The sequence below is a fragment of the Vibrio sp. LQ2 genome (assembly GCF_023920125.1).
In the GTDB taxonomy this organism is placed as follows: Bacteria; Pseudomonadota; Gammaproteobacteria; order Enterobacterales; family Vibrionaceae; genus Vibrio; species Vibrio fluvialis.
In genome coordinates this window covers 2,646,036-2,876,721 of sequence record NZ_CP085308.1, presented here as the reverse complement: position 1 = coordinate 2,876,721, position 230,686 = coordinate 2,646,036, and the positions used below count along the sequence as shown (strand labels likewise).

211 protein-coding genes, 1 tRNA gene and 1 pseudogene (2 of these 213 only partly in view) are annotated in these 230,686 nt (G+C 49.3%); 125 read left to right on the top strand and 88 right to left on the bottom strand.

Annotation, left to right across the window (positions count from 1 at the left end; all coding sequences use genetic code 11):
- The 6 genes from dpdH to LGV68_RS13515 all read left to right on the top strand — a co-directional run.
- A protein-coding gene (dpdH, locus tag LGV68_RS13540; protein WP_252535443.1) for a protein DpdH crosses the window boundary here: on the top strand, window positions 1-860 show its 3' portion. The gene continues 2,389 nt to the left of window position 1, outside the view; only the last 860 of its 3,249 coding nucleotides appear in the window; the start codon falls outside the window, past its left edge; its stop codon occupies window positions 858-860.
- A complete protein-coding gene (locus tag LGV68_RS13535) occupies window positions 850-1,602 on the top strand; it encodes a hypothetical protein (protein ID WP_252535441.1) in 753 nt (250 codons plus the stop codon). Before dpdH ends, LGV68_RS13535 begins: the two co-directional genes overlap by 11 nt.
- Window positions 1,595-6,061, top strand: coding sequence for a protein DpdJ (gene dpdJ, locus LGV68_RS13530; RefSeq protein WP_252535439.1), 4,467 nt, complete (start codon window positions 1,595-1,597; stop codon window positions 6,059-6,061). The genes LGV68_RS13535 and dpdJ overlap by 8 nt, the downstream gene beginning before the upstream one ends.
- The gene (gene dpdK / locus LGV68_RS13525; RefSeq protein ID WP_252535437.1) at window positions 6,058-6,639 is read left to right on the top strand and encodes a phospholipase D-like domain-containing protein DpdK; all 582 of its coding nucleotides are present in this window, start codon (window positions 6,058-6,060) and stop codon (window positions 6,637-6,639) included. Before dpdJ ends, dpdK begins: the two co-directional genes overlap by 4 nt.
- Window positions 6,623-8,866 (top strand): protein DpdD, encoded by a 2,244-nt coding sequence (gene dpdD, locus LGV68_RS13520; RefSeq protein WP_252535435.1) that lies wholly within the window; start codon window positions 6,623-6,625, stop codon window positions 8,864-8,866. Before dpdK ends, dpdD begins: the two co-directional genes overlap by 17 nt.
- 81 nt (window positions 8,867-8,947) lie before the next feature.
- Window positions 8,948-10,125, top strand: a protein-coding gene (locus LGV68_RS13515; RefSeq protein ID WP_252535433.1) for an IS3 family transposase whose coding sequence is annotated in 2 segments (ribosomal slippage) — window positions 8,948-9,215 and window positions 9,215-10,125 — 1,179 coding nt in all. Because the reading frame shifts where the segments join, the coding sequence is not laid out codon by codon here.
- A gap of 72 nt (window positions 10,126-10,197) precedes the next feature.
- On the opposite strand, the gene LGV68_RS13510 is transcribed toward LGV68_RS13515, so the two are convergent.
- Entirely contained in the window at window positions 10,198-12,126 is a 1,929-nt protein-coding gene (locus LGV68_RS13510; protein ID WP_252535431.1) for an acyltransferase family protein, read from the bottom strand.
- A gap of 1,096 nt (window positions 12,127-13,222) precedes the next feature.
- Here LGV68_RS13510 and LGV68_RS13505 point away from each other — a divergent pair.
- A complete protein-coding gene (locus LGV68_RS13505) occupies window positions 13,223-13,561 on the top strand; it encodes a cytosolic protein (RefSeq protein ID WP_158129625.1) in 339 nt (112 codons plus the stop codon).
- A gap of 256 nt (window positions 13,562-13,817) precedes the next feature.
- Here the strand turns inward: LGV68_RS13505 and LGV68_RS13500 are convergent, their stop codons facing one another.
- On the bottom strand, window positions 13,818-14,057 hold the full coding sequence (locus LGV68_RS13500) for a hypothetical protein (protein ID WP_032082258.1): 240 nt from the start codon (window positions 14,055-14,057) through the stop codon (window positions 13,818-13,820).
- 250 nt (window positions 14,058-14,307) lie between these two features.
- Here LGV68_RS13500 and LGV68_RS13495 point away from each other — a divergent pair, with 250 nt between their 5' ends.
- A complete protein-coding gene (locus tag LGV68_RS13495; protein ID WP_100268981.1) occupies window positions 14,308-14,592 on the top strand; it encodes a hypothetical protein in 285 nt (94 codons plus the stop codon).
- Between the two features lie 143 nt (window positions 14,593-14,735).
- Complete coding sequence (locus LGV68_RS13490; RefSeq protein ID WP_061055854.1) at window positions 14,736-15,218, top strand: tetratricopeptide repeat protein; 483 nt, start codon at window positions 14,736-14,738, stop codon at window positions 15,216-15,218.
- A 46-nt stretch (window positions 15,219-15,264) separates the two neighbouring features.
- Here LGV68_RS13490 and LGV68_RS13485 read toward each other — a convergent pair whose 3' ends face one another.
- A complete protein-coding gene (locus LGV68_RS13485) occupies window positions 15,265-16,167 on the bottom strand; it encodes a LysR family transcriptional regulator (protein WP_172566851.1) in 903 nt (300 codons plus the stop codon).
- 109 nt (window positions 16,168-16,276) lie between these two features.
- Between LGV68_RS13485 and accD the strand changes: the two genes are divergently transcribed.
- The gene (accD, locus tag LGV68_RS13480; RefSeq protein ID WP_024374954.1) at window positions 16,277-17,170 is read left to right on the top strand and encodes an acetyl-CoA carboxylase, carboxyltransferase subunit beta; all 894 of its coding nucleotides are present in this window, start codon (window positions 16,277-16,279) and stop codon (window positions 17,168-17,170) included.
- A gap of 29 nt (window positions 17,171-17,199) precedes the next feature.
- Here accD and LGV68_RS13475 read toward each other — a convergent pair whose 3' ends face one another.
- Window positions 17,200-17,982 carry a TSUP family transporter gene (locus LGV68_RS13475; protein ID WP_252535429.1) on the bottom strand — a complete coding sequence of 261 codons (783 nt, stop codon included), beginning with the start codon at window positions 17,980-17,982 and terminating at the stop codon, window positions 17,200-17,202.
- A 21-nt stretch (window positions 17,983-18,003) separates the two neighbouring features.
- On the bottom strand, window positions 18,004-18,885 hold the full coding sequence (locus tag LGV68_RS13470) for an NAD(P)-dependent oxidoreductase (RefSeq protein WP_252536767.1): 882 nt from the start codon (window positions 18,883-18,885) through the stop codon (window positions 18,004-18,006).
- 192 nt (window positions 18,886-19,077) lie between these two features.
- On the opposite strand from LGV68_RS13470, the gene LGV68_RS13465 reads away from it, so the two are divergent.
- The 5 genes from LGV68_RS13465 (at window position 19,078) to mtgA (ending at window position 23,150) form a co-directional block, all read left to right on the top strand.
- Window positions 19,078-20,418: a PLP-dependent aminotransferase family protein gene (locus LGV68_RS13465; RefSeq protein ID WP_252535427.1), complete on the top strand. Its 1,341-nt coding sequence runs from the start codon at window positions 19,078-19,080 to the stop codon at window positions 20,416-20,418.
- Between the two features lie 93 nt (window positions 20,419-20,511).
- Window positions 20,512-21,021, top strand: coding sequence for a DinB family protein (locus tag LGV68_RS13460; RefSeq protein ID WP_020432588.1), 510 nt, complete (start codon window positions 20,512-20,514; stop codon window positions 21,019-21,021).
- Between the two features lie 126 nt (window positions 21,022-21,147).
- The gene (gene def / locus LGV68_RS13455) at window positions 21,148-21,654 is read left to right on the top strand and encodes a peptide deformylase (RefSeq protein ID WP_020332505.1); all 507 of its coding nucleotides are present in this window, start codon (window positions 21,148-21,150) and stop codon (window positions 21,652-21,654) included.
- Window positions 21,655-21,871: 217 nt separating this feature from the next.
- A complete protein-coding gene (locus tag LGV68_RS13450) occupies window positions 21,872-22,258 on the top strand; it encodes a DUF1090 domain-containing protein (protein ID WP_222744372.1) in 387 nt (128 codons plus the stop codon).
- Window positions 22,259-22,463: 205 nt separating this feature from the next.
- The gene (gene mtgA, locus LGV68_RS13445) at window positions 22,464-23,150 is read left to right on the top strand and encodes a monofunctional biosynthetic peptidoglycan transglycosylase (protein WP_154182601.1); all 687 of its coding nucleotides are present in this window, start codon (window positions 22,464-22,466) and stop codon (window positions 23,148-23,150) included.
- Between the two features lie 196 nt (window positions 23,151-23,346).
- Here mtgA and LGV68_RS13440 read toward each other — a convergent pair whose 3' ends face one another.
- Window positions 23,347-23,742, bottom strand: a complete 396-nt coding sequence (locus LGV68_RS13440) for a hypothetical protein (protein ID WP_020332508.1) — start codon at window positions 23,740-23,742, stop codon at window positions 23,347-23,349.
- 281 nt (window positions 23,743-24,023) lie between these two features.
- Here LGV68_RS13440 and LGV68_RS13435 point away from each other — a divergent pair, with 281 nt between their 5' ends.
- Window positions 24,024-24,395: a GtrA family protein gene (locus LGV68_RS13435; RefSeq protein ID WP_222741737.1), complete on the top strand. Its 372-nt coding sequence runs from the start codon at window positions 24,024-24,026 to the stop codon at window positions 24,393-24,395.
- A gap of 12 nt (window positions 24,396-24,407) precedes the next feature.
- Here LGV68_RS13435 and LGV68_RS13430 read toward each other — a convergent pair whose 3' ends face one another.
- Window positions 24,408-25,910, bottom strand: a complete 1,503-nt coding sequence (locus tag LGV68_RS13430; protein WP_252535425.1) for a cyclic diguanylate phosphodiesterase — start codon at window positions 25,908-25,910, stop codon at window positions 24,408-24,410.
- 201 nt (window positions 25,911-26,111) lie between these two features.
- Between LGV68_RS13430 and LGV68_RS13425 the strand changes: the two genes are divergently transcribed.
- Entirely contained in the window at window positions 26,112-26,360 is a 249-nt protein-coding gene (locus LGV68_RS13425) for a DUF3297 family protein (RefSeq protein ID WP_020332511.1), read from the top strand.
- A 128-nt stretch (window positions 26,361-26,488) separates the two neighbouring features.
- On the opposite strand, the gene LGV68_RS13420 is transcribed toward LGV68_RS13425, so the two are convergent.
- Window positions 26,489-28,285 carry an ABC transporter transmembrane domain-containing protein gene (locus LGV68_RS13420; RefSeq protein ID WP_252535423.1) on the bottom strand — a complete coding sequence of 599 codons (1,797 nt, stop codon included), beginning with the start codon at window positions 28,283-28,285 and terminating at the stop codon, window positions 26,489-26,491.
- Window positions 28,282-30,021 carry an ABC transporter transmembrane domain-containing protein gene (locus LGV68_RS13415; protein WP_252535421.1) on the bottom strand — a complete coding sequence of 580 codons (1,740 nt, stop codon included), beginning with the start codon at window positions 30,019-30,021 and terminating at the stop codon, window positions 28,282-28,284. The genes LGV68_RS13420 and LGV68_RS13415 overlap by 4 nt, the downstream gene beginning before the upstream one ends.
- A 275-nt stretch (window positions 30,022-30,296) precedes the next feature.
- Between LGV68_RS13415 and LGV68_RS13410 the strand changes: the two genes are divergently transcribed.
- Window positions 30,297-31,175: a nucleotidyltransferase domain-containing protein gene (locus LGV68_RS13410; RefSeq protein ID WP_252535419.1), complete on the top strand. Its 879-nt coding sequence runs from the start codon at window positions 30,297-30,299 to the stop codon at window positions 31,173-31,175.
- Between the two features lie 189 nt (window positions 31,176-31,364).
- Here the strand turns inward: LGV68_RS13410 and LGV68_RS13405 are convergent, their stop codons facing one another.
- Window positions 31,365-32,261, bottom strand: a complete 897-nt coding sequence (locus LGV68_RS13405) for an integron integrase (RefSeq protein ID WP_252536765.1) — start codon at window positions 32,259-32,261, stop codon at window positions 31,365-31,367.
- Between the two features lie 509 nt (window positions 32,262-32,770).
- Between LGV68_RS13405 and LGV68_RS13400 the strand changes: the two genes are divergently transcribed.
- From LGV68_RS13400 to LGV68_RS13385, 4 genes are all read left to right on the top strand, one after another.
- Window positions 32,771-33,241, top strand: a complete 471-nt coding sequence (locus tag LGV68_RS13400; RefSeq protein ID WP_151419809.1) for a hypothetical protein — start codon at window positions 32,771-32,773, stop codon at window positions 33,239-33,241.
- Between the two features lie 116 nt (window positions 33,242-33,357).
- Window positions 33,358-34,164, top strand: a complete 807-nt coding sequence (locus LGV68_RS13395; protein WP_222734358.1) for a Shedu anti-phage system protein SduA domain-containing protein — start codon at window positions 33,358-33,360, stop codon at window positions 34,162-34,164.
- A 148-nt stretch (window positions 34,165-34,312) separates the two neighbouring features.
- Window positions 34,313-34,897 carry a hypothetical protein gene (locus tag LGV68_RS13390; RefSeq protein ID WP_222783101.1) on the top strand — a complete coding sequence of 195 codons (585 nt, stop codon included), beginning with the start codon at window positions 34,313-34,315 and terminating at the stop codon, window positions 34,895-34,897.
- Between the two features lie 1,461 nt (window positions 34,898-36,358).
- Window positions 36,359-37,624: a RidA family protein gene (locus LGV68_RS13385; protein WP_252535417.1), complete on the top strand. Its 1,266-nt coding sequence runs from the start codon at window positions 36,359-36,361 to the stop codon at window positions 37,622-37,624.
- A gap of 88 nt (window positions 37,625-37,712) precedes the next feature.
- Here LGV68_RS13385 and LGV68_RS13380 read toward each other — a convergent pair whose 3' ends face one another.
- From LGV68_RS13380 to LGV68_RS13370, 3 genes are all read right to left on the bottom strand, one after another.
- The gene (locus LGV68_RS13380; RefSeq protein WP_252535415.1) at window positions 37,713-39,386 is read right to left on the bottom strand and encodes an alpha/beta hydrolase-fold protein; all 1,674 of its coding nucleotides are present in this window, start codon (window positions 39,384-39,386) and stop codon (window positions 37,713-37,715) included.
- A gap of 147 nt (window positions 39,387-39,533) precedes the next feature.
- Window positions 39,534-39,878 carry a DUF3316 domain-containing protein gene (locus LGV68_RS13375; RefSeq protein WP_222750219.1) on the bottom strand — a complete coding sequence of 115 codons (345 nt, stop codon included), beginning with the start codon at window positions 39,876-39,878 and terminating at the stop codon, window positions 39,534-39,536.
- Window positions 39,879-40,021: 143 nt separating this feature from the next.
- Window positions 40,022-40,444, bottom strand: a complete 423-nt coding sequence (locus tag LGV68_RS13370) for an Hsp20/alpha crystallin family protein (RefSeq protein WP_020431605.1) — start codon at window positions 40,442-40,444, stop codon at window positions 40,022-40,024.
- A gap of 311 nt (window positions 40,445-40,755) precedes the next feature.
- On the opposite strand from LGV68_RS13370, the gene ompW reads away from it, so the two are divergent.
- Complete coding sequence (gene ompW, locus LGV68_RS13365; RefSeq protein ID WP_020328174.1) at window positions 40,756-41,403, top strand: outer membrane protein OmpW; 648 nt, start codon at window positions 40,756-40,758, stop codon at window positions 41,401-41,403.
- A gap of 346 nt (window positions 41,404-41,749) precedes the next feature.
- Window positions 41,750-43,576, top strand: a complete 1,827-nt coding sequence (locus LGV68_RS13360) for a M4 family metallopeptidase (protein ID WP_020328175.1) — start codon at window positions 41,750-41,752, stop codon at window positions 43,574-43,576.
- 77 nt (window positions 43,577-43,653) lie between these two features.
- On the opposite strand, the gene LGV68_RS13355 is transcribed toward LGV68_RS13360, so the two are convergent.
- On the bottom strand, window positions 43,654-45,699 hold the full coding sequence (locus LGV68_RS13355) for an alpha-amylase (RefSeq protein WP_252535413.1): 2,046 nt from the start codon (window positions 45,697-45,699) through the stop codon (window positions 43,654-43,656).
- A 256-nt stretch (window positions 45,700-45,955) separates the two neighbouring features.
- Here LGV68_RS13355 and LGV68_RS13350 point away from each other — a divergent pair, with 256 nt between their 5' ends.
- Entirely contained in the window at window positions 45,956-46,504 is a 549-nt protein-coding gene (locus tag LGV68_RS13350; RefSeq protein WP_252535411.1) for a hypothetical protein, read from the top strand.
- On the opposite strand, the gene LGV68_RS13345 is transcribed toward LGV68_RS13350, so the two are convergent.
- The gene (locus LGV68_RS13345) at window positions 46,479-46,892 is read right to left on the bottom strand and encodes a hypothetical protein (protein ID WP_020328178.1); all 414 of its coding nucleotides are present in this window, start codon (window positions 46,890-46,892) and stop codon (window positions 46,479-46,481) included. The two genes, LGV68_RS13350 and LGV68_RS13345, sit on opposite strands and share 26 nt — an antisense overlap.
- A gap of 97 nt (window positions 46,893-46,989) precedes the next feature.
- Here LGV68_RS13345 and LGV68_RS13340 point away from each other — a divergent pair, with 97 nt between their 5' ends.
- From LGV68_RS13340 to LGV68_RS13330, 3 genes are all read left to right on the top strand, one after another.
- Window positions 46,990-47,898, top strand: a complete 909-nt coding sequence (locus LGV68_RS13340; protein WP_172558269.1) for an aldo/keto reductase family oxidoreductase — start codon at window positions 46,990-46,992, stop codon at window positions 47,896-47,898.
- A gap of 284 nt (window positions 47,899-48,182) precedes the next feature.
- Complete coding sequence (locus tag LGV68_RS13335; RefSeq protein WP_100268969.1) at window positions 48,183-49,235, top strand: histidine kinase; 1,053 nt, start codon at window positions 48,183-48,185, stop codon at window positions 49,233-49,235.
- Window positions 49,225-49,995: a LytTR family DNA-binding domain-containing protein gene (locus LGV68_RS13330; protein ID WP_252535409.1), complete on the top strand. Its 771-nt coding sequence runs from the start codon at window positions 49,225-49,227 to the stop codon at window positions 49,993-49,995. The genes LGV68_RS13335 and LGV68_RS13330 overlap by 11 nt, the downstream gene beginning before the upstream one ends.
- A gap of 95 nt (window positions 49,996-50,090) precedes the next feature.
- Here LGV68_RS13330 and LGV68_RS13325 read toward each other — a convergent pair whose 3' ends face one another.
- Window positions 50,091-51,416, bottom strand: a complete 1,326-nt coding sequence (locus LGV68_RS13325) for an anaerobic C4-dicarboxylate transporter (protein WP_020328184.1) — start codon at window positions 51,414-51,416, stop codon at window positions 50,091-50,093.
- 282 nt (window positions 51,417-51,698) lie between these two features.
- Window positions 51,699-52,529, bottom strand: coding sequence for an ammonia-dependent NAD(+) synthetase (gene nadE / locus LGV68_RS13320; protein WP_020328185.1), 831 nt, complete (start codon window positions 52,527-52,529; stop codon window positions 51,699-51,701).
- Window positions 52,530-52,632: 103 nt separating this feature from the next.
- Between nadE and LGV68_RS13315 the strand changes: the two genes are divergently transcribed.
- Together LGV68_RS13315 and LGV68_RS13310 are read left to right on the top strand one after the other, a co-directional pair.
- Window positions 52,633-53,145, top strand: a complete 513-nt coding sequence (locus LGV68_RS13315) for a nicotinate-nicotinamide nucleotide adenylyltransferase (protein WP_020328186.1) — start codon at window positions 52,633-52,635, stop codon at window positions 53,143-53,145.
- 32 nt (window positions 53,146-53,177) lie between these two features.
- Window positions 53,178-53,678 carry a hypothetical protein gene (locus tag LGV68_RS13310; RefSeq protein WP_075989691.1) on the top strand — a complete coding sequence of 167 codons (501 nt, stop codon included), beginning with the start codon at window positions 53,178-53,180 and terminating at the stop codon, window positions 53,676-53,678.
- 66 nt (window positions 53,679-53,744) lie between these two features.
- On the opposite strand, the gene LGV68_RS13305 is transcribed toward LGV68_RS13310, so the two are convergent.
- Entirely contained in the window at window positions 53,745-55,742 is a 1,998-nt protein-coding gene (locus tag LGV68_RS13305; RefSeq protein ID WP_252535407.1) for a methyl-accepting chemotaxis protein, read from the bottom strand.
- A gap of 301 nt (window positions 55,743-56,043) precedes the next feature.
- On the opposite strand from LGV68_RS13305, the gene LGV68_RS13300 reads away from it, so the two are divergent.
- Window positions 56,044-56,388, top strand: coding sequence for a HopJ type III effector protein (locus tag LGV68_RS13300; protein ID WP_202639912.1), 345 nt, complete (start codon window positions 56,044-56,046; stop codon window positions 56,386-56,388).
- 51 nt (window positions 56,389-56,439) lie between these two features.
- On the opposite strand, the gene emrD is transcribed toward LGV68_RS13300, so the two are convergent.
- Entirely contained in the window at window positions 56,440-57,645 is a 1,206-nt protein-coding gene (gene emrD / locus LGV68_RS13295) for a multidrug efflux MFS transporter EmrD (protein ID WP_020431615.1), read from the bottom strand.
- A gap of 193 nt (window positions 57,646-57,838) precedes the next feature.
- Window positions 57,839-58,147, bottom strand: coding sequence for a cysteine-rich CWC family protein (locus tag LGV68_RS13290; RefSeq protein ID WP_020431616.1), 309 nt, complete (start codon window positions 58,145-58,147; stop codon window positions 57,839-57,841).
- Between the two features lie 158 nt (window positions 58,148-58,305).
- Here LGV68_RS13290 and LGV68_RS13285 point away from each other — a divergent pair, with 158 nt between their 5' ends.
- Window positions 58,306-58,560 (top strand): hypothetical protein, encoded by a 255-nt coding sequence (locus tag LGV68_RS13285; RefSeq protein WP_020431617.1) that lies wholly within the window; start codon window positions 58,306-58,308, stop codon window positions 58,558-58,560.
- A gap of 1 nt (window position 58,561) precedes the next feature.
- Here LGV68_RS13285 and LGV68_RS13280 read toward each other — a convergent pair whose 3' ends face one another.
- Window positions 58,562-59,491 carry a DMT family transporter gene (locus tag LGV68_RS13280; protein ID WP_020431618.1) on the bottom strand — a complete coding sequence of 310 codons (930 nt, stop codon included), beginning with the start codon at window positions 59,489-59,491 and terminating at the stop codon, window positions 58,562-58,564.
- Window positions 59,492-59,664: 173 nt separating this feature from the next.
- Here LGV68_RS13280 and LGV68_RS13275 point away from each other — a divergent pair, with 173 nt between their 5' ends.
- The 4 genes from LGV68_RS13275 to LGV68_RS13260 all read left to right on the top strand — a co-directional run bounded on the left by LGV68_RS13275 (window position 59,665) and on the right by LGV68_RS13260 (window position 64,303).
- Window positions 59,665-60,120 (top strand): Lrp/AsnC family transcriptional regulator, encoded by a 456-nt coding sequence (locus LGV68_RS13275; protein ID WP_024375260.1) that lies wholly within the window; start codon window positions 59,665-59,667, stop codon window positions 60,118-60,120.
- A gap of 125 nt (window positions 60,121-60,245) precedes the next feature.
- The gene (locus tag LGV68_RS13270) at window positions 60,246-62,246 is read left to right on the top strand and encodes a methyl-accepting chemotaxis protein (protein WP_020431620.1); all 2,001 of its coding nucleotides are present in this window, start codon (window positions 60,246-60,248) and stop codon (window positions 62,244-62,246) included.
- Between the two features lie 254 nt (window positions 62,247-62,500).
- Window positions 62,501-63,439: a triacylglycerol lipase gene (locus tag LGV68_RS13265; protein ID WP_024375262.1), complete on the top strand. Its 939-nt coding sequence runs from the start codon at window positions 62,501-62,503 to the stop codon at window positions 63,437-63,439.
- Between the two features lie 9 nt (window positions 63,440-63,448).
- A complete protein-coding gene (locus LGV68_RS13260) occupies window positions 63,449-64,303 on the top strand; it encodes a lipase secretion chaperone (protein WP_024375263.1) in 855 nt (284 codons plus the stop codon).
- Between the two features lie 60 nt (window positions 64,304-64,363).
- Here the strand turns inward: LGV68_RS13260 and LGV68_RS13255 are convergent, their stop codons facing one another.
- Both LGV68_RS13255 and LGV68_RS13250 read right to left on the bottom strand, forming a co-directional pair.
- Entirely contained in the window at window positions 64,364-67,120 is a 2,757-nt protein-coding gene (locus LGV68_RS13255; protein ID WP_252535405.1) for an immune inhibitor A domain-containing protein, read from the bottom strand.
- Between the two features lie 82 nt (window positions 67,121-67,202).
- Window positions 67,203-67,463 (bottom strand): hypothetical protein, encoded by a 261-nt coding sequence (locus tag LGV68_RS13250; protein WP_020328200.1) that lies wholly within the window; start codon window positions 67,461-67,463, stop codon window positions 67,203-67,205.
- 576 nt (window positions 67,464-68,039) lie between these two features.
- Here LGV68_RS13250 and LGV68_RS13245 point away from each other — a divergent pair.
- From LGV68_RS13245 to vctC, 5 genes are all read left to right on the top strand, one after another.
- A complete protein-coding gene (locus LGV68_RS13245) occupies window positions 68,040-68,816 on the top strand; it encodes a class II glutamine amidotransferase (protein ID WP_020328201.1) in 777 nt (258 codons plus the stop codon).
- A gap of 179 nt (window positions 68,817-68,995) precedes the next feature.
- Window positions 68,996-69,907 carry a siderophore ABC transporter substrate-binding protein gene (locus LGV68_RS13240; RefSeq protein ID WP_252535403.1) on the top strand — a complete coding sequence of 304 codons (912 nt, stop codon included), beginning with the start codon at window positions 68,996-68,998 and terminating at the stop codon, window positions 69,905-69,907.
- 59 nt (window positions 69,908-69,966) lie between these two features.
- Window positions 69,967-70,905 carry an iron chelate uptake ABC transporter permease subunit VctD gene (gene vctD, locus LGV68_RS13235; RefSeq protein WP_024375265.1) on the top strand — a complete coding sequence of 313 codons (939 nt, stop codon included), beginning with the start codon at window positions 69,967-69,969 and terminating at the stop codon, window positions 70,903-70,905.
- Window positions 70,895-71,845, top strand: coding sequence for an iron chelate uptake ABC transporter permease subunit VctG (vctG, locus tag LGV68_RS13230; protein WP_024375266.1), 951 nt, complete (start codon window positions 70,895-70,897; stop codon window positions 71,843-71,845). Before vctD ends, vctG begins: the two co-directional genes overlap by 11 nt.
- A gap of 2 nt (window positions 71,846-71,847) precedes the next feature.
- Window positions 71,848-72,609: an iron chelate ABC transporter ATP-binding protein VctC gene (vctC, locus tag LGV68_RS13225; protein WP_020328205.1), complete on the top strand. Its 762-nt coding sequence runs from the start codon at window positions 71,848-71,850 to the stop codon at window positions 72,607-72,609.
- 7 nt (window positions 72,610-72,616) lie between these two features.
- On the opposite strand, the gene LGV68_RS13220 is transcribed toward vctC, so the two are convergent.
- Complete coding sequence (locus LGV68_RS13220) at window positions 72,617-73,594, bottom strand: AraC family transcriptional regulator (protein WP_020328207.1); 978 nt, start codon at window positions 73,592-73,594, stop codon at window positions 72,617-72,619.
- Window positions 73,595-73,728: 134 nt separating this feature from the next.
- Between LGV68_RS13220 and LGV68_RS13215 the strand changes: the two genes are divergently transcribed.
- The 3 genes from LGV68_RS13215 to LGV68_RS13205 all read left to right on the top strand — a co-directional run bounded on the left by LGV68_RS13215 (window position 73,729) and on the right by LGV68_RS13205 (window position 77,534).
- Window positions 73,729-75,720 (top strand): TonB-dependent siderophore receptor, encoded by a 1,992-nt coding sequence (locus LGV68_RS13215; protein WP_252535401.1) that lies wholly within the window; start codon window positions 73,729-73,731, stop codon window positions 75,718-75,720.
- 42 nt (window positions 75,721-75,762) lie between these two features.
- The gene (locus LGV68_RS13210) at window positions 75,763-76,065 is read left to right on the top strand and encodes a DUF2218 domain-containing protein (protein ID WP_020328210.1); all 303 of its coding nucleotides are present in this window, start codon (window positions 75,763-75,765) and stop codon (window positions 76,063-76,065) included.
- Window positions 76,066-76,340: 275 nt separating this feature from the next.
- A complete protein-coding gene (locus LGV68_RS13205; RefSeq protein WP_024375275.1) occupies window positions 76,341-77,534 on the top strand; it encodes an acetate/propionate family kinase in 1,194 nt (397 codons plus the stop codon).
- A 651-nt stretch (window positions 77,535-78,185) separates the two neighbouring features.
- Here LGV68_RS13205 and LGV68_RS13200 read toward each other — a convergent pair.
- Window positions 78,186-78,443: pseudogene (locus tag LGV68_RS13200) on the bottom strand (IS110 family transposase); the annotation flags it as partial.
- A 96-nt stretch (window positions 78,444-78,539) separates the two neighbouring features.
- On the opposite strand from LGV68_RS13200, the gene LGV68_RS13195 reads away from it, so the two are divergent.
- The 15 genes from LGV68_RS13195 (at window position 78,540) to LGV68_RS13125 (ending at window position 90,578) form a co-directional block, all read left to right on the top strand.
- The gene (locus LGV68_RS13195; protein WP_252535400.1) at window positions 78,540-79,184 is read left to right on the top strand and encodes a DUF805 domain-containing protein; all 645 of its coding nucleotides are present in this window, start codon (window positions 78,540-78,542) and stop codon (window positions 79,182-79,184) included.
- Between the two features lie 147 nt (window positions 79,185-79,331).
- Window positions 79,332-79,724 (top strand): hypothetical protein, encoded by a 393-nt coding sequence (locus tag LGV68_RS13190; protein WP_252535398.1) that lies wholly within the window; start codon window positions 79,332-79,334, stop codon window positions 79,722-79,724.
- 492 nt (window positions 79,725-80,216) lie between these two features.
- Window positions 80,217-80,624 carry a GFA family protein gene (locus LGV68_RS13185; protein WP_020328215.1) on the top strand — a complete coding sequence of 136 codons (408 nt, stop codon included), beginning with the start codon at window positions 80,217-80,219 and terminating at the stop codon, window positions 80,622-80,624.
- A gap of 8 nt (window positions 80,625-80,632) precedes the next feature.
- Window positions 80,633-81,124, top strand: a complete 492-nt coding sequence (locus LGV68_RS13180; protein WP_252535395.1) for a GNAT family N-acetyltransferase — start codon at window positions 80,633-80,635, stop codon at window positions 81,122-81,124.
- Window positions 81,125-81,194: 70 nt separating this feature from the next.
- Entirely contained in the window at window positions 81,195-81,797 is a 603-nt protein-coding gene (locus tag LGV68_RS13175; RefSeq protein WP_047460628.1) for a histidine phosphatase family protein, read from the top strand.
- A gap of 103 nt (window positions 81,798-81,900) precedes the next feature.
- A complete protein-coding gene (locus tag LGV68_RS13170; RefSeq protein WP_020328218.1) occupies window positions 81,901-82,152 on the top strand; it encodes a cysteine-rich CWC family protein in 252 nt (83 codons plus the stop codon).
- Between the two features lie 20 nt (window positions 82,153-82,172).
- A complete protein-coding gene (locus tag LGV68_RS13165; protein ID WP_158126124.1) occupies window positions 82,173-82,667 on the top strand; it encodes a DUF1993 family protein in 495 nt (164 codons plus the stop codon).
- Window positions 82,668-82,899: 232 nt separating this feature from the next.
- Complete coding sequence (locus tag LGV68_RS13160; protein ID WP_252535393.1) at window positions 82,900-84,174, top strand: HD domain-containing phosphohydrolase; 1,275 nt, start codon at window positions 82,900-82,902, stop codon at window positions 84,172-84,174.
- Between the two features lie 232 nt (window positions 84,175-84,406).
- Window positions 84,407-85,555, top strand: coding sequence for an L-threonine dehydrogenase (gene yiaY / locus LGV68_RS13155; protein ID WP_061055816.1), 1,149 nt, complete (start codon window positions 84,407-84,409; stop codon window positions 85,553-85,555).
- A gap of 174 nt (window positions 85,556-85,729) precedes the next feature.
- A complete protein-coding gene (locus LGV68_RS13150) occupies window positions 85,730-86,587 on the top strand; it encodes an AraC family transcriptional regulator (protein WP_020328222.1) in 858 nt (285 codons plus the stop codon).
- A 33-nt stretch (window positions 86,588-86,620) separates the two neighbouring features.
- A complete protein-coding gene (locus LGV68_RS13145; protein ID WP_171934323.1) occupies window positions 86,621-87,352 on the top strand; it encodes an alpha/beta fold hydrolase in 732 nt (243 codons plus the stop codon).
- Between the two features lie 18 nt (window positions 87,353-87,370).
- Complete coding sequence (locus LGV68_RS13140; protein ID WP_252535391.1) at window positions 87,371-88,150, top strand: alpha/beta hydrolase; 780 nt, start codon at window positions 87,371-87,373, stop codon at window positions 88,148-88,150.
- 13 nt (window positions 88,151-88,163) lie between these two features.
- Window positions 88,164-88,601: an N-acetyltransferase gene (locus tag LGV68_RS13135; protein WP_020328225.1), complete on the top strand. Its 438-nt coding sequence runs from the start codon at window positions 88,164-88,166 to the stop codon at window positions 88,599-88,601.
- Window positions 88,598-89,080: a GNAT family N-acetyltransferase gene (locus tag LGV68_RS13130; RefSeq protein WP_165879388.1), complete on the top strand. Its 483-nt coding sequence runs from the start codon at window positions 88,598-88,600 to the stop codon at window positions 89,078-89,080. Before LGV68_RS13135 ends, LGV68_RS13130 begins: the two co-directional genes overlap by 4 nt.
- Window positions 89,081-89,219: 139 nt before the next feature.
- Window positions 89,220-90,578 (top strand): 8-oxoguanine deaminase, encoded by a 1,359-nt coding sequence (locus LGV68_RS13125; RefSeq protein ID WP_252535389.1) that lies wholly within the window; start codon window positions 89,220-89,222, stop codon window positions 90,576-90,578.
- A gap of 108 nt (window positions 90,579-90,686) precedes the next feature.
- On the opposite strand, the gene ahpF is transcribed toward LGV68_RS13125, so the two are convergent.
- Together ahpF and ahpC are read right to left on the bottom strand one after the other, a co-directional pair.
- Window positions 90,687-92,255: an alkyl hydroperoxide reductase subunit F gene (gene ahpF / locus LGV68_RS13120; RefSeq protein ID WP_208593559.1), complete on the bottom strand. Its 1,569-nt coding sequence runs from the start codon at window positions 92,253-92,255 to the stop codon at window positions 90,687-90,689.
- A gap of 149 nt (window positions 92,256-92,404) precedes the next feature.
- Window positions 92,405-92,962: an alkyl hydroperoxide reductase subunit C gene (gene ahpC, locus LGV68_RS13115; RefSeq protein WP_020328230.1), complete on the bottom strand. Its 558-nt coding sequence runs from the start codon at window positions 92,960-92,962 to the stop codon at window positions 92,405-92,407.
- Window positions 92,963-93,265: 303 nt separating this feature from the next.
- On the opposite strand from ahpC, the gene LGV68_RS13110 reads away from it, so the two are divergent.
- Window positions 93,266-93,817: a GNAT family N-acetyltransferase gene (locus LGV68_RS13110; RefSeq protein ID WP_222738435.1), complete on the top strand. Its 552-nt coding sequence runs from the start codon at window positions 93,266-93,268 to the stop codon at window positions 93,815-93,817.
- Between the two features lie 206 nt (window positions 93,818-94,023).
- Here LGV68_RS13110 and LGV68_RS13105 read toward each other — a convergent pair whose 3' ends face one another.
- From LGV68_RS13105 to LGV68_RS13085, 5 genes are all read right to left on the bottom strand, one after another.
- Window positions 94,024-94,950, bottom strand: coding sequence for a hydroxymethylglutaryl-CoA lyase (locus tag LGV68_RS13105; RefSeq protein WP_196368209.1), 927 nt, complete (start codon window positions 94,948-94,950; stop codon window positions 94,024-94,026).
- Window positions 94,950-95,789 carry an enoyl-CoA hydratase-related protein gene (locus LGV68_RS13100; protein ID WP_222727106.1) on the bottom strand — a complete coding sequence of 280 codons (840 nt, stop codon included), beginning with the start codon at window positions 95,787-95,789 and terminating at the stop codon, window positions 94,950-94,952. The genes LGV68_RS13105 and LGV68_RS13100 overlap by 1 nt, the downstream gene beginning before the upstream one ends.
- Before the next feature lie 14 nt (window positions 95,790-95,803).
- Window positions 95,804-97,405 (bottom strand): carboxyl transferase domain-containing protein, encoded by a 1,602-nt coding sequence (locus LGV68_RS13095; RefSeq protein WP_233952155.1) that lies wholly within the window; start codon window positions 97,403-97,405, stop codon window positions 95,804-95,806.
- A 19-nt stretch (window positions 97,406-97,424) separates the two neighbouring features.
- Window positions 97,425-98,594: an isovaleryl-CoA dehydrogenase gene (locus LGV68_RS13090; protein WP_208593555.1), complete on the bottom strand. Its 1,170-nt coding sequence runs from the start codon at window positions 98,592-98,594 to the stop codon at window positions 97,425-97,427.
- Window positions 98,595-98,661: 67 nt separating this feature from the next.
- Window positions 98,662-99,030 (bottom strand): MerR family DNA-binding transcriptional regulator, encoded by a 369-nt coding sequence (locus LGV68_RS13085; RefSeq protein ID WP_020328236.1) that lies wholly within the window; start codon window positions 99,028-99,030, stop codon window positions 98,662-98,664.
- A gap of 279 nt (window positions 99,031-99,309) precedes the next feature.
- On the opposite strand from LGV68_RS13085, the gene LGV68_RS13080 reads away from it, so the two are divergent.
- From LGV68_RS13080 to LGV68_RS13030, 11 genes are all read left to right on the top strand, one after another.
- Window positions 99,310-100,530 (top strand): thiolase family protein, encoded by a 1,221-nt coding sequence (locus tag LGV68_RS13080; protein WP_252535387.1) that lies wholly within the window; start codon window positions 99,310-99,312, stop codon window positions 100,528-100,530.
- A gap of 139 nt (window positions 100,531-100,669) precedes the next feature.
- A complete protein-coding gene (locus tag LGV68_RS13075) occupies window positions 100,670-102,163 on the top strand; it encodes a CoA-acylating methylmalonate-semialdehyde dehydrogenase (RefSeq protein ID WP_222808713.1) in 1,494 nt (497 codons plus the stop codon).
- Window positions 102,164-102,206: 43 nt separating this feature from the next.
- Window positions 102,207-103,361 carry an acyl-CoA dehydrogenase family protein gene (locus LGV68_RS13070; protein ID WP_140228928.1) on the top strand — a complete coding sequence of 385 codons (1,155 nt, stop codon included), beginning with the start codon at window positions 102,207-102,209 and terminating at the stop codon, window positions 103,359-103,361.
- 48 nt (window positions 103,362-103,409) lie between these two features.
- Window positions 103,410-104,234 carry an enoyl-CoA hydratase gene (locus LGV68_RS13065; RefSeq protein ID WP_100268457.1) on the top strand — a complete coding sequence of 275 codons (825 nt, stop codon included), beginning with the start codon at window positions 103,410-103,412 and terminating at the stop codon, window positions 104,232-104,234.
- A 65-nt stretch (window positions 104,235-104,299) separates the two neighbouring features.
- Window positions 104,300-105,427: an enoyl-CoA hydratase/isomerase family protein gene (locus LGV68_RS13060; RefSeq protein WP_055453207.1), complete on the top strand. Its 1,128-nt coding sequence runs from the start codon at window positions 104,300-104,302 to the stop codon at window positions 105,425-105,427.
- Between the two features lie 25 nt (window positions 105,428-105,452).
- Window positions 105,453-106,355: a 3-hydroxyisobutyrate dehydrogenase gene (gene mmsB, locus LGV68_RS13055; RefSeq protein ID WP_252535385.1), complete on the top strand. Its 903-nt coding sequence runs from the start codon at window positions 105,453-105,455 to the stop codon at window positions 106,353-106,355.
- Window positions 106,356-106,377: 22 nt separating this feature from the next.
- Window positions 106,378-107,136, top strand: a complete 759-nt coding sequence (locus tag LGV68_RS13050) for an SDR family oxidoreductase (RefSeq protein ID WP_158126139.1) — start codon at window positions 106,378-106,380, stop codon at window positions 107,134-107,136.
- A 181-nt stretch (window positions 107,137-107,317) separates the two neighbouring features.
- Window positions 107,318-108,880: a malonate decarboxylase subunit alpha gene (locus tag LGV68_RS13045; protein WP_252535383.1), complete on the top strand. Its 1,563-nt coding sequence runs from the start codon at window positions 107,318-107,320 to the stop codon at window positions 108,878-108,880.
- Window positions 108,873-109,610, top strand: a complete 738-nt coding sequence (gene fabG / locus LGV68_RS13040; RefSeq protein WP_252535381.1) for a 3-oxoacyl-ACP reductase FabG — start codon at window positions 108,873-108,875, stop codon at window positions 109,608-109,610. The genes LGV68_RS13045 and fabG overlap by 8 nt, the downstream gene beginning before the upstream one ends.
- A 244-nt stretch (window positions 109,611-109,854) precedes the next feature.
- Window positions 109,855-110,343, top strand: a complete 489-nt coding sequence (locus tag LGV68_RS13035) for a hypothetical protein (RefSeq protein ID WP_222781981.1) — start codon at window positions 109,855-109,857, stop codon at window positions 110,341-110,343.
- A 183-nt stretch (window positions 110,344-110,526) separates the two neighbouring features.
- Window positions 110,527-111,375: a nucleotide-binding protein gene (locus LGV68_RS13030; protein ID WP_222781986.1), complete on the top strand. Its 849-nt coding sequence runs from the start codon at window positions 110,527-110,529 to the stop codon at window positions 111,373-111,375.
- 119 nt (window positions 111,376-111,494) lie between these two features.
- Here the strand turns inward: LGV68_RS13030 and LGV68_RS13025 are convergent, their stop codons facing one another.
- The 4 genes from LGV68_RS13025 to LGV68_RS13010 form a co-directional block, all read right to left on the bottom strand.
- Window positions 111,495-111,827 carry a PBPRA1643 family SWIM/SEC-C metal-binding motif protein gene (locus LGV68_RS13025; protein WP_032082038.1) on the bottom strand — a complete coding sequence of 111 codons (333 nt, stop codon included), beginning with the start codon at window positions 111,825-111,827 and terminating at the stop codon, window positions 111,495-111,497.
- Between the two features lie 209 nt (window positions 111,828-112,036).
- Entirely contained in the window at window positions 112,037-113,422 is a 1,386-nt protein-coding gene (locus LGV68_RS13020) for a TRAP transporter large permease subunit (protein ID WP_004727856.1), read from the bottom strand.
- Window positions 113,409-113,951 carry a TRAP transporter small permease subunit gene (locus LGV68_RS13015; protein WP_222727113.1) on the bottom strand — a complete coding sequence of 181 codons (543 nt, stop codon included), beginning with the start codon at window positions 113,949-113,951 and terminating at the stop codon, window positions 113,409-113,411. Before LGV68_RS13015 ends, LGV68_RS13020 begins: the two co-directional genes overlap by 14 nt.
- A gap of 47 nt (window positions 113,952-113,998) precedes the next feature.
- Window positions 113,999-115,069, bottom strand: a complete 1,071-nt coding sequence (locus LGV68_RS13010; RefSeq protein ID WP_158148810.1) for a TRAP transporter substrate-binding protein — start codon at window positions 115,067-115,069, stop codon at window positions 113,999-114,001.
- Between the two features lie 222 nt (window positions 115,070-115,291).
- Between LGV68_RS13010 and LGV68_RS13005 the strand changes: the two genes are divergently transcribed.
- The 3 genes from LGV68_RS13005 to LGV68_RS12995 are packed head-to-tail and all read left to right on the top strand — an operon-like array spanning window position 115,292 to window position 118,277.
- Window positions 115,292-116,668, top strand: a complete 1,377-nt coding sequence (locus LGV68_RS13005) for a cache domain-containing protein (RefSeq protein ID WP_222738463.1) — start codon at window positions 115,292-115,294, stop codon at window positions 116,666-116,668.
- Window positions 116,665-117,294: a response regulator transcription factor gene (locus LGV68_RS13000; RefSeq protein ID WP_020431656.1), complete on the top strand. Its 630-nt coding sequence runs from the start codon at window positions 116,665-116,667 to the stop codon at window positions 117,292-117,294. The genes LGV68_RS13005 and LGV68_RS13000 overlap by 4 nt, the downstream gene beginning before the upstream one ends.
- The gene (locus LGV68_RS12995) at window positions 117,294-118,277 is read left to right on the top strand and encodes a LysR family transcriptional regulator (RefSeq protein WP_047460705.1); all 984 of its coding nucleotides are present in this window, start codon (window positions 117,294-117,296) and stop codon (window positions 118,275-118,277) included. The genes LGV68_RS13000 and LGV68_RS12995 overlap by 1 nt, the downstream gene beginning before the upstream one ends.
- A 45-nt stretch (window positions 118,278-118,322) precedes the next feature.
- Here LGV68_RS12995 and LGV68_RS12990 read toward each other — a convergent pair whose 3' ends face one another.
- A complete protein-coding gene (locus LGV68_RS12990; RefSeq protein WP_024373124.1) occupies window positions 118,323-119,045 on the bottom strand; it encodes a glutamine amidotransferase in 723 nt (240 codons plus the stop codon).
- Window positions 119,046-119,331: 286 nt separating this feature from the next.
- Here LGV68_RS12990 and LGV68_RS12985 point away from each other — a divergent pair, with 286 nt between their 5' ends.
- Both LGV68_RS12985 and LGV68_RS12980 read left to right on the top strand, forming a co-directional pair.
- A complete protein-coding gene (locus LGV68_RS12985; protein ID WP_024373123.1) occupies window positions 119,332-120,135 on the top strand; it encodes a MetQ/NlpA family ABC transporter substrate-binding protein in 804 nt (267 codons plus the stop codon).
- A gap of 228 nt (window positions 120,136-120,363) precedes the next feature.
- Window positions 120,364-120,603, top strand: coding sequence for a YdcH family protein (locus tag LGV68_RS12980; RefSeq protein WP_020328258.1), 240 nt, complete (start codon window positions 120,364-120,366; stop codon window positions 120,601-120,603).
- 154 nt (window positions 120,604-120,757) lie between these two features.
- Here LGV68_RS12980 and LGV68_RS12975 read toward each other — a convergent pair whose 3' ends face one another.
- Window positions 120,758-121,513, bottom strand: coding sequence for a helix-turn-helix transcriptional regulator (locus LGV68_RS12975; protein ID WP_202639886.1), 756 nt, complete (start codon window positions 121,511-121,513; stop codon window positions 120,758-120,760).
- Window positions 121,514-121,652: 139 nt separating this feature from the next.
- Between LGV68_RS12975 and LGV68_RS12970 the strand changes: the two genes are divergently transcribed.
- The 5 genes from LGV68_RS12970 (at window position 121,653) to pstB (ending at window position 126,017) form a co-directional block, all read left to right on the top strand.
- The gene (locus tag LGV68_RS12970; protein ID WP_222747961.1) at window positions 121,653-122,042 is read left to right on the top strand and encodes a nuclear transport factor 2 family protein; all 390 of its coding nucleotides are present in this window, start codon (window positions 121,653-121,655) and stop codon (window positions 122,040-122,042) included.
- 278 nt (window positions 122,043-122,320) lie between these two features.
- The gene (gene pstS, locus LGV68_RS12965) at window positions 122,321-123,364 is read left to right on the top strand and encodes a phosphate ABC transporter substrate-binding protein PstS (RefSeq protein WP_020328262.1); all 1,044 of its coding nucleotides are present in this window, start codon (window positions 122,321-122,323) and stop codon (window positions 123,362-123,364) included.
- 19 nt (window positions 123,365-123,383) lie between these two features.
- On the top strand, window positions 123,384-124,331 hold the full coding sequence (gene pstC, locus LGV68_RS12960; protein ID WP_158126146.1) for a phosphate ABC transporter permease subunit PstC: 948 nt from the start codon (window positions 123,384-123,386) through the stop codon (window positions 124,329-124,331).
- On the top strand, window positions 124,328-125,155 hold the full coding sequence (gene pstA, locus LGV68_RS12955) for a phosphate ABC transporter permease PstA (protein WP_252535379.1): 828 nt from the start codon (window positions 124,328-124,330) through the stop codon (window positions 125,153-125,155). The genes pstC and pstA overlap by 4 nt, the downstream gene beginning before the upstream one ends.
- 22 nt (window positions 125,156-125,177) lie before the next feature.
- Window positions 125,178-126,017 carry a phosphate ABC transporter ATP-binding protein PstB gene (gene pstB / locus LGV68_RS12950; protein ID WP_020328265.1) on the top strand — a complete coding sequence of 280 codons (840 nt, stop codon included), beginning with the start codon at window positions 125,178-125,180 and terminating at the stop codon, window positions 126,015-126,017.
- 92 nt (window positions 126,018-126,109) lie between these two features.
- Here pstB and LGV68_RS12945 read toward each other — a convergent pair whose 3' ends face one another.
- Together LGV68_RS12945 and LGV68_RS12940 are read right to left on the bottom strand one after the other, a co-directional pair.
- Complete coding sequence (locus LGV68_RS12945) at window positions 126,110-127,114, bottom strand: helix-turn-helix transcriptional regulator (protein ID WP_252535377.1); 1,005 nt, start codon at window positions 127,112-127,114, stop codon at window positions 126,110-126,112.
- Between the two features lie 254 nt (window positions 127,115-127,368).
- Window positions 127,369-129,828, bottom strand: coding sequence for a glycoside hydrolase family 3 C-terminal domain-containing protein (locus LGV68_RS12940; RefSeq protein ID WP_252535375.1), 2,460 nt, complete (start codon window positions 129,826-129,828; stop codon window positions 127,369-127,371).
- A 217-nt stretch (window positions 129,829-130,045) separates the two neighbouring features.
- Here LGV68_RS12940 and LGV68_RS12935 point away from each other — a divergent pair, with 217 nt between their 5' ends.
- Together LGV68_RS12935 and yghU are read left to right on the top strand one after the other, a co-directional pair.
- Entirely contained in the window at window positions 130,046-130,534 is a 489-nt protein-coding gene (locus tag LGV68_RS12935; RefSeq protein ID WP_202639882.1) for a GNAT family N-acetyltransferase, read from the top strand.
- 148 nt (window positions 130,535-130,682) lie between these two features.
- The gene (gene yghU, locus LGV68_RS12930) at window positions 130,683-131,543 is read left to right on the top strand and encodes a glutathione-dependent disulfide-bond oxidoreductase (protein ID WP_024373113.1); all 861 of its coding nucleotides are present in this window, start codon (window positions 130,683-130,685) and stop codon (window positions 131,541-131,543) included.
- 120 nt (window positions 131,544-131,663) lie between these two features.
- On the opposite strand, the gene LGV68_RS12925 is transcribed toward yghU, so the two are convergent.
- Entirely contained in the window at window positions 131,664-133,337 is a 1,674-nt protein-coding gene (locus LGV68_RS12925; protein ID WP_202639881.1) for an electron transfer flavoprotein-ubiquinone oxidoreductase, read from the bottom strand.
- 302 nt (window positions 133,338-133,639) lie between these two features.
- On the opposite strand from LGV68_RS12925, the gene LGV68_RS12920 reads away from it, so the two are divergent.
- Together LGV68_RS12920 and LGV68_RS12915 are read left to right on the top strand one after the other, a co-directional pair.
- A complete protein-coding gene (locus LGV68_RS12920; RefSeq protein ID WP_252535373.1) occupies window positions 133,640-134,392 on the top strand; it encodes an electron transfer flavoprotein subunit beta/FixA family protein in 753 nt (250 codons plus the stop codon).
- 17 nt (window positions 134,393-134,409) lie between these two features.
- Window positions 134,410-135,348 carry an FAD-binding protein gene (locus tag LGV68_RS12915; RefSeq protein ID WP_202642783.1) on the top strand — a complete coding sequence of 313 codons (939 nt, stop codon included), beginning with the start codon at window positions 134,410-134,412 and terminating at the stop codon, window positions 135,346-135,348.
- Window positions 135,349-136,012: 664 nt separating this feature from the next.
- Here LGV68_RS12915 and LGV68_RS12910 read toward each other — a convergent pair.
- From LGV68_RS12910 to LGV68_RS12885, 6 genes are all read right to left on the bottom strand, one after another.
- Complete coding sequence (locus tag LGV68_RS12910) at window positions 136,013-137,164, bottom strand: dihydrolipoamide acetyltransferase family protein (RefSeq protein ID WP_020328274.1); 1,152 nt, start codon at window positions 137,162-137,164, stop codon at window positions 136,013-136,015.
- Window positions 137,161-138,144, bottom strand: coding sequence for an alpha-ketoacid dehydrogenase subunit beta (locus LGV68_RS12905; protein WP_061055789.1), 984 nt, complete (start codon window positions 138,142-138,144; stop codon window positions 137,161-137,163). Before LGV68_RS12905 ends, LGV68_RS12910 begins: the two co-directional genes overlap by 4 nt.
- Complete coding sequence (gene pdhA, locus LGV68_RS12900; RefSeq protein ID WP_047460743.1) at window positions 138,137-139,228, bottom strand: pyruvate dehydrogenase (acetyl-transferring) E1 component subunit alpha; 1,092 nt, start codon at window positions 139,226-139,228, stop codon at window positions 138,137-138,139. Before pdhA ends, LGV68_RS12905 begins: the two co-directional genes overlap by 8 nt.
- 450 nt (window positions 139,229-139,678) lie before the next feature.
- Window positions 139,679-140,197: a cytochrome b/b6 domain-containing protein gene (locus tag LGV68_RS12895; RefSeq protein ID WP_044362077.1), complete on the bottom strand. Its 519-nt coding sequence runs from the start codon at window positions 140,195-140,197 to the stop codon at window positions 139,679-139,681.
- Entirely contained in the window at window positions 140,190-140,474 is a 285-nt protein-coding gene (locus LGV68_RS12890; protein ID WP_252535371.1) for a PepSY domain-containing protein, read from the bottom strand. The genes LGV68_RS12895 and LGV68_RS12890 overlap by 8 nt, the downstream gene beginning before the upstream one ends.
- Before the next feature lie 186 nt (window positions 140,475-140,660).
- Complete coding sequence (locus LGV68_RS12885) at window positions 140,661-141,350, bottom strand: DNA-3-methyladenine glycosylase I (RefSeq protein ID WP_044362076.1); 690 nt, start codon at window positions 141,348-141,350, stop codon at window positions 140,661-140,663.
- A 196-nt stretch (window positions 141,351-141,546) separates the two neighbouring features.
- Here LGV68_RS12885 and LGV68_RS12880 point away from each other — a divergent pair, with 196 nt between their 5' ends.
- Entirely contained in the window at window positions 141,547-142,296 is a 750-nt protein-coding gene (locus LGV68_RS12880; RefSeq protein ID WP_252535368.1) for a GntR family transcriptional regulator, read from the top strand.
- 141 nt (window positions 142,297-142,437) lie between these two features.
- Here LGV68_RS12880 and LGV68_RS12875 read toward each other — a convergent pair whose 3' ends face one another.
- From LGV68_RS12875 to uxaC, 3 genes are all read right to left on the bottom strand, one after another.
- The gene (locus tag LGV68_RS12875; RefSeq protein ID WP_252535367.1) at window positions 142,438-143,925 is read right to left on the bottom strand and encodes an altronate dehydratase family protein; all 1,488 of its coding nucleotides are present in this window, start codon (window positions 143,923-143,925) and stop codon (window positions 142,438-142,440) included.
- A 10-nt stretch (window positions 143,926-143,935) separates the two neighbouring features.
- Entirely contained in the window at window positions 143,936-145,399 is a 1,464-nt protein-coding gene (locus LGV68_RS12870; RefSeq protein ID WP_289781531.1) for a tagaturonate reductase, read from the bottom strand.
- A gap of 73 nt (window positions 145,400-145,472) precedes the next feature.
- On the bottom strand, window positions 145,473-146,885 hold the full coding sequence (uxaC, locus tag LGV68_RS12865; protein WP_222747166.1) for a glucuronate isomerase: 1,413 nt from the start codon (window positions 146,883-146,885) through the stop codon (window positions 145,473-145,475).
- Window positions 146,886-147,238: 353 nt separating this feature from the next.
- Between uxaC and LGV68_RS12860 the strand changes: the two genes are divergently transcribed.
- The 7 genes from LGV68_RS12860 (at window position 147,239) to LGV68_RS12830 (ending at window position 154,891) form a co-directional block, all read left to right on the top strand.
- Window positions 147,239-147,760 carry a TRAP transporter small permease gene (locus LGV68_RS12860; RefSeq protein WP_020328290.1) on the top strand — a complete coding sequence of 174 codons (522 nt, stop codon included), beginning with the start codon at window positions 147,239-147,241 and terminating at the stop codon, window positions 147,758-147,760.
- Between the two features lie 78 nt (window positions 147,761-147,838).
- The gene (locus LGV68_RS12855) at window positions 147,839-149,143 is read left to right on the top strand and encodes a TRAP transporter large permease (RefSeq protein WP_032082101.1); all 1,305 of its coding nucleotides are present in this window, start codon (window positions 147,839-147,841) and stop codon (window positions 149,141-149,143) included.
- Window positions 149,144-149,163: 20 nt separating this feature from the next.
- Window positions 149,164-150,129: a TRAP transporter substrate-binding protein gene (locus tag LGV68_RS12850; RefSeq protein ID WP_020328292.1), complete on the top strand. Its 966-nt coding sequence runs from the start codon at window positions 149,164-149,166 to the stop codon at window positions 150,127-150,129.
- Window positions 150,130-150,685: 556 nt separating this feature from the next.
- The gene (locus tag LGV68_RS12845) at window positions 150,686-151,777 is read left to right on the top strand and encodes an ABC transporter substrate-binding protein (RefSeq protein WP_252535365.1); all 1,092 of its coding nucleotides are present in this window, start codon (window positions 150,686-150,688) and stop codon (window positions 151,775-151,777) included.
- Window positions 151,778-151,832: 55 nt separating this feature from the next.
- On the top strand, window positions 151,833-152,885 hold the full coding sequence (locus LGV68_RS12840; RefSeq protein ID WP_032082069.1) for an iron ABC transporter permease: 1,053 nt from the start codon (window positions 151,833-151,835) through the stop codon (window positions 152,883-152,885).
- Window positions 152,886-152,887: 2 nt separating this feature from the next.
- Window positions 152,888-153,664: an ABC transporter ATP-binding protein gene (locus LGV68_RS12835; RefSeq protein ID WP_020328297.1), complete on the top strand. Its 777-nt coding sequence runs from the start codon at window positions 152,888-152,890 to the stop codon at window positions 153,662-153,664.
- Window positions 153,665-154,891, top strand: coding sequence for an MFS transporter (locus LGV68_RS12830; RefSeq protein ID WP_252535363.1), 1,227 nt, complete (start codon window positions 153,665-153,667; stop codon window positions 154,889-154,891).
- Between the two features lie 19 nt (window positions 154,892-154,910).
- Here LGV68_RS12830 and LGV68_RS12825 read toward each other — a convergent pair whose 3' ends face one another.
- The 4 genes from LGV68_RS12825 to LGV68_RS12810 form a co-directional block, all read right to left on the bottom strand.
- A complete protein-coding gene (locus LGV68_RS12825; RefSeq protein WP_055453740.1) occupies window positions 154,911-155,819 on the bottom strand; it encodes a LysR family transcriptional regulator in 909 nt (302 codons plus the stop codon).
- Between the two features lie 21 nt (window positions 155,820-155,840).
- Entirely contained in the window at window positions 155,841-157,016 is a 1,176-nt protein-coding gene (locus tag LGV68_RS12820) for a M20 aminoacylase family protein (RefSeq protein ID WP_081035218.1), read from the bottom strand.
- A gap of 143 nt (window positions 157,017-157,159) precedes the next feature.
- Window positions 157,160-157,630 (bottom strand): hypothetical protein, encoded by a 471-nt coding sequence (locus LGV68_RS12815; RefSeq protein WP_222756670.1) that lies wholly within the window; start codon window positions 157,628-157,630, stop codon window positions 157,160-157,162.
- On the bottom strand, window positions 157,623-158,465 hold the full coding sequence (locus LGV68_RS12810) for a DUF3100 domain-containing protein (RefSeq protein ID WP_047460777.1): 843 nt from the start codon (window positions 158,463-158,465) through the stop codon (window positions 157,623-157,625). Before LGV68_RS12810 ends, LGV68_RS12815 begins: the two co-directional genes overlap by 8 nt.
- A 375-nt stretch (window positions 158,466-158,840) precedes the next feature.
- Between LGV68_RS12810 and leuE the strand changes: the two genes are divergently transcribed.
- Window positions 158,841-159,482: a leucine efflux protein LeuE gene (gene leuE / locus LGV68_RS12805; RefSeq protein WP_044362065.1), complete on the top strand. Its 642-nt coding sequence runs from the start codon at window positions 158,841-158,843 to the stop codon at window positions 159,480-159,482.
- Window positions 159,483-159,556: 74 nt separating this feature from the next.
- Here the strand turns inward: leuE and LGV68_RS12800 are convergent, their stop codons facing one another.
- From LGV68_RS12800 to proC, 10 genes are all read right to left on the bottom strand, one after another.
- Window positions 159,557-160,165 (bottom strand): dienelactone hydrolase family protein, encoded by a 609-nt coding sequence (locus LGV68_RS12800; protein WP_100268480.1) that lies wholly within the window; start codon window positions 160,163-160,165, stop codon window positions 159,557-159,559.
- Between the two features lie 36 nt (window positions 160,166-160,201).
- Entirely contained in the window at window positions 160,202-161,161 is a 960-nt protein-coding gene (locus LGV68_RS12795; RefSeq protein WP_252535361.1) for a glutathione S-transferase family protein, read from the bottom strand.
- A 127-nt stretch (window positions 161,162-161,288) separates the two neighbouring features.
- Window positions 161,289-162,191, bottom strand: a complete 903-nt coding sequence (locus LGV68_RS12790; protein ID WP_038127320.1) for a LysR family transcriptional regulator — start codon at window positions 162,189-162,191, stop codon at window positions 161,289-161,291.
- A gap of 145 nt (window positions 162,192-162,336) precedes the next feature.
- Window positions 162,337-163,791: a sodium/pantothenate symporter gene (gene panF, locus LGV68_RS12785; protein ID WP_100268482.1), complete on the bottom strand. Its 1,455-nt coding sequence runs from the start codon at window positions 163,789-163,791 to the stop codon at window positions 162,337-162,339.
- Window positions 163,784-164,065, bottom strand: coding sequence for a YhdT family protein (locus LGV68_RS12780; protein ID WP_020328309.1), 282 nt, complete (start codon window positions 164,063-164,065; stop codon window positions 163,784-163,786). Before LGV68_RS12780 ends, panF begins: the two co-directional genes overlap by 8 nt.
- Before the next feature lie 181 nt (window positions 164,066-164,246).
- Window positions 164,247-165,206 carry an ornithine cyclodeaminase family protein gene (locus tag LGV68_RS12775; protein ID WP_252535359.1) on the bottom strand — a complete coding sequence of 320 codons (960 nt, stop codon included), beginning with the start codon at window positions 165,204-165,206 and terminating at the stop codon, window positions 164,247-164,249.
- Between the two features lie 54 nt (window positions 165,207-165,260).
- Window positions 165,261-166,589, bottom strand: coding sequence for a TRAP transporter large permease subunit (locus tag LGV68_RS12770; protein ID WP_047460800.1), 1,329 nt, complete (start codon window positions 166,587-166,589; stop codon window positions 165,261-165,263).
- Entirely contained in the window at window positions 166,586-167,089 is a 504-nt protein-coding gene (locus LGV68_RS12765) for a TRAP transporter small permease subunit (RefSeq protein ID WP_020328313.1), read from the bottom strand. Before LGV68_RS12765 ends, LGV68_RS12770 begins: the two co-directional genes overlap by 4 nt.
- 68 nt (window positions 167,090-167,157) lie before the next feature.
- Window positions 167,158-168,216: a TRAP transporter substrate-binding protein DctP gene (dctP, locus tag LGV68_RS12760; RefSeq protein WP_252535357.1), complete on the bottom strand. Its 1,059-nt coding sequence runs from the start codon at window positions 168,214-168,216 to the stop codon at window positions 167,158-167,160.
- Between the two features lie 175 nt (window positions 168,217-168,391).
- Window positions 168,392-169,222, bottom strand: a complete 831-nt coding sequence (gene proC / locus LGV68_RS12755) for a pyrroline-5-carboxylate reductase (protein WP_100268485.1) — start codon at window positions 169,220-169,222, stop codon at window positions 168,392-168,394.
- 236 nt (window positions 169,223-169,458) lie between these two features.
- Between proC and LGV68_RS12750 the strand changes: the two genes are divergently transcribed.
- The 7 genes from LGV68_RS12750 to LGV68_RS12720 all read left to right on the top strand — a co-directional run bounded on the left by LGV68_RS12750 (window position 169,459) and on the right by LGV68_RS12720 (window position 178,712).
- A complete protein-coding gene (locus LGV68_RS12750) occupies window positions 169,459-170,220 on the top strand; it encodes an AraC family transcriptional regulator (protein WP_225869373.1) in 762 nt (253 codons plus the stop codon).
- Between the two features lie 112 nt (window positions 170,221-170,332).
- Window positions 170,333-171,160: a hypothetical protein gene (locus LGV68_RS12745; RefSeq protein WP_233952209.1), complete on the top strand. Its 828-nt coding sequence runs from the start codon at window positions 170,333-170,335 to the stop codon at window positions 171,158-171,160.
- Window positions 171,157-172,260, top strand: coding sequence for a hypothetical protein (locus LGV68_RS12740; protein WP_252535356.1), 1,104 nt, complete (start codon window positions 171,157-171,159; stop codon window positions 172,258-172,260). The genes LGV68_RS12745 and LGV68_RS12740 overlap by 4 nt, the downstream gene beginning before the upstream one ends.
- 157 nt (window positions 172,261-172,417) lie before the next feature.
- Complete coding sequence (locus LGV68_RS12735; protein ID WP_222748912.1) at window positions 172,418-173,422, top strand: 5'/3'-nucleotidase SurE; 1,005 nt, start codon at window positions 172,418-172,420, stop codon at window positions 173,420-173,422.
- Window positions 173,423-173,432: 10 nt separating this feature from the next.
- A complete protein-coding gene (locus LGV68_RS12730; RefSeq protein ID WP_024375164.1) occupies window positions 173,433-174,062 on the top strand; it encodes a hypothetical protein in 630 nt (209 codons plus the stop codon).
- A 268-nt stretch (window positions 174,063-174,330) separates the two neighbouring features.
- The gene (locus LGV68_RS12725) at window positions 174,331-177,690 is read left to right on the top strand and encodes a PAS domain S-box protein (protein WP_252535355.1); all 3,360 of its coding nucleotides are present in this window, start codon (window positions 174,331-174,333) and stop codon (window positions 177,688-177,690) included.
- Window positions 177,691-177,701: 11 nt separating this feature from the next.
- Window positions 177,702-178,712: an HD domain-containing phosphohydrolase gene (locus LGV68_RS12720; protein WP_158126168.1), complete on the top strand. Its 1,011-nt coding sequence runs from the start codon at window positions 177,702-177,704 to the stop codon at window positions 178,710-178,712.
- A gap of 21 nt (window positions 178,713-178,733) precedes the next feature.
- Here LGV68_RS12720 and LGV68_RS12715 read toward each other — a convergent pair whose 3' ends face one another.
- Window positions 178,734-179,660 (bottom strand): LysR substrate-binding domain-containing protein, encoded by a 927-nt coding sequence (locus LGV68_RS12715; RefSeq protein ID WP_252535353.1) that lies wholly within the window; start codon window positions 179,658-179,660, stop codon window positions 178,734-178,736.
- Between the two features lie 188 nt (window positions 179,661-179,848).
- Here LGV68_RS12715 and LGV68_RS12710 point away from each other — a divergent pair, with 188 nt between their 5' ends.
- From LGV68_RS12710 to LGV68_RS12690, 5 genes are read left to right on the top strand one after another with little or no spacing between them, the layout of a single operon-like run.
- Window positions 179,849-181,756, top strand: a complete 1,908-nt coding sequence (locus LGV68_RS12710; protein ID WP_252535351.1) for an ABC transporter ATP-binding protein — start codon at window positions 179,849-179,851, stop codon at window positions 181,754-181,756.
- The gene (locus LGV68_RS12705) at window positions 181,725-183,254 is read left to right on the top strand and encodes an ABC transporter substrate-binding protein (RefSeq protein WP_075989609.1); all 1,530 of its coding nucleotides are present in this window, start codon (window positions 181,725-181,727) and stop codon (window positions 183,252-183,254) included. Before LGV68_RS12710 ends, LGV68_RS12705 begins: the two co-directional genes overlap by 32 nt.
- Before the next feature lie 54 nt (window positions 183,255-183,308).
- Entirely contained in the window at window positions 183,309-184,232 is a 924-nt protein-coding gene (locus tag LGV68_RS12700; protein WP_203344930.1) for an ABC transporter permease, read from the top strand.
- A gap of 4 nt (window positions 184,233-184,236) precedes the next feature.
- On the top strand, window positions 184,237-185,091 hold the full coding sequence (locus LGV68_RS12695) for an ABC transporter permease (RefSeq protein WP_222781224.1): 855 nt from the start codon (window positions 184,237-184,239) through the stop codon (window positions 185,089-185,091).
- On the top strand, window positions 185,088-186,836 hold the full coding sequence (locus LGV68_RS12690) for a peptidase M14 (protein WP_252535349.1): 1,749 nt from the start codon (window positions 185,088-185,090) through the stop codon (window positions 186,834-186,836). Before LGV68_RS12695 ends, LGV68_RS12690 begins: the two co-directional genes overlap by 4 nt.
- A 69-nt stretch (window positions 186,837-186,905) precedes the next feature.
- Here the strand turns inward: LGV68_RS12690 and alr are convergent, their stop codons facing one another.
- Window positions 186,906-187,991 (bottom strand): alanine racemase, encoded by a 1,086-nt coding sequence (alr, locus tag LGV68_RS12685; protein WP_020433085.1) that lies wholly within the window; start codon window positions 187,989-187,991, stop codon window positions 186,906-186,908.
- A 691-nt stretch (window positions 187,992-188,682) separates the two neighbouring features.
- Here alr and LGV68_RS12680 point away from each other — a divergent pair.
- Both LGV68_RS12680 and LGV68_RS12675 read left to right on the top strand, forming a co-directional pair.
- Window positions 188,683-189,480 carry an arylamine N-acetyltransferase gene (locus tag LGV68_RS12680; protein ID WP_222818624.1) on the top strand — a complete coding sequence of 266 codons (798 nt, stop codon included), beginning with the start codon at window positions 188,683-188,685 and terminating at the stop codon, window positions 189,478-189,480.
- A 175-nt stretch (window positions 189,481-189,655) separates the two neighbouring features.
- Window positions 189,656-191,281, top strand: coding sequence for a methyl-accepting chemotaxis protein (locus tag LGV68_RS12675; protein ID WP_047460833.1), 1,626 nt, complete (start codon window positions 189,656-189,658; stop codon window positions 191,279-191,281).
- Between the two features lies 1 nt (window position 191,282).
- On the opposite strand, the gene LGV68_RS12670 is transcribed toward LGV68_RS12675, so the two are convergent.
- Both LGV68_RS12670 and LGV68_RS12665 read right to left on the bottom strand, forming a co-directional pair.
- A complete protein-coding gene (locus LGV68_RS12670; protein WP_252535347.1) occupies window positions 191,283-192,359 on the bottom strand; it encodes a sensor domain-containing diguanylate cyclase in 1,077 nt (358 codons plus the stop codon).
- Between the two features lie 257 nt (window positions 192,360-192,616).
- Window positions 192,617-193,171, bottom strand: a complete 555-nt coding sequence (locus LGV68_RS12665) for a sugar O-acetyltransferase (protein ID WP_158126175.1) — start codon at window positions 193,169-193,171, stop codon at window positions 192,617-192,619.
- Window positions 193,172-193,299: 128 nt separating this feature from the next.
- Between LGV68_RS12665 and LGV68_RS12660 the strand changes: the two genes are divergently transcribed.
- The 6 genes from LGV68_RS12660 (at window position 193,300) to LGV68_RS12635 (ending at window position 198,326) form a co-directional block, all read left to right on the top strand.
- The gene (locus tag LGV68_RS12660; protein ID WP_172566702.1) at window positions 193,300-194,088 is read left to right on the top strand and encodes a DeoR/GlpR family DNA-binding transcription regulator; all 789 of its coding nucleotides are present in this window, start codon (window positions 193,300-193,302) and stop codon (window positions 194,086-194,088) included.
- Window positions 194,089-194,101: 13 nt separating this feature from the next.
- Window positions 194,102-194,620: a phosphoribosyltransferase family protein gene (locus LGV68_RS12655; protein ID WP_252535345.1), complete on the top strand. Its 519-nt coding sequence runs from the start codon at window positions 194,102-194,104 to the stop codon at window positions 194,618-194,620.
- 235 nt (window positions 194,621-194,855) lie between these two features.
- Window positions 194,856-196,811, top strand: a complete 1,956-nt coding sequence (locus LGV68_RS12650; RefSeq protein WP_252535343.1) for an alkyl sulfatase dimerization domain-containing protein — start codon at window positions 194,856-194,858, stop codon at window positions 196,809-196,811.
- 13 nt (window positions 196,812-196,824) lie between these two features.
- Entirely contained in the window at window positions 196,825-197,280 is a 456-nt protein-coding gene (locus LGV68_RS12645; RefSeq protein ID WP_020328342.1) for a hypothetical protein, read from the top strand.
- 36 nt (window positions 197,281-197,316) lie between these two features.
- The gene (locus LGV68_RS12640) at window positions 197,317-197,646 is read left to right on the top strand and encodes a DUF2955 domain-containing protein (RefSeq protein WP_252535341.1); all 330 of its coding nucleotides are present in this window, start codon (window positions 197,317-197,319) and stop codon (window positions 197,644-197,646) included.
- A gap of 2 nt (window positions 197,647-197,648) precedes the next feature.
- Window positions 197,649-198,326: a multidrug DMT transporter permease gene (locus LGV68_RS12635; protein WP_252535339.1), complete on the top strand. Its 678-nt coding sequence runs from the start codon at window positions 197,649-197,651 to the stop codon at window positions 198,324-198,326.
- Window positions 198,327-198,605: 279 nt separating this feature from the next.
- Here LGV68_RS12635 and LGV68_RS12630 read toward each other — a convergent pair whose 3' ends face one another.
- Entirely contained in the window at window positions 198,606-199,124 is a 519-nt protein-coding gene (locus tag LGV68_RS12630) for an Rrf2 family transcriptional regulator (protein WP_024374384.1), read from the bottom strand.
- A 163-nt stretch (window positions 199,125-199,287) separates the two neighbouring features.
- Here LGV68_RS12630 and LGV68_RS12625 point away from each other — a divergent pair, with 163 nt between their 5' ends.
- Both LGV68_RS12625 and LGV68_RS12620 read left to right on the top strand, forming a co-directional pair.
- The gene (locus LGV68_RS12625) at window positions 199,288-199,602 is read left to right on the top strand and encodes a hypothetical protein (protein ID WP_252535337.1); all 315 of its coding nucleotides are present in this window, start codon (window positions 199,288-199,290) and stop codon (window positions 199,600-199,602) included.
- A 26-nt stretch (window positions 199,603-199,628) separates the two neighbouring features.
- Window positions 199,629-200,483, top strand: coding sequence for an FAD-dependent oxidoreductase (locus tag LGV68_RS12620; protein ID WP_252535335.1), 855 nt, complete (start codon window positions 199,629-199,631; stop codon window positions 200,481-200,483).
- Window positions 200,484-200,575: 92 nt separating this feature from the next.
- On the opposite strand, the gene LGV68_RS12615 is transcribed toward LGV68_RS12620, so the two are convergent.
- From LGV68_RS12615 to LGV68_RS12595, 5 genes are all read right to left on the bottom strand, one after another.
- On the bottom strand, window positions 200,576-201,427 hold the full coding sequence (locus LGV68_RS12615; protein ID WP_252535333.1) for a PLP-dependent aminotransferase family protein: 852 nt from the start codon (window positions 201,425-201,427) through the stop codon (window positions 200,576-200,578).
- A gap of 60 nt (window positions 201,428-201,487) precedes the next feature.
- Complete coding sequence (locus LGV68_RS12610) at window positions 201,488-202,408, bottom strand: IS5-like element ISVpa3 family transposase (RefSeq protein WP_252535332.1); 921 nt, start codon at window positions 202,406-202,408, stop codon at window positions 201,488-201,490.
- 128 nt (window positions 202,409-202,536) lie between these two features.
- Window positions 202,537-203,787: a radical SAM protein gene (locus LGV68_RS12605; protein ID WP_252535331.1), complete on the bottom strand. Its 1,251-nt coding sequence runs from the start codon at window positions 203,785-203,787 to the stop codon at window positions 202,537-202,539.
- A 37-nt stretch (window positions 203,788-203,824) separates the two neighbouring features.
- Window positions 203,825-204,598, bottom strand: coding sequence for a hypothetical protein (locus LGV68_RS12600; protein ID WP_252535330.1), 774 nt, complete (start codon window positions 204,596-204,598; stop codon window positions 203,825-203,827).
- Window positions 204,599-204,705: 107 nt separating this feature from the next.
- The gene (locus tag LGV68_RS12595) at window positions 204,706-205,989 is read right to left on the bottom strand and encodes a tyrosine-type recombinase/integrase (protein WP_252535329.1); all 1,284 of its coding nucleotides are present in this window, start codon (window positions 205,987-205,989) and stop codon (window positions 204,706-204,708) included.
- Between the two features lie 401 nt (window positions 205,990-206,390).
- Between LGV68_RS12595 and LGV68_RS12590 the strand changes: the two genes are divergently transcribed.
- Entirely contained in the window at window positions 206,391-206,645 is a 255-nt protein-coding gene (locus LGV68_RS12590; protein WP_140357595.1) for a helix-turn-helix domain-containing protein, read from the top strand.
- 653 nt (window positions 206,646-207,298) lie between these two features.
- Here the strand turns inward: LGV68_RS12590 and drt3b are convergent.
- From drt3b to LGV68_RS12535, 11 genes are all read right to left on the bottom strand, one after another.
- Complete coding sequence (gene drt3b, locus LGV68_RS12585) at window positions 207,299-209,329, bottom strand: antiviral reverse transcriptase Drt3b (protein WP_140357596.1); 2,031 nt, start codon at window positions 209,327-209,329, stop codon at window positions 207,299-207,301.
- Window positions 209,330-210,562, bottom strand: a complete 1,233-nt coding sequence (drt3a, locus tag LGV68_RS12580; protein ID WP_140357597.1) for an antiviral reverse transcriptase Drt3a — start codon at window positions 210,560-210,562, stop codon at window positions 209,330-209,332. It lies immediately after the preceding gene.
- 120 nt (window positions 210,563-210,682) lie between these two features.
- Window positions 210,683-211,210, bottom strand: a complete 528-nt coding sequence (locus LGV68_RS12575) for a hypothetical protein (RefSeq protein WP_140357598.1) — start codon at window positions 211,208-211,210, stop codon at window positions 210,683-210,685.
- 46 nt (window positions 211,211-211,256) lie between these two features.
- Window positions 211,257-212,258 (bottom strand): hypothetical protein, encoded by a 1,002-nt coding sequence (locus LGV68_RS12570; protein WP_252535326.1) that lies wholly within the window; start codon window positions 212,256-212,258, stop codon window positions 211,257-211,259.
- 81 nt (window positions 212,259-212,339) lie between these two features.
- Window positions 212,340-213,866 carry a hypothetical protein gene (locus LGV68_RS12565; RefSeq protein ID WP_140357600.1) on the bottom strand — a complete coding sequence of 509 codons (1,527 nt, stop codon included), beginning with the start codon at window positions 213,864-213,866 and terminating at the stop codon, window positions 212,340-212,342.
- Window positions 213,867-213,963: 97 nt separating this feature from the next.
- The gene (locus LGV68_RS12560; RefSeq protein ID WP_140357601.1) at window positions 213,964-215,064 is read right to left on the bottom strand and encodes a site-specific integrase; all 1,101 of its coding nucleotides are present in this window, start codon (window positions 215,062-215,064) and stop codon (window positions 213,964-213,966) included.
- Window positions 215,065-215,431: 367 nt separating this feature from the next.
- Window positions 215,432-215,620, bottom strand: a complete 189-nt coding sequence (locus LGV68_RS12555) for a hypothetical protein (RefSeq protein WP_000342585.1) — start codon at window positions 215,618-215,620, stop codon at window positions 215,432-215,434.
- Window positions 215,621-215,629: 9 nt separating this feature from the next.
- A complete protein-coding gene (locus LGV68_RS12550) occupies window positions 215,630-216,013 on the bottom strand; it encodes a hypothetical protein (protein WP_140357602.1) in 384 nt (127 codons plus the stop codon).
- Entirely contained in the window at window positions 216,006-217,391 is a 1,386-nt protein-coding gene (locus tag LGV68_RS12545; RefSeq protein ID WP_252535323.1) for a tyrosine-type recombinase/integrase, read from the bottom strand. The genes LGV68_RS12550 and LGV68_RS12545 overlap by 8 nt, the downstream gene beginning before the upstream one ends.
- 79 nt (window positions 217,392-217,470) lie before the next feature.
- A tRNA-Ser gene (locus tag LGV68_RS12540) sits at window positions 217,471-217,561 on the bottom strand.
- A gap of 178 nt (window positions 217,562-217,739) precedes the next feature.
- Window positions 217,740-218,996, bottom strand: coding sequence for an adenylosuccinate synthetase (locus LGV68_RS12535; RefSeq protein WP_024375570.1), 1,257 nt, complete (start codon window positions 218,994-218,996; stop codon window positions 217,740-217,742).
- Between the two features lie 180 nt (window positions 218,997-219,176).
- On the opposite strand from LGV68_RS12535, the gene LGV68_RS12530 reads away from it, so the two are divergent.
- Window positions 219,177-220,064: a LysR family transcriptional regulator gene (locus LGV68_RS12530; protein WP_252535321.1), complete on the top strand. Its 888-nt coding sequence runs from the start codon at window positions 219,177-219,179 to the stop codon at window positions 220,062-220,064.
- A 315-nt stretch (window positions 220,065-220,379) separates the two neighbouring features.
- Window positions 220,380-221,051, top strand: coding sequence for a MaoC family dehydratase (locus LGV68_RS12525; protein WP_020328365.1), 672 nt, complete (start codon window positions 220,380-220,382; stop codon window positions 221,049-221,051).
- 50 nt (window positions 221,052-221,101) lie between these two features.
- On the opposite strand, the gene LGV68_RS12520 is transcribed toward LGV68_RS12525, so the two are convergent.
- Window positions 221,102-221,926: a phosphate ABC transporter substrate-binding protein gene (locus tag LGV68_RS12520; RefSeq protein ID WP_024375569.1), complete on the bottom strand. Its 825-nt coding sequence runs from the start codon at window positions 221,924-221,926 to the stop codon at window positions 221,102-221,104.
- Between the two features lie 217 nt (window positions 221,927-222,143).
- On the opposite strand from LGV68_RS12520, the gene LGV68_RS12515 reads away from it, so the two are divergent.
- A complete protein-coding gene (locus LGV68_RS12515; protein WP_020328367.1) occupies window positions 222,144-222,497 on the top strand; it encodes a DUF3024 domain-containing protein in 354 nt (117 codons plus the stop codon).
- A gap of 61 nt (window positions 222,498-222,558) precedes the next feature.
- On the opposite strand, the gene rnb is transcribed toward LGV68_RS12515, so the two are convergent.
- Window positions 222,559-224,565 (bottom strand): exoribonuclease II, encoded by a 2,007-nt coding sequence (gene rnb, locus LGV68_RS12510; protein ID WP_252535319.1) that lies wholly within the window; start codon window positions 224,563-224,565, stop codon window positions 222,559-222,561.
- Between the two features lie 376 nt (window positions 224,566-224,941).
- Here rnb and LGV68_RS12505 point away from each other — a divergent pair, with 376 nt between their 5' ends.
- The 5 genes from LGV68_RS12505 to rplT all read left to right on the top strand — a co-directional run bounded on the left by LGV68_RS12505 (window position 224,942) and on the right by rplT (window position 230,261).
- The gene (locus tag LGV68_RS12505; protein WP_252535317.1) at window positions 224,942-226,858 is read left to right on the top strand and encodes a DEAD/DEAH box helicase; all 1,917 of its coding nucleotides are present in this window, start codon (window positions 224,942-224,944) and stop codon (window positions 226,856-226,858) included.
- A 216-nt stretch (window positions 226,859-227,074) separates the two neighbouring features.
- Window positions 227,075-229,003 (top strand): threonine--tRNA ligase, encoded by a 1,929-nt coding sequence (gene thrS / locus LGV68_RS12500; RefSeq protein ID WP_020328371.1) that lies wholly within the window; start codon window positions 227,075-227,077, stop codon window positions 229,001-229,003.
- Window positions 229,004-229,006: 3 nt separating this feature from the next.
- Entirely contained in the window at window positions 229,007-229,558 is a 552-nt protein-coding gene (gene infC / locus LGV68_RS12495; protein ID WP_075989580.1) for a translation initiation factor IF-3, read from the top strand.
- Window positions 229,559-229,670: 112 nt separating this feature from the next.
- Window positions 229,671-229,865 (top strand): 50S ribosomal protein L35, encoded by a 195-nt coding sequence (gene rpmI / locus LGV68_RS12490; protein WP_004727973.1) that lies wholly within the window; start codon window positions 229,671-229,673, stop codon window positions 229,863-229,865.
- A gap of 42 nt (window positions 229,866-229,907) precedes the next feature.
- The gene (gene rplT / locus LGV68_RS12485; protein WP_004727974.1) at window positions 229,908-230,261 is read left to right on the top strand and encodes a 50S ribosomal protein L20; all 354 of its coding nucleotides are present in this window, start codon (window positions 229,908-229,910) and stop codon (window positions 230,259-230,261) included.
- Between the two features lie 262 nt (window positions 230,262-230,523).
- Here rplT and LGV68_RS12480 read toward each other — a convergent pair whose 3' ends face one another.
- Window positions 230,524-230,686, bottom strand: the final stretch of a protein-coding gene (locus LGV68_RS12480; RefSeq protein ID WP_222738517.1) for an FTR1 family protein. Its footprint extends 665 nt past the window's final position; 163 of the gene's 828 nt are visible here — the last part of the coding sequence; its start codon lies beyond the right edge, outside the window — the gene reads right to left on this strand; the stop codon is at window positions 230,524-230,526.

The window sequence follows — 230,686 nt, the reverse complement described above, 5'->3', positions numbered from 1 at the left end:
CAAGTGCGATACAAGATTGCCTTACTCACGTTCGTTCCGAGACCCCGAAACTGCTAGCAAAGCAGAAAGCCCTAGCCTTAGCCCTAGGAATTAACAAACCGAAGAAAGAATTGTTGGATCTCTTTGTTCAGCGCAGCGAACATATTGCCGACAGATTACCTGCACCAATCAATGACGACTTTGCGGCACTTCAGAACGAACTGCTTAAAGAGTGGGATAACACCAGGGGAGAGTGGATGATGCGAATTTCTTATTCACCCTTAGCAGGCGGTGCCGAAGTGGGTATAGACGCTCCTTTGTACAGCGAGTACCTCAAGGCGTCGGAAGATATCCCCGCAGAGTCTTTTACACCAGCACAAAGAACTCTATATCGCCGGGCACAAAGTGAGGTGTCTGAGCGCTTAAATCGCTTTGTCAACGATGTTTTTGAGCTAGTGAACTCTGATGATGCTAAGACGCAATTCGATACGCTTGAACAGGTCTACAGCAATATAAAGACAGATATGATGCCGGATTCAACCACCACAAGAAAAGCAAAAAATAAGCTCAATAAATTGCGAGAGATGTACGAGTGGTCGTTGATTGAGAATGCTCGAAAATTCGTCGCATCGACGGACGAATTACAGCAACTTCAAGCGCTGTATAAGATTGACGGTGAGCAACTAAGCCAATGGTTACTTGTGCTCGATGAATTTGCAACAGTTGAGCAGTATGCATTGCCACGACTGCAGCGTAGTAATGAAGAACTTGGTGGGCAAAGAATGAATGAGTTCAGAGAAAACATTGAAAACTATCTGAGCGAGATTGAATCAGCAGTTCGTGAATTGGATGCTCGCAAGGAGACTATTGATGAGCTTTAAATCAAAACTCAGTCGGTTGAATATGGAGATTGACACCCACGCTCAACTAAGTAAAAACCGGAGTGTCGTTGACGGTTATTCTAAGATTGCTAATCGCCTGAATAAAGTAGCAGACACTTTGACTGTAGAGGCCAATAAAAAACATCTGGTTGAGCAGTTGGCACAGCATGGCGGTGTGCCAATAGACCCAGAAGCTGAAGTCTTTGCGGACATAGACAAAATATTTGAGCTCTTGGCAAACTATCAAGCGTCATGGGAGGAATTAAAAGAGAAATCTCTGCAGGAGGAGAATAACTTTTTATACCAACTGGAAGATGGCGTTAAGCATAAAGCCAAAGGATTTTCTGAATTCCATGATCAGTCGTGGCAAGATTGGGTGATTTTGAAGCGAAAAGACTTTACTGTTCCAGAGTTGATCTTAGAAAACCAACGCGATGTCTACAATGATGAAGTCTTGTATAAGAGCTACAAACTGACACTAGAGAGCTTTAGTCGGGAACTCGACGGTTTTAGTTTCAAGCCTGACCAACTTACCCAAATCTGCCGATTGGTTGAAAAGCTTATTGAACTACGTAGTCAGATGAATACCGACAATCTACCAGAGTCGGTGCAGAAATTCTTTAATTCGGTAAATAACTATAAGTTTTCCCGCCCAACCTTGGATTTGTTAACGGAAGAAGTTTTCATCTGGCTAAAAGAAAACAATATGTTGAGTAAGTTTATGGTGACACCAAATGTCTGATCTAAAAAAGGTAATGCTGTCTTGCCTAGATGACATTGAAGAACGTGAAACAGAGTTATTGGCTTGGGGGGATACCTCGGTGTCTCACACTGAAGCAGAGATCCTAGCTATCATTCGCAAACATGTTGTGTTTCCATTGTCAGCCGAGGAAGTTCTACAGGAGATGGATAGGCTTTGTTACCTATTCTCTGAGCAGGACGATGAGATCAAACTTTACCGAACTAGAATGGCTCAGACGGTCAGGTTGCAGGTTGCCTCTCGCCAATGGTTTCACGGGCAATCGATCTCGAAAAGCAAGACGCTAGTCTCTGATTTTCGATTTCTTCGCCGTCGCCGCCGTTACCCGATGCGAACTGAGGCTTCTGACAGTTTGATTCAGCGTTGGCAAACCCAAGGCCTTGCCAACCAACAGCAGTCAAAGATACTGGATTTATTGCTGACTAATGGGTCGATAAAATACAATCTGTCTGGCTTCCAAGTACGTTCTACGGAACGCATTTTGAGAAAGTATGGCCAGCACCTTAGGAAGCAATTTAAACCAAGTGCAACAATCGTCTGCTCTGGAACTGGTAGTGGTAAGACGTTGTCATTTTACTTACCAGCTATCACGAGTTTGGCGACACAACTGCTTACCGACAGTCGCTCGAGAGTGCGTATTCTGGCAATCTATCCACGCAAGGAATTGTTGAAGGACCAGTTCTCAGAAACCTATGCAGAAGTCAGAAAGTTGGATGCTTATCTCCAGCAGAAAGGCTGTCGCAAGATCCAAATCGGTACTTATTTTAGTGATACCTTCTATGCTAGCAAAGTAGAAGATAATGCCACGTTTAACACCATGGCCTGTCCGGAGGATAACTGTAAGGGTAAGTTGCGCTATCGTAAGGCACATAATCGCCTAGAGTGTGAACGCTGCTCTAAAAAAATAGATGAATCTGAAATTGGTTTAACGCGCGAGTCTATAGAAGCTTCCCCACCTGATATTTTGTTCACCACGACCGAGATGCTGAATCAGCGACTCAGTGACAACGGCTCCAATCATTTATTTGGAGTCGACACAGGCTATTCAATCCCAGTCGTTTTAATGGATGAGGTACATACCTATGAGGGAACCAGTGGTGCTCAGGTTTCTTACCTCCTGAAACGTTGGATGAAGCGCTCCAATATTGCTCCACATTTCGTAGGCCTTTCCGCAACCCTTGATGATGCAGAGCAGTTTTTTGCCGACCTAACCAGCACCTACAAACAGGATGTTGAACTCATCGAACCAAAAGAGAGTGAGATGGAAGAGGAGGGGGCCGAGTATATGTTGGCTCTTAAGGGTGATCCTGTCTCTCAAACCGCACTCTTATCAACGACCATTCAGTCAACTATGTTGACAAGTCGAATGCTGGATCCCTTGCGTGGACCTAGAAAGAATCTGTCTGACGGTGTGTTTGGTCAAAAGGCCTTTGTATTTACCGATGATCTAGACGTGATTAATCGTCTCTACAATCAGTTGCGAGATGCTGAAGGTTGGCGAACCTCGGGGACGCCTAAAGATGTCCCTTCGCTTGCCTTTTTAAGAAGTAAACTTCACCCTGACTTTATGCATAACGCTAGGGGAGAGTTACGCAGTCGTCTAGGCTTAGATTGGGAGGCCAGTTCTAAGATTGGCCATGATATGACGGAAAACTCCCGGGGAAATGTCGGTCGAACCTCTAGCCAAGATACCGGTGTAAATAATGATTCTGAGATGGTTGTGGCTACAGCCTCATTGGAAGTCGGATTTAACGACCCGCAAGTTGGTGCTGTTGTTCAACATAAGGCGCCTAGAGGGGTAGCCTCTTATCTGCAACGAAAGGGTCGAGCAGGTCGAAAGCGGGGGACTAGACCGTGGATGTACACCATTTTGTCAGACTATGGTCGCGACCGCGTTACGTTTCAGCAGTATGAGCATTTGGTCAGCCCGAAGGTTAAATCATTTAGCTTGCCAGTACATAATGCGCATGTGCAGAAAATGCAGGCCAGTGTGGCCATTATTGATTTATTGAGTAAACCTTTCTCCCAGGTGAATATTTGGCGCAGTTTGGCAGAACCGAAAAACGTCCCTGAAGCTATTCGCATGAGAATAAAAAGGGTCGTAGAGCGTTGGGTTGAAACAGATAGTACGGATCTGGAGGTGTATCTGAAGGGAGCGCTTAAGGTAGATAATTATGCGCTTCAGCATATCCTATGGGCCTCGCCTCGTTCGATAATGATGGATTTTTTGCCGAGTTTGTTACACAAGCTAGAAACAAACTGGGCGCTTGATGGACAAGCATGGGCAGGACTCATTGACGACATAAGGCACCCGATGCCAGAGTTCATTCCGGCTAACCTGTTTAGTGAATTGCACGCAGCATCAATTCATATCAATTTAGAGCGCGGCTCATTGGAAAAGCCATTCAACAAACCTGAGGAAATGGGTATTTTCGCAGCTTTAAAGGAATTTGCGCCCGGGCGAGTTTCGAAGCGTTTTGATTATGATGACCACAACGATAGTGACTGGTTGGTTCCTGATAACTTTTTACCTCAGCCCGGGGTGAATGCATCGGTAGATTTCGATATTGAGCAGGCGTTTTATAGCAAAGAACAACAGGTGTTTATAACTGATATTCACGGCGAAGATGGTGATTCGATTTCTGTGTATCAACCCGTCAAGATGAGAACCCAGCGAATACCAACCGGGTACGATAATGACCCCCGCGAGTATTTTAACTTGGCCGGGACGAGTAATTCACAGCTTCGATGGAGGTCTCAATTTAGGACACCTAATGACCGAGGGGAGAGTATCAGTGTTCCGCAGAACAGTGATTGGGCAGGCATCCTATCTCAGGTGGCATTTTATACCCATGATGAGGCAAACCCAATAGAGGTCATTCGCTACAGCACGGGCGCTGATGCGGAACTGAAATTTAAGCGAACTCAAGAGGTTGCACTGACTCAATTTAACTGGGTTTTGGATGGCAATCCGGTTGCAGTCGGTACAAGACTGTTGGTTGATGGCGTAAAACTGGTCTTTAAATTTACTGATGAGCAGCGTAGGCATATGGCATCCTTTGCAGATAACAAATTTGCGCTGAGGTTTTCCTATATTGAGGACAGTTTCGTTCATCACATTGTATACAAGAATCGCTTCTTCTTCGCAAAGTGGGTGTTTGAGTGTGTTACCTGTGCCCTGACTATCTTGATCGAAGAGCAAGGCTTGAACCTTGATGATGCGGTTGCACACCTGTCAACTGCGTCTGGGTTGATGCTGTTGAAATCCATCCCATCAGAAGTCTTTAATTTAGTTGCAGACGATGATGAAGATGACAATATTGTTTTAAAAGAACAGGCTCTTCAAGAAAGGTTGGTCGAGTACTTTGATAGCCAATCAGGATTGCAAGAAATCCTTCAGGCGTTAGATGCAATTAATCACAATGATGGTTCTCCTGAGTATCAAGAATGGATAAAAGATGTATTGGCTTCAACAGTTTCTGGTGGTGTATCGAACTTGATTTTGCAAGTATTGCCAGATGTTAGCGAAGGTAGCGTTGTCGTCGACCACTATTGGGTTGGTGATGAAATACATGCGTGGATTACAGAATCTGAAGTCGGTGGCGTTGGCATTATTCATCGCTTCAAAGAGGTGTACGCCAAAGACCCGCTAAATGTAATCTCTCAGTTCAGTCAAATGTTTAGCGCAGGTGAACGCGAGCAGGTTGATTTTGATCTTTACCATTTGCTCAATGAGAAAAAATCTAAGCCGGAAATTTCTGACGCATTTGATGCATTGCGGCAATCCGTGGGTTATGCAGAAAGAGTCGAGGCAAACAAAGCACTGAATAGGGTTGTATCAAACACTGGTATTTTCACTTCCCATTCATGGAGCACAATGCTTCACACGAGAGTATTTAAACCGGGCAGTGATAGCAATAATGATAGCTTCTTATTTCAGTTACTGACTGAATGGCGAGAGATAGAAAATAAGGTAGGAATGGAAGTTCCGCTGGCTATTGTTTCTCACCTATTGGCGAAAAAACACCACAACAATTCTGAGCAACTGAGTACCTACCGAAACTTCATCTTGGGGCTATTGTGGCCACGAGGAAACCAGATTCGTCAAGCACGTCTTGAAAGCTACAATCGTTTCGTTAACCGAAGAGTTCGTACCGAAAGGCTCCTACTAACAAGTATCCTCGACAATGAAGCAATGAAGATGACTTACGACAGTAGTGAAGATTGGGCCGACAACTTGGAACTGCTTCTTAGCCAAGAGGGGCGAGGCGTGCTTGTGATCCCAACCAGATCTAGACATAAAATCGGCGCAGTGTCCGCACTGATCAACACAATGGTAATCGATATGAATGGACTGTTGGTATATCCAAGAATCTCAATGGTTAAATCATCTATTGGTCAAATTGAAATGAATATTGAACTGGCGGAGAGCCTGCAATGACCCAATTAAAGGTAAGGCGCATAATGACGAAAACCTTTTCCGGGAAGAGGCAGATTAGGGAAGTCATTGCTTCAATGCTGATTAGTGAAATTCTCAACCCTAAAGAGGTGTGGTTGGTTAGTGCGTGGGTTAGTAACTTTGATCTGCTAGACAACCGCTCCGGTGCCTTTGATGCGTTAAACCCTGGTTGGGGACATCGAATGCTTACTTTCTTTGAAGTGCTAGAAACTGTTGTTGATGCAGGTTGTACTGTTAACTTTGTAATCAAAGACCATGAAACGAATGCGCATGCGTTGAATGAAATCAGAGTAAAGCTTGGCAACTCTCATAACGTTAACCTAAAACTGAGTGAAGAACTGCATGCGAAAGGCTTGCTTACCAAGGATGCGTTACTTAGTGGTTCAATGAATTTTACCTACTCGGGCACGAACCGAAATGATGAATTAATGATTCTAGATCGATCAGAAGAGGCTATCGGAGATGCGTTCAGAGAATTTACCACAGCGTACCCGATGGATAGGCCAACCGATGAACATGTAGAAGAATTTGAGGAGGATGACGATGAAGTGTACCTCTAACGAAGATTTACTACAGGCGTTCTTCTCGGCTGAAAACCAGATTAAATTTGACAGCCAATTGGTGTCAGATGTGAATAGCGTTGAGACGGCAAGGAAGTTACTCAACGCCTCAACGGAGATAAAGCACTTAACTGGGAGCGATGGTTCATATGTCCGTGACTACCTATTTTGTGACGATTTTGTTTTAACCGACCAACTTATTCAGTGGGCACAGCACTCACTCGGGACCTCGCACACCGAGTTACCGGAGTTATATGTTGCCCCTAAGCTTACCTACGAAACCGAGTTGTTAAAGCGTTACCAGCATGGCGTGGTCGTGGTAAAGCGCCGTAATCCGTTACCTAATTTGGCGTTAAATAGTCAGGAACCAGTAGAAACCTACGTTGAGTCGGTAATTACTCGCTTAATCAATAGCTTTAATCGTCGACCAGTACTTGAGAGTAAAGTGATTCGGCCTCTTGGCCGAATTTTGCGTGATTTCTTTTGGTCCTGTAACCAGCATGATGGCAAACAAGCTAATACCTTTTTTCAAGAGGTCAAAAATCAAGAACTCTTAGACCATAGAAATCTTCTATCTCTTGAGTTGCAAGTATACGAAGCGGGTTACGAGTGGGATAAAATTATATCGCACCCTCAATTAGAACACTTACTTGCCGGTGTCGTCGCACAGAAAGTGGTTGAGTTAGTACTGAAAGCTCATATAGAAAACCATGGCATCAACACAGAAAATCTGAACTTAGTGAACTGGAAAGCACTAGAAGAAGCACTTCTTGATCATCAGTCTTTCTTTAGGCGTAAACCAATGCTTGAAGAAGATACGCCATACTCGGTCTACCTCTGGAAAGCGTGGGCGATATTGGCCTTTGCGCTAAATATCCAAGGGTTTGCCGAGCAACTGCCTGAGTGCGTCCCGCAAGCATGGGTCCAGCAGTTGCTTTCGATCGATCGCAGTGCGGAACCTACTAGTGAACTGGTTGAGTCACAGGTAGTTAAATTAGTTGCCTTAGAGTGTAACTTGAAAAATGCGGTAAAAGTTCTTGAGTATGGTGAGACGTGCTTTGAGGGGGAAATAAAGCCCCTAGTTGAATGGTTGTTTGAGTTGCCACACCCTGTCGTGCGACAGATCAAATCCAACAAAGTACTTCGCGGCATCTTTAACCAGATGGAGGATATCTATTATGACCAGTTCCCTGTCACGCAGTCTGATGAAGATAGATTAATACCACAGCAACACACTGCAGATGACTTAGACCAGGACATTTCGAAGGTAGAAGCCCCAGTGGGTAGAGGAACTGCAAAGGTCGCACACACGTATAATCACATCGAAACTTGGTCCGACTGGTTCTCCGCTCAAGACAAGGTGCTGACGATCAGTTATGACTATTTCCGAGATTGGACAATCGATAGGTTTGACGGTGATGCTGTTTTGCAAGCTATCGAAGATACGATTGATGCGGAGGTTATCCGCAATGTTTTACCACACTTTATTAAGTGGGTTGATGAGCGAGAAGTTACTCCAAACGCACCATTATGGATAGCATTGCTCGAGTTGATAGCTATTGACGAGAGAAAGTCCGTAGTTACTCTTGAGCTTCTCATAGAACTTGCTGAGCGAAGCCTAGCGTTGGACCATATCAAATCCGAATATGACCGAGTGGTTGACGCTATTGCTATCTGCCAGGATGATGCTCTCACGCTGTACACGTTCTCTAAATTCATTGACCTTTATGAATTGGTTTATCAATATACTCCCCTAAATTGTAAAGGGTTGGCTAATACATTTGGGAGCTCATTGATTGATTTTGCCAACCACAATTGGTCCCGCTTATCCATAAGCCAACAGGTAACGTTTGGTGACATACACTATTTGCTATTGGGGTATGAGTTCCCAGAGTTGAGCCAGAAGAGTATAGAGGATCAGTATGCAGACCTTTCTTCAATCCATATGACCGTTGGGTTGTATTCGCTTTCTGAAAGTGCATTGAGCCGTGCCAAAGATATTATCGATAAGTACTGCCCAAATGTCACTATCATTTTAAACTCGGATAAAACGAACACAGCGGCACTGTCCAACATGGTAAAAAAGTCGGATAAGGTAATTTTCTGTGATAAAAGTGCCGCGCATCAGGCTTATTATGCGATTAAGGCCATCACCAAGGATATAGTTTACGTTAAAGGCAAAGGGAGCAGTTCAATACTGCGAGCCTTTTTTGAACAATTAGCCTAGAAGTGGTTTGTAGTGGTACGGTGAATTTGGCCACCTTATTAGAGGTGTTAAGATACACCTCATAGCATGACAGGTGAAACTATGACCAAGCGTACCAGACGCACTTTCAGTGCGGAATTCAAACTCGAAGCAGCGCAACTTGTTCTCGACCAAAACTACACCGTTGTTGAAGCCGCAAAAGCCATGGGTGTGGGTAAATCGACAATGGATAAGTGGGTAAGGCGACTCAAGCAAGAAAGAATGGGAGTAGCACCTCAAGCCTCACCAATGACACCAGAGCAAATTGAGATACGAGAGCTGAAGAAGAAACTTGCACGCCTTGAAGAGCACAATGAAATATTAAAAAAGGCTACAGCTCTCTTAATGTCGGACTCACTGAACAACTCTCGATAATCGAGAAACTCAGGCAGAGCTTTAACGTAACAACCCTGTGTCATGTGTTCAGTGTCCACCGCAGCAGTTATAAATACTGGCGTTGTCGCCCTAAGCGTGTTTCTCCAGAGTTGGTGAAGCTAAAAAGTCTTATTAAAGAAGTTCATACGGCAAGCAACGGCTCTGCTGGGGCAAGAAGCATTGCCGACATGGTAACGGCCCAAGGTGTAAAACTGACACGGTATCGAGCTTCTAAGATGATGAAGTCATTAGGGTTGGCAAACTGCCAAACACCGAAGCACCGTTATCAAAAGGCATCACAAGAGCACGTAGAGATCCCAAACCATCTGTCTCGACAATTTGCCGTTACCGCTCCCAACCAAGTCTGGGTCGGTGATGTGACGTATGTCTGGGCGGGACAGCGCTGGATGTATCTTGCTGTTGTCATCGACCTGTTCGCGAGAAAGCCAATTGGTTGGGCGATGTCAGTATCGCCTGATAGTAAGTTGACAGGGAAAGCACTCTCTATGGCGTTTGAATCACGAGGTAAGCCGAAAGGCGTGATGTTCCACAGCGACCAAGGAAGTCATTACACCAGTCGTTCTTATCGGCAACTGTTGTGGCGTTATCAAATCAAGCAAAGCTTATCTAGGCGAGGTAATTGCTGGGACAACAGTCCGATGGAACGGTTCTTCAGAAGCTTAAAGACAGAATGGATACCCGTGTCGGGTTATCGGAGTTTTAGCGAAGCGAGAGAACATATAACTCGATACATCACGGGCTACTACAGCCAACTCAGGCCACATCAATATAATGGTGGTCTAACACCCAATGAGTCTGAACGACTGTATTGGGAAAACTCTAAAACCGTGGCCAATTTTAGTTGACCACTACACCATGTTATGCGTTAAAGTTGGGTGGGTTATCATGACGGAGCTTTAATCCAATTTTCATCTCTTTTACCTAGTTAATATTTTCGGCATAATATCGCTTAGAGCTTTTTCTGCACCATAGATTGATAAATGACGCTCATCAACGTAGTAAATATTCTTACTATCGTGAGTGTAGCAATTACTCTTATCACAAAAATACGGTTCCATATAAAATCGTCTAATATTCTCGCCAAAGACATTATTGTATGTTTCATATGCCCCATTTTTATATCTTGTAGCATCTGTATAATTGGAAGAGAAAGTCATCTTGTCATTAAGTGATTTTAAAATGCTATCGCTATTTCTTAATTTAAACAAATTGATTTTTATATTATTCTCCCCTAGTGGAATAGGATAGATTATATTCAGACTTTTTACTTTTTTTGCGATTTCACCTAACCTGTTAGCAATTTTTTCACTATACGTTCCAATTCTTGTAATGTGATATATAACATCAGCTTCAGGGTGTTTTTTGATTAAATCAAATACATGATTAGAATTATAAACACATAGTTCTATAGTCTTCCATTGGTGTTCTGAATACTTTGATTTTTCATACTCATTGATGGTGTTTAGTGGTAGGGTTTCACAGCCACTACTTGATATTTGTATATAATTGTAACCATTATCTATAGAGTGATTTTTTACGGAAAGTGAAATTGCTCCCGCGTTTGAATCTCCTATTAATATAACGGTTCCATTTTTATTGCTTATAGTTTGGCATATATTCGGAAATCTTGCATTTTGACAAGTTAGATTGTTGATTTTATTTGCAATTAATGCATTATCTTCAGAGAATAATTCTGATAGTTCACTGAATCGAGTTGGTAGTCCGTTGCTATAAATATCAGATGTTTTATACAATGTTATAGTTACTAACACTAGTGCAGATATTAACTTAAGTGTACTTTTTATTTTTCTTAATGGAAATTCAACGAGTTTATAAGTCAATAGCGCTAGAATAAAAGAAATGAATGTTAACAGGATAAATTGTTCAAATCTTATATTGTCATGTTTAAGCATTCGAAAAAAAACAAAAACAGGTTGGTGCCATAAATATAAAGAGTATGAGATTAGGCCTATAAAAACGATCGGTTTTTTGGATAACATTGTATAAGAAATATCTCCTTCATGGGTAAACATAATGAAAAGACAAGTTCCTAATACAGGAACCAAGGTAATGAATGAAGGATGTTGTATGTTGTGATCTAAAAAAAATAAACTGTGGGTGATTAAGAATAATCCTAATATAGGTAATATCTTAAATATGAAATTCTCGATGCTGTCAGTACGTGGATTTTTTAAATGTTCTCGGTTGAAAAATGTTACTAACCCACCTAAGATAAATTCCCACGCTCTAGTTGGAAGTAAGTAAAAAGCCGATTCTGGTTGATTGGGAACGATGAAATCGGAGTATTGTAAAGAAAGTAAGGAAAAGATAATCAGTATTCCAAATAGATACTTTCTAAAGAATTTTGCAATTAACCAAAAAGCAACTGGATATATTATGTAGAATTGCCATTCTACAGAAAGACTCCAAGTGTGAAGTAGCGGTTTGTAAATACTAGCTTGAGCCATATAACTATCTTCATTGTAAAAATGATAGTTAGAACCGAAAAATATTGCAGACTTTAATGACTGAGAATATTTATTTAAGTCAGATGGTAATAAAACGAAGTAGGCTACTATGGATGTCACAATCAGCATAGTGAATAAGGCAGGAACAATACGTTTAGTCCGACGCCAGTAGAAATTAAATATAGAAAATTGTTCCGTTTCGATCTTGTTTTTTAGGATTCCTGTGATTAAGTAACCAGATAATACAAAGAATATATCAACACCTAAGAAACCACCTTGAAACAAGGTAATGCCTGAAAATTTAATGTTTGCGTGATAAATAATAACAGCTAGCACGGCTAGAGCTCTTAAGCCGTCAAGTTCCTTTCTGTATTGCACAACTAACTCATATGAAAATTTGGGGAATTATACAGTAATGTAACTGTAAATTAACCCCTAAAAAACGTGTATTTTTATACATGCTGGGCTTATGATCAGTTGTGATGTGTCCATGCTTTACACTTGCTGTGAGGAATATATGGGATTAATCACATAGTTTGAGCGTTAGAAAATGCCTGCGGCTATTCGCATTGCAACAGAGCGAATTTGTCCCAAGTACAATGAAGGTGCTGTTTGGAGGGGGGGGGCGAAAACTATTAAATCGCTGCGAAGCTGACTGGAGCATGGTTGCTTATGCTTTGCCTCTGTGGAACTCGAATGAGAACAAAACCAGATTGATTGAACGTGTTATGAATGATTGGGTGGTGTGTTCATCTGAACAAGACAACATGACTCGCAAGGAACTCCCGACAATGTAAAAGCCCTAATTCCTGTTATTGCTGGTGGTCTAGTTCTCGAACAAACTGGTAGAGCACAAACGTCATTGTCTGAAGGTTCCGCGGAATACACTCCAACGACTACCCGTTTATCTTCTAGTTGAAATAAGATAGCCAGGATAAAGACGAACTAAGCGATGATGTAAATATCCCCCTAAACTAGCGATATACTATTTTAGAGTTCTTCGGCTTAGACGGAGCAGGAAAGGAGAACTCGCGATGAAAAAACACGTAACTCAGACATACAAATCTTCAAAATATTAAAGGAAGTGGAAGTTGGCTGTAAGATCATCGAATTTTGCCGAGAATACGGTATTTCAGAAACAAATTACTACGACGGTTGAGATGAAAGCTTCGAATATCAAATGTTTTAAAGACCTAGAAGACGAGACCAACTAAACGCCATGTTTGCGAACTCAGTTTGGAGTATCGAATTCTTAAACATATCGTCTAAAAAAGCTGTAAAGCCAGCGATGAGATGTGAACGGGTCGATTATGCGAGACAAGTGCATCACGTCGGTGTACGCTCTGCGTGTCGCGTAGTTGGTAGTTAGCGACTCCGGGAATGGCACAGTATTGCTGCCTTTGGTCACTAAATCTCTACGACGTATTCGCCGGATAGTGATAACATCGCCGCATTAGAATTACCGAGAAACTCCATGTTTATCCATCATGTTAACGACATCGACTGGCTGGTGATTACAGCCTTTGAAGAATTGAAAGCGCTATTCATCGAAGACGCTGGTGCTATTCCTTCTTACTTCTCTACCACCAGCGAATTGAGCCTGATTGATCAAGCCAAGCGCACTTACGGATATTTGCCTAAACTCGACGGCGTAATCACCGATACCGGCACGTTTCAAAGGCCAAATAACGAAGAAGATTTGAACCCACAGCTTGCCTGCCTCGTTGAGGGGCGTGGTCGGGTGTTTATCTATCACGGCGGCTTTGTGGCTTTTGTGGACGACGAGAAAACCTTTATTACCCGAATGGACTGAACATGATTCAGTCAGTTGGAATTGAGCTGCGCTGGCTCCTAGTATCAATAAGAAATGCATAACCATCGACTTGATGGACGCAGTCTGAATTGGATACGGGCTGGAATACCGGTTTCCGCTTCTTTTGAAATGCTAATGATTTGCTGTTGATTGAATTGCTTATTAATGTTCATCATGCCCTTGGTCGGATGAACATTAATAAGCGTAGACTGAACTAGATTAAGGAACGTTGGCCAGACCGCACCAATAAAGCCTGTTAGTCGAGATACCAGTTAGTCGCATAAATCACAAGAACCACTACAGTGACCAGAAAAGCGAGTATCATTACCATCTTTTTCATGTAGCTTGATCTATCAAATGCCACGCCTTTTTCTTCCCTCACTCTCGCTTCTTCATCGAAATGCCACTTAATCGCTAAGTAGCCTCCAATACCTAATACAACAATCTTTAAAGCTCCTGCGAAGTACGGAAAGAAGTTGGACCAACTGCCGTTCATTATCTATCTCCATCAAATTAAATATCGATTATGCGTTAGCATCATCAAAGGTTCATGTTTAGTGCGCCTCAATCAGGCGTTTTAGCTAGCGCAAGTCTACTGCTCGCGTTAGTTGCCTACAACTCTCTTTGTAATACCGTCTGTCTAACAAAGTTATGTGAATACACTCGGTAGCTTGGAAGACGGGGCTTTTCAATTTGTGCTGAAAGGGCTATTCAATGCCGTTGTGTTTTGAGTTAGGAGTCAATTTATGCCTGTCCATCAGTATCAAATCTTCTATCGGGGCAGTAGACTAGAGCGCAATTTCACCTATTTGGACACGGCGTCAAACAGTTATCAAAAAGAGAAGGAGATATTGCTTTCCCAAGGGTTTGAACTTGATGTTGATCCGATCACTGCAGCCTCTCCAGAAGAAGCCATTCAAAAGTATACGGACAAACTTGAGCATGAGTTACATGGAGCCAATTCAGCACGTCACCCAGTTTACTCATTTGCATTGATGCTAGAATCGGCTTTAAAAAGTCGTAAGAAGTAAAAACTTGCTTACCTGTCCGTTAAATTTGGACGTTCAGTGCATCGCATTTTGATTGCAAATTTGCTCAGGTGATTAGGGCGGTAAAGTCTGCTTTGGTGGCAGTACTCTCTTCCTTTAACGTGACAGTAAGCTCAGAGGAGTATATGGAAAATATCATCACACAAGCGATTGAGTTGAGAAAAGAGGCTAAGTATCAAGAATCCAGAGCGTTGTTAGCTACGTTATTAAACGATGAGCGATACGCGGCTAAAGCACATCTGCAAATTGCGTGGTCGTATGACAATGAAGGTAAAGAGCAGGAAGCGATAGGTCATTATTTATCATCTCTGGTTGGCCATCTTTCATCGGTAGAGCGGTTTGACGCATTATTTGGTCTCGCGAGTACATATCGAAGCCTCGGTAATTATTCAGAGGCGTTAAGCTATTTCGAACAAACGATCAGCGAGTATCCTGACTCTGTCGAAGTTCAGCCTTTCTATGCGATGTGTCTTTACAATTTAGGCCGTCATAAAGAAGCAACGTCTTTGTTGCTTGAACTATTGGTTTCAACCACGAATAGCGACGCCATTAAACAATACCAGCGTGCTATTTCTTTGTATGCGAAAGACTTAGACAGAGTATGGTAATCAAACACGCTTGTAGATATGTTTTGAGGGATCGATAGACGACGTTTTAACCCTCGTCTTCCTTGGCGCATTGCTGTAAATGCTCAATAAACATAGGAATTTTCTTGGCTAGGTGTTTGCGTGAGGCGTAGAAAGCATAGAGCACCAAGTCTTCTGGTTGGTATTCGAGTTTAACGATGTTGAGCAATCCGGTTTGAATTTCACCGTGGCAGAATGCGATAGGTAGGATTGCAAACCCTAAGCCAGCAATGGCTCCGGATTTCGCGAGATTGCCGCTGTTTACTTTGAACGCCGATTGCACTTTTTGCGTGATGACTTCGGCATTTGAGCGCTTGAACACCCAAGGTTCTCCCTTGAGCGCCGACAAGCTGCTGATGCAGGGCAGTTGACTCAAATCGGTAATATGAAAAGGTGTGGGGTAGGCGTTAAGAAGCTCTGGTGACGCCACCACAGCACTTGGCCAGCGTTTGATTTCTTTTGCAATCCAATTGTGGTCGTTGAGTTTGCCGCGCTGAAAACTCAGAACAACATCGAAACCGTCCAACAAATCCTCCTTTGGGTTCACGCTGGTATCGCAGCACAGTGAAATGGAAGGGTGCTGGCGACAAAAGGCCACGACAGCATGAGCCAGTTCCGGTGAATCAGGCATTAGGACTCGCAATTGCCCCATCACTTCGTTGGAATGCTGGGTTACCTCTTCTAACGCATCGTTCAGCTTACTTAACAAGGGTTGTGTTTGAGCGTAAAGCTGTTCTCCGGCCTGTGTCGGTGCAATGCGGCGTGTCGTTCTGTCGAACAGACGGATATTTAACCGACTTTCTAGCAGCGAAATATGACGGCTGACGTTCGAGGTAGGAAGCATCAGCAGTTCCGCCGCTCTTTTAAAGCTATTGTTCTCGTAAACGCAGTGAAAGCTGGTCAGCCATTGTTGTTCGATCTTATCTAGCACTTCAATAATCCCATTTTGTTGGATTATAAAACCAATAATCGCCACTTTATTACCAAATATAGGTGCATACAATCCTAAGCAACGGTTGAAAGGTGAAGTAAGGTCGTCCATGAGTTGGTTGGAAAAGCTATTTGATAAAAAGAACATTTTAAACACCCGTAAAGCGACGATTCCGGAAGGTGTTTGGCTCAAGTGCGCTGCCTGTGAGCAGGTGTTATATCGTACGGCACTTGAGCAGAATTTGTGGGTCTGCCCCAAGTGCGAGCATCACATGAGAATGCCTGCACGTATTCGTTTGGAGCGCTTTTTGGATCAAGAAGACAGAGTTGAGATCGGCAGTGAACTTCACTCCCAGGACCTCTTGCACTTCAAAGATGTGAAAACATACAAGGAGCGGCTATCTCTGGCGCAAAAACAGACAGGGGAAAGCGATGCGTTAGTTGTCATGCAAGGAAAACTAATGGGATTGCCCGTCGTGGCTTGCGCGTTTGAGTTTTCGTTTATGGCTGGTTCAATGGGGGCGGTGGTCGGAGCTCGATTTGTTAAAGCGGTCGAGGCCTCGATCGAACATCGATGTGGTTTAGTGTGTTTTTCCGCGTGTGGTGGCGCGCGTATGCAAGAGTCGCTGATGTCTTTGATGCAAATGGCCAAAACCAGCGCCGCACTCGAGCAGTTGGCTCGCGCCGGTTTGCCTTATATCTCGGTGCTCACTGACCAAACCTTTGGCGGTGTTTCCGCCAGTCTAGCCATGCTCGGCGACATCAACATCGGTGAACCGAAAGCGATTATCGGCTTTGCCGGGCGGCGCGTGATAGAGCAAACGGTGCGTGAAAAGCTCCCAGACGATTTTCAACGCAGTGAATTTCTTCTGGAACATGGTGCATTGGATATGATTGTGGAAAGGCGTGATATGCGTGAACGGGTTGCCCGTTTGCTGGCGAAATTGATGAACGTGGAACTAAGGCAACAATCACTGCAAAGCAATAAGGCCTCAAATGATTGAGGCCTTTTTAAGCACTGAATTCGCCCACTTCAGACAAGAAACTTATAGCCTAATGACAGCATCAATAAACTGAGTGAGAGTGAAATGCTGCGTTGAATCAGTTTTGCGCCATATTTCATGGCGGATGCACTGCCGACATGGTTCCCCAACAAGTTCATGACCACTAACGGGATAGCGAGCATATACAACACGTTTCCAGCCAGCATAAAGGCGATCAGCGCCCCAATGTTGGATACAAAGTTAAACATCTTCGATGTTGCGGATGAGGCCACTAAATCGAATTTCAACAGGTAATGCAGGGCCAAAATCAAAAAGCTGCCGGTTCCTGGGCCGAAGAATCCATCATAAAAACCAATCACAAATACCGCACTTGGTACGCCAAAGAGAATGACACCTTTGTTGATGGGGGCGCTATTTGGCTCATGGCGACTCTTTTTCGGAATGAACGACAAAGCGATGCCGAAAGGCAGCATAAAGAGGATGATTCTACCAATCGTATCCGGGTCAAAATAGAGAATCGCCTGCGCGCCCACGTATGCGCCGATGAGACCAGCCGGAATACCTGTGGCTACGGCGGTCCAAATGACTTTCTTATTACGAACAAAATTTCTGATGGCGGCAATCGTGCCGAGTGTACTGACAATTTTTTCTTGGCCGAGTGCCAACTGAGGGGGCAAACCGGCAAGAATGAAGGAGGGCACTAAGATCAGTCCGCCTCCTCCGGCAACAGAGTCAATAAAGCCAGCCGCAAAGGCCGAGGCCATTAACGCGATCAAGATGACAAGGGTAATGTCGTTGCCGAAGATTTCCATACTTCGCACTCCTTTGTATGGTTATCGCTGGTAAATCTTAAACAGCGCAGAAGTATCCATGCGGCCAAGCCCTTGCTGTTGAAGAGATTGATACTCACTGTCAACCTGGTGGGTGAGTGGCAGGTCGATACCCATCTGCTTGGCTTCACTTAAACAAATATTGAGGTCCTTGTGCATCCAGTCGATAGCGAAACCAAAATCAAACTGACCTTGTGACATGGTGATGGCGCGGTTTTCCATTTGCCAAGAGCCTGCGGCGCCATGTTTGAGAACTTCAACCAACTGGCCGACGTCCAAACCAGCCTTCTGAGCCAGCAATAAACCCTCGCTTAGCCCTTTCAATACGCCCGCGATGCAGATTTGATTGACCATCTTACTGCGTTGACCCTGACCGTGTTTACCCATCAGAGCGGCCTGCTTGCCGTAACTTTTCATCACGGGAGCGATGCGTTCAAACACGGCGGGCTCGCCGCCACACATAATCGTCAGTGCACCGTTTTCCGCGCCGGCCTGCCCACCTGATACTGGAGCATCGATAAACGCGATGCCTTTTTCTTGGCAAGCGTTGGCTAGCTCTTCGGCGAGTTCAGCTGAGGTGGTGGTATGGTCAACCAATACTGAACCTGGCTCCATGCCAGCCAGCACGCCGTTGTCGCCGTAGACGACACTTCTTACATCGTCATCATTTCCCACACACAAAAAGACAATGTCGCATTCGGTAGCAGCAGCTTTGGGCGTTGAGAAAAACTCGCCGGAAAACTGCTGAGCCCACTGTCTTGCTTTACTCTCTGTGCGATTAAATACGTTGGTGCGATAGCCCGCTTGTGAAAGGTGACCCGCCATAGGAAAGCCCATCACACCCAAACCGATAAATGCGACGTTAACGCATTCCCTTACTTGCATCTTTTCCATCTTTTTCTCCTCACTGAACGTTGTAAATGACCAAATTGAACTATGTCATTTGGTTGTTCTAATTAGGCTATTGATCATATTGGTATATGTCAATAATGAATTTGATGTATTCAAAAAGTAATAAAACCCAAAAGACATATGTTATCATCCGGCAACGATGGGTTACTCCGAGGGAAAACGGGCGTGAGCACGAGCAAATTCATTCGCATTGCAGAAGTCATAGAACAGAAAATTGAAAGCGGTGAATTTCCACCCAGTTCCAAGCTGCCCACTCATCGCTTGCTCGCGGAAGAGCTGGGTACAACGCCGGTAACCGTCGCGAAGGCTTATAAGTTATTGAATGAAAAAGGGTGCCTTGAGTCGTTTGTTGGCCGTGGAACCTTTGTTCGGGCACACTCTGATCTTGATAAAGCCATCCAAGCCCCGGATGAAGAGCAAAGTTACAACTTTTCTATCCTTCAACCTTGCCTGTACCGGAATTTACCTGCACTCAAAAATGCCTATCGCCAATCTGCGGAGCTACTGACGACGGCGGTGATTGGCTACACGGAACATTCCGGGCACGACGCGCACCGCGATGCTGGCGTGAAGTGGGCACAAAAATATGGCTTGGAAGGGGCGAATCGCGACAACATGTTGCTGACCAATGGGGCTCAGCATGCGTTGTCTTTACTCGTCGATACCTTAACCAAGCCGGGTGACACCATATTGGTGGAACGTCTGACTTATCCTGGAATCTTAGCCATCATCAACACCTCTGGCCGCCAGATAGTGGGGGTCGAGATGGATCAGCATGGTCTCTGTCCCAATGCTCTTGCTTCAGCCATTGACGAGCACAAAGCGGCGATGGTGATTGCTATTCCCAGCCACCAGAATCCGACTGGCATTTCGATGCCTGAATCGCGTAAGAGGGAAATTGCCGAGGTCATCAACGATAAGAAAGTTTGGCTGGTGGAAGATGATATCTACTGTTTTCTCGATGATGAACCGATTGCTCCTATCGCCAACTTTGCGCCGGATTACACGTTTCATATTTCGGCGTTGTCAAAGGCGATCAGCCCGGCTATGCGCTGTGGCTATTTAAAAGCGCCCGAGAGCCAGGTCGCGGCTCTCAATGCCAACATTCGAACCCATATCTGGCTGGCGTCGCCCATCAACTTTATCGTGGCGACGCTCTTGATCGAGTCGGGAGAAGCGTACCGTTTGGCTGACCAACAACGTGAAATCGCCAACGAGAGACAAAAGCGGGCGAGAGAAATTTTGACTTCGATTGACTGCAGCGCATCGGGCTATCACATCTGGCTGCCACTGCCTGAATATTGGCAACCGGACCGATTTGCGATGGAAGCAAAGAATCGTGGCGTGATCGTGACCAGCGGCAGCTACTTTTGCACCAACAACAAAACGTCGCCACACGTCAGATTGTCTCTCATGTCGATCAGTAACGAGGCTCGATTGGAAGAGGGATTGCAAGAGCTACAATCACTGTTGGTATCGGATGTGAGTACCTTTTTTCCGTATTAGAATTTCAGAATATTGACTGACAATATGACCAGATGCGATGGCTTTAAGATTCGCTCTGGCACGATTTAACAATGACATCGTTAAGGAAAGACAATGCAGTTGGGTAAAGCGTTTCAATATAAAAAATGGGCAAACAGTGAGTTATTAATGCTGGGGGAAAAGCAGTTTTCCCAGCTTCCCGAAAGCGATGCTACGTTCTTCATTCGCATCTTAAATCACACGACGGTGGTGGATAGCTTGTTCATCAGCCGCATTCTTGGTGAGCCAGAACAGTACAGCGCCGACAACACAGTCGAAACGCCGACGTTAAATGAGTTGCGCCAGACAATGGACAGTAACGACTCGTGGTTGATCCAATACGTTGAATCGGCCACTGCACAAGAGCTGCAACGAGTGGTTCACTTTACGTTTGTCGACGGTGATTCAGGGCAACTCAGCGTGGAAGAGATCCTGCTGCATCTGTTGACGCACGGCAGCAATCACCGAGGCATGGCCTCAAGAGTATTAGCTGAGAACAATCTTGAGCGCCCGCGAGATACCTTTACGCGCTATTTACATCAAGCTGAGCCACAACGTCGCCAAAATTTAACGGGTTCAAAATGAATGTGAGCACTTTTGTCAGTCGTCGCTTAGCCTTATGATGCTTTAGTTTTGCCACCTCCACGAGACTTTGCGATAATCGCGCTCCAACACGCTAGTTAAATTATTAAGACATTTGAACAGGTATATATGGCAGTTTTAGACATCCTCACCGCTCCGGATCCTCGCTTGAATATTCAGGCAGAAAAGGTTCAGGACGTTAACGCTATTCAGTCTCTGATTGATGATATGTTGGATACGTTATACGCGACCGACAATGGTATTGGTCTTGCTTCAACACAAGTGGGACGTAAGGAAGCCGTGGTGGTGATCGATCTTTCCGAAAATCGTGACGAGCCATTGGTGTTAGTGAACCCGGAAGTTGTCAGTGGCAGCAACAAAGCGATGGGCGAAGAAGGCTGTCTGTCGGTACCTGATTACTATGCGGAAGTGGAGCGTTTTACTTCGGTTGTCGTGACAGCATTAGACCGGAACGGCAATCCTATCAAGATTGAAACCGATGACTTTCTTGCGATCGTTATGCAGCATGAAATCGACCATTTGTCCGGCAACCTATTTATCGATTATCTGTCACCATTGAAACGTCAAATGGCGATGAAGAAAGTGAAGAAGTATGTGAAAGCGCACGCCAAGTAAGCGCGTTTGGTAACGAAACTTCTCCGGGTGCCTTTTCTGTTTGTTGACGAAGGCACCTCACTTCCCCCCAGTCCTCCTGCGCCTCCGCTTCGACAACTTTTTAACCACGTCGAGAACATTCTAACGGCCTCACTAAGCAGAAAAATTTACATAGCCTAGACCTTAGGTAATGCACTGCGTGGCATACTTCATCGCTCAATAATCAGGAGGTGTTTGTATGACCCAAAAATCTATCGGTGTTGCTTTGCTCGCTTTGCTGCCAGTGTCGGTTGCTTTAGCTAATACACCGCCACTAAAAGGCTGCGCGGCGAAAGAGCAGGCCATTCAACAAGAAATCGATGCAGCAAAAGCGCATGGTAATCAGCGCAAGCTTGATGGCTTAATCGAAGCATTAAGCCAGGTCCGTGAGCATTGTACCGAAGACGGTCTGTTAAAAGAGCGACAGGCGAAAGTCCAAGAGAAACAACGAGAAGTGCAGCAACGACGTCAAGAACTTGAAGAAGCGCGTGCTTCTGGAAAATCGGACAAGATTGAAAAGAAAATGCAGAAACTCGATGAAGCCAACGCTGAATTGGCAGAAGCGATGGCTGAATTGTCTAAATAGACGTTCGCGCTGGCAGTAACGCGAGGGCGCGGCGGTTCTCAACTATCCATGTATTCGGCTGCCTCTTGTTTGGTGATGCTCTCTCATTGAACTAATAAATTTGTCATCACTTTTACATACAACGGACAACTTTCAGTTCCAAATCTCGTTTACTTGTCTCTTTTGAGTCATCAACGAAACCAAAAGCAGAGGTATGAAAGTGTTTATGCGAAGAGTCCGACATCGGATTAAACGTCTGTTGATGACGGCTATCGTTTTAGCGCTGGGATTGCCGGTTGTTTTGGTTTTGGTGCTGAAATATGTCAATCCGCCATTCTGGGGATGGCAAGTGTCGCGTACGCTGTTTCCGCCGCAAGGATACCCCCAACAGTCTCAGCATCAATGGATTCCTTTGGCATCCGCCTCTCCCTCGTTACCACTGGCTGTTATGGCCTCCGAAGACCAACGCTTTCCCGAGCATTGGGGTGTTGACGTGAACGCTTTGGCATCGGTAATAAGAAATCGTGGCGAAAATGGGCCAGATCGCGGTGCGAGCACCATTACTCAGCAAACCGCGAAGAATGTGTTTCTGTTTCCAAGTCACACCTATATCCGCAAAGCCTATGAGCTCTATATCTCGCTGTTGCTTGAGTTGATTTGGGGTAAAGAACGCATCATGGAAATGTATCTCAATGTGGTGGAATTTGGTCCGGGCATTTATGGCATTCAGGCCGCGAGCGAGCACTACTTTGGCGTATCGGCAAACCACTTAACGCGTTACCAAGCTGCGCAACTGGCCGTTGTTCTTCCGAATCCGTACCGCATTCAGCCTTATCCGATGACACACTACGTCCAGCAACGTGTGAACTGGGTACTGAGACAAATGCAGAATTTAGGTGCCGTGGCTTTGTAGGAAGGCTAATCACTCAACCGAATCAGCGCATCAAACAGTGGTGTGAGTCGTTAATCAAGGGAAATAAACAAGATGGCCATCGAATGTAAAGGTTATATTCGATGGCCATTATCTATTCCTGCGGCAGCGTCGGGAATGTTATTTCCCTACGTTGTTTCACTGCATTAGCGCTGATCTATCCGAAGCAGACTAGTGATTAGAAATAAAGTTGGTCGACAAGTTTATCGTTAACGAAGAGCTCGCATTTGTCTGCACTGCTGTTTTTAGTCGACTGAATGATGCCTGCAACCACGCCGAATGCACCGCCTTGATCGCCTAAGACAGACCCGAAATAACAGTGGCTGCGCAGGGCTAATCCTTGGTAGGTAGAGCTGAAGTTTTGGGTTGGCGTGTAAGGCGGAAACTGTCCTTGCATGATAGGGTCACCATTAACAGTGAGGATCAGCTTGTTTTTATCTTCTAGGTAACTGCCTGCAAACTTGAGGACTTTCCCGTCAACTTCGACGGTTTTCTCTTGCGCTGTACGAGGCGCTGTTGCACAGCCCATGAGTGTTGAGACGAGAACAAATGTAGCGAGCGTGGAAATTTTCATCAATCTATTGCCTTATGTTATTTATAAACACTTCCTATGAGACAGGGAGCATATCATGAGGTTTGATGAATATTGACGCATTCACCACGAAGAAGTGAGGGATTATTCTGGATAGATGTCACAAACAAAAAAATATACAACGAAAGTTGTAACCCTTTTTAGGCGTGCCAGGTTGGCTGCCAGTATTAATTCAGCGGAAATCTCGCAGTGTGATTGTTTGACTTACTGCGCGACGACTTTTATAAACGAAAGTAGCCTTTATTCAGGGAAGCAGAACAACCTTGTCAGAACTTATTAAGAAACGATTTACCAAGTATGTCAGTGTTGGATTAGTCAACACGGTGGTGCATTGGCTCTCATTTGCGCTGATCTACTCGTTGGGCGTTTCACAGAGTGTGGCGAACTTTTCGGCCTTCTTGATTGCGGTGACATTTTCATTCTTTGTCAATGCGAGATTCACGTTTAAATCGTCTGTGACATCGAAAAAATATCTGCTCTATACCGCTTTTCTCGGCGCTTTAGCGTTACTAATGGGGAAAATTAGCGATGTGGCAAACTTCTACCCGCTGATGACGCTGGTCGCTTTCTCCGCAACCAGCCTTGTGCTCGGTTTTCTATTTTCCCACTACGTTGTGTTTAAGCGCGCCGAGTAACACTGCGTGTGGTTACGCGTTATCGCGAGCGAGAACCGCATCCAGTTCGCTTTTGGGCATCGACTTGTAAAAATACCAGCCTTGGATGTAACCCCACGGGCAGTTTTCTTCAATGATCTTAAACTCATGTTCCGTCTCAACCCCTTCAAAAACCACTTGTTTGTTGAGTCCGGTGATGAGATCCATCACTGGCCTGACAATATTGCGTTTCATGTCGTAATTAAGCGCATTGACGAACACACGATCGACTTTGATGAAATCAAAATCCATTTCGGTCAGCCAGACTAAGTTAGCGACGCCCGTACCGAAATCATCTAACACGACCATAAAGCCCATCGATTTCGCTCTTCTGGAAAAATCGGCTAATTCGTTGAGAGGAAGGTCAATTCGTTCGGTGATCTCTATTTTGATTTGTGAGGGTTGAATACTCAGCTCAAGCGTGAGCTTACTTAGGAACGGCAAAAACTGAGGATCCTGCAGTTCGAACGCGGCGATGTTGATCCCAAGAGAAAAGCCCGGATTCTCTTGAAGAATCGGCGCCATTTCGCTGATAGAGCGCTCGGCAACGAAATAGGCCAGTTGCGGATAAAGGGAGAGCTTTTCGGCAATTCCGATAAAGAGTTCCGGTGACACTCGGCCATACTGGTTGTCTTCCCAGCGCACCAGACTTTCGACTCCGGCGATACGTTTGTCTTTCACCGTGACAACGGGTTGATATTCCATATAGAGTTTCTTCTGCGATAACGCCTCGCGAAAACGATGTTCGATGGAATTGTGTCGACTGATAAACGTCCAGAAAGAGTAGGCGAGCAGAAAGCTGAACAGCAGTGCGATTGCGAGCAAAGCCAACAGGACATGCGCCGAGTAGTTCGCCAGTCCGGCTTTGGTGTTGTGCGTATGAACGCAGTAGTTGAACCGGTCGCTGCAGGTTTTCGTTTTTATGGTCAACGGCGGAAACGGGTTGCCGTAATCGTTGCCAGGTGTGTACTGGGTAAAAATATGCTCATCCGTGGCTGATTCCACACTGAAACGGAATCTCGGCATACGTTGCATCAAGTGCTGGTATTGATCGGGTACGGTCAGTGTCACGAATTGGTTCAGACGGGTCAAATCGTACTTGTCATCCACAGGGAAAAGATGACCCACTTGGGTGTAAAAACGATAGCCTTTAAATGCGGTCTGGAATTTATCGGCGACATTCACGGGGTCAAAAACGCCCCAGTTCGCGGAGCACAGGACGGATTCTCCCTCCATCAAACCGATGTCGTAGATTTCGGAGTTTTCGTGAACGAGCTGGCGAATCACCGTCATGGTGGCGTGATCGCAACTGGGTTGGAAGATGGTATTGGCAACGTGAAGAGCATCAGATATCTGCTCAGTCGCTTGCTCAGCTTCGTCCAGCACTTCTTTGGCGAACCGAATCTGTTCATCTTGCTGAAGGTAATAGGTAGTCACTTCGAGAATACCCAAAGTAAGAGCAAACGCCGCGAGGAACATGGCCACTCTTTTCAACACGCTATGAGCCATTCTTACCCACTGAATCCGATTGGAATAAAGTACTGAGTATGCGCAGTTAATGCCTTTCACACAATAATCATCAGGGATAATTTATATCGGGGAAACAAAGCCGAGATGAACAACCCCAGATTGTTTTCTTGAGCCCGCGCGGCGCATTGTCTAAAATGGCGCACTTTTTAATGACACTGGGTCAATAATATGAACGACACGACTGCAAAACCAGCACTGCCGGATCACCTGGCAGGTAACCCTCGTAGCCCGCATTTTGTGGCTGAATGCTTTGAACACCAAATCGGCATTCGCTTGAACGGCAAAGAGCGTACCGACGTTGAAGAATACTGCATCAGCGAAGGCTGGGTAAAAGTCGCCGCGCCTAAAGCACTGGACCGCCGTGGTCAACCGCTGCTGATGACGCTAAAAGGCACAGTAGAAGCTTACTACAAATAATGATGAGGTTGCCGGTTGGCGACCCAACATCTTCGGGCTTAGGGTGGCTGAGTCTGAAATAGAAAAAGGCCGCTGAGCGTAGACTCGGCGGCCTTTTTTATCACCTGCTTTTATTGCTGCACAGGACGTTACGACGATAAGCACACGGTCTGTTCTGCCTGCGCCACCATTTGCTCCTGCTGCTGCAACAGGTACATGGCGCGGTAACGACCATGTTCGATCGTCATCAATTGCTGGTGGTTGCCTTGTTCAATCAAGTGGCCTTTATCCAGCACCAGAATATTGTCGGCGTGATGAATGGTGGAAAGGCGGTGTGCCACCACAATCAAGGTGACTTTGCCTTGCAATTCATTCAGTGCGCGCTGCACAACCTGCTCTGTTTCACTGTCGATGTTGGCCGTTGCTTCATCCAGCAACAGAATTTTTGGTGAGCCAGCTAACGCGCGGGCAATGATCAACTGCTGGCGCTGACCCGTCGAGAGGCGCAAACCGCCTTCACCAAGTTCAGTCTGATACCCGTCGTTCATCGCGATGATCACTTCGTGCAGATGCGCCTGCTTGGCTGCGCGTTCCACCGCCTCCTGGCTCAGATTACGCCCCATATCGATGTTATCGAACACGGTGGTCGCCAACACAAACGGCTCCTGAGGAATAAAACCAATCCCCTGGCGCAAGGTGTGCTGATCGTAATCACTCAGTTTGTGGCCATCAATCCGAATACTGCCGGACTGCGGCTGATAAAAATTGAGCAACAGATTCAGCAGCGTCGATTTGCCGCTGCCGGTATGACCAACAATGGCGTAGAAACGCCCCGCGTCTACCTGGACATTAATATCGTGCAGAACCGCTTTATCTTTCTGATAGCTGAACGTCAGTTGTTCAATGGCAAGATCGCCGCGCGAGATTTCACTCCAACGAGCGGAACCTTCATGGGCGGAAGGCTCTTGCAGCAGTTCATGCACGCGATCACCTGCCACAATGGCTTGCTGGTAAAGGCTGAATCGCTGAGTAATCTCAACCAACGGCTCGGTGAAACGGCCCAGATAGTTCAGATAAGCGTACAGTACGCCGACTTCTGCCACGCCCTCGACCACTTTGAGGCCAAAGAACCACACCACGCCGCCCAGCACCAGAATACTCAGCAGGTTGATGGCCGGACGCAGCAGCAAAGATCCGACCGTGACCGATTTCAGCCTCGTGGCGTAGTAATCGCGGTTGATGGCCTGAAACTGCTCATATTTCGCGTGCTGCTGATTGGTGGCCTGAATCACCGTCATGCCGGAAATCGATTCATTCATCGTCGAGTTGATGTCCGAACGCAACTGACGGCTTTCGGTGACGGCTTTGACACTGAACTTCTGATAGAGATAAATCAGTGTGACGACCGCCGGGATGAGCAGCAGGGCCACCAACATCAGTTGAATGTCCAGAATCGCCATCGCGGTCAGAATGCCGATCAGCAGAATCAAGTTGGCGAGGATATTCGACAAGAACTGCACATAAATATCTTTAATCGATTCGGTATCGTTGGTGATTCGGCTGACCAACTGACCAGTACGTGCGTAGTCGAAGAAAGCGACGGGCAGCGTCAGCACATGTTTGAACAGGCGCTTACGAATATCCAGCACGGCATTGAGTGCGATGTCGAGAAAACGCAGCGTCTGTTTGTATTTGAGGTAAGTTCCCGCCAATACCGAGAACACAAACAGACCGATCACGCCCGCCACTGGCCACAGTGGGTAGTGATCCTGCATCACAAATTCGTCGATAAACACTTTGCTCAGCATCGGGCCGAGTACATCAAATCCAGTGGCCAGAATCACCAGCAGCAGCGTTTTGACAAACAGGGTCTTTTCGGCAAACACATAGCTCATCAGCAGTTGCAATGACCCGGAGCTTTTGGCTTTCTGTGGTTGAGTTTTCATTGCAAATCGTTCTCCAGTGCCTGCTCCATTTGTTGGTACGCCGCCATGCGCGCATACCAGCCGTCTTGGCGAATCAGTTCGCGGTGCGTGCCTTTTTCAATCATTTCGCCATGCGCTAGCACGACAATTTCATCCGCGCGTTCAATGGCGGACAGACGGTGGCTGACTACGATCAGCGTCTGCTCACGTCGCTGCTGCAGGTGCTCAATGATCACTTTTTCCGTTTTGATATCGACCGCCGACAGCGCATCATCCAATACCAGAATGGGTGCCTGGCTAATAAGCGCACGAGCGATAGAAATACGTTGACGCTGACCACCAGAAAGCGTCACACCGCGCTCACCCACCAGAGTTTGGTAGCCTTCCGGAAACTGCAAAATATCGTCGTGAATCGCTGCCAGTTTTGCTGCCTGATGCACTTCTTCATCGCTGGCTTGACTGCGGCCGATACGAATGTTTTCCATGATGCTCATGCTGAACAAAAACGCATCCTGCGGCACATACGCGTACAGGTTGCGCAGAGCAGGCAGGGGAATGGATTGAATCGGAATACCATTGACCTCAATCGAGCCTTGCTCTGCTTCCCAGTAGCGCATCAAAAGGTGCAGCAGGGTCGACTTACCAGCTCCTGTGGCTCCCGCAATGCCAAGCACGCGGTTTTCGCCCACTTGCAGCGAAATATTGCTCAGCGAAGGTTGCCCGGTCTCCGGGTAATGGAAGCTGACGTGCTCAATCGCCAGCGCATAGCCTGCTGGCTCAGTGGTGCCTTGATCGTTAATCGAATCTGGCAGGTTGAGCAGCTCTTCCAAGCGGCCGATCGCGGCGTTGCCGCGCTGCAAAATGTTCATCAGCCAACCAAAGGCATACATGGGCCAGATAAGCTCGGACAGATAGAGGGTAAAACTGGTGAGCTGACCCACGGTGAGGTTACCGCTGCTGATCTGCCAGCCACCCATAAGCAGGGCGATGAGCAGTGCCGCACCCAAGCTGAGCTGAATAATCGGATCGAATAACGCTTCAGAACGCTGAACTTTGTAAGTACTTTGCGCCGATTGTTCAGCAATACGCTCAAATTTGTCCGCTTCAATCGCTTCACGACCCATGGACTTGATCATGCGAATGCCAGCGACCGACTGCTGCGCCTGCTCATTCAGGGTCGAGAAGGAATCTAACGTGTCTTTAAACTGGTGATGAATGCGATTCGACAGCTTATAGAAGCCATAGCCCATAAACGGGAAGGGCAGAATGGCCAGCACAGCCAGTTGCCAGTCGATAAACACAAACATCATCACCAGCACGAGGATGAAGGTCATCAGGCCATCAAAGCCCGACAAAATGCCTTCACCGGCCGCCATTTCCACTGCGTCGATATCGTTGGTGGCACGCGCCATCAAATCACCGGTGGAGTGCTGGTTGTAGAACGCTTGGCCTTGTCTCAGCAGACGATGATAGAACTGCTCGCGCAGAATGTTGCCAAGCTGATAAGAGGTGCCGAACAGCACTCGGCGCCAGCCGTAACGCAGCAGGTAGACCAGAATACTGACTCCAAGCAGAGCAAACAGGTAAAATTCTGCTTGAGAAAAATCGCGGGTTTCCAGTAACTTATCGATAGCGTGACCAATAAACCACGGCACTGCCATATTGAGCATCGCGACGGCAAAAAGCATCGAGAGCGCCAACGCATAGGTAAAGCGGTGCTGGCGGAAAAACCACTTAAGGTGTTGAAATAATTGCATGAGTGACTGTCCAGACGAGACAACGAAACGGCAGTGTTCAATAGCGCGGTGTCAGAAATCGCCCGAGCAAAGGCACAATAAGAAAAATGTGAAGGGCTCGCGGCGGTGGCCGTATTCGTTAATTTGCTTTTGTTCTGAGCAATAGTAGCGCAACGTCTGCGTTGGATAAACACGCACATTGAAGTGATTCGCCCGGTTTATACGAATAGGCAAAAAATAAAGAGATATGGATACGACTTTGCCATGCAGGTAGTGTCAGTGATGAAGGAATAAGCATGCAAGAAAAAACGCAGAGTGGCTTTCACCAAAGCGACGGCGCCGCTGCCGATACAGGCCTCGACGAGCAAGGCTTGATTCATAATAACTGCTCACCAGACAAGATTCAGCGCGAATTTTTGCCCGTTGTTGATGCCTTGCTTGATAACTTAAACCACGCTTTTCCGGGCGAGATACACAGCGTTTATCTGTATGGCAGCGTTGCTCGCGGAGTGGCGGAGATCGGGCGTTCAGACCTGGATATTTCACTGATTTTCAACCATCCAATCCAAGCTTCTCAACGTGAAAGACTGCGCGAAATTTCATGCGAGTTTCCGCGTCGCTTTTCTCAGATCTCCAAACTCGATCTCGACCCGGGCTGTCTGGAAGAAGTGCTTCATCCCAGAGAGAAATATCGTTGGCAGTTCTGGTTAAAGCATTGCTGTTGCTGTATTAGCGGCGATGATGTTGCAAAAACCTTTGAGGCACTTAAGCCCAGCCGCAACATCGCGCTGGAGCTGAACCATGATCTTGCGGCATTTCTCTCATTTAATTCCGAGCATGTGGCGGGCAGGGAAGTTAAGGTTCAAAACCGAGTCTTGGCCAAAAAGATCCTGCGTACAGCCTATTACTTCAACGCCGAGCATCACGGCAGTTGGTACACCGATTTAGCGGCGTGTGCCCGGGTTGCCAAGTTGTACTATCCGCAGCAAACCGAGCAGATCGATACGGCATACACATTGGCGCGCGGCGACGACTGTTTACCAGCAGCACTCAAGGTCCTGACCTCACAATTAGGCACAATGCTTGTTAAGCAAATGGCAACCATGACGCGTTATTCAGCCCAAATGGATGAGGGTGTGAATGACGAAGAGAAAGGTGATGTTACGAACCCCTAAAGATGTAACACCTGTCTCATTGATTAATAGCTTAACTTGTTTCTTTGTCGCTCTGAATCAAATAGGGGCGACGTCGCCAAACTCATTTCTGCCCCATTGCGAGTTATTGGGGCAGCTGATAATTAAGTCTACAAACTATAAGTTGACCAAATTTTAGTAATGCTACAGAGTTTCTAGAGTACTCCGACTTTACAGTGTGTCTAACGGACTCGTTGTCCCCGCGAAATGTTGGCCAAGTACATGTGTATAGATTTGTGTTGTACTCACGTCATTGTGGCCAAGTAACTCTTGAACACTTCTTATATCACGACCGGCTTGAAGTAGATGAGTTGCGAAGCTATGCCTAAACGTGTGGCAGGTGACGCGTTTATTTATTTGAATACTACGCACGGCATTCCCGAGCGCTTTACGAATAACACTCTGATGCAGATGATGCCTGCAAACTATTCCAGTATACGGGGGGATGCAGGTCGTTTTAGAAGGGAAAATAAACATCCATCCGCGCTGCCTAAAAGCGTTAGGGTATTTACGTTCTAATGCATTTGGCAGTGAAGGGCCTATCCCTCGTTGGTTGTCATACCGTTGGATCTTAGTAGCTTTCTCAATATATGCTGGAAACTTTTCGGCGCATTTATGGCTGAGGATGGTTTGCCTATCTTTTCGCCCTTTTCCGTCTCTAATGGTCAGTGTAGCCCGCTCCATATCAATGTCTTGGACACGTAACCGGAGACATTCTGAAACTCTCAGTCCACTACCATAGAGCAGCTCAATGATTAGCCTGTCGCGGCCATAGAGTTGATTTAATATCGATGATATTTCCAATGGGGATAACACTGTCGGTAAATGTCGCTGTTTAGTGGCATAGCAAAAACCTAAATCCCCAAGCTCATGGTGCAAATGCTTCTGATACAAATAGGCCAATGCATTAAGTGCAATTTTTTGAGTGTTGATTGCCACATTCCGTTGGTTGGCAAGGAAGGTTAAAAATTGTGTAACTTCTTCCGTTCCCATTGTTTCGGGGTGACGCTTGTGGTGAAAGTTAATGAATGCCTTGATCCAATACAGATAAGTTTTTTCTGTTCTAATACTCTAACCACGCATGCGCATTGTTTCTTGAACACCGATTAGAAATGGGCTTTTTAGACTCATGATAACCTCACTCCAAAGAGCTGTTTATTTATACAGTATTATTTGATATTTCCTAATATCAAGGAAAATAGTGAAATAATTTTGCGCGTTAATACACGTACTAATTCATATAATTCCTTTTTATCAATCAGTTATGTGTTGACGACTTGAGATAATAGGTTTGGAAAACGCGCATGCGCGTTTTTCTAGATGGTATATTTAGCAAAATGAAGATAAGTTCATTGTATACAGATAGTTAACTGTGCGCGTTTTTACTGGTCCAATGAGGTAAACGCGCATGCGCACTAATAAGCTGTTATGTCTCCCGAGTACCTCACGTTTAATAGACACTTTACTGGGCTAAGTTGAGTATCTAATTGTAATTTTGTAGTTCTTTGACTTTAATTTACGTTGTCCCTCTTTTGAGTGGATTGATTACAAAGTTAAAATACGTTCAGGGGGCTAACATGGATGTTGAAAGTAAGTCGATACTGCTACATTACCCGAAGCTAGCAGACCTAGATGAAAACCTTGAAAACTTAGATGCAGTTGGTATCGCGCTGATAAGGAAATATGTTCACGGAAAAAAATCTAATGCTGCCTTTTACTCATCGGGAATGTATGTATATTACAATGAGAAAAATCACTCTTTAAGCTCATGCTTCTACAGCAAAAAATCTCAATTGTGGCAGTGTATAAAGAATGAGTTCTATGACCTGTTCTGTACAAATAGCAAAACATACGCAGCGGTAAGAAAAAGAATGACTAAGGCTAATGGCACTGCTCTAGCAGCGATTTCTACAGCTGCTGCAATTGCGATTTCAAAAGCTATTTGCGTTTCCTTTGGAGCTATCGTAGGAGCAGTCATAGCATTAGTTTGGGCAATGTTTTCTGTAGGGAAAAATGCGTTCTGTAAGCTCGTTGATAAAGAGACATAACAAAGCATTTAAGAGTGATTCGCAACGCTTGGCAATTTCGCTTCGCTCAAGTATAGCCAAACGCCGCTCACACCTTAATGCGGCGTTAGCCCTTATTCGAAAATTAGGAAATTTATGTGACTAGTAACAATCGAGATTACCGATTCTTAACTTCTGAAGAAATGGATGAGTGGGAAAAAGTAAAGCAAGAAGAGATCGTTAACCCTGGTAGCAGGGTAAAGATTAGGAAAAATCTGTTTTCAAAATACCCGCGAGCGGCTAGGCATTTTCAGAGTCTATTTCCGAATCAGTATCTTGATACGATGGACCTGAAAGACACCGACAACATTCAATTGCTGTTAAAAGGATTTATAGATTTACTAAATAAGTCTGACGTTCGAGAGCGAGATATTTTAAATTATATTAACAGTGAACCAGCATTCTTCATTATAGGTTCTTTACTTAAAAAATATTATAACTTTGGTCATCATGCTGCTCATTTATTTCGTGAATTTCCGTTAGGAACATCATACAAAGCAGACTATTTACTTGTGGGCAAAAATTCAGATGGATGGCACTTCGTATTTGTTGAGTTAGAGTCTCCAAATGGTAGCGTTACCACCTTAAATGGCGACTTGGGAACAGTTTTTCGAAAGGGTAAAGCACAAATCGAAGACTGGGAGTTTTGGCTTGAACGAAACTACAGCGTTCTTCAAGAGTTTTTCAAAAAGCATAAAAAGTTGGACGATCCTCTTCCTGAAGAATTTTGCCATTTCGACAGGTCTAGGATTAACTATGTGGTAATCGCCGGCAGGCGTGGTGACTTTAATGATAAAACGTATAGAATTCAGCGGCAAAGTATTAGGAATAATCAGATACATCTTATTCACTATGACAATCTTATCGATGCTGTTGAGTTACTTAGTGACAGTTGCACGTATTGACCTCAGGGCTAACAAACAATTTAAGAGGGATTCCCAACGCTTGGCATTTTTGCTTCTACTTCAAGTTTAGTGTTTATGGCACAATGCCTTAGGTTGGGTGGTAGCGTTGCTCACCCCTTAATTGGGCGTTAAATTTCCGAGGTTAGTTATGATCAGCAAGTACATAAAGTTCTTAGATGACGTTACCGCTGCAGGAGCACTCAAAGGCATAAAGTGCAGTGGAAAGGAAGCATTTGTAGCGTCATATTTTGATCTCGCCAATGAGCACGCTAATTCAATAGGCTATTTGTTTTCTATAGACAATCAAGCTTCTGCTTTGGCTTTGCTTCGGTCTTGTGTCGAAGCGAGTATTAGAGGTATGTGGATTGATAGTTGTGTTGATAATGAAGACAAGCTTCAGACTCTGATGAATAAAGATAATAATTGGCCAAAGTTGGCAATTATGGTCAAGCAAATTGATGAAAAAGTTGGGTGTGGAAACATTTTGGAAGAGCGATACATGGGGAGAAACTATGGTGTTCTAAATAGCTTTACTCATGGGTTGGTTCAACAAACACAACGTCGATTTGATGGCAAAACTATGCGACTAAAACTTACCGATCAGCAGTTGTCTGATGTTATCAGAGAGGTCTGTTTTATTGCTTATACAGCTAATATTGGAATTGCGGCAATCGCCAAGGATGACAAAGCGCTAGATAATATTCATGTATTGTGGCGCGCTTTGGAAATTTAACAAAGCATTTAAGAGTGATTCGCAACGCTTGGCAGTTTCGCTTCGCTCAAGTATTGGCAAGCATCGCTCACACCTTAATGCGGCGTTAGCCCATAGAAATTTTCATCCGAAAATGACGAGTTAGCGTTAATGCTTAAACTCGGAAATGTCCAAAACCTTGTTACGTGGATCCTGTTGTGACGCATCTTCAAAGTCACGAGAAAGACCCAAGCCTCGTGTTCTCCGCCAGTGGGAAAGGAGTCGAGTTACAGTGGTTATATTCGTTTCGTAGGCCGTGCCTCGCTGGCAAGTAGCGTAGCTAGGAATATAAAGGCTAAATTTTTCATCTGTTTATTTCCTTCTTATAGATTGAATGAGTAGACGCGTGGGCATATTTCGTAAGCGCTGACAGTGACTGCAGCCTCATCTTTAGACCCTGCAATTTTGTATTTGCAGATCTTTACAAACTTGCCCTTTGTTTCACTCTTGTAGGCACCCTGCCACGTCATAGCGTTAGCCGGACTAATTGCGGCCCAACCAAAGACAGCGACGGAAATAACTAACAGTAAGGTCGATTTCATGGGTTTATTTCCTTGTATGATTAAGGTCAATTAGAAACAGAAGAATACTTGTGACTTATTGTGAGGCTAGGCGCATTAATTCGATAATTATTAAATTTAATAATTGGATGAATAATTAAAAGTCAATTCAAACAATGAGTTACGATCTGGTGGTGATTGATTCGTTGGAGGGGGTTAGTAAGTAGTGATAAAAGATTATTTTGCAATAGATGAGTAAATTTGCTCACTAAGCTAGAGTTTTTACAATGTCTCAAATAATCATTTTAAATGCTAATTTAGTAAAGACGCTAACACACTTTTCCCATTTGCGAGTTAAAGTAATCAACCGGAATGTGTGATCAATCGGAACCTCTTCGATAAAAAGGTTTTCTGTAAGGGAAGCTAAGTCAAATGCCAAAACGCTACCTTGTACGAACATGAAGGCTGGGATGACGGCGTTAAATCCTTAAGGCAAATGTAGATAGATTGTTTAAAAGTCCAGCTCGGAGTTGGATTTTTGTATCTGCGATATTTCAAACAAAAATCTATTCATTAAATGCGGGTATCAAAGCACTCGATTTGGTCTGGCGCGGGTCGTTTCCTTAGTATGTTGTGAAGCCGCCATCACATTTGAATATCTAACCTAAAATAAACGGCATATTTTAAATGCTATATATTCATTTTCAGGGAATGAATACGCTTATTGAATAAATATAGTGAGGTTTATTCTGGATTGTTTGGATAATTAGTCTTGCCATGACTAATTATCCAAGGCGTGTAAGCTTGCCAGTGAAATTGAATTTTGAATTTCATCACACTCATGCAAATAGCCTTGAATTACCATCAGCGCTCTTAGAAAGATAAGCCCTAAATAATCACTATCAAAATCCCCTACAAACCTATTATAAGGATACCTATCATCATGAGCGGTAAGATCATCAAGCTATCTCGAAATACAGACCGAGCGCCAATCAATGCAGTCTCTACACAAAGTGTTGCTTTCTCTCATTACAACAATATCTCGGCGCAACTGCCGATTGATCCTCAACGTGGTGAGTTGGTGGTAGGGGACATCAAAGCGCAAGCGAAGCAATGTTTTGAAAACATTAAATCTATCGTAGAGAGCATTGAGCACGTGATGGATGATGTGGTTAAAGTGAATGTATTCCTTAAGAATATTGACGATGCAGGCGCAGTCAACGAAGTGATGGCGACGTTCTTTACTCAATACTTCCCAACGAAAACAGTGTCTGCAGTGGCTGAACTACCTAACAGTGATGCACTGATTCAGGTTGACGCTTTAATCTCTAACGGTGAAGGTACCCAGCCTCAAGAACCCTGCGCGTTGATTAAGCTGGCGAGAAACAGTAATCGCGTGACTCAGAGCGCGACATCCACTCATTCAGTGGCTTTCTCGCACTACAACAACCTTTCTGCGCAACTGCCCATTGATCCGAATACAGGCGCGTTGGTTGAAGGTGGAATCAAGGCGCAAACGGCTCAGTGTTTGCGTAACCTAAAGACAGTGTTAGAAAGTATTGATGTACCGTTTGATGATATTGTCAAAGTGGGCATTCAGGTGAGAGATCTTGCCGACATTGAGCAAGTGAATGAAGTGTACATGACGTTCTTCCCTGACTCGTCCATCGCTCGCAGCGTCGCTTATGTCCCAGCGCGTACCGTGACCCAAGCGGCAGGCCTGCCAATGAATGCATTGATTCAAATTGATGCGGTTATTTCTCATGGCGACGGCACTCCACCACAAGAAGTGGAAGACAGACACGGGCTTGTGATTCGCGCGAACAATACCGAATTGGCACCGGTGAGTGGGCTTTCAACGCAAACAGTGGCTTTCTCTCACTACAACCATATCTCAGCGCAGCTTCCTGTGGATGTACAGACAGGAAAACTGGTAGACGGGAATACTGGCGAGCAAGCGAAGCAGTGTCTCACACATATTAAGTCCATCGTTGAAAGCATTGGTCATGAAATGGATGATTTGGTGAAGGTCAATATTCAACTGACCAATATCGCTGACCTGCATCTGGTTGATGAGGTATACACGACGTTTTTCAATGGCAAACTTCCAGCAAGAACCGTGATTGGTGTTGAAAAAATCCTATCAGGCGCATTGATTCAAATGGATGCGGTTGTTTCAAATGCTGAAGGCACACCGCCAACAAAATAATAATATTGCTGCCTTATATGCTGAATATCGGCATATAAGGCAAACTTTCTTGAAGCGGCTTTTCAGAGCTGCTTTTTTATTTCCTTGCTCAGTGGGAAAGGCGCGTGACTGCTGCCATTGCTTCGGCATTCTGGTCGTTAGCTGCCACCTGATACCAGCGCAGCGCCTGAGTTTTATCCTGAGTCACTGCGATGCCATGTTCATAGAAATACCCCAAGCGAAGCAGCGCTTGAATGCGGGGGTGAACATTGGCCGCTGCTTGCTCGGGGGATGGTGCGGCTTTGAGATACCAGTTAAGGGCATCGGTGTTGCTTTGGGGGACGCCCAGACCTTGCTCATACAAATGACCAATCAAAGCGGCTGCGGTAATATCGCCAGCATCAGATGCGGCCCGGTACATTTTCATTGCTTTGGCGTAGTCGACGTTTTCTCCCAAGCCATGTTCTGCCATTAAACCGAGATAACGGGGCGCTTTCATGTGACCATATTGCCATGCCTGCTCAAAGTATTGATGAGCGAGCGTATAATCCTGTGGCACTTCCTTTCCCTCCAGATAGAAAATGCCGAGATCCAGAATCGCGCGGTCATAACCAAGCGTGGCTGAGTGCTTGTACCACTCCAACGCGTTGACCATATTTTTATCCGTCCCGTTGCCTTGCTGATATGCCTTGCCGACTTCGTATTGAGCCAGACTATTGTTGTGTTCAGCCAGCGTCAGAAAATCAGTAAATGCCTGCGTAGCGTTGTCGTGCAGGTAGATGTTTTCCACATCGGCATAGGCACTGTTACGCTGTGCATAAAGCCAGTCACGGACGCCTTCCAGCTGATACGCATAATCAAAAGAATACATGTGCTCTGCCCCAGGGTGGGTATTGCCTTTCGGTGGTGCAGTGCCTTTCGTGAACTGAACAAAATTGATGGCTTCGCCTTTGGCAAGTAACTGTTGAATCTTCTGCTCTTGTTCTTGGTGTGGGAGCTGAGCGGAAAACTCGGTGCTGGCGACGGAGACGCCCTTGTCGCTCAGCATGTCGCCGAGGGCCTTCATTCCCGCCGACGCTTTTTGATCGCCAGCAGACACAATGTAGAAAAAGTGCATATTAGCCAGGGGATCCAACGCCTTTACATCCCATTGACTGCCGACAAACAGTGAAGCGGCGAACAGGTTCGGATAGTGCGCATTGAGATAAAAAGAGACCATGCCACCCATCGATTGTCCGGTGGTGTAAATACGGCTTTTATCAACGTTGTATTGGAAGGTGATGTGATTGAGCAGACGCAGGGCCATTGGCACTTCTTGCGAAATTTCCCAGTCGTCATTAGTGGCGTTGTCTGGTCCAGCAAAGGCAGGCACTAACACAAAACTAGGATGCTTAGCCTGATTTTCCGGCGTTGCCCAGATAATACCGCCGTAACCCTGTTTAAGCGGCGCTTCTGCACCTTTGCCTGTTGTGCTGGCGTCGGCCATAAACAGCACCAATGGGTAACTTTTATTGCTGTCGTAATCTTCAGGGATGTAAAGATTGTAGTCCATCGTGAGCCCCGTCACGCTGTCGTGAAAAGTCAGCGTCTGGAAGGTCGGAGCAATCTCATCGCGCAGCGTGAGCAAATGCGTATCATAACTTTTGTCGACGCCGCCGTAGGCCGTGTTCCACGTACTGACCGACTCGGTGGGTTGCGTCGCAGTTTCACTGAATGCGGTGCTGGGGAAAACCAGACTAAGCAGGGTCGCCAGAGCGAAGGCGAAAACAGAGGTGTTGTTCATGTCCAATGCATCTCAAACGAAGGAATTAAACCAAGGTTAGCGGATTAAGGGTTAAGACTGGGTTATGAAGCGCACAGAAAGTGGAATAAAGCCGCTGGCGAGGATAAAAAATCCTGATGAGCGGGGGAACTCATCAGGCAGGAGCGACTACTCGTCGTGAGGGTAATACTGATAACGGTAGTTAACGGTCAGAATACTTTGAAACTCAATCTGGCCACTGGGCTCGGCGACCGGTTTGACGCTGCGCCGAATCTGGCTGATTCGCACGCTTTTGCTGTCTACATTGTCGTCGTAAATCGGCAGCACTTTTAACAGCTCTTGCGAGGGCATTGCTTGCAGATTGGCCATCATGGCTTCGCCCGCTTCGGCGGCTTGCTTTTGTGTCTGGTAACTGGCGGTGCTCAGGTTCGTTTGCGGCGCACCAAGGCGCATGCCAGACAGAGCAACGCTGCTAAACAACATGGCGGCAAGCAGCAGAATGATCTTCTTCATACTTACTCCAGTCTGATTTGTATTGACGGGATCATTGTGGTCGGGATCTGGCGGGGTGGTGTTAGCAAAAGGTCAAATGATCAGCAAATTATCCACAATAAAAACGCGGCGTTGTTGCCAGCGCCGCGCCGATTAAGAGCCAGTTAATTGATGTTGATACGTTGGCTCTCTTCAGGTTTGCCTTCCAGTTTGGGAACGACCACCACCAGAACGCCTTCTTCAAATTCGGCGTAGATCTCTTTCAGATCCACGTTGTCGCCTAAAGAGAAGCTGCGCACCATTTTGCCGTGATAGCGTTCTTTATGAATGACTTTGTCCTGTTCTTTGGTTTCTTCGTTTTTCGTGGTTGAAGCTTCAATCGTCAGCGTACCATTGCGGCAGGTGACGGCTATGTCATCTTTTGCCACTCCCGGTAGATCGGCGATGATTTCAAATGCCGTCTCTTTCTCAATCACATCTACACGGGGAGAGAAAGTGTCGGTATCGAAACGAGGCCGAAGTGCCGGAAAGGCATTGTCGAACAAACGATAGAAATCTGACCAAGAGTCACGCGGAATTAAGCTCATAACGCCCTCCTGTTTTCACCGTTTAACCCATCATCATAAGTGTAGATCTCGTCCAAAGTTTCGATTCGCAAACTTCACCTGAATTGATCTAAGTCAAGTGAGAATCGAATGGCATCTTGTGACGCACGCAAAAGTTGCATTAGATAAATGTTTGATAATTGCAATAAAAAGTGATGGGGTTTGCATTTTTCTACTATTTGCCGCAATAAATTTTACAAATTGATTTCCATCAAAAATGTGTGGTCTTTATGTGCTACTGTGCGCAGCAACAAGAACTACAAACTCTAGCCCTAGAAAAAGGAAATCACATAATGAAAAAAACACTTTGCGGACTTGCTGTACTTTCAGCGCTGGCTTCAGCGAACGTTCTGGCTCACCAAGAAGGTGACTTTATTGTTCGTGCAGGTCTGGCTGCAGTAGTCCCAAATGACAGCAGTGACAAAATTCTTGGTAGCGATGAAGAGCTGAAAGTAAACAGCAATACTCAGTTAGGCTTGACTCTTGGCTACATGATCACCAACAACATCAGCTTTGAAGTGCTGGCGGCATCACCTTTCTCTCACGATATTTCGACTGACCTAGGAGGTCTTGGCAAAATCGGTGAGACTAAACATCTACCGCCAACGTTCATGCTGCAATACTACTTTGCGGAGCCACAATCTGATTTTCGTCCATATGTCGGTGCGGGCATTAACTACACCATGTTCTTCGATGAAAAATTCAACAGCACAGGTGAAAGTGCGAATCTGAGAGATCTGAAACTGGACGACTCTTGGGGTCTGGCGGCTAACCTGGGCGTGGATTACAAAATCAACGACAACTGGTTCCTGAACGCATCAGCCTGGTATGCAAACATCGAAACCACCGCGAAATACAAAGATACTTCAGGTAACTCATATTCGACTGATGTGAAAATCAATCCTTGGGTCTTCATGATTGCAGGCGGCTATAAGTTCTGATTTTTTATCGATATTTTTATCGGGAAGGGCAGCGAAAGCTGCCTTTTTTTGTGCCTGTCGCGACCAAATCTATTGACAAATATGTGTATGCTTTTGTGTGCATATATTTATCAGTTAAATATAAACTTTTGATTGATAACTAGGATTTTCCTGTCTTTTTTATCAATGAGCCCTCATTCCGCTAAGTCACTGTAAGCTTTAATGAACATGGGGTGAAAATTATTTTTTTGACCGAGTGGCGAGCTGGATTTTCTTGTTCCACTTTCAATGGGCGACGTTCGTCGCAGGTCAACAGATGCCAGTTAAAAGGCAATCTAACTATTTTCACACTCTCTAGGACTGAGAAATGAAAAAACTACAACGTCAAGTTAAAGGCTTACTCGCAGTGGGTTCAGTGATGGCTTTCCCGGTTTCTGCCGCGCAATGGGTTGCGGTTGAAGACAGCGGTCAGTTTCAGCAAGCGCTGACTGAGCAGAAAAGCAGCGTCGTCACTCAGGCAAACCGTTATAAGGCAGTCAAAACCATTAAACTGCCAAACGGCAAAGTAAAAGTACGTTATCAGCAAATGTATAACGGTGTTCCAGTGTTCAATACTGCCGTGGTTGCGACAGAGTCGAGCAAAGGGGTAACCAAAGTACAGGGCATGATGGCACAAGGCATTGAAGCGGATGTGGCGACAGTGCAGCCAGCGCTCGATGAGAAACAGGCCATTGCCAAAGCGGCGGACAACTTTAGTGCGGCCAACGCCTCTTTTGCTGGTCAGGAACTGCCGATGGAAAACCAATCTGCGGTACTGATGGTGCGTTTGGACGACAATCAACAAGCGCAACTGGTTTATCTGGTGAACTTCTTTGTGGCGTCGGACACGCCTGCACGTCCTTTCTACTTCATCGACGCCAACAGCGGCGAAGTGTTGAAACAGTGGGATGGCCTCGCACACGCCGATGCAACGGGTACTGGCCCTGGTGGTAACCAGAAAACGGGCATGTATCAATACGGTACTAATTACCCGGGCTTTGCCATCAGCAAAACCGGTTCAACCTGTACCATGTTGAGTTCTGCGGTCAAAACCGTTGACCTGAAAAACAAAACCTCAGGCACGACGGCGTACAGCTACGACTGTAACAACAGCAGTAACTACAACGATTATAAAGCGGTGAACGGTGCGTATTCTCCGCTGAACGATGCCCATTACTTCGGTAAAGTGGTATTCGATATGTATAACGACTGGCTGAACACATCTCCGCTGACGTTTCAGTTAACCATGCGTGTGCACTATGGTAATAACTACGAGAACGCCTTCTGGGATGGTTCTGCCATGACGTTTGGTGACGGCTATTCAACCTTTTACCCGCTGGTGGATATCAACGTGAGTGCGCACGAAGTCAGCCACGGCTTTACCGAGCAAAACTCTGGTCTGGTGTATGAAGGTATGTCTGGCGGTATCAACGAAGCGTACTCTGACATCGCGGGTGAAGCGGCGGAATACTACATGCGTGGCTCGGTAGACTGGGTGGTCGGCAGCGACATCTTTAAGTCGTCCGGCGGTCTGCGCTACTTCGATACTCCGTCTAAAGATGGCAGTTCTATCGATCACGCTTCTCAGTACTACAGCGGTATTGACGTGCACCACTCCAGCGGTGTGTTCAACCGTGCGTTCTACCTGCTGTCTAACAAACAGGGCTGGAACGTTCGCAAAGGCTTTGAAGTGTTTGCGGTGGCAAACCAGTTGTACTGGACACCAAACAGCACGTTTGATGAAGGCGCTTGTGGTGTCGTGAAAGCGGCGCAAGATCTGGGCTACAACGTGAACGACGTGAGTGCAGCCTTTACCACTGTGGGTGTGAACTCATCTTGTTCTGTTGATTCTGGCAATGAACTGGTGAAAGGCCAACCTGTGACCGGGCTTTCTGGTTCTGCGGGCTCTGAAACTTTCTACACCTTTACCGTAAGCAGCGCGTCTACAGCGACCGTTTCTATCGGTTCAGGAACGGGCGATGCAGACCTGTACGTGAAAGCAGGCAGCAAACCAACCACCAGTTCTTGGGATTGTCGTCCATATCGTTCAGGTAACAGTGAGCAATGTTCGATCTCTGCGGTTCCTGGCACGACTTACCATGTCATGTTGAAAGGCTACAGCGCTTACTCAGGTTTGACGCTGCGTCTGGACTGATTGCTGATCCCTTGTTATTTCCCTTAAGAAAAAGCGCACTCCAGAGTGCGCTTTATTTTTTTCTTTGGATGGCTGAGTTAGCGGCCTACAAAGGCCACTACGACTTTATCGTCGTCCAGCGTACGCGAGAACACGTAAGCATTCTTTTGTTCGATGACATGATGTTCGCCGGCACCGATGGCCGGATGACGCTGACGGAATTGCCCCACGGTCTGCCAATGCTTAAGCAAAGCCTCGCGATCGGCATTGAGATCCCACACCATATCTGAGCGGGTACCCTGATGGAAATCATCGGCGTATGGGCCGGCTTCCCGGCCGACTTCATCACCGTAGTAGACTTGCACCGCACCCGGAGTCAGCAACAGGGCATTGGCCGCATTGCGCTGCATATCGAACGACTTAAAGCGGCCAAAGAACAGCTCCGTATCGTGTGAAGACATATAGCTGACGGGATTGAAATCCGGGTATTTCGCCAGCGTTTGCGCGTAATCGCGATACACCATTGCCATCTGGCTCAGGCATGCTGCTCCGGTGTCCATGCGTTTTTGAATATCGAAGTTGATCAGAGCGTCAAAACCGTCGTCGAAATAGGGGCTGCGATAGGCGCGATGGCCCCAGACTTCGCCCATCATCCAGAACGGTTCGCCTTGCTGACCATTGGCCGCACGCCACTCATTGAGGCTCTCGCTCGCTCTCTGTTTGAGGCGCTTCCATACATCGCCCTCAACATGCTTAACGGTATCAACCCGGTAACCGTCTACGCCGAATCGTTTGACCCAATCGCTTTGCCACTCGATCAGATAATCGGAAACCGTGTAGTTGTCTTTGGCGACCACACGAGTACCGGGATTATTCAACAGCCATTTGGGTGGCGTGACATAGTCGGTCGATTCAGTGCGAAAATCGGGGAGGCCAGCCAGCGTCATGGTGATGTCGCTGGAACCGGGTTGTGGATAGCCCGGTAAGCCAGCACGCACCCAAGCGCCACCCCACCATTCTTGCCAGTTCGGGCTTTTGTAATCGATGTTTTGATGGAAGCTGTGCCAGTTCTCGCCAGCTTCAGGTGCCCAATCAGCCCAGGTTTTCGGTAAGTTGGCCGGATTGACCACATCAATACCGTCGAATTGCAAATCGGCCAGCGTGGCATAGCCAGCGTGGTTAATGACCGCATCCAACAGCACTTTCATGCCGCGTTTGTGTGCTTCGGAAACCAGAGTTTTCAGATCGTCATCGACACCAAAATTCTCATCGATTTTGGTGAAATCGCGAGTCCAGTAGCCGTGATAGGCGTAGAACGGAAACGATCCGCTGTCGCCACCGCCGACAAAACCGCGTACCTGTTCGACAATCGGTGACAGCCAAATAGCGTCAGTGCCAAGGCTCTTGATGTAGTCGAGTTTGGCGATCACACCTTTTAAATCGCCGCCATGAAAGGTGCCGACTTCATCTTTGCCATCGCTTTTACGGCCATAGCTGTGATCGTTGCTCGGATCGCCGTTCTTAAAGCGATCAACCATCACAAAGTAGATGTTGGCATTACGATAGGTAAAAGGTTGCGACTTGGCTTTTACTGGCTCTAGCAGAACCAGTCCACCACTGGATTTGGCCGGAGTGAGCGTGACTTTGCCTTGCTGCACGGTAACGACTTGTTGGGTAAAGGCATCTTTGAGCTGGGTGCCATCGGCAAACGTATTGCCAAGTGTCAGCGTGACATCGCCACCCTGATACACTTCGCATGACACATTCGGGATCGGGCGCTTGAACTCTTTCTTGGCCGACGCTGTGGCCTGGCGCACAAACGTGAGTGTGTGGGCGTTGGCGTCGTAACTGAACGCGTATTCACCGGTAAAACGAATCTTAAGCGGCAGTTCGGTCGCGCTGCCACAATTGAGGCCAATCGGCGTGTTGAACTTTACGCTCTGTTCTGCCGGAGCCTGACATTGTCCGTCGACACCGGTGATGCGCAGTGTGTAGTCATCTTTGGTTAACGGCACCACTAATGGCTCTTCGCTGCTGAGTGGAAAATCACGGCTGTTGGTGGTGGTTGAAATCGTCAGGTTGGGCGAGGCCATGGCGGCAGGAGCCACGGCGAGCAGTGCCAGTGTCAGGGTGCTGAGTTTCATACTCTTTCAGGTCCTTGCTTCGTTTCCCTCTCTACCCATACCCGATTCAACGAAAAGAGATACGATGCCAGTAGTCGGGATATTGTTGGAATTATTCACGCTCCACATTACTCCTTGCGGTGTCAGGATACATCCTTCCTGAGCCTACGCCCCAAGAGCTTGAAGTGACTCACGTTTTGCCATTCAAAGGCGTAGAGGCGAGGCGGTTGTACTGGTGAATCAATGAAGGCACACTGGCCGCAAAGAGGAGAGATTCATGAACAAATGGCGCTGGATGAGTGTGGCGGTGATGGCGTGTTGGAGCCTGACGTCAACGGCGGCGCATCCGGATTTTCTGCCGCCTTATCTGCTGGGGCAGAATGTGGATGAGGCAGCGTTTGCTGAGCGCAGTGATTGGATCGAGTGCAGTGAAATGCCGTCGGTAAAAAAGTGGTGCAGCGAACCTTTTGCCTATTACGCCACAACGGTATGGGCTGAGGTGGCGTTTCACCATGATCGTTCCAATGAGATGGTGCTGCATGCCGATTACAGTATGCACAACTGGAGTCAGTTGCAGCTTGGATTACGCAAAGATGGCTTTCAACTTCAACATGCGCAAGTGGATCAGGCCACCTTTGATGTGGTGCAGCAGATGCAGATACAAAGCTGGCAAGCAACGGATAAAGCATTGGTTGTGTTTCTCAACCAACATGCGCGGGCATTTCCCAAAACTCTGATTTGGCGGCATCAGGACGTGCAGGCCAAGCTTTTCACTGACGGTTCAGATATTACCCTGACTTTTACGCGGACGGTGTCAGCTCCTTAGGATGACGCTGCAAAAATGCCGCCATGGCGGTTTCATCCAGATAGCCATCGGCTTTTTTATGTGCCCGCAGATACTGGTATCCGGAGATGATCAGACGCTGCTGCTCCTGATCACTGCTCGATAAAACGTTGCCTGTCACATACCTGTGCGCCAGCGCGTAAGCGTCCATGTCCACCACTTCGGCCTGACGGTAGAGATAACCACAACCGGTCGCCAGCCACTCCAGTGAGCAGTTGGCACGCATCGCTATCTGGTTAGCTTTAGACAGGCTGGGTTCGCTGCCTTTGAGATATTTGCGGATCAGACCTTCAGACATTTCTACCCGGCGAGCAAAGCCACTGATGCTCTCTTCGCCGATCAATTCTTGTAAACGTGTAGCAAAACTCACAACTTCGTACTCCAGTTCGAACTTCTCAAGTCTATCCGTTGAGGTGGCAGGGAAACAAGCTTAGGATGTTCGCCAAAGAGAGAAAAGGAGTAAAACCATGGTTGCGAAAGTAACGATTGCCTCTCAAGGCCCGGAATTTTCTGAGCTAGTACAAGGTTACTGGCGTCTGGGCGAATGGGGTATGACGGCGCAAGAGCGTTTGACCTTCCTGAAACAGCACCTCGAGCTTGGGATCACAACGGTTGATCACGCTGATATTTATGGCAACTACGAGTGTGAACAACTGTTCGGTGAAGCGTTGGCGTTGGAACCGTCGCTGCGCGAGCAATTGCAGATCGTCACCAAGTGTGACATCAAGCTGTGCAGCGCGAAATTCCCAGAGCGCAAAATCAACCATTACGACACCAGTGCGGCGCATATTTACCAGTCGGTGAACAACTCGCTGGAACGTCTGCGTGTGAACGAAATTGATGTGCTGCTGATTCACCGTCCGGATGTGTTGATGGATGCAGACGAAGTGGCTGAAGCGTTTACCGAGCTGCACAAAGTGGGCAAAGTGAAACACTTCGGCGTATCGAACTTCTCACCTGCGCAGTTCGAATTGCTGCAGTCGCGTCTGGGTAAACCGCTGGTAACCAACCAGGTGGAAATTAACCCCCTCAATTTCGACGTCGCGCACGATGGAACGTTGGATCAAATGCAGATGCTGCGTACCCGTCCGATGGCGTGGTCATGTTTGGGTGGCGGCGCTATCTTTAACGGGGATTCTGAGCAGGCGCAACGTGTGCGCGCTGTTTTAGAAGAACTGCGTGAAGAGTTAGGCGCAGAGAGCATTGATCAAGTGATCTACGCTTGGGTTCGTGCACTGCCGTCCAAACCTCTGCCGATCATCGGTTCGGGTAAAATCGAGCGGGTACAAGCGGCCGTTGAAGCACTGGATCTGACTCTCAGCCGCGAACAGTGGTATCGAGTTTGGGTCGCGTCGAAAGGCCATGGTGTGCCATAGACCACTCTGCTGAAAAGATGAAAACCAGCCTTCGGGCTGGTTTTTTAGTATGTGAACGTTGCTGATTCGATTTCTCTGCGTCAATGACGCTGACAGATAACCGTTCACGCCAGAGTATGACCGTTCGTCGCAAAGCGCCAAATGAGTATTCAAATCGCTTTAATCTGATTCCCGACAACACAGAAAAGGGATGTGCCGCACGTTTCGTTGCGGCATTAAAGGGAGCGCGTAGGCAAACCCGCCTGAACTGTTTAGGATCCACTCATTGATAAAGGAATCGTCTCATGACAGACACAACTCTTTGGCTAAAACGTCATGGCAAGAGCCTGACATTTACCGCGCTGTTTTGCTTTGTGATTGCGCTCGGCACTCAGGCTATCTGGTCAAGCCCGCTCAGCGGCCATCTCATCATCAGCTTTGGTTACGGTTTGAGTGCGTATATGTGTGCACTGGTGCTCGGGGCGGCGTTCCCATCGCTTTCTACCCGCTATATCAATCTGCTTGCGTTGGCTGGCGGAATGGTGCTGGGCACCGCCAACGCGTACATGTGGTTGAATCAATACCCGGGATTCGACAGTATTGCCGCGCTCAAACCGGTGGTGATGCTGGGCTTTATGTTTACCGCGCTGTGTTTTTTCTATTTCTATGCCCATGAGCAAAAACTGGTGGCAGAAAATGCGCTCGAAGTGGCGAAACGTCGTCAGAGCGAACAGGAGAAAGCACTGTTGCTGAGTCAACTCAAACAGCTGCAAAGCCAGATTGAACCGCATTTTCTGTTTAACACGCTCGCGAATGTGAATGCGCTGATTGCCAGCGAACCGCACAAAGCGCAGCGTATGCTGGAAAAACTGACCGATTTATTGCGCAGTTCAATGCGCCGTCGCGAGGGTGTTTCGACTCTCAAAGATGAACTGGAATTGATTGACGCTTATCTCGGAATTCAGGCGATTCGCTTGGGAGACCGCCTGCGCTACAGCTTACCTGCTGGTCAGCAGTGGAACTCGCTCTGCCTGCCGCCAATGCTGTTGCAGCCGCTGGTGGAAAATGCGATAGAGCATGGCATTGAACCCAAAGCGGAGGGCGGAGAAGTGAACGTGGCGATTGAACGCCTGCAGGACTCGATTGTATTCACGGTCTCTGATAATGGCGCCGGGCTCAGCGATATTCCCAAAGGGAATGGTATCGCGCTGGAGAATGTGCGTCAGCGTCTTCACGGTTTGTTTGGTCATGATGCCAATTTCACGATTACTCAGAACGCAAAGGGCGGCGTGACGGCCGCTATTCGAATCGCTGAACACGCGATGGAACACTCACAAGGAGAGCACTATGCGGCCTGACGTGACCGCGCTGATTGCAGACGATGAACCGTTGCTGCGCCGCCATCTCAACCAGTCTTTGGCGGATCTGTGGCCACAACTCACGGTGGTGGCCACAGCGGATAATGGGGAAACGGCACTCGAAGCCATTCATCAGCATCAGCCGGACATCGTGTTTCTGGACATCAGAATGCCCAAGCTTGATGGCATGGCACTGGCGAATAAACTCAAAGGACTCATCAAGCCGCCGCTGGTGGTGTTTGTCACGGCCTTTGATGAGTACGCGCTGCGCGCCTTTGACACCAATGCGGCGGATTATCTGCTTAAACCGGTGACCGAATCTCGTCTGCAACAATGTTGTGAACGTTTGCAGCAGCGATTACAAAGCGCCGAGCAAGCCGCGCCGGACATGACGCAGCTGATTTCCCAGCTATCGCAGCTCAACGTTAAACCCAGTTATTTGACTTGGTTGAAAGCGAGCAAGGGCGAGGAGATTCATTTGATCGCTGCGGCAGATGTGCTCTATCTCAAAGCGGAAGATAAATACCTGTCGGTTTACAAGCAGGGCGAGCGTGGAATCGAAGAGTATCTGCTGCGCTCATCGCTTAAGGATCTGCTGGCCCAGCTCAACCCCGAACAGTTCTGGCAAATCCATCGCTCCGTCGCCGTCAATGTCGCTAAGGTGGATAAAGTGAAAAAGGAGTTCACGGGCAAAATGTACGTCTACATCGGTGAGCGAAAATTGGCGGTGAGCCGGGCATTGCAAAGCCAATTTAAATAGCGAAAGAACCCGTTCAAATCGGATTGGTTCTACATAAACAGTGGTTCAAAACAAAAAGCGGGCATGAAGCCCGCTTTTTTCATTCGCTTGGGTGATCAACCAATCACGATTTGACCGAGGACGTAGCCCATACAACAGCCACCAATCACACCAACCAGGCCGGGGGCCATAAAGGAGTGGTTGAAATACCACTTACCGATCTTGGTGGTGCCAGTGATATCGAAGTTTACGGTTGCGATATCAGACGGGTAGTTAGGAATGAAGAAGTAACCGTACAACGCAGGCATCAGACCAATCAGCAGGGCAGGTTCTAAGCCCAGCGCCAAGCCCACAGGCAGCATCATTTTCGCCACCACCGCTTGCGAGTTCACCACTACCGATACGATGAACAGCGCCAGCGCAAACGTCCAAGGGTAGGCGTTTACCATGTCGATGATGCCAGAGCGGAACTGCGGCATCGCGTATTGGAAGTAAGTGTCTGACATCCATGCGATACCGAAGATCGCAATCGCCGCCACCATACCCGATTTGAACACCACGCCTTCCGGTACCGTTTTCGGATTCACTTTGGTGACCAGCAGAATAATACCGCCGAAACACAGCATCATCATCTGAATGACGGTTGCCATGTTAATCGGTTTGGCATCGCCGATTTGACGCACTTCAGGGAACATCGCCACCAGTACAATCACGATGATCGACAGAATGAACAGCAGAACTGAGTTTTTCGCAGAAGCTGGCAGATGCTCATTTAAAGACGTTGCGGTGGTGCTGAAGATTTTTTCACGTAGCACAGGATCTTGCAGGCGCGCTTGGTACTCTTTGTCGTCTTCCAGCTCTTTACCGCGACGCAGGCTGTAAAGTGACATCAGCACGGTACCGAACAGCGTGGCTGGCACAGACACCATCAGAATCGACAGCAGTGTGATGTTGTGGTTGATGTTGGACAGTTCCGCCAAGTAGTACACCACCGCGGCAGAAATCGGAGACGCGGTAATGGCGATTTGCGATGCCACAGAAGCCGCCGCCATCGGACGTTCCGGACGAATGCCGTTTTTCAACGCAACGTCACCGATGATTGGCATGATGGAGTAAACCGCGTGACCGGTACCCAGCAGGAAAGTCATACAGTAAGTCACCAGTGGCGCAATGATGGTGACACGTTTAGGGTTTTTACGCAGCAGGCGTTCAGCCACTTGCAGCATGTATTTCAAACCGCCGGCCGCTTCAAGAATCGAAGCACAGGTCACCACCGCAAGAATGATGAGCATAACGGTGATTGGTGGTGAAGTCGGTGGCATCTTGAAAATAAAGACTTCGATCGTAAGGCCGATGCCCGATACAACGCCAAGGCCAATACCGCCGTAACGTGAGCCGATGTATAACATCAGCAAGAGGAACAGGAATTCCACGTACAACATATTTGTGAACCTTATAAAGTGAAAGATGAATATATTTTCCGACGCTATTCACAAAAAATATGAAGCTTGGTTCACACAAATCTGGCTATCAAAAATGAAATGAAAGTAATGGGAGTACAGTCACGCTATTCCCTTGATACGTAATGGTTTTGAGAGTGTTTTTGTAGCGAGAATGTTGTGCTACATCGTAAGGCGTGTGAATAAAAGCCAAGCGCAGAAGGCTTGGCTTTACAATAACTTAGGTGCATTGATGCATAAAGCACCAAAAAGTATGCAATCCGATCAGTCGTAGATGGTTGGAATCGGTTGACGCTTGTGCTGGGTTGCTTTGTAAATGCCCACCAAACGGTCGATAACGAACTGCTCAACGGGCTTGCCTTCGAGGAAATCGTCGATCTGTTCGTACGTCAGATTCAATGCATCTTCGTCCGCCTTTTGTGGTGCCAGTTCTTCCAGATCGGCGGTTGGTGTTTTGTGTACCAGCAGATCCGGAGCGCCCAATGCTGCTGCAACTTGGCGAACCTGACGTTTACTCAGGCCAAACAGAGGCGCCATATCACACGCGCCGTCACCAAATTTGGTGTAGAAGCCAGTAATGTTTTCTGCCGAGTGGTCAGTACCCAGAACCAAACCACCCACGTAGCCTGCGATTTCGTATTGCGCCACCATGCGCGCACGCGCTTTCACGTTGCCTTTCACGAAGTCGACTTTGGCTTCTTCACTTGGGATAAGGCCAGTGCCAGCCAATGCATCGTGTGATGCCGCATGCAGACCATCAACCCCCGCTTTGATGTTCACCGATACCGAGTATGTTGGCTGAATGAAAGAAAGCGCCAGTTGCGCTTCGTCTTCGTCTTTCTGCTCGCCGTATGGCAGGCGAACGGCGACGAATTTGTATTGGTCGGTGGCGTGTTCTTGGTTCAGTGCGTCGACTGCCAGCTGCGCCAAACGACCACACGTAGTGGAATCAATACCGCCACTGATACCCAGTACCAGCGCTTTACAGCCAGATTCAGTCAGTTTGCGTTTGATAAAGCCAACACGGCGTTCAATTTCGAATTCTGGATCGATGCTTGGTAGCACTCGCATCTCTTCGCGGATAATTTGTTCCATTAGAGTTCCTTTTCCTGCAAGCAATAAACATTTAGTAGTATCATACCGCAAACATTCAATTAGAAAACCGTGAATGCCGTTTTCACTCTTAATCGGGAAAAAGATGGAAAAAATTGCTGTTTTTGGCAGCGCTTTTAACCCACCAACGTTGGGGCACAAGAGCGTAATCGACTCACTGGAACATTTTGATCGCATTTTACTCGTACCCAGCATTTCGCATGCCTGGGGTAAGGAAATGCTAAATTATGAGATCCGATGCCAGCTTATTGATGCTTTTATTAGCGATTTGGCTTCAAATAAGCTAGAACGTTGTACTGTAGAACAAGATTTAATCAATCCGGGTGAAAGTGTTACCACTTACGCCGTTTTAGAGCGTTTACAGGAAATTTTTCCAAACGCTGACATTACTTTCGTGGTCGGACCTGATAATCTTTTCAACTTCGGTAAGTTTTTTAAATCCAAAGAGATTTTGCAGCGCTGGTCAGTGATGGCCTGTCCGGAAAAAGTCAAAGTGCGCAGTACGGATATCCGTCAGCGACTGGCTGAGAAAGGGGATGTGTCTTCAATGACCACACCTTCGGTAGAACATTTGCTGCGAAAACTGGATGTTTATTAATTGTTTGCCCGTTTTGGGCTGGAGTCGTATTCATGAAAAAGTGCGTTTTGCTGATGACACTTTTCTCTTTGCCGACCTTAGCGTCTGCATGCGATCTCTATACGCCCGCAACACTCCCTACCGATGAATCCTACGAAACCGCTCAACTAGACAATGCTGGTGTGTGTATTTCTCTGCGCGATGGCTGGGAATACACCTCAGAGCACTTGTTGAACTTCGATGTCGAAACCGAATCCGGCGCCCATGATGTCAACTATTGGAATGGCTGGATTGCCGCAGATAGTAATGACACGAACCCGTTTCTCACTCAACAACTGGAAAACAGTTATTTGGGGCTGGGGGTGTGGATGCCGACCGATTTGGCCGCACGCGAAAACCAGATGAGCACCGAAGAGTGGCTAATGAGTCATGGTTTGAAACTGAGCCTGGGTTTTGGCCAGAAGAAAGCGGGCGAGCCGCGCGTTCGTTTGGATTATCGCTGGCACGAAGTGTATCAAGCAGACTGGTTTATGCAGATTGAAGTGCCGTTCTGAACCTCTATGAACAGTAATAAAAAAGGTCATCACAGTGATGACCTTTTTTATTGGTTGCCGCATTGATTAATTCAGTTTGAACGCGCCGAGTTGCTGCTTCACGCGGTCGACTTCGCCGTGATAGCTGCTGACGATGTTATTCATCTGCTGCGCCAGTTCACCGGTTTGTTGGGCAATTTCAGCCAGAATATCGACGTCTTTATCGACGGCTTCGCTGGCTTTTGATTGCTCGATCGTGGCGTTAGCGATGCTGGTGATGTGAGCGTTAACTTCTTCGATCACGCTTTCCAGAGCGGCAACACTGTTTGTCACCGTTGAGACGGACTCAAAAGTTTCATGGGTCGCATCACGACTTTTTTCCATGTTGTTCACTGCTGTCGCAGTGTTGTTGGTGATGTTGCTTAGCAATTGACTGATGTGCTCAGTGGCTTCTTTACTGCGCTGCGCCAAATCACGCACTTCTGATGACACCACCGCAAAACCGCGCCCGTGTTCACCGGCACGCGCCGCTTCAATCGCGGCGTTCAGGGCCAGCAGGTTGGTTTGTTCTGAAATGCCGTTGATGGTATCGACGATCTTACTCACGCTCATGGCGTCTTTTTCCAGCTCGCTCATGCAGGTTTGCGTTTGTTCGATTTGCTCCACCAGCGCCTCAACCGCTTTAAAGGAGGACTGGCTCTGACCCTGGCACTCGACGACGCGCTGAGTCATTTGGTGTGTCTCTTCCAGCGCACGCTCTGAAGACTGAGCGATTTCGACACTAGATTGCGACAACTCGGTCATCGCCGCGGCAATGTTTTCACATTTTGCGGTCGTTGCACCGCTGCTTTTACCGAGGTCTTGTGCGCCCATGACAATCTTCTTCAGGCGTTCGGCGCTATGATCGTTGGTTTGCGTCACATCAGACAGCAGGCTGCGAATGTTGCTGGTCAGGCCGTTGACGCTTTGTGAAATCTGCGAAATCTCATCACGTCCTTCGGATGCAATCGACACACTCAGATCGCGCTTCGATGCCATTGAATGCAGCGTTTTATTCAGTTTGCCCGCGCGTTCGCGTAGCGTGATGACGCTGGTCAGCAGGCTCCAAACCAACAAGACCGCCACAATCAGGCTGGCAATTAAAATCACGTTCTGATTCCAGATAGCCTGAGTCGCCTGCTCGGCCGACATGGTGGTCATCTGTTGTTGAATGCCGTTGCGCAGTTGGTTAATCAATTTGATACGTTCGGTTGCCGCCGCGAACCACTCAGCCGGAGCCGGACCTTCTAACGCATCCAGAGATTGACTTTGTGACAGGTAAGATTGCTGAACCTTATCGACGTTTTTCCAGGTTTCGCTGTTTTTGAATTCGCTGAGTTTGTCGCTCAGCGCTTTTGGCATGGTCATCGCGGCCATACGTTCTGCGTAGTTACCCGATTCGATATAACCATTCACGGCGGTGTACTGCGCCGGTGTGGACGATTTTCGGGCAAACGCACCATTTAGGGCACCACGTACCTGACCTGCACGCTCTTTCATGATCACCACAGAAATGAGAGAGCTGCCCAATTCGGCGACATTCGCATCATCAATGGTCGAGAGCAGAATCTGTGAGTCATCGATCGCCAGTTGGTTCAGATTGGAGTAGTAGGCAAAAGGAGAAACCGTTGGCGTTAACGAGTCGACCTGACGGCGTACATCATCCAACTGAGCGAGTTGGTTTTGCACATCCGCTTTCAGTTTATTGGCCAATACGGGATTGACGGTCACCGGAGAAAAACTCTGCAGCGCTTTGACGTGCGTATCGGTTTCGCTGCGCTGTTTTCTCAGCTGTTCAACCTGAGGCCCTTGGCCTTTGGAACCCAGCACACCGGCAGTCAGGCCGCGTTCGAGGGCTAAGTTGTGGGCGAGGTTATCGTACAGCAGGATTAGTTTTACCGTTTCCTGATCGTGTTCGGCGGTTTCGACTCGCTGTCTGAGGTCGAGGACGTTGAACGTAGCAAGTATTAACGCAATGGCGATAGGCAGCCCGGCAATCAGCGTGACCACCCTGTACAAAGGAAAATGCCGCAATAGTTTTTTCATAAAGCCCTCTGACGACTCATTCAATTTATAGGTTTAATCGGTAAAACATTAGTGTAGACAAGGATTAAAAAACATAACGTACGTATTAAAGCAATAAAATTGTATCCCTATTTGCATCGGGTTTGATGCCGGACAAATTACTGCTGTAACACAGGTGATATGTGCATTAACTTTCTCATTAATTACTAGCATTTTTCATACCTTGTTGGATGCATAAAGTGTTTCAAGTTGTGCATAGGTTTTCATCGGGGAATTTTTTCTTTAGACTGCGTGCTTTCGAAATCAACGGGAATGGACACACATGGAACTGAGCGCGCTATTGACTCAACTGACTGAGCAACCTGAAAACGTCGTATTTGCAGAGGTGATTGCCACCATCGATGCGCATTACGATTTCACACCGACGGCGTTTGATAACGGCGAAACCCGCAACGAAGCGAACCAGAATAATGGTTCATGCAAGATTTTTGCGTTCGCCCAGCTGAATCAGCTCTGCCCGGAAGCCACACTGGCCTGTTTTGGTGATTTTTACCGTCAGGATGTATTGCAACATCCGGAGAACGACGATCACCAGAATATTCGCAATTTCATCCGTTTTGGTTGGGATGGCGTGAAGTTTGAAGGCGTGGCACTGACCGCGAAATAAGCCGTAACAGGAAAAAAAAGGGAGGCTGAGCCTCCCTTTTTTTTCGTCTGATTACACGGCCAATGGCATGTGTTTGGATGGATCGTGGCGTTTGTAAACGCGGCGCAATCCAAGCAGAGCCAGTAGCGACATCACCAACATAATAATGCCCAATGGCAGTTGGTTTGAGGCCGGGAATACGGAGGCCAGCAACGTTGCCAAGCCAGCTCCCAGATTTTGCATCCCGCCCAGAATCGCGCCGCCAGTACCGGCATGGTAAGGCAGCGGCGCCAACGCGCCAGTGGTCGCAGCCGGAAACAGAATGCCTGCACCCAGAAAATAAACGGTCGCTCCGCCGATCAAGGTTGGCGCTGTGGTTTGGTCAAGCAGACCTGGGATCAGAACAATCATCGACCCCAGCATAATCGCGAACAGCCCCACGCGCAGCGCACGTTTTTCACTGTAGCGCTGAGCAATCACGCTTGATAGCCAGGCACCAGCCAAATAACCCGGGATCGGGGTGACGAACAGCAAGCTGACGGTGGTCGCCGGCAACTCAAGTACGCCGCCTAACAGCACACCCGCGGCACCTTCAAACACTGCAACGCCAGCAAAGGTTGCCACCAAACAGATCAGGTAACCCTGAAAACGGTGATCCGACATTACGAAACTGTAGCTGCGCAGCACCGATTCTTTTTTACGGATCTCTTTTGGCAAGGTCTCGACCATGCTGGTCATCATGGTAATGACCACGGCAATCGCAAACAGCGATAAGAACAGATAACTTGAACGCCAGCCAAAGAACTCCGTCAGGTAGCCGCCCAGCACCGGGGCAATCAGTGGTGAGAAGATCAAACACATGCTGATCAGGCTGTTTGCACGATGCAGCTCTGCGCCAGTAAAGCAATCTCGGGTCAGAGTACGACACATCGCACCGCCACAACCGATGCCCAGACCCTGAATAAAGCTACCCGCCAGGAACCAGGAAAACTCTTGTGCAAACAAAGCAACCAGAGAGCCAAGGATATAGATAACTAATCCCGCGATAATGATTGGCTTGCGGCCCAGGCGATCAGACAGTGGCCCGTAGACAAACTGCGAGACACCATAAGGGATCAGATAGCACGCCATCACTGCCTGCAGCGATGCGGCAGACACCAGAAAATCATCGGCCATATGACCGATAGAAGGCACATACATGGTCTGAGTCATCTGGCCGACAGCGGTCAGAATGGCGATCAGGAACGTCAGTTTGGCTAACGGAAATGTTGCAGACATCTTTTTCTCCACCCAACAACATTAATAACGCGAGAAAGATAAATTACAAAAATATGACTAATGAGAACGGGAAGGAATGCGGTGTTCTCGGCGCGAGATATTAGTGAGGGTGGAGCGCTTTATCAATCGAAAAGTGTGATCTTACGCAAGATAAAAATCTATGTTTTGAATTAGAAAAAGTAATGTGAAATTATTATTCAAGCGGCTGTTTTGCTAAGCATCGGCGACACAAACACACTGAGCTTTCTGGCAGGGCTGAAAGGTCGCGTTTTTCCAACTCAAAACACCAGCAGGTGCTTTTGCCTGCGCTGATATCGCAATGTGCCGGCTCACCACAAGATGGGCAGTGGTGCGTGGTTTGCTGGCCGGATAAGCGCTGCATGATGGTGTCCCGCTCGTGGTCGGACAAATGACGCCACTGAATAATTTCATCCATGGTGCGATGGCAACCAGAACAAACTCCGGCGTTGTTTTTACAGGCGGCGATACAGGGGGTTTTCATAACAGCTGACTTCTTTATTGAGTAAACGCGAAATATACCTGAAGTCGCGGAGTTGCCCAACCGCAAGCCGGATATCTTTGTTGCTCTGCCTATTGCTTTTGCTAACGGGCATGACTATTATAAATCTAAATGAGAATTAATATCATAAAGGTGTTTTGATGTTACCTTTGCTTGCTGCCTTGGTATTTATGTTTGGATTAGGAAAAAAGCTGCTGGTGCCGGTGCGCTGGACAGTCGCTTTGTCCGTCCTGTTGGTGGCGCTGTATCTGTTCGGTGTGATTAGCGCGGTTCCCGTGTTAGTGACGCTGTTTGTCGCCTCGCCATTTCTGATCCAGTTACGCTACAGCGACAAGGCCAACACTCTGTTTGGCCTGTGCGTTATTGTGCCACTCATCGTGGAAGTGATTCGCTAAGTTATCCTTTGCCGTGTTGCGGTGGCTGGTACGCCAGCGAGGCGTCGTACTTCATAAACACGTTGCTGGCAATTAAGCTGCCGCAACTGACCAATCCCAATCCCAGCCAGGTCATGCTGGTGGGAATCTCACCAAATACCGGAATTGCCAGTAAGGTTGCAATGGCCGGGGTTGCTGAACCAAATGCCGCCGAGCGTTCCGCGCCCAGTGTGGTTACGGCGTGCAGATAAGTAAATGCGGCAATGACGCCCGCCCCGACACCCTGAATTAAACTGTGACCAAATAGCGTCTGCCATGGCCATTGTGCGACGGGCGTTTGTGCCAGATAACTGGGTAATACGCCTGTCGCAATCAGCGCGAGCAGCAGCACTACGGATAGCAGCGAAATGAATCCGGCCGCTGCCAGCGAATGGAGGTTCGCGACTCGGGCGCAGATGGTAAACACCGCCCACATCATACTGCCGAGCAGAAACAGCAGATGGCCAAACAGTTTGTCACTCTGATAATCCATTGCGCTGGTGGAGAGAAACACGCCAATCCCGCCCAATACCAACACCAAACCAAAGATACGATGCTGGCTTAACGGCTGATTAAACAGCCAAACGGCAATGCCGGAGACAAAGAGTGGTAGTGTGCCGGGAACCAATGTGCTGCCATCGGAAACCGGCACAAAATGCATCGCGCTGCCAGTCAGGAGCAGATAGGGCAGGCCGCAACCGATAAACATACCGAGCAGGTAACGCTTGGGCACCACAGCGATTTTTGCTTTGGCTTTCATGACGAACGGCAGCAGCACGATAGCGGGGATCAAAAACCGCGTCAGCGCGATATCGGCAGGCGTCAGCGCGCTGATGGCCCCTTCGCGCAGTGATAAGAAAAAGCCAGACCAGAGCAGCAGCGTGGCCAGCATGGCCAGATATCCTGAGAACATATGTCATCCTTGATAAGCAGTGGTGCCGTGTGCGATGCACAAATCCGGCGAAGAGATTTATTATCACGGTTACTTGACGCTGATATTCGGCGAATTTAGTTTATGTAGATAGAAATATTGATGGATTTCATCAATGAACTGAAAAATAACGCTGGAAATAACCAAAAATGAAAATGGACAGAATTGACCGCCATTTGCTGGCTCTGATTCAGAAACAGGGCAGGCTCTCTACTGCCGAGCTTGCGGAGTTGGTGGGGCTTTCAGCTTCCCCTTGCGCGCGGCGGCTTAAGCGACTCGAAGATGAAGGCGTGATTGACGGCTATCAGGCCAAACTGAATCGCAAAGCGATTGGCATCGGCATGACGGTGTTTGTCGAAGTGAGCCTCAACAACCATCAAGCCAGTTCGATTGACGAGTTCGAATCGGCGTTGGTGGAGATGGATGAAGTGATCAGCGCGCACGTGGTGTCGGGGGCGTACGATTATCTGCTGGAAGTGGTCAGCCCGGATCTGGTCGGCTATGAGAGCTTTATTCGTAAAGTGCAGCAGTTGGACAACGTGAAAGACATTCACACTCACCTGGCAATGCGTCAGGTCAAACAGGCCGGCTCGCTGCCCGTGTTTCGTTAACAATATTAATGTGCATGGGATTTTATATCAGTCAGTTACGCGTTTACGGTATCTCATATTCCCCGGTTTGCGTAACAGAAAATTAACGTTATAGTGACCGCCTAACGTTGTACAGGAGCTTATGGATGAAGCTAACGATTTCAGGGAAGTTGCAGCTGAGTTTTTTGTTGTTGGCCCTTTTGTTTGTCGCGTCTGCCGCGATGACCTATCGCAGTGTGTCGGTATTAGAGCGTCATACGCAATCCCTTCTTAATTCTGATTTACCCACCGTCGATACCAGCCGCGGTATTCAGCAGTCGATTCAGGCAACGCTGTCCAGCGTGCGCGCCTACATGTTGCTGGGCAGTGACGAAGCTGCTGGTGAAACCCTCAAGCAGCAGTTGAATAGCATCATCGCGCAAACCGACGAAAGCTTACCGGTGCTGGAAACTCTGATCGCCGAGCAGGATTATCAAACGGTGGTTCAACAGTGGGGTGAGGTAAAAAACTCAGTCAATAAGATCGTGGAACTGGCGCACAGCCCGGAAAATCTGCCGGCACACAACCTGTTTACTAACGAAGCCGCGCCGATTGCCGAGGTGGCCCTGGACCAGATTCAGGGCCTGATCAACGACGAAGCGTCCAAGAAAGAGGGCGATGAACGTAAGCGCCTGTTTAAGGTTTACGCCGACAGCTATAACTCTTTGGCCAACGCTCTATCGGCGATGCGCGACTTCTTGCTGTACGGCAAACCGGAATACTTGAGCAAATATCAGGAGTTCATCAAAGCGCACAACCAGTCGGTCAGCGAGATCGAAGACAAACTCGAATTGCTGGATGACAGCGATCGCTCGTTGTGGGATCTGTTTAAAGAGATGCAACAACTCTATTTCCCTCTGGCGGATCAAACCATCGCGCTGCGTCAGTCGCCAGACTGGAACTTTGCCAACCAGGAAATGGCAAAGCAATTGCTACCTGCGGCGAGCGCGCTGGAAGCGAGTCTGGAAAATGTGGTGGCCGCGCAGCAACAAAAAGCCGATCGCAGCGGGCAGGGTATTGAAGCATCGATTCATCAGGTGCTGACGTTTCTGGTAGTCGCGCTGGTGCTGGTTATTGTTGCGGCACTGGCGATATCCAATTACATGGGACGCAGCATTGGTCGCCGTGTGTCGGAGATTTCACAGCGCGCGCAACGGATTGCCGCTGGCGATGTGTCGCAGCAACCGTTAGCTGTGCAGGGTAACGATGAGCTGTCAGCGCTGACCGAATCCATCAACCGCATGAACGCTTCTCTGGCGGGCATTGTGCGCGGTGTGACGGACAAAGCCAATCAGGTGAGTGAGAGCATGAACGCGTTGCTCAACTCCAATCAACAGACGCTGACTCAGGTGAAAAAACAGCAACAACACATCACGGAGATGGATGCTGAATTGTCTGACGTCGCGCAATCCACCACGCACACGTTGGATCAGGCGCAGCGTTCGGTTGAGACCCTGTCGGAATCGCAGCGCGAAATCGCGCAGGGCAAAGCGTCACTGGAACTCAACAAAGAGACTATGCAGACGCTGCATGAGACGATTGAGAAAGCCAACGTGTTGGTGAGCCAACTCAGTGCAGAGAGTGCGGCGATTGGTAAAGTGACTGAAGTGATTGAAGGCTTGGCAGAGCAAACCAACTTGTTGGCGTTGAACGCAGCGATTGAAGCAGCGCGCGCCGGCGATTACGGCCGCGGGTTTGCGGTGGTGGCGGATGAAGTGCGTTTGCTGGCCACCCGCACTACGCAGTCGACCACCGAGATTAACCAGATTGTGCAGGCGATTCAGTCCTCAACGGCATCGGTGGTGAAAGAGATCCAGCAAGGTCAGCAGATTGCGGAGCTGGGCGCGGAGCACATCGAAGAGGCGGTGGTAAAACTGGAGTCCACCACGGAACAAATCGCGATGTTGAACGATCAAATGTTGCAACTTGCCAGCGCGGCAGAGCAGCAAACCCAGGCTACTCAAGCGATCACCAGCCTGATGCATGGCGTAACGCATGCGGTGGAAGATGTGGCGGCAATCAGCCAACGCTCAAATCAGACTTCACAGCAGGTGCGTGAACAAGTTTCCGACCTGAACCACGAAATGGCACAGTTTAAACTGGCTTAACTGCCAGTAGCGTCGCGTGTTGTCTTCACGCGACGCACTGACCACGCCATTCTATCTATTCTTCTTATCTATTTTATCCGTAACATTGATGACCCTATGTTTATTAAATCTGTTGAATACTGGCTCGGCTTCACGAAGCAGGTTTTTTGTCGTCGGTAATTTCGTCACTTTCTTCTAACGTTAGATCGCTCCTCAGAGGTCCGATGTCTGTGTTTTTTATGAAACACAGATCCCCTAATAAGAAGGAAGATCACTTGAAAAACAAACTATTACTTTCTGCTCTCTGCCTGTTCAGTTCGTTGTCACTGGCCTCGACCAGTGCGGGCGCGCTCGACCAAACAGGTTATACCCACACCAAATATCCTATTGTGCTGGTCCATGGTCTGTTTGGTTTCGATACGTTAGCTGGCGTGGATTACTTCTACGGCATTCCTCAGTCTCTGACCAAAGATGGCGCGACGGTGTACGTGGCGCAGGTGTCTGCCACCAACAGCACCGAATTGCGCGGTGAACAGTTGCTTGAGCAGGTTGAAACGCTGCTCGCCGCTACGGGCGCGGAAAAAGTCAACCTGATTGGCCACAGTCATGGTGGGCCAACGGTGCGTTACGTTGCTTCGGTCCGTCCGGATTTGGTCGCCTCGGCAACCAGTATTGGCGGAGTAAACAAAGGCTCGGCGGTGGCGGATTTAGTGCGCAATACCATTCCGCAAGACTCTGTCACTGAAGCGCTGGCGGTTAAACTGGCCGATGGTCTGGTGACGCTGATTAACCTGCTGTCTGGCGGCAGCGATCTTGAACAAGATGCGCTGGCATCGCTGGATGCACTGACGACCCAAGGGTCACTGGCGTTCAACCAAAACTACCCGGAAGGCATTCCTGCCACTGAATGTGGTGAAGGCGATTATGAGGTGAACGGCGTGCGTTATTACTCCTGGACTGGCGCATCAACGTTTACCAACGCGCTTGATCCTACCGATGCGGCGATGATGGTGCTGGGACTGGCGTTTGATGGCCCGAGTGATGGCCTGGTGGGGACGTGCAGCGCCCATTTAGGCAAAGTGATTCGAGATGATTACAAGATGAATCATTTGGATGAAATCAACGGCTTGCTCGGTATTCACCACCTGTTTGAAACTGACCCTGTTACCTTGTACCGCCAGCACGCTAACCGTCTGAAACTGCAAGGCCTATAAGGAGTCGATATGCAAAAGACCGCACTGTGTTTAGGAATAGTGGCCGTATTGGGGAGCCTCAGTGCGGCCTTTTGGCCTTCCGATTCGACTTTGCCACCTGCTGTGATGCAGGTGGCGTCTCAAAGCGATACCGAGTTGGATCAATCTTCACCGCGAGATCTGCTCGACTATTTTGTTTCCGGGTTGGGGGAAGGTGATTTAAAAGAGATTGAACACCACGTCGCCAACTACGAACAGAGTGCAAACGGCTTTCTGGTCGACGGGGCGTTGTTCGATCAATTTGTGCTCTACAAACAGGCACTGGCTGGGCTTGAACCGTCGGTTGCCATCAGTTCGCTTGATTACCCCTCACTTGCTGAACTTAATCAGCAGATCCTCGCCCTGCAGTTGCAGTTTTTTACCCCGCAACAACAGCAGAGTTTGTTTGGCGAAGAAAATCAGCTCAGGCATCTGGCGATGGAAAAACTGCGTATTGCCGGTCAGGCAAGTGACGCCGCCGATGCCAAATTGCAGTGGCAGAGCGTTGTGGCTGAGCAGGAAGATTATATTCAGCGTAGCGAACAGAATGCCGATTTAGTCAACCGACTTTACAGCGCCGATGGCGACGATGAACAGTCGCGTTATCTGGCCCGTGTTGAAATGGTCGGTGAAGCCGGAGCGCAGCGTTTGGGGGAACTCGACAATCAACGCGCCCAATTTCAGCAGACGTTAACGTCATATCTAACGCAGCGTGCGCAGCTGCTGGCCGACAACAGCTTGAGTGAGACGCAAAAAGCGCAGCAAATTACCGCGTTGCGTGAATCGAGCTTTGATGCCAAACAATGGCGGCGGGTTGAAGCGCTGGAACGTATGCAAACGCAATAAAAAAGAGCGCAACGGGCGTTGCGCTCAACTGTTTCCATGGATTAGAAACAAAGGTGGGACTTACAGATCAAGGGAAATGATTGTGGTGGTGCTGGCGCCGTCATCGTCCATCACTTTGAGTGTGATGTCCTGTTTGCCGTAGCTCGGCAGAATGGCGCTAAACATACGACCACGTTTAATTTTGCCGTTTGGCAGCGTCCATTCGGTGTCGACAATGCGACCGTCGCTGTCAGTGCTGGTGGACCACATGGTCACCCAGCGACCCAGATGAATGTGACGAGCACTTGCTTCTGGCGGATTGTTCGGCTGCACGACGGTGATGCTTTGAGTGAAGGTATCGCTATCACCCTGATCATCGGTCACGGTCAGACTAACGGTGTACGTGCCTGCGGCGTCATAGCTCCAACTTGGAGACAGTTCGCTGCTGGTTTGGCCGTTGCCAAAATCCCAGGCATAGCTTGCCAGCTTGCCATCCTGATCCTGACTGTAGTTGTGTGCATTGACACTCAGACCATTTACATCCAGTTCGAAGTTCGCAGTTGGCGGTACATTCGCTGTGTTGGCGCGAGACAGGCGAACCACACCGTACTCGTTATCCTGGCTCTGATTCACGATGTCGATTTGCAGACCAAATTCGGTCAGCAGGCGGCCGGAGTCCGGTGCTAATGGCGAGCTGTAATCCTGAGAATCAGCAAAGTTTGCGTTACCAATCAGGCTTACGTCCTCAAGAACATCACCATCGGCACTTTCCAAGCGCATTGGCGCTTGGTCAAACAGTGAGAATGCCGCATCACGAACCTGGAATCGGGTTTGCGCTGCTTCACCACTGTTCGCCCAGACCATCGCGTTCTGGTCGGCATCAACCACGCCTAACCAGCCTTCACCCGGGTGTTTACCTACCCAGTTGTCTTTGTACGATTCATCCACATACCACACCAACAGACCCGGTTCGAAGCTGATCAGCTGACCCATGCGTTTGATGTTCGCCAAACCTTCATCGACGTTGTTGTGGCTGCGCCATTGCAGCAGGTAGTAGTGGTTAGCTTCGTGGAAACCATCGTTGGTGGTGTAGCCGTTCAGAGCGAACGTAGAGCCACTTTCCGCGTCATCCAGAGCGCTTACATTACCGTCGACGTCCAGCGCCAGATTGTCGATGTACAGACCTTCCATCGCCAGACCGCCATCCGTCACATAGTCAAAACTCAGCTCAACCGTTTGGCCTGCCCAGGCAGACAAATCGAACTGCGCATCGACCCATCCGTTCGACTCGCCACCAATCGCTGGCGCCAGACCCGTATTGTATGGGTCGTCCATCGACGTGATGTTGCCCTGAATCGGCTGACCGTTAATCAGCACGCGCGCAAAGTCGTAATCTTTTTCGATCTGATACCAGGCTTTAAACGTCAGCATCGCGCTGCTGCCAGCCGGGATGGTGACCTGACGGCTCATGCTGTTTTTCAGATCGTCGCCTTTGTTGGAGTAAAACGCGTATTGGCCTTCATACGGTTGAATGCCTTCGGTGCGTTTCATCGGCAGGTTCACTTTAACCAGGTTCGGACGCGCATTGTCGGTGGTCTGGAACAGGGTGTAAGTGCGAGCGCCTTTTTTCAGATCGTCAATGGAAATCTGGTCGTCGTTAACCCAGCGGCCGCCAATCGCAGTTTGCAGGAATTGCTTAGACCACGCGGAGAACGCGGTTGGCTGCGTGCCGCCAATTTTACCTGCCCAGCTGCCAGAAGACATGATGGACCAGTAAGAGACCGGCTCACCTTTGCCTGTGTATTGCGTGTCGTATTCATCCGGCAGACCAAGGTCGTGGCCGTATTCGTGGGCACACACACCAGCTGCCGCATCAATCGGCTGAATGGTGTAGTCATAGGCTGCATACTGGCCGTTAAAGCGGCCCGGAATCGTGCTGCTGGTGCCTTTTAATACATGGTACTGGCCGAGATTGTAGCGGTGTGACCAAATCGCATCAGCGCCCAGTACGCCACCACCAGCTTCCTCACCCACAGAGGCGTGGAATACCATCAGGTGGTCAATAACGCCATCCGGTTCACGGTAGTTGCCATCGCCATCGTAGTCGTAACGGTCTTCTACATCGTAGTCGGCAAGGTTGATGCTTGGGTCTTGTGCCAGTTGATCCAGCGCTTCACGCACCAGTTCCTGAGCGTGCATGTCGCTATCGGTCGCGGGAGAGTTGCCACCGTAGTAAGCCGCGTTTTTCGATGCGCGATACCAACCGGCAGCCTGACCTGCAACGCTGTAGCTCTTGCCGGATTCATTCTGGTAGTACTGGCGCATGGAGATCAGGTTTTCGCCGTTCGGTCCGGTATAGCCGCTGTCTGAGAACAGTAGATTCTGATAGTGCGCGGCATCGTAACTGTCGTAGAGCATTTCGGTATGCTCTTTGGTGAGTTGGTTGTCGTTCCACGGCAGATCCGGGAAATCAATCAGCAAAGCCAGCACTTTATCGGTACGCTGCTGACCAATTTCCAGCGCGAACACACTGGCTTTGTGCATGCCTTTTTCTTTCTTGATCACCTTCAGCACTTTCGCGCGTTGCTCAAGTGCCTTTTTGCCAAACTGAGCGTCACCCTTAAAGCCAGAGCGAATTTTGCTCTCCAGATAGAGGTCAAGTGCGTGACGTTTTTCTGCTGCGGTTGCATCTGCGCTAACGGTGCCATTGCGTACCAGCATGTCGATCAACTTGTCTTCGTTAACGACACCCATATCCACTGGTGTTTGTGCAAATGCACCGACGCTAAACCAAGAAGCCACTGCTGAGGCAAGCAAGGTTTTCCTCATGTTTTTCATTATATTTCCTTATTATTTCCCATATTTATGGTGCAAACACGCCAACAGAAAACTCTGCCAGCATGAATTCTTATTGATGTATTTATTCGGAGTCCGGAGAAATACAGTGTTCAGTCGGGTTAGGGTTTGATGAGGAACCGGTATTTTTATTATTAGGATTCTTTTTATTGTGTTTTTTATTTAAATATATATTTAACGCCTGTTGTTGTTGCTCGGCGGTTAGCCCCTGACAAATCACGCCTCGCTCTATCAGAGCTGCGATCAAACGTTCATCATCAGGCTGCGCAGTCGCATTGGCCTGTGAGGTTGCCAGCATTAGTAGCGATGCAAAAATAATTTTCATCGAGTCAACTCAACGTGTGTGAAATATTTGTAACAATTTATAGTCAGCGTATTTCATCGACAAGACGAAATAATTAAGCTCTGAAATAACCATTCCAAATTACACATAATAAGTGAACATAAAATAACGATAATTATTGAGAGTGTGGTCATTTATTTATGCACAATGTTTAAATAAATAACGGATAAATAAAGTAATAAGAAATGCTCTGTGCTTCTTCAGGGTAGATAAAGTATGGTTTTTAGAATTTTTACTCTAAATGGAAGAGTGCGGTGGAATGAAAAAATAACTTACTGTTCGCTCAACACGGGCGGATTTGGCGACTTGCGAAAGTTTGAACTTGATTCATATTTATTATCTATGGTTAAACCAGTGAAAAGTGCTGGGAAATGAATACCTTGCTTAATTATGGTGCAAGCCTGATGGCAGCAGTGATGGTTGCTCGAATTGGGTGCAAAAATGGCAGATAGAATTGGCTGTTTTATGAGCAATAAAAACAATTTTTGTCGGGATATTGCCTGTGTCCGATAAACGTGGTTAATTGAAGCCTCTTTCTGTCTGGAGGACGAATTTGTCATGTGCCGCTGGCTCGCCTATCAGGGCAACCCTATCTATCTCGATCAACTGGTTTATCAACCGGAACACTCCTTAGTTCATCAAAGTATTGAAGCTCGAAAAGCCGTGACGCGCGTCAATGCCGATGGTTTTGGTTTGGGCTGGTACACCGAGCGCAGCACACCAGGTCAATTTCATGAAGTGCTTCCGGCATGGAGTGACGAAAACCTTCGTTCACTGGCTCATCACATTCGTTCCCACCGCTTTATGGCGCACGTGCGTTCATCAACCGGCACGCAAGTTTCACGCCGAAATTGTCACCCGTTTATTTTGGATAAATGGATGTTTCTGCATAACGGTCAGATTGGCGAGTATGAAAAAGTAAAATACACGCTGGAACGCCTGTTGCCGGAATCGCTGTATGTGCAACGGACCGGAACGACTGACAGTGAACTGATCTTTCTGCTGATGATGAAAAACGGGCTGACCGACAATCCGGTGGACGCTATTCGCACCACCATCCATGAGATTGAGCAGGTGATGGCAGAGAAGGGCGTTCACACTCCTTTCAAAGCATCGATTTGTATTTCCGATGGCGAACAGTTCTGGTTGGTACGTTACAGCTCAGACCAACATCCGCCGACGGTGTTCACTAAGGTGATGGAAGGCGACATCATTCTGGCTTCTGAGCCGCTCGATAGTGAACCGGGTTGGACTATTGTCGCACCGCAAACCATCACCCATGTGCATGGTTCACACTGCAAAACCTTCACCTTTACCTCTGCTCAGGCCGCTTAATCGATCGTTTGATCTGACGTCTTTTTAACGTCAGATCAACATCTTCCTTCTTTTACATAGATTTACAAACAGAAGTGACGCAACCCAGTTGCGGCCACACTTCGATATGGGTATAGTTGCGCCATCTTAATGCGAATGCTTATCAAAATTCATCGCAATTATTAATAGAAAGGAAGATTATGAAATCCGTTATCAGTTTGACGTCTTTGGCCCTGGTGATGTCTTTTTCTGCCCATTCTGCGCAGGTAACCATTGAACACCAGATGGGTAAAACCACACTGGAACAGAAACCACAGCGCGTAGTGGTGATCGGTTTGGGTGTTTTGGATGCGGTAGACAGTTTCGGTATTCAGCCTGTTGCGGTATCGAAAGTGCCTCAACTGCCACCTTACCTGGAAAAGTACAAAGGCGATCAATACGGTCAGGCGGGTTCGCTGTTTGAACCGGATTTCGAATCTATCTATATGCAAAAGCCGGATCTGATCATCATCGGTCCGCGTGCGGCAACCAGCTACGACGAACTGGCTAAGATTGCGCCGACCATCGTATTTGCGGCCGATGACAGCAAAGGTTACTGGGAAAGCACTCAGGAACAATGGCACAACCTGGGTAAAGTCTTTGATATCGAAGCACAAGTGGATGCCAAGATTGCCCAGATCAACGATCAGTTCAAAGCGGTGAACGATTACACACAAACGCATGAAGTGAACGCGCTAACGGTGATGAGCTCAGGTGGCAACCTGACTACTTTCGGTGCTAATTCGCGCTTCTCGGCGATTTACCGCGATTTCGGTTTCCACGAGAACGTGAAAGTGAAGCAGGGCGGCCGTCATGGCGACCTGATCTCTTACGAGTTCATTCGTGAACACAACCCACAGACACTGTTTATCATCGACCGTGACAAACTGGTGAATAAAGGCACGAGCCACACCCACGAAGAGTTTGAAAACGATCTGGTGAAAGCGACAGACGCTTATAAAAACAAACACATGACTTACCTTGACCTGAATGCTTGGTACATCTCCATCTCTGGCGTGAAAGCGACAGAACAGATGGTGGCGGACATGAAACAGTCTATCGGTCTGCTGTAATTGGCGATGGTACAGCCTGCTCTAGAAGCAGGCTGTGAGCCAGCAAGCTGAGGTTAGTTTTGAAAAGATTATTGCTTGTTTTTGTGCTAATCAGCCTATCTTCACTGTTTGTGGGGGTGGGCGATTTGTCTTTTATCGCCCTGATGAATGGCGATGCCAATAGCTGGAACCTGCTGTTCACCAGCCGCGCTCCACGTCTTCTCGCGGTATTACTGGCCGGTGCAGGGTTAAGTATCGCTGGCCTGATCATGCAGCAAATCAGTCAGAACCGTTTTGCCGCGCCGTCCACCTCCGGCACCATCGAGTGTGCGATGCTGGGCTATGTGTTAAGTCTGGTCATTTTTGGTGACGGCAATAACCTGTGGCTGATTTTTGCGGTAGCTATGGTGGGGACGCTGATTTTCGTCCAGTTCATCCAGCGCATTCAGTTTAAGAACGCCATCTTTGTGCCGCTGGTCGGGATCATCTTCGGTAATGTCGTCAGTTCGGCGGCGACGTTTATCGCCTACAAATACGACGCGGTGCAGAACCTGTCGGGCTGGGCGGTGGCCAACTTCGCCAACCTGCTTAAAGGCAACTATGAGCTGTTGTATATCGCGGTTCCCGTGGCGATATTCAGTTACCTGTACGCAGCGCGTATTTCTGCGGTGGGTATGGGTAAAGACTTTGCCGTGAATCTGGGGCTCAATTATCAGCAGGTGCTGGTGATTGGGGTGTGTCTGGTGTCAGTGATGTCGGCGACGGTGGTGATGATTGTCGGTCAGCTGCCATTTCTGGGCCTGATTGTGCCGAACGTAGTGAGCTATTACTACGGCGACAACCTGAGACTCAACATTCCGCGCACCGCCATTTTCGGCGCGTTATTGGTGCTGCTGTGCGACCTGATTGGCCGCGTGATTATCTTCCCGTATGAAGTTCCGATTTCTATGATCATCAGTATTTTTGGTGGTGTGGCGTTTATTGCGCTGATTCTGCGAGGCCAGCGCCATGCACGATAAACTTAAACTCACACTGTTGATTGTGCTGGCAATGGTGTTTGCCGCTGCATTCATCGGTGTCGGCCTGACGCCGGACAACTATCAGTATTTCTTGTCGCGCCGCGTGCCGAAAGTGCTGGCGATTGTGCTGGCGGGTATTGCGATTGCGCAGTCGTCGCTGGCATTTCAAACCATCACCCACAACCGCATCCTCACACCGAGCATCATGGGTTTTGATTCCTTGTATCTGTTTGTACAGGTGGGGATTGTGGCGCTGTTTGGCGGCTTGAGCAGCTTTGCGATGAACGCGTACCTCAACTTCTCGTTGTCGGTTGCGGCGATGCTGGGCTTTTCAACTGTGCTGTTTACGTTCTATTTCAACAAAGAGAAGCGCAACCTGATTGCGCTGTTGCTGCTGGGCGTGATTCTGGGGCAGTTGTTCTCCAACATCGCATCTTTCCTCATCATGCTGATGGACCCGAACGATTTTGCGTCGGTGCAGGCGAACATGTTTGCCAGCTTCAACAACGTCAAAGTCAGCCTGGTTTATTTTGTTGCGCCATTACTACTGTTGGTCGCGTATCTGCTGTTTCGCATGCACCGCGTGCTGGATGTGTTTTGGTTGGACAACGATAACGCCGTCAGTCTCGGGGTGGATGTGCGTAAAACTACGCGTAATGTGTTGATGTTGAGCGCGGTGCTGATCTCGATTTCCACCGCACTGATTGGTCCGATTATGTTCTTTGGCATTCTGGTCACCAACCTGACGCGCGAATGGTTTAAATCCTATCAGCATCGCGTGCTGCTGATTGCCTGTTCGGCGATGTCGGTGTTTGCGCTGCTGGCAGGGCAGTGGATCGTCGAAAAAGTGTTCCATTTTGGCACCACACTCAGCGTCATCATTAACTTTGTTGGTGGCATCTATTTCCTTTCTCTTCTGATTCGTAATAAAGTGGTCTAGCAATGATTCAACTCGATAAACTGACGAAAATATTTGGGCAACAAGCGGTGGTGAAAGACGCCAGTGCTGAGTTCGAAAAAGGTAAGGTCACGTCAATCATCGGGCCCAACGGCGCGGGTAAAAGTACGCTGCTCTCAATGGCGAGCCGACTGGTGAATCGCGATGAAGGTAAAGTGTGGATCGACAGCAAAGAGCTGGTGGACTGGGACACCAAAGCGCTGGCGAAAAAGCTGTCGGTGCTGCGTCAGGCCAACACGCTGACGATGCGTTTCACTGTGCGAGAGCTGGTTTCATTCGGCCGTTTTCCTTATTCGCAGGGCAAACTGGATGCGCGAGATCAGCAAGTGATCGACCAGTCGATTGAGTATCTCGATCTGCAGAGCATTCAGAACAAGTATCTGGATGAGCTGAGTGGCGGTCAGCGTCAGTTGGCGTTCATTGCCATGGTGATTGCCCAAGATACCGACTATGTGTTTCTGGATGAGCCGCTGAATAACCTCGACATCAAACACTCGTTGCAAATCATGGCGACGATTCAACGCTTGGCGCACGAGCTTAATAAAGCGGTGGTCGTGGTGATTCACGACATCAACTTTGCGTCGTGCTATTCCGATTGCATTATTGCGCTGAAGAAAGGCAAAGTGGTGGCGACGGGCAGTGTGGAAGAGGTGATACGGGAAGAGGTTTTGGGCGATATCTACGAAACGCCGTTCCGCGTGCTTGAGATTGAAGGCAAGCGCATGTGTTTGTATCACACGCACTGATGCCCGATTAATCCGATTGTTTTGCCATAAAAGCCTGCGGTGATTGACCAAAGGCTTTTTTAAATGCCGCGGTAAAATTGGACGGGTGATGATAACCCGCTTCATACGCCGCTTCAGTAATGGTGACGTAGCCCCGCTCCAACTGCTGGCGCGCGTTATTGAGGCGTCGCTGACGCACATAGTTCGCCACCGTCATGCCCATCTGCTGCTTGAATTTGCGTTGCAGATTTGATGTGCTCATCGCCATTTGCTGTGCCAATGCGTCGAGCGATAACTCCTCGTAAAGGTGCTGATCGAGAAAATGCACGATCTGCCCCATTTGCGAACAGTAACTGCGAGCCTCGCCGGTCGTTTGTTCATGATTGAGTGGCTCAAGTTGTTCAACCGTTTTAAGCACCAAATCAATCGCGGCGTGCTCCAGGTGCAGGGTTTCTAGCAGGGTTTGCGGTTTGGGCGTTGCCAGTATACGACGTACTCCGCTCACCATCTCTTCACTTAATGTCAGATGGCAAAACGCTTTGTCTTGCTGGATAAACTGCGTTAGCGGGCAGGGCTTGCGAATGCGTTTACTCAGCCACGCCTGATCCAGAATGATGTTGAGTTTAACGACGTGATTGTCCTTTTGCAGACGGCGGCGAAAGCTCGCTGGCTGAGTGAAATTGACAATTACGCCCTGAGCCTGTTTACCCGCCTCTAAATTAAACTCCAAATCGTCATAGCCAAAAATCAAACTGCCTTCAAGCAGCAACGTGATGATGACCGATGCAGGCGTCGTAGCGACCACATTGGAGTTCGTCAGCTCGTGGCTTATTCCGCCATGCAGCATAAATGCGCCTTCGTTGGCGTAGTTGATGTACGATCCTTCCGCCAGTGCGGCCGCCTGTCTCTGGCCGTGGCTAATAATAATCTGCTTATCATCCTGCTGCAGTTTTCGGGTCATCGTGACCTTTTTCGGAATCATTTCCTGACGTTGACTGAGTGACATACGGTTATTTCTCATAAGCGTTATGCGATTTTGCATAACCTATTCATCTTCTCATTCTGAGTGCGTCACTCTACCATGTTTGCGAATTATTATCATTTGTATTTTCATAACTAAAATATAAGGAATGTAAGAAAATGCGTTCTATTCACAAGTCAGTGGTATGTTTGGCGATCAGTGCAGCGCTGAGCAATATGGCTTTTGCCCAGCAAGAAGAGACTCAGACCGACAATGTTGTGGTGTGGGGAACCAAAGTGTCCAGTAGCTCAGAATCTCTGGGTACGGATGATCTGTCAGTTAAGCAGGCTGACCATATGTCCGACCTGCTGCGTGATATTCCAGGTGTGGATGTTGGCGGCACACATTCAGTCAACCAGCGTATCAACATTCGTGGTCTGAACGAAACGGACCTGGATATTCGTCTTGATGGTGCTTCACAACACGCCAACATGTTCCACCACATCGGCAACCTGACTCTTAACCCAGACATTCTGAAATCGGCCTATATTCAGGTTGGTAACAACTCGGTGACGCAAAGTGGTCTTGGCGGTGCGGTGTATTTTGAAACCAAGAACGCGAAAGATCTGCTGCGCGGTGACGAACAATTCGGTGTACGCGTTTTTGGCGGCTACAACTCGAACGCCAGCGAGCAAGGTTCGGTAACCGTTTATGGTCAGCTGAGCGACGATGTTGATGCCATGTTGTACGCACAAGGCATTGCTCGTGACAATTTTGAAGACGGCAATGGTGATGAAACCTTTGGCGTTAAAGGCGATACCTACAATATTCTGGGTAAAGTGGGTTATGAACCTGCGGCCGGCCACCGTTTCCAACTGGCGTATGACCTGTATCGCGATGAAGGCGATTACAGCCCGCGCCCGGACATGAACGGTTCAGCGAACACCAACCTGACTGCTGATGACCTGCTGCCAACCAAATATAACCGTGACACTGTCACCGCGTCATACAAACTGACCAAAGAGAAACACAGCGGTACGGTAACACTTTATAGCAGCGAAACCGAAATCGAACGTGACGAAAGCAAAGTGACCGGTCGTTGGCCGCGTCCGAAAGATACCAATACGGCGACCAACCGTAACGTGGGTCTGAACGCGAAGTTCCAGTCGGATTACCAATTGCTGAACCTGGACAACCGCGTGGTCTACGGTGCCGATGTCGTCGATCAAACCAGTAAGAGCTCTTACGCCGGTTCGTCTTACATGGACGAATCTCGCCTGTCGAACGCTATTTTTGCTGAGAACACCCTGTCACTGACCGAGAGCTGGAACATTACCGCTGGTCTGCGTTACGACGACGTGAAGCGCAAAGCGGTGAATGAAACCAACAACTTCGATGACGTGACCTGGTCTCTGGGCACCGAATGGGCAGTGAATTCAGACTGGACGCTGTTTGCCAATGCTCGCTCGCTGTTTAAAGCGCCTGAGCTGTTGGAAACCTTCGTGATGTATCAACAGACATCTTATTTGGCGGATGACATCAAAGCAGAAACCGGTCTGAACACTCAGGGTGGTGTACGCTTTGACAAGCGCATTGATGATCACTTTGTGGCTGCGAACCTGACGGTATTCCGCACCGAAATCGACGATTACATCATGCAAACCTGGGATAGCGCGGTAGACGGCTATCGCTTTGAAAATACAGGTGATGTAGTGATTAAAGGTTTTGAAGTGAGTGCGACCTACGCATACCAAGCGTTCAGCTCTCGCCTGTCTTACTCACGTTCAGACACCGAAGACAAATCAACCGGCGGTCCGATGCTGGATGCCAACGGCCGCAGCGCCGACATGGGCGACAGCATTGCTCTGAACCTGGGCTATCACGCGGATTCAATCGACACCTTGTTTGGCTGGACGTCAATTGTGGTGCTGGATGAAACCAATGTGGAAGAGAACAGCGATAAGAAAGAAGGGTATGACACGCACAACCTGTATGCGCAGTGGATGCCTTACGCCGTGCCTGACCTGACGGTAACCTTCGGTATCGACAACATCTTTGACGAACTGTACGTATCACACGCATCACGCACTGGAGCGAATGCCCGCGCAGGTGCCATGGATGATTACGAACCGGGTCGCAGCTTCAAGATTTCCGCATCTTACCAGTTCTAACCCTTTTGCCCGCTGCGAGGCGGGCAACATCAAGGATATTTTATGCAATACCAATCTAAAGCCGAATTACGTTCTGAACATGTCGCCAAATACCTTGTCACCTTGTGTCGTCACTTTGCCCGTAAAGTGCCGGCCAGCTGGGATGAAGTACAAGGCCGCGTGGAATTTCCATCCGGTGTGACAACGCTTTCACTTGATGATGAACAGCAGCGCCTGATCTTCGTCTGCCAGAGTGACAGTGCCGAGAAAGTCGCCGTGCAGCAGTCGATCATCAATGAACACATTGTCATGTTCGCGCGTCGTGAACCGATCACACTCGACTGGAATGAGATTCTGGTTGCATAAAATACAAAATATTATTCATAACAACATCAGCTAAGCTAGGCAACAAGGGCTCCTTCAGCAATGACGGAGCTCTTTTTTATTCACTGAACTGTGATTGATGGAAATATTTCCAACCTCAAAAAAAATCAATCATTGTCAAAGATCAACAAAAAAACGTTTCCATCACATAAAAGACTAAAACAAAGTTGAAAGATTCAAAAATTATTGAATAATGGGAGTCTGTAAATGGAGAAGCGCAGGCTTCGAACTCTCAGTCGGAAACAGGATACAACCCCATGTCGAACTCGTATGTGTTGGTCATCAACTCAGGTAGCTCCTCACTTAAATTCGCAGTCATTGATTCAAAGAGCGGTGATGCTTTGGTGTCGGGTCTTGGCGAATGTTTTGGTTTGCCGGAAGCGGTCATCAGCTGGAAATATCAGGGTCAGAAAACCGAAGAAGCCATTAGTACCCCAGAAAACCATCACCAGTACGCGGTAGACCGCATTGTAAAACTGGTTGATACCCTTGGCTTTACCAACGACATCGTGGCTGTAGGTCACCGTATCGTTCACGGTGGTGAGCACTTCACGTCCACCGTGCGCATTGACGACAACGTGATCGACGAAATTGAACAACTGGCTGACCTGGCGCCGCTGCACAACCCGGCACACGTGAAAGGTATCCGCGCTGCGGTTAAAGCATTCCCGACGCTGCCACAGTTTGCTGTGTTCGATACCGCATTCCACCAAACCATGCCGAAAAAAGCGTACAGCGGTGCAATCCCGACTGAGCTGTACAAACAGTACGCTATCCGCCGTTACGGTTTCCATGGTACCAGCCACTACTACGTAAGCCGCGAAGCCGCCAAGATGCTCGGCAAAGACGTCAACGACACCAACGTGATTTCCGTTCACCTGGGCAACGGTGCGTCAGTTTGTGCCATCCGCGATGGTCAGAGTGTTGATACCTCTATGGGCTTCACCCCACAAGCTGGCCTGATGATGGGTACCCGTTCTGGCGACATCGATCCGGGCATCATCGAGTTCCTGCTTAAGAAAGGCTGGACCAAAGAACAAGTGTTCGAAACGCTCTACAAAAAATCGGGTTTCCTTGGTGTATCTGGCCTGACTTCTGATGCGCGTGGCGTTCTGGAAGCAATGGAGCAGGGTCACGAAGGCGCGAAACTGGCGTTTGAAGTGTTTACCTACCGCGTTGCGAAATACATTGCCTCTTACATGATCCCGCTGGGTCGTGTGGATGGCATCATTTTCACTGGGGGCATCGGTGAGAACTCGCTGCCGATCCGTCGCGAAATCCTGAACTATCTATCCGTGTTCGGTTTCGTTGAAGATGCAAAAGGCAACGAAGACGCACGTTTTGGTAATGCCGGCATTGTCGCGAAATCCGAGATGATGAACGCGATTGCTATGGTTATTCCAACCAATGAAGAATTCGTGATTGCTCAACAATCAGTCGCGATGTTGTAATCGTTTAGTTTGCTCCACACTCTGACGATGCTTAAGCGAACCTTCGGGTTCGCTTTTTTTATTCTTGATGTTGGATAGACCAACGTAAGGTAAGCGCATGCGCACTAACAAAATGTTATGTGTCCGATAATTTGAAGCGAATCCAATAGTTTAAAGCTTTGTGTAGAATAGTCAGCGATCTGATTTACTCTATTGGTCAAAATCAAATGCTAGGTAGAGTGGAATGACAATACATGATAGTTTCTGGAACGCAGCACAAAGGAAAGGTTTTGTTCGATATACACTTGAGTCTGGTTGCCCATTCGCATTGATCATGTTCACTTTTACTGGTGTTATCTATGATCAGTTTTCTGAGGGCTTTTTTACCTTAACGATATTAAAGCATCTGTTCTGATGGTTAGGGGCAGGTATTCTTTTTGGAATGTATCAGTGGTTTTCTTTAAAAAGAAAGATCATTAAGTACACCTCAAGCACATAACAAACGAGTATGCCGCCAATAGCTAATTTTTCGCCATATTCGTGTCCACATAGTACCGTCTCTTAGCATTGAATCTAGGATCACAACCATCTTTTTCTAACACAGGCAATCAGGGCTACTTTCTTGGGTTTTCCCGACTTAAGTAGTCGCTGATATGTAGTCTTAAAAACCGGAGTTCTATGGGAAGAAACATACTTAACCGCCATAATGCGAGCATCATGTCCTAATTTACTAAGCGTTCTTGCCCAATAATGTGCACCTCCACACGCTTCGAGTCCTATACGCATAGGTGGCATATTTGCTATTGTGGTCAGTAATTTAGAGCGAATAACCGATTTATGAAGAACTACTTTATCTTGTGAGTCAACGACATGAATACTGAAGTGGTTTTTAGCTAAATCGATACCGCCAAAATAAGAATAATCAGACATGGTGCCTCCAGTGTTAATAAGTACCACGTAAGTGTGGCAGACTCTCTGGAGGGGAATCCATGTCATTCGTTAGGTGACTAAGTAGGATCAATTCTGATGAAGTGTAATAAATGCAATAATTATTTCGAGGTTAAAGAGCTAAAACAAGTTGAGGAATCCTTATTTTGTAAAGGTTGTTTTTCATCATTGTTGGATGACGCTTTATCGCCCAAAAATATGAGAAAGAAATTACCTATTAATCAAAAAAGTAAGCTTACGCCTAAAAGTCCTAGATTGGGAAGAGTAGAGTTTACTTTTTACATGATTGTCGTATGGGCGTTCTTGCCAATTCTGACACAGTTAATAATATTTAAATTCTTGAACTACCCAATTACTCATCAACTTTTGTCAAAGGATTTAATTATTTTTCTAGATAGTTTTAAGCCTTTGGAAGTCGCGCGCGTTGGTGGAGGCTATAGTGGAATTTACAATGCAATGAACCTCTGGATGATTCAAATTCCAATTTCTATGATTTATGCTCATGGTCGATTAAAGGATATCGGTTGGAGCCCTATATTATCCTTAGTGTTCGGCCTCCCTATAATCAACTTATTACTTTGCTTTTGGAAAGGAACTAAAGGAGAAAACATTTATGGCTTGCCATCTGGTGAAGCTGCATTGGGTAAAAAAATACTAGTCTATGGTTCACCCATAATAGTCCCTGTAGCTTTGTTAATTTTTGGTGTCATCCTATACGCTTGATATCATCGCATACAAGTAGTTAAGAGGGATTCTCAACGCTTCGCATTTTTTTGCTCCACTTTAAATTTAGTGTTTACAGAACAATGAGTTAGGTGTGTGGGTGGCGTTGATTACCACTCAATGCGGCGTTATGTACTAGGAAAAAATATGGACATTAATATTAGATTGAATATTTACAAATATGTTTTCACGGAATTCGTTTATATAGCGTTTTTGTCGCTTGTTTTGTTTGGGCTTTCAAGTGGTAGCAATCAGTGGTTAGGGCTCTTTGTGTTTGCTATGTGTATAGGTACAACCATTAGAGTATTTATGCTGTGGCGCAAGCTCAGGAATAGTGCGCTAAAAATGTCAGGTGGAAGATTGCTTTTCAAAGGGTTTGCTTGCGATGTCACTCAGCCGTGTCGCTTTCTTCCTTTTGGTATTTGGTCGACAGCCAAGGTTTCATATTTTGAAGATAGCATGCAAAAACGTAGTATTTATATTCCTAAAAGTGCTTTAAGCCATGAGCATTGGCAGCAAGTGTTGGGGCATCGTACATAACAATCGCCTCAAGAGGGACTGTCAACGCGTTGCGTTGACAGTCCCAATGAGCGGCGGTGGTTACGGTTGTTGTGTTTGAGTATTGCGCCATGCCTAATGCGTTGTCAGCCCCTTAGGCGGGCATTAACCCATAGAAATTCTTATCCGAAATTCACTTGATACAACCGACGTACTGCCACGCTTCCTTCCATATCTTTACTAGCAGATGCGATACAAATATCAGCCCAGCTAATGAAGAATTCGTGATTGCTTCATATCTTGACGATGTTTAAGCGAACCTTTGGGTTCGCTTTTTTATGGCTGGAGAACGTAACAAGGTGGGTAAAAAGTATGTGCGATGTGGGTTGAGAACAAGGTCATAAATCTGGAGTGTGAGAGCACGAATTTGTCGCACATAAAACGCGTCCACTATAGTGTGATCATTCTTGGTCAAGTTTGATTTACATCTTAATCAAGCATTAACTCAATACTATCAAGGGACAAGGAGGTTCTATGAGTCATAAAATCAGTGGCGGATGCTGTTGTGGTGAAGTGACCTTTGCTGTGGAAGACGACTTCAAACATTTCTATTTCTGTCATTGCGAGCAATGCCGAAAAATGACGGGGTCAGCGCATGCCTCCAACCTGTTTACGTCACCGGACAACATTCGTTGGCTGAGCGGTGAGGACGTCACGCAGCGTTATGATCATCCGCACCGTTCATTTACTCAGGTGTTTTGCAAGATATGCGGCTCCGGCCTGCCTTACGTTTCATCCAGCGGAAAATTTTTGATTGTGCCGGCGGGAAGCCTTAACGAAGAGCCAAGCAAAACGCCGGATGCGCGCATTTTTTGCAGCGAGCAGACCGAATGGCATAAAGCCGGGCTGGAAGCGCCGCAAGTGGCGAAGTTTCCGGAGTAGCCTTGAATATGTTGATGCACAAGGACAACCAGTCAGAGACGACAAAGAACAGCGGTTTATTATTCGTCACGCCTGAATTAAGCGAGTTCGAACAGGTCTTCGCGACGGTTAAACAAGGTATTTTCGACTTGGTAGATGAAGTGTTTGGCTGGGATGATGAGTTCCAGCGTCAACGCCTGCGCACCGATTATCAATGGGCTTGGTTCCACTGGATTGTGCACCGTGGCGAGCGGGTCGGCCTCATCTGTTTTAAACCCTATGACAACGCTTACCATGTGCATCTGCTGATTATCTTTCCCCACTATCAGAATCAGGCCATCGGTCAGTCGGTGATGCAACAACTGAACGCCATGGGCCAAAAAGAGCAACGCTCGGCGATAACTTTGTCGAGCTTTGCCGCCAATCACGCCGCTATTCGCTTTTATCAGCGCCTTGGATACCGAATCACGGAGCAAGAAGCGGATTTCGTATCGATGGCGCTCAGGCTGGATGAACGCTAAACGGCATTGCCCTTTGCAGTCGGTTTGAGAATCGGCTAACGTGATGAATCGACATCATCAGGGGGAATGCATGACCAGAAAGATCTTTGTTGTCAGACACGGACAAACTCAGTTCAACGCCGAGCGAAAGTTGCAGGGGCATTGTAATTCACCACTCACCAGTACAGGTAAAGCTCAGGCTTTGGCGGTGGGTACCCACCTTAAATCTCATCTAAATGGTCGCCCGTATCGGGTGTACGCCAGTTCACTGGGACGCGCGGTGCAGACGGCTCATATCATCTGCGATGAAATTGGCTTTGAGAAAGCGCATTTGCATCAAGATGACCGTTTGAAAGAGTTCTCACTTGGTGAGTGGGAAGAAAAGCCGCTGTTTGATTTACTGGAAGAGGATCCGCAATTGCTCGATAGTCGCGATTGGTATCTCAAAGCGCCAAACGCAGAACGCTATCAGGATGTGAAAGCGCGCCTGAAAGAGTGGTTGGCTGAAGTGCCAGAGCAGGAAGATATCGTGGTGGTCAGCCATGGTCTTACTGGTATTGTACTGCGCGGGCTGCTGTTGGGTCTGAACTACGATAAAGTGTGGGAGCAGGACTTACCGCAGGATGCCTTTTTTGTTATTCAAAACGGCGAAATGGAGCGGGTGAACTGTTACCAGGACAAATCGTTGATTTGATGGCGCCGAATGTCTCGCATGACTTGCCTGCCGCGAGCACTTTAAGTAGTGTGGCGGCTCGTCCGAGAGGCGAAAACATCCACCTTGTTCTAGGAGCCCGTGCGTGAGCCATAAAGTGCAGAATGTCGACCCGTTAATTTGCCCGTTATGCGGCAATGGCAATGCCTGCGTTAATCTGTCTACCGGAGATGTGACGAAATCCTGTTGGTGTAACGATCCCAACATCACTTTTCCACAGGAGCTGCTGGACCGAGTGCCCAAAGACGCCAAGCGCAAAGCCTGTATTTGCAAAACTTGCGCGCTGAAATTTCAGCATGAGAAAGCGCAGGGCGTTCAGTTTTACCAGCCAGAATAAAGCACTAAGGAAATCGCGACATGGACGGTGACATCAAAGCACTCTTGATGCGGTACCTGACACAACTGGATACCGTGGTTGAGAAAATTCCGCCTGAACTGTTTGCCACAGCGCTGGCAGACGATATGTTCTCATTGGAGATGAACGCGAAAATTGCGGCCAATTTTGCTTTGCGCGGCTATTGCCCGTTAGCCAGAGTTGAAGAGGTATCTTTTTTCACTTCGCAAGCCGGCAAACAAGCCGTTCGCCAACAAATTGCCCAAACGCTCGCGTATCTGGCGGCTGAACCTGCTTTACTCCACTGGCAAGATGACCGCGTCTTAAAAGATAACGCGGGAGAGACCACGATAGCGTTGGCGCCGTTTGAGTTCTTCCATCATTACATTGTGCCGAACATGCTGTTTCACCTCAGCATGGTTTACGCCATCGCCCGGGCTAACGGCGTGGCGCTGAGCAAAGGGGATATGGATGGTTTACATCGCTATTCTCCGGGCTTCAGTTTTCTTCCAAAGTAGCCCAGAACGTCAACGAGCCATTCGGCTCGTTTTTTATTGCTTCAATCCCCTGATGCGTCATTTCTCAATGGACGATTTTGTCATCGAGCTTAAATTGTGACCTGAGCCAGATACGCAGAAGATTGCTGTGCTAAAGAGTGTTAATGGTTAAATTTTCACTTCATGTAAGTTCATAAATCAGCATAACCCTGACTATGTTTAAATCAGGGAGTGCTAAGTTGAGGCGGCGACAATGGATGAATCAAGGGATATGAACATCGACTTACGCCAAATGGTCATTGCGATTGAAACCGCAGTGTCGTTGGTCGGAATGAACGATACCAATCACGGCAAACGGGTGGGTTACATCGCCAGCCAGATTGCCAGCGAAATCGGGCTCAGCGATGACGATATTCAGTACATTTTTGAACTGGGTATGTTGCATGACTGCGGCGTGTCGACCGAACAAATGCACTCCAATCTGGTGAATCACTTCGACTGGGATGACGCGCATATTCATTGTGAAATCGGTCATCGGTTATTACGAAACTTTGCGCCGCTGGCGAAATTTGCGGTCCCGATTTTGTACCATCACACTCCGTGGGCGGAGTTGAACAAAGCGGACATCAGTGTGCGCGATGCGCGTATGGCGAACCTGATATTTCTGGCCGACAGGATTGATGTGCTGGGTGCAGGCCATTATGAAAGCGACATTTTGCTGGTTCGTGATGACATCGTGAAATCAATCAGCGACAGCTCAGGGAGTTATTTTGATCCCGAGTTGGTGCGTGTATTTCAGAGCATTCAAAAAGCGGAAGCCTTTTGGATTGCGCTTGAGGATCGTCATATCACTCGTTACACCTGGGACATGGGGCGTATGCCCAGTAACCAGCAACTCTCTCTGGCGCAAATCAAGCAGTTGTCGCTCATCATGTCCTATGTCGTCGATCAGAAAAGCCCGTTCACGGCGCAGCATTCGGTCAGGGTGGCGGATGTGGCGCGCAGCATTGCACAGGCTTACGGGTTGCCAGCCTCACAGTGCGACAAAATTGAAATTGCCGGGCTGCTGCACGATCTGGGTAAACTCAATATTCCCGACGATATTCTCGACAAACCCGGCCCACTGGATGAATACGAGCGGGCAGTCATGAGTCGTCACAGCTACGAAACCTATGAAATCCTGCGCAATATTGAAGGGCTGGGGGAAGTGGCTCGCTGGGCGGCGTTTCATCATGAAGGCATCAACGGCGTCGGGTATCCGTTTCACCCAAGGGAGCGAGAACTGAGCAACGAAGCGCGCATTATTGCGGTTGCCGATGTATTTCAGGCGCTGGTGCAGGATCGCCCGTATCGAGAGGGCATGAGTCAGGACGGTGTACTGACGTTACTCAGTGGTATGGTTGATGCCGGAAAACTGGACAGCGGGATCGTTGATCTGGTGAATCAGATTGCCGAGCCGCTATATGCCGTCGCCAAGGGAGCCGATCCTAACCACAATCAGGCGTATCTCAACCTGTTTGCCGAGTAATCGGCAAAATTGATCTGTGCTCAAATTTTCAGCTGGAATTTCAGTTTCTTGATTTAGATCTAATGGAAAATTCTGGTTTTGAAAATTTGAGCTATTTTGTTTAAAAACGCGTTAGTTCTCAATTTTTGTCCCTGCTAGCCTACAGCCAATCAAACGTAACCCCTTAAATAAGAACAAGGTTGCCGCACGGTACAGCATGACCTGTACTGGCTGAAGCCAGAGGAGCACAATTATGTCTAACATGTTTTACATCCCTTCTTCTAACCTGATGGGCCCGGGCTGTCTGGCCGATGCCGCGACGGCGATTGCCTCTCACGGTTTTCAGCGCGTACTGATCGTCACTGACCGTTTTCTGAATAAAATGGGCGTGGTCGATAAAGTGGCGGCCCTGCTTAAGCAAGCGGGTGTAGACACGGTCGTGTTTGATGAAACCAAACCTAACCCAACCGTGGATAACGTGGAAGCCGGTTTAGCAAAACTCAAAGCCAGCAACTGTGACTGCGTGATGTCACTGGGTGGCGGCTCACCGCATGATTGTGCCAAAGGCATCGCACTGCTGGCAGCCAATGGCGGTGAAATTAAAGACTATGAAGGCGTCGATAAATCGGCGAAACCTCAACTGCCTCTGTTTGCGGTCAACACCACGGCGGGTACCGCGTCTGAAATGACCCGTTTCTGCATCATCACCGATGAAAAACGTCACATCAAAATGGCGATTGTCGATAAACACGTAACCCCAATGATGTCGGTCAACGATCCTGAGCTGATGCTGGCAAAACCTGCGTCACTGACGGCGGCAACCGGTATGGACGCACTGACTCATGCGATTGAAGCGTATGTGTCCGTTGCGGCAACCCCCATTACTGATGCAGTGGCGATCAAAGCGATCGAAATGATTCAGGCCAATCTGCGTCAGGCAGTGAAACACGGTGATGATATCAACGCTCGTGACAACATGGCTTACGCACAATTTATGGCGGGTATGGCATTCAACAACGCATCATTGGGCTACGTGCACGCGATTGCGCACCAGTTGGGTGGTTTCTACGACCTGCCACATGGTGTGTGCAACGCAGTACTGCTGCCTCACGTACAGCAATACAACAGCGAAGTGGCGGCAGAGCGTTTGACCGACGTTGCACGCGCTATGGGTGTGGATACCGAAGGCATGACACCACGTGATGGTGCGGCAGCAGCGATTCGCGCCATCTGCAAGTTGTCATCGGATGTAAACATTCCGGCTGGCCTGACAGAACTCGGCGTGAAAGAAGCAGACTTCGACATTCTGGCTGAAAACGCACTCAACGATGCTTGTGGTTTCACGAACCCGAAACAGGCAACGCATGAAGAGATCGTAGCGATTCTGAAAGCGGCGATGTAATCCGGCTTCAGGTGTTCATGAACCCCCTGTCATGGGCACCTGACCTTTTCCCTTATCCAGCTCTGTCTTTCCTCTGTTACACGCTAAATCCCCATTTTTTATGTTGGGATCATGTTCATATCAGAACGATTCCCTTACACTGGCGTTTCTGCAAACCGTGACCATTTGGGCTGAATGAAAACTCTCAACAGTTTCCGTCGGATTGATGAAACCGAATACGCGTTGTCCACCGACAAAGTCAACATGCTGTACTATCACCTGCCAAAGCATTTTCAGGGCGAATACCGCTCTTACGAGACGCCACGCCTGTGCACGATTTTGCAGGGCAGCAAAGATGTGCGTATCAACCAGTCACAGCAATTTACCTATCGCAAAGAGCAGTGTGTACTGTTGCCACCGCATGCCAACGTGCACATGTCGATGTCGGAATTTACCAAAGCACTGGTGTACGAATTCAGTGAAGACGTGTTGCAGGATGTCAGCGCCAGAGTCGGCGACCAGCTGGAAGTGAAAGCCTCTCTCGATCACGATTACAGCCACTTCCAGATGGATTATCTGCAAGATCGCATCTATACGCTGCATGGTCGCGCTCAGGAAATTTTGCGCAGCAACGACAGCAACATTCCGTTTCTGCTCGATTTGGTAACGCAGGAAATGGTGTATGAACTGCTGAAGCGGCAGGGCTCGCACGAGATTTTGTCGCAGCATCAACATCATCCGGTCAATCGTGCGATTCGCATGATGAAAGCCCATTTAGGCGAACCGTTATCGATTTCCGAACTGGCGGAAGAAGTGCGAATGTCGCTGCCAAACTTCAGTCAGAAATTCAAACTGGTCACCAACCAAACGCCGAAAGAGTATTTCACCCGCTTGAAGCTCAATCAGTCAAAACGCTATTTGAACCAGTTGTCGGTCACCGATACCGCGCTTGAGCTGGGGTATGAAAATATTTCCCATTTTATCCGCCTGTTTAAGAAAGAGTTTGGTGTGACTCCGAAGCAGTTCAAACTTTCTCAGGAGTTAACACACTAAACTGGTCGAGTCTTTGATTGCGGGAGAAAGACCATGCCTCGTCAAACTGTGCTGATCCGTGGCTTGTTTCGCGGCAAATATCATTGGGGAACGATTCCGGAAAAGCTCAATGCCCGGTTTCCTGAGCGTGAGTTTCTGTGTCTCGATATTCCCGGAGCGGGCGATCGCCACCAAGAACGCTCACCGTGGCGAATTGAGGAGATGGTCGACAGCCTGCGCGCTCAGCGTGTTGGCAATGAACCGGTTGATCTCATCGCCATTTCTATGGGCGGAATGATTGGCCTCAACTGGGCTGAACGCTACCCAAATGAAGTGAGCAGCCTGTTTTGCATCAATACCACCGCACGAGGGTTCAGCCCGTTTTATCAGCGGTTGCGTCCTGATAACTATCTCAACATCTTACGGGCACTGTGTGCGCCACCCCAACGCAGAGCCCGCATCATTTATAGTATGGTAGCCAATCGCCCGATGGACGATGGCGTCATCGCGCAATGGTCAGCACTGGAACAGCGTCTGCCCATGCAGCCGATGAACTTTATCCGCCAGTTGGCCGCAGCGCTGTGTTTTAAGGCGCAACAACCACAATGCCGCTTGATGTTTGTCTCTTCGTTACACGACAAACTGGTCAGCACCTTAGCCACACAAGCGCTGGCCAAAGCATGGCAGTCGCCGTTGATCCTCAACCCGCAAGACGGTCACGACATTCCGCTGGATAATCCCGAATGGCTGATAGAGCAATTGGTGCATTGGTATCAGCAAGCGTGACCCAAACAAGAGTACAAAATGACTAATATCGAAGAAACGTTCGACGCCGAAGGCGCACAGCTTCATTATCAGATTCATCGCCAACCGCAGCGTCATACCGTATTGGTGATGCACGGCGGTTTAGGCAGTTCGCATGATCTTCTCACCCTTTATGCCGCAATCCCTGAGGATTACCAGATCGTCAGCGTCGACTTTCGTGGACACGGTCGTTCGACCCTTGGCCATGGCAGTTTGAGTTACGCGCGTTACCAAGCGGATATCGAAGCCCTGCTTGATCATCTGGAGATTGATGAGTTTTCAATTCTCGGCTTTAGTGACGGCGGCATTGTTGGTTACCGACTTGCAGCGGCGCATCCGGACAGAGTCAAACGCCTGATCACGCTCGGCTCACAATGGCGGCTTGAAGCGGGCGATCCTTCGATTGAGGTGTTGAAAGGGTTGACGCCAGAGTTCTGGATAGCGCGTTTTCAAGACGATGTCGCACGCTATGAAGCGAGCAATCCGCAACCGGACTTTGCTCATCTGGTCGAGAAAGTGAAAGCGCTGTGGCTCGATACTTCCGAGAGCGGCTATCCGAATCGTCAGGTGGTGGAGATTCTTTGCCCCACCTTAGTCATTCGTGGCGACAACGACTTTTTGTTTTCGCTGCCAGAAGCGGTCGCTTTGGTGGAAACCCTGAAAGATGGCCACTTTATGAATGTGCCGTTCGCAGCGCACGGTGTGCATCTGGAATCTCCGCACATGGTCGCCATGGCGGTATCCCATTTTTTGACCTGTACTTTAGCTAACGCCGAGTAACCGGAACGATGGTATGACTGAAAAACTGACGGGTCTGCGTCCATTTCGCGTGGAAGACATGGACGATCTGCTTAACGTATGGCTTTCGGCCTCGATTGAGGCGCACGATTTTGTTGCGGCTTCGTACTGGCAGTCGCAGGTTGAGAATATGCGCCATTTGTATCTGCCAGCATCGGAAGTGTATGTCTATCTCCTCAGCGGCGAACTGGTTGGCTTTTACGCGCTGTATGAAAATACGCTCGCGGCGATTTTTGTCAGCCCGGATTGTCAGGGGCAGGGCATCGGCACGCTACTGCTCGATCACGCCAAACAGCAGCGCGCTCAATTGAGCCTGACGGTATACAAAGAGAACCAGGCCAGTTGCCAGTTCTACCTCAAACAGGGTTTTCATGTGGTGCGCGAACAAACCGATGAGCATACAGGGCATGCTGAGTTGGTGATGAGCACATGACAGATATCATGGAAACCCCTGAGCAAGGTGTTAGCTGGCAAATCGCCTCAGAGGCGAACTATGCCGAGCAGCTCACCCGCAATAACATGGCGCGCTATTATCAGAGCCGGGGCTGGAGGTGGGATTCAGCCCGTTATCACGCCACCTGGAATGAGACAGAAAACGTTGAAGTTTGGCACAAGGGCGAGAGGGTGGGCATCATTCGCATCACTTTGATTTCAAAAGAGGCGTTTGAAACCAATGAGGAGCAAACGTACCTGTTCGTGCATGATTTGCAATTGGACCTTTCTCAACAAGGGTTGGGTATTGGCCGGGCTTGCATTGAGTGGGTAAGGCATCGCGCTGCGCAGCAGGGCATCAAGCAAGTGCGATTGCGGGTGTTCAGTGAGAACCGCGCGCAGGCGTTGTATCGCCGCATGGGATTTCGTGTGGCATCGGAACAGGACGGGCTGGTGGAGATGGCGCTCAATCTGGCATAACGTGAACCACAGGCTTTATCCGCCGCGTCTTTTCCGCTAAGGTATTCGCGCATTTCAAACTGCCCCTGGATCAGCAGACAGGGTAATAACTGAGCTGGGTAATTGATCGTTGAACTCATAGCAATCAAGGAGCCTGCTTATGTCTGCACAACGCCTATGGATACAATCCCCGCTTGCCTGTTTTACTGCTAACCACTGCGATGCCAGTGGTGGTCTGGTCATTGACAACAACCGCATTGTTGAACTGCTAGCTCAAGGACAAACGCCGTCGACGCCCGTCGATGAGGTGTTTGATGCCCGTGAGCTGGTGATCATTCCGGGATTGATTAATACTCACCATCATTTTTATCAAACCTTAACCCGAGCGTGGGCGCCCGTTGTGAGCGTGCCGCTGTTCCCGTGGTTAAAAACCTTATATCCGGTTTGGGCGAAGCTGACACCAAAAGCACTGGAGTTGGCCAGCAAAGTGGCGCTGGCTGAATTACTGTTATCTGGCTGTACCACCGCGGCCGATCACCATTATCTGTTTCCGACCGGAATGGATGAGGCGATCGACATTCAGGTGGCAGCCGTTCGTGACATGGGCATGCGCGCCATGTTGACCCGAGGTTCAATGAGCCTTGGGGAAGATGAAGGCGGTTTACCGCCACGGCACACCGTGCAAAGCGGTGATGTGATCCTCAAAGACAGCGAGCGCTTAGTGAAGCGTTATCATGAACGGGGCGAGGGCGCGCAGATCCAAATTGCGCTTGCGCCGTGCTCGCCCTTCTCGGTCACGCAGAACATCATGGCCGACAGCGCCATGCTCGCCAAAGAGCTGGACGTGCGTTTACACACGCATCTTGCCGAAACCCTCGATGAGGAAGCCTTTTGCCTCAAAATGTTTGGTATGCGTACGGTCGATTACCTCGACAGCGTCGGCTGGCTGAGCGATCGCACTTGGCTGGCGCACGGCATTCATTTTAATCAGCAAGAAATCGAACGCCTTGGACGCGCGGGGACTGGCGTGTGTCATTGTCCGGTGTCGAATATGCGCTTGGCATCGGGCATGTGTCCGACGCTGGATCTGCAAGCTGCTGGCGCGCCAGTGGGGTTGGGCGTTGATGGTTCCGCATCGAATGACGCTTCCAACATGATGTATGAAGCGCGTCAGGCCCTGTATCTACAGCGGCTGAAATATGGCGCCGAACGCATCACGCCGGAAGTGGTGCTTGGCTGGGCGACCCGCGGTTCGGCTGCACTGCTCGGGCGATCGGACATTGGAGAAATTGCCGTCGGGAAACAAGCCGATCTGGCGATGTTCAAACTCGATGAGCTGCGTTTTTCCGGCAGTCATGATCCGATTGCCGCTTTGTTGCTTTGCGGCGCAGAAAAAGCAGAGCATGTGATGGTAGGCGGACAATGGCGGGTGAAAAACGGCATCATTGCCGGGCTTGATATTCAAGCCCTGATGGCTGAACACAAAGCTTTGGCCGCGAAGTTGGTCGCCAGCGCTTAGTCCGGCGTTATCATCGCAGCAAGTTGATCGAAGTAAAAACGGCAATGCAAAAGAAAAGGCGAACCTTGCGGTTCGCCTTTTTTAGGACTCAAAGTTATGTTCGGACTCTTAACTTTGTTTGCGGATTAGGTAGTCAAACGCGCCTAAGCTTGCTTTCGCACCTTCACCCATCGCAATGATGATCTGTTTGTAAGGGACTGTCGTTGCGTCACCTGCAGCAAACACACCATCCATGCTCGTTTCGCCGCGGCTGCCGATTTCAATCTCGCCACGGGCAGACAGTTCAACTGCTGAATCTTTCAGCCATTCGGTGTTAGGCACCAGACCGATTTGAACGAAGATACCAGACAGTTCAAGCTGCTTAATTTCATCCGTGTGGCGGTCTTTGTATTTCAAGCCCGTTACACGAGTACCATCACCCACCACTTCGGTTGTCTGAGCCATCGTGATGATGTCGATGTTTGGCATTGAATTCGCTTTGTTAATCAGTACTTGGTCTGCACGCAGTACGTCAGCAAATTCCAGTACGGTCACGTGTTCGACGATACCCGCTAGGTCAATCGCCGCTTCAATACCTGAGTTACCACCACCGATAACCGCGGTTTTCTTGCCTTTGAACAGCGGGCCGTCACAGTGCGGGCAGTACGCCACACCTTTGTTACGGTATTCTTGTTCGCCAGGAACGTTCATTTCACGCCAGCGAGCACCCGGGCTTAAGATGACACTGTTACTTTTCAGTGTCGCGCCGCTTTGCAGGTTCACATGGATTTTGCCATCGGTTGTGAACTCAGCGCCCATCAGCTTCTCAGCTTGCTGTTCAGTGATGATGTCCACGCCGTACTCTTTCAGGTGTTCACCCAAATTCGCCGCCAGTTTTGGACCTTCTGTGTGTTTCACGGAGATGAAGTTTTCGATCGCCATGGTGTCCATCACCTGACCACCCAAACGCTGTGCCACGATACCCGTGCGAATGCCTTTACGTGCTGCGTAAATCGCTGCCGCTGCACCTGCTGGGCCACCGCCGACAACAAGTACATCGTATGGGGCTTTTTCGTTGAGGCTTGCGGCTGCTTTTTCTGCTGCGCCGTCATCCAGTTTGTTCAGGATTTCAGCCAGAGTCATACGGCCTTGGCCAAACAGTTCACCGTTAATGAACACACTTGGAACGGCCATGATGTCGCGATTTTTCACTTCGTCCTGGAACAGTGCGCCGTCAATCATGGTGGCGCGGATGTCCGGGTTGATCGCCGCCATCATGTTGAACGCTTGCACTACGTCAGGACAGTTTTGGCAAGACAGAGAAATGAACACTTCGACGTCGAGCTTTTTGCCGAGTTTCGCGATTTGCTCAATCGTTTCTTGCTCCAGTTTGATTGGGTGACCGCCAGAGTGAAGCAGCGCCAGAACCAGAGAAGTAAATTCGTGGCCCATCGGCACACCAGCAAAACGCAGCTGTGTACCTTTGTTTGGGTTGGTCACTGTCATGACTGGTTTGCGATCGCTCGCGGCATCGTCACGTTCTACGCTGATCAGTGGGCTGAGTTCTGCAATTTCATTGGCCAGTGCCAGAATGTCTTGTGAGCCTTTGCTTTCATCTAGGCTGACCACTAAACGGACGTCTTCTTTTAAATTTGTCAGATACTGTTGTAACTGTTGCTTGATCGCTTGGTCTAGCATACGAAAATACCTTTTTCTTTATTATTCAATTTTAGAGTGGTCACTCTGGATAAAAGGGGGAGAGCGGACCGGGCATTTAGGTCGTCAGGTAAAACACCCAGTTCGCTCTCGAACTAGTTCGTAATCAAAAGATTACTGGCCAGGCTTAGTTAGATTTTGCCAACTAGGTCTAGTGAAGGAGCCAGAGTCTGCTCGCCTTCTTTCCATTTCGCTGGACATACTTCGCCTGGGTGAGAAGCAACGTACTGAGCTGCTTTCACTTTACGCATCAGGTCTTCTGCGTCACGGCCGATGCCTTCTGCAGTGATTTCCATTGCCTGGATAACGCCTTCTGGGTCAATCAGGAATGTTGCACGGTCTGCCAGACCTTGGCCTTCACGCATCACACCGAAGTTGTTAGTGATGTTGCCAGTTTGGTCGCCTACCATGTAGTAGTTGATTTTGCCGATAGTGTCTGAGCTGTCGTGCCATGCTTTGTGAGTAAAGTGAGTGTCAGTCGATACTGAGTACACTTCTACGCCACGTGATTGAAGCTCTGCGTAGTGATCCGCAAGGTCGCCAAGTTCAGTTGGACATACGAAAGTGAAGTCCGCTGGATAGAAGAAAAATACTGCCCATTTGCCCAGAACGTCCTGTTCTGTGATATCAACGAATTTGCCTTCTTTGAATGCTGTTGCGCTAAATGGTTTGATTTTAGTATTAATCATATTCCGAGTTTCCTTTAAGTTATTGGGTTTGGAATGTCTTGTCTTCGGGATGTATATTCCCATCCACACCCAATTTAGGAAAATCGCTTGTAGCTATTCTATTGATAGGCAATTTCTATAGTCAGTTGCGCAAAATAGGCTACGTTCGATAGGTAAAATCCATCAGCATTGACCGTTCATAGGTTAATTTCTTTATTTTTCCGTTGGTTATTGAGATTGTCTTTGCAAGCGCAACCATTCAGTGGCAGTCTGTTTTTTGTGCGCAACATCGGGAAATACAATCACAAAGGAGCAGGGAACGTGATGGAAATAGCCGTAAATAACCCGCCAAACGTGGCAAATGAAATTCATATTGTGACGCCGCGTCTTATTATGCGTCCCATAACGCGCGAGGAATGGCCGTTATTTCAGCAACTGCATAACGATCCAAACGTTATTTCTCTGTGCTTCGATAAACCAGACGATAACCAGTTGCGGGACAAGTTTGCGCAAAAGCTGGTTCCTTGGGTTGTGAACCAAAACTTGTGGCTGTGTCTGACGATTCAAGAGCGCGAAACTGGAAAGTGGGTGGGCATCACCGGATTTCTCGATGGGCAAGGCGTGGCCGAAGTGGGCTACCTATTACTGACTGAGCAGCACGGCAAAGGCTATGGCACCGAATCGCTGCGTGCGGTGATTGAGTGGGCGCAGCAGGAGTACGACATTCAGCAGTATCGCGCCATTGTGACGCAAGGGAACGTTGGCTCTGAGCGGGTACTGGAAAAGTGCGGCTTTACCTTAGAGCGTATCGATCCGCTGGCGTATGAGATTGGCGGCAAACGCTATGACGACCACATCTATACCCTCCCTACTTGAAGTTGCAGCGGTGTTGGCTGCATTCATTCACCCCAATCACATAGCGTATCTATGCTCATGGGGACTCACTCATTTGCCGCCTACCTGCAACTCCAAGTTGTTTGGGTATATGCGCATAAGGGTTAACGGCTTTGAATTGAGCTGGTTTTTTGTCTATCCATCCCGATCTTGGTTCCCAACTTCAGGTTTTCAGCAAAGCAGCGCAATCAGTGCTGCTTTGTTTTTGTCGCCGCAATTGCCTGCTGATGCAGCGCGAGCGAGACTTTCGAGGTCGGCATTCGTGCCAGTTCGGCGCTGATCGCCCAGCCTGCACGCGCCACAGCAGGTAAATCTACCCCAGTTTCAATCCCCAACCCATGACACAAATAGAGCACATCTTCTGTCGCTACATTGCCTGCGGCGCCAAAAGCGTATGGGCAACCACCGAGCCCAGCCACGCTGCTGTCCAGCGTCGTAATGCCCATCGACAAGGCTTGATAGAGATTGGCCAGCGCTTGTCCCCACGTATCGTGAAAATGAACGGCCAGTTGCTCGGGCGGAACATGGCGTTGCACCGCGTCCAGCATCCGCGCGATGCGCAGCGGTGTGCCGGTGCCGATGGTATCGCCGAGCGAGATTTCATAGCAGCCCAGGGCGAGTAAATCCGCCGCCACGCTGGCGACTTGCTTGGGTTGGGTCGGGCCATCATAAGGGCAGTCGGCGACGCAAGAAAGATAGCCACGCACCGGAATGTGCTGCGCTTTCGCCGCCTGCATCAGCGGTTCAAAGCGCTTCAGACTTTCGGCAATCGAACAGTTGATGTTGCGCTGGCAAAAGCCTTCGGACGATGAGGTAAAGATGGCCACTTGATTGGCGCCGCTGGCCATGGCCTGTTCAAAGCCTTGCAGATTGGGGGTGAGGGCGGAATAAATGACGCCGTCTTCTCGCTCAATGCGCGCGAACACTTCGCTGGAATCGGCCATCTGCGGCACCCATTTCGGTGACACAAACGAGCCCGCTTCAATGTGGCTTAGTCCGGTTTGCGACAGTTGATTGATCAGCGCCACTTTGGCATCGGTGCTGACAAAATCTTCGTTTTGCAGCCCATCGCGCGCGCCAACTTCCACAATCGTCACTTTTGAGGGCAGTGACATCATCGGCCTCCGTCTTGCTTGTCTTTTGTTTGAATGTCTGCGGCGCGCCAGTCCGGTGTGCGTTTGTCAAAAAACGCGTTGAGCCCTTCCTGTCCCTGCGCCGAAATCCGCAATTCAGCGATCACTTGGCAGGTGTGCGCAATCAGCTTTTGATCAATCGGCTCGGCGTCGCAGCGGGCGCACAAGGCTTTGGCCTGCGTGAGGGCGGCCGGGCTATTGGCTAAGAGCTGCGTGGCGAACCGGTTGACCGCTTGTTCGAGAGCATCCGGCTGATAGCCGACCACCTGATGCACCAAACCTAGGTTGAGCGCGGTAGCGGCGTCAATCGTTTCTGCGCTCAGCATATAGCGCCGCGCTTGGCGATTCCCCATGGCGCGGCACACATAAGGGCCGATGGTGGCAGGAATCAGCCCGAGGCGCACTTCGCTCAGGCAAAAGCGCGCATTCGGCGCGGCCAGCGCAATGTCGCAGCAGCAAATCAAACCCAAGGATCCACCAAAGGCACTGCCTTGCACGATAGCCATGGTTGGGTGCGGGAACGTGTCCAGCGTCTGCATCAGCAGCGCTAGTTGCGCCGCGTCACTGTGATTATCGGAATGGGATTTACTGGCCATCGAGCGCATCCATTGCAGATCGGCGCCCGCAGAAAAGTGTTGCCCGTTAGCTTGCAGCAACAGAATGCGCACGGCGGGGTTGGATTGAAGCTGAGTGAGCTTATCCAGCAACTGCGAAATCATCACATCATCAAACGCGTTGTGCTTCTCGACGCGGTTGAGGGTTAACGTGGCGATGCCGTCAGCGGACACTTCACACAACACATCGCTTTGACGAGGGTTCATTGTTCTCCTCCCGCTTACATTCGGAAAATACCAAACTGGCTGTCGGCAATTGGCGCTCGCAACGCGGCATTTAACGCTTGGCCCAGAACATCACGGGTTTCGAGCGGATCCAAAATTCCGTCGTCCCAGAGCCTCGCGCTGGCGTAGTAGGGGCTGCCTTGCGTGTCGTACAACTCAACAATCGAGTCGCGAAACGCTCTGGCTTCGTCATCCGGCCACGCTTCCTGCTGGCGCGCTTTCACCTCGCGCCGCACCTGCGTCAGTACGCCTGCTGCCTGTTCGCCACCCATCACCGATATTCGTGCGTTAGGCCACATCCACATCATGGTGGGATCGTACGCCCGCCCGCACATGCCGTAGTTTCCTGCACCATAAGAACCGCCGATGATCACGGTGAATTTGGGCACATCGGCACACGCCACCGCCATCACCAGCTTAGCGCCGTGCTTGGCGATGCCTTCCGCTTCCACTTTCTTGCCCACCATAAATCCGGTGATGTTTTGCAAAAACAGCAGCGGGATTTTACGTTTGGCGCACAGCTCGATGAAGTGCGCGCCTTTTTGCGCCGATTCGGAAAACAGAATACCGTTGTTGGCGACAATGCCAATGCGATGGCCGTGCAACTGAGCAAAGCCGCACACCAACGTGCTGCCATACAACGCTTTGAATTCATCAAACTCGGAATCGTCCACTAAGCGGGCAATAATTTCGCGCACGTCAAACGACAACCTGAGATCGGCGTTGACGATGCCGTACATCTCCTGCGCGTCATAGCGTGGCGGCAAGTATTCTTTTTGCGTGAGCGTCGGTGATTGATTGGTGCTGGCGATGGCTTGGCGAGCCAGCGCCAGTGCGTGCGCATCGTCATCCGCATAGTAATCGGCCACGCCGGACTTTTTGCAGTGCACATCCGCGCCGCCCAGTTCTTCATCGGTCACTACTTCTCCGGTTGCCGCCTTCACCAAAGGTGGGCCAGCGAGAAAGATGGTGCCTTGCTGTTTGACGATGATGGCGACGTCTGCCATGGCCGGAATGTAAGCGCCGCCGGCGGTGCACAACCCCATTACCACCGCAATCTGAGGAATGCCTTGCGCCGACATGCGTGCCTGATTGTAGAAAATGCGCCCAAAATGATCGCGATCGGGAAACACGTCCGCCTGATGAGGCAGGTTCGCTCCGCCGGAGTCGACCAGATAGACACAAGGCAATTGGCAGCGCTGCGCAATCTGCTGCGCGCGCAGATGTTTTTTGACCGTTAACGGATAATAGGTACCGCCTTTGACGGCGGGATCGTTGGCAATAATCATGCACTCGATGCCGTGAATTTTGCCAATGCCTGCAACCACGCCAGCGCACGGCACTGATTCTTCATACACTTGCCAGGCTGCAAACTGACCGACCTCAAGAAAGAATGAATCGTCGTCAAGCAAGCGTTGCATCCGTTCGCGCACGGGCAGTTTGCCTTTTTGCCGCTGGCGTTCAATCGCCTTTTCTCCGGCGCCCAGTTGGAGTGCCTGACGATGCGTGTGCAGTTGCTTCACCAGTTCACTCATGTGGGTGACGTTGGCCTGAAACAGGTCTGATTCAGGTTTTGCTTTCGTTTTTATCACAGCCATTGCGTCTCCGTTACACGCCTTAGCGCGACTCTTCAAACAGTTCACGACCAATCAGAATGCGGCGGATCTCTGAGGTGCCCGCGCCAATTTCATACAGTTTGGCATCGCGCAGCAGGCGCCCGGCCGGAAACTCATTGATATAGCCGTTGCCGCCGAGTAGTTGAATCGCATCCAGCGCCATTTGGGTGGCCAGTTCGGCGGCGTAAAGAATGACGCCCGCGGAATCTTTGCGCGTCACTTCGCCGCGATCACAGGCATTGGCGACCGCGTAAACATAGGCACGTGCAGCATTCAGGCGGGTGTACATATCAGCGACTTTGGCCTGTACCAGCTGGAATTCGCCAATCGCGTGACCAAACTGTTTGCGGTCGTGCACATACGGCAGCACCAGATCGAGACACGCCTGCATAATGCCCAGCGGCCCGGCGGCCAGTACCACACGTTCGTAATCCAGCCCGCTCATCAGCACTTCGATGCCTTGGTTGAGTTCGCCCAGTATGTTCTCAGCCGGAACGGGGCAGTTTTCAAACACCAGTTCACAGGTATTGGAGCCGCGCATGCCGAGTTTGTCGAGCTTCTGCGCCGGGTAAAAGCCGGGGAAATCGCGTTCGACGATAAACGCGGTGATGCCGCGCGATTTGGCATTGGGATCGGTCTTGGCGTAGACAATGACCACCTGCGCATCCGGGCCGTTGGTGATCCACATTTTGCTGCCGTTGAGCACAAAGTGATCGCCCTGACGCTCGGCTTTGAGCTGCATGCTGACCACATCCGAGCCCGCATTGGGTTCACTCATTGCCAGCGCGCCCACCCATGACCCATCCAGCAGTTTGGGCAGGTATGCCTCGCGCTGCTTGGCATTGCCGTTACGAAACAGTTGATTGACGCACAGGTTGGAATGGGCGCCATAGCTGAGGCCGACGGACGCCGACGCGCGGCTGATCTCCTCCATCGCCAGCACATGGGCAAGGTAACCCATCTCTGCGCCGCCGCAGGCTTCATCGACCGTCACGCCGAGTAGCCCCATGTCGCCAAACAGGGGCCAGAGATGCACAGGAAATTGATTATCGTGGTCGATTTGCGCCGCAAGTGGGGCGATGTGTTCGCTGGCAAACGCATGAACCTGCTCTTTGAGCAAATCCAGTGTTTCACCGAGACCGAAATTAAGCGACGGGTACTGGCTTTTCATAACACCTCCATAAGCTTGCATTCAGGCAGTGGAACGCAAGCGGATGAGAACGATGAAACGGCTCAGGTTATTGGGCTTTCAGCGCCAGCTCGCATCGCTGGCGGGCTGCTTCCAGTTCGCCCATCACCACACCGATGTCATCAAGCTGGCGCTGAAGCACCGCTTTCTTTTCATCGATAATGTTGAGCATTTTCACCAACTGTGTCTCGCCTTGATGAGCATCGTAAAGCTCAAACAATTCGCGAATCTCGGCCAGAGAGAACCCAAGGCGTTTACCGCGCATAATCAGCTTGAGGCGAATTTTGTCTCTGCGGTGATAGATTCGCACCGTGCCTTTGCGCTCTGGCTCTATTAATCCCATGTCTTCGTAAAAACGAATGCTTCTTGTCGTAATGTCGAACTCTTTTGCGAGTTCACTGATTTTAAAAGTTTCCACCTGATGATGTCCTCCAACTGCTCATTGTGGTTGAGGATCGTTTGTGCTGTTCAAAATCGGTTACAGAGGCCGATGAGAAAATCTTATTGTTGTTATTTTGTTTGTTTACGTTTACGTAAATGTTAGTGCTATGCTTACGTAAACGTCAAGAAACCGCAGGGCGAAAAATCGCCGGGTTGAAATGACCAAACGGCGCCTGTGCACCGTTTGTCGCCGTATTCAGCAGTACCTGACTTTGCGCCAATCTGTGGTCATCACTTTCGTCAAAGAGGACGGGGCATGGAAAAAGCCATCTGGATTGTATCTGCCAAACGAACGCCGCAAGGGCGTTTTCAGGGAGCATTGAAAGAATACACCGCGCCGCAATTGGGCGGAGCGGCCATTAAAGCGGCATTGAACGACACATCGGCCCCCATTGAACAAGTCGATGAAGTGCTCATGGGCTGCGTTCTGCCTGCCGGCTGCGGCCAAGCGCCAGCAAGGCAAGCGGCACTGAATGCGGGTCTACCGCTCTCGGTGGGGGCAACCACCTTAAACAAAGTGTGTGGCTCTGGCATGAAAGCCGTGATGCTGGCGCATGACCTCATCAAAGCGGGCAGTGCGCAATGCATTATTGCGGGCGGGATGGAGAGCATGACCAATGCGCCGTACCTGCTGAGCAACGCTCGCAGTGGCATGCGGATGGGCCACCAAACTACCTTTGACCACATGTTTCTCGATGGATTGCAGGATGCTTACGACGGGCACCTGATGGGCGTGTTTGCCCAGCAGATCGCCGACAAACTTGAGTTCAGTCGCGAAGCGATGGACGAATGGGCAGCGCTGTCTGCGCAACGTGCCTGGGAAGCGCAGGAGCAGCAACTCTTTGTCGCTGAAATGACGCCGCTGACGTTTGGTAAACAGGCCGAACTGCTCGATTACGACGAACATCCGCGTTCCATCAAGCTCGACAAAATCTCGCAGCTTAAACCCGCCTTTGCCGAAGATGGCAGTGTCACGGCGGCCAACTCCAGTGCCATCGCCGATGGTGCTGCTGCCTTGATGTTGATGGATGAAGAATCCGCGCGTTCGCAAGGTTTGGATCCTTTAGCGGTGATTCGCGGCCACGCCACTCACGCCAGATTGCCAGCAGAATTTACCCTGGCGCCGGTGTACGCCATCGAACAACTGCTGTCGCAGCTTGACTGGACGGTGGATGAAATCGATCTGTGGGAGATTAACGAAGCGTTCGCTGTGGTCACCCAAATCGCCGTGCAGCAGCTTGGGCTGGATGTCGACAAAGTGAATGTCAAAGGCGGTGCTTGCGCGCTGGGTCACCCGATCGGAGCCAGTGGCGCGCGCATTCTGGTCACGTTGATCCACAGCCTGCGTCAGTTGCAGGCGCTGGGCGTCAACGGCGATAAGTCAGAGCAGAAAGTGATGCGCGGCGTTGCATCGCTCTGTATCGGCGGCGGTGAAGCCACGGCCATCGCGATTGAAATTCCGCTGTCGGAAGCCTGAAGTCAATAGGTTGAAACTAACAGCCTGAAACTAAAAGCGTTTGTGAAACACGCGAGAGCCGCACGGACAACGGCAACGGATACAGCACAACTCCCGTGCGGCGCCCAATATTGAACCCATGATCGACAAGGACAACGTTATGCTAAACCCGGTTCCTTTATTCATTGATGGTGAATTTCGTCAGTCGGCCACCAAAGAGTGGGTTGACGTCACCAATCCGGCGACCAATGACGTCATCGCCTCGCTGCCCTGCGCAACGGATCTCGAAATGAGCGAAGCCATCACCAGTGCGCTGATTGCTTTCCAGAGCTGGAAACAGGTTGCGGTGCCAGAGCGCGCGCGTCTGATGCTGCGCTACCAACATCTGTTGAAAGAACATCATGATGAGCTGGCGCAAACGCTATCGCAGGAAACCGGTAAAACACTGGCGGATGCGAAAGGCGATATCTGGCGAGGCATCGAAGTGGTGGAGCAGGCGGGCAACATCGCCAGCAACATGATGGGGGAGATGGTTGAAAACGTCGCCAGCGACATCGACACGTACTCTATGATTCAGCCGCTGGGGGTGTGCTGCGGTATTACGCCATTTAACTTCCCCGCCATGATCCCGTTGTGGATGTTCCCGCTGGCGATTGCTGCTGGTAACACTTTCGTCTTGAAACCGTCTGAACAGGTACCGCTGACGTCCGTTCGCCTCGCCCAACTGTTTGAACAAGCGGGCGCGCCGAAAGGCGTGTTGCAAATTGTTCACGGGCGCAAAGAACAGGTCGATTTTCTGCTCGAACACCCTGAAATCAAAGCCATCTCTTTTGTCGGTTCGGTGAAAGTGGCGCAATACATTTATCAGCAAGGGACGCAGAACTTTAAGCGTGTGCAGGCGTTTGCCGGGGCGAAAAACCACATGGTGGTGATGCCGGATGCCAATAAAGAGCAGGTGATCAACAATCTGGTCGGTGCGTCGGTAGGCGCGGCGGGTCAGCGCTGCATGGCGATCTCGGTGGCGGTGCTGGTGGATGGCGCGAAAAAATGGCTGCCGGATCTGAAAGCTGCGATGGCGAAAATGCATCCGGGTCGCTGGGACGACAGCAATGCGGCGTACGGGCCGCTGATCAGCCCACAAGCCAAAGAGCGGGTACAACGCCTGATCCAACGAGGGATCGACGAAGGCGCAGTGTGCGAGCTTGATGGTCGCCAATGCGAAGTCGACGGACTGCCCAACGGCAACTGGGTTGGGCCGACGCTGTTTAGCGGCGTCAGTACCGACATGAGCATTTACCGCGAAGAAATTTTTGGCCCGGTGTTGGTGTGTCTGGAAGCCGATTCGCTGGAAGAGGCTATCGACATCATCAACAGCAATCCGTATGGCAACGGCACCTCAATTTTCACCGCCAGCGGCGCGGCGGCGCGCAAGTTCCAGCATGAGATTCAGGTAGGTCAGGTCGGGATCAACGTGCCCATTCCGGTGCCACTGCCATTCTTCTCATTTACCGGTTGGCGCGGCAGTTTCTACGGCGATTTGCACGCATACGGCAAGCAGGCGGTGCGCTTTTACACCGAAACCAAAACCGTCACGGCGCGCTGGTTTGACGACGATATTCCCAGTGGTCCGAACCTGACGATTCATCTGCGCTAATCCGCAGGTTTAGCTTTCATGACACGACGATTCGGAGCTCATTATGGATTTTGAATTCAACGAAGATCAACGAGCGTTTGCCGACACCGCCCGCCAGTTTGCCAGTGAGCGGCTGGCACCGATGGCGGCCACGTGGGACGAAGAACACATCTTTCCGAAGGATGTGTTGCGCGAAGCGGGCGAACTGGGCTTCCTCTCGCTCTACACGCCGGAAGACGAGGGCGGGCTTGGCCTCAGCCGCCTTGATGCCTCATTGATTTTTGAGCAACTGGCGATGGGGTGTACCTCCACCACCGCGTTTATGACCATTCACAACATGGTGACGTGGATGGTCGCGAGTTTTGCAACGGCAGAAGCCAAAGCGCAGTTTTGTCCCAAACTGGTCACCGGCGAATGGCTCGGCTCCTACTGTTTGACCGAACCCAATGCGGGCTCCGATGCCGCTTCGCTAACCACATCAGCAACCAAAGCCGGCGATGGCTATCTGCTGAGCGGCAGCAAAACCTTCATTTCCGGCGCCGGAGATACCGATGTGCTGGTGGTAATGGCGCGCACTGGCGAGGCTGGCCCGAAAGGCATTTCGGCTTTTGTCGTGCCCGCCCAAGCGGATGGCATTACCTACGGTCGCAAAGAGCCAAAGATGGGCTGGAACAGTCAGCCGACCCGTTCGGTTACCTTCGATAAAGTGCACGTCCCAGCCAGTGCTTTGCTGGGCGAAGAGGGCCAAGGGTTTACCTTTGCGATGAAAGGGCTGGATGGCGGGCGAATCAACATCGCCACCTGCTCGGTCGGTACGGCGCAACAGGCGCTCAATCAGGCCACGCAATACCTGCAAGAGCGCAAACAGTTCGGTCAATCTCTGGCGCAGTTTCAGGGATTGCAATTCAAGTTGGCAGACATGGCGACCGAACTGGTCGCGGCGCGTCAACTGGTGCGTTACGCCGCCAGCAAACTGGATCGCGGCGATCCGCAAGCAACGGCTTATTGCGCGATGGCGAAACGCTTTGCTACCGATGTCGGTTTTCAGGTGTGTGATGCCGCGCTGCAACTGTATGGCGGCTATGGTTACATCAAAGAGTATCCGCTGGAGCGCCATTTCCGCGATGTGCGGGTGCACCAGATCCTCGAAGGCACCAATGAAATCATGCGCCTGATTGTGGCGCGTCGGCTGTTGTCTGACGGCGGGGAACTGCTGTAAGCCAGCGCCCCAAAACGGAAGTCAGCACAAAAAAATTAAGGAGTGGTTATGACGTCCAACAGTTACTCACCACAACACCCGGCCACGGATGGCGAATCCCATGCGCTGATCGGTTTTCATCTGCATCATCATGTGGCCGTGGTCACCATGAACAATCCGCCCGCCAACACCTGGACGGCGCAAAGTTTAGAACAGCTTAAAACGCTGGTGCAGTCGCTCAATCTCAACAAAGAAGTCTACGCCTTGGTACTGACGGGCGCTGGTGAGAAGTTTTTCTCGGCCGGGGCGGACCTCAAACTGTTTGCCGATGGCGACAAAGCGCGTGCGCTCAAAATGGCGCGCGTGTTTGGTGAAGCGTTTGAAGCGTTGTCGGAATTTCGCGGCGTTTCGATTGCGGCGATAAACGGCTATGCGATGGGCGGTGGTTTGGAAGCGGCGCTTGCGTGCGACATTCGCATTGCCGAAGAACAAGCAGTGATGGCGCTGCCGGAAGCCAAAGTCGGGCTGCTGCCGTGCGCGGGCGGCACACAAAATCTCACCGCGCTGGTGGGCGAAGGTTGGGCCAAACGGGTGATCTTGTGCGGCGAGCAACTGACTGCTGCCAAAGCGCACGAGATTGGTTTAGTGGAAGAGGTGGTCGCCCAAGGCGAAGCGATGAATCGCGCAATTGCGATGGCAGAATCGGTCGCGCAGCAATCGCCCTCATCGGTGGCGGCATGCAAAAAGCTGATTCAGCAAACCCGCTTTGCACCGCGCCAGCACGGGCTGATCAAAGAGCGTGAATACTTCCTCGATCTGTTCGATACCGAGGATCAGACCGAAGGCGTGCAGGCCTTTCTGCAAAAACGTGCGCCGCAATGGAAAAACCAGTAAGCGGTATGCAGTAAGTAATAAGGCAGAACGTTCGCCACGCAAGTTGCAAATTATCAGGAGGCAATATGACGGACCGGGTCAGTTTTCAGGAGCTTTGGTGCCGGGACCAAACACATAAGATTGGGATTGCGACCTTGGACAACCCGGCGTCGCTCAATGCGCTCAGCTACAACATGCTGGCACTGCTGTTTGACCAGCTCAAACAGTGGCAGGACGACGAACAGATGATGTGTGTCATTCTCGAAGGCGGCGGCGAAAAAGCGTTTTGCGCCGGCGGCGATGTACGCACCATGCACAACGTCATGCGCGACAAATGCAAAGCCGAAGTGCAGGCGTTTTGCACCGAATACTTCTCACTTGAATATGAGTGCGACTACCTGATTCACACCTACAGTAAGCCGATCATCGCCTGGGGCGACGGCATTGTGATGGGTGGTGGCATGGGACTGTTTATGGGATGCAGCCATAAAGTGGTCACGCCCCGTACACGCATGGCGATGCCGGAAATCAGCATCGGGCTTTATCCCGATGTGGGCGGCACCTGGTTTTTGAACCGCTTACCCAAAGGTGTCGGGCTGTTTTTAGGCCTGACGGGCGCGTCCATTAACGCCACCGATGCGATTGATATTCGCATGGCCGATTACCTGCTGCTGCACGAACACCATTCGGCCATGCTGGAACGCTTACAAGCGCAGCGCTGGGAAGGCAACGGTTTTACCGTGGTTGGCAATGTTTTGAGCGAACTGGCGCTGATGGTCGATGACGCCGAACCAGAGAGCCAATTGCTGCCGTATTTGTCCAACATTCAGTCGGCTTGTCGCGCCGATACTCTCGCTGATATCTGCGACAACATTCTTGGTATCCGTGGCGACGACAAGTGGATCGCCAGCGCGCGAAATAACCTCGCCGCAGGCAGCCCGATTTCGGCGCACATCACCTATCGCCAACTCACCGAGTGCAGCCTGTTAACGCTGGCTGAGTGTTTTCGTTTGGAGCTGACGCTATCGGTTCGCAGCGCCTTACTGGGCGAATTTCAGGAAGGGGTGCGCGCGCGCTTGATTGATAAAGATGGCGCGCCGACCTGGCGTTATGGCTCGGTGGCCGAAGTGGATGCCGCCGTGATTGATGAACTCTTTACCTCATTGTGGAACGACGCCGCGCATCCGCTGGCGTCGCTGGGACAAGCCCATTAACCACACCATTTCAAGGAGACAGAACATGAGCACCATCGCGTTTATAGGACTGGGTAACATGGGCGGCCCAATGGCTGAGAATCTGCTCAAGGCTGGATTGTCGGTGCGGGTGTTTGACCTCAACACTCAGGCGACCAAAAAACTGGAACCGCTGGGTGGCGTGGTTGCCGAGTCTCTGCCCGCAGCGGTGGAAGGCGCCGACACCGTGATCACCATGCTGCCCGCGGGCGCCCATGTTCGCGCGGTTTACTTGGGCGATCACAGCGGCGGTGTGGGGCTGCTCAATGTGATCGAAAGCGGCACCTTTCTCATCGACTGCTCGACGATTGACCCGGAATCTGCGCGGTTGGTGGCGGCTGAAGCGGAGAAAAAAGGGTTTGAGTTTGTCGATTCTCCGGTTTCCGGCGGCGTGGCGGGCGCGAAGGCAGGCACATTGACCTTTATCGTCGGCGGTACCGATTCGGCGTTTAAAAAGGCGCACGATGTCCTCAAACACATGGGCAAAAACATCTTCCATGCGGGCAATGCCGGTGACGGCCAAATGACCAAGATCTGCAACAACCTGATGCTCGGCATTCTGATGTCCGGCACGTGTGAAGCGCTCAATCTTGGCATGGATAACGGCCTCGACCCCACAGTGCTGTCGAACATCATGCTGCAAAGTTCAGGGCGCAACTGGGCGCTGGAGCTGTACAACCCGTGCCCGGGCGTGATGGAAAACGCGCCTGCCAGCAACCATTATCAACCGGGCTTTATGAGCAAACTGATGCAAAAAGACCTCGGGCTGGGCATTGATGCGGCGCTGAAAAGCCAATCCTCGATTCCGATGGGCTCGCTGGCGCGCAATCTGTACGCTTTTCACAACGCAAACGGCAACGAAGAACTCGATTTTTCCAGCCTGTTTGAGTTCTATCGCTCACGGGGCTAAGCCGCTGGCTGGGAGAAAAAACATGAATCTTAGAGACAGTGTGATTGTGATTACCGGTGCCGGACAAGGGCTGGGGCAGATGATGGCGGTGACGCTGGCGCAAGCCGGAGCCGATTTAGCACTACTGGACATGAACGAACAGGGGCTGCTCGATACTCAGAAGCAGTGCCACATGCTGAGCGCTAAAGCCATTTATTACGTCATGGATGTGACCAACGAGGCGCAGGTGGTGAAAACCTTCGAAGACATCGTCACCGATTTTGGTCATGTTGATGGACTGATCAACAACGCGGGCATTTTGCGCGATGGTTTGCTGGTGAAAGTCAAAGATGGCCAGATAAGCAAAATGTCCCTTGAGCAGTTTGATACCGTGATGAATGTCAACGTGACCGGCACCTTCCTGTGCGGACGCGAAGCGGCAGTGAAGATGATTGAAACCAAACGCAAAGGCGTGATCATCAACATTTCCAGCGTGGCGCGCGCAGGCAATATCGGCCAAACCAACTATTCCGCATCTAAAGCGGCGGTAGCAACGATGGCCACCAGTTGGGCGCGAGAGCTGGCACGTTATGGCATTCGCGCAGCGGCCATCGCGCCGGGAATTGTGCACACAGCGATGGCCGATCAAATGAAACCGGAAGCGATTGAACGGCTGAAACAGATGGTGCCCGTCGGTCGCATGGGCGAGCCGGGTGAAATCGCGCACGCGGCGAAATACATTCTGGAAAACGACTACTTCACTGGCCGAGTGCTGGAAATCGACGGCGGAATGCGCATGTAACGCGGCGTGTTCACCGCAATTCACCAAGCCCGCTTTATGCGGGCTTTTTTGTGCCTGCGCTTCGTTGCGGCGGTACTCGCTCGGATTATTTCATATCTGCAATTCAGACTTGCCAATACTGTAATTAACATCCTGTTAACGCTTGGCTATTCTCAAAGGGCTAACAACAAGGAAGGTGAATGTGGTCAAGACGTTAACCGCTGCGCAGGCAGCAGAATGGATCGCCGATGGCGATGCCGTCATGCTTGGCGGCTTTATTGGCAGCGTGGTTCCCGAAGCGATTGAACGCGCAATTGGCGAACGCTTTGAGCGCAGTGGCAAGCCGCAGGATCTCACCCTGTTGTTTGCCGCCGGGCAGGGCGATGGTAAAAGCCGCGCGGTGAATCATCTTGCGCAGGAAGGGTTGGTCCGCCGCGTGATTGGCGGCCACTGGGGCTTGGTGCCCAAGCTGCAAGCGCTGGCAGTCAACAACAAGATCGAAGGTTACAACCTGCCACAAGGGGTGATTTCCCATTTGCTGCGCGACACCGCAGCCGGAAAACCGGGCACGCTGAGCAAAGTCGGCCTCGGCACGTTTGTGGACCCGCGCATCGAAGGCGGGCGCATCAACAGCCGCACGCAAACCGATTGGGTCGAAGTGGTCGATTTTCACGGTGAAGAGTTTCTGTTTTATCGCCGCCTGCCAGTGAACGTGGCGATTTTGCGTGGCACCACCGCCGACCAAAACGGCAACATCACTATGGAAGATGAGTGTTTGATCGTCGAAAGTTTAGCTGCCGCGCAGGCGGCGAAGAACCAAGGCGGCAAAGTGATCGTGCAGGTGAAACGCGTGGTGGAAGCGGGCATGCTCGACCCGCACGCGGTAAAAATTCCGGGGATTTTTGTTGATGCGGTGGTGGTGTGTGACAACCCCGCCGAACACATGCAAACCTTCGCCACACAGATGAATCCGGCGTTTGTCGGCCGCCCGGGTGGCGAGGCGGTGAAACCGCAAGCGGTGGATGAGGCGCTGGACGCCAAAACCATTATCGCCCGCCGTGCTGCAATGGAACTGCGCTCTGGCGCGATTCTCAATCTCGGCATCGGCGCACCGGAGTACGTCGCGGCGGTGGCGCGCGAAGCGGGTATTTTGGATCAATTCACACTGACGGTCGAACCGGGCGCGGTCGGCGGCGAGCCGGCAGCAGGGCTTGATTTTGGCGCGTCGCGCTATCCGCAGGCGATCATCAGCCAGGATCAGATGTTCGATTTCTACGATGGCGGCGGCATCGATCAAGCATTTCTGGGCTTAGCGCAGTGCGACCGTCTCGGCGATATCAACGTGTCGCGTTTTGGTTCGCGCATCGCAGGGTGCGGCGGTTTTATCAATATCACCCAGAACGCCAAGGAAGTCTTTTTCTGCGGCACCTTTACCGCGCAAGGGCTGCAAACCGAAGTGGTGAACGGCGAACTGCGCATCGTGGCGGAAGGCCAGCAAGTCAAATTCCTTCCCGCTGTCGAGCAGATCACATTCAGCGCAGCGCAGGCGCGTAAAATCAACAAACCCGTATTGTATATCACCGAGCGCGCGGTCTTCACCCTGACCGAACGTGGCTTAACGCTGACGGAAATTGCACCGGGAATGGATCTCAAGCGCGATGTGCTCGCGCAGATGGGCTTTGAACCTTTCATCAGCCCAGGGCTGAAACTGATGGATGAGCAGATTTTTAAGCCTCAATTTACACTAAGGATTGATCATGAATAATCAGCAAAAAGTGGCGGTCGTCACCGGCGCCGCGCGCGGAATTGGGCGCGCGATCAGTGAGCAGCTACTTGAAGATGGCTTCAAGGTTGTCGGGCTCGACATTTCACCGGTTGAATGGGCCAGCCAAGAACAGACCCGCAACGAACGGGTCAGCAGTTATCAGGTCAACTTGTGTGATGCCCAAGCCGTGGCGCAAACCGCCGCCTGTATCGCCGAACAACATCAACAGGTGGATGTGTTGGTGAACAACGCTGGCATCACTCGGGATGCAATGCTGACCGACATGCTCGAAAGTGATTGGAACAGCGTACTGGATGTGAATCTCAAGGCCGTTTTCCTGTTAACTCAGAAGATCGCACCGCTGATGTTGGCGCAGGGCAGTGGCAGCATTGTGAATATCTCATCCATCGTCGGCACCGACGGCAACATCGGCCAAAGCAACTATGGCGCCAGTAAAGGCGGCGTGATTGCGATGAGCAAAGGCTGGGCCAAAGAACTGGCCCGCAAAGGCGCGCAAATTCGCGTGAACTGTGTCGCGCCGGGCTTTATCGAAACCGACATGACCAAAGACCTGCCCGAAAAAGTGATTGGTTACATGACCTCAAAAACACCGCTCGGGCGCATGGGCTCCGTGCAAGATATCGCCGACGGTGTGTCCTTCCTCGCCTCAGACAAAAGCCGTTTTATCACCGGACAGGTACTGAAAATCGATGGTGGTTTGGTTTTGTAGCAATCTGTGAGCATTGGCAAGTGGATACAAAAAGCGGCGTCCTATGTGGGCGCCGTTTTCATACAAGAAGTGCTGAAAATCAGCTAGCGCGTTAATCGATTTTTTGGTGTTTTTACTCATAGCATATCTGATGTAAAACTGATAAGTTCATTTAAATACAATGAGTTAATGTTGATATTTTTTGATGGTCTAAGGAGATAAGTGCTCATGTGCACTTATAAATGTTATGTGCAAGGGGTAATAATTGAATAAAGTAGTAATAATCGGCACTAGCCATTCAATTCAGTGGGATCTTGAGCGTAAAGATTTCTCAGACTATGTGGTAACTATCATTAAAGAGCATTGCATAGCAGCAATAGCTGAAGAAATTGATGAAAAGCCAAGTGTCCTACAGAGAGTGGCAATCGAGATGGGGCTTAGTTACTTGAATATCGAGCCAAACGCAGAAGAAAGGGCTGACTTAGGAATCTATTCGAACCTATCCATGATTGAATATGAGATCTTCATGGAGTTTGACGATCATGAGTCCCCAGAAGCTTTAAAGGAAACTGAATGTAGAAAACAGGCTGGCTACCGTTTGCGAGAACAAGAGTGGTTCAACCGGATTAAAGTATTGAATGTTTACCCATTATTAGTGGTTTGTGGTGCCAATCATGTTGACCCTTTCAAGGCTTTGCTACAAGAAAAGGACTATATAGTTCAAGTTGCGAGCTTTCTGGAAGAATGTACATAACAAGCGCTTAAGACAGATTTCCAACACATGGCATTTTTCATTCCGTCGCTGGGTTTTGTGTTTAAGGTGGTATGGTTAGGTTAAGTGGTGGCGTTACTTACTATATAACGCGGCTTTATACGAATTGCATATACATCAGCGCAGTATGATATGCTTGTTTTTTTATTTAGTTGGTTGATTGGTATGGAAAAACCTCGTTTATTTATAGGTTCGTCTTCGGAAAGTTATGACGTAGCCAGTGCTTGCAATGCTTGCTTAGATCGAAAAGTCGAAGTGACGATTTGGGACAAAATCTTTAATTCCGGTGGTGACACTCTTACCTCATTGACTGAAAAAGCGAAGAATGTCGATTTTGCTTTATTCATCTTTCGTCCCGAAGACCTCACAATGATGCGTGATAATCCAAAACCAACAGTTCGAGACAATGTACTATTTGAATTGGGCTTGTTTATTGGTGCTTTGGGTAAAGATCGTTGCTTCATATTGAAGCCGCGTAACGAAGATCTTCATATGCCAACGGATTTGCTTGGTGTAAATGTTAACGATTACGACCCACATCGTAGTGATGGTGATCTGGAATCAGCTGTAAACGCTGCATGTACCAGATTCTTGAAATCAATAACTCAGTTAGGAAGCTTTAGTAGCAAAACCAAAGATGAAATAAAGTCTAATGTTTTTTCTTCTCAAGTTTCTGGTGTACATACCATTTCTGAGTCTATGTTGCGTCTTTTAGGTAGGCTACTTCCGACTGCAACGGAAAATGACTACATTTTGCCTTTTCATTTGTCAGATGGTTTTGAACCATACAAGCTAAACATAAACTTAATCAAGCTGGAACGTCTGCGACTCATTGAGAAAATACTGGACTCGGACATGAATGGAAATGAGTGGTATGGGTACAAGTTAACGCAAGACGGTGTTGAATACATTTTAGAAAACGAAGCGGCAGTGGACAAAGTAATGTGTCAGTATAAAAAACCACCAAAACAACAGGTTATTCTAACTAACTTTGACGACAATATACCGTTCTAAAATTCGTATCCCACATAGTGCTATCTCTTAGCATTGAATTCAGGATCACAACCGAATCGTTAGATTTCAGTTAACAAAAAAGCCGTCAGAAGACGGCTTTTGATGTCATTGTCGAGGGCTTAAGCACAGCACTTTTTGTACTTTTTGCCACTGCCGCAAATGCATGGTTCATTGCGGTTTGGTGTTTTGTCAAAGGTAATGGTTTTAGGCTTGTTTAATACCGTATCAAGTTCAACCGTGTTCTCTGGTTGGTTGGCGTCGACGACAATATGAACGACCAGAGCGTGCTCAGAAAGCAATGCTTCGATCTCGGCTTTACGAGCTTCGGTTGGGACGACAACGTTGATAGGAGCTTCTTCCGTGCCGGCTTTTACATCACGTTTGACGTTGTAGCCTGAAATGACGTGGTTTTGCCTCGCATCGATTCGACCTTTGAAAAATAGTTTGGACATTTGAAACTCACTGATGATGGGTGGGGTGTAATTGGGCGGCGATTATACGGAACTATGGCAATTGATAAAGCAGTTCCTACGATGGGCATCAGATTCTGGCATCACAACACTCCAAAAGGGACTGTCAACGCATGGCGTTTTCAGTCCCTTTTCTGTTTTGGTGAATAGGGTTGGATGAATGAATATCGTGTTAATACACGGCCTGCCTCTTACCCATACGCTACGCTGGGTACCCACAAGACGAGCTGTGGCCAGATCACCAAGCACACTAACGCCAGCAACTGAATCACGATAAACGGGACGACGCCGCGGTAAATCTCTTTGAGCGTAATGCCTTCCGGGCAGACGCCTTTCAGATAGAACAGCGCAAAGCCGACAGGTGGGGTGAGGAAGCTGGTTTGCAGCGCCATCGCCACCAACATCACAAACCATACCAGACTCGGGTTATCCACCACGCCATGACCATCCAATTCAAACCCTAGGCTGGCCACAACGGGCGCGAGCAGCGGCAGGGCGATCAGCGTGATTTCAATCCAGTCGAGGAAGAAGCCGAGGAAGAAAACGATCATCAGAATAAACGCGATCACGCCGTAGGGGCCGAACGGCAATCCAGTGAGAAAGGATTCGATCAGCTCGTCACCGCCGAGTTCGCGCAGCACCAAGGCAAAGCACGACGCGCCAAGGAAAATCATAAAGATGTAGGCGGTGGTGCCATACGAGGTCAGCACGACTTCTTTGAGCACCTTGAGGTTGAGTTTGCGGTTGTACGCGGCCAGCAAGGTCGCGCCCAAAGCACCAATGCCGGAGGCTTCGGTTGGCGTGGCAATGCCCGCGAAGATGGAGCCTAACACCACCACAATCAGAATCACGGTTGGCGTGATGTCTTTAAACACCTGCAAGATCAGGCGCCAGTCGACGGGTTGTACGTCTTCCGGAATTGGCGCGCGGGCTGGTGAAAGCTTACCGACCACCAGAATGTAGGCGATGTAGAGCGCGCCAAGCAGCAGCCCCGGCAGGAGTGCGCCCATAAACAGGTCGCCGACCGAAAGCCCCAGTTGATCAGCCATAATAACCAGCATGATGGATGGTGGCAGCAGAATGCCGAGCGTTCCGGCGGACGCGACTGTGCCAAGCGCGAGTGGCATGTGATAGCCTTGACGCATCATGGTCGGCAGCGACATGACGGTCAGCAGCACGACCGATGCGCCGATAATGCCCGTCGAGGCCGCGAGAATAATCCCGATCGCCATCACCGTCACCGCAAGGCCGCCGTGCACTTTGCCAAACAGTTGCTGCATGGAGGCCATCAGCTTTTCGGCGATACCGGATTTATCGAGCATATTGCCCATAAAGATAAACATCGGCAGCGCGACCAGAATCCAGTTATCCATGATTTTGTAGATGCGGTTCACCACCAGACCGATGCTGGTGTAATCGAGCCCGGTAAAGGTGTCGAGATACAAATCCGCGTAATAGCCAATCGCCCCAAACACAATGCCAATGCCACCGAGCACGTACGCCACCGGAATGCCGGTAAACAGCAGCAGGATGAAGGAGCCAAACATGGCAATCACAATCCATTCATTCGGTTCCATGCGGCGCTCCTTTAATCAGGGTATCGAAGTTTCTCAGCACGCCCGCCAGCATTGCCATCAGCAGCAGAGAGAAACTGAGGGGAATCACGCTTTTGATCAGCCAGCGATAAGGCAGACCGGAGGGTGACGAGGAGCTTTCATTCATTCGCCACGACTCATAGGCGAAATCGTACGAGTGCAGGATCACCACCACCACAAACGGCATCGCCAGAAACAGGGTACCGAGAATGTCGATGATGGCTTTTTTTCGGGGGCTGAACTTGTGGTAGAACAGGTCGACCCGAACATGCAGATTGGTGATTTGCGCATACGCCGTACCAAACATCACGGCGGTTGCGTAAAGATGCCACTGTAACTCTTCCAGCGTGACCTGACCGTTGGAGAAGACTTTGCGCAACACTACCTGAAGGATGATGATGCCAACCAACAGCAGGTTGGCCCAGGCAAAGACTTTGCTCACGGACGAAACGCCACGTTCAATATGCAGGTAGAGAGGCACAGCAGGCGTAGATGCGAGAACCTTGCTCATTCGTGCTTCCTTAGAAAAAGGGCCGGCCCGAGAGCCGGCGAAAATGATTATTGCGTGTGCGATTTACGTGGCAGGAAGGCGTTCTCTTCCCACAGGGCGTAATCGTGGCGGAACTTGCTCAGGTCGTCCCACACTTTGGCAAAGAACGGGTCGGCTTTTTTCTTCTCGTCGACCACTTCCATCCAGGTGCTTTCAAACAGGTTGAGCATGGTGTCGTTCCAGTAGCGGATTTCGACGCCATTTTGCTGCGCTTTTTGCATCGCAGAGTATTGAATCGCTTCGCCTTCCGCGATTGAGTAGGTCATGGTCGCCATACAGGTGGTTTCCACGGCGCTCTGCTGCGCTTTGTCCATCTTCTTCCAGGTGTCTTTGTTGATCAGCAATTCAAACACCGTTGACTGTTGGTGCCAGCCTGGGAAGTAGTTGTATTTCACGATCTTGTAAAAGCCGAGGCGTTCGTCGATGGCTGGCTGAGAGAATTCAGACGCATCAATCGCACCTTTTTCCAGTGCGCCGAAAATCTCGCCGCCCGGCATCTGCACCGTGCCCACGCCCAGTTTTTCCATCACCGACGCGCCAAGGCCAAAGAAGCGCATGTTGAGGCCTTTCAGATCCTCTGGTTTTTCAATCGGCTTTTTAAACCAGCCAGACGTTTCCGGAGAGATGATGGCACACGGCAACACTTTGACGTTGTAACCGCCTTGGTCGTACATCTCTTGGTAGAGTTTCAGGCCGTTACCGAAGTAGAGCCACGCCATGTATTCACCGGCTTCCGGGCCAAAGGGGACTGAAGAAAAGAGGGCGGCGGCCGGAAGGGTGCCTTGCCAGTAACCGGCGGTGGCGTAACCGGAGTTTACTTTACCAGTTGAAACGGCATCGAGAATTTCCGCCGGATTCACCAGTTTGCCGGGTTCATAAATTTTCATTTTGATGGTGCCACCGGAGGTGTCGGTGATGTGGTCGGCGTACCATTGAATCGGGGTGCCGAGCGCAGGCAGATGCGTGCCGAACGCGACCGGGGTTTTGAGCAGAATCTTTTCCGCCGCCTGAACATTAAACGTGAGTGCTGTCGCCGCAATCGAAAGGCTGGTGGCAAGTGCAACTTTAGTGAAAGCCATTGCTAACTCCTGTGGGGTAAGTTCCTTGTTTTGAGTGTAAAAATGTGAACATCCCAAGCTCATTGATGTTAATGGGATGTTACATTTAGTCTCAAGTGTAGAGGGCGAAACGCATCGCCTCTATTGGGAAAACTGCGCAAATTTTGTCAGTAATATGTGCAGAAAATGGCGAGTTTTGTCCGTAAAACTACGTACACAGCCAAGGATGAGGCCAGAGTTTTCATGGGATTGATCAGTAACCGTAAGCTGACGGTGAATATCTTGCTGCTGTCGATTGTGCCGCTGATTGTGGTGGTCGGCATTGTGGCCAGCATTCTGTTCAGTCAGGCCAGAACGCTGGTGGAAGATCAGGTGCAGCTCACGCGCAACAACGTTCTGGCGGCAAAACGTCAGGAGTTGCAACAGTACGTCGAACTGGCGCTGAAAAGCATCGAACCCTACTACCGCGATGCGCAGTTGGAAGAGGCCGAGGCCAAGCGTTTGGTGTCGGAAAAGCTCAGTCAGCTCACCTATGGCCGCGACGGCTATTTCTTTGTCTACACCTGGGGCGGCGAAGCACTGGTGCTGCCGTATCAGCCGGAACGTGTCGGGCGCAATTGGTGGGACGTGGAAGATTTCCACGGCAAAAAACTGCTGCAGGAGCTGATTGAAGTGTCCAAACAGGGCGGTGGGTTTGTCGAGTATTACTGGCACAAGCCGTCGACGCAGGAGCCGTTGCCTAAACTGAGCTACGCCATCGCGCTGGAAAAATGGGGCTGGATGCTCGGCACCGGCGTCTATCTGGATGATATCGAGCGTCAGATTCAGCACATGCAAAGCGGCTTTGACCAGAACATCGGCAAAAGCAGCAGCGCTTTGTTTGGCGTGGTGTTTATTGCGGTATCGGTGATTGCCGGGCTGGGTGCATCGCTCAACCTGAATGTGCGCCGTATGGCGAACGAGCAACTGAGCCAGCTTAACCAGCAGATCATCAATTCGCAGGAAAATGAGCGCCAGCGCGTGTCGCGAGAGCTGCACGATGGCGTGAACCAGTTGTTGGTGGCCGCCAAATACCGGATTGATAACGTGCAGCGCGAGCAGGATGAGCAGCGTAAGCAAATCGAGCTGGAAGCGAGCAAAGAGGTGATGGAGCACGCGATTGTCGAGCTGCGGCGTATCTCGCGTGATTTGCGTCCGCCGCAGCTTGACGATTTAGGGCTGGTGGCGGGTATTGAAGCGTATCTCAATGATCTGCGCCGCCGTACCGATTTGGAACTGGTGTTTGAACACGATATCGACGGCGTCGATATGGTCGCCGAAGTGGAAACCACCTTGTATCGCGTGGTGCAGGAGTCGCTGCATAACGTGGAAAAACATGCCGAAGCCAGTGGCGTGGATGTGGTGATGCAGCGCGAAGGACGGCTGCTGATCCTCACCATCAGCGACGATGGCAAAGGCATCACCAAAGAGCGATTGAAACAGAAAACAGCGCCGCAGGATCACATGGGGCTGCAAAATATGAAGGAACGGGTACAGGCCATTGGAGGCCAGTTTTCGGTGTCGAGTGAGGTGGGCGAAGGCACTGAAATTCGCGTCAGTTTGGACATGGAGTTTGTATGATAAAGCTAGTATTGGCCGATGATCACCGCTTAATGCAGGATGGTCTGAAATCGCGTCTGGAACGGGAAGATAACCTCAGCATTCTGGCTTGTGTCGGTACGGGAGACGACGCACTGGATATGACGCGCAAGCTCAAGCCGGATGTGCTGCTGCTCGACATCAACATGCCGCGCATGAACGGTTTGGAGGTTTTGGAGCGCATTCAGCAGTCGAATCTCAGTACCTCGGTGATCATGCTGTCGATGCACGACAGCAAAGACTACGTGATTCGCGCCGTGAAAGCGGGTGCGAAAGGGTATGTGCTCAAAGACGTCAGCTCGGATGAACTTGTGCTCGCGATTAATCAGGTCGCGCAGGGTCGCTCGTACCTCTGCCCGCAGGCGTCGGATAAGCTGCTGGAGCAGTTCAACGAAAAGCCCGCCGAACGTGATGAAACGCTGTCGAAACGTGAATCGGATGTGCTGAAAGCCATTGTCAGCGGTTGTGGCAATAAAGACATCGCCGATACGCTGCACATCAGCGTGCGCACGGTGGAAACACATCGTTTGCGCATCAAAAAGAAACTCGGCGCGTCATCGACCGCTGCGCTGGTGAAACTGGCGCTGGAAAAAGGCTTGGTGAACTGATGGCGGGACCACTGCTTTCCAGTCGCCAGCCGATTCTGGATAAGATCCTGTTCTTTTGCGTGGTGATGCAAACCGGATCGTTCAAAGAGGCCTCGCAGCGACAGGGCATCTCCGCCGCCGCAGGCAGCCGCTGGGTCAAAGAGCTGGAAGAGACGTTGTCGGTTGAACTCATCAAACGCAGCACGCGCCAACTGGCCGCGACCCAAGCGGGGCAACTGTTGTACGAACGCTTTGCGCCGATGATTGGCGATATCGATACGCTGTGCGAAGAGGTGCAAAACCTCAGCGAGCAGCAGCAGGGCGAAATCCGCCTCTCGTCGACGCCGCTGTTTGCCCGCCAGTATCTGACCAAAATCGTGGCTGAATACATGGCGCAGCATCCTAAAGTACATTTCAAAATCTTTATTGAAGCGGGGGAGTTTGACCCGCTTACCATCGATTTTGCCTTTCGCGCCATCGCCACGTATGACGGTGAACCGGTGGAAGATTCGTTGCTGATCCGCAAACGCCTGCTCAGTGAACCGCTGTATTTGTGCGCCTCGGAACGCTATCTGGCCGAAGCGGGCACACCGACCACGCCGCAGGAACTGAAAGAGCATCGCTGCTTGTATGCACGCACTTTATTGGGCGGCAATCGATGGTGTTTTGAGCGCGACGAGCAGCCGGAAATTGTCACCATTCGTGATGCGCTGGAGTGCGACAACAGCGAAATGCTGCTCAATCTTGCTCAGCAAAGTGCGGGCATTGCTTATCTGCCGCATTCGCTGGTGGAGCCGTGTTTACGCAGCGGCGAATTGCGTCATGTGATGCCGCAATATCGCTGCGCGAGCTTTGACATCTTTCTTTACTATCGGCCTCGGCATCCGATGCCAGAGCGTTGCGCCAGCTTTAAACGTTACCTGCTTGAGCGGGTGGAAACGCTGCAAAAACAAGGGCCAGCGCATGACGCTGACCCGGAGAGTGCTGTGCATGCCGCGCCTTAACGCGCGGATCTTTGCACAGATGTGTGCGTGGAAGTGAGAGTGCGCTTACTGCGCCTGACAGCAGACGCGGGCAAATTGCAGCAGGACCTGTTTGGCTTGCTCTGTTTCGGTGACCTGAGCGCTTTTCGCTGGGTAGTCGTCTTCAAATTCGTGTTTCAGACCATCAAGCGACATCTGCATGATCTCGGGTGTGAATTCCGGATGGAACTGCACGCCCCAACACGCACTGCCGACACGGTACGCATGATGCGGTTCAAAATCGCTGCGCGCGAGATGAACGGCGCTCTCTGGCAGCGTCAGCACCGATTGGTAATGAACCGCTTGCGCGCCAAATTGCTCAGGCAAATGCGCGAAAATCGCATCGTCATTCGCCGCAGGTTCTTTGGCGATCTGCACTGTGCCGATTTCCAAGCCTTGCGGGTGATAACCGACAACGCCACCGAGCGCTTGCGCAATCAACTGATGGCCAAAGCAGATACCCAGCAGGGGAATTTGGCGTTCAACCAACTGAACAATTTCGTCGGATAACCGCAGCATCCACGGCTTTTTCTCGGAAGCCATCGCCAGCGAACCCATGATGATGACACCCGCTAAGGTGTCGAAATTCGGCAGTGCGTGTTGCACACCGTCATGGAATTCGATGTGAATGTCGTGCTGCTCGACGCCCTGCGAGCGAATCGCGCGCAGCGCCCACTCTTCAAAATCCCCGAACTTTTCCAACTGAGCTTGCGGAGCCTGACCGACATTGACGATGAGTAGTGTTTTCATACGCTTCCTTACGACTGAATATGCTGACAACTGATGAGTATCCATTGGCCGTTCTGACCGCGGCCGAATTTTTTCGACTGAGTCCTAATCTAGAGAAATCCCCTAAGTACTGCAATGGCTATTTCTCCTCAGCCACTTTCATCAAATGGGTCGAATTGTGTGTGTTGGCTCGCGTTCTCTACTGCGCAAAAAATTGAGTTGCATAAAATTTTTGCGAGAGTAGTATGGCGGTTTAGATGGCTAAACGTCTATTGGCGTGAAACTCGCACAGAATACGGAGAACAAAATGAAAGGATTGAAGAAAGTTGGTCAGTGGGCGTTGGTGGCAACCCTGTTTGCTGGTTTAACCGCATGTGGTCAGAACGATCAGGCGGAGATCAAAGTGGGCGCCACAGTTGGCCCGCACGCACAAGTGGTGGAAGCTGTCGCAAAAGAAGCAGCGAAACAGGGCCTGAATGTGAAAGTGGTGGAGTTTTCCGACTACATTACGCCAAACGCGGCACTGGAAGATGGCAGCATCGACATCAACAGCTACCAGCATCAACCTTTCTTGGATAACTACAACAGCAGCCACAACTCGCACTTGGTTTCGATTGGTGAATCGATTCTGATGCGTATGGGTGTGTACTCGAACAAATATCACACGATTGAAGATCTGCCAGACGGCGCGCGCATCGCGATTCCAAACGATCCAACCAACGGCGGCCGCGGCCTGCTGCTGTTTGCTGATGCGAACCTGATCAAACTGCGCGACGGCGTAGGCTTTAAAGCGTCACTGAATGACATCGTTGATAACCCAAAACAGTTCCAGTTTATCGAAGTGGATGCGGCGCAACTGCCACGCACACTGGATGACGTAGACGCCGCAGCAATCACCATGAACTACGTGATGTCTGCCGGTCTGGATCCGAAAAAGCAGGGTATTTACTTAGAGTCGAAACAGGCACCGCTGGCGGTCATGGTGATTGCAACGCGTGAAAAAGACAAAGACAACGAAGCGTACAAGAAATTTGTGCAAATCTATCAATCGCAGCCAATTCGTGACTTCATGCAAGATACGTTCAAAGGCACGATTGAACCTGCTTTCTAAGCATTTTCTCATCAGTTCGACGCTTTTAAGCTAAGTTACTGAATACAAAAAGCCATCGAAGTTCCCGTCGGTGGCTTTTTTCTTTTGTTGATTGGGGCAAGATCTCAGATGCGCCGACTGTCTCATTGATGAACTTGAGTCATGAGTAGAGAGTGCTAGAGTTAGTGATAGTTCTGCTCAAAATATGAGCGGAATGTTTGTGTCACCCATTAACTCAACGAGGTTTCTATGCTAGGCGAAAATCACTCTTTAGCGAATGAATATCCAGAACATCTGGATACCATCAGTCAGCTAACCGCGAGCGATGAGGCATTTGCAGCAAATGCGTCGAACTACAATTCACTAGACAGAGAAATTCGAAAACTGGAGCTCAGAGGCGCGCCGATTGACGACCACTCCATGAATTCGATGAAACTCAACCGAGCAGAGCTGAAAGACTGGCTACACAGCAAAATCATGAACATGTGATTTGCCACTCTTACCGGTGACCAAACACCGGCTCAGCCAAGGCAGCCAATCACCCTTGAGGTGTTGCGCTCAGCCTGACGAGAAACCACCCGGCCGGGTGGTTTTTTCATGCGCCTAATTTTGCTTCGTCACGCACTTTCGATTGTTTTAATTATTACTCACTCATACCAGTCAAAAGCGGCCGCTGACGCAGGTACAGCTTGGGCGTGACGCCGAATCGCTGGCGAAATAGCTGAATGTAGCTGCTGGAGTTGTCGTAACCCGATGCCAGCGCCACTTCGGTGATGCTCTTGCCCGCTTCGAGCAAGCTCAATGAGTGGAGCAGGCGGCTTTGTTGGCGCCAATGCACAAATGTCATGCCCGTTTGTTGGCGAAACAGGCGATGCAGCGTTCGGCTGCTGAGGCCAAAGCGCTCAGCCAGTGCTTCTTGGCTCAGGCGATTCTCCGGTTCGGCAATCAAATAGTTGGCGAGCTTGCGCGCTCGTTTATCTTCCGGCAGTGGCAATTGCAACGGGGTGGCGGGTGCGTGCGAGATTTCACTGCCGAGCAGTGCCAGCCACGCCTGCTCACGAGTGTCTGAAGCGTTACATTCGGCGCCGGACAGCCGTTTGAGCAGCGCCGTGATGAGATCGTCGCAACGAATCAGTTTGGGGTCTGGCATGGCATCCAGCATTGTTGCGTCTTGCACATACAGCAGTTCGCCTTCCACATCGGTAATCACCTCGGTTCGGTGCCGGCAATCGGCGGGTATCCAGGCTAAACAGCCGGAGGCCACCGTCCAGCGCTGCTGCTCGGCTTCGACCATCAAAATCCCTTGGTTCACCCAAAACAGCTGACCTTCCTGATGAGAGTGCCACTCGGTGATCGCGCTCTGGGGATGCTTGAGTGAGGCTCGGCGAATCACGCTCATTTGGCGGAAATCCTTTATCGTTTGTCTGAATGTCCGAATTCTGCCATGTAAAGCGGCTGTAGCATAGAGAACAACATGGCGCAGTGAAGACGATAAGCGTCCATGTTGCGGATTCAATTGATGAACTGAGGAGAACAATATGGAACTGAAACGCTTAACTCATGCCGCGCTGCTGGCGGTCATTGAAGCTGAGCATGTCGATGAGCGCGAGGTGGAACGTTATTTCGCGTCCAGCTATCAACAAGTGGCCGATGGCGCTGTGCTGAACCTGAGCGAGTTTAAGCAGCACCTGCTGACCTTAAAACAACTGACGCGGTCGATGACCGTGACTGTCGTGGCGATGGCGCAGCAGGACGAAGATGTGTTCAGTCGCCATCAGGTTAGCGTCGAGAAACGCAATGGAGAACGCAGTATGGTGGAGGTGATCGCTCATTTTCAGTGGCGAGAGGGCAAAATTGTGCGCTGCGATGAACTTTCACGCGTGATTGACGGTGACCAGAGCGACAGAGCACTGGCGTCTGTGCGGTAATTCGATGAACGGGTTTTTTGTGCGACTGGGTTGAACTCAGCCGAGTGAGGTTGATGAAAAATTGAGCGCAGCATCAAGCGCTCAAATCCCCGATTTCAGATAACTAAACTTATCAAAAAATAACCAATATGATAAATATTCTTTTTAAATCAATGAAATAACAAAATCGTCACAAAAATGTCATCGGGAGTTTTTAGCGTGTCCCCTGTAGCGCGCTGTCGATTTACTGAACAAGGAAGTCGGTTCAGCGATTCTCAAAGAAAATATCGGGGTTCACGATGAAAATGATGAAATCTACGCTTTTGGTGTCACTAGCACTGTGTGCTTCTGGCTCAGCATTCGCTGCCACCACATTGAATGGTGCGGGTGCGACGTTCCCATATCCGGTTTACGCCAAATGGGCGGAAGCGTACCAAAAAGAGACAGGTGTGCAAATCAACTATCAGGCGATCGGTTCTGGCGGTGGTATTCGTCAGATCGAAGCGAACACGGTTGATTTCGGCGGTACAGACGCACCACTGGATGTGACTGAACTGAACAAGGAAGACATGATTCAGTTTCCAATGGTGATGGGCGGTATCGTACCCGTGGTGAACGTTCCTGGTGTCAAAGCGGGCGAACTGAAACTGACGGGATCTGTGTTGGCGGACATCTATCTGGGCAAAATCAAAAACTGGAACGATGCGGCGATTGCTAAGCTCAATCCGAACGAAAAGCTGCCTAAACTGCCCATCTACGTGGTTCACCGCTCTGACGGTTCAGGCACGACGTTCAACTTTACCGATTATCTGTCTCGCGTGAGCAGTGACTGGCAATCAAAAATTGGTGTGGGTAAAGACATCAACTGGCCAAGCGCGGCGACCGATATCGGTGGCAAAGGGAACGCGGGTGTTGCGAACTACGTGACACGCACCAAAGGCTCTATCGGCTATGTGGAATACGCTTACGCCACGCAAAACCATTTGGCTTATACCCAACTGCAAAACAAAGCCGGCAAGTTTGTTAACCCAACAGCGGCGAGCTTCCAGGCCGCAGCGGCGAATGCCGACTGGGAACACGCGCCGGGCTTTAAACTGATCCTCAACGATCAGCCGGGCGCGGCAACGTGGCCAATGACCTCCGCGACATTCATTCTGATGCACAAAGATCAGAAAGACATGGCAAAAGCGCAGGAAATGCTGAAGTACTTCACCTGGAGTTACCAGCACCCAGAAATGGCACAAAACCTCGACTACGTGGCGATGCCGGAATCGGTCGTGAAACTGGTGAACAAGACCTGGAAACAGAATCTGGTTTCCGATGGTCAAGCCGTGATCCGTTAAGCCTAGGATGCCCCGGTGTATGCCGGGGCACAGTCAGAGTGTTATGAATAAAGCGATTTCTCGATATCAGCCAGATAAGGTTTTCTCCGCTGTCAGCTTCCTCAGCGCGCTGATGGTGTTTGCCGTTCTGCTCGGCCTTATCCTCTCTCTGCTTTCAGGCAGCCAGTCGGCGTTGACGACGTTTGGTTTGTCGTTTGTCTATCGTGACGTCTGGGATCCGATTAATGGCGAGTTTGGCGCGGCTGCCGCCATTTACGGCACCTTGGTCAGCGCGTTCATTGCTTGTTTGATTGCGGTGCCGCTGTCGCTGGGCATTGCGGTGTTTCTTTCCGAACTCGCACCACGCTGGGTCAGTGCGCCCGTCGGTAAAGCGATTGAGCTGCTGGCTGCCATTCCCAGTATTATTTTCGGTATGTGGGGATTGTTTGTGTTCTGCCCGTGGTTTTCCGACAGTTTTCAAATGTGGGCCGGAGAACATCTCGCGGAATGGCCACTGATCGGTCCGCTGTTCAATGGTCCGCCGATCGGAATTGGCTTGCTCAGTGCAGGCATCATCCTCGCGTTTATGATTCTGCCGATCATCACGTCACTCACGCGCGATGCGCTGGCGTCGATCCCCAATATTCTGCGTGAAACGGCCTACGGTATTGGCGCGAATCCGTTTGAAGTGATCACCAAAGTGCTCTTACCAAGCGTGCGCCGCGCGGTATTAAGTGCCTGTATTCTCGGGCTTGGCCGCGCGTTGGGTGAAACCATGGCGGTGACGTTTGTGATTGGCGGAGCGAACCGCATTCAGGCGTCGCTGTTTATGCCGGCCACCTCGATTGCCTCGACTATCGCCCAGCAGTTTAACGAAGCGACGCAGCCGATTCACATCGCCTCACTACTGGGCCTTGGCGTGCTGCTGTTTGCCATTACGTTGGTGGTGATGCTGGTCGCGAACAAATTGGTGGGAGTGAAAAAATGAACACCAGACGCATCAAAAACCGCCTGTTTCAGCTTTTCTGTTACGGCTCGGCCGCCATGGGGTTGCTGGTTCTGACGAGTATTCTCTACACCCTGATTTCACGGGGCTTGTCCGGCATCAATCTGGCGCTGTTTACGGAGATTACGCCAGGGCCGGGCAGTGCGGGTGGGTTGAAAAACGCCTTTATCGGCAGCCTGGAAATGACTTTTTTGTCGATCTTCATCGCCACACCGATTGCGCTGTTGGCAGGGACTTGGCTGGCGGAACAGGAAGCCGACAGCAAGTGGGCACAGGCCATTCGTTTTCTGAACAACATCCTGATGAGCGCGCCGTCGATACTGGTCGGCCTGTTTGTTTACGCGCTGATCGTCGTGCCAAGCGGCGGCTATTCGGGCTGGGCGGGGTGTATTGCGCTCGCCGTTCTGGCGCTGCCAACCATCATTGCCGGCACAGAAGAGATGCTTCGCCTGGTGCCAAGCACACTCAAAGAAGCGGGCCGTGGCCTCGGCGCGGCCAACTGGGTGGTGGTGTTTAAACTCTGCTACCGTTCAGCGGCTTCTGGCCTTATCACCGCGATTCTGTTGTCGTTTGCCCGCATTGCAGGGGAAACCGCGCCGCTGCTGTTTACTGCGCTCAACAGCAATTTTATGTCGACCGATTTCTCCGGTCCGGTCGCGAATCTGCCCGTCACCATCTATCAATTTGCGATGAGTCCTTACGAGAGCTGGCAACAGCTGGCATGGTCGGGCGCGCTGATGGTCACGCTGTTCATTCTGCTGGTGAACATCAGTGCGACCTATTTGCCTAAGCTTTTCAAAAGGTGAGAACCATTTAAAGGTGAGAACCATGAATAACAACATAGCAACCACGATTTTGTCTCCCGCCACCACTGACGTAGAGACCTCGGTGCAAACACAAACCACCACGGCAAGCGAGGTGGTGCTGGATATTCGCGATCTGAATTTCTACTACGACCGCAAAGGGGAGCGCGCGTTAAAATCCGTGTCGCTGCCGATTTATCAACATCAGGTCACGGCGCTGATTGGCCCGTCGGGCTGTGGTAAATCCACCTTGTTGCGCTGCCTGAATCGAATTTACGCGCTGTATGGCCATCAACATGCCGAAGGCATGATTGGCTATGAAGGCGCTAATCTGCTCGATTACGCAGACCTCAACGAACTGCGATCCAAAATCGGCATGATATTCCAAAAGCCGACGCCGTTTCCGATGTCGATTGCCGAAAACATTGCCTTTGGTTTGCGTTTGCAAGGTCACAGCAAGGCAGAGATTGACCAGAAAATTGAGCAAGCGCTCAAAGCGGCGCACTTGTGGCAGGAAGTGAAAGACAAGCTCAATGCCGATGCGCACAGCCTGTCTGGCGGTCAGCAGCAGCGTTTGTGTATTGCTCGCACTATCGCGCTGGAGCCGGACATCATTTTGATGGACGAACCCACTTCCGCGCTCGATCCGATTGCCACATCGGCGATTGAAGAGTTGATTGGCGAGCTGAAAGAGAACTTCACCATCGTGATTGTCACGCACAACATGCAGCAAGCGATGCGTATTTCCAATCACACGGCATTTATGTATCTCGGTGAGTTGGTGGAATTTGGCCCGACGCGTCAAATGTTTCACCAACCCAAACAAGAGCGTACCCGCCGTTATATTTCGGGCGACTTCGGATAAATCCGCCCACCAGAGCTACTCTCTTGCACCGATGGGTAGCTCTGTTTTCTCTTTTATTTTCTTCAGCCCCCTTTATGGAGGGCGAGTATCGTTCAACCCTGCTGCAAAGACTTGCGATACTGCACTGGCGACATGTTGGTGTGGGTGCGGAAAAAGCGGGAGAACACTGACTGGGACGAGAAGAAGGTAAGTTCGCTGATTTCACTCATGCTCTTGTTGGTTTCCGAGAGAAGTTTGACCGCTTTGTTGAGCCTTACCTGATTGTAGATATCGGTATAACACTTGTTCTCGATGCCGAGTTTTTTGTTCAGCGTCCAGCGGCTGATTTTGAGTGTGTCACACACTTTTTCCAGCGTGCGATCACCGCAATTCTGTTCGTCTTTCTCTATCAGCGTCGATAGCAGATTTTCGACGCTGTGAGCGAAGGTGCTGTTATTAATTTCTTGTTTTGTATGGTCTAAATTATTTTTCTGAAGTTGATAAAGTTTGCGGTTAAATAATGGATTCGTTTCATTTAAATCAGGATGTTGAATAAGAAGATAATTTTCGCTTTGACCGAAATGACAATGTGTATTGAATTTTTCATTGACCACAGAATAAGGCATTTGATTGCCGTGTCTGACCCCTAATTTCAGTGAAACGTCCGGTAAATATTGGCTGATAATATCGCGAATGAACGCAAAATTTGCCAATGCGCTGGAGACTTTAGGATTGGGGCCAGTGTCGGTATAGGTGACTCGCAACGTGTCGCCGCTCTCACTCACTTCGCACTCATCGCAGCTGCCGATCAGCGCTCGGTAACGGACGAACGAGTGTACGGCGGCCGACGCCGACGATTCATTAAAGCAGAGGCTGAATAGCTCCGGGAACAGGGTGTACATCTGTTCCAGACTGGCGTGAGCGAATAATTGCTTCTGGTATGGCAAACATGCATCGAGGATAGCGTAGTGCGACTGGCTGGAAATTCTGCCGTTGTGTCGGCCGAGTTCAAAGCGGTTAATGTGGCACTTTTCTATAATACGGTCGCGGCTGAGACCGAGTGTGTTGAGTTGATGCAGCAAGCCGGAGGTTAAGAGATTCGATACATTTCCGTTCATCGTTTGCCCTTTGTTGTTTTTATTATCGAGTCCGTTCAAAACTACAATGTAGTATATCAGTTAGCCTGTTTGGCAATGTTTTCGTGTGTGAATTAGTGACGTCGTGCCAATATTTTTATCCAAATGGAATATGGGTAATAACAACAGTTAGAACGCGGTTTTCTGCAGAGAAATAAACGGAACGGATGTCACTTGAGTAGGAAAAATAAAAGCCCGAACCGTCGGGCTTTTATCGCTGTCTCAATCAGAAAAAATTACTCTTTGACGGTGATGAAGCTTGCTTCCGTCACGCCATCTTGCAGTGCCAGCGCATCCGGCGTGGTTTTGCTCACCACAATTTCATGCCCAACCGAGAAGCTGACTGGTACACCTTTCTGCCCGGTCACCGTTCCATGAACATCGGACGATGGCGCCACATACACGGTGTATTTGCCCGGTTCGATGATCCACTGGTTGTTTGCCGCATCAAAGCTGGAGAGCGTTTGCGCCGAGATAGTGAACGTCAAACGTTCAGACTGGCCAGCCTTGAGCAGATGCGTTTTGGCAAATGCTTTTAGCTCGATGGTGGGCTTTTTCAGTTTCACTTCCGGTGCGGAAACATAAACCTGTGCCGCTTCTTTACCTGCCACATCTCCGGTGTTGTGAATGGTTGCCGAGAGGGTGATGCTGCCGTTGCCGCCTTTTTTGCTCAGAGTGTTCGCCACGACGGTTGGGTTGCTGTACTCAAAGTTGGTGTACGACAGGCCGTAACCAAACGGGTAGGCAGGCGCCACATCAAACGATGAGTAGTAGCGGTAGCCGACATAGATCCCTTCGTTGTAGTAAACCGAGTCCGCCAGATCGTCTCCGTCCGTGTCGGTGCCAGGGAAGGTTGCTGCAGAGGGAACATCTGAGTAGGATTCTGGCAGGGTTTGCGCCAGTTTACCGCTTGGGTTGACGTCGCCAGAGAGGATATCGGTCACCGCATTACCCGTTTCCTGACCGCCCATGTATGCCATCAGAATGGAATCGACTTTGCTCGCCCATTCGGAGGTATCGACCAGACCGTTGACGTTGAGCACTACGGTGACGGTTTTACCTTGAGCGTGGAAAGCGCTGGAAACCGCATCGATGATTTGCAGCTCTTCATCGGTCAGACGGTAATCGCCTTTCGCTTCGCTGCGATCGCCGCCTTCACCAGCCTGACGGCCGATGGTGATGACCGCCGCATCATCGCTGGTGGCAGATTCTGCAACCAGCTCAGCCAGTTGACCTTCCACCGCCGGCTCTTCACAGAAATCGTAACCGCCCAGCAATGACTCCGTTTCTTGCTTATTCGCGTCAAAGTAGTCGCTGTAGTAGCTGGTCAGATTGGCGTTGACGACAAATTTTTCACCCAGCGCGGAAGCGATGTCCACGATGTAAGCCGCGTTCACATCACCGCTGCCCGTACCGCCTTTCAGCGTGTTGATTTGAGTGGTACCAAAAGTCGCGACTCTGCTGCCTGATGCCAACGGCAGCGCAGCATCGGTGTTTTTCAGCAGGATCATACCATCGGCAGCCGCCTGACGAGCCAGCTCGGCATGTGTATCCAGATCCGGTTGGTTTGAGAAGTGGTAGCCGTTGTAAGACGGTGTTTTTTGTACCTGTGTCAGAATGGCGACCACGCTGCTGTCGATGTCGGTCATGCTCAGCGTTCCGGCATCATAAGAGGCTTGCAAATCGGCTTTCACGCCGCCCGGTTCAATCAAATCGTTGCCCGCGCGGACTTGCTTGGCTGCCGATTCGGCATCGCGCCCGACGTAGCTGGTGAAGTCGCTCGAGAGGCCGGAGACGTTGCCTGCAAACCAGTCTGACATGGCCAGACCTTTAAAGCCCCATTCATTGCGCAGGATGCTGGTCATGATGTCTTTGCGTTGGTTGACGTAGGTACCGTTGACCAGGTTGTAAGAACTCATGATGGCCCATGGTTGTGCGTCTTGCACCGCAATCTGGAATCCACGCAGGTAGATTTCGCGTAGCGTACGTGGGTCAGCAATGGTGTCAGAGAAGAAACGGTTGGTTTCGGCGTTGTTGGCGACAAAGTGTTTGATGGTGGCGCCGACATCGTTGGACTGAATACCGCGCACCATGGCTGCTGCGATTTTGCCCGACAGTACCGGATCTTCTGAGTAGTATTCAAAGTTGCGCCCCAGCAGCGGGTTACGTTGAATGTTCATGCCCGGCCCGAGCAGAAAATCGACGCCGTACTCTTTCACTTCATTACCCTCGGCGGTGCCAACTTTCTGCACTAAATCGGTATCCCAGGTAGAGGCGAGTAGTGAGCCGATCGGCCAGGCAGTGGCGTAATAGGTGCTCTCGTCGTTATCACGGGTTGGATTGATGCGCAGACCCGCAGGGCCATCTGCCAGTTTCACCGCCGGAATATCCAGTTTGCGGTTTTTAATCCCGTTGATGTAGCCGGCCACACCACTGACATCGGTGCCGCTGGTCAGGTTGATCGGTTCAATACCTTCGTAAGTGGTGAGATCCATTCCCGGCCCGGAGAGAATATCCAGCTTCTCACTCAGACTCATTTTCTTCACCATCGACTCGGCTTTCTTGCGGTACTTGATACCGCTCTCTTGCAACTGAGTGTGGTCGGTTGAGGTCGCCGCCGATGCGCCGCTGGCCACTGCAAAGGCGACAGCGAGGGTGAGGATTTTCGGCAGAGGTAGCGTTTTAAAATCAGACATGGTTTTCCCTTATTGTTATGACATGTTTCCTGTGAGCGCTCCGGTCTGAAACCGGTTTTATTTTTCGCTCGCCATGACTTTAAGAGATCACTACCGCGGCTCGCTGTGCATTTCGGGGAAATATTTTGCATCTCGGTGAAGTGTTTCAAAATGTGATATTCATTTGAGGAATGCGTGTGAATAGTGAAAACTGGGTTTTCGATGCAGGGAGAGACGTATGGTGATTACCAATATTGACGACGCGGTGTGGCCGGGAATTCTGGCGGTACAACACGAAATGTACACCGAAGTCGCGCCGGAAAAACTGGCGGTGTTGCAGAGCAAGTGGCGTCAGTCGCCGCAGAGCTGTTTTGTGTTCCGGACGGGAGATAAGGTCGATGCGTATGTTATTGCCCATACCTGGAATCGGGCGCAGCCTCCCAAACTGCATAAAGAACTGCCCTCAGACTGCGCAGGCGAAACGCTATTTTTGCACGATCTCGCCGTCTCAAACCGGGTGGCAGGTCAGGGCATCGGCTCGCGACTGGTGGAGCGTATCGTTGATGTTGGCGCAATACTGAACTGCGCCGACATCCGCTTGGTATCGGTTCAGGAATCTGCCGCGTTCTGGGAGCGCCACGGCTTTACTCCCTTGGCAGACGTTGAAGTGTCGGAGTGTTATGGCGAAGGGGCGTGCGTGATGCGCCGGACTTTGGATTCGTTTTGAAAGAGAAACGGCACGGCGGCGGTCTTATTCTCACTCAGACCAAGCCATAACTGAAGGTTCTAAGTAAATGAGCAAATAGGGGTTTTTATCTTCACCAACCACCCCTATATCTTGTAGTGCCGAACTCCAACAAAGATAAGGAAACACAATGGCAAACCAATACGTACCACCAAAAGTTTGGACCATGGACAGCGAAAACGGCGGTCAGTGGGCCAGTATCAACCGACCAGACTCCGGCGCACGCCATGAAAAAACGCTGCCGATTGGCGAGCACCCGATTCAGCTCTATTCGATGGGTACGCCGAACGGCCAGAAAGTGACCATTATGCTGGAAGAGCTGCTGGCGCTGGGCGTGAAAGACGCAGAGTACGATGCATTTTTGATTCGTATTGGTGATGGCGACCAGTTTGGTTCCGGCTTTGTTGAAGTCAACCCGAACTCTAAAATCCCTGCCATGGTTGACCGTTCCGGCCCTGAACCGATTAACGTATTTGAATCCGGCAACATCCTGTTTTATCTGGCTGAAAAATTCGGTCACTTGCTGCCAACCGAAGCCGCGCCACGTGCGCAGGTGATGAACTGGCTGTTCTGGCTGCAAGGTTCTGCGCCGTATCTGGGTGGTGGCTTTGGCCACTTCTACGCGTACGCGCCAGAGAAATTTGAATATCCAATCAACCGTTTTGCGATGGAAGCCAAACGTCAGTTGGATGTGTTGGATAAACAACTGGCGAAAGGTACCTTCATTGCGGGGGAAGCGTACAGCATTGCCGATATCGCAATTTGGCCTTGGTATGGCAACCTGGCGCTGGGCAACGCGTATAACGCGGCCGAGTTCCTTGATGTGCAGAGCTACAAGCATGTACAACGCTGGGCGAAAATGATGGCTGAGCGTCCTGCTGTGCAGCGTGGTCGCATTGTTAACCGCACCATGGGCGAAGAGTGGGAGCGCATTGATGAGCGCCACAGCGCCGCGGATATCGATGCCGCTCTGGCAAAAAAGCCGGCCTAACGGCAGCTTAAGCGGCGCTCGCTAACCGCTTAATAAAACACGATCTCATCAAATGAAATAGCCACGACGTACCGTGGCTATTTTTGTGTCTGGCGAATAGTGTTTCTCGCGAATCGCAAGTTACATATTGCGGTAGTTCGGGCCACCGCCCCCTTCCGGCGGACACCAGATAATGTTCTGCGACGGATCTTTAATGTCGCAGGTTTTGCAATGCACGCAGTTGGCGGCGTTGATTTGAAAGCGCGGCACTTCATCGACCACAATCACTTCGTACACACCCGCGGGGCAGTAGCGTTGGGCGGGCTCGCCAAACTGGGGCAGATGCGTTTCAATCGGAATAGAAGGATCGGTCAGTTTCAGATGACAAGGCTGGTTCTCTTCATGCTGCGTGCCGGACAGAAAGACTGATGAGGGTTTGTCAAAGCTCAGTACGCCATCGGGTTTGGGATACTCAATGGGCGTGCAGCGTGAAATATCGATGATGCGGACATGGTCCGGGTGTGGATCTTCCATCTCCCATGGCGCGGCGCGTTTAAACAGCGGCACCCAAATGTTCTGCTCGAAGCTGTTGATGACGCCGCCCGCCACATTGCCAAAGCGGTGAATGGTGGCGCAGAAGTTTTGTGACTGTTCGAGCTCTTCATACAACCAGGATGCCTTGAACAGCGAGTCGTAATCGGGCTCAAAATGACGTTGATTGCCCGCTTTCAGCGCATGTGTGATGGCTTCAGCCGCCAACATGCCGGATTTCATTGCGGTATGACAGCCTTTGATTTTAGCAAAGTTGAGCGTGCCGGCATCACAGCCGATCAGCAAACCGCCGGGAAATTGCTGTTTGGGCAAAGAATTCAGGCCGCCTTTGGCAATCGCGCGCGCGCCATAGGCAATGCGCTGACCGCCTGTTAAATGTTTACTGATCGCCGGGTGATGTTTGAGGCGTTGAAACTCATCAAACGGGCTCAAATACGGGTTGTGATAGTTGAGATCGGTGATCAAACCAATCGCAATCTGATTGTTGCCGAGCTTGTAGAGAAAGCTACCGCCCGTGGTGTGGGTTTCATTTAGCGGCCAGCCAAGGCCGTGAATCACTTCACCCGCGTTGTTGTGAGGATGATCGTCCGGCAGTTCCCAGATCTCTTTGATACCCAGCGCGTAGTGCTGCGGCTGCTTTCCTTCATCGAGTTTGAAATGCTCTATTAGCTCTTTCCCCAAATGGCCGCGCGCGCCTTCGGCAAAAATGGTGTATTTGGCTTTAAGCTCAATGCCCGGTTCGAAATTGGCTTTCTGATTGCCCGCTTTGTCTAACCCCATATCCGACGTGGTGACACCGACGACAGCGCCGCTTTCGTCATAATTGACGCTGGCTGCGGCAAAGCCGGGGAAGATCTCTACCCCCAGATTTTCGGCTTGTTTGGCCAGCCAGCGGCACAATTCGCTCAAGCTGATGACATAGCTTTTGTCTGTGTTGTGCATGGTTTTTGGCGTCACAAAGTGAGGCAGGCGAATGTGGTTGTATTCGGTGGTGAGATAGAGAAATTCATCCGAACTGACTTTGGTTGTCAGCGGCGACTCCATGGACGACCAGTCGGGAAACAGCTCATCCAGAGCCGTGGTTTCAAACAGAGCGCCAGAGAGAATATGCGCGCCCACTTCAGAGCCTTTCTCGACCACGCAAATGCTGAAATCCGGCTCGTTCTGCTGCTGGCTGATTTGTGCCAGTTTACACGCGCAAGCCAGTCCTGCCGGGCCTGCGCCAACAATCACGACATCAAACTCCATCGTTTCTCGTTCCATGCTTTTCATCCATGCGTTAACGGTATTTATGGATTAAATATAGTCCAGTTGACGTAAACGTAAACTCAACTAAGCTCAAAGAGTAACCTCATTTAACCCATTGAGAATGGCAGAAAGTGTATGATTTTCTGGTTAGTTTGAATGGGTTTGGTGGTCAAAGGTGGTTGATATGCGGGATTTAACCAGTCCAGAAAGCACAATGTTTTGGCTCGCATCAAACAGTCATCACCGAGCAGTTTGATTCCACCAACATTCCCTAAGGTCTATTCATCCAAGGATGACCAAGCGCATAAGGAGGCTGTGTGAAAGTCTTAGTTGCTGTCAAACGTGTCGTTGACGCTTACGTAAAAGTCAGAGTGAAAAATGATGGCTCAGGCGTTGAAACCAACAACGTCAAAATGGCCATCAACCCGTTTTGCGAAATCGCGGTGGAAGAAGCGATTCGCCTGCGAGAGGCGGGAGTTGCCGAAGAGGTGATTGTGGTTTCCGCGGGAGATGCCAGTTGCCAAGAGCAACTGCGCGCTGCATTAGCACTCGGCGCCGATCGCGCGATTCACATCCAAACCGATGGTGCGCCCGAGCCGCTCAATGTGGCCAAACTGCTCAAAGCGGTGATGGCGAGCGAAGCGCCGGGTTTGGTGCTGCTGGGAAAACAGTCCATCGATACCGACAACAACCAAGTCGCGCAAATGCTGGCGGCGCTGACGGACCGTCCACAAGGCACCTTCGCATCCAAAGTGGACGTGCAGGGCGACGCCGTGCTGGTCACGCGCGAGATTGACGGCGGGCTGGAGACGCTCAAGCTCGCTTTACCAGCAATCATCAGCACCGATTTACGCCTCAATGAGCCGCGTTACGCGTCGCTGCCCAACATTATGAAAGCCAAACGCAAACCGCTAGACGTCACCACGGCGGAGGATTTAGGGGTAACGCTCAACACGCATCAGCAAATCATGGAAGTCATGCCACCGCCTGAGCGTAAAGCGGGCGTGATGGTGACCAGTGTGTCTGAGCTGGTGGATAAGCTGAAAAACGAAGCCAAAGTGATTGGCTGAATGTGCAGGAGCAACAGATGAGCGAACTATCGATTTTAGTCATTGCCGAGCACAACAATCACGTGCTGGCTGTGGATACATTACGAACCTTGCAGGCGGCCAAGGAAATTGGCGAAGAGGTGAGTGTGCTTGTGATGGGCGCGGCGTGTGCCGCGGTTGCAGAGGCGGCAAAAGCGTGTGCGGGGGTCAGCCATGTGCTGCTGGCCGACAGTCCTGTCTATGAACATGGCCTGGCAGAAAATGGCGCGGCGTTGGTGGCAGAAATCGCGCGCAACTATTCTCACGTGCTCGCGTCTGCAACGACGTTTGGTAAAAACCTGCTGCCGCGAGTGGCTGCGCTGCTCGATGTAGGGCAACTTTCTGATGTGATTGCGATTGAATCGCCAGAGATTGTGGTTCGCCCCATTTATGCAGGCAACGCGCTGGCCAAAGTGAAATCACTGGATGCGATCAAAGTGATGACGATTCGCAGCTCAGCCTTTGATGCCGTCGCCAGTACGGGAGGATATGCAGAGGTGAAAACCGTTGATCACGCTATTGAATCGGCGACGTCGCAGTTTGTCTCGCAGCAAAAAGTGGAAAGTGCACGTCCCGAACTGCCTGCCGCCAGAGTGGTGATTTCCGGTGGCCGAGGTCTGGGGAGTAAAGAAAACTTCGCGCTGGTGGAACAGCTCGCTGACAAACTCGGCGGTGCCATTGGCGCGTCACGTGCGGCGGTCGATGCCGGATTCGTCTCCAACGATTTGCAAGTCGGTCAGACCGGTAAAATCGTGGCACCAGAACTCTACATTGCGGTGGGGATTTCCGGCGCGATTCAGCACTTGGCCGGCATGAAAGATTCTAAAGTGATCGTCGCCATCAACAGCGACCCGGACGCGCCAATTTTCCAAGTCGCCGACTACGGCTTGGTCGGGGATTTATTTGAGATCATGCCGGAGCTGATTAGATCGGTGTGAGATTAATGAATAAATTGTTTTGGAAGGCGTCTTTTTCAAAAGGGTTAAAAACTTAATATTTCTTGTGTTTATTTGAGTATTTAAGTTGGAGTTGTATTTTCTGATAGTTTTGCAAAGTTTCGACTGGGTTATTTGGTCGGTTGGCAAAAGAAAGGGAGCACGTTGCGCTCCCTTTTTAACGATTACTTATTGTGCTGGCATATCACTATCGGCAATTGCTTTGTTGTACCGTCTGGCAACTCGCACATGACGATGGGGCCTGTCGCGCTATTTCCAGCGCGGTCTTCAGACAAGACGCTACCGCTAAAAAAGCTGAAACTTAGACAAGTAGCGAGCATAAGTATTTTGGTAAACATAACCGCTCCTTAACGAGCACACCTCAACATTGAGGTTTGATGTTAAGTATGGTCAAAATACAAACTCTTTCAAAAGAAATTGCAGTATTGTTAGGCTAAATTGACCTAATGTTGATGGGTTTTATTGGTGAAATTCCGGAATTTTCAAGTTTTTATCATGCAGTGTGATTTTTGACTGATTTGTCTGTTTTAGGCGTGAGTTTTCCCTTGGTTTGGATGTCGATGTTGGCTGTGCATGCACATGAGTTGCTGCAAAAGAAAACCACCTCCGAGAGAGGTGGTTTTTGGTTAAGCAGATTCGCTGTTGCTTAAGTCGCGCTTGGACGTTGCAGATCCTGCACCAGCGCGCGGGCAAAGCGGGCCGCTTCACCACCTGTACAGGCACGGTGGTCGAAGGTAATCGACAGCGGCATCGCTTTCACGTTCATCAATTGCTCGTCTTTGATCATCACTTTTTCGATGATGCGACCGGCACCGACAATGGTGACCTGAGGCGGTGAGACGACTGGCGTCGCAAAGATCCCGGCAATTGCACCGAAGTTGGATAACGTGATGGTGGCGTGTTGCAACTGTTCGCGGCCAATTTTGCGTTCGCGAATCCCTTGCACGGTGGTATCAAGCCATTCACGCATGGCTTGTGGTTCAAACTCATCCGCGCGGCGCAGGACCGGCACATACAGGCCATGCGTGCTGTCGACCGCAATCCCGATGTTGACGGTGCTGTGCACGCAGCGGGTCATGGTTTCGGCATCAAACCAGGCATTCATCGCCGGCTCTTGCTGGCAGGCGTAGACAATCGCCTGAATTAGGCGAATCGAGATATCTTCGCCCGGTTTCCACTCGGTCAGCAGGGCTTCTTCGGTGATGGTGACCGCCGCGACTTGCAGGTGCGATTCGGTCATGGTGTTGACCATGGTTCTCCGCGCGCCTTTGAGCACTTCTGTGCCGGGGATCTGTTGGTCGGCAGCATTCTGCACATCACTATCGACAATCAAACCATCAGGCCCGGTGCCTTGTAAACGCTGTAAATCCACTCCGAGACGCTGCGCCAGCAAGCGGGCCGAGGGCAGGGCGGAGAGTGATTTCTTCGCCGGATTGGCATGCTCGCTGCTGCCCACCCAGAAGTCATCCACATCCACATTGTGTGACTGGTGGGACACATTGCCGACCACGGTCGCCGCGTCTTGCTTTTTCTTGGTAGTGGATATGGCGTTGCCAGCGCTGTCGAGCTCTTCAATTTCCAGAAGCAGACTGCCGATGTTGATCACATCGCCTTCATTGCCGTGACGGCTGACGATTTTACCCGCGTAAGGTGCGGGCACTTCAACGGTGGCTTTGGCGGTTTCCACCGTCAGCACGACCTGATCGACTTTGACCACATCGCCGACGTTGACATGCCATTCGACGATTTCTGATTCGGCTAACCCCTCACCGAGGTCGGGTAACATAAATGACTTCATTTCCAACCCTCCACTAACTCTCGCGCAGCCAGCACGATGTCCTGTTCCTGAATCATGAAATACTCTTCATTTTTGTAGTAGGGCATGATGGTGTCCATACCGGTGACACGTTTGGGTGGCGCTTTGAGCAGACACATCGCCTGCTCCGCCACGCGCGCCAGAATTTCCGAGCCGACGCCGCAGGTTTTGCTGGCTTCATGCACCACCAGCAAACGCCCGGTTTTCTCCAGCGAGCGCAAGATGGTGTTCATGTCGAGCGGTTTGATGCTGGCCAAATCGACCACCTCCACTTCAATGCCTTGCGCGGACAAGGTTTTGGCTGCCTGTAATGATTCTACGACGCAGGCGCCCCAAGTGACCAACGTGACATCGCGGCCTTTACGCAGGGTAAAGCAGGTATCGAGTGGCAGGGCTTCACCGTTGTCGGTGACATCGGATTTGACGGTGCGATAGATGCGTTTCGGTTCAAAGAACATCACCGGATCGTTGCTGCGAATCGCAGCCAGCAGCAAACCGTAGGCACGCTGAGGGGAAGATGGGACGACCACTTTAAAACCGGGCACGTGCGCAAACAGGGCTTCCACACTTTCAGAGTGGTGCTCAGGCGCATGTATCCCGCCGCCAAATGGCGCGCGGAAGACGGCCGGGCAGGTCAGGCGGCCACGGGTGCGATTGCGTATGCGCGCGGCATGGCACATCAAATGCTCCATCGCCGGAAACACAAAGCCCTGGAACTGAAACTCGGCCACCGGACGTAAGCCTTGGGTGGCCATGCCGACGGCCACACCGCCAATCAGCGCTTCAGCGAGCGGTGTGTCGATCACGCGTTTAAAACCAAATTTGTCTTTGAGGCCGACGGTGGCGCGAAATACACCGCCGTTGTCGCCGACGTCTTCGCCGAGCACAATCACGTTCGGATCGTGTTCCATCTCATAATGCAAAGCCAGGTTGACAGCTTCAACTAAGGTCATTTCAGCCATGTTTGCCTCCCTGCATGCGCATTGCTTTGTTGATCAGTTCGTCACGCTGCGCGTGGAGATCCGGCGTGAGCGATTCGTAGAGAAAATCGAACGCGGCTTCAGGCGGTTGCGGGGTGATATCGAGATAGCACTGCACCGCGTGTTCCACCACTTCCTTGCAGTGAGTGAGCCACTGCTCTTCGTCCTGCTCGGTCCACGCGCCGCTGTTCATCAGATAGGTTTTCAACCGGGCAACCGGTTCAAATTGCCACGCCTGTTGTAGCTCATCGTCACTGCGATAGCGGCTGGCATCATCGGCGGTGGTGTGGTCGCTTAAACGATAACTGACCGCTTCAATTAAGGTTGCGCCTTTTCCCTTACGCGCCCGGTCAAGGCTGGTGCGCACCGCATCGTACATGGCCACAATGTCGTTGCCATCGACGGTCAGGCCCGGAATCCCGGCGCCCAACGCTTTCTGAGACAAGAAATCTGCCGCACATTGCAGATGGCGCGGGACGGAAATCGCCCACTGGTTGTTGTTGACCACAAACACCAGAGGAATGTGCCACGCGCCCGCGCAGTTGATGGCTTCAAGGAAATCGCCTTTCGATGTCCCGCCGTCACCACACATCACTAACGCCGCCTGATGATTGCCCTGAATTTTCAGCGCTGAAGCGACGCCCACGGCGTGAGTGCATTGGGTAGCGATCGGCACGCAAAACGGCAGGTCGCGACAATGCAAATGTTCATCAGGGGTGAAATCACTGCCGCGCTCATCGCCGCCCCAGTATTGCAGGTTCTTTTCCATGCCGATGCCGCGCGCCCACATGGCTGGCATATCGCGATAATAGGGAACAAACACATCGTCCACTTTGAGTGCCCGACCCACGGCAATACCGATGGCTTCTGCACCCAAATGGGACGGATAGGTACCGAGTTTGCCAGTGCGTTGCAGCGCAACCGCTTTGTGATCGTAGGTTCGGGTCAGTAGCATATCGCGATAAAAACCGGTCAGCGTTGACACATCTGCCCAATCGGGAAGCGGCTTAACCAGATTGCCATGGTGGTCGATAAATCGTTCCATGGGTAATGCCTGAACGTTCATCTCAAGCTCCTTTTGACGCTACGCATCGGAGATGGCAGCAATTCACATCGTTACGTCAAAGGTGATACCGAGATCAATGTGGGTAGGAATGCGCAGGTGGCAGCGTGATGGACAGTTTTGAAATAGTGTCCTGCGAATTCCGATAACGGCGTTTTATCTTGCTGTTAATACCACATTTATCTAGTGATGAATCTTGGTATAACCGGATAAGGTAAGTGTAACTAAATTGTTAAAATTCGCATGAAATTGACGGGAGAATGAGAGTAAAGGAAAGCTTACACTCGTCCAAAAGTAGCAGAAAATGCCAGTTTTTGAGTTGCTTGGTCGGAAACTCTGAAAAGATTCACTATGTTGGAATCAAATTTTGCACAAATATGGGGAACAAAAAATTTGTGTTGGCAGGGGGAAATGAAAAAGAGAAAGCCATTTGCTTTCTCTTTTCTCGGTATTTTATTTCTCACGGCCACGCTGAGGCAGCATGCTTTTGACGTAAGGGCGTTTCACCCAATGGGTCATAAAGATCACGGCACCAATGTGCGTAGCGACAGCAAACATCGTCAGGTTGGCGAAGAATTCGTGCACTGCTTTCATCGCGTCCTCACCCCAGAACATATCCCACTGGGTTGCCCAACCGGTTAACGCCGTTGCAATCAATGCCAGCCACATGACCCAAATCATCACCGCACCTGCCGGGTTATGGCCGATGTGTTCGTCTTCTTTGGTTGCCAAGACTTCTTTTAAGTGTGATAGCGCCTGATTCACTGACGGTTTAAAGGCCGAAAGGCTCGCCGGAGAATCGGTGATGATCCCCCAGGTCAGCCGCACGGAAAGTGCAGCCAGGACAAAATATCCTACCCATTCGTGCGTTTCACTACCTGCTTCGGTGAGAAAGTAGTTCGACAGGAACAGAGCCGCTACGACCCAGTGGGTCAGACGAACGACGCCGTCCCAAACGTAAGGTTTAGTCATCTTTCTCCTCTTTTACTTTGCTCATGTCGACAGGGTTGAAGTAAATTTCGACGCGTTTATTTTCAGCATCGTAGCCATACAACTCATAACAGCTGGTTTGGGTGGTTTTGAATTTCTTGATTTTGTAGCCCATGTCCAAAACTTGCTGCTTCGCCTGATCAAAAGGCATCCAGCTTGATTCTGGCTCTGTGGTACAGGTTGGGTCTGCAAACGCCGCAGATGAAACGGCCATAGCGGCAACAAGTAATCCGGTGCGCAGAGGTGTAATGACAGACATAGCTTCTCCTTAACGTTGTCGATGTTGTCTGAGAGCTACTATGACTCCAGACACTTAAGAGAAACTTAAGAAAGAAATGTGACTGAATAATTATGGGTAACAAAGCAAGCTGTCGAAGGATGAGAGATAAATACACAAGAAGAGAAAGCCAGAGCCACTTTGCGTCCACTCTGGCTTACGGGAAAGTTACACCACGCGGTTATCACCAGTGCTGAAGGCAATGATCTGGCTGATTTCACTGATGCTGCGGCCAGATTCCTGCTGCCATTGGCAAAACGCTTCGTTGGCGGCTTGCATGGAGCGTTTGGTGTTCTTGCCGCCTTCGATAATACCGGTGTTGCGCAGGTAGGCTTCCACATCACCGGACAGAATAAAGGTATCGGCGCCCATTTGGCGCAGCGTGTACGGACCCGTGTTACCACCTAAACGATCACCATGCTTTTTCAGGTATTCCCACAATTCGGTGATGCGTTCAATTGGCCAGTTGGCGACCATCTCACTGAATGAACCGTGCTCCTGACGCGCTTCATAGATCATGCGCGCGTTCTTGGGAATCGACATCACTTTGGCCAAGTGGCGAATGATTTTCGGGTCCTGAGCTTTCTGTTCCCACACTTCATCAGACAGCATCAGCAGAGGTTCGATGCGAAACTGGAAAAACAGCTCTTCAAAGTTGGGCCACTTCTTACGCACCACATCCCATGAAATGCCACTCTGAAATACCTTCATGCTGAACGCCGATAACCAGCGATCTTCAGGAACCGCGGCTAACTCGGCTTTGCTGAGCGGCTTTTTCAGCAGGCTCTCAAGTTGGTCTTCTCCGCCTTTACGCTCGGCGGCACGTTGATAGATTGATTGAAACTTTTCCATTGTCATGTGAAGCGCCACTTTTTTGTTTTGAGAAACAACAGTCTAACAGAGCATTTTACGTTCGGCACGGGTTGGTTATTCGTTGAGCAAACAATATGTGCCAGCGGTTTAAAATTGATTTAATGCGATCCGAGTTTTGTTTAGCCTTGCAGTTATCCTGTATGTTAGACTAATTGGTATAACAAGTTGCTGTGGGATAGATATGGAACCGAACGTTAAGCTTTACCAGAAGATTGCTAACCGCTTCAAAACTGACATTGCCAATGGGGTATACCAGGTAGGCGATATGCTGCCAGCCGAGCGTTTGATCGCCGAGCAGATGGAAGTAAGCCGCACGGTGATTCGCGAAGCGATGATCATGCTGGAAGTGGAAGGTTACGTCGAAGTGCGTAAAGGCTCGGGGATTCGTGTCATCAACACCACTATCGAAACGCCGATTGCAGAGGCAAGTGCGACATTGGGTGACGCCAGCTTCATGCTCACCTGCGGCCCATTCGAGCTGCTGCAGGCGCGTCAGCTGTTTGAAAGCAACATTGCCGAGTTTGCGGCCACGCAAGCGACCAAGCAAGATTTGGTCGCGCTGATGAAAATCCAAGAGCAAGCCAAATCTGATGATTACAGCCGCGATTCCTACTGGGACAGCGAATTTCACATTCAGCTTGCCCGTTGCACGCAGAACTCGGCAGTCGTGCATGTGGCAGAGATGCTGTGCAAACATCGGGAGAACAACCCGTACTGGAAGAAGCTGCACGAACACATCGAAGACAACAAGATTCGCAGTTGGTGCAGCGAGCACGATGAAATCGTCAAAGCGTTGATCAAGCGTGACCCACAGGCGGCGCGTCAGGCGGTGTGGCAGCACATCGAAAACACCAAGCAGATGCTGTTTGATGGTTCGAGCGACGATTACGACCGTTTCCTGTTTGCCGAAAGCCCGCTTTCGACATTCTGATGATTTCAAGCGAAGCCAAGTGCTTCGCTTTTTATTGCTCAAAATTTGGTGACTAACGTTCCAGCAATAAAAAATCAGGCAACCCGAGGGTTGCCTGATTGGCGTCTGTGTCTTGCTGTTGGTTTAATTATATTGCTTGAGTTACAACGTCACTCCGCTCTTGAACACCGCGATTTCGCGAAAGTCGTTCAGTTCATTGCGGGTCGGCTCGCCATTGACGAAATCGGCAACTTTGGCGACAAATTGTTCCAGCAGCAAGTCCATCGAGGCGCCTTCAACCAATGCACCGGCGTTGAAATCGATCCAGTGTGGTTTGCGTCTTGCCAAATCGCTGTTGGTCGCAAGTTTCAAGGTCGGCACCGGGCCGCCATACGGGGTGCCGCGTCCGGTGCTGAACAGCACCATGTGACAACCCGCCATTGCCAAGGCGGAGGTGGCAATCGCATCGTTACCCGGCGCGCTGAGCAAATTTAACCCCGGTTTCGATAACCGCTCGCCATAGCGCAGTACATCCATCACTTGGCTGCGACCTGCTTTTTGCGTGCAGCCGAGTGATTTCTCTTCCAGCGTGGAAATGCCACCCGCTTTGTTGCCCGGTGAGGGGTTCTCGTAAATCGGTTGTTTGTGGTCGATGAAATACTGTTTGAAATCGTTGATCATCTTCACCGTCTGCTCGAAGGTGGTTTTGTCGGCGCAGCGGCTCATGAGGATGTGTTCGGCGCCAAACATCTCCGGCACTTCGGTCAGCACCGTGGTGCCGCCATGTGTCACCAAGTAATCGGAGAAACGCCCCAGCAATGGGTTGGCGGTGATGCCTGAAAATCCATCTGAGCCGCCGCATTCCAAGCCAAAGCGCACTTCGCTCAGATAGCCCGGCTCACGTTGATCGCTTGCCATTTTGTCGAGCAGTTTCTTCATCAGCGCAACGCCGGTTTCCACTTCATCATCGTGTTTTTGGCAGATCATGAATTCCACCCGCTCCGGGTCGAAATCGCCGAGCGAGTCACGAAACGCATTCACTTGGTTGTTTTCACAGCCAAGGCCGACGACCAGAACCCCGCCTGCGTTGGGATGTTTGACCAGATTCTGCAACAGCACCTTGGTGTTGTTGTGGTCATTGCCCAGTTGCGAGCAGCCATATTGATGGGTGAAGACCTGAATGCCGTCGATGTGGGACAGATCCACCTCGGCTTCGACCTGCTTTTTCATCATCTTGGCCATGGCATTGACGCAGCCCACGGTCGGAATGATCCACAGTTCGTTGCGAATGCCGACGCTGCCATTGGCGCGGCGATAGAGCGACACTGGCGTATTGACCAGTGTGCTGCTGACCGACTGAAAATCGGGCTGGTAGTCGTAGTCGTTCAGGTCGCTGAGGTTGGTGCGAATGTTGTCTTGATACACTCGTTGCCCGATGGCAATTGGCGCCAAAGCGTGACCAATTGGCGCGCCGTACTTGATCACCCGATCGTTTGGCGCGAAATCCTTCAGTGCTACTTTGTGCGCTTGCGGAATGGCTTCCAGCAACGTGATTGGTTGACCATCGAGTTCAACGGTCAACCCTGCGTCCAAATCGTGCAGTGCCACGGCGACATTATCGCTCGGATGAATTTTGAGTAATGGATTCACAAGCTTCCCCTTAACAACGGCTGAGTGCGTCTCGCATGCCTTGCGCGCAAATGCGTGCAACGTGCGCCGTCACGCATTCTGCCAGCCCCGGAACGCGGGTGAGGTCGGTTTCCCAGTGCGCGGCATTGCTCAATACGCCGTCAACCAGTTCGCGGTGGCTGCTTTCGCCCCGTTCGACTTTTGGCCATTCGCTGGCAAAGAAATCGAGCCAAGGCTGGTCATCGGCGAGGGCGTATTCGCCCTCGGCGCGTTGCCCGCGATAGAAGGTGATGAGGGCTGCCAGCGCGAAGCTCAGGTAACGCGGCAGTTGACCTTGTGTCTGCTGGTAGGTGAGCAACTGCGGCAGAATACGCGTTTTGAATTTGGTCATGCTGTTGAGCGCAATCGACAATAACAAATGCTTGATGTACGGGTTTTTGAAGCGGTATTCGACATCGCGCGCAAAGGCGTGCAGTTCATCTTTTGGCAACGACAAGGTCGGAATGATTTCGTCAAACATCACGGCTTTGAGGTACGCGGCGATCTGCTCGTCTTGCATGCTGTCGCCCACCGTATCGATGCCAGCCTGAAACGCCACCGGCACTAACGCGGTGTGCGCACCATTCAAAATGGCGACTTTACGCTCTTTGTATGGCTTGATCTCGTCAACAATTTTGATATTCAGTGCCTGTTCATCGCTCAGTTGCTCAAGACACAGGGCTTGATTCAGCCATTGCGGGCCTTGAATCACGAACAAGTAGAAGTTCTCTGCGCTGACCATAAAGGTGTCGCGGTAATTGAGTTCCGCTTCCAAAGCGGCCACTTCATCTTTCGGATAGCCAGTAACAATGCGATCCACCAAAGTGGAGCAGAACGTATTGGCACTTTCCACCCAGTCACGAAACGCCGCAGGTAGAGCCCAAAGGTCGATGTAACGCAGCACGATGGCTTTGAGCGCTTCGCCGTTGTAATCAATCAGCTCGCAAGGAATGAGGATCCAGCCTTTGTCTTGCGCGCCGTCAAAGTGATTGAAGCGCTCCCACAACATGCGGGTCAATTTAGCCGGGTAGCTGCTGGGGGGCAAATCGCCCAGTTGATCGCTGTCGACAAACGCAATGCCGGCCTCGGTGGTATTGGAAAACACAAACTCAATGTCTGGGTTTTTCGCGCGTTCCAGAATCGTTTCGAATTCGCGGTACGCCGATAACTCTTCGTTGACTGAATAGATGATGCGCGATTGAGACACCGCTTCGCCGGACTCATCCAGACCGCGAATCAACGTGGTGTACAAGCCATGTTGCGTATTGAGACTGGGTGGAAACTCGCCGCCAATTGGGCGAATGACACTGACGCCGGCGTTGAAGTCGGTGTGTTGGTTTAACTGGTCAATTTGCCAGTCCAAGAATGCGCGCAGAAAGTTGCCCTCACCAAACTGAATGATTTTGGTCGGATAAGACGGGCCGGGAAAAGTATCGCGATTAAGTTGTTTCATCATAAGTACCTGTTGGGGGCTGCCCAACCATGTGGCGGGCAGCGAATCTCGGGCGTTTAAACGTGGCAAAAGTGGATCACTTGTGCGTGATGCCAAAATAGTTTTTTGCGTTGTGGTAGCAGATGTCCGACACCATGCGGCTCAGCAAATCAAAGTCGGCTGGCGCTTCGCCGTTCTCCACCCATTGGCCAATCATCTGGCACAGAATGCGACGGAAGTATTCGTGGCGGGTATAAGAAAGGAAGCTGCGACTGTCGGTCAGCATGCCGACAAAACGGCTCAGCAAGCCCAGTTGCGCGAGCTGCGTCATCTGACGTTCCATGCCATCTTTTTGATCGTTGAACCACCAACCTGAGCCGAACTGAATCTTGCCTTCCACGCCGCCGCCCTGGAAGTTGCCACACATGGTCGCAATGACTTCGTTATCGCGTGGGTTCAAGCAATAAAGAATGGTTTTAGGCAGCGCGTCGTCACGGTCCAGCGCGTTCAGCAGTCGCGCCAGCGGCAGGGCCACTTCGCCGTCATTGATGGAATCGAAACCCGTGTCCGGGCCAAGCAGATTGAACATGCGTTGGTTGTTGTTGCGCAGTGCTCCGATGTGATACTGCTGCACCCAGCCGCGTTTGGCGTACTCTTTCCCCAGATAAACCAGCACAGCGGTTTTAAATTGCGCGGTTTCAAAGGGCGTCACTGCGCCGCCTGCAAGGCGTTTGGCTAAGATGGCATCGAGCTCTTGCTCGGTTGCGTCTTCGTAGCTCACCGTATCGAGCGCATGGTCAGTCACGCAGCAGCCGTGATCGGCGAAATGTTGCAAGCGTTTGTCCAGCGCCCGGCACAAATCGGCAAAGCGATGAATCTCAACGTCTGCCACTTCGGCCAGCGCTGCCATGTAATCGGCGAAGGTGTCGAGGTGGATGTTAAACGCTTTGTCCGGACGCCAGCTTGGCAGCATTTGTACCGGGAAGTCTTTATCTTCAGCGACACGTTTGTGCGCGCTCAAATCGTCAATCGGATCGTCGGTGGTACCGACCATTTCCACGTTCATCTTCTGCATGATCGCGCGCGCACTGAACTCTGGGCTGGCCAGCATTTCATTGCACTGATCCCAAACGCGCGGGGCGCTCTCTTCATTCAATACCATGCCTGTTATACCAAACGGACGACGCAATTCGAGGTGCGTCCAGTGGTAAATCGGGTTACCGATGGTAAACGGCACCGTGCGGGCAAAGGCCATGAATTTGTCTTTGTCTGATGCGTCACCAGTACACAGACGTTCGTCCACACCGTTACTGCGCATCGCGCGCCATTTGTAATGGTCGCCACGTAGCCAGATATCGGTCAGGTTCTGAAAACGATAGTCGTCGGCCACTTGTTGTGGTGGTAGGTGACAGTGGTAATCAATGATAGGCATGTCCGCGGCGACGTCGTGATACAGGCGACGCGCAAACTCGTTATGCAGCAGAAAATTCTCAGAGAGGAAAGTGGTCATGTCCTTAATCTCAGTTGTTATACCAATTTGGTTTTAAAGATACATCAGATGTCGACTTGTTCAAGAGTCTAACGAGGCTATAGAGCTATATTGTGTGTCCTGAGTCACGTTATTGGCGTTGCTTATTGTGTTTTTGTCGGTGGGATCTGATTTTTGAAAGTTGTTATACAAAAAGTAGTGTTTTTTGATCTCGTTTTGGTTTTTTCTATTTTCGACATGTAATATATGTTTTGCAATTAGTCAGACCAATTGAGGGCATTTCAGGACGAGAATGATGGCCCCACAAATGAAAAAAGATAAGACCCTGGTTTGAGTAATAAATATTGTGTGGCCGTTACCAGAAGAGAAACGCAATGATAATTGAGTTAATCAATGAGTACATAAACAGAGGGCTTCGCCTGCTGCTGACTCTATTTATGGCTGTGATGATCATCGCTGTGGTTTGGCAAGTCTTTACCCGTTTTGTGTTAAATGACCCGGCCAATTTCACCGATGAACTGTCACGTTATCTGCTTATTTGGATTGGGGTACTGGGAGGGGCGTATACCTTCTCAATCCGACGCCATCTGGCGCTGGAACTGCTTTCCTCAAGATACGGTGAAAAAGGAAGAAATGTTCTATCCATTCTGACCAACCTGATTGTGGTGATGTTATCAACGATAGCCTTTATCTACGGCGGTTATTTGTTGGTGAGCTCAACGATTGCAAACGGACAAATATCTCCGGGCATTGTGATTGGCGGAAAACATTTATTAATTGGCTATGTGTATTTGGTCGTGCCTATTTCCGGGGCACTGATCACCTATTTTGGTGTTCTGGATATTTTCAGAGCGATTTATTTTTTGACCCAAAATCGCAGTCATCACCGCGTATAAAGTCTCGCGTTAGGAACAGACATCATGACATTAACGGATTTGTTATTTTCACAAGAATTCCTGATGAACGCGCCGGATATGTTTTACGATATTTTCCCGGTGATCGTTCTGTTCGGAACGTTGGCGGTATTGCTGGTGCTTGGCGTGCCGATTGCTTTCTCAATCGGCCTGGCAGCGTTTCTGACCGTGTTTGTTGATTTCCCGATCGACAAAACCTCCATCCTGATTTCGCAAAAACTGGCCAATGGCCTCAACAACTTTGGTTTGTTAGCGCTGCCGTTCTTTATTGTCGCTGGCAACTTGATGAACCGGGGAGGGCTGGCCAGCCGCCTGATCAACTTTGCGATGTTATTTGGTGGCCGCCTTCCGGGTGCACTGTCGCACGTGAACGTGATTGCCAACATGATGTTTGGTGCGCTTTCAGGCTCGGCTACCGCTTCTGCTGCGGCCGTCGGTGGCATCATGCGTCCGCTGCAGGATAAGCACAAATACCCGGCAGACTTCTCGACCGCGATTAACGTATCGTCGTGCCCGGCGGGTTTGCTGATTCCGCCATCCAACATTCTTATTCTGTACGCCTTGGTCAGCTCGACCTCGGTGCAGTACCTGTTTATTGCGGGTTATCTGCCGGGCATTTTGATGGGGCTCGGCATCATGGTGGGCATTTTCCTGCTCGGGTCGAAGTACAACATTCCGCGCGAAAAATACGAGTTCAACGAAAAAGCCAGCAAAGTCATTTTGGATGCGCTGCCAAGCCTTGGTCTGGTGGTGATCATCATGGGCGGTATTCTGGCGGGTATTTTTACCGCGACGGAAGCCTCGGCGATTGCGGTGGTGTACAGCTTGCTACTTGGTTTTGCGTATAAAGAGCTGAAAACTGGCGACATCTTCCCGATTCTGGTCGACAGCGTGGTGACGACTTCCATCGTACTGCTGATGGTGGCGACGTCATCGGCGATGTCGTGGTCAATGGCGAATGCGGATATCCCGACGTTCATTTCCGATTTCATTCTGGAAGCGTCGAATAACCCAATCATGATCATTCTGCTGATGAACGTCATTCTGCTCATCATCGGCACCTTTATGGACATGACACCGGCGGTGCTGATTTTTACGCCGATCTTCCTGCCTATCGCAACGCAGATGGGCATCGACCCGATTCACTTTGGCATCATCATGGTGTTCAACCTGTGTATCGGTATCTGTACGCCTCCGGTCGGCACGGCGCTGTTCGTCGGCTGTAGTGTGTATGACACGAAATTAGGACAAGTGGTACCGAAACTGATTCCACTGTTCTTCATTATGATCATTACGTTAGCGATTGTTACGTTGATCCCTTCTCTATCTTTGTGGTTGCCGCATCTGGCTGGATATAACTATTAAAACCAATATAGGACTGTGAAATGAAAACGATGAACAAACTACTTTTGGCGTGCACGGTATCAACCCTGCTGGGCAGCAACGTGTATGCTGCCACCCTGAAATTGTCACATGCGCTGCCAACCGAACACCCGGTTCACCAATCGCTGGAGTACTTTGCGGATCAGGTGAAAAAAGAGGCCAATCTGCGCGTGAAAGTGTACCCGAACGGTACGTTGGGCGATGAGTCTGAAGGCTTGCAGATGGTGCAAAACGGTACAGTGGCGTTCACGAAAGCCAGTGCGGCGACGCTGAACACCTTTGCGCCTGACTACAAACTATTGTCGCTGCCATACCTGTATAAAGACCGCGCGCAATACGATGCGGTGCTCAATGGTCCGATTGGCGAAGAGATTCTTGCCTCATCACGTGATGCTGGCTTTATCGGCCTTGCGTTCCTGGATGCAGGTTCACGCAGCTTCTACACCAGCAAACCCATCAAAACGCCGGACGATTTGAAAGGCTTGAAGATTCGCGTGCAGAACTCGGCACTGTCCATCGATACCATCAAAGCGCTTGGTGGTACACCGGTGCCACTGCCATACGGCGAGCTATATTCTGCGATGCAGCAGGGCGTGGTGGATGGGGCAGAGAACAACGTGCCGTCATATTATTCATCACGTCACTATGAAGTGAAGAATGTGTTCTCGCGCGACAACCATACTATGGTGCCGGACGTACTGGTAATTTCAACCAGCGTATGGGACTCACTGACTGACGAGCAGCGTGAAGGCGTGCGTACAGCCGCGAAAGAGACGGTGAAAGTGCAGGAAGACAATTGGGCGAAATACGTTGAGAAAGCAACGCAGGATCTGAAGCAGCACAACGTCACGTTTGTGGAAAGCGATATCGCTAAGTTCCAGGCGGCGGTGCAACCTGTGTACGACAAGTTCAAAACGGACAACCCGGATTTGGTTCCGCTACTGGATCAGATTCAGTCTATCGACTAAACAGTGGCATAAACCCGAAACGAAAAAGGCACTGCTCAGCAGTGCCTTTTCTTTGCGCGTTACACCCGGGTTTAGAAATTAACCCAGGTCAGGCTTAGCATCAGAACCACCAATGAAGTGGCTGAAAACATTGCCAGCATGCCGAATAACTCGCGAAGGTTGATAGACCAAGATTGTTTTTTATCGTACATAACGTCACCTTAATCGACATAACTAAATGAGATTTTGGTCACACTTTACTCCTGTTTATGACGTGGATCAATAAATTTGCGTAATTTTTCATCAAAACAGGAGTGAAACACTGTGAATAGCCGTTTTATTGTAATTAAGTTACATTTAGGAGTGCCGAGAATTCTGCATTCGCCCTTAATTTGGTCATCCGTATAGGTGAAAAAGGGCAGTGGAATTTGGGCTAGAGGATTCAGATTGCTAGTTATTTGTACAATTAGTTAAATGAGAATGATTGTTGAATTCATTTTTATTGATATTGTTGGAAATATAAATAAGATAGCTTCCAGACTACTTTCTGACCCTCTTCGTTGATAAGGAAATAACAATGATAAAACGGCTGCTGACCCTGTTGCTGATTTCGTTTGCACCGCAGGTATTTGCTCAAGTGACGACGGTGACTGACGTCCTTGATCGTCAAGTGACGCTGGATCTTCCGGCAAAACGCGTTGTGCTGGGCTTCTACGGGGAAGACTACATGGCGATCGGTACCGAAAAATCCTTTGATAACGTGGTGGGTATGTCGAAAGGGATTTGGGAGAAGTGGCGTCCTGCTAACTGGGCGATGTATGTTGCGCACCGTCCGTCATTGGAAACACTGCCAGACGTTGGCAAAGTGGACACACAAACGTTCTCGGTAGAGAAGGTTATTAGCCTCAATCCGGATTTGCTGGTCCTGGCTGACTGGCAGTTCAAAGGCCTTGGCAACGATGTCAACCGCATTGAAGACGCTGGCATTCCGGTGATTGTGATTGACTACAACGCACAGACCGTTGAACGTCACGTACAAAGCACCCTGATCATCGGCCAGATCACCGGTCAGGAAGTGCGCGCGGAGAAAATCGCGAAACAATATCAGGACATGGTTCAGCTGGTGGCGGATCGTCTGGCCAAAGCGAACCTGCCTAAACCAACCATTTACGCAGAATTTGGTTTTCCTGGCACCAAAGAGTACGGCTACACCTTCGGTAAAAACATGTGGGGTGCGATGTCGGAAATGGCAGGCGGTGAAAACATCTCTAAACCGTTTGTCGAGTGGTGGGGTCACCTCAACCCAGAGCAGGTTCTGGCTGCTCAGCCGGATGTACTGCTGATCACCGGCTATGAATTTGGCGGTGCTGATGATGCGATGGTGATTGGTCAGGACGTTGACCGCGCGACCGCGCTGGCTCGCCTGAAAGGTTACAAACAGCGCCTGGGATGGGATAGCCTGCCTGCGGTGAAAAACAACCGCATGATCAGTATCTACCACGGTGCGTGCCGCAGTATTCTCGATGGCCCGATGATTCAGTTCATCGCCAAAGCGCTGTACCCGGATTTGTTCAATGATCTCGACCCGGAAGCGGAATACATCAACTTCTATAAAGAGTACCTACCGGTGACACCAACCGGCACCTTTGCGGTTTCTCTTTCTGAATAATTCTTAGCGGCACTTTCATGTGCCGCTTGCTCTTTGTGTAATCAGGTAATGTGACATGCAATCCGCGATACTTTTACAAGCGATTGAACAACAACGAAAGAGTGAGCGCCGCCGCTGGGTGGTGCTTTGTGCTTTTGGCACCATTTTATTGGCTTCCTTTGTGCTCGATATCATGACTGGCCCATCGATGCTGGATGCATCGCGCGTGCTGAATGCGCTGCTGGAATTTATCGGTCTGCCATTTCAGGTTGATGGTTCAACCCGCGTGATTGTTACCAACCTGCGTTTGCCAATTGCGCTGATGGCGATCATTGTCGGTGGCTCGCTCGGGGTTGGCGGCGCAGAAATGCAGACGCTGCTCAATAACCCGATGGCCAGTCCGTACACACTGGGCATGGCTGCGGCGGCAGGCTTTGGTGCGGCGCTGATGCTCTACATCGGTTCGCTGGGCATGGACAGCCATTATGCGGTGCCGCTGGGCGCATTCTTGTGCTGTATGTTGTCGGCCTGTTTTCTGTTTGCTTTGGCCTCCATGCGTCACATTACGTCAGGCCAGTTGATTCTGGCGGGGATTGCGTTGCTGTTTCTGTTTCAGTCGCTGTTGTCGCTGGTCCAGTTCATCGCCTCACCGGAGCTGAGCCAACAAATTCTGTTCTGGCTGTTTGGCAGTCTGTCGAAAGCGACGTGGAGCAACTTAACCATCACCGCTGTGGTGGTGATGGGCGGTTTTGCTCTGCTGATGCGGGATTCGTGGAAACTGACGGCGCTGCGGTTGGGCGAAGAGCGCGCAAAAAGCGTCGGTGTGAACGTGCAGCGCCTGCGCCTTAAAATTCTGTTTATCGTGGCGGTAATGACGGCAACCGTAACCAGTTTTGTCGGCATTATTGGCTTTATCGGCATTGTGGCACCCAACATCGCTAAAATTCTGGTGGGCGAAGATCAACGCTTCTTCCTGCCACTTTCATTCCTAATCGGCGCATTTTTGCTTTCAACGGCTTCCGTGTTGTCAAAAGTGATTGTGCCGGGCGCGCTGTTTCCCATCGGGATTGTGACGGCAATTATCGGCGTGCCATTCTTCTTCTGGCTGATCGTGGCGAAGCGAGGTTAATCATGCTGAAGGCTGACACACTCAATATTCAGATTGGCTCGCTGACGCTGGCGCGTGACATGAGTTTTACGTTGCAACCTGGGCAGGTGACGGCGATCCTTGGTCCGAATGGCACGGGTAAAAGTACGCTGCTGAAAACGCTGTTTGGCGATATCAAACTCAACAGTGGCACGATTTCGCATCAACACGATCAACTGAGCATCAAATCACTGCCGCACTGGCGCTCACGTTTTGGCTACATGCCTCAGGATATTCACCTCGACATCAACCTCACCGTGATTGAAGTGGTGCTGCTGGGCAAGTTGGATGCCCTGAGCCTGCGAGTGGACGACACCATGCTGCGCGGCGCGCTGGAAATTCTGGAAAGCATGGGCTTGTCTCATCTGGCGAACCGCGATGTGCGCACGCTCAGTGGTGGTCAGTGTCAGATGATTCTGTTTGCGCAGGCGCTGATGCGTGACCCACAAATTCTGATGCTCGACGAACCGGTCAGCGCGCTGGATCTTCATCACCAGCACGTGCTGCTGGATCATCTGGTGACGCAAACCCGCGAGCAGCAATACATCACGCTGATGGTGCTGCACGACCTCAACCTGGCGGCGCAGTATGCTGATAATCTGCTGGTGCTGAAACAGGGTGAACTGGTGGCCTGCGGGCATCCCAAGCAGGTGCTGACTTCTGAGCTGGTGCAAGATATTTATAACGTCGAGGCGCAAGTCATCACCGATGAACACGGTGTGCCTTTTGTGCGTACGCTGCGTTCGAAAAAGGTCGCGTAAATGAAGCTGTATCATTTCGTCAAGGACTGGCGATTGCTCTCTGCCGCTGGCCGGGTGCTGGTGTTTAACAGTTTCAGTTTCAACCTCGGGTTTTACATGCTGCTGCCTTATCTGGCAGAGCATTTGCAAAACCTCGGTTTCAGCGGTTGGTATATCGGTTTAATCATCGGCCTGCGTGTGCTTAGTCAGCAGGGGCTGTTTCTGATTGGCGGCACGCTGGGTGACAAGTTCGGCTATAAACCGATGATCCTGTGTGGCTGCGCCGTTCGCATTGTGGGTTTCTTTTTACTTGGGATCAGCGACAGCTTTGCGGCGATTCTTGTTGGTGCGTTTTGCACCGGCTTTGCTGGCGCGCTGTTTACGCCCAGCAGTCAGGCGTATTTGTCCTCGGAATACCCGAACGCTCGCGAGCGTAACCGAGTGTTTGCTTTGCAGAATCTGGCCAGTGAAGCGGGGATGTTGCTGGGCCCACTGATTGGTCTGACGTTGTTCTCGGTCAGCTTTATGTGGGTCGGACTCTCGGCGGCAGGCGTGTTCTTCATTCTGCTTCTGCTGCAATGGTATTACCTGCCGAAAGACGTTCACGCCCCGGCGGCGACAGAAAAACAGCTGTTCCTGCTCGATTGGTGGGCGATGCTGAAAAACAAACCCTTCATGCGTTTTGTGTTCGCTGCGTGCGTCTATCAAATCCTGTTTCATCAGTTGTACCTGTCTATTCCGCATCAGGCTCGGGTTCAGACTGGCGATCCGTCGGTGATCACATGGGTATTTATGGTGTCGTCATTGATGGGCGTGTTGTTGCAACTGCCGGTCAGTCACTGGGTGGACAAACAGCTTGGTATCGCCAAAGGGATGGGGATTGGCATGGCGTTGATGGGCAGTGCATTTCTGGCGCTGAATCTGCACTTTGCGCCGTGGCCACCATTGCCGTTTGTGCTGTGCGCGATACTGCTCAGCTCCGGTTCAATGATGGTTTATCCGCTGATTGGTGCCTACGTGCCACGCTTCGCCACGCCGTCCAAATTGGCCAGTTATTACGGCCTCTATTCTTGTATCGGCGGCTTTTTTGCATTTGCGGGAAACTGGGGAGCGGGTTGGCTGCTGGATTTACCGCAGTTTCCATCCGGTTGGTTGTGGCTGACCTTCGCCGTGCTCGGCGCGTTGTCCGGTATCGGACTGTATGTTCAGGTCAGCAAGCAGCAGGGATCGGAGCCGGAACTGGCGTGAGTTTGCGTTTAACGCAGGCTCATAGGCCGGCATTAAACGCGCTCATACTGGTGACGATACAATCTCTCATCTCTCGAATGGAGGCACTGAGCGGCCTGCCTTTTCGAATCACCAGATCAACGGAGGTGTCCAGAGTGTGCATACCTTCAATATCGATAGCCACAAAGGACTGATTTTTCAGCTCTTTCGTCACGCAGACTTTCGGCAGTAACGTTCCGCCAAGCCCGGCCTCGACGTAGCTCTTGAGCGCTTCAAACGAGTTACACAGCAGAATCTCTTTGAGGCGAATTTCCTGCCGCGCCTCATAAAGATTGATGGCACGTCTTATGCTGAAACTTTCATTGAGCAGCGCGAGCGGGATCTCCGCGAGTTGTGTAGGCGAGCAGAGCTGAATGTTTGCCCATGGACTCTGCGGCGGTACAAGCAGGCTCAGCTCCTGAAACGGACAGGAGAACAGGACATCCACCTTGGTATCCTGAGGCGCGTTCAGCAAAATGCCGATATCGGCTTCCTCGCTCTTAATGCCTTCGATGACGTCATCTCCGCCACCGACCTGCAGGATCAGTTTGACGCCCGGATGGCGGTGAGAAAATTGTGCGATGGCATGATTGATGAGGTCCGGAATAAAACCGCCTCCCACAGAAAGGCGCAGCGTTCCGGTTTGCAGATGCTCGATTTCAGACAGGTCGGACACCAGATCATTTTTCCGTTGGTTGATGTCCTGAATGTACTCGGCTAAGCGAAGGCCGGACTGAGTAAGATTGACGCCACGGCCAATCCGATCCATCAGACGGACGTTAAGCTGAGCTTCAAGTTGCGACACTTTTCGACTGATTGCAGAAGGTGAAACGTGCAGCACTTCTGAGGCTGCACGAATACTTTTCGTTTTTGCGACCACTTCAAAATACTTCAGTGCTCTTTCGTCCATACGTTCCTTCGCTGAGTACGATTAATCGGCTAACAAATGTTGAACCAGTTTAACCCAGAAGTTGGCACCGATAGGTAGTACCTCATCATTAAAGTCGTAATTCGGGCTGTGCAGATTGTGCGAGTGGTTGTCGCTGCCGTTGCCGAGCCAAATGTAAGCACCGGGCAGTTTTTCCAGCATAAAGGCAAAATCTTCGCCGCCCATGCTCGCGGGTGGGTTCACATGAACTTGCTGAATCTCAGGCATGGATTCAAGCACGCGCTGACACTTCTCCGCTTCCGGCTGAGTGTTGATGGTCGCCGGGTAGCGACGTGAATAGAGAATATCAGCTTTACAGCCTTGCGCTTTTGCAATCCCTCTGACCACATCCAACATGCGTGTTTCAATCAAGTCTCGCACCTTTGGGCAGAAAGAGCGTGTTGTGCCTTTCAATGTCACTTCTTCCGGAATCACGTTGTAAGCGTGGCCTCCATGAACCTGAGTCACGCTGATCACACCGGATTTTTGCGGGTCAAGATTGCGGCTGATGATGCCTTGTAGCGCGTTGATAATCAGGCTGGCAGTGTAAACAGGATCGACCGTATCATGCGGCATGGCGCCATGTCCGCCTACGCCTTTAATTGTGATATCAAACGTATCGAAAGCGGCCATCACCGCGCCATAATGCACCGCGGCCTGACCCGCTGGCAGTGCAGGCCAGTTGTGCAGGCCATACACTTCCTGCATCGGGAAACGTTCGAACAAGCCATCTTCAATCATCGCTTTAGCGCCTGCTTCGTTCTCTTCCGCCGGTTGGAAAATGAAGTGGACAGTACCTTTGAAATCGGGATTTTTGGACAAGGAGACGGCTGCACCCAGCAGCATGGTAGTATGACCGTCATGACCGCACGCGTGCATTTTGCCGTGATGCTTAGAGCAGTGATCAAAGGCATTCATTTCTACGACATCGAGCGCATCCATATCCGCTCTCAGGCCGATGGTCGGCCCGTCGCCCTGATTGCCATGCAGTGTCGCGACAATACCTGTGCCTCCGAGCCCGCGTTCGATTTGCAAACCGAGTTCGCTCAGGATGGAGGCGATGGTATCGGACGTACGAAACTCTTCATAAGCCGTTTCTGGGTGGGCATGGAGATCGCGTCTCCAGGCAATCAGTTGTTGGTGTTCTTTTGAGTTCTGATCAATATATTGAGTCATCATTTTTCACATCTTGATTATGTGCACTTCGATCAGTGGCTGACGTGTTGAAATAGATTGTTGATTTGACGTTGCAGGGCGTTGGCTATTTTGATTCGCCATCGCACTGCAGCGCCAAATCGTTGAGCATGGTGATGAATAATTAATTATAGAGCTATATTCGCAATGATAGCGGAACCTAAATATGTCCCGGTAAAGACTAGCAGAGCGATAATAACAACTTTCCCGCCGGCTGACTTAAACGTCGTGACCTCTTGTTTGCTGATGGCTAAACCTGCGTATGCTAATACCGGGCTGACCAAACTTAAGAAATTAATTTCTTTTACGTAGGTCAGAATAAATTCAGATACCGGAGAGGCTGGCATGGTCAGTATTACACTGACCAATGACAACCAGGCGACCGATGGCAAATAAAACGGCATCACTTTGGCCAGAAATAAACCAGCCATAACCATGCCAAATATAATGATCATACCGGGTAGGGCGGAGAGGGGTGTAATTCCGGTTCCGGTCCAGTTACTGATCAGGGCGATAATACACACAATGACCAGTACCATCGCGTAATCAATCAGGTTGATGTTTGCGTTAACGTTTTTTGCGGTAGCTGCATTAGACATTGAGGTCACTCCCTTGAGCTGCGGATGAACGGACTGGCTGATTCTTGGTCAGAAGACGGTACATTTTCTCGGTCAGCGGCAGTGCGATAAACAAGCCGACAAACAGACCCGTCGCATTGGTCAACAAGTTACTGGCTCCCGCCAGTGCTAAGATTTCATCTTTCATTTCAGGAATAGAAGCGCCGAGTGCAGCCGAGCAAGCGGCGGTCATACTGCCACTGCCAACCCCACATGCCATGGCAAGGGCGCGCGGATCAAACCAGTTGGTCGACGCAAGCAAGGAAGCCAGCAGACCAAAATAGAGCGTGCCAAACATGGTACCCATCACATAGACGCCCATGACGCCGATACCTTCCGGGCTTTTGAGGCCATATTTATCCGAAATCAGGGCGATATTCGGTTCACGGGCAATCGAGAAACAGGCACCGACCGATTCACGTCCCATCTTCAATACCAGAATCGCAACAGGCATCGCAATTAATATCGTGCCAAGGTTTCCCAGTTCCTGAAATATCATCGCTGGACCAATTTCTAATATTTTATTCAGTGATGGCCCGATCAATGTGCCGAATTTAGCCAGAAAAGGTAAAACGGAAATAATGATAATGGGTGTGGCTTTTTCAGCGGCTTTTGTACTCATGACCGCTTTGGCCTTTTTAACCACGTTCGGGTTGAGCAACAGACCAAAAATAAAAGCATAGAACAGCGGTAATAACACTACGCTGCTGCTTCCCAGTGGCACTTTAATTATTCCGATCAGTTCGGCAACCACCGATATTGCCACGACGGTCAGATGTAGCCGCCAGTTTCCCAGCTGGCCTTTTAAACTATCCATAGCTTGCTTCCTTATTTGATTTTTTATTTCCATAGTAAAACCGTGCTCAATGATTTAACCATAAATAAATTGTTGGAACTAATGATATAAAACCAACGATTTGTTCTAAAAAAGGCAACACAAGATATGATTCTGTTGCTTTGTGTAGCAATGCAAACGTTTACTTGGCTTTGAATCGTAAGATAGGATAAATCTCTGCATAACCCCTCGCACGCAGGCAGCCTCTTTCTGCATCAGTCTTCAAAGACCAGACAATCATCTTACGGGAAGGTGTTTTTTCAGATCGGTTATTTTCTGTTCTCGACTTCATTGAGTATTTGCGTTATACACGATCTCCTTAGTCGTAGAATGAGCTTGGGTATAGCGAGGGACAGCATGTTAGAGAGTTTTGGTGTCATTAATATTTGGACCTATATGGTCGGGCTGACCATGATCATTCTCGCTCCCGGGCCGAACTCTTTGTATGTGCTGAAATCCAGTTCGTCGTTTGGTGTCAAAGCGGGCTATAAAGCGGCATCGGGCGTGCTGATTGGCGATGCGGTGCTGATTCTGCTGTCTTACCTCGGCGTGGCATCTTTGATTCAGACTTCACCTGTGCTGTTTACCATCATTCGTTATCTGGGTGCGGCGTATCTGCTGTATCTCGGACTGAAGATCATTCATTCTCTGTTGCGTAAAGGCGGGGATGATGAAGCAGGCGTGGAGCGTCCGAAGAAAAGCGAAAACGTGTTTGCGAAATCGCTGTCGCTGAGTCTGACCAATCCGAAAGCGATTCTTTTCTACGTATCCTTTTTCATTCAGTTTATCGACTACACCTACGATCACACCTGGATTTCTTACCTGATCCTGGCCACGATTCTGGAGATTTTCAGCATCGTTTACCTGAGTGCGCTGATTTTCTTAGGCACATCACTGACGCAAATGTTTAAAAACAACAAACGTTTGTCGCAGCTGGGCAATGGCTTACTCGGCATGTTTTTCATGGGATTTGCTGCGCGACTCGCCAGTCTGAGCTAATGGCAGTGAGAGAGTAACAACAACGACGGGCCTGAAGATTTCAGGCCCATTCTGTTTTTGAGTGCTGACGATGATCAGGCGAGATTAAACTGGCGGCGAATAAACTCTGCGGCCTTATCGGCACCAGCCTGAGAAATCGTGTGCGGAATGCCAGGCTCAAGGAAAGTGGTGACGTCCACGCCGGCTGCTTGTAGTGCAATGGCGGCCTTTTCGGTTTCCGAATAAGGAATGACAGGGTCACCTTTGCCGTGAATCAGCAGCACAGGTATCTGGTTGTCGATGTGATAAGGCTGCGGCGATGAAAGGCGGCCGGAGAAACCCACAATCGCTCTTACGGGCAAGCGGCTGCTCGCCACTACATCCATCGACATGATTGTGCCTTGGGAAAAGCCGACCAAAATGATGTCGTCGGTCTGCCAAGAGCCGCCATGTTGCAGCAGTATATCAGTGATGGTTTGATCCATCGCGACACGTGCATCCTGAACCCGGCTCGGGCGGTTAATCTCATTAATGCCATCAAGGCTGAACCATTGGTAACCGCCACCGTGATCAAACGGAAATGGTGCATTCGGCGAGAGGAACTTCACGCCCGGCATTGATGGCGCCCAGTAATCACCCAGACGTTCCAGATCGTCACCAGAACTGCCGACTCCGTGCAGCAGAATTACAATTTTCTTTGTCATCATCATTCCTTACTGAACCACGTGTTCACGCAGTACTTACAAACCATAATCCGACATGTCCGGACCTACCGGCACAATCCCGTTCGGGTTCAGTGCTTTAATTGAATAATAGCCTTGTTTGATGTGTTCAAGGCTGACGGTGCTGCGCACGCCCGGCAAATCCAGCAGGCTTTTGATGTACCCATTTAAGTACGGGTAGTCACGCAGCTGGCGTAAGTTACATTTAAAAATGCCATGATACGCAGGGTCGAAGCGAATTAACGTGACGAACAGACGAATATCAGCCTCGGTAACTTGTTGACCGGAAAGGTAATCACGTCCATCGCTCAGGCGATTTTCTAAAGTGTCCAGCATAGTGAACACGTCATGGAATGCTTCTTTGTAACTTTCCTGCGTGGTAGCAAAACCAGCGCGGTAGACACCGTTATTGAGCTTTGGATAGATCTCCGCATTCAGGGTATCAATCTCTTCACGCAGCGCCGACGGGTAAAGGTCAAAGTCCTGATTGGCCAGCTCACCAAAGCCGCTGTTGAACATGCGTACGATGTCGGCAGACTCGTTGTTGACGATGGTACGGGTTTTCTTATCCCACAGGACAGGCACGGTCGCACGGCCGGTAAAGTGCGGATCGGCATGGGTGTAGAGTTGATGCATCCACTCAAAACCGTTCAGTTCGTCACGGTCGGCGCCCGGAAAGTCGCCAAAATGCCAGCCCTCATCAAGCAGTTGAGGTTCGACGACAGAAACGCTCACGACGTCTTCCAATCCTTTGAGTTTACGAGCAATCAGCGTGCGTGAGGCCCACGGACAGATCAGCGCTACATACAGATGGTAGCGACCTGATTCGGCGATAAACTTAGCGCTTTCGCCTGCTGCCAGTGATTCGGGAGCAACCACCCAATCACGAAAACTTGATGTCTGGCGGACAAAACCACCTTTCTCGTCGGTTGCCTGCACAGGGTGCCACTCTTTTGTCCATTGACCATTAACCAGCATGTTTCACCTCAGAATCTCTGTTTGATTGCGATGAAGAAACTTTAACTTACTTCCAAATGAATGATTAGATGGCGAGGGTGAAGTTATTTCCTTCCAATATGGAAGAAATAGCGTGCCTGACCGATCGCTATTCCCAATCTGCGCCGTTGGCAAAACGGTTAACCAGAAAATCGATGAAGGCTCGGGATGACTGAGCGAGATGTTTGGCAGGCGGATAGAGCGCATAGAGCCCGAGAGGCGGTACTTCGTACTCTTGCAGCAACGCAATAACCCGTTTTTGTTGCAGTGCCTGAGCGGCAACAAACGTTGGCAGGCGCGCGATGCCGAGCCCGGCACACGCGGCTTCTAAACACACATCGGCATTGGAAAACTTGAGTCGGCCATTGACGGCAAGATCCTGCACTTTGCCTTGCTCATTGAGATACGGCCAGTGGTAGGGATCGCGAAAATTCGTATCGATAATGCAATGGTGCTGCGAAAGTTCGCGAGTGTGAATGGGCATGCCGTGCTGCTGCAGATACTCCGGCGAAGCCAGGGTCACGACGCGGACTTCACACAGTTTACGGGCAATCAGACTGCTGTCGTCTAACTTGCCGATGCGTAGCGCCAAATCAAAGCCTTCATCGACAATATTGACGCTGCGATCCGAGAATTTTACGTCGAGATCGATATCGGGAAACTGTCTGGAGAAGGCAATCAGGCTGGGGGCAAGTTGGCTTTGGCCAAACGTGACGGGTGCGGAAATCCGCAGCCGGCCGGACGGCAGGCGCGAGGCGTTACGAATCGAATCGTCGAGCTCATCAAGATCGTCCAACACGCGTTTGATACGCTCGTAATAAGCCTGACCGACATCTGTCGCGGCGAGTGAGCGGGTCGAGCGTTTGAACAGTTGTACGCCGAGCTCTTGCTCAAGGCGCGAAATCAGTTTGGAGGCCTGACCGCTGCTGATTGCCAAGCGCTCAGCGGCTTTGGCGAAACTGCCGAGTTCCATTACCGCGACAAACATTCGGTCGCATTGCAGCCTGTCCATTCGCTATCCTGATAATTTTCATGAATTTACAGCAAGCTTATGGAGAGATGACGCCAAAGGCAACGGGATTGAGGAGATTTATGTCGCTGGTCAGAATCAAAAAGAGCGGCTGATGGCCGCTCTTCTCTCGTTCAAATCGGTTCTGTCAGGAATGGATCGCCGCTGGCTGCGGTTTGGGTTTTAACCAACTGCCTGCGATAAATGACAGCAGGCCAACCACCAGTGTCGGCACAATCGGATGCACGCCGCCCATGTCTGGCTTTATCCACATCAGGCCGATATAGACGGTCAGCCCGGAAACCATGGAGCACAACGCCCCCGTGGCCGATGCCTTTTCCCAGTACAAACCAAGTACTAACGGCCACAAAAAAACGGCTTGCAGGCCGCCGAGGGCAATCAGGTTCAGCCACACAATCATGTCTGGTGGGTTGGTGGCAGCAAAGAAGACCAATAGGGCAAAGATGCCGGTGATCCACAGTGACATGCGATTGAGTTTACTCTCCGCGTTGTCCTCTTTGACCACACCCGGATTGATGTAGTTGATGTAGAGATCTTTCAGCAGCGTGGCTGACGCCTGAATCAGCTGTGAGTCGATGGTCGACATGATGGCTGCCATCGGGCCTGCGAGAAAGATGCCGGCCACCATGGGTGGCAGTACCGTCATCATCAGGGTCGGCATGATCTGATCCGGGCTGCCAACATCCGGCACAATCGCGCGCCCCAATGCGCCTGCCATGTGGGTGCCAAACATCAGCAGCGCCATCATGATGGTGCTGATCACCATGCCTTTGTGCAGCGAAGGACTGTCTTTGTACGACATACAACGCACCGCCGCATGCGGCAGACCAATCACGCCAAAACAGACCAACACCCAGAAACTGAGAATAAACGGTTGGCTGAGGAAGTGATTCGGTCCATACGGAGTAACCAACGCGGGATCAATCGCATGCAAGCTGGTGATCAGTTCACCGACGCTGCCGCCCGCGTGCACCACGCCAACCAACAGAATAATGGTGCCGATGAGCATCATGATGCCCTGAATGGTGTCGGTCAGTACCACAGCGCGAAAACCGCCGATGGTGGTATACAAACCGACGGTGCAGGCAAACAGCAACAAGCCCTGTTCATACGGCAATCCCGTGACGGTTTGCAGCAGGCGTGCGCCGCCGACAAACTGCACAACCATGGTGCCGAAAAAGGCGAGCAGCAAAGAGAACGAAGCCAGAATGACGACCGCGCGACTTTTAAAGCGTGCATACAAAATGTCATTGAGTGTCAGGGCGTTATGTTTGCGCGCTTCAATCGCAAACTTTTTACCCAGAACCCCCAGTGTCAGCCAGGTCGCCGGTAACTGGATCATGGCCAGCAATACCCATCCGAGGCCCATTTTGTATGCCGCTCCGGGGCCGCCGATAAAGCTACTGGCGCTGGCATACGTGGCGGCCAACGTCATGGCTAATACGAAGCCACCCATGCTGCGGCTACCCACAAAGTATTCGCTGAGGAAGCTGCCGTTTTTGTAGTGACGGCGAGTCAGAAAAGCGACCGCGAATACGCCAATCAGATAAATAACTAAAGGTATGAGAAGTTGACTATTCATTGGATTCGTCAGGATTTACATCTAAGGGAATATCGCGATAAAACACTTTCACCATCACCGCGCACAGCACAGTGAAAACGATCGGGCCAATCACACACGAAAGCAGGAACCAGAGCGGCATGCCGAAATAGAGTTCAGGCATGCTGGTGTCTTGCGGCGGCGCCGAAAACCCATAGGCGGAAACGTACCACCAGATGAAATAGCCCACTGCCAGCGCAATGGCTAAAAAAGCCTCACGATGCGCCTGACGATACCTGCTTTTTCTGTTGTCCATAAGTTGTCTCCCAGTCTAGGTACCATACGGAGGAGGGCTATGGTATTACAAATGTGCTGCAAGGCACAAAAGATTACTAAACCAGGGTGTTCAGGTTAGGTGAGTGCAAACCTGACCTGAACAAAAAGTGTCACAACAGACATGTACGTCGGCGCATGTGAGGAAAGGGACGGAAGGATAATCAGTCTTGGGGTAAACCTTCCCACAGTACAATTGCGGCGGCGAGATCTTCCAGCGACGCGCCGACCGATTTAAACAGCGTGATGTCGTCATCGGAGCGGCGGCCAAACACCTCGTGGCGAGTCAACTGTTCCAAGTCGCCATGAATGTCTTCCATTGAGAACTGACCTTCGGCCATCGCCTGATGCAGATCGCCTGCTTCGCCTTTTGCGCCTGCCCAGGTATCGACAAACACCTGACTGCGTGCAACGGTTTCACCATCACATTCGCGCATATCTTTGCGAAACGCCCCGACCAAATCGAGGTGGCAGCCGGGTTGTAACCATTCACCCCGCACAATGGGTTCTTTGGAGAGCGTCGCGCAACTGATGATGTCGGCCTGAGCGCAGGCTTTGGCCAGATCGCTGACGGCTTCAATCTGCGTGATGGTGGTAAAGGCGCCTTGATAATCCTGATACTCATCAACCATTGCCTGCACTTTGTCGGGATTACGCCCCCAGACCAACACGCGCTCAATCGGCCGCACAGCGGCGTGCGCTTCAATCAGCATCGGCGCCACCTGTCCGGTGCCGACGATAAGTAGCGTCTGCGCATTTGTTTTGGCCAGATAACGCGCGGCCAGCGCAGAGGCTGCGGCGGTGCGACGACGAGTCAGTTCGTTGCCGGCAATGCACGCCAGCGTTTGGCCATGTTGGCCTTCCGATAACAGATACAGGCCGGAAATCGCAGGCAAGCCCGCGGACGAGTTCTGCGGAAATACGTTGAGCATTTTCATGCCAATATAGCCATGTTGCTCCCATGCGGGCATCAGCAGCATGGTGGCTTCGCCGTCGGGGCGCTCAATGGTGTGGTGGTGACGCGCGGGGGCATTCACACCCGTGCGAAAGGTATCGTCCAGTTTGTCGATGAGCGTTGTCCAAGGCAGATGGCGGGCAACAACGTCGGCTGAGAGAAACTTCATAAAACCTCACAGAGTTTGCAAGACTGGCAGCCAGTGCCGCCAGTCGAGTCACTATTATTCCCAGGCCGGGCCACCCATCACATCGGGTAACCACAACGCGGTATCGGGGAAGGCGAGCACTGCCGTCAGCACCAGAAGCTGGATTACAATAAACGGCACCACGCCCGCATACATATGACGCAGCGAAATATCCGGCGGCGTAATGGCACGCAGATAGAAAATCGAGGGCGCCAGCGGCGGAGTCAGGTAGCTGGTTTGCAGTACCACCAGGAACGCCACGCAGAACCACACTTCATCAAAGCCGAGAATGCGCACCACGGGCATTGCAACCGGAATCACGATCAATACCACCGACATCATGTCGAGCACAAACCCTGCCAGAAATGCGATGATGAGGATCAGCGCCAGAATTGCCCACGCTTCAAGGCCAGTGCCGAGCAGTACTGATTGCACGGTCGCCATACCACCTGCGGCAAAGAATACGCCCGCAAACATGTTCCCGCCGAGCACAATCAGTAAGATCATGGCAGAGATGTTGACGGTGCTCATCAGCGAGCTCCACATCACCTGCAGTTTCAGGTTACGGTAACAGGCGGCCAGAATGATGGAGCCAAGTGCACCACAGGCGGCGGCTTCGGTCGGTGTGGCTAAACCCATCAGGATGGTGCCCAGCACGGCAAAAATCAGAATAGCCGCTGGCAGCAGCGCAGTGAACGTCGCGACCAGTCGCTCTTTCAGGCTGTAGCCTTCGCCATCTTCAATCTGGCGAGGTGCCACCGCCGGTTTCAGCCACGAGAGCACAATCACGTACAAAATAAACAGCGTCGCCATCATCAGGCCCGGCAGCAGCAAGCCACTGAATAGCTGACCGACCGACACGCCCGCCACCGGACCAAGTACAATCACGGTAATCGAAGGCGGAATCGCGGTACCGAGCGAGCCACTGGCGCAGATCACGCCGGACAGCAGGCGTTTGTCGTAAGCGTGTTTCATCATGATTGGAATGGCGAGCATGCCAATCACCGCTTCGGTTGCGCCGACCACGCCGCTCGCGGCAGCGAAAATGGTGCCGAGCAGAATGGCGCCGACGCCAAGTCCGCCGGGCATGCCGTGCGTCCACATATGGATGGCTTTAAACAGCCGCTCGGCGATACCGGATTTCTCCAACATCGCCCCCATGAAAATAAACAGCGGGACGGCGGCAAGTATCGAGTTGGTGGCGGTTTCTTCAATTTTGCTCAGCAATTGATAAGCGGTCACGTCGCCAAATTGCATCAGGCCGAAAATGGTCGCGACCAGAATCATGGAGAATGCGACCTGAAATCCCGCAAAGATAAACAAGATCAATAGCGGGAACATCAACAGGGATAAATAATCACTCATACATTCACCTCGCGGCCAAGGGCGATTTGCGCCGATTTCAGCAGTTCTGCCAGAATTTGCAGGCTCAGAGCCGCCAGGCCAATAAACCAGACGCCATAGATTGGCCACATCACCGGGTTCCATGCCGAACGGCCGGAGCGTTCACCACTTTCAAACGCTTCGTAGAAGTAGTGATACAAATCCAGACTGATCCAACACACGATAGGCAGGAACATCAGATAGCAAAGGCTGCGCACCGTTGCGTTGACGCGCGGTTTGAGTTTCAGAGTCATCACATCGACACTGACGTGCTGGCCAAGACGCAGTGCATTGGCGAGGCCAAGCATGAAAATAGCACCCATGACCATATAACTGATTTCAAAAGCCCAGAGGGTCGGGGAATCGAACATATAGCGGCTGAAAACTTCGGTGACAAGTGCACCGATCAGCGGCAATACCAACAGAGCGGCGATCAGCCCGGCAAAGCGGGTAATGGCCTCGATACTGGTAATCAACTTCATAGTGTTAACCTAATTACGATCGGAAAAGAGACCAGACAGCCGCCTTACGGCGGCTGTGGCAAAGAAGATTAGCCTTCGGTCGCGCCGATTTGCAGACGGTATTCCGGCCACAGTTTGATCTTCTCTTTGAACTCGCGCTGAGAGGTCAGCACGCGCTTGAACCAAGCGTTGTCTGCCGCGTGTTCATCTTCCCACTTATTAGTTTCTGCCATGATCTGGCTGATGAATGTCGGATCCAAACGAACGATTTCGTTGCTGCCATTGACCAGCTCTTTGTAAGCATCTAAGTCGGCATAAGAAGAAGCCAGCCATGAATCAAACAGAGACAGTTTGGCGGCTTGGCGAACCAGGGCTTGTTCTTCGGCAGGCAGTTTGTTCCACGCTTTTTGGTTCACCTGACACTCCAGTACGCCACCCGACTGGTGAATCCCCGGTAGAATCACGTATTTCGCCACTTCCTGGAAACCAGTTGGACGGTTCATTTCCGGGCTGCCCCATTCGGCTGCGTCAATCACGCCACGTTCCAGCGCGGAGTAGATATCGCTACCCGCCATCACCACGGTTGACGCGCCAAGACGAGAGGCGATTTCCGCCCATGCGCCAGAGGTGCGGATGCGCAGACCTTTGAAGTCTTCCAGCGTGCGAACGGGCTTGTTGGAGTGAAGGAAAATTTCGGTGCCAAGAATGGAACAAGGGAAAGCGACCACACCGAATTTCTCTTTACGGTACTGTTCGTACAGTTCGATACCACCGCCTTTGTACATCCACAGCATGAACTCTTCCGGTGTCAGACCGCTTGAGTGACCGGCCAGCAGCGCGGTCGTTGGATCTTTACCGTAGTCGTAGTTGATGTAGTTATGGCTGACCGTCGCCACGCCCGATTTTACGGTGTCCGTAACTTTCAGCGCGCTGCCGAGTGTACCACCCGGAAACACTTTCACGCTGATGTCACCGTGAGTCAGTTCGCTGACGTTGTCGGCAAAAAACTTGGCGTCGCGTTCCAGCCAAGGGCCACCAGACCAAGGGGTGGCCATGCGCCATTCATCGGCGTGAGCGGCTGACGTTGCCAGTGAAACACACGCAGCCAGAGCGGCGGTTTTCATGATTTTACGAAGATTTCCTTTCATCTTTACTGAGTCCTTTTACGGGTTGTAGGTTTACCTCGGTTACCTGAGGTCGCCGTATTCAGGCGGCATCCACCCACGCGCATACAACGCCACTACGCGCGGGCGCAACGGATGACCGCCTTCCGACTGGGTCGGGTACGTCGGTTATTGGAATATTGTGCTGTGGGCTATTTCGTTATTTTTCACCAAAGAGCGACTGCATCTCTCGGGCGCGATCGGCACAGTCCTGCATGGCCTGTGCAACGATGTTGCGAAGCCCGGCGGCTTCGAATGAGGCAATGGCACGCTCGGTTGAACCTTGTGGCGACATCACATTGCGCATCAGTTGCTCCGGTTCATCCTCACCGGTTAGTGCCATGGATGCGGCGCCAAAGCCGGTTTGCAGCGCCAGTTTGCGTGCTGTGGAGCGGGGAAGTCCTTGTGCCACGGCGGCATCTTCCATCGCTTTGAAAAAGAGGAAGAAATATGCAGGTGCGCTGCCCGCGACGGCGGTGGCGGCATCCATCAGCTCTTCATCAGCCAGCCATTCGACAATGCCGGTACTCGATAGCAGTTTTTCGATCTGCTGACATTGGGCTTCGCTGACCAGAGTATTCGCTTTAAGCGCAGTGGCTCCACAGCCGATCATGGCTGGCGTATTTGGCATGGCGCGCACAACAGGTACGTGCTCACCCAACCAGACTTGTAACGAACCGAGCGGAATCCCCGCGGCGATGGAAAGTACCAGTGGGGGCACCTCGCGAGCATCTAAGCTAGGGCGTAGTTCCTCACATACCACCCGCAGAATCTGCGGTTTGACGGCCAGTACCACAATGTCGGCTTGTGCGATGGCGGCGCAGTTGTCGCTGGTGACCTGAATACCAAAGCGCGTGCTGACGGCGTCAAGCATGGCTGTGTCCGGCGACGTTGCGGTAATGCTATCGGCTGGGTATCCCTGACTGACCAAGCCGCCGACAATTGCGCTGGCCATGTTTCCCGCACCAATAAAAGTGATCGTTGCTGTCATTGTTATTTTTCTTCCTGATTGAGAGCTGTGTTTGCCGCATGGTGTCCTTGCGTTGTTTTGCATTTAAGCAGCTACTCATGTTGGATTCTTGTTTAAAACTCCTGATTTTTTGCGCAAATTGCAGCACTTGTTTAACATTTGAAACGCTTTTGAAATATTGCTTGTGTTTTTAATGACACCTTTGTTATAAGAGAATAATTCTTATTAACCTGGTCGGACATGTTTCCACACTCATCATGGGTATTCGAATTCGAACACAAACTCTGCAAAATAGTTGCTTACATCATGACCACGATTACCATCAGATTGTGATTGCGTATCGTGGCGGCGCAGCGTTTGAAGTGCAGGGCAGAGGCGGTCAGGTTGACCCGTTTCATGGTTGTTTGGTGCCAGGTGGAGACGTCCACTTTTATGAGGGGATCGGCGATAATAGCCACATTATCCTCGATATTCCGACTGAGAATGTCGGTTTTAAGGTTGAGCGTCTGTTCGAATCGGCGCAGTATTTTGATATCGATTCCGGCCTGCGTTATCTGCTGGCCTACATGCACCGGGAAAACAAAGTGTGGGACAGCTATCCGGAGGCGGCGGAGGGGATCACCACCACCTTTTTATCCAGCCTGCATCAACGCATGTTCCACAAGCAGGAAGTCAATTACCTTCATCGTGGCCGTCTCGATTTGGTTGCGATCGACGAATACATTCAGCAACACATTGATGAAGCGCTGCCAACCTCGCGCTTAGCGTCGGTCAGTAATGTCAGCGCCGGGCACTTCCATGAGCTGTTTCGCGAAGCGGCAGGCATAACGCCGGGGCAATACCTGTTTACCGCGCGGATGAAACGTGCGCATCAGATGATTCGTGATACTCGCTTGCCGCTGATCGAAATTGCCGAAAAGGTCGGATTTTCCAGCCAGAGCGCGTTAACTCATGCGTTTCGGCGCTTTTTCGGTGAAACTCCGGGGCAAATGCGTCGTAAAATGTCTGCAAAACGATGATCGCTAAATCGGTGGTCAAATGCACCGAACAGCCGTAATCGTTCTAAATTGTCATATTAACTTCATAACATTGGCGTAGTTTCTTCACAAAACGAAGGAACGTATCGCCGTTATGAATGACGTCATGACGCGGCTCTGGCACCATCCAGCTGCGCCGCGCTGTTACACCCTGATGAGCCTGATCTTGTTCGTTGGGTTGATGGCTTGGTTGCAAGCACCAATACTCACCATGCCCCAAACTCTCACTTTTAATCAGTTATCCTGTTCTGCGGTTAAGGCAACAAAACACGCCGATCCAGCGCTGCCCAATCTAACCATATTGATCCCGGCGCATGTTATGGCAAGGCCTCTGCTGTCAACGCTGTGCAGTGACCCTGTTCTCAATCACCGTTTTAGTGATGTTACGGTGCAATGGTTGCCACGTGGTGAACTGACGCCACGTATGATCTATCAGCAGGATTTCGATCTGATGTGGGGGCGCGACTATCATCTGGCGGGATTGAGCCCGGACTATCAGCGCTACTACGAGACCCTGCTGCCCATGCCTCAATACGATGCACTGTGGTTTGCCCGCGAGCCTATCACGCCGCAATTTCTTGCGACGCATCGTATCGGTCTGCTCAGTGATACCTTCAGTCGCTCTGGCTATCAGCTGCCGGTACAAGTGCTGGAGCAACTGTCTATTGATATTCATGCTGCCAGTGTGATCCGTTATCCGTCACGTCAGGCGATGGTTTCTGCGCTCATGAGGGGGGAGATTGATGTCATTCCGGATACCAATTACAGCCCGCTGTATCAGGGCGATACGTTTTATCAAACGACGATCGCGCAGGGTATTTCCGCTGGTGGCTGGTTTGTTTCCCGTTCATTGCGCGACGTTCAAGTGCTGCAAGCGTTGCAGCTTCGCCTCAAACAATTGCTGACAGCTTCCGCCCCATGAACCTTATTTCCTTAGTACGCCGCGCACCGATCGCTCGCGTGTTTGGTTTGACCGTGTGTTATCTGCTGATCTCGCTGTTGGTCAGCGTGATGCAGACTCAGGCACGTTTGCAGCAGTTGATTGATGGCCCGATTGAGGCGGCGCGTAGTCTGGTTTGGCGGGACAGTGCTGAATTGGGCGAGCAGGCTGAAACCCAAGTGCTGTTTGCGCTGCAAAGCCGTGAGATGCTGAACCATCTGCAATGGCACAACCCGTTGCAAGTGCTGGCAACGTGCGGGTTTGAGTCTTCAAACTCGGCAACAAACGGGCTGCGATTCCCGATTACGCTACAGCTGCCATCGCAGGGTGAGGCACAGCGCCTTTCCATGCAGTGCGATGTGCAGTGGCTGCCATGGGTCAGTATTGCGCTGTTGGCGGCGGGACTGACTTCTCTGCTGATGCGTTGGCGGCCGCAACCACTCAGGCTGAGCGATCGGCGTTTGCTGCATCAGTTGTCTCAACAGGGAACTGATGCCAAGGTTTGGAAGCAAGCGCAGCAACACTTTCGCGGTTCGGCGCCGAGCGCTGAACCTGATGGTGATTATTTACTGGCGGTGCTCGCAAGCCGTAAGTCTTCATACACGATTGAAGATGCGGTTGAACTGCTTAATCAAGCTTCGCAGCCGTTGGCGCTCAAGTTCATCACTCATTCTGGTCAACTTCAGGTTCGCCTGAATGCGTTGGTGATCCCTTTGTCGGTTACGCCGGCCATTTACTGGCTGTGGTACGCGCAGCGCCGCAAGTGCGAGAGCGATAATGGCTGGGTGAGCAACCCGCCAGCGAACCGTCCGGATGTGTTCAGTGCGCAAAGTTTGATTGAGTTGATGGAGCAATTCGGAGGTCATGGGCGCGCCATTAGCGAGCTTAAACAACATGGTTTGCGGGCCAAAACCCTCGATCAGAACCGCAATAAAATTAAAGAGGCGCTGCTGGGTGTGGTTGGGGAGACGCTCACGGAAGCTTGCGGATTTGAAAATGGCCGAAAAGATCAAAACGCGCAGTCCTGCTACCGTTTAAAGATGTCTCCAAATCGGATTGATATTGCTATCGATGATTTTTAAATGATTGAAATATAGTGGAAATATTTTAAAGATATCTCTTTATTGAACCGCTGAAAAGTTGTAACCGAAGCGTCATGTTTTTTCGCAAAAGTAACGTCCAGACCGCTCGAACACGGAGTTTGAGCGGAAGACAACACAGTGAAAAAACGGATCAATCATGAAGCAATTCTCAAAAGTCTGCCTGGCGATGGCAGCGTGTGGCACCCTGACGCTTTCCAACCCATCTTTTGCGCTCAATATTCTGCTGACGAATGACGACAGTTGGGACACCACCAACATTCAGGTGATGAAAAGTACGCTCGAAGCGGCGGGTCACGATGTGATTATGTCGGCGCCTTGTACCGGACAAAGTGGCAAAGGCGGTGCGATGACGTTCCTCAAACCCGTGTCGGTTGATGAGACCCAGTCGGCGGATCAGGAATATTGTGTCGGTGACACCGATACCTCGGTGGCGTTTTCCAGTTTCGCAGAAGGAACGCCAGTGATGGCGGCGATCTACGGGATTGATGTCGCCGCGCAGGCCGTGTGGGGGCAAGATCCTGATCTGGTGATTTCGGGACCGAATGAAGGGAACAACCTTGGCTATATGAACAACAACTCCGGCACGCTCGGTGCGGCGATGATTTCACTCAGCCGCGGCATTCCGGCCATTGCGGTCAGCGCCAATTCCAATACCGCGTCAGACGCAGAGCAATCACAACTGGTGGCGAACGTGGTGGTTGAGATTGTCGCGCAGCTGGTGGCCAACCAACCTTCGGGCCAGCCGCTATTGCCTGCTTATACCGGGTTGAACGTCAATACCCCGGAAGAGATGAACAACACGCAGGGGTACAAGTTTACCGATGTGGGCTGGAACGGCGGCGGTGCGCTGCTTAAATTCAGCGATGATCTGTCTACCGATTCCACCGCGCTGTACTACACCATGCAGAGCCTGATTGCGGGCGGCATGACTTCAGAAGAAGCGCAAGCGGCGGCAACGAGTGCGCTATCTGGCAAGCAAGGGCTGACTTTCACCACTGGTGATGCTGGCGACAGCAGTGAAGATTCTGAAGGTGTCGCGGTTAACGAAGGCTACATCACCATCAGCACGATTGATGGCAACGTGCAGGCGGCACGCGGCAAAGTCGCGTTGGTTGGCCAGCGTTTGATCGGTTTGGAGTAGGGAAGCGGTGATGAAACAGCAACAATGGATGATGGCACTTTGCTGCGCGTTCGCATTGTGGGGGTGTAAACCCACCGACAACACCATACAAGTAGGCACGTATGAAGGTGTGGTATGGAGTGACGACACGCTGCCTTTATCAGCGCAGGTTGTGGTGCAGAATTCGGCGACGTTACTGACGCTGTGGGATGAACGTGAGCATCAGACCTCGTATGTGGGCAGCAGTAGTGAAGGTAAGCTGGTATTTTCGGCGGCGGGGTTAAGTTGCGAAATGAGCGCCGCTGCTCTGGCGTGCACCAACAGCAATGGTGAAACCATTCTGTCACCGGTCTCTGCAGAGAGCGTGGATATTGCCAGCTTTGCCGGCTCCTATCAGGCGCGTTATCACGACGCACTGCTGCAAATGAGCATCGATGACAGCGGCGCACTTACCGTCAGTGGCGCAAGTTGTGAAAGCTCCGGCAGTCTGACCGTGACTGCTGACGTCGATGGTTTGGCGGAAATGCAACTGATAGATGATCCATGTGCCGCAGCAGGGAGTGTGAATCTGGTTACTCTGGAGACGGAGAACGAATCTCTGGTCAGCCTGAATATTCAGACCAACAGCGAGACGTTTCCTCAGGTGTGGGTGAAAATCTGATTCTTTGTTTCTTCTTCCAAAGCCGCTGCTCACCAGCGGCTTTGTCTGCTTTTTGCTCCGTCATGGTGACGTTGAGCAATTTCCTCAGCAGGCTCAAACAGTTGCATCAGCTTTTGCTGATTTAGTGTATCCACAACAAAAATAAGGTTGTTAATCAATAACTAAGATAATTGATATTCTTCTCATGAATCACTACACATTGAAGGTGATCAATAGTACCTTGTGCCGTTTCTGACCATCTATTCATCACAAGAAGAACGATCACCTTATGCTTGAGCAGTTTTTTGTTACGGATGTCGACCCATCTAAACTGGTTACCGGAACTTATGACCCGTGGCTGGTGCTGCTTTCGGTGTTTCTCGCCTCAATGGCATCGTTCTTCGCTTTGCGTCTCGCGGCGGCTGCGCGCCATATTGTGATCAGCAAATATCGCCGCATCGCTCTGTTCTCCGGCGCTTTCATCATGGCAGGTGGTATCTGGAGTATGCACTTTGTCGGCATGCTGGCTTTCGCGATGCCGCATTCGATGGATTACGACCCAATGATCACGGCGCTCTCGCTGCTGCCCGCGATTGTCGCCAGCTACATCGTGCTCAAATCTCTGATCGATGAAACGGACTCCTGTCGCCTCACGCTGCGCAATGGACTGATTGTCGGCGCAGGCATCGGTGCGATGCATTACCTCGGTATGGAAGCGATGCGGATGGACATGGCGCTGCGCTATGATCCGTACTGGTTCGCGCTCTCTATTGTGGTGGCGGTGGTTCTGGCTTTTATTGCGCTCTCGGCGCGCCGTTTGCTGCGAAAACGCTTTCCTGCTTTGCGCTCTCTGCACGTGAAGCTGATCAGCGCGGTCATCATGGGCGCGGCCATTTCGGGGATGCATTACACCGGTATGGAAGCGGCGCGCTTTATTGAACAGTTAGAGTGCATTACCCCTGTGGCGGGCATGCATGCAGGCGTTCAGGATAATCAACAGCTTGCGTTGGCGGTGGCGATCTTCACATTGTTGATTTCCACGCTGGCACTCAACGTCAGCTCACAGCTACGATACCGCCAGCTGTTGTCGGAAAAGACCTCTGGCGAAGCGCGATTACAAGCCATTCTGGATACCGCAACCGACGGTGTGATCACCATCAATGCCAAAGGCGAAATTCAGGGCATCAATGCGGCGGTCAGCCAGATATTTGGCTGGCAGGAAAATGAAGTGCTCGGGCGCAATGTGTCGATGCTGATGCCATCGCACCATCAACAGCAGCACGATGGCTATCTCAAACGCTATCTGGAAACGGGTAAAGCGAGCGTCATCGGTTCACCGCGCGAAGTTTACGCGCGTCATCGCAATGGTGATTTGATTCCGGTACGTCTCGGCGTCGGCCGCGTCAATCTCGATGACGGTGAAACGCTGTTTGTTGGTTTTATCGCGGACATTTCGCAACGCAAAGCGATGGAAGAAAAGCTGCGTGAAAGCGAGGAGCGCCTTAGCTCGCTGATGCAAAACATTCCCGGTGCGTCGTTTCGCCGCCTGCTCGATCATGGTTGGACTCCGATTTACCTCAGTGACGGTGTCGCAGAGCTGTGTGGTTACTCTGCCGATGTGCTGCTTTCCGGAGAAGTCTCGTTTTTTGACTGCCTGTTCGAAGAAGATCGCCCTCAGTTGTGCGACAACATTCGCAACTCACTGGATGAACGGGAAACGTACGAAATTGAATACCGTGTCACTCACAAGGATGGTCACACGGTATGGGTGCTGGAAAATGGCATGATTGTGCGCGATGAAAACGGCAATGTCGTGTGGTCAGACGGTGTCATGGTCGATATCTCCAGTCGCAAACAGATGGAAAGCGAGCTGTTGGAAGCGAAGCTGCGCGCCGAAGATGCGGCGGAAAGTAAAGCTTCGTTTCTTGCCAATATGAGCCACGAAATCCGCACACCGATGAACGCCATCATCGGCTTTACCGACATTCTGCTTGATTCCGACATCAGCGGCGAAAATCGTCGTCACCTGCAAACCATTTGTCAGTCGTCGCGTTCGCTGCTGCATCTGCTCAATGACATTCTCGACAGCGCCAAGCTGGAGAAGAACAAACTCGAAATAGAGCCGATTCCATTTAAGCTTGCGGCGTGTGTCGACACCGTGATCTCAACCTTGTGGCTGGGGGCAAAAAGCAAACGGGTTGAGTTGGATTTAGTTATGTCGGCCAACTTGCCCGAAGTGGTCGAAGGCGCAGAAGATCGTATTCGTCAGGTGTTGATGAATTTGGTCGGTAACGGCATTAAGTTTACCGAGCACGGCAGCGTCACGCTGGCCGTCGACCCGATGACGGATAAGCCCGACTGGATACGCTTTAGTGTGACCGACACCGGTATTGGGATTGAGCCGGAGCGCCTGAACGCGATTTTCGAACCCTTTACTCAGGCCGATGCGTCAATGAGCCGCCGCTTTGGTGGTACGGGGCTGGGTACCTCGATTTCTAAACAGCTGGTCGAGCTGATGGGCGGCCAGATTTCGGCAACCAGTCAGCCGGGCCGAGGCAGCTGTTTCGTGATTGAACTGCCGCTCCCGGCCAGTGAACTGACCGTCGCTACGCCGTCATCTCAGGTGGTGGCGTTGCCGCATCTGCGCGTATTGGTGTGTGATGACATTGAACAGAACATTAACCTGCTGCGTATCTTGCTTGAAAGACAGGGGCACACGGTATTTACCGCTCAGGATGGTCTCGAAGCGGTACGGCAATATCAGACGGTGCTCCCGGATGTGGTGCTGATGGATATTCAGATGCCAAACCTTGATGGCCTTGGCGCCAGCCGTGAGATTCGCCATTGGGAGGCCGAGCAGAATCTGCCTCAGGTCCCGATTGTGGCGCTGACGGCCAGTGTGTTGATTGAAGATCGTTTGCAGGCCAGAGATGCAGGCATGGCAGGCTTTGCCAACAAGCCGGTTGATTTTGCGCAACTGACTCAGGAAATGGCGCGTGTGTTGAACATCAAGCCGCAAGCCAGCAACTCGAATCCAGCAGTTGAACGTGAACAAACCACAGATTCAGATTATCAAGTCGTGCATTTCGCAAAGGCGATGAAATTGTGGGGTGACGAACGCTTATACGCAGTGGAGTTACAAGCCTGGCTCGACAAACAGGGTGAGGTGGCAAGCACGTTGGCGGCACTGGCCGATGATGGCGCCTGGAGTCAACTCGCCGAGCGCGCGCATGCGCTGAAAGGACTGGCTGGCAATCTGGCATTGATGCCGCTCTTCCACGCTTTTACGCAATTGGAAAAATCCGCCGATGCTCATCTGCCTGCTCAAGTGAATCAAGCACTTGCCGACATTGAACACTATTGGGCAGAGCTGAAACGCGACAGTGCCAGACTCAATGCTCATTCGCAGGAGAATGCACCAATCACAGCCGATGCAGAGATCGATACTCAGGCTCTGATCGTACACCTCAACGACTGGTTGCACGCCACTCAGTCAGGGGAACTGCGCGATGATTTGGCGACGCTGCTGCTTCAGTCGTCACCGGCCACCATAAAAAAACAGATTGTCGAGGCCCATCACGCCATTGACGAGTTCGATTTCAAAGCGGCTGCACAGGCAATGCAGCAGGCGTTGAATGCGCTTCAATAAGAGGAAACTGTATGTCTTTGCTTGCGAAACAGCCACCGCGAATTCTGATTGTTGATGACGAACCCGCCAACCTCAAAGTCATGCGCCAGGTGTTGCAGGATCATTATCGCCTGTCGTTTGCCCGTTCTGGTCAGGATGCGCTGGCATTGCTGGAGCAGGAGAGTGTCGATCTGGTGCTGCTGGACATTATGATGCCGGAAATGACCGGTTTTGACGTGTGTGAACAGTTGAAGGCCAACGCCACGACGGCAGCGATTCCGGTCATTTTTGTTACCGCTTTGCGCGATACCATTGATGAAGAAAAAGGGTTTGAAATTGGCGGTGTGGATTACATCGTCAAACCGATCGTGCCTGCCATCGTCAGAGCGCGGGTGAAAACGCATCTCTCGCTGGTGAAAATCGAAACGCTGCGCGAAACGCAAATCGACCTGATTCAGCGCCTTGGCCGCGCGGCGGAATACAAAGATAACGAAACCGGCATGCACGTACAACGCATGAGCCATTACGCCAAAACGCTTGCGATGGCGGCAGGGATGGATGAAGAACAGGCCGACGAACTGCGTATGGCCTCCACCATGCATGACATCGGCAAAATCGCCATTCCGGATCAGATTCTGCTTAAGCCGGGTAAGCTCGATCATGACGAATTTGATCACATGAAAAAGCATGCGCAGATTGGTGCCAACATTCTTGCGAAACCTCGCTCGGCGCTGGTGGCTTTGGCACATACCATCGCGATTACTCATCACGAAAAGTGGGATGGCAGCGGTTACCCGCATGGTCTGGCGGGTGAAGATATTCCGGTTGAAGGGCGCATTGCCGCCATTGCCGATGTCTTTGATGCGCTTACCAGCGAGCGACCGTACAAAAAAGCCTGGCCGGTGGACGAAGCGGTCGAGTTTCTGCAAACACAGGCGGGCAAGCATTTTGACCCGCAACTGATTCCGCTGTTTATCGCCAACCTGCCTCAGATTCTCGATATCAAAGAGCAGTTTAAAGAGTGTTTGGCGGAGGCGGAATAACGCAGCTTAGATACGTGTTGGCTATTGGCCAACGCTGTTCTCTTCATCCATAAAAAACTCGGGCATACTTTTCGCCGCCTGTTTGACTGATTCGGTAAAGCGGTAGAGTGATTTATGGTGGCGGGTGTTGGTCGGATAGGCGAGGCCGTAAGGGTAATAGATCGCTGGCTCAAAGGGGCGGGTCACCACACCATTGCTGGCCCACACTCGCGCCGCAAAGGGTTCGAGGATGCCCACGGTTAATCCCTGAGCAATCATAGAATACGCGGTGTGGGAGGTGTCGATGTAGATGCGGCGACTGAGCTGCGATTCCACTTCGCTCAGCACCTGAGTCAGTTTCTGCCAGTAGTTAGGGTTGTTGTCGAGCACCGTGATCACCGATTCTCCGGCAAGGTCTTTGGCGGTAATCACTTTCTTTTTCAGCAGCGGATGGCCTTTTCTGGCCGCGAACACATAGCGCGCATTGCCGATAAACTCCTGCTCAATACCACTCAATTGTGGCAATTGCAGGCCCACCGCCAGATCCACCGAGTTGGTTTGCAACTTCATCACAATCTCTGCCATGCCGTCGGTGTGAATTACCACTTTTTCCTGTGGAAAATAGCGTTGATGCTCGGTCAGTACCATCGGCAACAACGTACTGGCGATCGCGGAAGTGGCGGCGATTTTGAGTTCTTTCGGCGCCTGGCTGCGGATCTGCGCCGCGACGGATTCCAGTTTTTCTAAACCGAGAAAACTCTCTTCCACCGAACGGAAAAACTCACCGGCCTCATGGGTGGGATACAAGCGGCCTTTGCGGCGTTCAAACAGCGGGAATCCGAGCGAGTGTTCTAAATCGCTGATTAAACGGCTGACCGCAGGTTGCGTGACGTGCATTTCTGCCGCCGCTGCAGCGGTGGTACCGCGGAGCATGATATTGCGGAACGCTTCAATCTGGCGAAACTTCATTCAAAAACCCATAACATTTGTTTATCGAATATGACTTAATATAAGTTGATGTCATCGACTTTAGTTTACATGATGGAAACGAGTCAATAACAAATCCGCTTTGTATTGATTCGTTATCGGGACGCAAAAGGCAATCACGGACAGGTTGCTGGCGTCTTCGTTTTAAACAGTCAGACAAGGAAGTACAGATGGCAGAGTGGCAAGACTCCCCAATTCTTACCGTCAATGATCTTTCCGTTCAGTTCGGTGCGTCGACTGTGATTGAAAACCTGAGCTTTCAGGTCTTTCCGGGGCGCACGCTGGCCATCGTCGGCGAATCCGGTTCAGGCAAGTCGGTCACTTCGCAAACCATCATGCGCCTCGCTGACATGAGCGGCGCATCTTATCCCTCTGGTCAGATTCTCTATTCTCCGTCGGTGGATGGCGGGCAGGAGCTGCTGAGCCTCTCTCAGGCTGAAATGCGCGCTATTCGCGGCAAAGAGATCGCGATGATTTTCCAAGAGCCGATGACCTCGCTCAACCCGGTATTCACTATTGGCGATCAGCTGTGCGAAGCCTTGCTACTGCACGAACAGATGAGCAAATCGGACGCTGTTAAAGAAAGCCAAAAACTGCTGGAAATGGTGCGCTTGCCGGATGCGGCAGAAATGCTTAAACGCTATCCGCATCAGCTGTCTGGCGGTATGCGCCAACGGGTAATGATCGCTATGGCGCTGGCTTGCAAGCCGAAAATATTAATTGCCGATGAGCCGACCACGGCGCTTGATGTGACCATTCAGGCGCAGATCCTCGCCATCATTTCGGACCTTCAGAAAGAGCTCAATATGGCGGTGATCTTCATTACCCACGATATGGGGGTGGTGGCGGAAATTGCTGATGATGTTGTGGTGATGTGGAAAGGCAAAAAAGTCGAGCAGGGCGAAGTTCGCGATGTGTTTGTCCGGCCGCGACATGTTTACACTCAGGCCCTGCTCAACGCTGTGCCACGGCTTGGCAGCATGACGGGCCGCAAGCACCCGTGTCGCTTCCCGGTCATGGTGATTGATGACGGCAAGCTCAAAGTGGTGGGTGAAGAGAAAGAGCAGGACACCGCCAAATACAATGATGCTCCGCTGCTGCGGGTACGTAATCTGGTGACCCGCTTTGATACCAAAAAGAACTTCTGGGGGCGCACAACGCATCGCGTGCATGCGGTTGAACAGGTCAGTTTTGATATTTATCCGGGCGAAACACTGGCATTGGTCGGTGAGTCGGGCTCTGGTAAATCCACCATCGGCCGAACCATTCAACAACTTCAGCGCGCCACCAGTGGCGACATTGAGTTTGAGGGCCGGGCGCTGAGTGCCCGTTCTAAAGCAGAACAAAGTCGCCTGCGTCAGGAAATTCAATACATATTTCAGGACCCGTTTGCCTCGCTCGACCCGCGCAAAACCGTCGGTTACTCGATTGCAGAACCGATTCGCACTCACCGTTTGCTCAGTTCAGACACAGCGATTGAGCAACGTGTCGGTGAACTGCTGGAGCGCGTTGGCCTTAGCGCTGAACATGCCAAGCGTTACCCGCATGAGTTCTCGGGTGGTCAGCGTCAGCGCATCTGTATTGCCCGCGCGCTGGCGTCAAAACCGAAATTGATCATTGCCGATGAAGCGTTGTCGGCGCTCGATGTGTCGATTCAGGCGCAGATCATCAATCTGTTTATGGAATTGCAGGAAGAGTTCGGCATCGCGTATCTGTTCATCAGTCACGACATGGCTGTGGTGGAAAAAATCAGCCACCGTATCGCGGTGTTGTACCTCGGCCAGATAGCGGAGCTTGGCAGCCGTCAGCAGGTGCTGGAAACGCCGACTCACCCATATACCCAGAAATTACTCAGCGCGGTGCCGGTTGCGGACCCGACGCTGCAACGCAAACACGTGCGACTAACCGGTGATATCCCCAGTCCGGTACGAGCGGTGGGTGATGAGCCTGCTGCCGTGCAGCATGTGGAAATCAGCCCCGGACATTTTGTGGCGGAAATCCCAAAGGAAGGGATGTTCCAACCTATCGTAGATGGAGAATACGTTTATGAAGAAACACACACCGAAACACTGGCTTAAATCAGCCGGCCTGGTTGCCGGATTGACCTTCTCGTCGTGGAGTTTGGCGGCGGGCTCGCTGACGGTGTCTTCCCCGCAGGATCCGGGCAGTTGGGATCCGATTGATACCTTTCTGGTTAACTGGGCTTCTGTGGCCACCAACCTGTATGACGGCCTGACGTATCGCGGTCCGGATTTGCAATTGAAACCGGGGCTGGCGACGTCGTGGGAGCAGCTCGACGACGGTAAACGTATCCGTTTTCATCTGCGTGAGAATGTCACTTTTCATAATGGCGAACCATTTAACGCTCAGGCAGTAAAATTTACCTTTGACCGTTTGTTGGGGGATGAAGGTAAGAAAGGGCCGCAGCGTTCAAACTATACCGCGATCGATCACGTGGAAATCATCGATGATTACACGGTGGACTTTTATCTTAACGCCCCTGATCCGGTGCTGCTGACCAAACTGGCAGGTTATGGTGCGATGATTGTGCCGCCAAAATACATTCAGGAGCATGGCGACGCGTACTTCAACACTCATCCTGTCGGTACGGGGCCGTTTAAGTTCAAAGCCTATAGCCCGAAAGTGTCGATCGAACTTGAGCCGTATGCCGGCTTCTGGGGCAACGCGCCAAAACTGTCGCAACTGACTTATCGTTTTATCTCCGAGCCTTCGACTGCGGTGGCAGAGCTGCAATCAGGACGGGTTGATCTGGTGATTCCACCGACCATTCCGATTGGCATGATTCCGACCATTAACGCCAATCCGAAATTGGATGTGGTGACCACGCAAAGCCCGACGGTGTATGCGCTGCGCTTTAATTCGAAAAGCGGCATCACTAAAGATGAGCGTGTTCGTAAGGCGCTGATTTATGGCGTGGACCGTCAGGCGATCATCGATTCAATCCTTGGCGGCCAGGCTGAACCGATTGCCAGCTTCCAAAGTGCGATTTCGTTTGGTAACGACACGGCGATGAAGCCGCTTCCTTATGATCCGAATAAAGCGATGCAACTACTTAAAGAAGCCGGTGTGAAGCCGGGGACTAAGATCCAGCTGGATATTCGTGGTAACGATGCAACATTCAATGAAGTGACGCAGGCTGTCGCGAGCTACCTGCAAATCATCGGCCTGAATGCGATCATCAAGCCTTACGAAACTAACGTGTTGCTGAACGACATTATTCCATCGGGTAAAACCGGGGCGATGTTCCAGCAATCCTGGGGTGGTTGGACGCTGGATTACGACAACACGGCTTACTTTATGTACCACACCGGTGAGAAGTGGAACCCATACGACAGCGATCCGGAACTGGATAAGCTGCTGGAATCACAGCGCTCCATCATCGATCAGCCAAAACGCGAAACGATTCTGAAATCGATCGCCAATTACACCGCCGATCGCGCACTGGAAATGCCGCTGTACAGCCTGAATGCCATTTTTGGCGTATCGAAACGCGTGAAAAACTTCACGCCAGTGCCGGACAGTCGTCTGCGCCTGACCGACGTAACGGTTGAGTAACCTCTGACGCCACCCCGTTTGGGGTGGCCTTCGCTCAGACTTAAGGACAAGTTAATGACCAATTTTTTGCTTAAACGCCTGATTCAGGCGGTGTTCGTATTGCTGTCGATCACCCTCTTGGTGGCTTGGGCAATTCGTATGACGGGCGATCCGGCGCTGATGTTGACTCAGGGCGCGGGGAGTGTCACGGAAGCTGATCTGGCGCTGATTCGTGAATCGATGGGGCTGAATAAACCGTTTATGGTTCAGTATGGTGAGTTTCTGCTCGGGCTGCTGTCCGGTGATTTTGGCAACAGTTTCCTCGGCGGCACGCCGGTCTCATCGTTGATTGAAATCTCTTTACCTGCCACCGTGTTGCTCGCGTTTGCGGTCATGATTATCTCGATTCTGCTTTCGATTCCGCTTGGCATCAAAGCCGCAGTCTCGAAAGGAAAATGGGTCGATCAACTGATCCGCGTGACGTCGTTGATTGGTTTGTCATTCCCCAACTTCTGGCTCGCCTTGATGTTGGTGCTGATTTTCTCTGTCACGCTGCAATGGCTGCCGCCCAGTGGCATGGACGGCATCGCCAGTTTTCTGATGCCGGCATTCACCATGGCCGTCATCCTCACCGCAACCAATGTGCGACTGGTGCGCACTGCAATGCTGGAAACGCTGCAATCGCAATACATTATGGTGGCTCGCGCTAAAGGTTTGAGCGAAACCAAAGTGTTGTACAAACACGCACTGCGTAACTGCGCGATTCCCCTGATCACCTATTTCGGTCTGCAATTTGGTGGCTTGTTGGGTGGCATAGTCGTGATTGAAAAGGTATTTAACTGGCCGGGGCTGGGCACGCTGGCGTTTGATGCGGTCAGCGCGCGCGATTATCCGGTGTTGCAGGCGGTGATCACCGTGTTGTCGATGCTGATTGTCGGCGTGAACCTGTTAGTGGACGTGGCTTATGGCCTGATTGATCCACGTATCAGAACGGAGTAGTAGCATGACAACTGCCATTCAAAGCAAACGCTTTACGCGTTTCAACAATCTCGAATTCATCTTAGGGTCGGTGCTGACCGTCGGCATGATCGTGCTGGTGCTGCTGTCAGACGTTATCTTTCAGGGCGCCGCCGACAAAATTAACTTATCCGCCCGACTAGTGGCGCCGTTTACTCAGTCGGCACACTGGTTTGGCACTGACCCGCTCGGGCGCGACGTGTTGGCTCGCGTTGTCTCCGGTGGCGCCGTGTCGCTGCAGGTTGGCTTTATCTCTGTGCTTGGCGCAGTCGGCTTTGGCGTGGTGATGGGGCTGGTTGCAGGCTACTTTCGCGGCTTCTGGGATGTCGTCGTGATGCGTTTTGCCGACATTCAACTGGCGATGCCGTTCATTCTGCTGGCGATCACGTTCATCGCCATTGTCGGTGGCGGCCTGACCAACATGATTATTCTGCTTATTCTTTCGCAATGGGTGCAATACGCCCGTTTGGTGCGCGGCTCGGTGCTGTCGCTGCGCGACCGCGAGTTTATTCAGTCGGCCAAAGCGATCGGCGTCAGCCACTTCAATATCCTGTTTCAGCACTTGCTGCCGAACCTGATTGGTCCGGTTATAGTGTTGATGACGCTAAACGTTGCCAACAACATTCTGCTGGAAAGCAGTCTGACCTTCTTAGGTCTTGGCGTGGATCCGCTCACTCCAAGCTGGGGTGGAATGTTGGCGGACGGCCGAACCTACATTCAGACTGCCTGGTGGGTGAGTTTCTTCCCCGGTATGGCGATTCTGCTGACGGTGCTCGGGCTCAATCTATTGGGCGACTGGCTTCGTGACACACTCGATCCAACCGGGAGAACCGCCAAATGACAACCTTGTTATCTCAGATAATCTATTCCAGTTTGAGCCAATGGGTGGCCGAACTCAGTCAATCTGACTATCGCGGTCATCAGGTTGAACTGTGGACATTTAACGATCAAGCTTCGCGCGCCGAGGCGCAGTGTGCACTAAGGGAATTGGGTATCGAGGCGTTTATCTATAGCGCCTACAAACCACTGGTGCACTTTTGTCTGGAAAGCACCGCGATGAGCGAATCCGATCCAGAGCAGATTGAAGTGCGCTATCCGCTCAATCCACATGCATCAGAAAAGCGTTTTCTGCTTGAGGCGTATCCGCTGGGCGCATTGTTGCAGGATAAAAACGTGCGCTTTGTTGCTGACAGCAACCTGACAGACCGGTATCAACTTAACGTAACCAGCAAAGCGGGGCAGACACAGTCGCTGTTTGTGCTGGCGCCGAACCTTGTTCGTCCGGACGCAACCGGTGCTGAGCAGTTGTCACCAACGGCTTGGTTGCGGATAACGAACCCTGAAGGCAAAGTGATAAAAGACGAAGCTCTGAGCAGCGATTACGAGCAAGCGTATCGGGCGGTGATGCAGGTGATTGCCCAGCACGACTGGCCGAATCATGCACCGTACTTTCAGCGGCTGGAGATCAACATTCAGTTGCCAACTGAGGATGACGCGCTTGGCTACGATCATGAAGTGATCAGCTTGCGCGAAGCGCTTCACGAAGACCTCTATTTCTCCGTTCAGGAGTGGTTTAAAACCCGGGCAGGCAAAAACGCGACCGCGCGCGACTGTCAACCTGGACAGATCGTACCTAACATCACTCGTTGTGCTGGTAGTCAGGTGCACATTGATGTTGCGCTGACAGCGTATCAGCACACCCACTTAACGCATACGGCTGAGGTGTTGGCAAGCGCAGGCCATCCGCTGAGCGAGCAGCAGGTGATGTTTGAACTGGAAACCTTAGGGGGTGAGCCCTTTGCTGCTCATACGGTAAGCGGGAAACGGGTTAATGCCACTTACATTGCGGGCAGCGACAAAGCCGTTGTCGTCAGTGGCGGCCAGCATGCCAATGAAACGACGGGTGTGGTTGGCGTCCTGAGAGCTGCACGCCTCCTGAGCCAGCAGGCGAACGCTCATTTAGTCATCTCACCACTGGAAAACCCGGATGGTTATGCACTGCATCAGGAGCTGATTCAGTCCAATCCGCATCACATGCATCATGCGGCGCGCTACACCGCACTGGGTGATGATTTGGAGTATCGCACGGCGGAACCTTTGTACGAAAAAGCGATTCGCAAGCAGGCGCAAGCGCTTAGTCAGGCGCAGTTGCACGTCAATCTGCATGGTTATCCGTCTCATGAGTGGACCCGGCCGTTTTCTGGCTATGTGCCGCAGGGATTTGAGATGTGGACCATTCCTAAGGGTTTCTTTTTGGTGGTGCGTCATCTGGATACGCCGCAGTGGCAGGAGTACGCCGAGCGTTTTGTTGATGCCCTGACTCTTGAGTTACAACACTGCTCTGAGGTTATTGCTATGAACCGCAAACAGATTGCCCTATATGAACAGCATGCAGGCGAAACCGGGTTTCGTATGATTAACGGCTATCCGTGTTTTGTGTCGTCAGTGGAGCAGGCGGATTTCCCACTGCAACTCATCACCGAATATCCGGACGAGTCGATTTATGGCGACGACTTTATTGCCGGTCATACAGTACAGATGGAAACGGTACTGGCGGCTTATCGGGTACACCAGTCACTGAGCTAAAACAAGAAAGCTGTCGTGCTTTGGAATGAGAGCACAACAGCTTTCCTTTTTTTTGAGGTGTTGTTTCGCTTACTGCTGATTGTCGCTGTAGCAGCGATTGACACGTGGCGTCAGTTTGATGGTCAGCTCATAAGGGATAGTTCCTACGTGGTTGGCAATGGTTTCGATCGGCAGGTTTTGCCCCCACAGTTCGACCTCATCCCCCACTTTATCTTGGGCATCCGGACCGAGATCGACGGTGATCATATCCATCGAAACCCGACCGACAATCGGCACTTGACGGCCATTCACGTACACAGGCGTACCACTTGGCGCGCTGCGCGGATAGCCGTCGCCATAGCCCATCGCAATGACCCCGATATTGGTATCACGCTCTGCCAGCCAGGTTTCACCATAGCCAACCGGGCGGCTGGCCTGATGTTTGCGCACGGCAATCAGGCGAGTGGTGAGCGTCATGACTGGAATCAAGGCGTGATCTGACCCGGTATGAGCCGCACTTGGCGAAATGCCAAACAGCGCAATGCCGGCACGGGCGACATCGTATTGTGACTGTGGCCAGAACAGAATGCCTGCCGAATTGGCGATGGTCTTTGGCCCGTCATACTGCGCCGTAGCTTCATTAAAACAGGCCAACTGACGCTGCGTGGTTGGGTGGTTAATGTCATCTGCGCAGCTAAAGTGACTGATAAAGCCAACTTTATCTTTCAGTTTTTGCGTTCGCTCGATGCGCGCAACGTAATCCGACACTTCGTAAGGCTGCACGCCCAAACGATGCATGCCCGTGTCTACTTTTAGCCATACGTTCACTGGGTTCGCCAGTTCGCGGTTTTCAAGATCGCAAAGCTGCTCTTCGCAGTGAATCGTCGTAGCAAGGTTCATCTCAGCGGCGCGTTGTAAGTCCTCGCCACAGAAACAGCCTTCCAACAACAAAATCGGTTGGTTGATGCCCGCCTGACGCAGTTCTTCCGCTTCTTCCAGACGTGACACCGCAAACAAGTCAGCTTCTGGTAGAGCTTGCGCCAATTGCACCGCACCGTGCCCGTACGCATCCCCTTTGATCACCGCAACCACTTTTTGCGAACCGCTCAACGATTTGAGCTGGCGATAGTTATGTTGTAAAGCGTTTAGGTCGATTCGTGCTTGGGCGGTAATCATGTGGCTTCCTGCTGACATACATTGATTTTAGAGGATAACTCCTGAATGGTGGTCATTATGTAGCAAAATCATTGCTTGTGTTAGTAATTTGTAGGGTATGTAACTGTGATGTTTGCATTATTCTTGTCTAATATTCTGTTAAAATAATGTTGAATAATATGGAGTGCTTTGTGCGAGGTTTGTACTTATATAAAATTCTGGTGAGTGGTATAAAAAAAGAGTTTCCTAAATTTGAATTCTCAACGCCTTTATCCATGTGGTTTGGATGGGAATTAACGATGATTTCGTTCTCTTTAGGCTGATTTCTGTACAAAATAACCGTATTCAGTCACCTATTGCTTATCACAGTGCAAAATATGACTATGTGTTTCGCGTTTTAATCACAATCAAAGCATTATCTGGTCAGATCTCACTCGATTTTCATGCAGTGAAATGTGCTTTAATCGAATCTAACGACGAATCTATATAAATCTGATAGCGAAAGTATTTTAACGTATGGTCCTGTGCCCGGTTTTTGTGACAGGCAAATATGTTGTCAAAATGTAGTCAGGCAGGATTTACGGCAAAACGCACGCTGTGTTCTCGGTAGCATGTTGGAAACGGGCGAGGGTATATTTCGTGTTTCAGGTTGAAGCTCAGCGCGAGAGACGACATTATGGCCATGACTTCATAATCAATAAGGACGACGACGATGGATGCCAGTTTGCTGACTCAGTATTTCGAACGTATCGGTTTATCAGACACACCAACATTGGATGAACGCGGTTTGAGATTGCTGCATCAAAACCAACACCGTAGCATACCGTTTGAAAATTTTGATGTGGTATCCGGCAAAGGAATCGATCTCGATCCTGCGGCTGTTTTTTATAAGCTGGTTGCGGAAAAGCGGGGCGGTTACTGTTTTGAAGTCAATGGCTTACTACTGCGAGTGATGCAAACTCTCGGGTTTGATGCTCGGCCACTGTTGGGACGCGTTCACCTCTCAGGGCAGCCGACGGGACGCAGTCATCAATTAAGTTTAGTCATGTTGGGAGAGCAGTCCTGGCTGGTGGATGCAGGCTTTGGAGCAAATACACCGCGTCAGGTGATGCCGCTTGTGTTGAATCGGGAAATGACCTTCGATTATCAGACGCTGCGTTTTGTTGAGCGTGCTGATTATGGTGTGATGCTGCAAAGCAAAAACGGCGATGAGTGGAGCGATCTTTACAGTCTGGATCTGGGTTTTGTCTGCCCAGCGGACATTCAGTACGGTAACCATTTCACCTCGACCCATCCGAGTTCCGTCTTTACCAACGCCTGTGTAGCGGTGATGCCGACGCCAAACGGCATCACCACTTTGCTTAATAACAGGCTTACTATTCGCGATGGCAACAATACCGATCAGCTCTTTCTTAATGATGAGCACTCCTACTTTTCGGCGCTGAAACAACACTTTGGCATTGCGCCTCGTGTCCCGTTCGACGTGCTGAAAGGCTATTTCGGCGAGTAACATGCCACTACTGATAGGCCTAACAATGTGTGAAGTGGATTAAACTCTGATGTGTAACCCATGAATCTTTAGCGATCTGTGGCTTAGCTTAAGAATCTCTTAAGAAATCCTTCATAGAGTTTAGCTATGGGGCGTATCGCGCGTCGCCGTTAGCTGACTTTCATAAGGAAAGCATATGATCAGAAACATTCGAATCGGGCTGAGAAGCGCTTTGGCGTTTGGTGTTGTGGGTATTTGTACACTGATTTTGGGCCTGTTCTCCGTCTCCCAACTTTCTCACCTTAACGATACAACCGACATTCTTACTTTGCATCGCATGCCCGCTATATCAACGGTGGCGGAGTTACGCCGTGGCATTTTACGCACCCAAATTGCGGTCAGCGAACTTTCCGACGCGAAAACCTCGCAGCAACAGCGTGCAATCCAGACTCGTATCGATGCCATCATCCGCGATTATGATGCGGCTGAATCGGCGATGTCTGATCTGGCTGATAATCCGGATTCTCGTCAGCTACTCAACGAAGTCAGTCAACTGCACAACCAACTGACGGACGCCTTGCCTCAGCTTTTCCAGCTAACGGACAAAGGCGAGCTGGAAGCGTCGGTGCGGTATCGCGAAGACACCGTTGTGCCGCTCATCACCAAACTGGAAGTCGTGCTCGATCGGTATGACGCATTTCAGAAAACCATGGCCGGACGTGACAACGATGCCGCTACGCAAACCTATCTGAACGCGCGTAACCTGGTTTATGTCGGTATTGGCCTGACTCTGCTGGCGATCTTGTTGTTGGCTTACTTTTACAGCCGCAGCCTGATTGTGCCTTTGCACAATGCCGTCAATGTTGCCAAGCAAATCGCTGCCGGTGATTTGACACAAGAGTTCTCTGACCCGCACCGCGATGAAGCGGCCGATTTACTGCAATCACTGGCGGATATGCAGCAGCAACTGGCGAGAGCCATTTCTCTGATTGGCGATTCATCCACCCAACTGGCGGCAACGTCGGAAGAGCTGAGTGTGGTGACCAATCAATCATCGGTTATCGTGACGCAGCAGAGTGACCAATTGGGTCTGGCCGCAACCGCGGTAAGTGAACTGACGTCAGCCATTGAAGAAGTTGCGCGCACGGCCAGTGCGACCAGCGCCAACGCTGAAGTGATGGACGAGAAAACTCAGAGCGGTAAAGGCAAAATTGGTGAAACGATTAAGGCTCTTGAGTTACTGAAATCGGACATGCAGGATGCAGAAAACAGCGTGTTGGTGCTTTCCGAAAACGTGGCGAATATCAGTACGGTGTTGGATGTGATTCGTGCCATCGCCGAGCAGACCAACTTGCTGGCCCTCAACGCGGCCATTGAAGCGGCACGTGCCGGAGACAACGGCCGTGGCTTTGCGGTGGTGGCCGATGAAGTGCGGGCGTTGGCTCATCGTACACAGCAATCCACTTCTGATATTGAAGCGATGATCACCGCGGTCAGCTCTGAAACCAAACAGACGGTCAGCAAAATGGGGCGCAGCAACGATCTGGCGCATTCCACGTTAACCGTGGCGAATGACGCCAGTGCAGCTTTTGAAGAGATTTCTGTGCTGGTCAGCGAAATGAATGCTCAGAACGCCACGATTGCCAGTGCCGCAGAGCAGCAGGCCGTGGTGGCGAAAGAAGTGGACGAGAATCTGGTGCACATAAAAGATTTGTCGGTGCAGACCTCCGCCGGGGCGGATCAAACCAATGCATCCAGTGTGGAGCTGGCGAAACTGGCAGAACATCTCAATGAGCTGGTGAAACGATTTAAAATCTCCTGATTTACACCGCATCGGATTCAGAAGGTGAGGTGACGGCCACTCTCTGATCAATGGCGATGCGGTTTCTGCCGGAACCTTTGGCATCGTACAGTGCCATGTCGGCTCGTTTAACCAGCAAGTCGATGTTGCTGTCGTCTTTATCGACTTTAGCCAGGCCGATACTGGCGGTGAAATGGATTTGCTGTCCTTCACAATCGATAGAGAACGAGGCGATTGCTGCGCGGATTTTTTCCAGACAAGCGAGAGCTTCGTCCATCGAACTGTTGGACATGATGATGCCAAACTCTTCACCGCCAATCCTCGCCAGCAGATCATCGTCGCCCAATTGCGCGTCGATGATGTCCACCGAATACTGCAACGCTTTGTCGCCCATATCATGGCCGTAGCTGTCGTTTAATTTCTTGAACTCATCCAGATCCAGAATCGCGACGAAAAACGCCTCTTCCTTCTGGTGATAATCGTTGAGTCGCTCTTTGAGCTCTTTAATAAAGCATCGGCGATTGAACGAACCGGTCAGCTCATCTGTGGTGGCCAGGAGTTCGAGTTCAACCAGTTGCAAATGCAAGGCGATATTGATGGAAATCCAGTTAGCGATACACTGCAGTTTTTCGGCGTCTTCTAAGCGATAGTAGTTTTTGTGTTTGTGCGCCACATTGAGCGTGCCAATGCAGCTGTCACCACTGATAAGCGGCGCGTCCATGCAAGTGTTCAAGCCGTATTCACCCAGCATTTTGCAGTCAATCTCATCAGACAGCGTGACATTGTCACAGATGATCAGGGTTTTATTCTTAAACACGCGGCCAACAAAAGAGCCTTCAATTGGCATTCGAAAGTCAATCGGAATCGCCTGATTCCCAGAAATGGTGTAGAGCTTAAGATACTCTTTTCCGTCCGCCAGCGTAATGCTGACTCGCTCGGCATCAAAGATGTGGTGTATCCAGGTGGCGACGGTGTCGAGCACATTCTGCAAGGTACGCGATTTTGCCAAATGGTGAACGAAATCAACCGGAAAGCAAATGGCATTGCTGCTACTGCGTCGCGTGTGTTCGCCCAGTTCAATCACTCGCTCTGAAACCATATTTTGTCCTTGCGTCTGTCTACCTATATACATTAGGTAGCATAAATTTGACGAATTGCGATTATTCGTGGCTGTAAAAGCAGAGATTATGAACCAATTTGGCCAAAGATGGCATGGATTCATCGTTCTGACATAGCGGAAACAATCAGCGTATTGATCAGCGCAATGGACATATCGGCAAACTGACTAACAGAGAATCCGCTAACCAGTTTACCAAGCTATATCACGTGAGGAAGTCAGGTGAGAAAGCTGAGCGATTATTCCAGCGATTTAATGACTCTCGCCGGATTGCCGGCAATCACGACATTGTCACCAAAACTCTTAGTAACAACAGCACCGGACGCGACAACGACGTTGTTACCGAGTGTCACACCTGGGTTGATGGTTGCATGCCCGCCAATCCAGCAGTTGTTGCCGATCGTGATCGGCTTGGCGAACTCTTTGCCGCTGGCACGTTCAACGGGATCGAGCGGGTGACAGGCGGTGTACAACCCTACTTGTGGACCAATCAGGCAGTCATCACCAATGATCACTTCTGCACAATCGAGGATGACGCAGTCGTAGTTGGTGTAGAAGTTGTTGCCGACTTTGATGTTTACGCCGTAGTCACAGCGAAAATGACGATTGACCGAAATGTTGCTGCCTGCAGCGCCAAACAGCTCAGTAATTATGCGCTCCTGCAGTGCTTGCTCGTCAGACTGGCTGCGATTAAACCTATCCAGTTTCTCGCGTGCCGACGCTCTCATTGCTTTCAATTCTGTATCGGCTGGGTCGTAGATCTCTCCCGTGACCATTTTTTTAAACTCGTTCACTTTTGTTCACCTTTAACTACTTCAGTATCCCAATACGAAAAAATTGGTTAAATGAAAAAATATAAACATATGACGTGTTCATTCTTGATCGAATTGATACAATGTCAACGATTTTCAGGAGACGACGAATGAATAAATGCATCGCAGAGCAGCGGCAACGTATTTTACTGGATATGCTCGCTGCCGAAGGAAGCCTTAATGCCACTGAGGTCGCCGAGCGGTTGAACACAACCGGTGCCACAGTCAGACGAGATTTGAACAAACTGGCTGAAATGGGGCTTTGCAAGAGAACGCACGGTGGCGCGATAGTGCTGACCCCCGCGAATGGCAGTGTGGATGAGCGTCAGTCTCAGCATGCACTTGAAAAGCAGAGCCTTGCCGCAACCGCGCTCTCGTTGCTCAAACCTAATCAACTGATTTTCATTGATGCCAGCAGCACCAATATGGCGCTGGCAGATCGCATGCCGCAGGATCTGAATCTGACGGTAGTGACGAATTCCATCCACATTGCGATGTCTCTTTACAATCGGGGAGCGATTAACACCATTTTGATCGGTGGCCAGATTGATGCCGCCATTGGCGGCGCGGTGGATGCCAAAGCACTGGCCGATGTTCAGATGTTTCACTTTGACCTGATGTTTATCGGTGTATGTGCGTGGTCGCAAGAGCATGGTTTTACGACGCTGCACTATCCTGATGCCCAGTTTAAACGCCAGTTGCTCAAGCAGAGTGGTGCCAAGGTTGTGCTGTTTACGCCCGATAAAGTGGAAACTTACGCGCCGTTTTCTCTGATGGCGACGACGGACGTTGATTATTTGGTGTGTGACGGTGCATCAACGCCAGACAACCTGACGCGCACGCTTGTAGAGTGTGGCGCCCATATTCTTGACAGTCGCGCTGGCGATGAGCAGCAATAAAGGTAGAAAACGAATGACGAATAAACATATTGGCGATTTGGTATTAACTGAAGCGCAAATCCAACGCGGTGTCGCACTCGTGGCTGAGAAAATTAACCAGAATTATCGCGACGTGGTGATCGTCAGTGTGGTTCCGGGCGGCATATTGTTTACCGCTGATTTGGTTCGCCAGTTACAGCCAGACGTTCGGATGGATTACATCTCTTGCCCTCATACTCCGGGGGACAGAAACAACCAACCACAGATCGTCTTTCACGAAAACATCGCGCTGGCCGGGCAGAATGTCATTCTGGTTGATGATGCCATTGAGTCGGGCGGTACCATGAAAAGAATCGTGGAGTTTCTGATGGCCAACTACGCAATGAAGTCGCTCGCCATCGCAACCCTGTTCGTCAAACCTAACCGCGTCGATATTCCGGTCACGCAATACTTCGCCTATGAAATGGACAACGATGACCTGTTGGTTGGGTACGGATTGCCCTGGCAAGACAAACTGAGAAACGTGCCGTTTGTCTCTAAGTTGGTGAAGTAGTCACGAGCTGTGCATTGAATCGCAATAACGATTTAAATGTCAGCGATTTTATCCAGTTGTATTAACACCTCTATCACCCTCCCACGCTATACCTGTCAATAAATCTGATGTGATGTTCACTTGAGACACCCGTTGAGTCGGCTTAAGTGATAAAGAATATACTTTCGTATGTGAGTTGCTGCTGTACTACGCTTAAAAAGTTTTGTTTCGATAACAAGCAATAAGGAGTATTGCAATGAAGTCAGTCTTGGCACTAGTGATTGCAGCGATGGTCTCATCGGGAGCAAGTGCGGCGGACCCGAAACCCGCCACGCAAGCAACGATAGACGCAAACAATGCAGTCAAACAATCCTTACCTTTTAGCGACAAAAAAGACTTTGAAAACGCTCAGAAAGGCCTCATCGCAAAGCAGGATGTGGTAACGATCAAAAATGACAAAGGTGACGTCGTTTGGGATTTGGAGCAATACAAACAGTACATCACGCTTAATAACCCGGCTCCGGATAGCGTTAACCCAAGTTTGTGGCGTAACGCTCAGCTCAACATGATTAATGGCTTATTTGAAGTGACCGATGGTATCTATCAGGTGCGCGGTTATGACTTGAGTAACATCACTTTTATCAAAGGTAATACCGGTTGGATTGTCTTTGATCCACTTATCTCACAAGAAACGGCTAAAGCCGCTTTAGATTTTGTTAACGAAAAACTGGGTAAACGTCCGGTTGTCGCCGTCGTTTATAGCCACAGTCATATCGACCACTTTGGTGGTGTTCGCGGGATTGTTGATGAAAAAGATGTGAAAGCGGGCAAGGTTAAAATCATTGCTTCGCACGGATTCACTGAACATGCCGTGTCGGAAAACGTGATTGCGGGTAATGCGATGGGGCGTCGCGCGATCTTCATGTACGGCGCATTATTACCTCGAAATGAATTTGGTGGTGTAAACGGTGGTTTAGGACAAACCACATCAACAGGGGTCGCCACACTCATCGAACCTACGGACATCATCGAGAAAACCGGCGATGAAATGACCGTTGATGGGGTGAAGATGGTTTTCCAATATACCCCTGGCACAGAAGCTCCGACGGAAATGAACACCTGGTTCCCGGATAAGAAAGCACTGTGGATGGCCGAGAACTCAACCAATACTATGCACAACATACTGACGCTTCGTGGCGCGCAGGTTCGTGACGCGTTGAAATGGTCGGGATATTTGCAAGAAACTATCGAAATGTGGGGCGGAGACGTTAAGGTTAAATTCCAAAGCCACCATTGGCCGATGTGGGGGAATGCTGACATCGTTGAGTACTTTAAGAAGCAACGCGATATCTACAAATATACCCATGACCAAACCGTACGCTTGATGAACCAAGGCTACACAGGTGAGGAAATCTCAGAAATCATTAAGCTACCCAAAACGTTGGAAAATAACTGGAGCACCCGTGGCTATTACGGAACCCTGCGTCATAACAGCCGTGCTGTCTATCAACGCTACATGGGTTGGTATGATGGCAACCCGTCTGATCTGAACAATCTTCCACCGACCAATGCTGCAGTGAAATACGTGGAGTATATGGGCGGCGAGAGCGCGGCGATTCAGAAAGCTCAGGCAGACTTCGATAAAGGTAACTATCGTTGGGTTGCTGAAGTGCTTAAGCATGTTGTGTTTGCAAACCCACAAAGCAAGAAAGGTAAAGAGCTGCTAGCGGATGCGTACGAGCAGTTAGGTTATCAGTCAGAATCTGGCCCGTGGCGCTCTGTATATCTGCAAGGTGCTTATGAGCTAAGAAATGGCACCCCTTCGGCGGGTGGTGTTCAAACTGCATCACCAGACATCATCAAGAATATGCCACCTGAGATGTTGTTTGATTATCTCGCGGTGCGTATTTTGCCTGAAAAAGCAGAAGGTAAGAAATTTGCCATCAATCTGAATTTCACGGACCTGGATGAGAAATATACCTTGTATCTGGAAGACTCAGTGCTGATTCATACCAAAAAGCAATCGGATAAACCCAACGTGACTCTAACCTTGACGAAATCGGTACTGGATGATGTTCAGTTAGGCAACGTCACGCTCGAAAAAGCGATTGCCAATGGCGACATTCAGCTGAAGGGTGACAAAGAAGTCTTCAAGGATTTCGTCGGAATGCTGGATCGTTTCAATTTCTGGTTCAATATCGTGACACCATAGTAGGACGGTTAAGATGAAGCTGATGTCTGCTTTTCTGACTGCCGTATGTACATTGAGTGCAAGCCCATTAAGTTGGGCTTGCTCTTACGACGGGCAGTTTAGTAACCCGTTTGCGGAGAGTTATCCTGGCGCGCTGGATGTCGCAATGGCGACGCAAGATGCCTTAAATACTCAAACTATTTCGGTTCCGACAAAGCTTGAAGGTGAAAAAGGATTACGTCGGGCAACGTGGTGGTTGCACTTATTGGTCAGCCAGAACTCTGATGCTCTTATGGATTCCTATATCTATCTGGTGGATAGCCAGTTGTGGGCGCACTATGATGCAAACAGTAAGTTGACTGTTCACTCCTTGCCGCCAGAGGCGAATCAAAAAGTGATGCAACTGACTGAGATCGCTTTGCATAATATTGTGTCAAAGAAACTGAGTTTGAAACATGCAGAAAAGCTGGGGCTGGTGCTGACAAGTTAGTGGGGCTTTGGATGAGAATTGTCAGTGTGTGGACTTATGTTTCGTAGCTGCGTCAATCCTGTCGTTAAGATTGTCTTTACGCTGACCCTATTACTTTTTTATTTGAAGTACACCGGGCATCCTTTGCCCGTTCTGGCACCAATATTCGTCGTGATACTTATGACGACGATACCGTCAAAACCTCCAATGAATTTGGTGTTGCAATTGGTATTGGTGCTGCTGCTCATTAACTTTGTGATGGTGTTTTTCGTGCAAATGTTCGCGGGTCGCCCACGGGGTTTGCGTTGGTGTGTTGGGGCATCTTCACTTGGAGTTATCACCGCAGCCACAACAATCCACAAGACATCATCTCGAACTTGGCATTAATCGTGCTCATTATCGCGACGGTGGTGAGCAAGCAGATGAATTTCCCGATTGCTGGCTTGCCACTGATCATCTTTCAAGCCTTTGCGTTGGCACTTGTTGTCACCTTGGTCGTTCACATATTGCTGCCGGGGGATCAGCAGGACATCAAGCGGGATGAGCCCGCAAAAGGGATCGAAAGTCATCTCAGTGTGGCGATGTTTAAGGCGACCGCAATGTGTTTGGTTTTGGCTGCGCTGATTGGTATTGGCAGTTCGCAGACGATGCTGATCGCGATTACGGTTAGCAGCATGCTGAAATTGCCGCTTATCGATCACCATAAGGATTATGTCTACCAAAGACTGATCACCACTGCGACCGGGATTTTGTTTACCATCCCGACCATGTTGCTGTGCGGCTTTGGCGCGCCTGAGTGGGTGGCTATGGGCGTGTCGTTGTTCTTGGGCATTCAGCTTGCCTGCTATGCCATCCGCCGCGATGCCCGTTCCGCTATTTATCAGTTGCTTATGACCAACTTTGTCGTCCTGACTTATCAAGTTATCAAAAATGCGGGTATCGATTCGTTCTCGTCCGGAATCATGCGCTTGGTGTCCATCAGCATCGCCATTTTTATCGGTGCGCTCATTTTAAGGCTCATTAGTCCAAGCAAGCAGGGGATGGAATCACAGAGCGAATCGAGCTAATGAGCCCAATGAATAGTCGATATTAGTTGTAGCATTATGGCCTATAAATTCATCTTGATTTGAAGAAAAACAGAGCGATTGATCTAATCCTGCTGTCGAAGTGCAGTTCAAACTCATGTTAAATCTACTCAGACTCTTTAATTAACCTTGGGTATTTATCATCGAGGAAAATGTTCTGGAGCAAAGGTGCACTATTTTATTTATGAGCGTTACACAAAGGCCGCTGATGTTTCAGCGGCTTCTCAAATCTGTTGGAAACCTGTTAAATACGGAAATTAACTACGCCTTATTCTCCGGACTTCTATTCGCACCAATCCAGTCTTTTATCTCTACGGCATAGGTAGCGTGCGCCTTCACATACATTTGTTTTGAAAGCATTAAAATGGATTGTTCAGCCAAGACTTTCTGCATCTGGTTTTGAGCTTTTCTCATGACCGCGTGAATTCCGCACATCCCTTCGCATGCCCATTGAGGAACATCATCCGTGAAGATGTTCATCCGTTGGCGAATTTCTTTACAGTCGAAAATAGACTTTTCACCATCAATCGCAATCGCGATATCAAGCACACTGATCTCCGCTGGCGACTTGGCGAGCTTATAACCGCCTTTGCGACCTTCAGAACTCTCGACTAACCCCGCTTTTGAGAACTTAGTAAAGATTTTGCCCAAATAATCATACGGTACGCCTTGTAAGTTCGCCGCTTCGCGAACGGACATTTCCCTTGGTTCGCCGTCTTCATCAACCATATTCACCAAACAGTGAATCCCATACTCAACGCCTGAGCTGTAAAAAGCCATGAGTTAACCTCTGATTCTAATGACTTGGCAGTGTAAATCACTCTCTTGCGACAAGCATAAAGAAATCGAGCAAAAAAATAAACTGCGACTAATATTGTCGCAGTTTATTTTTTCTTGTATGCTGCGCCGAAATGATGAGTCAGAAGTGAACGAGGAATCTCACATGAGTAAAGAAATAGTGATTATTGGTGCCGGTTTTGCGGGCATGTGGGCAGCGCTCAGTGCTGCGCGTTTGGCAAAGTTGAAGCAAGCGGAAGATGTCAGTGTGACGGTCATCGCACCTGTTGCAGAGCTGCGTGTTCGCCCGCGCTTTTATGAATCAAAAGTACAGACACTGGTTTCTCCGTTGATGCCGGTGTTTGAGACGATGGGCGTGAAATTCGTTGTTGGGCAGGTCACCAACATTGAATCGGACAAGTGGTTTATGTTGATGAAAATCAGCGCTCGATTACCAAGCACTACGACAGGCTTGTGTTAGCGGCTGGGTCAAATCTACGCCGAGATATGGTGAAAGGCATTGCAGAATATGCGTTTGACCTTGACCAAATCGACAGCGCGGCAGTTTTGGAACAGCACATCAATGGCCTGATAAACCAGCCGTGTTCTCAGGCTCGCAATACCGTTGTGGTTTGTGGCGGGGGATTCACCGGGATTGAAATCGCGACAGAACTGCCTGCCAGACTGAAAGCGCTGCTGGGGGAGAGTGAGCCAGTTCGAGTCATCATCGTGGAACGCAATGGCCAGATTGGTACCAATTACAGTCAAGAGTTACAAGATGTCATCAAGCAAGCGACAGACGATCTGGAGATTGAATGGATGCTGAATGCACAGATTGAAGAAATCAGCGCACACGGCTTACGACTCTGTTCTGGCGAAGAGATTCAATCCAAGACCGTCATCTGGACCGCTGGCGTCAAAGCGAATGATTTAACGAACGTGTTCGAGAAACAGCAAGGCCCGCAGGGCAGGCTGCATGTTGAGTCATCGTTGAAAGTGATCGATCAGCCGAACATCTTCGCAACTGGTGATGTGGCTTATGCTGCAACGGATGACAAAGGCAATCATGCATTGATGAGCTGTCAACATGCGATATTAATGGGTAAATTCGCCGGGCATAATGTTGCCGCGAGCTTACTCGATTGTGATTACTTGCCTTACAAACAAGAAAACTATGTGACTTGTTTGGACCTCGGTTCATGGGGCGCGGTGTTTACTGAAGGCTGGGAACAGAAAGTCAAATCCGTCAAAGAAGACGCAAAAAAAATCAAAATCGCCATCACCAATGAACTCATTTATCCGCCAAAAGCAGAACTGGACTTGATCATGGTACAGGCCGATCCGCTTGCCCCTTGGGTATAAGTCACGTTATTACACGGTAAATCACACAGACAAAACGCCGTGTACGCGTTTTGTCTGGTTTATATTCGATAAACTGAGATAGATGGGGAAGGCTAAAGCAGCGCTTTGAGTCTGAATATAAGCGCGGTGCATTCCTCTTCTGTTTTGATGTTGGTGAAGCCGAGGATCAAGCCGGGATGAATTGGCGTCGAAGACCACTGCGACAGAGCCTGAGAATAGAGCCCATCACGCAACAGTGTTTTGGCTATCTCGACGTCATCGCAGCTGGAATCGTTGAATCTCAATATCATGTGCATGCCGCCGGGTTGAGGCTCAATGAAAACTTTATCCCCCAGATATTGAGCAAATAATCTGGCCGTGAACTCTCTACGCTTACGATACAACTTGCGCATCCGTTGGATATGACGACCGAAGTGCCCTTCTTGCATGAAGTTGGCAATGCAGAGTTGGGTCAAACCAGCGACATTGCCAGCATACAAATCGGAGAGTTGTTCAAAGCGGTCCACCAAGTTTTGCGGAACTACAATATAGGCCGTTCTGAGGTTAGGGAATAACACTTTACTGAATGTCCCCGAGTAAATGACCCGGTCTTGGCTATCTAAACTCTTTAATGCGGGCAGCGGCAGGCCGGTGTGGCGGTATTCGCCGTCGTAGTCGTCTTCGATGATCCAGCTGTCTTGGGTGATTGCCCAATCCAATAACATCTGGCGTCGTTGCAGTGACAGCGAGACGCACGTTGGGCTTTGGTGTGCTGGCGTGATAACGAGAGCTTTGATGCCACGATCTTGAGGAATGGTGACGCCGCTGTCATCGATGGGCACAAACGCGGGCGTCAGGCGCTCATTTTCCAATATCAACTTGGTGAGCGGATAACCCGGGTTTTCAACCCCTACTTTGTCATCGACAGAAAGCAAGGCCTTCGTGATCCACTTTAATGAGTTCACATAGCCGGCTTTGTTGCGTAATTCGGTCAGAGAACCAAACTGCCTGCAATTGGTTGATTCTTATACAATACACTGAGTTTCAGGCATACCAAGCCCTGTAAGTTTGTTCAGCGCTTTAATCATGGCGTAAGTTTCACCAACCTGAGCATTGTAGTTTCTCAGACTTAATCGCCCACCTAACAACTGCTTCACTCGATACATTGCTGTCTCTGATAGTGAGCGTTGATGATAGCCGTACCGCTTTTTCCACTTATTGTTGGAGCCGTAGAGCTTCTGGCAACCTACCGCTAAATTCCTGGGGTGACCATTCTCCCAGAAGGCTGCCCCTTCTCTTGGAGGGATGAGTGGAACAGCTCGCTTGAACCGTATGGCATCGTAGCAATCCCTTGTGTCATAAGCGCCATCGCCAGATATCTCGATAATTCTTCGGCGTGTTTGCTTGAGCAAGTTAGGAAGGACTTCTGCATCGGTAACGTTAGATAAACTCAGTTCAGCCGCGACGATTTCGTGAGTGCTGGTGTCTACCGCTAAATGCAATTTTCTCCAGACTCTACGCTTCCCGTCAGTACCATGCTTCTTGACCTTCCATTCACCTTCGCCATAAACCTTGAGACCTGTTGCATCAATGGCTAGATGCTGTATTGCACCTCTAGTCTTTGGTTTAAATGAAACCTCGACTTGCTTAGCTCTTCGACTGATACAACTGTAATGTGGGCAGACTATAGGGACGTTAGCCAATGAAAAAACAGAATCGATAAACCCTTGCAATGCTCTCAACGGCATTGAGAAAACTCGTTTCACCATAAGCGCAGTAGTAATGACTAAGTCGCTGAACTGACGAGGTCTACCTCGTTTATCTTGTTTGCTCTGCTTCCACTGGCGAATGGCTTCTTCATCAATCCAGAAAGTGAGTGAACCACGGTTGATTAAGGCTTTGTTGTACTGTTTCCAGTTCGTTGTTTTGTAGCGAGGTTTCGGCATGAGACTAGGATAATTAACTTACTTAGCCGATCAGATCGCAACCTTCTGATTTAGTTCCCTCGAATTACGCAACAAAGCCGTCTGAACATGTTATTTTAATTCTGATATTTTTAATCACCTAAATATATTTAAAGATTATATGAAGAGATTTGTTTTTCAAATGCACTTGTAACTCGTTTATAAATGTACTGTCCGTCAAAGTCGAGTTTGTTTGTCATTTCAATGCCGTCAAAGTAATCTGGGCGATAAATACCGAGTTTTCCGTCCCACATTGCCTTTAAATATATAAGCCAATCAGGTTCAGATACAGGTACTATAACTCTTGCTTTAGAGTTAAGGTATGTAGATATTTTATTTTCTGGGATCCATCTTCTCAAATAGTCAGAAAATATAATATCTTCACCATCTAATTTTTCTTTGGCAAGTGAACTAATATTTCCATTAAAAAAACTTGCGCTTTTTAGGTATAAATTAGAGGCATTACAACACGCTGAACCATCTGAGTGTAATAGTAAATCATTATCGGCAAAACCAAATGTTAAACCATTGGATTTCGATTTTTTATACATTTCAATTAGGTGTTCTTTTCTATATGAAATAGGAAGTTGATACTCTCTACCCATTCTCGATGCACCTAAGCTCCGATATAAAGCAATTGGATTTTCATTTAGTAATTTTTTTAGTTCTTTACTGAATTTTACATTTGCATCAATTGGTACCTTTAAGTATTCAGCTGAAATATGTGATACACCTGAACTTATTGCATTGTTAATTATCTCGGTTGAATTTGACTCATACCCGGGAATGATGGGTTGTAATCTAAAAGAAATAGGAATGCTTTTTCTGGATAATAGTTCAGCTGATTTGTATATATTTTCAATAGGAGGGCAGTTGTGGTCAATTTTATGTCTATTTTTATTGTCGATAACCGTTGTTGAGAAACGAATATAGCAATTAGAATCTTGTAATATGTCGACATAACAATCTTTGCTTATTAGGTCGCTTTTTGTACTAATTATAACTGGGTAATCGTATTCTTGAAGTATTTTTAGAAACTCTAATGTAACTTCGTGCTTGCGTTCAACAGCAGTAAATGGATCAGACATACCTCCTAGCTGAAAAGGTATTCGCCTCTGGACGAATTCGTCTAAAGCTGACTTTACTTCCCCATTTTTAACTCGCTCTAAACGTTTTTTTAATGTCTCAGGATTGCTAACTTGCAGAGTGCTTTTTCTACCATAACCTTGTCTTGTTGCTGCAAAGCAATAACCACAACCGAATTGACATTTGTTATAAGAATCTAAACGCAATGGTGTTGCACAAAATCCAATTTGACTGGTTATGCCAGCATAATATTTATATGGTTTATTTTTTAACATAATATTATATTTACAGCCTATTTATTAGGGATTAGTACTAGTTACTTAGCCATTCGTAAAAATATTCCCCACCATGAAAAATATGCTGACAGAATACGTACGCAAAAAGTAAACCGCTAAAACTAAGTAAAATTAAAATGAAAAATCGGCTTAAATGTCTACTTGATGAAAATCTACCATATATTTCGTAGAATACACCAACTTGTTCCATTAAATTATCTTCATTTGATTCGTGTCGAGGTAAGGATAATTTAAAGTATTTATTTTTATGGCTAAATGTTAAGCTTGTGCATGTTTTTTCTACAGACACCTTTGCATTATTTTCATTATTTATCCCATTAAATTCATCTTCTGAAATCGATATCATGATTTCTTTTTTTTCATGAAGCCTATCTATAAACTTGTCCATTTGTTCGTTTTTTATAGATTTAACCAGTTTCTCTGCTTCCCATACGAGCCATCTATAATCATGGAAATATTCTTTGTAGTAGCTAAAGTTGTGATATTTTCTGACAAAATTAGGACATCTAATATAATATACAAACAGAGATAGTACAAAGAATAGTGAAGACAACCATAACAGCTGCCAGCTAAAAGGTAATGCTAGGTTTAATTCGTGTTGTTTTCCAACTGAATCAATAAAAGTTATAGGATTTTTTATTTTACTAAATAGCCCACCTAAAATCGGAACTATAGCAAACCAAAGAACTAAATACCTTAATATGATTAAGTTAAAAAATATTCTATATTGTTCCCAGCGAAGGTTTTTATCTAAAAAATCACAGGCTTTCTTAATAATCTTCTTACACATATCAACTCTTCTTTAAAGTCATATTAATGATGTATTCTAATGCATTTGAGTGAATAGTATAATTAAAAATGCTTCAAAGATGTGCCAGAGGTAAAAGAAACGCTGGATTACAGAATATCGAAGCTCTCCACCGCACTATAAAGCGATGTAAGGTTGATCCGCTTGCCATATCGGTCGAATGTGAGGTTTGTCTTTGTGTGACCAACTAGATCAGCTACAAGATTCTCAGCTATGCCGATTTGTTGTAGTTCATCAATAAAAGTATGGCGCAAGCTATGGAGTGTTGGTCTATGAGACGGCATAAACCCCAAATCATCAAGTACTTTGCCAAAGCGGTTTATAAATCTTGCCGACCAGTCTTTGTTGACTCCGGTTGCTCTGAAGTTAAAGAGTTTCTGCTGTTTGTTCTCGTATCGTGTTTGAGCATAATGAAGAAACCCACGCTTGATTAGCTCAGGGTGTAACGGGACTAGACGTTTTGCTGATGCGGATTTTAGTCGCTTATCTTGACCGATGTCGTTGATGTCGATACACCAAATATCATCGATTAGCTTTATATCTGCTGTGTCGAGTTGGCAAATTTCGGATACACGAGCTCCTGTATAGAGTAATAAATGCGGCAACCAGTAGTCCTCTAGTTCCCTTTGCGTGCGTACAATATTTTTACTAGCGGGTGGCATTAGGCTAGGGTGCTTAAACAACTTGTACAACTCGGGTTTAGACCATCTTTGTCTTTGTTCCGATGCTTTGTAAGCTCTTCTTTTGACAGTCACATCTTCAAATATGTTTTTATCGAGTTCGCCTCGGAGCCGTAACCACTTATAAAACTGGCGCACAGCTGCTAGGTATTCAATGACTGACTTTTCTGCTTTGCCTGACCTCAATAACTCATCTCTGAAATCCATCGCATCTTTTGTCGTTGCTTCAAGTGCATTCGTCTTAGTGAATTTAACAAAGGCGCTTATACGGGATTCCAGTTGTTGAATCGTGCGAGGCAAAATATTTTCCACTTTCTTCGAGCGTATGAAGTCATCTAACAGCCGTTTGTCAATCTGATGCTTTGAAACGGATGACTTTACTTGTAATACAGGCAATACAGGTTCTACAGGTATAGGTGGCGAATGTACAACAGAGCAAAAATCACTCTGACGGATCACTTTTAGCTCCGACCTTAATTTTTCTATCGTAAGTGGAATATTACCTTTGGTATTACAAGTCGACATATAGCTTCGAATATGGCTCATTATAACCAACAGTCGATCTATAGCTTCTGAACGTTTTTTGGTGCTTAGGGAGAACCTCAGCTCGGCAGGAAAACCTAATTCGACTAGGTCTTTTGAAAAGCAGTAACGAGCGTAGTAAGTTGTATTGCGGTCTTTGAGTAAGAACATGATCGTATTACTTGTACGTATCATGCCAAAAAATTACTATAACGAAAAAGCCCGAGCTCTTGTCTATCAAGGGCTCGGGCTTCATAAAAGTGGCGGAGAGATAGGGATTTGAACCCTATCTCTTTGAAAACCTAAATTTATCAAGCTCTTGAGTTTGTTAGCTTTCTTCGATTATCAATCAAATGCCGCGTTGACAGTTGTGAATCACATTTAGTATACAAAAACAGCTTAACTTAGCAAGTGAATCAAGCAGATAACTTGATAAAATTTTATAGGAATTTGCCTACTAAGAGTACCAGGGGAAACCGTATCCACTATATAAAACAATGCTAATTTTAACCCCTATAGAGGATAAGTATGATATTATCCTCTATAGGGGTTAAAACGTTCTGGAGAGTACAATGTTGATTACGGGTCCCAAGCAGTTAGGCATATACCTGAGAGATATCCGTCGAAATCAAAAGCGCAATCAAACCAAAGTCGGCGATATTGTTGGCTTAAAGCAAACAACCATATCCAAATTGGAACGAGATCCTGCTTCTTCAAGTATTGAGAGCTTAATGCGTCTTTTGTCATCTCTCGACCTTGAGTTACATATTGAAGATAAGGCTGCAAGCAGAGAGAAAGCCAAGCTTCGTGATGCTGACGATTGGTAAATCGTCTTAAACAAAACCAATATCGAACAATACCTCTGAATTCTCCAATCAAGAGTATACTCTGTTAAACCGCCACTGATGTCACCTGAGAAGTAATATTGTTACGAAGTACCAGTCAGAGCCTTGTAATAGTAACATCTACATAAGAGTGAGATGAATGAGATCGTCGGTGATTACTAGGTTGACCTCAGCGGAAAGTTTTAGTGAATCATGATCCATACTCAATGTCATAAACTAACTTGAAAATCTCGATATGTGTCCAGACGAATCACTTGGTGATCACAGATGGCTTGCAGCTTCTGAAACTCACAATTGGACAGAAACGTTTCTGGGCATTAGAGAGGTGGTATGGGTTACCGACAGTCTTCTGGCTCTTGTTTGATATAAAGAACAAAATTAGAACGGCGGGAAAAGACCATGCTTCAACATCTGGTGTGTGGCACGAAGTGCTCTCAGGAGTTTGCTCATGAGGGGCTTGCAGGCCCAAAACGATCCCTTGTTTCCAAACAACCGTCTCTGTTTTCAAAAACCGAATGTCGCAAGCTTTACTTGTTAACTTGCTGAATCAGCAAAAGCTTCATCAGTGTAGTCACAAGAGTAACTTGCGAAGAAGTAATATGGCATGGTCTCCGCCACGGGAATAATCTATCAAACTAATACTGAGATTTCAATTCGTTACGCTCGATTAGTTGCTTAATATTTAAGTTAGTCCAATTAACGAACCAATAAATCCCTTGGGTTGCATCTATGTAGTCTGATAACTCTTGTTCGGTGGGATTAGGATGATTTTTTATCCCATCATATAATATGGACATAACCTGTTTTCTATGTTCCAGAGATATGTATGGGCATGTGGACAAATCTAGTATTAGATGAACAAGCTCTGAATCATTTTCGAGTGAATCGAGAGTAGAGAATCTCCCCATTGTCTCTGATATGATCTTACTTTTTACATCAGAGTACTCTTCATGATTCTTGAAGTAATATAGTAATGAAACAATCTCAAAATAGTTAAGCCCAATGTTATTCTCGATAAGTTCCACAAAATATTGCTGTGGTAGCCTGAAATATGATCCAAACTCACTTGTAGACAAGATAACATTAAGACGCTCGATAGAGATATACCCTTTTCTCTTGCCATTTTTATTTTGGTCGAAAGTGAAATTTCTTATAGTTTTAGTTACTAGGTCTTTTATTTTTGGTGTGTAAACAAGTAAACATTCATTTTCTTCCATGAACTCAATTAAACAAATTAAACTCTTGGCTATTTTATTTGACGAGCTAATAGTTGGATGAACCTTATAATAGAAAAACATAAGTTCTACCATGATTTCTATATTTCTAACAAATATTCCATCCTTTCCATTATTACTGATATAACCACTGTAGTTTTCTATCGAAAGGTCAATTCTCTTAGCAAAAAATGAAACCAAGTAAGATGATATCTCTGAATATCCGTTCTTGTTACTTGATAAAGCAACGAGCCTAACGTCATTCATGAACTTATTCATGAAATTGTGCTTTTTAAATATCTGTGAAGGAAAATACTTTCTTTCTGAGAGTTTATCTTTTTGAAAAATTGTTCTTTCGAAGTATTCTAAGCAATTAGATAAAGATATTATAATCTTAGACTTTTCGGTACAGAATGGCCTTTCAAGCTTTAATACTTTATCTGAGTTTATGAATAAGTTGTAATCGGAAAGACTATCACTGATTACACTGGATACAACATCACAAATTTCACTAGTCATACCAAAAACAATATAATCATCAACATATCTTAATATTTGGTAGTCAACTTTATTTATATATGAGTGGGTGTTTTTTAGTGTATTTTCAATATTAACGTCAATCGTTTGAAAGATCACTTCTGCAAATATTCGGCTGAACTCAGATCCGATAGGAATTCCATTTGTTTCATTAGAATTGCTTCTCTGTATCGTTGTATCTAGTTTTTGTGAAATTTGGTTATTCCAGGTTACATAATGGTCTTTGATATAATTTTTTTCTTTTGCAGCCCAGGAAATAGTGTGTGTATATATACTATCGAAGCAATTCGCCACATCCAAGAAAAACATAAATGGGAATTTTGATTCCAAATCCTTGTATAAAGGAGAAGAATATAATTTATGGATGCGATTAAATCCCTTGTAAGAGAAATAAGATGAAGCATGTTTTTTATATAGTTCTTTATCTATTGTCTCTATATCAATCTTTTTATATTCGTTGTTTTTTATTTCGGATTTTTCTATTTTCAAATAAAACGAGTTGCAAACTCTCATTGGACATCGTATAGAAAATACACTCTTATCAAATAAAGAAAGCAAATAGTCTGCGTGATCTCTATAGATGTTGATGTAATTTATCTGAGATCTTGGGTGAATTAGTGACAGGGTTCTTAAACTAACGTCATTCTTTATTATTTTGTACTTGAACGGTTTAGTTTGTTGTAGTTGTTTTTTTGCCTTTTGCTCATCGCTAAGTAATTTGTCTAATTCAGGACTAATTAACCTTATGTAAATATCACTAACAACCTTAGTTCTAAGATCATTACTTCCTTTTCTTACAATATGTCCGTTCTTATACAGTCCATCATTACTAAAAACAATTGGAACATCAGCAGGGAACGTGTCTGTTAATAATGCTCTGGAATGATCTTTTTTGTCTAATTTTATATTGTTCATTTAAAATCTCCAGGCATTTTTTATTTCTCCAAGTTTGTTTGGAGAAAATCTCTTGTAATTACTATTTTTATATCCATTGACGAAAGAGTAGCTTAATAACTGGCGCTTTTGTTGATTAGTTAAACTATTAGTAAATCCTGACCAACGGTTTGATGAGAATCCTAATACTCTTTTTTTTAAGAAAGTATCAAGTTCTTGTAGACTTAGAGCGTTATCCGTTATGTTAACATTATTATAGTAAACACCCGTTGCTATAATTCTACCGCTCTTTTTTTCTTTCATTATACGATTTGATGTAAGAAATATAATTCTATTTTTAAGAAGTTCAAAATCTCCATCTTTAGAGTAGCAATATAAAGCTCTTGATATACGCGTTTTAATTCGTTTTACTCTAGAGTTAGATAAAGACACATCAACTTCTCTAAACCTAGCCGATTTGGTTTTTCCAGGTATCTGCGTATCTCTTACAGTGTAGTTATAACCAAGATAATCGAAACTAGCTACAGTGATAGCTGAGCTTTGACGTTTATCTACATGAATTACTTTTTGCTTGTTGTAGTTTAAACTTAATTCCTTTGGTAAAAGGCCTTTAATATATTTAATGAAATTCTTACTGCTCTCGAATCCAGTTGTAATAATTATAATATCATCAACATACCTACAGTAATAAAAAACGTCTTCAGATTTAACAAGAGTTTTATCGAAATCCTTTAATATTAACTCTGCTAAAGGAGGACTAAACTCTAAGCCTCTTGGTAGTCCACATTGATTTATAAAGTTTGAATTCTTTAGAATTGACATTATTAAGAGTTTAGTCTGACTGCTGACTAAATTTGATTCTAGAGATTTTTCTATTGTTACATGACTGACGCTTTCAAAGAATGACTTTATATCAAGCCGATATATTCTATAGCTAGTACCTTCTTTCAAATGCTGTACTAGTTGTCGAGATATCTGATTTCGGCTTTTGGATTTTGGTAGAACAGCCCTAACATTATTTGCTAAGTGACGAGATAGTAATACATTTTCGAAGCCAGTTACCGTATAACAATCTTTGCCGTTTCTCTTTATTTTTTTTATTGAAAATGACGCCTGACTAGCTTGAGACTTTTCAAAAGCTGAATGAATTATTTCACTTTTTTTAATGGGACTTATTAAGTGGCTATGTTTATAAATATCACAATCGTATATACACTTACCAAGACTTTTCGGAGTGATCGCTTGTGAAGTCATTAATATATCCTGCTCTAATCCTTGTAGTAAGCAGGGTATCTTATCACAAGGCCACTGCTTATATGCAACTTTTTGTACCCTAGGTGTCCTAGTTATTGATTCATCGATAGATAATGTAATTCAGTCTAACTCATTGCATAGCATGTGCGTATTTCTACCGACGCGTTTTAAGTCTCGAATTGCCGCCGTTTCCGTAGCGATTCTCAATGGCCTGTCATACAGAATTGTATTGTTCAGGATGTCGATGTCATCACGTTCGGTGTGAGTAAATTCAATCACACCATATGGCGTTTTAAAAGTTCCTTTTCTTCCCGTTGTCATCACTGTTAAGCGATCAATGGGGATCTGAGAAATGGCACCGTACTCCGAAAGAGCGGATTCAAGTGAGATGTAGTTATATTCACCACGTCTAAGGCTTTTCGCAATATATTCAATCGTGTAACCACCTTTGTGGCGGCTTAACGCGAAAATATACACTCCTCTACATGCTCGCTCTAGCACTCCGAACTTGATTAGACGCGGCAAGCTTTGCTTAAAAGCTTCAGCGGTGTCATCAAAAAACACTCGGCGTAGATTACCTTTGGTATAGACATAAATTCCCTGCCAATCGAACTTGTACAATCTTTGTAAGGCGGTCTTAATGTCCATGCTAGCGATCCAATTAAATCAACATTAAAGATAACAATAGCATACCTTAATGTTCACTTAATGGCTCATTGAGAGAATCACTTTTCTCTCCCCTTTGTGAAAGCTGCTGCTCAAGCTTTTGGTTTCTGGTGTTCAGATCGGTTATCGTCTCTTGAGACTGACGTAAACTGTTTTCCAATAATTTATTGTTAACTGAAAGCGCTTGATGCTCAGCTTGTACCTTTCGAATAAGTTTGTCTGATTCCGCAAGTGCTGTTTGTGTTGACTTGAGATCAGCCAGTGTTTCGTTCAGTTTCTGGGCTGTATGTTCATAACGTTCTACTTGTTCTGACAGTTTCGACTCATATTTTTTTGCTTCATTACGTGAATATTCAAGCTGTACCGTTTGCGCAGCAAAACCTTTCTCAATTTTTGCTAAGCTAACCTTTAGCTCATTGATAGTCTCATGATGACTGTATAGCTTTTCCGTTGTATGTTTTAGAGAGTTTGTAAGCTGGTTGTTCGTCTTGATTAGATCAGATTGCTGATGCCTAGACTCCATAAGCAATTCGTCTATGTGTTCAATTTTTTCTTCGAGTGATTCATTCAGTTCGATTTGCTTTAATAGTCGAACTTCCATTTCAGCACACTTGTTTTCTGCCATAGCTTGAGCTTTGATTGCTAAGTCAGTTTTTGTATCGAATTCGTGAATACGAGCATTCATCAAGTTTTCATAATGTTGATGAACTTGGCAATTTAAGGATGTGGTAATGCGCTGAATTATCTTGCAAATTTCTTGCTCAGACTGGGCTAGTAGATTTTGAACCTCAATGGGTAATTCATAAGAAGCGATTACAGGATTTTTTGTAGCAGCAGTATTTTGCTCTTTACGCGTCGTATCAATTTCACCAGAGTCGATTAGTCGTTCCAAATCTCTCTTGATAGTTGATAATTTTCCGCGCCCCAACTGTTCTTTGATACGCCATGTGGATACTTCATCTCCTTGACTTAAAATTTCTTGCACTATTTGAATAAGATCTTGATCTGTATAAGATTTAGGCCTAGCCATTATCATCACCATTATTATTGTTATTATCAAGGTTTGTTAAGTAACTAACTAACTAACTAACTAACTTACTAACTTACTAACTTACTTATCGATTTTCTGCGTTTCATTATCAGCCATTTTGTTTGGTTCCAAATCGACGGATTTCAACAGTATTTTGGCTCTTGTTTGCATGTGTGGCGGGAGCATGAGCATTTCCTTCATTGTCGTATCTAAAAAGGATTCCACCATCTTTTTCTGGCCTGACTGCTGTGCTTTTAACCCGAGGAATACCTGCTGACAGAATCGGCTAAGAGGTTCAATAATTCCATCCTTCAACGAGTCTAAAACTTGTTCAAGTTTGCGTTTCTCAGTTCGAAGTTCAGTTATTGTTTGATGTTGAATCGTTAGCTCGTGGTCATTTTGCTCTTTTTGATCTTCCTGCATTATCAATTCACCGTGCACGATGCTTTGCTGCATGACGGTTTCGTCTAATAACTGTTTTTGTATTTGTGTCTGCTGCTCAAGCTCAGCCAGTTTGGCTTGTTGAGCTTCAATTAAGCGGTTCTGAAAGTTATACGTTCTCTCTTCTTTTGGGAGTTTCGACTCTCTGTTCATTTGCTTCCTCTGCTGAGAGCGGCGCTCACTTTCAGGAGCCAATTCTGCCTGAAGGCCTTTACAGTGAAATAAATGCTTGTTAGCAAAGTCGAAGACTAGTCGTTGAAAGTACTCACCAAATAGCTGGTTTTGAAGTCGGGTTAGCTTACCTTTTTTATTAAAAGCTAATTCTATTTTTGTCTCGGGATGTTGCAGTTGGATATATTTATTTACGACAGAAACCTGAGCTTTAAGTAAATCAAATTCATCTGTTATTGAGTTTCGTCCTGACAAAAAATAGTGCGAGTGTGCTCCAGTATCTTCATCTACCGATCTTTCATCGTCGTGTGCGACAACAAAAAGAATCGGATATTCTGGAAAATGATGTTTCAAGAAAAACTCAGTAAAGTGAATGTACTCTTCAGTGGTTATTAATTTATTGCTCACATTCCATTGAGCTGGAATTTTAAATATACCCTCCTGTACATAAAGACTATTAGCATGTGGAAATGAAACCAGCTGATTATGTGCGTCAAGATATTTTTCTAGCATCTTGATACGCTGTGCTTTATATGTCATCTGAAGAAGCTCAAATCGCGAAATTTTGCTGTATGAGCAAAGACCTTTTGTGTTGAGAATGCCATTCAAAAACTCAGCAACGTCATCATTCCCAGCTTTTAGCAAGGACGCTATCGCTTTCTTTATTTTATGCTTGTAGATGGTGCGTTGACTTTGTAACTTCTTATGCATATGAAGTTTAGGAGTGGGGGCTACTTGATATAGTAAGTGCCACTTTTCTTCATGCCTCCACTGGTCTAAACTGGTGATTTTCCCGTTTACATATATTTTGTTGCAAGGCAATAACTCAGGTAACCATTGTATTGAAGTTTTTGTTTCAAATGGTTCGAAATTTCCATCTTCAGTTATGCGATGAGTGATACGAAGCGAATGCTTTAATGATGCCTCACAAGCTCTTCGATCATCTTGTCTTGATGTATAGTTTACTCTGCTATGATAAAGATGAATTGTCTTCATACCCGACCTCCGCAAGGTCGAGTAAACAACTGTAATAGAAAGCCAACTGGTTGTTGTATTTGTATTGCACTTTTGCAATACGTGTTATTAAGAGTGCTCATCGCGCACTCTCCATAACGCTTTCTTGTTGCTGAGATGCTTGAAATTTTTGCGATGCATCCAATGCAAGCTTAGTTGCAGAAGGCAGTTTTATATCACTATCTGATATGAGTAACCCAAAAGAGTCTTGTAAATGCCGAGCAGCTTGTAATGAACAATCAGAGGAGTCTTCACGGATCCACTTTCCGTAGTGACGATCAATCATTTTAGTATCACTATGTCCCATCTGTTGGGCTAACCACTCTTTGTTGATGCCAGCTGTTAGGCATTGAGATGCAAATGTGTGACGTAGTTGACCGACTCCGCGATGTCTCACACCAGCAGCAATGAGATAGTTTTTGAAAAAACGCTCCGTGAACTCTTTAGCATCTGTGAACGGTTGATTCGTTTTAGTATTCACGAAGATGAAGTTAAGAGATTCTTGTTTTAATGTTTTATTATCGCGTTGCAAAACATTCACGGTTTTACTTCGACGTTTTCCCGTCAGTTTTAGCTGGGATTTCAAAATAGAAATAGCAAGCGGGTTTAGATCGACATCGCGCACCGAATCTGTTGTTTTCGGGCATTTATAAACATCAAGTACACAAGCACGACGAACATAAAGCTTTTTGCTTTTCCAATCGACATCGTCCCAGCACAAGGCGATAAGTTCGCTAATACGAAGACCTGTTAGGATATCTAATGCTGTTGCATTTTTTACCTGCGGGCACACATCGTTACAATTCGATAGGCGAGCGATTTCTGTCTTAGTAAACGGATCGGGTTCTGTTTTTTCTACAAGTAGGTTCTTTATGTTTTCCATGGGATTATGATCAATGAGCTGATCTGCTAAACCTGTCGAAAAAACAAAGCGTAAAATAGTTAAGTGTTCATTGATGGTTTTATTTTTTAAGTGTGAATGCCAACCTGCAATAGTCATTCGAAGAGCACTATGCTTGATTGAACGTAAGTCATCTTCACCAAAAATTTTACGTAATCTGTTGATCCGAGGTTGCTCTCCAGTTTTTGTGGATTTAACTTTACGATACTCACCATCTTTAATAAAAATATCTAAATAGTGACTGAAGCTTTGAGTGTTGCTCATTGTTTTTGTTTTCATTGTCATTTCTCTTTTTCGATTGATTCGAAATGGAAATTACGACCAAGGCAAAATCTTGTCAAGATCGTAACCTGTTGAAAAATAACAATAAATTATTTACTCTACCCTTGTTTATATATAATAAAAAACAAGTGATGTTAAATTTGAGATAATTTATCAAGCGGATAAGGAGATGGAGTTTCTGGATTTACGGAAGCGAAATTTTTTTCGTAAAAATGAACTATTTGAACAAAACTTAACCAATGTCGCAAAGGTAGTTAATTGGAGATTGATAGTTCAGAGAAGTTAAAAGGTGATTTTATTAAGCTAAAGTTATCAAAAAAGACATTTTTAAACAGGCGGCAGGAGCCGCCATGTCTCGATGTTACTACTCTTGTCTATTCAACTCTTTTGCAATGACTTTAAGTACTTCCGCCGTGATATTTGCTGCTTTCGCTCTGGTAACGATTTTAATATTGTCACCATATTGAACCCAAGCATCCCCATCGTTCACAATTCTAACCATGGCAAAAGTATCTAAAGTCAGAGCATTGTCTATTAGTTGATTATCATCCATAACAACTCTCTACATCAAATTGACGAAAACTGAGAATGGTACTTGGATTCCATTCGTTTGAAGTCGCATTCCATGCTGCTCTAGAAAGTGCATTAGAAACAGAAGCTTATCCTCAGTTTCTTGTTCATCTTCTTGCAATTCATAACCCAATATTAGTTTTAGCTGGCTAAATGACTCTATAGTGGAATAAATTGAATAGACACTGTCTAGCTCATCGAAAATTGTTCGGGTTGGGTTACGCCTCAAAGACAACTTCAGTCGATAAACTCGGCGGATATGTTCGATGTTTATTCCACAACTGATTAGATGCGTAAAATCATATTCTTGAGTGAAATCCGCATGTTCCAACGCTTCTGTCACGGCTTGAAGCTCAAAATTTGCTAGTTTACGCATACTTCACCTCCACTGCTGGAAATTTATTAACTGCTTCATACAATTGATGAATTTTCGCTTGTTTTCCGTATCGTCCGAAGGTGATGTTAGGATGAGCATGCCCAACGATTTCAGCCACTATGTGCTCTGGTATATCAGCAATCTTTAACTCATCGATAAAAGTATGTCGGAATGAGTAAGCCGTTGGTCGAGCATTGGGCTTCATCCCGATTGTGGTTTGCAATTTCCCCAGGTTGGTACGGTATCGAAATGACCAATCTTTGTTTTCTCCGTGCGGCTTATAATCAAAAAGCTGTTTCTGCTTTTGCTCTCGGCGCTCTTGCACATACTCAAGAAACCCTCCTTTTATCAATTGATTGTGCAAGGGGACAATGCGAAAAGCATTGGTCGTTTTTAGCCGCTGATCCGCTTCGGAATCAGAAATCGAGATGCATGGGACACCATCAATCATTTGGATATTATGGGTTGTTAATTGACAAACCTCTGAAGGGCGGCATCCTTGGTAAATTTGCAGTTTAGTTGTCCACTGGAACTGAGCGTCTTTTTTACGAAATTCAGAGCTGGATAATAGCCTTTTGATCTCTTTCAGCTGCCAGCGGTCACGTTGCTGTGATGCTTTTGTACCACGAGTCTTTGGTGCTTTTATGGCTTTGAAGACATTTTTCTCAATGAGTTCAATTCGTTCGCAGTAATCAAAGAACTGCTTATTGGCCGCAATGTATTCTTTTACTGTTTTTGCACTTAATCCCGTTTCAATTAAGTGGTCTCTGTAAGTGTTGGCAGCTTTAGCAGATAAACTAACGTTTTGCTTGGTTAGGTAATCTAAGAAATTTGTACAACGCTGATTCAACTGCGTCAGAGTTAATGGTGTAACTTTTTCCAAACGTTTACTATGGATGAAGTTGTCTAACTCAGTGATAAGTACTTGCTCATCAGCCAGACTAGGGGCTACGCTAACTTCAGGAGCAGGAGCAGGAGCAGGAGCAGGAGCAGGAGCAGGAGCAGGAGCAGGAGCAGGAGCAGGAGCAGGAGCAGGTTGAACCTTTGTCCTTGCCTCATTATTAATGCTAACTACTGTACATTTTGATTGTGGGTTATCCTCATTGGGAAGGTTAGAGCTAAACTGCTGGCGAACCTTTGCTACTTGAGCATCGAGTTCCATTTTAAAGCTGACATAAGGAATCCTTTCTGTGAGTGCTTGCTCGTATAAAGTGTGGATTACGCCAGAAAGCTGAGAATTACGCTTAGAAGCAAGCCTACGTTGCTTAGTCAGAAGTGAAAGTCGAATCTCTCGTGGATAACCCAGAGAAGTTTGCAGAATAGCTGGAGTGGAAATACGTGTATAAAACACGTTATTGCTCAATTTAATCAAATACATATGTATCACCTATTTGTATTAGGTGACATTTGATTGTCTTAAAACGAGAAAAGCCCTTGATAAATCAAGGGCTTGAATGTGGCGGAGAGATAGGGATTTGAACCCTAGGTACGCTATTAACGTACGCCGGTTTTCAAGACCGGTGCTTTCAACCACTCAGCCATCTCTCCGTAGTGCGACGAACTATACTCGTCGATGATAGTGATGTAAATACGTCATGATGCTAACTGCGCAATATACCACCATTTTTTGCAAATTTAGCTAATCGGTGACGTCATGCTCGTTCGATGATTTTGGATATAAAAAAGGCCGACAGGAATTGTCGGCCTCAGTTTCACTAGTTTTTGATTAGCGTAGGATCATTTGTGCGCGTTCTGGGCCCACAGAGATCATTTTTACCGGCACACCCATCAGTTCTTCAACACGTTGAACGTAATGTTGTGCGGCTAGAGGCAGGCTTTCAAACGTGCGGCAGCCTGTGATGTCTTCGTTCCAGCCTTCCATCTGTTCGTAAACCGGTGCCAGAGCAGAAGTTTGTGGCCAAATTGGGTTTTCACTGTGTTCACCTGCGTAGCTGACGCAGATTTTCAGATCTTGCATGCCGCTCAGACAGTCTAGTTTAGTCAGCGCAACTTCAGTTGCTGCTTGCAGTTCAACACCGTTGCGGGTCGCTACAGCATCAAAGTAGCCCATATCGCGTGGACGACCTGTTACTGCACCGTATTCGTTTGCCGCTTCACGGAAGCTGTCTTGCTCTTCCATCGCCGTGATCAGCGTACCGGTACCCACTGATGAACTGAATGATTTTGCTACTGCAATCACGCGCTCTGGACGCAGTGCTGGCAAGCCACTACCCAAACCAGCATAGGCAGCCGTTACGTTGGAAGAAGTTGTCCATGGGTATTCGCCGTAAACTAAGTCACGACCCGCACCCAGCTGCGCTTCAAACAGCAGGTTTTCGTCCTTCGCTTGCAGCGCTTTGAGCGGTTGACTCACGTTACAAATCGCGTCGCGCCATGGCGCAGAAACTTCCAACAGCCATTCGGTCATTTCTTCTGCGGTTTGAGAAAATTCAAATGACGGGTAAAGCGCTTTCAATTGAGGCAATTTCCAGTCCAGCATGAATTGGATACGCTCACGCAATACTTCTGGTTGCTTCAGCCAACCGACCAGAATACCTTTCTTCATGACGCGGTCGCCGTATGCTGGCGCGATACCCTGACGTGTTGAACCGTAAGCGCCGTCACCGAGGCGTTCTTCTTCCAGTGTATCTTCCAGTGCATGCAATGGCAGACATAGCGTCGCACGATCTGAAATGCATAGGTTAACGTCAACACCTGCCGCTTTTACTTCCGCAATCTCCTGAGAAAGTGGAGCAGGGCTGATAACCATACCTGGGCCGAGAACGGCAAGACAACCTGGGTTAAACACGCCGCTTGGCAGCTGATGCAGTTTGAATGTACCAAAGTCATTTACAACGGTGTGGCCGGCGTTATTACCGCCTTGAAAACGAATGCTCGCTGCGGCGCTATCTGCCAAATAGTCCACAATACGGCCTTTACCTTCATCACCCCAGTTTGCACCCACAACAACGATAGACGACATGTTTTAATCTCCTCAAAAGTTACCAACCTATCCTAGGGGGCGGACTGAAATAAGAAAAATTAATAATCATTATTGGCTTGATAAGAAATTCATATCGGGATAATTTGAACGACTGAGTGGAAGCGCTTATCGTCCTGAAAGTCGCGCCTTCTCCGTCCTTTTTATCGTTCAGGAGCTGATATGCTTGATCTCCACTGGCTCAACACATTTGTGACGTTGGCTCGTCTTGAGCACTTTGGGAAAGCCGCCAGCGAGTTGCACATGACCCAACCAAACGTCAGTTTGCACATCAAACAGCTTGAACAGAGCACACGGGTAAAGCTCATTGAACGTAATCCCTTTCGTCTGACTCAGGCGGGTGAACGTTTGTTGCAGAGCGCGCAAAATACGTTGATGGAGCTACAAAGTTGCCAAGCCGATCTCAATGCGATTAACGACCTTTGCCAAGGCACTCTCACCATTGCTGCCAGTGACATTATTTCCCGCTGGTTACTGATTGGACCGTTCCAATCGTTTAAGTCGGAATTTCCCGGAATAGATCTGACGCTGCTGAATACGACGTCGTCGCAGGCTGCGGACCTGGTCAAGAGTGCCAAAGCAGATCTTGGCTTTGTGATGGCACAAAAAGAGAGTCAACCACTGCATTTTACTGAGCTTAAGCAGGTGAAGTGGTGCGCGTTGGGAAATGGCTTGGAAGCGTGGCAGAACGGGGAGGTGGTCGATAATATTGAAGCTCCAACCTTAATTTTGCTGGGACACGATACCCGCACGCGAGATTTAATGGATCCGGCATTGCCGGATTTAAAATTGCCTAAATATCGCATTATGGAAGTCGGCAGTGTCGATGCACAGATTGACTGGGCAGAAGCCGGATTCGGTATCGCGATTGTTCCGGATTTCGCATTGCATCCCAAGCTCAATCTTCAATCCACCATCACACCCTTACCGACTTTTCCTTCGGCCAGTTTAGGCTATATTGTGCGTCAGAATCAGGTACTGTCGAAAGCAATCAAAAAGCTGCTGCATTGGGTGGACGAAGAAATTATCCGCTCGCCTCATGTCAATTGAGAACGTTTGCCGTATTTGGTGGTCGAATGCATATTGCTTTAAAAATCAACAAATTTGCTTATTGGACGCGTCATTGTCTACAGTTAACGACAAGCCCGAATAGAAAAGTCAGTACAAAGTTTGCCCAAAATACTCGTGTATTTACTCTAATTTTTGAAATGCTAATAAAATAATGTTTTATTGATAACCTTTTGAAAATAAACAAAAAATAAAGGTTGAGTATACGCATGTACGCCCGAAAGTGTTTGCAGGTTACTGTGAAGTACTTCAAAATTAGGACGTTAGCATTTATTCTTAGTTAAGAATGAGGTTTTGATGAAAGTCGCGGATCTATTTAAACATCGTGCAGAAAATCTTGTTAAGCACGCTGAATTTAAGCAGTGGGTGTCTCCTGCTATGCGCGAATACTGGGACGAATTCTTAGGCAAAGCCAACAATCGTCAGCTGTTCTCTTGGGTAAAAGAGTTTCATCAGTCAGCGAATGAAGATGTACAGATGCCGGAGCCTATCGTGCTTAAGCCCGAAGCTCAGGCTGTGTATGACGAACTGATGCCAAACATTGGTGAAGTTATCCATACGGGTGACTGGATTCTGGTGGATCAGGATCGCATTAACCAATTTGGTGCTGTCACGGAAGATATGCAATGGATTCATACTAACCCTGAAAGGGCAGAAGCTGAGTCGCCTTTTAAAACAACGATCGCTCATGGTTTTCTGACGTTAGCTCTGCTGCCAAAACTGACAGACAGTGTGGATGCGGATAACTCACTTTTCCCGACCGCGAAGCTGGTCGTGAATATTGGTCTGAATTCGGTACGTTTTCCTTATCCGGTGAAATCGGGTAGTCGGGTGCGCGCAGTGAGTACGTTGTCTAAAGTGACGCCAATCAAGAAAGGCCTGGAAATCGAGCGTGAAATCAAGGTTGAGATTGAAGGCGTTCGCCGCCCCGGTTGCGTGGTGGTCTCGGTGATTCAACTGCACTTTTAAGCGTATTAAAAATGAAAAAGGAGAGCTGAGGCTCTCCTTTTTTATGGGCGTTATTTATATTCGCCGACCGGAATATATCCGTACTCGACAATCAGCGCTTTGGCTCTCTCTGAGCGCAGGAAATCGAGAAACGCTTTTGCTTCTTTGCTGTCCTTGTCGGTGTAGTGCAGGATAAGGAAAGGACGTGACAACGTGTATTTGTGGTCGGCAATGGTTTTAGACGTTGCATCGATGCCTTCAAACTTAATCGCCTTAACCGACTTATCTACTGAGCCTGTTGAGATGAAACCAATCGCCTGCGAGTTGTGGTTAACCAGAGTTTTCACCATGCTGTTGCTGTTGACCACCAGGTTATTCGGGTTAATGTCCGACACCAAACGATCGTTGATGATTTTGGTTAGCCCGAGCAGACTTTCAAAACTGTAACGGGTACCCGAAGAGGCTTCGCGTGTTACTACTGCGATTTTCTGATCGTTACCGCCGACTTGTTTCCAGTTATTAATTTTGCCTTTATAAATGTCATACAGCTGTTCACGCGACAGATCGCTGACAGGATTCGCGCGGTTTACCACGACCGCCAAACCATCGTAAGCAAGTAAAAAGGTATTGAGAGAATCCTCTTCTTCGCTTTCGGTCAGATAACGAGAACTCATGGCAATGTGCGCCACGCCTTTTTTCAGCAGAGTGATCCCCGCGGTAGAACCGACACCCTGAACCGCGATGTAACTATCCGGGTGTGTTGCATTGTATTCTTCTGCGAGCACATCCATGATGCGGGCAACCGACGTGGAACCAGAGACATTAATCTCGCTCGCTTGCGCAAAAGAGGTCAAAAGAGAAAGTGAGCAAAGAGCAGCAAGCGCGACCCGTAGCATAAGTGAACTCCAAAAATAGGTAATAGAACAGGGCATTATGTTATGTCGCTTAGATGACACTTTTGTGAATCATCGGCCTGTTCACATGGGATTGTGTGAAATGTCTCCGGTTTAAGGGGGATGGGTTATACTCAAAACACATTGAGATCATAGAAAATTCAGTTCTTTCAGGAGATACTGAGTCGGTCGGCGGGTTGAGTAAGGCGTTGAGGGAGTCATGGCGGTTATTAGTTTACTGCAGCGTCAGATAGAACGAAGAGCGGAGCTGGTTTGTCACAATCGAAATCAGAGTTTACCCGCGGAATTGGGCAAATCCGGATTTGAATCCATTGAAAATGGGGTGCAGTTTATTCAGAGCCACTTCAAGTTGGACTCGGCCCATTGTGATTACACCAGCCCGGTGGCCAAAGTGATCTGGGAAGAAGAGTCCCGGCTGTGGGCGCTGTATGTACCCTCTGGTCTGGGTGAATCTCCGGAATGGATGCCATACCCTTATTTATCCAAAAGTGGTGATCTGACCGCGTTGATTCGGGAAGTAGAAAAAGACCCTAAATCTTATTTCTGGTCCTGATGGACAAAACGGGAACAATAAAAAAGGCATTCATTTGAATGCCTTTTTTGAGCGTGGGTAATTAAGCCTCGGTTGGCTCCTCGGTGGCTTCTGGAGCGGCTGGCGCATCTGCAAAAACCTGAGTTGGCTTAGCCACTACGCTGCGGTTTTCTTGATTTACTTCAGTCAGAACCACTTCCAGCGTATCGCCCAGTTTGTACACGACTTCTTTATCGATGGATACTGTACCTTCTTCGCCGTTACACTCGATACGCTCTTTATTATCAACAATCAGCGCGCCAGGGATGAAAGCCATTGCGCCGTTTTCTAGTAAGCGAACACGCATGCCAGGACGGTTGATATCGAAGATTTCAGCGGTGAAGCGAGTCTCTTTTGCTGGCTCTTCTGCCAGAGTGCGGGCATACAACCAGTCAGCCACGTTGCGTTCTGCAATCTTATGGTGTTTGCGGTGCAGAGCCAGTTCTTCGCCAACTGTTTCATCCGGCTTTTGCACAGATTCTTTACCCAGAATATGTGCTTTCAGCATGCGATGGTTGATCATGTCGCCGTACTTACGAATCGGTGATGTCCAGGTCGCATAAACGTCCAGGCCCATTGCAAAATGAGGCAGTGGTTGGTTACCAATTTCACTGTAGCTCTGGCTCTTACGGATACGGTTATCCAGATAAGAAGTCTCTTGGGTAGACAGCCAGCGACGCAAAGCGGCAAAACCTTCAACCGTGTTTACGCTCTCTTCGCTGCATTGTGCTCCGTGCGAGTTCATCAGCTCAACGATATCCGCGACTTTCTCCGGCTTAAAGCCAGCGTGTGTGTTGAACACACCAGTACCAAATGCGGCCTGTAGTGTTTTACCTGCACAGATATTCGCGGTAATCATCGATTCTTCAACCAGACGGTTTGCTGTGCGACGAGAATCGGCGTGAATGGCGACGACATCGTTGTCTTCACTCAGTTCGAAACGATAGTCAGGGCGATCAGGGAAAACAACCGCGTGTGTCTCACGCCAGTTTGCACGTGCCTGAGAAAACTCGTAAAGGTCACGGACAACCTGAGCAATCTCTTCACTTGGTTGCCAGGCGTCGCTTGAGCCTGTTTCGAGCCAGTCTGAAACGTGATCGTAGACCAGACGGGCATGCGACTTAATGTTGGCTGCAAAGAAGCGAATGTCATCACCAATCACACCATCTTTATCGACGGTTACCGTGCAGCACAGGGCAGGGCGCACTTCATTTTCGATCAATGAACACAATTCATCTGCCAGATCGCGTGGCAACATTGGAATGTTGCGGCCAGGTAGATAGATAGTGAAGCCACGTTCGCGCGCCACTTTATCCATATCATCTTCAGGTGTGATGTAGGCGGTCGGATCGGCGATAGCAATAGTAAGAGCGAAACTACCGTTTTCCAGTTTCTTCGCATACAGCGCATCGTCCATATCTTTGGTTGACTCTCCATCAATGGTGACGAATGGAAGAGTTGTCAGATCCGTACGCTCAAGATCGGCGTCGTCCTTAAGTTCCCAGTTTTCGATTCCTGCAGGTTCGCAGTTTGGCAGATCGTTTTCGGCCAACGTCACCCACCAAGGTGCAATCTTGTCATCGGCGTCAGTGATTTTTTCTGAAATCTCGGCAAAGAAACCATTGTCGTCTTTCAGCGGATGTCGAGTCAGATGGGCGACAACCCAATCGCCCTCTTTAAAATCTTCAGGGTTCAGACCTTTCTTGGTCTTTGCCTTGAGCGGCATTTTTTTCAGTTGCGGGTGATCCGGAGCAACGTTCAGTTTGCCTTTGTGGAGTTTAACCCGGCCGATAAAGCGGCTCAGCGATTGTTCGATCAGTTCTTGCGGCTCAGCGACTTCGCGCTCTTTCTCCGTACGGATGATGGCCACCACTTTGTCGCCATGCATACATTTCTTCATGTATGGTGGCGGAATAAAGAAGCTGGTTTTACTGTCGACTTCGAGAAAACCAAAACCTTTGTCGGTCGCTTTAATTTGACCTTCTTTTTTTGGCAGGTTTTCTTGAATCTGTTGCTTTAATTGGGCAAGTAGCGGGTTATCTTGAAACATCTTTTTTATTTCTGACTCGGTTAATTGGGCACACTATAATCATTGACTATGATTATTACTACCGAAAACGTGATTTTCAGCGCTGGTTGAACCTAGTTTAATTGCTGAAATTATCAGCTAATTTCTTGGAATTAAGGCTGTTAGCACGTTACTGAGGCGGCATTTTATCACTACTGAGAAAAAATTGTGATGAATTTCAATTTTTTCTAGCTTTTTTTATGCGTTTAGGGAATAATCCGCCTCCCTTAGATGTCCCTAGTGGCTTGATGCTTTTTGATACTCGTCCGCATCTGAACGGATTCAGCAACTTTCTTGGATTAGTTGGAATGGTAAAGCACGTGGGACCTTGGTTATTCATTATTTTAGTGGGATCCCCATGCAAGAATCTGTCATTCAATTCAGTGACTTAGCACTAAACAGTGCAATCCTTTCTGCCCTTAACGAAATGGGCTTCGTTTCTCCAACTCCAATTCAGGCTGCTGCAATTCCTCTTCTTCTGGAAGGCCGCGACGCACTAGGTAAAGCACAAACAGGTACAGGCAAAACTGCAGCATTCTCGCTGCCACTACTGAACAAATTGGATTTGTCTCAGTACAAGCCACAAGCAATCGTAATGGCTCCAACCCGCGAACTGGCTATCCAGGTAGCGGCAGAAATTAAAAATCTGGGCCAGAACATCAAGGGTTTGAAAGTTCTAGAAATCTACGGTGGTGCTTCTATCGTAGATCAAATGCGCGCTCTTAAATCTGGCGCACATATCGTTGTCGGTACTCCAGGCCGCGTTAAAGACCTGATCAGCCGTGAACGTCTGCACCTGGACGAATGTCATACATTCGTTCTGGATGAAGCGGATGAAATGCTGAAAATGGGCTTCGTTGACGACGTAACTTGGATCATGGAACAAGCACCAGAAACAGCACAGCGTGTTCTGTTCTCTGCAACCATGCCTCCAATGGTAAAAGACATCGTTGATCGCTTCCTACGTGAACCTGCTCGTGTTGACGTTGCCGGTTCTAACCAAACTGTTGCTAAAGTAGAGCAGCAATTCTGGGTTGTAAAAGGCGTAGAGAAAGATGAAGCGATGGCTCGTCTTCTTGAAACTGAAGAAACTGACGCGTCTATCGTGTTCGTACGTACTCGCCAAGATACTGAGCGCCTGGCTGATTGGCTATGTGCACGTGGCTTCAAAGCTGCGGCACTACACGGTGACATTCCTCAGTCTCTGCGTGAGCGTACTGTTGATCATATCAAACAAGGCGTGATCGATATTCTGGTAGCAACTGACGTTGTTGCTCGTGGTCTTGATGTGCCACGTATCACTCACGTATTTAACTACGACATTCCGTTCGATGTGGAATCATACATCCACCGTATCGGCCGTACTGGTCGTGCTGGACGTAAAGGTAAAGCGATCCTGCTGGTTCGTACTAACCAAATCCGCATGCTACGTACTATCGAACGTGTTACTCGTTCTTCTATGGAAGAGATCCAACTTCCACACCGCGATAAAGTGGCTGAAGCACGTCTGAGCCAACTGGCTGTTGAGCTGGAAGCAGAGAAAGAGCACACTTCTTTGGAGAAATTCTCTGAGCTGGTTGAGAAACTGCAAGCTTCTCTGGAACTGGATGCAACGACTCTGGCTGCAATCCTGCTGAAACGTCAGCAAGGTAAACGTCCTCTGTTCTACGTTGGTGAAGACCCAATGCTAGAAGCAATGGAACGTGACAAAGCACGTCGCCGCGAGCGTCGTGAAGGTGGTGACCGTCGTGAAGGTCGTCGTGAGTTTGGTGGCCGTGGTGAGTTCGCTACAAACACTGACTGGGAAACATACCAGCTGCAAGTGGGCCGCGATCAAGGCGTTCAAGTAAAAGACATCGTTGGTGCACTGGCTAACGAACTGGGTCTGACTAAAGGCTCTATCGGTGCCATCAAACTGGCTCAAGGTCACACATTTGTTCAGCTGCCGAAAGAAATGTCTGCTGATGTAACGGGTAAACTGCGTAAGCTGCGTATTCGTCAGAAAGAAGTTGGCGCTGTTGTATGTGACTTCGATGACTTCCGTGAGTCTCGTGGTCGTCGCGAAGGCGGTAACAGCCGTCGTGAAGGTGGTTTCCGTGGTAACCGTGAAGGTGGTAGCCGCGAAGGTGGTCGTCGTGAAGGTGGCTTCCGTGGTAACCGCGAAGGCGGCAACCGTGAAGGTGGTGAGCGTCGTTTCGATCGCAACCGTGGTGGCGATCACCGTGGTAACCATCGTGGTGAACGCGGTCACAGCCGTCGTCGCACTGAAGCGTAATAGTTCACGCTGCTATATATAAAGAGAGCCCGCGGATAATCTGCGGGCTTTTTCTTTTCCCTGAAATATTCTTACTTTACATTCGTTATGTGAGCTAGGTACAATTCGGTTTCCGTTGATAATCCGGTATTCGTGTTACCGAGTGATCATCGATGGCTCACTTAATCAAACTGAACATGTGTTGCTTAGTGTGCAACACCACTGTAAGGATATCTCATGCCTATTATTACTCTTCCTGACGGCAGTCAGCGTCAATTTGACAACCCGGTTTCTACTCTAGAAGTTGCACAATCTATCGGTCCTGGTCTGGCGAAAGCGACCATTGCAGGCCGTGTTGATGGTGTTCGTGTTGATGCGTGCGATTTGATCGAAAACGACGCAAGCCTTGAAATCATCACCACGAAAGATGAAGTCGATGGTCTGGAAATTGTTCGTCACTCTTGTGCCCACTTGCTTGGCCATGCGCTGAAGCAACTTTACCCACAAGCAAAAATGGCGATCGGTCCAACTATCGATAGCGGCTTCTACTACGATATCGATCTAGAAGAATCTCTGTCACAAGACGACATCGAGAAGATCGAAGCTCGCATGAAAGAGCTGGCGAAAACCAAATATCAGGTTGTTAAAAATAAAGTCAGCTGGCAGGAAGCGCGTGACACATTTGAAGCGCGCCAAGAACCATACAAGATGGAAATCTTGGACCAAAACGTTGCTCGCGATGATCGTCCTGGTCTTTACCACCATGAAGAATACATCGACATGTGTCGCGGTCCGCATGTGCCAAACATGGGCTTCTGCCAACACTTCAAACTGTTGAACGTGGCAGGTGCCTACTGGCGCGGCGACAGCAATAACAAAATGCTACAACGTATCTACGGTACTGCGTTCCACGATAAAAAAGCGCTGCAAGCTCACCTGACTCGTCTGGAAGAAGCGGCGAAACGTGACCACCGTAAGATCGGTAAGCAGCTTGACCTGTTCCATATGCAGCAAGAAGCACCAGGTATGGTGTTCTGGCATCACAATGGCTGGTCTATTTTCCGTGATCTGGAAGTCTTTATTCGTCACAAGCTGACAGAATACGGTTACCAGGAAGTAAAAGGTCCTCTGATGATGGACCGCGTTCTTTGGGAACGTTCAGGTCACTGGGACAAATACGCAGATGCGATGTTTACAACGTCATCTGAGAACCGTGATTACGCAATCAAGCCAATGAACTGTCCGGGTCACGTGCAGATCTTTAACCAAGGTCTGAAATCGTACCGTGATCTGCCACTGCGTATGGCAGAGTTTGGTTCATGTCACCGTAACGAGCCATCGGGTTCGCTGCACGGTATCATGCGCGTTCGTGGCTTTACTCAGGACGATGCTCATATCTTCTGTACTGAAGACCAAATTCAGGAAGAAGTGACATCGTGCATTAAGATGGTGTACGACACATACACCACTTTCGGTTTCGAAAACATTGCCGTGAAACTGTCTACTCGCCCAGAAAAACGCGTAGGTAGTGATGAGATTTGGGACAAATCAGAAGAAGCACTGAAATACTCTCTGGAAGCGATGGGTATCGCTTACGAAATTCAAGAGGGTGAGGGTGCATTCTACGGTCCTAAGATCGAATTCACGCTATACGACTGTCTGGACCGTGCGTGGCAGTGTGGTACTGTGCAGCTCGACTTCAACCTACCTTCGCGTCTAGGCGCAACATACGTAGGTGAGAACAACGAGCGTTTGGTACCTGTAATGATTCACCGCGCGATTTTAGGCTCATTAGAGCGTTTTATCGGTATTCTTATCGAAGAATACGCAGGTTTCTTCCCAACTTGGTTGGCGCCAGAGCAAGCAGTTGTCGTAAATATTACAGACAAACAAGCTGATTACGCTCAGGAAGTGGCTCAAAAGCTACAAAAATGTGGTATTCGAGCAAAAGCGGACTTGAGAAATGAGAAGATAGGCTTTAAAATCCGCGAACACACTTTAAAGCGTGTCCCGTACATGTTGGTTTGTGGCGACCAAGAAATGGAAGCCGGAGAAATTGCAGTACGTACACGTAAAGGTAAAGATCTTGGTAAGTTTAAACTGGATGACTTTATTTCACATATCCAGACCGAGATTGCTGCCCGTAAGTTAAATCTGGAGGAATAAACTATTAAAGGCGGAAGACGTGGCCAAGTACCGGCCAAACAAAACCAGCACCGTTTAAACGGTGAAATTCGTGGCGTTCGTGAAGTTCGTTTAACAGGCGCTGACGGTGAGTCTGTTGGTATCGTTTCGATCCAAGAAGCACTAGCAGCAGCCGAAGAAGCTGGTATGGATCTTGTAGAGATCAGCCCTAACGCCGAGCCACCAGTCTGTCGTGTAATGGACTATGGCAAATTCCTCTTCGAAAAGAGCAAAGCTGCTAAAGAGCAGAAGAAGAAGCAAAAACAGATCCAGATTAAGGAAGTTAAATTCCGTCCTGGGACTGATATTGGAGACTATCAGGTAAAACTACGCAACCTGACCGGTTTCCTTGAAGAAGGCAACAAAGTGAAAGTAACAATTCGCTTCCGTGGCCGAGAGATGGCTCACCAAGACATCGGTGTTGACGTTCTGAATCGTTTGAAAGAGGACACTGCAGAATTTGCTGTTGTGGAATCTTTCCCAACGAAGATTGAAGGTCGTCAGATGATCATGGTTCTAGCCCCTAAGAAGAAGTAATTAACGGCTTGCAAGTAATAAACCTAGCCGAGTTGCTTAAGGTAACGAGGTTGGGTTTTATTCGCCCTAATTACGTTGTTTATTAAACTACTACAATGCGGAGTTATTCATCATGCCTAAGATGAAAAACAACAAAGGTGCTGCTAAGCGTTTCAAGAAAACTGCTGGTGGTTTTAAGTTCAAACACGCTACCAAACGTCACATCCTGACTAAGCGTACAACTAAGAACAAACGTCAACTACGTCCAAACTCAATTCTTCCTAAATGTGAAGTTGCGGGTATCGTTCGTTGTCTGCCATACGCTTAATTTGTTTTTAGTTTTTAATTCGTTTAGTTTAGGAGAAGCATAATGCCTCGCGTAAAACGTGGTGTACAAGCTCGTGCACGTCATAAGAAAGTTCTGAAACAAGCTAAAGGTTACTACGGTGCACGTTCACGTGTTTACCGCGTAGCTTTCCAAGCAGTTACTAAAGCTGGTCAATACGCTTACCGTGACCGTCGCGCTAAGAAACGTCAATTCCGTCAACTGTGGATTGCACGTATCAACGCGGCTTCTCGTCAAAATGGTCTATCTTACAGCCGTTTCATCAACGGTCTTAAGAAAGCATCAATCGAGATCGACCGTAAGATCCTGGCTGATATCGCAGTATTCGACAAAGCAGCATTTGCTGTTCTTGTAGAAAAAGCGAAAGCTGCTCTGTAATTAGCAGAACCGGTTTAAGAGAAGGAGAGCATTTGCTCTCCTTTTTTCTTTTCTGGAATTCTTCGTCTCTTAGTTCAAATACCTTCTAGAACTCTCGTCCCTCAATTTCATACGAAGTTACTTGTCAGCGAACTCGCGCAGATGTGTTCGGCCATTTAACAATTTCGTCGGTAGTATTCCAGTTCTGGAGGTGGTTTTTTTGACAAAGGAGGCAGAGGATTTGGCAGGGAAAAATACGGCCCCGAAGGAGCCGTAGAGAGATTTAGATTTTGGAAACTTTGCGTGATGCGGACTCAGAACGACTCGCCCAACGCATGCCAACAGAGATGAGCACAAGGGTAGCGAGGTAAAAAGCGAGCTGAATCGCAGTTGGCCGAGCTTGATAGCCAACCAAAATATGCAATAGCTGACCAGCGATTGAACGT

Excerpts from the sequence above, each read along its gene's own strand:
- LGV68_RS13535 (WP_252535441.1), top strand. The coding sequence starts at position 850 with ATGAGCTTTAAATCAAAACTCAGTCGGTTGAATATGGAGATTGACACC.
- dpdJ (WP_252535439.1), top strand. The coding sequence starts at position 1,595 with ATGTCTGATCTAAAAAAGGTAATGCTGTCTTGCCTAGATGACATTGAA.
- dpdK (WP_252535437.1), top strand. The coding sequence starts at position 6,058 with ATGACCCAATTAAAGGTAAGGCGCATAATGACGAAAACCTTTTCCGGG.
- dpdD (WP_252535435.1), top strand. The coding sequence starts at position 6,623 with ATGAAGTGTACCTCTAACGAAGATTTACTACAGGCGTTCTTCTCGGCT.
- LGV68_RS13505 (WP_158129625.1), top strand. The coding sequence starts at position 13,223 with ATGTTTATCCATCATGTTAACGACATCGACTGGCTGGTGATTACAGCC.
- LGV68_RS13500 (WP_032082258.1), bottom strand. The coding sequence starts at position 14,057 with ATGAACGGCAGTTGGTCCAACTTCTTTCCGTACTTCGCAGGAGCTTTA.
- LGV68_RS13495 (WP_100268981.1), top strand. The coding sequence starts at position 14,308 with ATGCCTGTCCATCAGTATCAAATCTTCTATCGGGGCAGTAGACTAGAG.
- LGV68_RS13490 (WP_061055854.1), top strand. The coding sequence starts at position 14,736 with ATGGAAAATATCATCACACAAGCGATTGAGTTGAGAAAAGAGGCTAAG.
- accD (WP_024374954.1), top strand. The coding sequence starts at position 16,277 with ATGAGTTGGTTGGAAAAGCTATTTGATAAAAAGAACATTTTAAACACC.
- LGV68_RS13475 (WP_252535429.1), bottom strand. The coding sequence starts at position 17,982 with ATGGAAATCTTCGGCAACGACATTACCCTTGTCATCTTGATCGCGTTA.
- LGV68_RS13470 (WP_252536767.1), bottom strand. The coding sequence starts at position 18,885 with ATGCAAGTAAGGGAATGCGTTAACGTCGCATTTATCGGTTTGGGTGTG.
- LGV68_RS13460 (WP_020432588.1), top strand. The coding sequence starts at position 20,512 with ATGCAGTTGGGTAAAGCGTTTCAATATAAAAAATGGGCAAACAGTGAG.
- def (WP_020332505.1), top strand. The coding sequence starts at position 21,148 with ATGGCAGTTTTAGACATCCTCACCGCTCCGGATCCTCGCTTGAATATT.
- LGV68_RS13450 (WP_222744372.1), top strand. The coding sequence starts at position 21,872 with ATGACCCAAAAATCTATCGGTGTTGCTTTGCTCGCTTTGCTGCCAGTG.
- mtgA (WP_154182601.1), top strand. The coding sequence starts at position 22,464 with ATGCGAAGAGTCCGACATCGGATTAAACGTCTGTTGATGACGGCTATC.
- LGV68_RS13440 (WP_020332508.1), bottom strand. The coding sequence starts at position 23,742 with ATGAAAATTTCCACGCTCGCTACATTTGTTCTCGTCTCAACACTCATG.
- LGV68_RS13425 (WP_020332511.1), top strand. The coding sequence starts at position 26,112 with ATGAACGACACGACTGCAAAACCAGCACTGCCGGATCACCTGGCAGGT.
- LGV68_RS13420 (WP_252535423.1), bottom strand. The coding sequence starts at position 28,285 with ATGAAAACTCAACCACAGAAAGCCAAAAGCTCCGGGTCATTGCAACTG.
- LGV68_RS13415 (WP_252535421.1), bottom strand. The coding sequence starts at position 30,021 with ATGCAATTATTTCAACACCTTAAGTGGTTTTTCCGCCAGCACCGCTTT.
- LGV68_RS13410 (WP_252535419.1), top strand. The coding sequence starts at position 30,297 with ATGCAAGAAAAAACGCAGAGTGGCTTTCACCAAAGCGACGGCGCCGCT.
- LGV68_RS13400 (WP_151419809.1), top strand. The coding sequence starts at position 32,771 with ATGGATGTTGAAAGTAAGTCGATACTGCTACATTACCCGAAGCTAGCA.
- LGV68_RS13390 (WP_222783101.1), top strand. The coding sequence starts at position 34,313 with ATGATCAGCAAGTACATAAAGTTCTTAGATGACGTTACCGCTGCAGGA.
- LGV68_RS13385 (WP_252535417.1), top strand. The coding sequence starts at position 36,359 with ATGAGCGGTAAGATCATCAAGCTATCTCGAAATACAGACCGAGCGCCA.
- LGV68_RS13380 (WP_252535415.1), bottom strand. The coding sequence starts at position 39,386 with ATGAACAACACCTCTGTTTTCGCCTTCGCTCTGGCGACCCTGCTTAGT.
- LGV68_RS13375 (WP_222750219.1), bottom strand. The coding sequence starts at position 39,878 with ATGAAGAAGATCATTCTGCTGCTTGCCGCCATGTTGTTTAGCAGCGTT.
- LGV68_RS13370 (WP_020431605.1), bottom strand. The coding sequence starts at position 40,444 with ATGAGCTTAATTCCGCGTGACTCTTGGTCAGATTTCTATCGTTTGTTC.
- ompW (WP_020328174.1), top strand. The coding sequence starts at position 40,756 with ATGAAAAAAACACTTTGCGGACTTGCTGTACTTTCAGCGCTGGCTTCA.
- LGV68_RS13360 (WP_020328175.1), top strand. The coding sequence starts at position 41,750 with ATGAAAAAACTACAACGTCAAGTTAAAGGCTTACTCGCAGTGGGTTCA.
- LGV68_RS13355 (WP_252535413.1), bottom strand. The coding sequence starts at position 45,699 with ATGAAACTCAGCACCCTGACACTGGCACTGCTCGCCGTGGCTCCTGCC.
- LGV68_RS13350 (WP_252535411.1), top strand. The coding sequence starts at position 45,956 with ATGAACAAATGGCGCTGGATGAGTGTGGCGGTGATGGCGTGTTGGAGC.
- LGV68_RS13340 (WP_172558269.1), top strand. The coding sequence starts at position 46,990 with ATGGTTGCGAAAGTAACGATTGCCTCTCAAGGCCCGGAATTTTCTGAG.
- LGV68_RS13335 (WP_100268969.1), top strand. The coding sequence starts at position 48,183 with ATGACAGACACAACTCTTTGGCTAAAACGTCATGGCAAGAGCCTGACA.
- LGV68_RS13330 (WP_252535409.1), top strand. The coding sequence starts at position 49,225 with ATGCGGCCTGACGTGACCGCGCTGATTGCAGACGATGAACCGTTGCTG.
- LGV68_RS13325 (WP_020328184.1), bottom strand. The coding sequence starts at position 51,416 with ATGTTGTACGTGGAATTCCTGTTCCTCTTGCTGATGTTATACATCGGC.
- nadE (WP_020328185.1), bottom strand. The coding sequence starts at position 52,529 with ATGGAACAAATTATCCGCGAAGAGATGCGAGTGCTACCAAGCATCGAT.
- LGV68_RS13315 (WP_020328186.1), top strand. The coding sequence starts at position 52,633 with ATGGAAAAAATTGCTGTTTTTGGCAGCGCTTTTAACCCACCAACGTTG.
- LGV68_RS13310 (WP_075989691.1), top strand. The coding sequence starts at position 53,178 with ATGAAAAAGTGCGTTTTGCTGATGACACTTTTCTCTTTGCCGACCTTA.
- LGV68_RS13305 (WP_252535407.1), bottom strand. The coding sequence starts at position 55,742 with ATGAAAAAACTATTGCGGCATTTTCCTTTGTACAGGGTGGTCACGCTG.
- LGV68_RS13300 (WP_202639912.1), top strand. The coding sequence starts at position 56,044 with ATGGAACTGAGCGCGCTATTGACTCAACTGACTGAGCAACCTGAAAAC.
- emrD (WP_020431615.1), bottom strand. The coding sequence starts at position 57,645 with ATGTCTGCAACATTTCCGTTAGCCAAACTGACGTTCCTGATCGCCATT.
- LGV68_RS13290 (WP_020431616.1), bottom strand. The coding sequence starts at position 58,147 with ATGAAAACCCCCTGTATCGCCGCCTGTAAAAACAACGCCGGAGTTTGT.
- LGV68_RS13285 (WP_020431617.1), top strand. The coding sequence starts at position 58,306 with ATGTTACCTTTGCTTGCTGCCTTGGTATTTATGTTTGGATTAGGAAAA.
- LGV68_RS13280 (WP_020431618.1), bottom strand. The coding sequence starts at position 59,491 with ATGTTCTCAGGATATCTGGCCATGCTGGCCACGCTGCTGCTCTGGTCT.
- LGV68_RS13275 (WP_024375260.1), top strand. The coding sequence starts at position 59,665 with ATGGACAGAATTGACCGCCATTTGCTGGCTCTGATTCAGAAACAGGGC.
- LGV68_RS13270 (WP_020431620.1), top strand. The coding sequence starts at position 60,246 with ATGAAGCTAACGATTTCAGGGAAGTTGCAGCTGAGTTTTTTGTTGTTG.
- LGV68_RS13260 (WP_024375263.1), top strand. The coding sequence starts at position 63,449 with ATGCAAAAGACCGCACTGTGTTTAGGAATAGTGGCCGTATTGGGGAGC.
- LGV68_RS13255 (WP_252535405.1), bottom strand. The coding sequence starts at position 67,120 with ATGAAAAACATGAGGAAAACCTTGCTTGCCTCAGCAGTGGCTTCTTGG.
- LGV68_RS13250 (WP_020328200.1), bottom strand. The coding sequence starts at position 67,463 with ATGAAAATTATTTTTGCATCGCTACTAATGCTGGCAACCTCACAGGCC.
- LGV68_RS13245 (WP_020328201.1), top strand. The coding sequence starts at position 68,040 with ATGTGCCGCTGGCTCGCCTATCAGGGCAACCCTATCTATCTCGATCAA.
- LGV68_RS13240 (WP_252535403.1), top strand. The coding sequence starts at position 68,996 with ATGAAATCCGTTATCAGTTTGACGTCTTTGGCCCTGGTGATGTCTTTT.
- vctG (WP_024375266.1), top strand. The coding sequence starts at position 70,895 with ATGCACGATAAACTTAAACTCACACTGTTGATTGTGCTGGCAATGGTG.
- vctC (WP_020328205.1), top strand. The coding sequence starts at position 71,848 with ATGATTCAACTCGATAAACTGACGAAAATATTTGGGCAACAAGCGGTG.
- LGV68_RS13220 (WP_020328207.1), bottom strand. The coding sequence starts at position 73,594 with ATGTCACTCAGTCAACGTCAGGAAATGATTCCGAAAAAGGTCACGATG.
- LGV68_RS13215 (WP_252535401.1), top strand. The coding sequence starts at position 73,729 with ATGCGTTCTATTCACAAGTCAGTGGTATGTTTGGCGATCAGTGCAGCG.
- LGV68_RS13210 (WP_020328210.1), top strand. The coding sequence starts at position 75,763 with ATGCAATACCAATCTAAAGCCGAATTACGTTCTGAACATGTCGCCAAA.
- LGV68_RS13205 (WP_024375275.1), top strand. The coding sequence starts at position 76,341 with ATGTCGAACTCGTATGTGTTGGTCATCAACTCAGGTAGCTCCTCACTT.
- LGV68_RS13195 (WP_252535400.1), top strand. The coding sequence starts at position 78,540 with ATGAAGTGTAATAAATGCAATAATTATTTCGAGGTTAAAGAGCTAAAA.
- LGV68_RS13190 (WP_252535398.1), top strand. The coding sequence starts at position 79,332 with ATGGACATTAATATTAGATTGAATATTTACAAATATGTTTTCACGGAA.
- LGV68_RS13185 (WP_020328215.1), top strand. The coding sequence starts at position 80,217 with ATGAGTCATAAAATCAGTGGCGGATGCTGTTGTGGTGAAGTGACCTTT.
- LGV68_RS13180 (WP_252535395.1), top strand. The coding sequence starts at position 80,633 with ATGTTGATGCACAAGGACAACCAGTCAGAGACGACAAAGAACAGCGGT.
- LGV68_RS13175 (WP_047460628.1), top strand. The coding sequence starts at position 81,195 with ATGACCAGAAAGATCTTTGTTGTCAGACACGGACAAACTCAGTTCAAC.
- LGV68_RS13165 (WP_158126124.1), top strand. The coding sequence starts at position 82,173 with ATGGACGGTGACATCAAAGCACTCTTGATGCGGTACCTGACACAACTG.
- LGV68_RS13160 (WP_252535393.1), top strand. The coding sequence starts at position 82,900 with ATGGATGAATCAAGGGATATGAACATCGACTTACGCCAAATGGTCATT.
- yiaY (WP_061055816.1), top strand. The coding sequence starts at position 84,407 with ATGTCTAACATGTTTTACATCCCTTCTTCTAACCTGATGGGCCCGGGC.
- LGV68_RS13150 (WP_020328222.1), top strand. The coding sequence starts at position 85,730 with ATGAAAACTCTCAACAGTTTCCGTCGGATTGATGAAACCGAATACGCG.
- LGV68_RS13145 (WP_171934323.1), top strand. The coding sequence starts at position 86,621 with ATGCCTCGTCAAACTGTGCTGATCCGTGGCTTGTTTCGCGGCAAATAT.
- LGV68_RS13140 (WP_252535391.1), top strand. The coding sequence starts at position 87,371 with ATGACTAATATCGAAGAAACGTTCGACGCCGAAGGCGCACAGCTTCAT.
- LGV68_RS13135 (WP_020328225.1), top strand. The coding sequence starts at position 88,164 with ATGACTGAAAAACTGACGGGTCTGCGTCCATTTCGCGTGGAAGACATG.
- LGV68_RS13130 (WP_165879388.1), top strand. The coding sequence starts at position 88,598 with ATGACAGATATCATGGAAACCCCTGAGCAAGGTGTTAGCTGGCAAATC.
- LGV68_RS13125 (WP_252535389.1), top strand. The coding sequence starts at position 89,220 with ATGTCTGCACAACGCCTATGGATACAATCCCCGCTTGCCTGTTTTACT.
- ahpF (WP_208593559.1), bottom strand. The coding sequence starts at position 92,255 with ATGCTAGACCAAGCGATCAAGCAACAGTTACAACAGTATCTGACAAAT.
- ahpC (WP_020328230.1), bottom strand. The coding sequence starts at position 92,962 with ATGATTAATACTAAAATCAAACCATTTAGCGCAACAGCATTCAAAGAA.
- LGV68_RS13110 (WP_222738435.1), top strand. The coding sequence starts at position 93,266 with ATGGAAATAGCCGTAAATAACCCGCCAAACGTGGCAAATGAAATTCAT.
- LGV68_RS13105 (WP_196368209.1), bottom strand. The coding sequence starts at position 94,950 with ATGTCACTGCCCTCAAAAGTGACGATTGTGGAAGTTGGCGCGCGCGAT.
- LGV68_RS13100 (WP_222727106.1), bottom strand. The coding sequence starts at position 95,789 with ATGAACCCTCGTCAAAGCGATGTGTTGTGTGAAGTGTCCGCTGACGGC.
- LGV68_RS13095 (WP_233952155.1), bottom strand. The coding sequence starts at position 97,405 with ATGGCTGTGATAAAAACGAAAGCAAAACCTGAATCAGACCTGTTTCAG.
- LGV68_RS13090 (WP_208593555.1), bottom strand. The coding sequence starts at position 98,594 with ATGAAAAGCCAGTACCCGTCGCTTAATTTCGGTCTCGGTGAAACACTG.
- LGV68_RS13080 (WP_252535387.1), top strand. The coding sequence starts at position 99,310 with ATGGAAAAAGCCATCTGGATTGTATCTGCCAAACGAACGCCGCAAGGG.
- LGV68_RS13075 (WP_222808713.1), top strand. The coding sequence starts at position 100,670 with ATGCTAAACCCGGTTCCTTTATTCATTGATGGTGAATTTCGTCAGTCG.
- LGV68_RS13070 (WP_140228928.1), top strand. The coding sequence starts at position 102,207 with ATGGATTTTGAATTCAACGAAGATCAACGAGCGTTTGCCGACACCGCC.
- LGV68_RS13065 (WP_100268457.1), top strand. The coding sequence starts at position 103,410 with ATGACGTCCAACAGTTACTCACCACAACACCCGGCCACGGATGGCGAA.
- LGV68_RS13060 (WP_055453207.1), top strand. The coding sequence starts at position 104,300 with ATGACGGACCGGGTCAGTTTTCAGGAGCTTTGGTGCCGGGACCAAACA.
- mmsB (WP_252535385.1), top strand. The coding sequence starts at position 105,453 with ATGAGCACCATCGCGTTTATAGGACTGGGTAACATGGGCGGCCCAATG.
- LGV68_RS13050 (WP_158126139.1), top strand. The coding sequence starts at position 106,378 with ATGAATCTTAGAGACAGTGTGATTGTGATTACCGGTGCCGGACAAGGG.
- fabG (WP_252535381.1), top strand. The coding sequence starts at position 108,873 with ATGAATAATCAGCAAAAAGTGGCGGTCGTCACCGGCGCCGCGCGCGGA.
- LGV68_RS13030 (WP_222781986.1), top strand. The coding sequence starts at position 110,527 with ATGGAAAAACCTCGTTTATTTATAGGTTCGTCTTCGGAAAGTTATGAC.
- LGV68_RS13025 (WP_032082038.1), bottom strand. The coding sequence starts at position 111,827 with ATGTCCAAACTATTTTTCAAAGGTCGAATCGATGCGAGGCAAAACCAC.
- LGV68_RS13020 (WP_004727856.1), bottom strand. The coding sequence starts at position 113,422 with ATGGAACCGAATGAATGGATTGTGATTGCCATGTTTGGCTCCTTCATC.
- LGV68_RS13015 (WP_222727113.1), bottom strand. The coding sequence starts at position 113,951 with ATGAGCAAGGTTCTCGCATCTACGCCTGCTGTGCCTCTCTACCTGCAT.
- LGV68_RS13010 (WP_158148810.1), bottom strand. The coding sequence starts at position 115,069 with ATGGCTTTCACTAAAGTTGCACTTGCCACCAGCCTTTCGATTGCGGCG.
- LGV68_RS13005 (WP_222738463.1), top strand. The coding sequence starts at position 115,292 with ATGGGATTGATCAGTAACCGTAAGCTGACGGTGAATATCTTGCTGCTG.
- LGV68_RS13000 (WP_020431656.1), top strand. The coding sequence starts at position 116,665 with ATGATAAAGCTAGTATTGGCCGATGATCACCGCTTAATGCAGGATGGT.
- LGV68_RS12995 (WP_047460705.1), top strand. The coding sequence starts at position 117,294 with ATGGCGGGACCACTGCTTTCCAGTCGCCAGCCGATTCTGGATAAGATC.
- LGV68_RS12990 (WP_024373124.1), bottom strand. The coding sequence starts at position 119,045 with ATGAAAACACTACTCATCGTCAATGTCGGTCAGGCTCCGCAAGCTCAG.
- LGV68_RS12985 (WP_024373123.1), top strand. The coding sequence starts at position 119,332 with ATGAAAGGATTGAAGAAAGTTGGTCAGTGGGCGTTGGTGGCAACCCTG.
- LGV68_RS12980 (WP_020328258.1), top strand. The coding sequence starts at position 120,364 with ATGCTAGGCGAAAATCACTCTTTAGCGAATGAATATCCAGAACATCTG.
- LGV68_RS12975 (WP_202639886.1), bottom strand. The coding sequence starts at position 121,513 with ATGAGCGTGATTCGCCGAGCCTCACTCAAGCATCCCCAGAGCGCGATC.
- LGV68_RS12970 (WP_222747961.1), top strand. The coding sequence starts at position 121,653 with ATGGAACTGAAACGCTTAACTCATGCCGCGCTGCTGGCGGTCATTGAA.
- pstS (WP_020328262.1), top strand. The coding sequence starts at position 122,321 with ATGAAAATGATGAAATCTACGCTTTTGGTGTCACTAGCACTGTGTGCT.
- pstC (WP_158126146.1), top strand. The coding sequence starts at position 123,384 with ATGCCGGGGCACAGTCAGAGTGTTATGAATAAAGCGATTTCTCGATAT.
- pstA (WP_252535379.1), top strand. The coding sequence starts at position 124,328 with ATGAACACCAGACGCATCAAAAACCGCCTGTTTCAGCTTTTCTGTTAC.
- pstB (WP_020328265.1), top strand. The coding sequence starts at position 125,178 with ATGAATAACAACATAGCAACCACGATTTTGTCTCCCGCCACCACTGAC.
- LGV68_RS12945 (WP_252535377.1), bottom strand. The coding sequence starts at position 127,114 with ATGAACGGAAATGTATCGAATCTCTTAACCTCCGGCTTGCTGCATCAA.
- LGV68_RS12940 (WP_252535375.1), bottom strand. The coding sequence starts at position 129,828 with ATGTCTGATTTTAAAACGCTACCTCTGCCGAAAATCCTCACCCTCGCT.
- LGV68_RS12935 (WP_202639882.1), top strand. The coding sequence starts at position 130,046 with ATGGTGATTACCAATATTGACGACGCGGTGTGGCCGGGAATTCTGGCG.
- yghU (WP_024373113.1), top strand. The coding sequence starts at position 130,683 with ATGGCAAACCAATACGTACCACCAAAAGTTTGGACCATGGACAGCGAA.
- LGV68_RS12925 (WP_202639881.1), bottom strand. The coding sequence starts at position 133,337 with ATGGAACGAGAAACGATGGAGTTTGATGTCGTGATTGTTGGCGCAGGC.
- LGV68_RS12915 (WP_202642783.1), top strand. The coding sequence starts at position 134,410 with ATGAGCGAACTATCGATTTTAGTCATTGCCGAGCACAACAATCACGTG.
- LGV68_RS12910 (WP_020328274.1), bottom strand. The coding sequence starts at position 137,164 with ATGAAGTCATTTATGTTACCCGACCTCGGTGAGGGGTTAGCCGAATCA.
- LGV68_RS12905 (WP_061055789.1), bottom strand. The coding sequence starts at position 138,144 with ATGGCTGAAATGACCTTAGTTGAAGCTGTCAACCTGGCTTTGCATTAT.
- pdhA (WP_047460743.1), bottom strand. The coding sequence starts at position 139,228 with ATGAACGTTCAGGCATTACCCATGGAACGATTTATCGACCACCATGGC.
- LGV68_RS12895 (WP_044362077.1), bottom strand. The coding sequence starts at position 140,197 with ATGACTAAACCTTACGTTTGGGACGGCGTCGTTCGTCTGACCCACTGG.
- LGV68_RS12890 (WP_252535371.1), bottom strand. The coding sequence starts at position 140,474 with ATGTCTGTCATTACACCTCTGCGCACCGGATTACTTGTTGCCGCTATG.
- LGV68_RS12885 (WP_044362076.1), bottom strand. The coding sequence starts at position 141,350 with ATGACAATGGAAAAGTTTCAATCAATCTATCAACGTGCCGCCGAGCGT.
- LGV68_RS12880 (WP_252535368.1), top strand. The coding sequence starts at position 141,547 with ATGGAACCGAACGTTAAGCTTTACCAGAAGATTGCTAACCGCTTCAAA.
- LGV68_RS12870 (WP_289781531.1), bottom strand. The coding sequence starts at position 145,399 with ATGATGAAACAACTTAATCGCGATACTTTTCCCGGCCCGTCTTATCCG.
- uxaC (WP_222747166.1), bottom strand. The coding sequence starts at position 146,885 with ATGACCACTTTCCTCTCTGAGAATTTTCTGCTGCATAACGAGTTTGCG.
- LGV68_RS12860 (WP_020328290.1), top strand. The coding sequence starts at position 147,239 with ATGATAATTGAGTTAATCAATGAGTACATAAACAGAGGGCTTCGCCTG.
- LGV68_RS12855 (WP_032082101.1), top strand. The coding sequence starts at position 147,839 with ATGTTTTACGATATTTTCCCGGTGATCGTTCTGTTCGGAACGTTGGCG.
- LGV68_RS12850 (WP_020328292.1), top strand. The coding sequence starts at position 149,164 with ATGAAAACGATGAACAAACTACTTTTGGCGTGCACGGTATCAACCCTG.
- LGV68_RS12845 (WP_252535365.1), top strand. The coding sequence starts at position 150,686 with ATGATAAAACGGCTGCTGACCCTGTTGCTGATTTCGTTTGCACCGCAG.
- LGV68_RS12840 (WP_032082069.1), top strand. The coding sequence starts at position 151,833 with ATGCAATCCGCGATACTTTTACAAGCGATTGAACAACAACGAAAGAGT.
- LGV68_RS12835 (WP_020328297.1), top strand. The coding sequence starts at position 152,888 with ATGCTGAAGGCTGACACACTCAATATTCAGATTGGCTCGCTGACGCTG.
- LGV68_RS12830 (WP_252535363.1), top strand. The coding sequence starts at position 153,665 with ATGAAGCTGTATCATTTCGTCAAGGACTGGCGATTGCTCTCTGCCGCT.
- LGV68_RS12825 (WP_055453740.1), bottom strand. The coding sequence starts at position 155,819 with ATGGACGAAAGAGCACTGAAGTATTTTGAAGTGGTCGCAAAAACGAAA.
- LGV68_RS12820 (WP_081035218.1), bottom strand. The coding sequence starts at position 157,016 with ATGATGACTCAATATATTGATCAGAACTCAAAAGAACACCAACAACTG.
- LGV68_RS12815 (WP_222756670.1), bottom strand. The coding sequence starts at position 157,630 with ATGTCTAATGCAGCTACCGCAAAAAACGTTAACGCAAACATCAACCTG.
- LGV68_RS12810 (WP_047460777.1), bottom strand. The coding sequence starts at position 158,465 with ATGGATAGTTTAAAAGGCCAGCTGGGAAACTGGCGGCTACATCTGACC.
- leuE (WP_044362065.1), top strand. The coding sequence starts at position 158,841 with ATGTTAGAGAGTTTTGGTGTCATTAATATTTGGACCTATATGGTCGGG.
- LGV68_RS12800 (WP_100268480.1), bottom strand. The coding sequence starts at position 160,165 with ATGACAAAGAAAATTGTAATTCTGCTGCACGGAGTCGGCAGTTCTGGT.
- LGV68_RS12795 (WP_252535361.1), bottom strand. The coding sequence starts at position 161,161 with ATGCTGGTTAATGGTCAATGGACAAAAGAGTGGCACCCTGTGCAGGCA.
- LGV68_RS12790 (WP_038127320.1), bottom strand. The coding sequence starts at position 162,191 with ATGGACAGGCTGCAATGCGACCGAATGTTTGTCGCGGTAATGGAACTC.
- panF (WP_100268482.1), bottom strand. The coding sequence starts at position 163,791 with ATGAATAGTCAACTTCTCATACCTTTAGTTATTTATCTGATTGGCGTA.
- LGV68_RS12780 (WP_020328309.1), bottom strand. The coding sequence starts at position 164,065 with ATGGACAACAGAAAAAGCAGGTATCGTCAGGCGCATCGTGAGGCTTTT.
- LGV68_RS12775 (WP_252535359.1), bottom strand. The coding sequence starts at position 165,206 with ATGAAGTTTCTCTCAGCCGACGTTGTTGCCCGCCATCTGCCTTGGACA.
- LGV68_RS12770 (WP_047460800.1), bottom strand. The coding sequence starts at position 166,589 with ATGAGTGATTATTTATCCCTGTTGATGTTCCCGCTATTGATCTTGTTT.
- LGV68_RS12765 (WP_020328313.1), bottom strand. The coding sequence starts at position 167,089 with ATGAAGTTGATTACCAGTATCGAGGCCATTACCCGCTTTGCCGGGCTG.
- dctP (WP_252535357.1), bottom strand. The coding sequence starts at position 168,216 with ATGAAAGGAAATCTTCGTAAAATCATGAAAACCGCCGCTCTGGCTGCG.
- proC (WP_100268485.1), bottom strand. The coding sequence starts at position 169,222 with ATGACAGCAACGATCACTTTTATTGGTGCGGGAAACATGGCCAGCGCA.
- LGV68_RS12750 (WP_225869373.1), top strand. The coding sequence starts at position 169,459 with ATGGGTATTCGAATTCGAACACAAACTCTGCAAAATAGTTGCTTACAT.
- LGV68_RS12745 (WP_233952209.1), top strand. The coding sequence starts at position 170,333 with ATGAATGACGTCATGACGCGGCTCTGGCACCATCCAGCTGCGCCGCGC.
- LGV68_RS12740 (WP_252535356.1), top strand. The coding sequence starts at position 171,157 with ATGAACCTTATTTCCTTAGTACGCCGCGCACCGATCGCTCGCGTGTTT.
- LGV68_RS12735 (WP_222748912.1), top strand. The coding sequence starts at position 172,418 with ATGAAGCAATTCTCAAAAGTCTGCCTGGCGATGGCAGCGTGTGGCACC.
- LGV68_RS12730 (WP_024375164.1), top strand. The coding sequence starts at position 173,433 with ATGAAACAGCAACAATGGATGATGGCACTTTGCTGCGCGTTCGCATTG.
- LGV68_RS12725 (WP_252535355.1), top strand. The coding sequence starts at position 174,331 with ATGCTTGAGCAGTTTTTTGTTACGGATGTCGACCCATCTAAACTGGTT.
- LGV68_RS12720 (WP_158126168.1), top strand. The coding sequence starts at position 177,702 with ATGTCTTTGCTTGCGAAACAGCCACCGCGAATTCTGATTGTTGATGAC.
- LGV68_RS12715 (WP_252535353.1), bottom strand. The coding sequence starts at position 179,660 with ATGAAGTTTCGCCAGATTGAAGCGTTCCGCAATATCATGCTCCGCGGT.
- LGV68_RS12710 (WP_252535351.1), top strand. The coding sequence starts at position 179,849 with ATGGCAGAGTGGCAAGACTCCCCAATTCTTACCGTCAATGATCTTTCC.
- LGV68_RS12705 (WP_075989609.1), top strand. The coding sequence starts at position 181,725 with ATGAAGAAACACACACCGAAACACTGGCTTAAATCAGCCGGCCTGGTT.
- LGV68_RS12700 (WP_203344930.1), top strand. The coding sequence starts at position 183,309 with ATGACCAATTTTTTGCTTAAACGCCTGATTCAGGCGGTGTTCGTATTG.
- LGV68_RS12695 (WP_222781224.1), top strand. The coding sequence starts at position 184,237 with ATGACAACTGCCATTCAAAGCAAACGCTTTACGCGTTTCAACAATCTC.
- LGV68_RS12690 (WP_252535349.1), top strand. The coding sequence starts at position 185,088 with ATGACAACCTTGTTATCTCAGATAATCTATTCCAGTTTGAGCCAATGG.
- alr (WP_020433085.1), bottom strand. The coding sequence starts at position 187,991 with ATGATTACCGCCCAAGCACGAATCGACCTAAACGCTTTACAACATAAC.
- LGV68_RS12680 (WP_222818624.1), top strand. The coding sequence starts at position 188,683 with ATGGATGCCAGTTTGCTGACTCAGTATTTCGAACGTATCGGTTTATCA.
- LGV68_RS12675 (WP_047460833.1), top strand. The coding sequence starts at position 189,656 with ATGATCAGAAACATTCGAATCGGGCTGAGAAGCGCTTTGGCGTTTGGT.
- LGV68_RS12670 (WP_252535347.1), bottom strand. The coding sequence starts at position 192,359 with ATGGTTTCAGAGCGAGTGATTGAACTGGGCGAACACACGCGACGCAGT.
- LGV68_RS12660 (WP_172566702.1), top strand. The coding sequence starts at position 193,300 with ATGAATAAATGCATCGCAGAGCAGCGGCAACGTATTTTACTGGATATG.
- LGV68_RS12655 (WP_252535345.1), top strand. The coding sequence starts at position 194,102 with ATGACGAATAAACATATTGGCGATTTGGTATTAACTGAAGCGCAAATC.
- LGV68_RS12650 (WP_252535343.1), top strand. The coding sequence starts at position 194,856 with ATGAAGTCAGTCTTGGCACTAGTGATTGCAGCGATGGTCTCATCGGGA.
- LGV68_RS12645 (WP_020328342.1), top strand. The coding sequence starts at position 196,825 with ATGAAGCTGATGTCTGCTTTTCTGACTGCCGTATGTACATTGAGTGCA.
- LGV68_RS12640 (WP_252535341.1), top strand. The coding sequence starts at position 197,317 with ATGTTTCGTAGCTGCGTCAATCCTGTCGTTAAGATTGTCTTTACGCTG.
- LGV68_RS12630 (WP_024374384.1), bottom strand. The coding sequence starts at position 199,124 with ATGGCTTTTTACAGCTCAGGCGTTGAGTATGGGATTCACTGTTTGGTG.
- LGV68_RS12625 (WP_252535337.1), top strand. The coding sequence starts at position 199,288 with ATGAGTAAAGAAATAGTGATTATTGGTGCCGGTTTTGCGGGCATGTGG.
- LGV68_RS12620 (WP_252535335.1), top strand. The coding sequence starts at position 199,629 with ATGGTGAAAGGCATTGCAGAATATGCGTTTGACCTTGACCAAATCGAC.
- LGV68_RS12610 (WP_252535332.1), bottom strand. The coding sequence starts at position 202,408 with ATGCCGAAACCTCGCTACAAAACAACGAACTGGAAACAGTACAACAAA.
- LGV68_RS12605 (WP_252535331.1), bottom strand. The coding sequence starts at position 203,787 with ATGTTAAAAAATAAACCATATAAATATTATGCTGGCATAACCAGTCAA.
- LGV68_RS12600 (WP_252535330.1), bottom strand. The coding sequence starts at position 204,598 with ATGTGTAAGAAGATTATTAAGAAAGCCTGTGATTTTTTAGATAAAAAC.
- LGV68_RS12595 (WP_252535329.1), bottom strand. The coding sequence starts at position 205,989 with ATGTTCTTACTCAAAGACCGCAATACAACTTACTACGCTCGTTACTGC.
- LGV68_RS12590 (WP_140357595.1), top strand. The coding sequence starts at position 206,391 with ATGTTGATTACGGGTCCCAAGCAGTTAGGCATATACCTGAGAGATATC.
- drt3b (WP_140357596.1), bottom strand. The coding sequence starts at position 209,329 with ATGAACAATATAAAATTAGACAAAAAAGATCATTCCAGAGCATTATTA.
- drt3a (WP_140357597.1), bottom strand. The coding sequence starts at position 210,562 with ATGACTTCACAAGCGATCACTCCGAAAAGTCTTGGTAAGTGTATATAC.
- LGV68_RS12575 (WP_140357598.1), bottom strand. The coding sequence starts at position 211,210 with ATGGACATTAAGACCGCCTTACAAAGATTGTACAAGTTCGATTGGCAG.
- LGV68_RS12570 (WP_252535326.1), bottom strand. The coding sequence starts at position 212,258 with ATGGCTAGGCCTAAATCTTATACAGATCAAGATCTTATTCAAATAGTG.
- LGV68_RS12565 (WP_140357600.1), bottom strand. The coding sequence starts at position 213,866 with ATGAAGACAATTCATCTTTATCATAGCAGAGTAAACTATACATCAAGA.
- LGV68_RS12560 (WP_140357601.1), bottom strand. The coding sequence starts at position 215,064 with ATGAAAACAAAAACAATGAGCAACACTCAAAGCTTCAGTCACTATTTA.
- LGV68_RS12555 (WP_000342585.1), bottom strand. The coding sequence starts at position 215,620 with ATGGATGATAATCAACTAATAGACAATGCTCTGACTTTAGATACTTTT.
- LGV68_RS12550 (WP_140357602.1), bottom strand. The coding sequence starts at position 216,013 with ATGCGTAAACTAGCAAATTTTGAGCTTCAAGCCGTGACAGAAGCGTTG.
- LGV68_RS12545 (WP_252535323.1), bottom strand. The coding sequence starts at position 217,391 with ATGTATTTGATTAAATTGAGCAATAACGTGTTTTATACACGTATTTCC.
- LGV68_RS12535 (WP_024375570.1), bottom strand. The coding sequence starts at position 218,996 with ATGTCGTCTATCGTTGTTGTGGGTGCAAACTGGGGTGATGAAGGTAAA.
- LGV68_RS12530 (WP_252535321.1), top strand. The coding sequence starts at position 219,177 with ATGCTTGATCTCCACTGGCTCAACACATTTGTGACGTTGGCTCGTCTT.
- LGV68_RS12525 (WP_020328365.1), top strand. The coding sequence starts at position 220,380 with ATGAAAGTCGCGGATCTATTTAAACATCGTGCAGAAAATCTTGTTAAG.
- LGV68_RS12520 (WP_024375569.1), bottom strand. The coding sequence starts at position 221,926 with ATGCTACGGGTCGCGCTTGCTGCTCTTTGCTCACTTTCTCTTTTGACC.
- LGV68_RS12515 (WP_020328367.1), top strand. The coding sequence starts at position 222,144 with ATGGCGGTTATTAGTTTACTGCAGCGTCAGATAGAACGAAGAGCGGAG.
- rnb (WP_252535319.1), bottom strand. The coding sequence starts at position 224,565 with ATGTTTCAAGATAACCCGCTACTTGCCCAATTAAAGCAACAGATTCAA.
- LGV68_RS12505 (WP_252535317.1), top strand. The coding sequence starts at position 224,942 with ATGCAAGAATCTGTCATTCAATTCAGTGACTTAGCACTAAACAGTGCA.
- thrS (WP_020328371.1), top strand. The coding sequence starts at position 227,075 with ATGCCTATTATTACTCTTCCTGACGGCAGTCAGCGTCAATTTGACAAC.
- rpmI (WP_004727973.1), top strand. The coding sequence starts at position 229,671 with ATGCCTAAGATGAAAAACAACAAAGGTGCTGCTAAGCGTTTCAAGAAA.
- rplT (WP_004727974.1), top strand. The coding sequence starts at position 229,908 with ATGCCTCGCGTAAAACGTGGTGTACAAGCTCGTGCACGTCATAAGAAA.